The following is a 221206-nucleotide window of genomic DNA, read 5'->3' as shown; positions in this document are numbered from 1 at the left end:
CTCACCTTCCCGACCAGCAACTGCTTCGACGATCCGCTCGACGGCGAGAGCGAGTCGATGAGGACGGCCCTGCCGAAGACCCTCGCGACGAAGGTGGGGGCGGAGCCCCCGCAGCGGCGCGGCAGACGCTAGTCCTGCTTCAGGACGAACGAGGTCCGGGCCACCGGCATGCCGGGGGACTTGACCTCGACCACGTAGGTGTCGGGAGCAGCGGACCCCGCCGGAGGCGCCTGGCACTGGTCGGCCGCGCTGAACTTGCGGTCCCATTCCAGCGACTGCTTCGTCTCCCCCTGCGCCGGCAGGCGGAAGAAGGCGTTGCCCGCGCCCGTCGGGCAGTCCGCCGAGGACCACACCGCCTTGCTGCTGCTCGCCTGAAGGATGGTCAGGACCGCCTGCCTCGGGCCGAGGTCGACCTTGCAGGTGGTGCCGGAGGTGTTGCGGGCGACCAGTTCGAGCTTGGGCTTCTCGCTCGCCTCGTACTCGTTCTTCACGCTCTTGACCTCCCACTGCAGCGCACCCGTCGCGCACGTGGGGAGCGGGGAGTCCGCCGGGACCTGCGCCTGCCCGGCCGCCGCGCCGCCACCGCCCGAGCCGGAACCGCCGCTCGCGGCCGTGCCGCTGCCCGGCTCGCCGTTCTTGCCCGCGCCGCCGCTCCCGCCGCCTTCGGAGCCGGTGGTTCCGCCGCCCGACTCAGGGCGCCCGCCGGGGGCCGCGCTGATCGCGGGGCCCGTCCCGGCCGGGCCGGGGGTGATCGAGGCGACCGGGTCGGGGCCGCTCTGGCCCTTTCCGTTCGTACTCGTCTTCCCCCCACTGGAACTGACGGTCCATACCGCGAGGAGCGCGAGGAGCGCGACGACGGAAGCCAGCACAGCCCTCCGTCGCCAGTAGATGGAGGAGGGGAGCGGCCCGACCGGATTGCGCAGAGATCCCACGGACGGAACTTTACGAGAGATCACGGCCCGATCAGTGCCCCACATGCCGCGCAGCAGGCTGGATTTGCCGATGATCATCCTGCGGGAGTACGCGGAACCACCGGGAACCGGCCATTGGTCTGATGTGACGATTAGGCCGCTTTGACTACCTTCGGTAGCCATGGACAGCTCAGGCCTCTACCTCGACATCACCGCATTCGCCCGATCCGCCCCCGGATGGGTGCGGTCCGCGTTCGAGGCCTGGACGGTCCACGGGCTCCTGCTCTTCGGCGTGCTCTTCGTCGCCGTCTGGTGGCGCTCGCGCGGCCGCGGCGGCCCCCGGCCCGTCGCGCTCGCCGTGCTCGCGCCGCCGGCCACCGCCCTCGCGTACGTCGCCTCGGAGCTGGTGAAGTCGGCCGTGGACGAGGAGCGGCCCTGCCGCGCGGTCGCCGGGGCCGCCGCCCCGCTGGTCGCGTGCCCGGCGCCGGGCGACTGGTCGTTCCCCAGCAATCACGCGGCCATCGCGGGCGCCGCCGCAGTGGCCCTGGCCCTGGCCGTACGCCGGCTCGCGCTGCTGACCGTGCCGCTCGCGCTGCTGATGGCCTTCTCCCGCGTCTTCGTCGGCGTGCACTACCCGCACGACGTGGCGATCGGCCTGCTGCTGGGCGGTTCGGTCGCCGCCCTCGTCGTCCTCGCGCTCACCGGCCCGATCAGTACGATCATCGCCGCCATGCGGGCGAGCGGGGTCCGCGCGGCGCTCTGGTTCACCGGCCCGGGCCCGGCGGTGCGGACCCGAAACGTGCCAGGATGCCGTCTGTCATGACTGCATCCCCCGCTTCCGCCACGGCCGTATCCCCCGACTCCTCCCACGCGCTGCACTCCCCCGTCATCGCGTGGTTCGACGAGCACGCCCGCGACCTGCCCTGGCGCCGCCCCGAGGCCGGCCCCTGGGGGGTCATGGTCAGCGAGTTCATGCTCCAGCAGACTCCGGTCAGCCGGGTCCTGCCGGTCTACGAGCAGTGGCTCGCCCGGTGGCCCCGCCCCGCCGCCCTGGCCGCCGAGGCCCCCGGCGAGGCCGTACGGGCCTGGGGGCGGCTCGGCTACCCGCGCCGCGCCCTGCGGCTGCACGGCGCGGCCGTCGCCATAACGGAGCGGCACGGGGGCGACGTACCGCGGGAGCACGCGCAGCTCCTGTCGCTGCCCGGGATCGGCGAGTACACGGCGGCCGCCGTGGCCTCCTTCGCGTACGGACAGCGGCACGCCGTCCTCGACACGAACGTCCGGCGGGTCTTCGCGCGCACCGCCACCGGGGTGGAGTACCCGCCGAACGCCACCACCGCCGCCGAGCGGCGCCTGGCCCGGGCCCTGCTGCCCGAGGACGAGGCGACGGCGGCGCGCTGGGCGGCGGCCTCGATGGAGCTCGGCGCGCTGGTGTGCACCGCGAAGAGCCCCGACTGCGCGCGCTGCCCGGTGGCCGGGCTGTGCGCGTGGCGCCTCGCCGGGAAGCCGGCGCACGAGGGGCCGCCGCGGCGCGGGCAGACGTACGCCGGGACCGACCGGCAGGTGCGCGGCAAGCTCCTCGCGGTGCTCCGGGAGGCGGTGGGCGCCGTTCCGCAGGCCGTGCTCGACACCGTGTGGGACGAGCCGGTGCAGCGGGCCCGGGCACTGGACGGGCTGGTCTCCGACGGGCTGGTGGAACCCCTCGACGGGGGCTTCTACCGGCTTCCGCAGACCTGAGCGGAACCGGCCGGGCGGGGTCCGGGTGGCCTGCGGACGGCCGCCCGGAGAGCGCTCGGCGACGGCTCGGCGACCACCCGTAGTCGACCTTGAAACTGAGTCGACAATTCCGCTTCTCGCCGGGAAACCGCAGCTCACGGCACTGTTACACAACCTATGGGTGTCCGTGCGCCCACCGAAGGCTGGCCCGCACAGGCCCGTGACAAGCCCTCCGTACCTTCGAATCCGTAAGGCAGCGGATGACGGTGGACGGCAGCGGAGGCGGTCTCAGATGGCGCACGGTGAGGTACTCGAATTCGAAGAGTACGTACGCACCCGGCAGGACGCGCTGCTGCGCAGCGCCCGGCGCCTGGTCCCGGACCCCACCGACGCCCAGGACCTCCTGCAGACCGCGCTCGTGCGCACCTACGGCCGCTGGGACGGCATCGCCGACAAGTCCCTGGCCGACGCCTACCTCCGACGCGTCATGATCAACACCCGTACCGAGTGGTGGCGCGCCCGCAAGCTCGAAGAGGTCCCCACCGAGCAGCTCCCCGACGCCTCCGTCGAGGACGGCTCCGACCAGCGCGCCGACCGCGCCCTGCTGATGGACATCCTCAAGGTCCTCGCGCCCAAGCAGCGCAGCGTGGTCGTGCTGCGACACTGGGAGCAGATGAGCACCGAGGAGACCGCCGCGGCGCTCGGAATGTCTGCGGGTACCGTGAAGAGCACTCTGCACCGCGCGCTGGCCCGTCTCCGGCAGGAGCTGGAGAGCCGGGACCTGGACATGCGGGCGCTGGAGCGCGGTGACCACACCATGCGGTACGAGGGGCGTGAGCGGTGCGCGGCCTGAACGGCCAAGTTCTGACCGGCGGTAGATCGCTGGTACTGGTGTCGGCGGGGACGGTCGTCCTCGTCGGCACTGCCGTGTTCGCGGTCGGTTGCGCGACCGGCGGCGCCGGCCTGCGCGACGGCGGCCCCGCCCGCTCCGACGCGGTGGCGAAGGCCAGCCCGGTCTCCCCGTCCGCCCCCGCCGATTCCTCCCCCGGCGCGGCCTCCGCGTCCGGCCGGCCGTTCAAGAAGGTCGACCCCGTCGCGCTGCTCAAGGCGGACCCGAAGGTCAGCGCCGAGATCAAGCGGGACCTCAAGCCCTGCGCGGGCAAGGAGTACCCGGTGGACGTGAGCTACGGGAAGGTCACCGGCAGCCCCGTCGTCGACATCGTCGTCAACGTCCTGTCCTGCGCCGACGCCCTGGGCCGCGGCTCGTACGTGTACCGGGCGGACGGCGGCTCGTACGAGAATGTGTTCTCGGACGAACAGCCACCCGTCTACGCGGAGATCGACCGGGGCGACCTGGTGGTCACGAAACAGGTCTACGGAAAGAGCGACGCGCTCGCCTATCCGTCGGGCGAGGACGTGATCACGTACCGCTGGAACGGGGAGACGTTCACCGAGCAGGACCGAGTGCACTCGGAGTACAGCAACGTGGTCGACGGCGGTCTCCAGCCCGCCCCGGCCACGAGTCAGAAGAACTGAGCACAGAGGAACCGAGGCGAGGCTTCCGCATGGCCGAGACCCATGTCCTGTTCGTGGAGGACGACGACGTCATCCGTGAGGCCACGACCCTGGCGCTCGAACGCGACGGGTTCGTGGTCACGGCCATGCCCGACGGCCTGTCCGGCCTGGAGTCCTTCCGTGCCGACCGGCCGGACATCGCGCTGCTCGACGTGATGGTCCCCGGCATGGACGGCGTGAGCCTGTGCCGCCGCATCCGTGACGAGTCCACCGTCCCCGTGATCATGCTGTCGGCGCGCGCCGACTCCATCGACGTGGTGCTGGGCCTGGAGGCGGGCGCCGACGACTACGTCACCAAGCCCTTCGACGGCTCCGTGCTCGTGGCCCGGATCCGCGCCGTGCTGCGCCGCTTCGACCACTCCGGCGGACCGCAGAACGGCGGACCGGGCTCCTCCCACGAGGCCTCGGACCCGGAGCGCGGCGTGCTCTCCTTCGGCGACCTGGAGGTGGACACCGAGGGCATGGAGGTCCGCAGGGCGGGCGCCGCCGTGGCGCTGACGCCGACCGAGATGCGGCTGCTGCTGGAGTTCTCCTCGGCGCCCGGCACCGTACTGTCGCGCGACCGCCTGCTGGAGCGGGTCTGGGACTACGACTGGGGCGGCGACACCCGCGTCGTCGACGTCCACGTACAGCGGCTGCGCACCAAGATCGGCCAGGACCGGATCGAAACGGTCCGAGGCTTCGGATACAAGCTCAAGGCATGAGACGGTTCACCCTCCGTACGGGGATCCGCTGGAAGATCACGCTCGCCATCGCCGCCGTGGGCGCCCTCGTCACGATCGCCCTGAGCCTGGTCGTGCACAGCGCTGCCCGCGTGTCCATGCTGGAGAGCGCGCGCGAGGTGCAGCTGGACCGCGTGCAGTTCATCTCCCGCAACGCCGAGGCCGGGCGCAAGCCGCCGATGGGGGCCAAGCTCAACGACCCCGAACTCCCCGCCGAGCTGCGGCGCAAGGTGCAGTCGGGGCGGCGCGGGACCTACATCCAGGAGCGGCCGCACGGGCTGCCCGAGGTGTGGGCCGCCGTGCCGCTCCAGAACGGGCAGGCGCTGTCGCTGCACACGCAGTTCCAGGAGAGCGCCAATCTGATCCCCGACCTGGACCGGGCCCTGGTCGTCGGCGGGCTCGCCGCCGTGATCGGCGGATCTGCGCTCGGCGTGCTCATCGGCGGGCAGATCTCGCGCAGGCTGCGCAAGGCCGCGGCCGCCGCGCAGCGGGTGGCGCACGGTGATCCCGACGTACGGGTGCGGGACGCGGTCGGCGGCGTCGTCCGGGACGAGACCGACGACCTGGCGCGGGCCGTGGACGCCATGGCCGACGCCCTGCAGCAGCGGCTGGAGGCCGAACGGCGGGTGACGGCGGACATCGCGCACGAGCTGCGGACGCCGGTGACGGGCCTGCTCACGGCGGCGGAGCTGCTGCCTCCGGGGCGGCCGACCGAGCTGGTCCGGGACCGGGCGCAGGCGCTGCGCGCCCTGGTCGAGGACGTGCTGGAGGTGGCCCGGCTGGACAGCGCCTCGGAGCGGGCGGAGCTCCAGGACGTGGCGCTGGGCGAGTTCGTGAGCCGGCGGGTGACGGCGCTGATGCCGGAGGCGACCGTACGGGTCGTCGCGGACGAGATCGTCAGCACCGACCCGCGACGGCTGGAGCGGATCCTGGGGAACCTGCTGGCCAATGCGGCGCGGTACGGGCAGCCGCCGATCCAGGTCGACGTCGAGGGCCGGGTCGTACGGGTGCGGGACCACGGGCCGGGCTTCCCGGACGCGCTGCTGCGCGAGGGGCCGAGCCGCTTCCGCACCGGGTCGACGGACCGCGCGGGCGTGGGGCACGGCCTGGGACTGACCATCGCGGAGGGCCAGGCGCGGGTCCTGGGCGCCCGGCTGACCTTCCGCAACGTGGCCGCGCCGGGCGGCTTCGACAGCGAGGGCACGGCGGCGGGCGCGGTGGCGGTCCTGTGGCTGCCGGAGCACGCGCCGACGGCGACGGGCAGCTTCCCGGTGATCAAGCTGCCGCAGGGCTGACGGCTGCGGCACCGGTACCGGTGCGGCGGGCCGACGGCGGCCGGAACGGTACCGGGCGGTACGGAGCGGGGGGTCGTGTTTTAGCATCCCTGGCATGACCGACGCCGTGAATCCCCCGAGCAACCCGCAGCCCGAGCCCGCCCCCGGGAGCGGCGGATACGGGTTCCCGCCGGGTCCGCCCGCGCAGGGCGGCGGCTACGGCTTCCCGCCCGGCCCGCCCCGGCAGGGCGGCGACCAGGGCGGCTACGGATACCCGGCCGGTGGCGAAGGGTACGGCTACGGCTACCCGCAGCAGGGGCAGCAGCCGAACCCGTACCAGCAGCAGGACGCCGGAGCGGGGTGGGCGCCGACCCAGCCCGCCCAGCCGCTCATATCCTCGTCGCAGCCCGACTGGGAGGCCATGGCCGACCGGTCCGCCGCCGAGCGGCGCAAGAAGCGGCTGTGGATGCTGGGCGGCGGGGTGACCGTACTGGCGCTGCTGGCCGGCGGCGGAACGTTCTTCCTGCTGGGCGACGACGGCGACGGGCCGGAAGGGGCCGACGCCCAGCCCTCGGCGTCCGCCGCGCCCGAGCCCGGTGATTCGAAGTCCCCCGCGGGCTACACCGCGACCGTCGAGGGCGACGCGACCCTGCTGCGCGACAGCTACGGCAAGACGGGCATCCGGCTCGGCCCCGACTTCCAGGTCGGCCCGCTGGGCAAGCGGTTCCAGATCGTCGGCAAGGGCAACGCGAACTCGTACGCCCAGTCCGCCGAGCCCGTCGTGGACGTGAGCAAGAGCTTCACCGTCACGGCCCGCGTCTACAGCTCCGGCGCCAAGGGCTCACGGATCGCCATCAGCCAGGGCGACGGGGAGTCGTTCTCCTTCGAGCTGGGCGTGAACGAGGTGGGCGGCAAGCAGGCCTGGATCTTCCGCGTGCAGACCGGCGACAAGGGCGCCGCGGCGACGACGCGGACCGTCACCGCCGAGGGGCCCACCGTGCTCAAGACCCCCACGATGCTGATGGCCACCTACGACGCCGAGAAGAAGACCATCGCGCTCTACGTCGAGGGCAAGAAGGCCGGCGAGACCACCCAGGTGCCGCCCATCTGGCAGGCCCCCGGTCCGCTCCAGCTGGGCCGCTCCAAGCACCACAACATCTGGACCGGCGCCTGGCAGGGCGCCCTGCACAACATCAAGTTCTACGACACGGCCTTCACGCCGGAGCAGGCCGCCGCGTACAAGGAGGGCAAGCTCGGTCCGGAAACGAAGCCGGCCCACGCCTGGCTGCTCACCTGAGCAGCCGGCCGGGCCGGGTCGTGGCGACGGTCACGGGGACCTGTCGGTCAGCTGTCGGTCAGCCGTTGATCAGACGCTGACGCCGACGGTGCGCAGGAAGGCCACCGGGTTGACGGCCGAGCCGTAGTTCGGGGTGGTGCGGATCTCGAAGTGCAGGTGCGGGCCGCTGGAGTTGCCGGTGTTGCCCGACAGCGCGATGCGCTGGGAGGCGGCGACCTTCTGGCCGATCTTGACCTGGATCTTCGAGAGGTGCGCGTACTGCGAGTACGTGTTGTTCGCGTGCTTGATCACGATGGCGTTGCCGTAGGCGGGGCCGTCGCCGCCGCCGTTCGGGCCGGCCTTGACGACGACACCGGCGGCCGCGGACTTGACCGAGGTGCCGACCGGGACGGCGAAGTCCTGGCCGGAGTGCTTGTGCGACCACATGCTGCCGCCCTTGCCGAAGGTCGCGGACAGCGTGTACTTCTCCAGCGGCTTGTCCCACAGACCGGTCTTCGAGGCGGTCTTCGCAGCGGGCTTCGCCTCGGCCTTGGCGGCCGCGGCGGCGGCGCCGGCCTGGGCGGAGGCCTGCTGGGCGACCAGCTCGGCGGTACCGGCGAGGGCCGTCTGCGCGGTGTCGGCGAACGCGGCGGTCGTCCCGGCCCCCAGGGCCAGCACCGCACCGAGAGCGGTGGTGCCGACGGCGATACGGGTACGACGGGTGCTGACGCGCTTCGCGGACATGTGCAGACCTCCGGGGCCGGGGACAAGGGCGGTTCACGCCCACCACGGGCATGAAGTGACCCGGCACGTTGGAACGTGTGCCGGGTTGGCTCACCTTTGGTAACCCGCGGCCGGGGACTTCCCCAAATGTCCCGATTACTACCGGGACTCGTAGCCGGGCGGGTGTGATGCGCCCGGTTGACGGCCTCCCTGCTGGGACGAAGGTCCCTTCCGAAGCCCCTTTGGATCTACGAATCCACCTAGTACGTCCGTTTTGTTCTGTGCGGCTTGTCACCGGCCCGGGACCTTCGACCCGCCCCGTCCGGGACCATCGGCGGGCAACCCCACGACGCTCCGGCGACGTGGACGCCGAAGCCCCGCCCGCGCGCCTTCGCCCGCACGCTCCGGGCCCCGACGGGTGGACCCGGCAGAGTTCGTCCCGCCGGACCCTCCGGGGCTTCCTGGGGGCGCGGGCGGCCCCCTGGAGCGTCCACGGGAAAAGGGGCGGCCCCGGGACTTCTCAGTCCCGGGGCCGCCCCTTTGGTGCTCGGTCGCGCTTACGCGCCCTTCGACAGGTCCGGGCCGGAGCCCGTGGCCTCGATCGGGGGGAGGTCCGGCAGAGCCGACTTCTCCTCGCCGCGGAAGGTGAACTTGGCTTCCTCGCCCTCACCCTCCTTGCCGACGACCACGATGTGACCGGGACGCAGCTCGCCGAAGAGGATCTTCTCCGACAGGACGTCCTCGATCTCGCGCTGGATGGTCCGGCGCAGCGGCCGGGCACCCAGGATCGGGTCGTAGCCGCGCTTGGCGAGCAGGAGCTTCGCGTCACCGCTCAGCTCGATGCCCATGTCGCGGTCCTTCAGGCGCTCGTCGACCTTCGCGATCATCAGGTCGACGATCTGGATGATGTCTTCCTCGGTGAGCTGGTGGAAGACGACCGTGTCGTCGACACGGTTGAGGAACTCGGGCCGGAAGTGCTGCTTGAGCTCTTCGTTGACCTTCGCCTTCATCCGCTCGTAGCCGGTCTTGGTGTCGCCCACGGCCGCGAAGCCGAGGTTGAAGCCCTTCGAGATGTCCCGGGTACCCAGGTTGGTCGTCATGATGATGACCGTGTTCTTGAAGTCCACGACCCGGCCCTGGGAGTCGGTCAGACGACCGTCCTCCAGGATCTGGAGAAGGGAATTGAAGATATCCGGGTGGGCCTTCTCGACCTCGTCGAAGAGGACGACGGAGAACGGCTTCCGGCGCACCTTCTCGGTGAGCTGGCCGCCCTCTTCGTAGCCCACGTAGCCGGGGGGCGAACCGAAGAGACGGGAAACCGTGTGCTTCTCGCTGAACTCCGACATGTCGAGGGAGATCAGCGCGTCCTCGTCACCGAAGAGGAATTCGGCGAGCGTCTTCGAGAGCTCGGTCTTACCGACACCGGACGGGCCGGCGAAGATGAACGAGCCACCCGGGCGCTTCGGGTCCTTCAGACCCGCACGGGTACGGCGGATCGCCTGGGAGAGCGCCTTGATGGCGTCCTTCTGGCCGATGACCCGACGGTGGAGCTCGTCCTCCATGCGGAGCAGTCGCGAGGACTCCTCCTCGGTGAGCTTGAAGACGGGAATGCCGGTCGCGGTCGCGAGGACTTCGGCGATGAGCTCGCCGTCGACCTCGGCGACGACGTCCATGTCGCCGGCCTTCCATTCCTTCTCGCGCTTGGTCTTCCCCGCCAGCAGCTGCTTCTCCTTGTCGCGGAGAGAAGCCGCCTTCTCGAAGTCCTGGGAGTCGATGGCCGACTCCTTGTCGCGGCGCACGGCCGCGATCTTCTCGTCGAACTCGCGGAGGTCCGGCGGTGCGGTCATCCGGCGGATGCGCATCCGGGAGCCGGCCTCGTCGATCAGGTCGATCGCCTTGTCCGGGAGGAAGCGGTCCGAGATGTAGCGGTCCGCCAGCGTCGCCGCCTGGACGAGGGCCTCGTCCGTGATGGAGACGCGGTGGTGGGCCTCGTAGCGGTCGCGCAGGCCCTTGAGGATCTCGATCGTGTGGGGGAGGGAAGGCTCCGCCACCTGGATCGGCTGGAAGCGGCGCTCGAGGGCCGCGTCCTTCTCGAGGTGCTTGCGGTACTCGTCCAGCGTCGTGGCACCGATGGTCTGGAGCTCACCACGGGCCAGCATGGGCTTGAGGATGCTGGCGGCGTCGATCGCGCCCTCGGCGGCGCCCGCACCCACGAGGGTGTGGAGCTCGTCGATGAACAGGATGATGTCGCCGCGGGTGCGGATCTCCTTGAGCACCTTCTTCAGGCGCTCCTCGAAGTCACCGCGGTAGCGGGAACCGGCGACCAGGGCGCCGAGGTCAAGCGTGTAGAGGTGCTTGTCCTTGAGGGTCTCGGGGACCTCGCCCTTGACGATCGCCTGCGCCAGGCCCTCGACGACGGCGGTCTTGCCGACGCCGGGCTCGCCGATGAGGACCGGGTTGTTCTTCGTACGGCGGGACAGCACCTGCATGACCCGCTCGATCTCCTTCTCGCGCCCGATGACCGGGTCGAGCTTGGATTCGCGGGCCGCCTGGGTGAGGTTGCGGCCGAACTGGTCCAGGACGAGCGAGGTCGAGGGCGTGCCCTCGGCCGGGCCGCCGGCCGTGGCCGACTCCTTGCCCCCGCCGGTGTAGCCGGAGAGCAGCTGGATGACCTGCTGCCGGACTCGGTTGAGATCGGCGCCCAGCTTCACGAGGACCTGGGCGGCGACGCCCTCGCCCTCGCGGATCAGGCCGAGCAGGATGTGCTCGGTGCCGATGTAGTTGTGGCCGAGCTGGAGGGCCTCTCGGAGCGAAAGCTCCAGGACCTTCTTCGCCCGCGGGGTGAAGGGGATGTGGCCGGAAGGGGCCTGCTGCCCCTGTCCGATGATCTCCTCAACCTGCTGGCGAACAGCCTCGAGCGAAATCCCGAGGCTCTCCAGGGCCTTAGCGGCGACACCCTCACCCTCGTGGATCAAGCCCAGGAGGATGTGCTCGGTGCCGATGTAGTTGTGGTTGAGCATCCGGGCTTCTTCCTGAGCCAGGACGACAACCCGCCGCGCGCGGTCGGTGAACCTCTCGAACATCGTTTATCGCTCCTCAGAGCGGTCGGGCAGTTCGGGGTCGGTCCCCGCCCTGTCCTTCCGCATGCTAGTCCCGCGGGGCGGGACAGCTCATTCCAACTGCCGACATCCGTCCTCGGCTCACCCCTGCATCAGCGGGAAAACCGGCTTGAAGAGCCGACAACTGCTCCAACTCGATGGTGCGAGACGATGTTCCCGCAGGCCAGGCAGATACCCGTCATGCGTGTACGCCGACGGCGAACGGAAGCCCGTCAAATCAGCGTGTCGCCCCGATCCACTAGGAATGTCTTACCCGTAAGGACTGACACTCCATGCCCCCGGCACCGGTCCCCTCAGCTAAGGGCGAACACAGTTCCGTCCCGAATGTGGGACTCCGCTGCCACGGACGTTTACGTTCCGCATATGAGTGAGTGCGGTGTGTCACGGCGAGCGTAACCCCGGGGCGTTTCGCGAGTTGCTCCGGGCATGGCCCTCACCGTCGTGCCGACCGTCCCGCCGCCCCGCGTCGCACCCGAGGAGCGTGCGTACGCCTCGTGGTACGAGAAGGTGCTCGGCTGGACCGTCACGGGCGGTCCGCCCGGCCTGCTCTCGACCGGGGTCCGGTTCGACGTGCTGGAGCTGCCGTCCGACGCGGGAGCGGCCCTGCTGCGCAGGCCGGTCGCCACGGGCCCGGTGGCGCTCATGGGGCGCCGGATGCGGTTCCTGGTGGCCGCGGGGAGCGCAGACGAGCTGGAGGGGTTGCTCGACTGGCTGGAGTGGGGCGGGGTCGCCCTGGACCTGACCGCCCTGGGTGCGGGTGGCCGGATCACCGCCCCGGCTCCCCCGGGGCAACCCCTGGGAGAAAGCCCTCGGGGAGCCGCTGTGTGGCTGCGACCCCCCGAGCAGGGGTGTGAAGCACTGCTGCCGGCCCTGCCCGGTCCCGGGCGGGCCGCCGGACCCGGCCCCGGAAAGGGCACCGCCGGGCCCGATCTCGTACGCCTGGTGGCGGCGGCGGCGACGGAATGCCACCGGGCCCGCCTGGGACGGCGTACGGCGGGGGTCCGTCAGCCCTTGGCCTTTTCGTAGGCCTCGCGGATCTCGGCCGGGACGCGGCCGCGGTCGTTCACGTTGTAACCGTTCTCCTTGGCCCACGCGCGGATCTCCGCGGTGTCCGGGTTGCCGGTCGTCGCCGAGGCGCGACCCTTGGCACGTGCCGCGGAGGCACGGCCACCGGTGCGGCGGCCGCCCTTGGTGTACGGGTCGAGCAGACCGCGGAGCTTTTCAGCGTTGGCGGTGGTGAGGTCGATCTCGTAGGTCTTGCCATCCAGAGCGAACGTCACCGTCTCGTCCGCCTCGCCACCGTCGAGGTCGTCGACAAGAAGGACCTGAACCTTCTGTGCCACCGGGATTTCCTTTCATCGAAAAGCAGTACGTGGAAAGGAAACCGCTTTTGCCTGGAAAACACAAACCCCCGGGGAGAGGTTCAGGACCGCAACAGGGCGGGAAACATACGCGATTCGGACATAGGCCACAGGTTGCTGATCGACGGAAAAGCGTAGGCCATCGATCAGAGGTGCAGAAGCATCCGACTGTTGCCCAAGGTGTTCGGCTTCACTCGTTCGAGACCGAGGAACTCGGCGACACCCTCGTCATAGGAACGCAGGAGCTCCATGTAGACATCGGTGTCGACCGGGGTCTCGCCGATCTCGACGAAGCCGTGCTTCGCGAAGAACTCGACTTCGAAGGTCAGGCAGAAAACCCGGCTCACCCCGAGCGTGCGGGCGGTCCGCAACAACTGCTGCAGCACCTTGTGGCCGACACCGGCGCCCTTCAAGCCGCGGTCCACGGCGAGAGTACGCACTTCGGCAAGGTCTTCCCACATCACGTGGAGAGCGCCGCAGCCGACCACCTGACTGTCGGAGTCGCGTTCCGCGACCCAGAACTCCTGGATGTCCTCGTAAAGGACGACCGGGGCTTTGTCCAGCAGGATCCGCTGCTGCACGTACTGGTCGAGGAGGCGGCGCAGCTCGGGAACATCACCGGTGCGGGCACGGCGGATCGTCACTGTTTCTGCGTGTGCAGAGGAAAACTCTCCCATGGCTGCGGACGCTATCGCCCCGGCTCCTGCGGGCGCTCGGCGGAGTCCCCTTCGGCTTCCTGCGGAGCGGGGAGTTCGGCGGGGGGTTCGGCGGGGAGTTCGGCAGAGGGTTCGGCGGGAGCTTCAGCCGTGGCCTCGGCGCCGGACTCGCCGTCGTGCTGGACGACCCGTACGGCGTCCCTGAGTGCTTCCCGCTGTTCCGCCGACATCATGCCGAAGAAGGCGACGAGGGCGGCCGCGGGGTTGTCGCTCGTCGACCAGGCTTCGTTCATCAGTGCGGCCGAGTAGGCGGCGCGGGTGGAGACCGCCGTATATCGATAGGCGCGGCCTTCGGCTTCCCGGCGGACCCAGCCCTTCTGATGAAGATTGTCCATAACGGTCATGACCGTGGTGTACGCGATGGACCGTTCCTGCTGGAGATCTTCCAGTACTTCACGAACGGTGACCGGGCGGTTCCACTGCCACACCCGCGTCATGACGGCGTCTTCGAGTTCTCCCAAGGGGCGAGGCACAACAGCACGATAGTGCTGCTTGTGCGGAATTGCCCGACTATTCGCTCGGCAACGCGCGACAAAATCGGGAGTGCGGCCGGTGCGGCCGCACTCCCGTCGCCCGGAGGGCTACTGCTGCTGGCGCGCGGACTCGGCCCGGGCGATCACGGCGTCGACCGCGGCGTCTTCCTTGGCCTTGTTGGCGCCGCCCTGGCTCTTCACGATCGTCACCACGAGAGCGATGAAGAACGCGGCCATCACGACGGGGGGCACGAGCGCGGAGACGTAGTCCATGCCCCACAGCGTAGCTACCCGACGGCCCGCCCGGCCGCCGGGGGCGGGGTGGGCTTGCGGCGCGGCGGGAACACCTCGCCGGGGGTGGGAACCGGCCGCTCGGGGCGCGGCGACTCGGGACTCGGCGGCTCCTTGGGCCGCGGAGCCGGCTTCGGCTGCTCCTCCCGCCCGCCGGCCAGCGCCAGCAGGCGGGTCCGGGGCGCGGGGGTCGTCGACAGCCGCCGGCGTACGGAGCGCTCCGCGACGACCTGGGCCCGCTCCAGCAGCGCCGCCGCGACCGGATTGGCGCGGAGCGCGCGCAGGGCGGCGAGGTCGTCGGGGGCCGGTTCGTAGCCGGCGGCCAGGGCGTCCTGCAGCAGCTCCAGGTAGCCGGAGAGGCTGCCGGGCAGGGCGCCCCGGTAGCGGGCGAGGTCGTCGAGGAGGAACGCTCTGAGCCGCCCCGCCTCCTGGACCGCATCGTCCACCGCCTGCGCGAGGTGCAGGCAGTCCTGGACCTCCGCGGCCGCCAGGGGGGCCGGGGAGGACTGAAGGGCGTGGGCGAGGAGACGCCTGAGCACGTGCAGCTCAGCAGCGCTGAACGCCATGCCGCCGCGGGATCCGTAGGGCGTGGGCATGGGCCGAAGATACGCGCTAATCGGACAAAATCCCCTGAGGGTGAGCCGTTACGGCGCGGCGGTTTCCTTCACGGCGCGGATGAAATCGGCCCAGGCGGCCTGGGTCGTGGCGAGCACGAGGTGCGCGGGGTCGACGCGGTCGGCGACCTTGACGAGGGCTCCGGGGGCGGTGGCGACGTAGACGCAGGCGTCGCCCTCACCGCAGAACGAGGACTTCCGCCACGTGGGCTGAGCGGTCATGGTGTCTCCTCCGGGCAACGGTGGCCGGTAATTGCCGTCGATGGACGGTAACTCCGACACCGGCCCGGACCGATGAGTTTCCCGGAATTCGGTGATTCGTGGCGAAGCCGTGCACAAGTCCGTCCCGCCCCGCCGAAAGATCCGGAAGAGACGGCCCGGACAGGGCCTAGAGCCGCGCCACGAAGTCGGCGGCGGCCCGCTTCACGTCGGACTCCGTCCAGGACAGGCCCGGCTCGGTGATCTCCAGTTCCGTCACCGCGAGACCCGGCGGCCCGTCGGGGGACCACCGGCGGAAGAGGACCGTGCCCGTCTCCTCCGCGAGCCGCAGGCCCGCCTCCGTCAGGCGGTCCGCCCCGTACGGCAGCCACACCTGGAACTGGTGCGTGTGCGGCTCCTCCGGGTGGATCCGGGCCCACGGGACCTGCGACTCCTCGAACGCCGAGCGCAGCGCCCCGGCCACCAGCCGCGCCTGGGCCACGTACGACGGCAGCCGGGGCAGTTCCCGTTCCAGTCCGGCCAGCGCGGACAGGGCCTGCGGGAACTGCCGGAAGATCTGGCCGCCGTACCGGTGGCGCCAGACCCGGGTCTCCTCCACGAACTCCCGCGGCCCGGCCAGGCAGGCCCCGCTGAGGCCCCCCAGCGACTTGTAGAAGGAGACGTACACCGAGTCCGCGAGCCCGGCGATCTCCGGCAGCGGGCGTCCGAAGTGGACGGTGGACTCCCACAGGCGGGCCCCGTCGAAGTGGACCACCGCCTCCCGCTCGCGGGCCGCCTCGACCAGCGCCTGCAGCTCCTCCCAGGTGGGCAGGAGGAAACCGGCGTCCCGCAACGGCAGCTCCAGCATCAGCGTGCCGAAGGGCTCCCGGACCGCCCCGACCTCCGCGGGCGTCGGCTGGCGGGCCTCCGTCGTCGGGTGCACCACCCGCAGCCCGGAGACGTTCGACAGCGCGTCGCCCTCCCACCGCTCCGGATGGCTCATCGGGTGCAGTGCCACCACCGGGTTCCCGGTGCGGCCCGCCCAGCAGCGCAGCGCGATCTGCTGGGCCATCGTCCCGCTGGGGAAGAACGCCGCGTCCTGCGTGCCGAGCAGCTCCGCGACCCGGCGTTCCAGCGTCTCCACGACCCCGTCGCCGTACACGTCGGCCGGTCCGTCCATGGCGTACGGGGCTTCGGCGAGCGCGGCGAGCAGCTCCCCCACCGTGGGTTCGAGCAGGCTGCGCGACAGCCTGCGCTCCGCTCCGCGCCAGGCCGCCACCTGCCGCTTCGTACGTTCCGTGTCGTCACTGTCGTCGCTCATGGAGCCCGATCCTCACCCACGTCGTCGCCGTCCGGCCAATTGCCCCAGGAGCTAGCATGGCGGCGTATCGTCCGGTACCCCCCGCGGACTGGAACGGAAGGCCCTCCCCGCGTGAATTCCTCACAGCAGCCACGCCCTGCCCGGCTCGCCGTCGGCGTCGTCGGAGCCGGCCGTGTCGGTCCGGCGCTGGCCCGCGCGCTCCAGCAGGCCGGGCACCGGCCCGTCGCCGTCTCCGGAGTGTCCGACGCGTCCGTGCGCCGGGCCGCGCGGATGCTGCCCGACGTGCCGCTCGTGCCGCCCGCGCAGGTGCTGGAGCGGGCCGAGCTGGTGCTCCTCACCGTCCCCGACGACGTGCTGCCCTCCCTGGTGGAGGGCCTGGCCGAGACCGGCGCGATCCGGCCCGGCCAGCTCGTCGTGCACACCTCGGGCCGGTACGGGACCGCCGTGCTCGACCCGGCGCGCCGCGCGGGCGCCCTGCCGCTGGCCCTGCACCCCGCGATGACCTTCACCGGCACCGAGGTCGACGTGCAGCGCCTGGCCGGCTGCTCCTTCGGCATCACCGCCCCCGAGGAGCTGCGGCTCGCCGCCGAGGCCCTGGTCATCGAGATGGGCGGGGAGCCCGAGTGGATCGCGGAGGAGAACCGTCCGCTCTACCACGCGGCCCTCGCCCTCGGCGCGAACCACCTGGTCACGCTGGTCGCCCAGTCGATGGAGCTGCTGGCCAAGGCCGGGGTCGAGCACCCCGACCGGATGCTCGGCCCACTGCTCGGCGCGGCCCTCGACAACGCCCTGCGCTCCGGCGACGGCGCCCTGACCGGTCCGGTGGCCCGCGGAGACGCCGGTACCGTCGCCGCGCACGTCTCGGAGCTGCGCAGACACGCGCCGGGCGCGGTCGCCGGATACCTGGCGATGGCCCGCACCACCGCCGACCGGGCCCTCGCGCACGGTCTGCTCAAGCCCGAACTCGCCGAGGACCTGCTCGGCGTGCTCGCCGACACGGACGCCGACGGGGGCCACCAGTGACCCAGCTGCTGCACACCGCCCAGGAGCTGCACGGCCTCGCGCGCGCCGGCCGCCGCGCGGTGGTGATGACGATGGGCGCCCTGCACGAGGGCCACGCCACCCTGATCCGTACCGCCCGCGAACAGGCCGGGCCGGGCGGCCAGGTCGTCGTCACCGTCTTCGTCAACCCGCTGCAGTTCGGGGCGAACGAGGACCTCGACCGCTATCCGCGCACCCTCGACGCCGATCTGCGGATCGCCGAAGGGGCGGGCGCCGACGCGGTGTTCGCGCCGTCCGTCGACGAGGTCTACCCGGGCGGCGACCCGCAGGTGCGGATCACGGCCGGGCCGATGGGCGAGCGCCTCGAAGGGGCCACCCGCCCCGGCCACTTCGACGGAATGCTGACCGTCGTCGCCAAGCTGCTCCACCTCACCCGCCCCGACCTGGCCCTCTTCGGCCAGAAGGACGCCCAGCAACTGGCGTTGATCCGGCGGATGGTGACCGACCTGAACTTCCCCGTCGAGGTGGCCGGCGTACCGACCGTCCGCGAGGAGGACGGTCTCGCCCTGTCGTCCCGCAACCGCTACCTCTCCCCCGCCGAGCGGCACACCGCCCTGGCCCTGTCCCGCGCCCTGTTCGCCGGACAGGACCGGCTCGCCGCGCAGGCGGCGCTGCGCGCCCGCGCCGAGGCCTCCCCGGCCAGCGACGAGCGGGCCACCGCCCTGGCCCGGCTGGGCGAGATCCGCGCCTCGGCCGACGCGCACGCCGTCTCGGCCGCGGGCGGGGGGCTGCCGGACGCCGTACGGGCCGCCGCGCTGCACGTCCTGGAGGAGGCGGGCCGCCACGAGCCGCCGCTCGACCTGGACTACCTGGCGCTGGTGGACCCGCAGGACTTCACCGAGGCCGGTCCCGACTTCACCGGGCAGGCCGTGCTGGCCGTCGCCGCGAAGGTGGGCGCGACCCGGCTGATCGACAACATCCCATTGGAATTCGGAGCACACTCGTGAGCACCCCAGGCAGAGGCCCCGCAGGCAGCGACGGCGGAGACACGGCCGCGGGCACCGGCATACGCCTGCACGCGCCCGCCCCCGGCTGGTCCCTCGACGCCGATGTCGTGGTCGTCGGTTCCGGCGTGGCGGGCCTGACCGCCGCACTGCGCTGCGCCGCCGCGGGCCGCCGTACCGTCGTGGTCACCAAGGCCCGGCTCGACGACGGCTCCACCCGCTGGGCCCAGGGCGGCATCGCCGCGGCCCTCGGCGACGGCGACACCCCCGAGCAGCACCTCGACGACACCCTGGTCGCGGGCGCGGGCCTGTGCGACGAGGCGGCCGTACGGCTGCTCGTCACCGAAGGCCCGGACGCGGTACGGCGGTTGATGGCCGCGGGCGCGGTCTTCGACACCTCGGCGGAGACCGGCGAGATAGAACTGACCCGCGAGGGCGGCCACCACCGGCGGCGCATCGCGCACGCGGGCGGCGACGCCACCGGCGCCGAGATCTCCCGGGCCCTCGTCGAGGCGGTCCAGGCCGCGGGCATCGAGACCGTCGAGAACGCCCTCGTACTGGACCTGCTGCACGACGCGCAGGGCCGTACGGCCGGAGTCACGCTGCACGTGATGGGCGAGGGCCAGCACGACGGCGTCGGCGCCGTCCACGCGCCCGCCGTGATCCTCGCGACCGGCGGCATGGGCCAGGTCTTCTCCGCCACCACCAACCCGTCGGTGTCCACCGGTGACGGCGTGGCGCTCGCGCTGCGCGCCGGCGCCGAGGTCTCCGACCTGGAGTTCGTGCAGTTCCACCCGACGGTGCTCTTCCTCGGCCCGGACGCCGAGGGGCAGCAGCCGCTGGTGTCGGAGGCGGTCCGCGGGGAGGGCGCGTACCTCGTCGACGCGGACGGCGTCCGCTTCATGGTCGGCCAGCACGAGCTCGCCGAACTCGCCCCGCGCGACATCGTCGCCAAGGGCATCATGCGCCGCATGCAGGAGCAGGGCGCGCAGCACATGTACCTGGACGCCCGGCACTTCGGCGCCGAGATGTGGGAGCAGCGCTTCCCGACGATCCTCGCCGCCTGCCGCTCGCACGGCATCGACCCGGTGACCGAGCCGATCCCGGTCGCGCCCGCCGCGCACTACGCGTCCGGCGGCGTACGGACCGACCTGCACGGGCGGACCACCGTCCGCGGCCTGTACGCCTGCGGCGAGGTCGCCTGCACCGGTGTGCACGGCGCGAACCGGCTCGCCTCCAACTCGCTGCTGGAGGGCCTGGTCTTCGCCGAGCGGATCGCCGACGACATCGCCGCGCAGCGCTTCGGCGGCAACGGCCCGGTCGTCCCGGTCCCGGCGACCGGCCCGCTGCAGCCCGCCCCGGCCCGCCACGAGGTCCAGCGGATCATGACGGAGGGCGCGGGCGTGCTCCGCTCCGCCGCCTCGCTGGCCACGGCCGCCGAGGCCCTCGAAGCGCTGTACGCGACCGCCCTGAACGACCTGGAAGCGCACGGCAAGACCGCCGAGCCGGGTGTGGACACCTGGGAGGCCACGAACCTGCTGTGCGTGGCACGGGTCCTGGTCGCCGCCGCGCAGCGGCGCGAGGAGACCCGCGGCTGCCACTGGCGCGAGGACCACCCGGACCGGGACGATGCCGACTGGCGGCGTCATCTCGTCGTCCGGCTCTCGGCGACCGAGAAGCGGGCCCTGGTCGTCGTACCCACCGACTCCGCGGACTTCCCGTCCGTGCACCCCCTGAGCACCCCGAGCCTGGAGCAGTGACCGTGAGCACCCCCGAACTTCCCCTGATCGACCAGAACGACGGCGGCTGCGGCGACGACTGCGCCTGCGGTGACGGCGAGGAGAGCGGCCTGGACCCGGCGCTGGCCCAGCTGCTGGCCGACGCGGGCCTGGACCCCATCGAGGTCGAGGACATCGCGCACATGGCGCTCTCCGAGGACCTGGACGGCGGCGTGGACGTCACCACCGTCGCCACGGTGCCCGAGGAGGCCGAGGCGATCGCCGACTTCGTCGCGCGCGAGAGCGGCGTCGTGGCCGGTCTGCGGATCGCCGAGGCCGTGTTCTCCGTGGTGTGCACGGAGGCCTTCGAGGTGGAACGGCACGCGGAGGACGGCGACAGCGTCGAGGCCGGGCAGCTGCTGCTGTCGGTGCGCTCGCGCACCCGCGACCTGCTCACGGCGGAGCGCAGCGCGCTGAACATCCTGTGCCGGCTGTCCGGCATCGCGACGGCCACCCGCCGCTGGGCGGACGTGCTGGAGGGCACCGGGGCGAAGGTCCGCGACACCCGCAAGACCACGCCGGGCCTGCGCGCGCTGGAGAAGTACGCGGTGCGCTGCGGCGGCGGCGTCAACCACCGGATGTCGCTGTCGGACGCCGCGCTGGTCAAGGACAACCACGTGGTGGCGGCGGGCGGGGTCGCGCAGGCCTTCAAGGCCGTGCGGGAGGCCTTCCCGGAGCTCCCCATCGAGGTCGAGGTCGACACCCTGGAGCAGATCGGCGAGGTCCTGGAGGCCGGCGCCGACCTGATCCTGCTGGACAACTTCACGGTCGCGCAGACCGCCGAGGCCGTGGCCCTGGTGGCCGGGCGCGCGGTGCTGGAGTCCTCGGGCCGCCTCTCCCTGGACACCGCCCGGGCGTACGCGGAGACCGGCGTGGACTACCTGGCCGTCGGCGGGCTGACCCACTCCTCGCCGATCCTCGACATCGGCCTCGATCTGCGCGAGGCGGTGTAACCCGTGCTCCTCACCATCGACGTAGGCAACACCCACACGGTCCTGGGCCTGTTCGACGGTGACGAGATCGTCGAGCACTGGCGCATCTCGACCGACCCGCGGCGCACGGCCGACGAGATGGCCGTGCTGATGCAGGGCCTGATGGGCATGCACCCGATGCTCGGCAACGAGCTGGGCGACGGCATCCACGGCATCGCGATCTGCTCGACGGTGCCGTCGGTCCTGCACGAGCTGCGCGAGGTCACCCGGCGCTACTACGGCGACGTGCCGGCGGTGCTGGTGGAGCCGGGCATCAAGACGGGCGTGCCGATCCTCATGGACAACCCGAAGGAGGTCGGCGCGGACCGCATCATCAACGCGGTCGCGGCGGTCGAGCTCTACGGGGGCCCGGCGATCGTGGTCGACTTCGGTACGGCGACCACCTTCGACGCGGTGTCCACGAAGGGCGAGTACGTGGGCGGGGTGATCTCCCCGGGCATCGAGATCTCCATGGAGGCCCTCGGCGTCCGCGGCGCCCAGCTCCGCAAGATCGAACTGGCCCGCCCGCGCAACGTGATCGGCAAGTCCACGGTCGAGGCGATGCAGTCGGGTGTGGTCTACGGCTTCGCGGGCCAGGTCGACGGGGTCGTGGCCCGGATGGCGAAGGAACTGGCCGGACCGAACGGCGACCCGGACGACGTCCGCGTCATCGCGACGGGCGGGCTGGCGCCGATGGTGCTGGGCGAGTCCTCGGTGATCGACGACCACGAACCGTGGCTGACGCTGATCGGACTGCGACTGGTCTACGAACGCAACGCGCCGAACTTCGACTGATCCGGCCGGCTCCCGGGGCTCCGCCCCGCACCCCGCTCCTCAAACGCCGGAGGGGCTGAATAGGGTGCGGCCGAACCGGCCCAACCGGCCCCCGGCCCCGGCGCAGCCGACCGGCCCGGTCCGGCGCGGGGGCCGGGTCCACCAGCCGGTGGCGTTTCAGCACGCGCGGGGCCGGCTCAGCATCCGGCGCAGGGCCGCGCGCCACGGGTGGCCGGCCGGGCGGCCCTCCACCACGGCTTTGACCTGCTCGTACGACCGGATCTCGCGCAGCACGGCGACGTCGTCGCGGCCGGGAGGCGGGGGCATCGGGTCGCCGTGCTGGGAGGCCCGCCAGGTGTCTATGAGGTACTGCTCGATCGCGCTCATAGCTCTACCCTCACCCCGTCGGCGGCACCGCGCACGACAGTTGACGTTCCCCGTCAATCGACGGCTCCCCGCGGCCGCTCCCCAGGCAAACGATCACTCGTCCGGCCGCCGCGCCGGACCGCCCGCGGCCACTCGTACGGCGGCGCCGGACGGTCCACCCGGCGCCACTCTCGGTGAGCGGGACGACAGAATGGCCTGATGAGCGTCACGATCGACATCGCCGGACTCCCCGCAGAGCGGATCACCTTCGCCCCCTCCCCGCTCGCGGAGCTCTGCATGGCGCTGCACGCGCTCTCCCAGCCCGCCCATCACCCCGCGCTCACCTCCTGGACCACGGCCACCGCCGCCTCGCTCGATCCGTGCCTCGCGGACCGGCTGCTGGAGGGCGAGTTCATGTGGCGGAGCTCCTTCTCCGACATCTTCATGGCCTTCGCCGGGATCGCCGGCGGGACCGGGGTACCCGCCGGGACCCTGGCCGAGGAGCTCGACGTACTCGACCGGCTGGACGACGAGCAGTTCGTGACGGCCGCCCTGGAGCACTGCTGGCTGGCGCTCTACAACGAGGGCGGCGGCCCGTCCCCGCTCACGAACCCGGCGGCCCGGGCCAAGGCGCTGGAGGTGGCCGCCGCCCGCGGCCCCCACCAGCTGGAGTTCTCCGTACGCCTGCTGGACGACACCGCCGGCGTACGGGTGTGGATGCGCCGGCTCCTGGAGGACTGCGACGAGGCCTTCTTCGCGGAGACCTGGAAGCGCGTGGAGCCGGGGCAGAGCGCCGACGCCCGGCACAAGACCGAACTGCTGCGCCGCAAGGGGCTGCCGGCCGCGCTGAGGGAGGTCTCGGCGGCGCTCAGCGTCGACGAGGGCCTCACCACCATCACGGTCGACAAGATGGTCCACGGGGCGGCGACCGCGACCGACCCCCGAATAGGCAGCGGCCTCGTCTTCGTGCCGACCAACTTCGGCTGGCCGCACCTGCTCGTGGTGCACGCACCGGGCTGGCGGCCGGTGGTCCACTATCCGCTCGGCACCTCCGAACCGGTCTCCGCGCCGGGCTCGGTGGAGCTGCTCCAGCGGCGGATGGAGGCACTGGCCCATCCCATGCGGATGCTGCTGTGCCGGAGTCTGGCGCGGGCCCCGTACACGACGAGCGAACTGGCGACCGTGTACGGAATCACCGCGCCGGAGGTGTCACGGCATCTGTCCGTCCTGAAGAAGGCCGGCCTGATGCACACGCGACGGCAAGGCCGCTACGCCCAGCACCAGTTGGACCTGGGTGCGGTCGCCCGCATCGGCTCCGACTTCATCGAGGGCATCCTGCGCTAGGCGGAACCGGCGGGCGATTGGCCGGATTTGATCGGCGCAGAGTCACCGATATACGGAATTCATAAACCGAAAACAGCGAAAACCCTGGCCTTGGTGGCCACTTGCTGTCTAACGTGCGCTCACTGTTTCCCCACCTGACGCACACCGATTCTGCGTTTCGGTCGCACCACGCGTCACCACGCTGTGCCCTGCTGTGCCTTGCTGTGCCCAGATCCGCCCGCCCTGCTCGCCTTTGTCGTGGAAGGACCTTCATGCCCTCACGCCGTATAGCCGCAGCAACCGCCGCCCTGGCCGCAGCGGCCCTCGTCTCACCGCTGCTGCTCGCCGGACCGGCCGGAGCCACCGGGAGCCCGCAGAGCGACGCCGCCCGCGGTGACGCGCTCGCCAAGAAGCTGGTCAAGGACGCGACCGGCAAGGGCGCCTACAACCACCTCAAGGTCCTGCAGTCCCTCGCGGACTACAACAACGGCACCCGCGTGGCCGGTTCCAAGGGCCACGAGCAGTCGGCCAAGTACATCGAGGCCGTGCTGAAGGGGGCCGGGTACACGGTCACCCGCAACGAGTTCGACTTCGTCTACGTCGAGACCATCGAGCAGAAGCTGACGGTGGGCGGCGCGAACGGGCGCGACGTACCGATCCACCTGATGACCTACACGGCGAACTCCCCGGAGGGCGGTGTGACGGCCCCGGTCGCCGTCGCCCCCGTCGACGCGGACGGGACGAACGGCTGCGAGCCCGGCGACTTCGCCTCCGGCACCTTCACCGGCAAGATCGCCCTAGTCAAGCGCGGCGGCTGCACCTTCGCGGTGAAGCAGCAGAACGCGGCGACCGCCGGCGCGGTCGGCGCGATCATCTACAACAACACCGCGGGCGCCCTGAACGGCACCCTCGGCGACCCGACGCTGGGCAAGGTCCCGACGGGCGGCATCACCCAGGAGGACGGCGAGAAGCTCGCCGCCGAGGCCGCCGCCGGTCCGGTCGAGGTCACCCTCGACATCCGCGAGCTGCGCGAGAACCGCAAGACGTTCAACGTGATCGCCGAGACCAAGGGCGGCGACGAGAACAACACCGTCTTCCTCGGCGCGCACCTCGACTCGGTCGCGGCCGGCCCGGGCATCAACGACAACGGCTCCGGCTCGGCGGGCATCCTCCAGGTCGCCCAGCGGCTCGCGAGCGAGCAGAAGAAGGTCAAGAACAAGGTCAAGTTCGCCTGGTGGTCGGCGGAGGAGTTCGGCCTGCTCGGCTCGGAGGCGTACGTCGCCGGGCTGACGGACGAGCAGAAGAAGCAGATCAAGCTCTACCTGAACTTCGACATGATCGCCTCGCCGAACTCCGCGTACTTCGTCTACGACGGCGACGACTCGGACGCCACCGGCGCGGGCCCCGGCCCGGCCGGCTCCGCCCAGCTGGAGAAGGGGATCACCGACTTCCTCGACTCCAAGAAGATCCCGCACGAGGGCACGGACTTCTCCGGCCGCTCGGACTACGGCCCGTTCATCGAGGTCGGCATCCCCTCCGGCGGCACCTTCACCGGCGCCGAGGGCATCAAGACCCCGGAGCAGGCCGCGAAGTTCGGCGGCCAGGCGGGCGTCGCCTACGACGTGAACTACCACGGCAAGGGTGACGACATCACCAACATCGACCAGAAGGCGCTCGACATCAACGTCGACGTCATCGCGAACGCGGTCGGCCACTACGCGCACGACCTGGCCCCGCTGTCGAAGCCGGTCGTCTCGACGCCGACGAACGGCTCGGGCAGCGGCGGCGGCCTCCACGAGGGCCACGACGAGGTCAACCAGTAGCAGAATCAGCCCCACCGGCGTTTGAGGCGCGGGGTCCGGGGCGGAGCCCCGGGTCCCGGCCCCGCCACATCCAGCCCCGCCGGCGTTTGAGGCGCGGGGTCCGGGGCAGCGCCCCGGCAACGGCGCCGCAGGTCCGCGTCAGCCGGTGCCTCCCCCGGCCCAGGCCTTGATGCCCACCGGCTGGCAGAGCCACAAGAAGTCGCCGAGCCCGCCGCGTGCGGTGAGCTCGGCGGCTTCTCCGGCAGCCGCCAGCCCCCGCACGTACGCCACCGGATCGGCAGAGGCCAGCCCCAGCGCGGGACGGGCGCCCGAGACCCCGAGCCCCGTCAGGGCCTCGCGCTGCGTCAGCAGCACCGCTCCCGGCCCCGCGCAGGAGTCCAGCGCCACGTGCGCGGTGACATCGCAGCTGCCGTCCGGGACGGGCCGGACCTCCCGGCCCGCGCGGAAGCCCGTCAGCGTGCCGTACGGCGGCCTCGCGTCCCGGGTGTGGCCGTAGTCCACCGCCACCGCCAGCCCCCGCTCCAGGCCGGCCACGGCCGCCGCCCAGGCCTCGTCGCGCGCCCGCCCGATCTCGGCCCGCCCGATCTCGGCCCGCCCGATCTCGGCGCGGCCTGTCTCCGCCCCACCGGTATCCGCCCCGCCGCCACCCGGCCACCACCGCTCCAGCCAGGCCCGGTCCGCGTCGTCCAGCGGGCCGCCGGGGCTCTCCGTACCGTCCGGGGCGACCAGGACGTAGCGACCGTCCTCCGCGATCTCCAGCGGCACGTTGTCCAGCCACTCGTTGGCGAACAGCAGCCCCGTCGCCCCTTCGGGCGGTGCCGCGACCCAGCGGATCCGCGGGTCGAGCCCCGCGGGCCGCTCCGCCCGCTCCACGGCGTACGGACGCACCCGCGCGGCCGTCTCCGGCTCCAGCGCGGCCAGCACCCCGGCCAGCAGCTCCCCGCGCCCGGCCCCCACGTCGACCAGGTCCAGCCCCGGCGGGTGCCCGAGCTCCGCGTCCACCCAGCGCAGCAGCCGTGCCACCGCTCCCGCGTACAGGGCGGAGGCGTGCACCGACGTACGGAAGTGCCCGGCGGGCCCGGGCCCGCCCGGACGCACGTAGAAGCCGCCGGGCCCGTACAGGGCGGCGTCCATCGCGTCCCGCCACCGGACCGGAGTCGGATGTCCACCCTGGGTGCTCACCCCACAAAGGCTAAGCTCAACTCCACCTTCGGGAGTACGCCCCCGAGGCGAGGTTCGAACCTCTGGTTGACTCCAGCACCTATCACCGTTCCCTACTCTGGGTTACGTGCAGCGCCTCTACGACTTCCTCCGCAGACACCCGACGGGCGTCGACAGCTTCTGGGCTGTCCTCCTCTTCGGGATCGGGATGCTGGAGGTCGCCGACGACAGTTCCCACAGCACCACCGCACGGCTGCTCGCCGTCCCCGCGGTGGTGGCGATGAGCGTCGTGGTGGCCCTGCGCCGCAAGTGGACCCGGGCGATGTTCTGGCTGGCCACCGGCACCGGCGCCTACCAGCTGATCACCCACACCGAGGCGAACTACGCCGACCTCGCGATGCTGATCATCCTCTACACGGTCGGGGCCTCCTCCGAGGTCTCGCGCCGGATGTCCCGTACCGCGCTCGCCATCGGATTCCTCGCCTCCCCCCTGTACGCCGTGCGCTTCGCGGTGGACACGGGCAACCTGCGCGACAACTTCATCTTCGTGCTGTTCGCGATCGTCCCGTTCGCCCTCGCCTGGGTGCTCGGCGACTCCGTGCGCACCCGCCGGGCCTACTACGACCAGCTCGTCGAACGGAACCAGCGCCTGGAGAACCAGCGCGAGGCCCAGGCCAAGGTGGCGGTGGCAGCCGAGCGGGCCCGGATCGCCCGCGAGCTGCACGACGTCGTCGCGCACAACGTCTCGGTGATGGTGGTCCAGGCGGACGGGGCGGCCTACGTCATGGACGTGGCCCCCGAACAGGCCAAGGAAGCACTCCAGACCATCTCCGGCACCGGCCGCCAGGCCCTCGCCGAGATGCGACGGCTGCTGGGCGTCCTGCGCACCGGCGAACCGCAGGAGTCCGAGGACTACGTGCCCCAGCCCGACGTCGAGCAGATCGAGGTCCTGGTCGAGCAGGTACGGGCAGCGGGGCTCGCGGTCGACTTCGAGGTCGAGGGCGCCCCGCGCCCACTCCCCAGCGGGGTCGAGCTGACGGCGTACCGGATCGTGCAGGAGGCGCTGACCAACACCCGCAAGCACGGCGGCCCCGAGGCGAAGGCCAGCGTCCGGCTGGTCTACTTCGACGACGGGCTCGGCCTGCTGATCGAGGACGACGGCCGGGGCGCGGCCCACGAACTGTACGAGGACGGCGGCGCGGACGGCGCCGGGCACGGACTGATCGGCATGCGCGAGCGGATCGGTATGGTCGGCGGAACCCTGGACGCGGGCCCGCGTCCGGGCGGCGGCTTCCGGATCAGCGCACTGCTTCCCCTGAAGAAGAGATGACGAGGACGAGGTAACTGATGTCCATCCGAGTGATGCTGGTCGACGACCAGGTGCTGCTGCGCACCGGCTTCCGGATGGTGCTCGCCGCCCAGCCGGACATGGAGGTCGTCGCCGAAGCGGGCGACGGCCTGGAGGCGCTGGAGGTGCTGCGGGCCACGAAGGTGGACGTGGTGCTGATGGACGTCCGCATGCCCAGGCTGGACGGTGTCGAGGCGACGCGGCGGATCTGCGAGCCGGAGGAGCACCCGAAGGTCATCATCCTGACCACCTTCGACCTGGACGAGTACGCCTTCTCGGGCCTGAAGGCCGGGGCGAGCGGCTTCATGCTGAAGGACGTCCCGCCGGCGGAACTGCTGGCGGCCATCCGCTCGGTGCACAGCGGGGACGCGGTGGTCGCCCCGTCCACGACGCGGCGGCTGCTGGACCGCTTCGCGCCGATGCTGCCGACGACCACGCAGGAGCCGCAGAACAAGGAGATCGAGCGGCTGACGGAGCGCGAGCGCGAGGTCATGCTGCTGGTGGCCCAGGGGCTGTCGAACGGGGAGATCGCGGCCCGGCTGGTCCTGTCGGAGGCGACCGTGAAGACCCACGTGGGCCGCATCCTGACGAAGCTGGGCCTGCGCGACCGCGTCCAGGTGGTGGTCCTGGCGTACGAGACGGGCCTGGTCCGCGCGGGCGGCGGCGCCGGCTAGCCCCGCCTTCGGCTGTTCCTCTCGGGCTGCCCGGCCCGAGGGGAACACCCGCCGGTGCCGTGCGCCGAGCCACCTCCTGCCGTTCGGTCCTACCCGAAGAGCCTGGCGGGGGTCACCCGGCCGTACAGCTCATCGAGACCGATCAAGAGCACGTCTCCACCGTCCTTTGCCACCTCGTCTCGCAGTGCGCCGCTGAACCCCGCGGCGCTGAAACACGCGAGCGCGCACCGGGTGACGTCCATCCCGCGTCCAGCGAGCACCTCTCGCGCGCGCCGGAGCCTCTCCACGTGGTTCTGCCCCATGACCGTCCCCCATTTGGCCTCACCCAGCATCGCCACCGTTGGCCTCCTGTCTCCGGCCCCTGCTTCAACGACGGCGACGTCGATCTGGATCTGCTGCCGGGTGGCCGGATCGGACACGATGCCGCCGCCCACCTGACCGAGCGAGGTACCGAGCAGGGACCTGCCCGGGCCGAGCACGTACTCACGACAGATCGCCTCGAAGTGCGGTCCTGCCACCTGCGCCGCGAAACGCTCCGCCGACTGTGCCCAGACCTCGGCCGCGTGCCCGCTCTCCAGCCGGGCCCATGCCGGACGCATCACCGCCTCGTAGAAGTTGATCAGCGGCTCGGTGATCCTGTACTGGGATTTCCCGGCCCGGAAGAGATCCGCGTCCCGTACCAACAGGTGACTGTCCTCCAGCACGTTGAGCGGGTGGGAGATGTCCACGGACTTCCGGCCGATATAGCCCGCGATCCCACCCCTCGTGCTGTTCCCCTGAGCCACCGCAGCGAGCACCGAGTGGTACAGGGCACCGTCACGGATGTCCGCTTCTTCGGCGAGCAGGTACCGCGCCTCGCGGAAGAGCGGGCTGTACGGCGACAGGACCGTACGGCAGATCCAGTCGCCGAACTCTTCCAGGCTCCCGGGAACGTCATCCGCCAGGAACTGCCGCCGGTAAGCGGGCGTACCCCCGAGCACGGCGTGGAGCCGGGCGGCAAGAGCGGGACTCCCGGCGACGCCCCAGAAGTCGGCGGCAGCTCGATATCCGAAGGGACGCACCACGAGTTCCAACTGTGCCCGCCCCCGCAACGGCGCGGTACTGGCGAGCAGTCCCCCCATGACGGACATCGCCGATCCGCACAGGAGCAACCTCATCCGGTTCGCCTCGACCTGGAACCGGTCGATCTCCCGCTGGATGAGCGACGGCAGTTCCGGTGCGGCCTTCGCCAAGTAGGGAAACTCGTCGATGACCACGAGCAGTGGTCCGGTCCCCCGGTCAGGGGCGCCGAGGCCGAAGAGGTATGAGATCGCGTCGTCCCAGGTGGCGAAGGAGAAGGGGACCGGGGAGCGCGCGTGTTCTGCCAGCGCTGCCCCGAACTGACGCAGAGATTCCGCCTCGGTCGCAGCCGTGGCCCCGAAGTAGAAGCCCTGCTGCTGCTCCACCAAGGCACGTAGCAGGTAGGTCTTGCCCATGCGCCGCCTGCCGCTGACGATGCCGAGCATCGCGTGCGGCATCGGTCTGCCCACGAAGGCGGTGAGGCTCTCCCACTCCGCACCGCGATCGAAGACATGGGACGGCTTGCTCGGCCCTGATCGATGCCGCATCTTCCCACTCCTTAGGAGTACACCCCTAAGAAGTGTACTCCTAAGGGGAGCGCGAGCCCTGTTCATCCAGCGGGGCACCTCAACCGGCGAGGAACTGCCGAGCACCGAACCCGAGAAACATGAGCCCTGCGAAGGTCGCCCCGCCGGCCGCACACGAGGCCGCCAGCCCCTGCTCGGCCCACAGGAAGATCGCAAAGGCGACCACCGCGCCAACGAAGCTGCCGATCGTGATGATCGCCAGCCAGACCCCCCGAAACGCCGGGTTGTTAACAGTCATGAGACTCCCCTTCCGCCGCGGCCGGGTGGAGTCGATCGACTGCACCGCCGACGAAGAGGCTAGAGGAGCGCGCTAACACTCTCAAGCTTTTACGACACTCTCACGGTGATAACCTGAACGGGATGGACCGGAAGCTCGGGCGCACCGCGAGGACCACCGACCAGGAAGCGGCACATGATCTCCAGCAACCTCCTGACCCAGGACCTGGCGCGACAGGCCGTCATCCTCGGACGAGACCTGCGCGAGCGCGCCCGGACCGGTCCGGCCACCGCCGCCCTGGCGGATGAGTACAAGCACCTCACGGCGAAGTCACTGACCTCCGCCACCTGGCACACCTGGCGGGACGAAAAGGTCGCGCAGGTGGCCGCTGCCTGGGTGCTCGCCACGGCCATCGTCAGGTTCTGTGAGGACAACGAACTGCTCGACTCACCCGGCATCGTCGGGGCCGAGGGCGAGGTGCACGCGCGTGAAATGATCATCACCGCGGTGGACCGGCTCAGTTCCCAGCCGACGATGGCCCAGGTCTTCAGCCGGCGGACGAACCCCATGTGGAGCATCAAGCCCAGTCAGGAAGCCTGCGCCGCGCTCCTGGCCTTCTGGAACCTCCGCTCCCCGGAGGGTCTCCTCATCCACGACTTCACGGACGAGTCACGAGGAACCCGCTTCCTCCAGGACCTGTACATCAGCCTCAACGAGCCGGCCCGAACGGTGTACGGATCGGTTCCGACCCCGGAGTTCGTGGTCACCCTGATCCTCGATCTCACCCTCGATCCGGCGCTCGACGCCTCCGCGTCCTCCCTCTCGGCGCTACAAGCACTCCGGGTCATCGATCCCGCCTGCGGATCAGGAAACTTCCTCATCGGCGCCTTCGATCGCCTCTTCCGGCGATGGACCGACATCGGAAGCGACATGAGTCCGTGGCAGCGGGCCGCCAGAGCCCTGAGATCACTTCACGGGTGCGACATCGACCCCGGTGCCGTGAGCATCACTCGCTTCAGACTCCTCATCGCCGCCATGAGCGCCGCAGGGGAACGGCGCCTGGACGACGTGCCGGACCTGCCCGTCGTGGTCACGGCTGCAGACGCGCTGATCAAGGGCTTGGGTACGGAGCCCGCCCCCTCCCTCTTCCGATCGGAACCGGACCCGACCGAGTCCGGGCCGGAGCAGGAGTTCGCCGAGTACGCGGACAGGCACGGGCTCTTCGGTCCCGACGGCTACCACGTGGTGGTGTCCAACCCGCCGGCCGTCACCGTAAAGGACAAGGCCCTGTTCGCGACCTACCGCGACGCCTACAGGAGCTGCAGCGGGCGCTACGCACAGACGGTCCCCTTCACGGAACTCGCATTCCACCTCGCCCGGCAGAAGGAGGGACACGTCGGTCAGCTGTTGGCCAACTCCTTCATGAAGCGGGAGTTCGGGCAGCAGCTCATCGAGCGCGTGCTGTCCCAGGTGGAGATCTCTCACGTGATCGACACGTCAGGGGCCTACATCCCCGGCCACGGCACACCCACGGCCATCCTCGCCGGGCGGAGCCGTACTCCCGATCCAGCACTGCCCGTCCATGTCGTCGCGGGGCGCCAGGGCGAACCCTCGATGCCTGAGAACCCGGGCGAGGGGCTCGTCTGGCAGTCACTGCTTCGCATGTCCCGTACGCCCGGCATCACCGATCAGTGGGCCGAGTCCTTCCTCCAGGACCGTGGCGAGCTGGCCCGCTTCCCATGGAACCTGGCGGATTCGTCCGTCAGGGACCTGCTGCACCGCATGGAACGGGGGGAGCGGCTCCGCGAACGTGTCGCCCGGATCGGCTATGCGGCCAACACGGGTTCCGACGACGCGTTCTGCGCTCCGGCTCACTCGTTCGATCGCCATGGCACGGAGAAGCAGGCCCGCGTACAGGTACTGACCGGTTCCGGGGTGCGCGACTGGGGTGCGCACGCCGACTCCGAGGCGTTCTTCACCCGCGGGGGCAGACACCTCGAGCTCCTCGATCTGGAGCAGCTGCCTGGTCACAGCCGCCGCCTGTGGCCCTACAAGTCGGATCTGAGCCAGCGCGCCGGCATCAAGAAGAGATCGGATTGGTACGACTGGCATCAGGTCGCCCCGGCCTGGAACGTGCACCCGTGGTCCATCGCCTTCCCCTGGGTTTCCACACACCCGCACTTCAGTCTGGTCCGGGGCTCCCTGGTCCCGCTCAACTCAGCGCCGGTCATCAAGCTCCCGCCGAACGCGTCGGACACGGAACACCTCCAGCTACTGGGAGTCCTCAACAGCTCGGCCGTCTGCTTCTGGCTCAAGCAGATGAGCCAGAGCAAGGGGCAGCCCAGAGCCGACCAGCTGCGTGGTGGCGAGTCATGGGAAAAGATCTACGAGTTCACCTCGACCCGGCTGCTCGACCTTCCCCTGCCCGACACGTTCCCTCTCGACCACGCCGAAGAGCTCGACCGCCTCGCTACCCAGCTGACGGAATACCTGTCGGAATTGTCTGCCCCCGATACCCGGCTCACTCCGGAGTACCTGGCATCGGCGGAGCGCCGATACGCTGCGGCGCGCTCGCGGATGGTGAGTCTCCAAGAGGAGCTGGACTGGCAGGTGTACGGCATGTACGGACTGCTCCCCGACGACAGCCGGGTGACCGGGCCACTGTCGGATGTACCGGCGATCGAAGTCGGCCGGCGCGCGTTCGAGATCGTGCTGGCACGCCAGGTGGCCAACGGCGAGGCCTCCTCGACATGGTTCGAGCGGCACGGGGTGCTCCCCGTGACCGAGCCTCCCCGTGATTGGCCGCCCGCGTATCGGGACCTCGTACGACGTCGTATCGAGGCCATCTCCCGGAGTCCTGTGCTGACGCTGCTTGAGCGAGCGGAGTACAAGCACCGCTGGTCGGTCCCGGACTGGCCGGACATGGTCCAGGCCACCCTTCGGGGCCGCATGCTCGACCTCTGCGAAAGGCCCTGCCTGTGGCATGCGGAAGAGAACGGGCGAAGCCGCCCGGTCACCCACACCGTGAGGGAACTGGCCGAGCTGCTGGAGGAGGACGGGGAGTTCGTCGCGCTCGCATCGCTCTACGCCCCTGAGGCGCGCCTCCTCGACACGGTGAGAAACCTGATTGCGGACACCCACGTACCTGCGGCCGCCGCACTGCGCTACAAAGCATCCGGGCTGGCCAAGCGGCGCGAATGGGAGGTGACGTGGGAACGGCAATGGCAGCAGGAGCAGGCCCGAGGAGACGCAGATGATCAAGAGCCCGGCATCGGCAACGGTGCATCGCCCGTTCCGCGGCGCTTCACCTCCGCGGACTTCCTCAAGCCGTCCTACTGGCAGCAGCGAGGCAAGCTCGACCTCCCCAACGAACGGTTCACCTCGTATCTGCCGCCCTTCTCTCCGCTGTCATCGACCACGGTGATCGGCTGGGCCGGATGGGACGCCGAGGAACGCGCGAGGGCACTGCTCGCCCTCCTGGAATCCAGCGCCGCCGCCCTGGCCAAGAGCCCGGAGTCGGCACTCCCTCTGCTCGCGGCGCTGCAGGAGGTGCTGCCCTGGGTACCCCGGACCGGATGCGGACTCGGCCCTGTCGAGCCCTCGCACGCGTACGACGAGATGCGGGGCGCCTTCACCCACCATCAGGACGAGCTCGGGGTCTCCGCGGACGCCATCGCCTCGTGGCGCCCTCCCGCACCGAAGCGAGGGCGGCCGCGCCAGAGCTAGGGGTTCTCCGCCCCCGCAGCCGCCCGCCCCGTCCGGCTCACGCGTCCGGCTGTGTCATCCAGCGGTCCGGGCGGGCCGAGGCGCGGGAGGTGCGGGCGCGGACGGCCTGGGCGGCCAGCAGGGCGGCGGCCTCGTCCGCAGCCCGCAGCCGGGCCGTGACCGTCCCGTTCGCGCCGGTGTCCACGTGCACGTCCGCCAGGCCGCGGGCGCGGGCCCACGGGCCCTGGCTGAGGCGGACGCTCTGCGCCTTGGCGTGCGGGACGATCTCCGTACGGCGGCACAGGCGGCCGTGCCGGGCGGCGAACACCTCCGGGGAGACGGCCAGCGCGTAGCCCTTCCACCACACCGGGACCACCCAGCGCGAGCCGGCCCGCGGGGAGCCGGAGAAGGCCAGGGCCGCCAGATCCACCCCGGGCAGCACCCGGGCGATCACGGCGTACGCGGCGGCCCGCGAGGCCACCGGGACCAGGACCTCGTTCTTCGAGCCCGCCACGGCCAGCTCCACGCGGACCCGGTCGCGCCGCCGCCACAGCAGCGGCTCCACGATCCGTACGGTCTGCACCCGCCCCGGCGGCACGGTCTCGTGGGCCCGGTCCAGCATTCCGTGGTCCAGGCGCAGCCCGTCCGGGGAGTCCGCGACCCGCCAGTCGTACTCCGTGAGGAAGCGGCCGACGGTGCCGGCCCAGACCGCGCCGAGCAGCGGGAGGACGGCGACGACGGCCGCCCACGGGCTGGAGCTGAACCACCACACGGCCACCGGCCCGACGATCCCGGCCGCGAGCGCGCCCAGGACGCCGAGGCTGAGCAGCAGTGACACGACCAGCTCGCGCGGGGTCACGCGCAGCAGCTCCGTGTCGGGGGCCTCGCCCAGGCGCACCGCCTCCTCGGGGGCGAAGCCCGCCGCGCGGGCCAGGAGCTCGGCGCGCAGGGCGACGGCCTCCTTCTCGCCGAGGAAGGACAGCTGGTCCTTGTCGTCGGTGCCGATGACGTCGAGGCGCAGGCTGGCGACGCCGGTCAGCCGGGCCAGCAGCGGGCGGGTGACGTCCACGGCCTGGAGGCGGTCGAGGCGGATGTGCGCGGTGCGGCGGAAGAGCAGCCCGGTACGGATGCGCAGTTCGGTGTCGGTCACGGCGTAGTGGGTGAACCACCAGCTCAGGAAGCCGTACACGGCGAACACGAGGATGATGCCGGCCAGCGCCAGCAGCCGGAGCAGGACGGACAGGTCCGCCACCCACTTCTGGGCCTGGTCGCCCTGGTGGGCGATCACTCCGACGGTCGCGGCGATCGGCACCCAGGCGCGGCGCAGCGGCGTGAAGGGGTGCAGCCGCCGTCCGCCTGCGCCGGGCTCGGCGCCGGGGGCGGGGATGGGAATCAGCGGGTCGCCGCCCGCCGGACCGGCCGTCACAGGCCCGCCGACCTTGCCTCGCCGAGGGCGGTGAGCCTGTCGCGCAGCCGCTCCGCCTCGGCCGGCGCCAGGCCCGGGATCTTGGCGTCGGTGGCCGCGGCCGCCGTGTGCAGCTGGAGCGAGGCCAGCCCGAAGCGCCGCTCCAGCGGGCCCGAGGTGACCTCGACCAGCTGCATCCGCCCGTACGGGACCACGGTCTCCTCCCGCCACAGCACCCCGCGGCTGATCAGCAGGTCGTCCGCCCGCTCGGCGTACCGCCAGGACCGCCAGTTCCGGCCGAGGAGCACCCAGCCCCAGCCCAGGACCGCGAGCCACACCACCCCGAGGGCCGCCCACCACGGGCCGCCCGTCAGCCCCAGTACGACGGCGGTCACGACGGCGAACGCCGTCGCCCAGATCACCAGCAGCAGCCGCCGCAGAGTGAGCAGCCCGCCCGGCAGGCCCACCCACACGGGCCCGCCCGTCTCACCCTCTGTCCCCGTATCCATCCACCAAGCGTAGGGCTGAGACAATGCCCGCATGACGGAGACCACGGTCGGCATCGGCGGAGCGGCGGAGAGCACCGACATGGTGCTCAACATCGGCCCCCAGCACCCTTCCACGCACGGCGTGCTGCGCCTGCGCCTCGTCCTGGACGGCGAGCGGATCGTCAGCGCCGAGCCCGTGGTCGGCTACATGCACCGCGGCGCCGAGAAACTCTTCGAGGCCCGCGACTACCGGCAGATCGTGATGCTCGCGAACCGCCACGACTGGCTGTCCGCGTTCTCCAACGAGCTCGGCGTGGTCATGGCCGTCGAGCGGATGCTCGGCATGGAGGTCCCCGAGCGGGCCGTGTGGATGCGGACCCTGCTCGCCGAGCTGAACCGGGTGCTGAACCACCTGATGTTCCTCGGCTCGTACCCCCTCGAACTGGGCGGAATCACCCCGATCTTCCACGCGTTCCGCGAGCGCGAGGAGCTCCAGGCCGTCATGGAGGAGATCTCCGGCGGCCGCATGCACTACATGTTCAACCGCGTCGGCGGCCTCAAGGAGGACCTCCCGGCCGGCTGGCTCGGCCGGGCCCGCGCCGCGATCGCCGACGTCCGCACCCGCATGGACGTCTACGACAAGCTGGTCCACGGCAACGAGATCTTCCGCGCCCGCACGCGCGGCGTCGGCGTCCTGTCCGCCGAGGCGGTGCACGCGTACGGGGTCTCCGGCCCGATCGCCCGCGCCTCCGGCGTCGACTTCGACCTGCGCCGCGACGAGCCGTACCTGGCCTACGGCGAGCTGCAGGACGTCCTCAAGGTCGTCACCCGCACCGAGGGCGACTGCCTGGCCCGCTTCGAGTGCCTGCTGGACCAGACCCACAACGCGCTCGACCTGGCCGTGGCCTGCCTGGACCGGATGGCGGAGCTGGCGCCCGGGCCGATCAACCAGCGCCTGCCGAAGGTGCTGAAGGCGCCCGAGGGGGCCACGTACGCCTGGACCGAGAACCCGCTCGGCATCAACGGCTACTACCTCGTCTCGAAGGGCGAGAAGACCCCGTACCGGCTGAAGCTGCGCAGCGCCTCGTACAACAACATCCAGGCCCTGGCCGTCCTGCTGCCGGGGCAGCTCGTCGCGGACATGGTGGCGATCCTGGGCTCGCTGTTCTTCGTGGTCGGCGACATCGACAAGTAGGGGCCGCCCGAGCGGCTCTCCGGCGGCAGACTGGACGGGTCCGCAGTCCGACGAGGAGGTCGCCCGTGCCCGTCCCGATCATCATCGACTGCGACCCCGGGCACGACGACGCGCTGGCGATCATGCTGGCGGCGGCGAACCCGGCGGTCGACCTGCTCGCCATCACCACCGTCGCCGGCAACCAGACGCTGGAGAAGACCTCCCTCAACGCCCGCCGGGTGTGCACCGTCGCCGGGATCACGGACGTTCCCATCGCCGCCGGGTGCGACCGGCCGCTGCTCCAGCCGCTGGTCGTGGCGGACGACGTGCACGGCGAATCCGGGATGGACGGACCGCGGTTCCCCGAACCCACGGTCGACCTGGTCCCCGAGCACGCGGTCGAACTCATCCACCGGATCCTCGTGGACCACCCGGAGCCGGTCACCCTGGTCCCCACCGCCCCGCTGACCAACATCGCCCTGCTGCTGACCCGCTACCCCGACAGCGCCGCGCGCATCCGCGAGATCGTGCTGATGGGAGGCTCCACGGAGCGGGGCAACCGCACCCCGGCGTCCGAGTTCAACATCCACACCGACCCTGAGGCCGCGGACATCGTCTTCCGCAGCGGGGTCCCCGTGACCATGTGCGGGCTCAACGTCACCCACCAGGCCCTGGCCACGCCCGAGGTCCTGGCCCGCTTCGAGGCCCTCGGCACCGAACTCGGCGACGTCTGCGCCGGATTGCTGGCCTACTTCGCGTCGACGTACAGCCGGCTGTGGAACATGCCGCACCCCCCGCTGCACGACCCCGTCGCCGTGGCCCGCGTGATCGACCCGACGGTCGTGGAGTGCGTCCCGGCGAACGTCACCGTGGAACTGCACGGCCGGTACACGCGCGGGGCCACCGTCGTGGACCTGCACCGGTACCTGGACCGCCCGGTCAACGCGCAGGTCGCCGTGTCCCTCGACACCCGGCGCTTCTGGGACCAGATGGTCGACGCCGTCGCGACCCTCGGCCGGACCGGCCCGTGAGTGGCCGGGCCCCGCGGGTAATTCCCGGGGCCCGCGCCCGGCCGGCGCGTAGGTTGACCGGATGATCTCTGACATATTCGACGGCTACCTGCGCCGGCTCGGCGTCACCGATCCCGGAGCCCCCGGCGTGGAAGGGCTGTTCGCGCTGCAGCGCGCCCACCTGGAGCACATCGCCTACGACAACATCGACATCCAGCTCGGCCGGCCGCCCGGCATCGACCCCGAGCTGTCGGCCCGCCGCTTCGCCGCCGGGCGCGGCGGCTACTGCTTCCACCTCAACGGCGGCCTCGCGCTCCTCCTGGAGACCCTCGGGTACGAGGTGACCCGGCACGTCGGCGGCGTGTGCGACGACGCCGCCTCCCGCGAGGTCGGCGGCGGCCACCTCACCCTGACCGTCCGCGTCGACGGGGCCACGTACTGGGTGGACGCCGGGCTCGGGGACGGCCCGTACGAGCCGCTGCCGCTGCGCGAGGGCACGTACGAGCAGGGCGGCCTGCGGTACCGGCTGGAGCGGTTGGAGCCGCAGGCGGGCGAGAGCGGGGACGCGGGCTGGAGCCTGCTCACCCCCGACATGCACATGCCCCGCATGAACTTCCGGGACGCCCCGGCGGCGACGGCCGACTTCGAGGCCATGCACACCCGGCTGTCGACCGCCGAGGACTCGGTCTTCGTACGGACCTTCGCACTCTTCCGCCGTGACGCGGAGGGCGCGGACGTGCTGCGCGGGCGGATCCTCACCCGACTGGACTCGGCGAAGGGGACCAGCGAGCGGGAACTGGCCGACGCGGACGAGCTCTTCGAGGTCATCGGGAGCGTCTTCGGCCGCGACCTGGACGACCTGAGCGCCGCGGACCGGGCGACGCTGTGGGCCCGGGTGCAGCAGGCGCACGAGGCCTGGCTCGCCGCCCGGCAGGGCTGATGTCGGCGGGGCAGGGCAGACTGGGCGCCATGTCCCACTCCCCCCGTCGGGCCTGCCCCTCCTGCGGCCGCGACTGCGCCGTCACCGCCGGCCGGATCGCCCGCCACGACCCCCCTGCCGGGCGCGGACGCGGCGACCTGGTGTCCTGTCCCGGATCCCGGGCCCGGGTGGTGCTCGGCGCCTGCGCGCCGACGCTGGACGGCTTCGTGCTGCCCGAACACCCCGGACAGCTGCCGCTGTTCTGAGGCCCTGCCCGGCCGGACCAGGAGCCGGGAACCAGGAGCCGGACGCCGGCGGGTGCTACGAGATCGCGGTGCGCAGCCTGACCACGTCGATCGGCTCGGTCTCGTCGTGGGCCGTCAGGTCGATGACCTGGCCCACCGCACGGGTCTCGGCGGTCGCCGGCTTGAACTCGGGCCCGGGGGCGGCCTCGGCGGACTCCGCCTTGTGGACGGCGAGGGCCTCCGCGCCGACCACGTCGGCCAGGTCCTCGTTCTGGACCGCCTCGATCACCGCGCGGGCCTGCGCCGCGTTCTTGGTGCCGAAGAAGTCGAAGCCGCCCTCGACGCGCGAGGCCGTACGCCGCTGGGCCGCGTACGGGGCCACCGCCGCCGCCGGACGCCGCGCGGGGACCGAGGAAGCGGGCACCGGAGCAGCGGGGACCGACGACGCGGGCACCGCGGGTGCGGGGAGCGAGGGCTCGGGGGCCGACGACGCGAGGGCCGGGGCCGCTGCGGCGGGGGCCGCGGGCAGGGCCGCCTGCGTCTGCTTCCTGCGGGCCAGCGCCCCCAGGGCCGCGTGGGCCCGGGCGTAGCCGACCGTGGTGGGCGCGCCCGCCGAGTTGCGCTCCTCGGAGACGGCGGGAAGTTCCTTGGGCGCGGCGGCGGGAGCCGCGGAGGCCTCGATGGCCAGCAGCCGGCGGCCCTCCAGGGCGCTGGCGCGCTCGGTCTCGGCGGTCGCGTAGCGCCGCAGCAGCGCCGCGTGCTCGCCCCGCAGCCCGGCGAGTTCGACCCGCTTGGCGCGCAGCTTGGCGTCGAGCCGGCCGCGCAGCACGCGGGCCTCTTCGAGATCGGATTCGAGCTCGGCTATCCGCTCGTCCGTCCGCCACTCGTCCTTGACCCGCTCGCGCAGGAGCTCCGCGACGCGGCGGCCCGCCGAACGGTCCCAGGCGCGCATCACGACGGCGCCGCCGACCCCGGTGGCCGCGGTGAGGGCCACGAGCAGCCTCAGCGTCAGGGGTTCCGCGAGCAGCCAGGCCGCTCCGGCACTGATGACGGACACACCTGCGACGGTCGTCGGCGTGAGCAGCCGGTGCAGGGGTTCGGGATTGCGGTGGCGTCCACGGGGCATGGCCCGAAATTTACAGGGCGTGGGGGTCCAGCGGGATACCCGCCCGGCAAATCTCTTGCCGCTCTTCCCGGGCAGGTACTCCACATTCCTCCATCAACCCCCGTGACTTCTACTTCTTGAGAAGGCCCTTGGACTCCAGGTAGGCCTTCGCGACGTCCGCCGGCTTGGCGCGCTCCGCGTCCACCTTCCGGTTCAGGTCGACCAGATCGGCCGTCGTGAGGACCTTGGTCAGCTTGTCGAGGGCGGCCGCGACCTCGGGGGCGCCGGCGTCCTTGGCGTTGACCACCGGGAGCACGTTGTCGGCGTTCTGGAGCTTCTTGTCGTCCTCCAGCAGGACCAGGCCGAAGCTGTCGAGCGTGGCGTCCGTGGTCGTGGTCAGCACGAGCTGGTCGGCGCCGTCCTTGACGGCCTGCTTGGCCTGCGGGGTGCCGACGCCCTTCGGGTCAATACCGGAAACTTGAATTCCGTATGTCTTCGTCAACCCCGGTGCGCAGAAGGGCCGTACGGAGCATTCGTCGCCCGCCGCGATCTTCACCTTCAGGCCCGACTTGCCAAGGTCGGAAAGGGTCTTCAGGTTGTTCTTCTGGGCGAATTCCTTGGTCACCGCGAATGCGTTCTGGTCGACGGCCTCGCCCGCGGGCAGCGCCTTCAGCCCGAGCGGGGCCGCGAGCTTCTCCAGGGCCGCCACCGTCGCCGCGACGTCGCTCGACGCCACCGGCTTCTCCTCGGGCGCCTTCGGACCGTTCACCTTGGCGTTGAGGAACTCCGCGAGCGTGGCCGCGTACTCCGGGACGACGTCGATCTCGCCCTTCTCCAGCGAGGGCTCGTACAGCTCGCGGTTGTTGACCGTCTTGACGGACGTGCCGTAGCCCGCGTCCTTGAGGACCTGCGCGTACAGCTCGGCCAGCACGTTCGACTCGGTGAACCCGGCGGCGCCGATCACCAGGCTGCCCTTGCCGTCCGCGGCCGGGGCGGACGAACCCCCGTCCTTGCTCTTCTCCAGGCTGTCGCCGCCGCACGCGGCCAGCGACACCGTCAGGGCCAGGGCGCCCAGGGACGCGCCGAGGACGCGCGTGGTCTTGGTCATGGAGTAACTCCGTTTCGAGGCGATGGACAGGGATCAGCGGTGGCCCGCGGCCCGCGGCAGCAGCCGGTCCGCCGCCACCAGCGCGCCCTCGACCAGCAGGGCGAGCGCCGCCACCAGCAGGGCGCCCGCGACGACCTGCGGGGTGTTGTACGTGTTGAAGCCGGCGGTGATGATCCGGCCGAGGCCGCCCTGGCCGACCATGGCGGCGATCGTGGCCGTGGCGATGACCTGCACCGCGCCCGAGCGCATCCCGGTCATCACCAGACCGCGCGCGAGCGGCAGTTCGACGCGCAGGAAGAGCTGGCCGCCGGACATGCCCATGCCCCGGGCCGCCTCCACCACCGAGCGGTCCACCTCGCGCATGCCGACGTACGCGTTGGTCAGCAGCGGCGGGAGGGCGAACAGCACCAGCGCGGCGATGGTCGGCACGTAGCCGGCGTTGCGCAGCGGGGAGACCATGAACAGCGCCAGCACCGCGAAGACCGGAACGGCCCGGCCGATGTTGGAGACGTTGATCGCGAGGGCGCCGCCCTTGCCGAGGTGGCCGAGGTACAGGCCGACCGGCAGCGCCAGCGCGCAGGCGATCGCCAGCGCGACCCCGCTCACGTAGACGTGCTCGCCGAGCCGGTGCCAGACGCCGCTCTCCCCCGACCAGTTGGCGCCGTTCGCCAGCCAGTCCCAGGTCTCTCCCAGTACTCCCACGGCCTCAGGCCCCCTTCCCCGGAGCCGCCGGCCGGGCTCCGGCCCGGGTCCACGGCGTGAGCAGCCGCTGTACGCCCAGCAGCAGCAGGTCGGCCACGAGCGCGAGCAGCACGCACAGCACCGAGGCGGTCAGCACCTGGGCCTTGAAGGAGCTGTTCACCGCCGGGGCGATGAGGTTGCCGAGGCCCCCCTTGCCGACGATGGAGCCGACCGTGGTCAGCGCGATCGTCGAGACCGTGGCGATCCGTACGCCGGCGAGCAGCGCGGGCAGCGCCAGCGGCAGTTCGACCTGCCACAGCAGCCGGCCCGGGCCGTACCCCATGCCGCGCGCGGCCTCCCGTACCTCCTCGGGCACGGCCTCCAGCCCGGCCAGCACGTTGCGCACCAGGATCGTCAGCGAATACAGCACGAGCCCGGTGACCACCAGCGCCGCCGAGAGCCCGAAGACCGGCAGCAGCAGGGAGAACATGGCCAGCGAGGGGATCGTGTAGAGCAGCGTGGTGAGGGCCAGCACGGGCGCCGCCCAGCGGCGGCTGCGGCGGGCCAGCAGGGCGAGCGGCACGGACACGGCTATGCCGATCAGGACGGACACGCCCGTGAGCCAGATGTGTTCGAGGGTGGCGTCGGTGAGCTCCTGGGAGCGGGAGGTGACGTAGTCCCAGCAGATCCAGTCGTTCGCCACCAGGCAGTTCCGCCCGGCCATGCACCCCACCCCCCGTCACCGTCGCGTACAGGGGTGACCCTAACCCCCGCCACCGACAATGGCCGGAATCCTTCGAACGACGTAACACTCTCCTCATAATTCCTTCGCACATCAGGGCGAGCCGGTGCGAGAGGATGGCGGTGTGATCCGATTCGAGCATGTGACCAAGCGCTACCCCGACGGGACGACAGCCGTCGAGGACCTGTCCTTCGAGGTGGCGGAGGGTGAGCTGGTCACGCTCGTGGGACCGTCCGGCTGCGGCAAGACGACCACGATGAAGATGGTCAACCGGCTGATCGACCCGACCTCCGGCCGGATCCTGCTCGGCGGCGAGGACATCGCGGCCGCCGACCCGGTCGAGCTGCGCCGCCGCATCGGGTACGTCATCCAGCAGGTCGGGCTGTTCCCGCACAAGACGGTGCTGGAGAACACGGCCACCGTGCCGCAGCTGATCGGCACCCCGAAGGCCAAGGCCCGCGCCCGGGCGGTCGAGCTGCTCGAACTCGTGGGGCTGGATCCGGCCGTGTACGGAGGCCGGTACCCGGAGCAGCTGTCGGGCGGGCAGCGCCAGCGCGTCGGCGTGGCCCGCGCGCTCGCCGCGGATCCGCCGGTGCTGCTGATGGACGAGCCCTTCGGCGCCGTGGACCCCGTGGTGCGCGAACGGCTGCAGAACGAGTTCCTGACCCTGCAGAAGACGGTGCGCAAGACGATCCTGCTGGTCACGCACGACCTGGAGGAGGCCATCCGGCTCGGCGACCGCATAGCCGTCTACGGGACGGGCACCATCGAGCAGTTCGCCAGCCCCGCGGCCGTCCTCGGCTCGCCGGCCACCCCGTACGTGGCCTCCTTCGTCGGCTCCGACCGCGGCCTGAAGCGGCTCGCGGTCACCGCGGTCGAGGCGGCCGACCTGGCGGCGGCCGAGGGCAACGCCCCGGCGGCTGCCGTGGAGCTGGGCGCGACGCTGCGCGAGGCGCTCGCGGCCCTGCTGCAGGAGGACTCGGGCCGGATCGGGGTCACGGACCCGGACTCCGGCGCCCTGGTCGGCGTACTGACCCCGGAGGGCGTGCACCGCGCCCTGCGCCGGGCCCAGTTGCAGGAGGCGTAGCGCGGAACGCGGAAGGGCCCGGCTCTCCCGAGCCGGGCCCTTCCGCCGTGCACGCGTCCACGGCCTCAGGCCTGGATGCGCCCGCTCATCCACACCAGCATCGGCGGGATCTCGCGGCGCCACGTGTTGAAGTTGTGGCCACCGCTGTCGAGGATGATCGAGGAGACCCGGTCCGGGCCCTGCACCTTCTTGATGAACTTCTTGGTGTCGCCGAGGTTCGGCTCGCCCTTCTCGCTGCTCGTCACGAGGAAGGACGTACCGCTCGGCTTCTTGTGCTCGATGCTGTGCAGCACGTCCGCGCGCTTCTTCAGCTTCTCGTCCCCGTGGAACAGGTCGCCGGTCGTCGGGTCGTCCGGAGCCTCGTAGTACGCGGACAGACCGGCGGCGGCGCCGAAGGTCTGCGGGTAGTGCGCGGCGATCTTCAGGGCGCAGTAACCGCCCGTGGAGTTGCCGATGAAGCCCATGTTCTGCGGCTTCTTGCCGACCCGGAAGGTGCTCTGGATGGCCTGCGGGAGGTCCTCGCCGAAGAAGGTCTCGGTCTGCGGGCCGCCGGGTATGTCGACGCACTCGGTGTCACGCGGCGGCGCGATGGTCGGGCGCAGCATGACCAGGATCATCGGCTTCATCTTGCCCGACTTGGACAGGCTGAAGGCCTTCATCGGGTAGTCGAGCCCTTTGATCAGGTTCTCGGCGGTGCCCGGGTAGCCCGTCAGGACGATGGAGGCGGGGAAGTTCTGGTCCTTGTGCTGCGGCTGGAAGTATTCCGGCGGGAGCCAGACGTAGCCGGGGCTCGTTATCTTCGACTTCTGCCCGGTTATGGCAACCTTCAGGATCTGACCGCCGACCTGGGGCTTGGCTCCACCGGGGACGTCCAGCTTCTGCTTGTCGACGACCTTGATGTCGTCGCTGCTCATCGAGTGGTCGACGACCTTGCCCATGGACGTCTCCTGGCCGAGCAGGTCGGCCCAGGAACCGTAGAAGAGGAACGACTTGTTAGCCGCGAGACCCACAGCCGAGAACAGCGCCAGCTGCGTCGCCAGCAGGAGCCCGATCCGGCCGGCGACAGCGCGCCAGGTGCGGCCCGAGAGCTTCGGCCACAGCCAGACCGTGGCCGCGAACAGCAGCACACCGGCCAGGATGGCCAACGCCAGAACCGTAGAACTCGTGAGACCCATGAGCAGTCAGTCGACTTTCTGGTGGCAGGACAGATTTTTCCGACGAAAGAGTGAACCCGCTCCTCGTCGATGTCGTCCTAAGGGACGCACCACAACACCGGAGGCTGTCGCGGCCTTCGGCCACATGATCTCTCGCGGAGCAACGGGAAGCGATGTCTAGCAGGATAGATGGCGATAAGTCGGGACAGGTTCCGAGCAGGGTCCGCCGAATCCTCCGAGGCCCACAGCCGGAGTCGGTGCCCGGCCTGGTAGGTACGGCCGTCATGATCGTCGGCCTTCTGGACATCGCGGCAGGAGTCTTCCCGCGCTTCCGGCACAGCAGGATCCACGCCGTGGCGGAGGTGCTGCCGGTCTTCGGCCCGTTCGCGGCCGCCCTCGCCATCAGCGCGGGCGTCCTGCTCCTGCTGCTCGCGCACGGCCTCAAGCGCCGCAAGCGCCGGGCCTGGCGGGCGGCGGTCGTCCTGCTGCCGGCCGGCGCGGTGGCGCAGTTCCTGTACCGGCACTCGATCCCCGGCGTGGTCATCGCGGCGGTGCTCTTCGCGCTGCTGCTGCGCCACCAGGGTGAATTCAAGGCGCTGCCCGACCCGCGCAGCCGCTGGAAGGCGCTCGCGAACTTCGTGCTGATGAGCGCCGGCTCCATCGGGCTCGGACTGCTCATCGTCAACGTCCACCCGAACAAGGTCGTCGGCAACCCGGGCCTGTACGAGCAGATCAAGCACGTCGTCTACGGCCTCTTCGGCTTCGAGGGCCCCGTCGACTACGCCGGCCAGGTCTCCTGGACCGTCGGCTACTCCCTCGGCGCGCTCGGCATGCTGACCGCGCTCACCACCATGTACCTGGCCTTCCGCCCCGAGCACCCGGCCGCCCGGCTCACCGCCGACGACGAGGGCAAGCTGCGCGAGCTCCTCGCCAAGCACGGCGGCCGCGACTCGCTCGGGCACTTCGCGCTCCGCCGCGACAAGGCCGTCGTCTTCTCCCCCAGCGGCAAGGCCGCCGTCACCTACCGCGTCGTCTCCGGCGTGATGCTCGCCTCCGGCGACCCCATCGGAGACGTCGAGGCGTGGCCCGGCGCCATCGAGCGGTTCATGGACGAGGCCAAGGCCCACTCCTGGACCCCGGCCGTCATGGGCTGCAGCGAGACCGGTGGCGAGGTCTGGACCCGCGAGACCGGCCTGGACGCCCTGGAGCTGGGTGACGAGGCGATTGTCGATGTCAAAGACTTCTCCCTCTCGGGCCGCGCCATGCGCAATGTCCGCCAGATGGTGAAGCGCATCGAGCGCAACGGCTACACCACCAAGGTCCGCCGGGTCAGCGAGCTCACCGAAGCGGAGCTGGAGCAGGTGCGCGGCGCCGCCGAGGCCTGGCGCGGCACCGACACCGAGCGCGGCTTCTCGATGGCGCTGGGCCGGGTCGGCGACCCGGGCGACGGCGACTGCTTCATCGCCACCGCGCACCGCGTCGAGGAGGGCGACACCAGCCCCTTCGGCGACCTCAAGGCCGTCCTGCACTTCGTCCCGTGGGGCAAGGACGGCATGTCGCTGGAGCTGATGCGCCGCGACCGCGCCGCCGACCCCGGCATGAACGAGCTGCTGATCGTCGCCTCCCTGGAGGCCGCCCCCGGTCTGAAGATCGAGAAGGTCTCGCTGAACTTCGCGATGTTCCGCTCGGCCCTCGCCCGCGGCGAGAAGATCGGCGCCGGCCCGGTCCTGCGGATGTGGCGGGGCCTGCTGGTCTTCCTGTCCCGCTGGTTCCAGATCGAGTCGCTCTACAAGTTCAACGCGAAGTTCCGCCCCCGCTGGGAGCCCCGCTTCGTGGTCTTCCGCACCACCCGCGACCTGCCCCGCATCGGCTTCGCCGCGATGCAGGCCGAGGGCTTCGTGACCCTGGCCCTGCCGCGCCTCTTCGCGAGCCGCCGGCGCCCCAAGCCGGTCCGCACGTGCACGCACAACCACATGACGACCGTCCCGAAGCAGACGGAACGCGAGGTTCAGGCGGCGTAGCCGCCCCGTACGCCCCCAGGGGCCCCGGCGGCCGCCAGACCGCCGGGGCCCCTGCCGTATCCAGGTCAGCCCTACCCTTGGACCTATGAACACGAAGCGCGGAGCCATCGGCAGGGGCCGGGTCACAGGTCTGCCGGAGTGGGACCGCTGCGCGGTCATGGGCGTCGTGAACGTCACGCCCGACTCCTTCTCCGACGGCGGCCGCTGGTTCGACACCACCGCGGCCGTCAAGCGCGGACTCGACCTCGTCAAGCAGGGCGCCGACCTCGTCGACGTCGGCGGCGAGTCCACCCGGCCCGGCGCCTCCCGCGTCGACGAGGAGGAGGAGCTGCGCCGGGTCGTCCCCGTCGTGCGCGGCCTCGCCTCCGAGGGCGTCACCGTCTCCGTCGACACCATGCGCGCGGCCGTCGCCGCGCAGGCCGTCGCCGCGGGCGCCGTACTCGTCAACGACGTCAGCGGCGGGCTCGCCGACCCCGGCATGATCCCGGCCGTCGCCGCCGCCGAGGTGCCCTTCGTGGTGATGCACTGGCGCGGCTTCAGCGCCGGCATGAACAGCCTCGCCGTGTACGAGGACGTGCTCGCCGAGGTCACCGCCGAACTCCGGGACCGGATCGACGCCGTCGTGGCCGGCGGGATCGCCCCCGAGCGGCTCGTCGTCGACCCGGGACTCGGCTTCGCCAAGAACGCCGAGCACGACCTGGCCCTGGTCGCCCACCTGCCCGAACTGCGCGCACTGGGCTTCCCGCTGCTGGTCGCCGCGTCGAGGAAGCGTTTCCTCGGCCGGGTCCTGGCCGGCGCGCAGGACGCGGCACCGCCGCCCGCCCGCGAACGCGACGCGGCGACGGCCGCCGTCTCGGCCATCGCCGCCCACCAGGGCGCCTGGGCCGTACGGGTCCACGAGGTGAGGGCGACCGCGGACGCGGTTCGGGTGGCCCGCGCCGTGGAAGGGGCACTCTGATCCTCAACGACCGACAAGGAGCACTGTGAGCAGAACCGACATCGAAGCGGTCGAAGAGGTCAACACGGCCTTCTACGAGGCAATGGAGCGGGGGGACTTCGACGCTCTGTCGGCGCTCTGGCTGGAGGACGAGATCTCCTGCGTGCACCCCGGCTGGCCCGTGCTCTCCGGCCGCGGCGAGGTGCTCCGCTCGTACGCCCTGATCATGTCCCACACGGACTACATCCAGTTCTTCCTCACCGACACCAAGGTGGCCGTGATAGGCGACACCGCCCTGGTGACGTGCACGGAGAACATCCTCAGCGGCGGACCCGCCGAGGACGGCGGGGAGCTCGGCCCGCTCGTCGGCCAGCTCGTCGTCGCCACGAATGTGTTCCGACGCACATCCGAGGGCTGGCGCCTCTGGTCCCACCACGGTTCTCCCGTCCTCACGGAGTCCGAGGACGAGGACGAGGACGACGCCGCCTGACCCCTACGGCGGGACCCGGAGTATTTCGCAGGTAAATTCGAAGACGGACGACGCCGACCGCACTCGGCGTAGGCCCATGGCCCCGGGGAGCCCCGGGACCGGAAGCACTACGAAAGCAGGAGTGATTCGCGTGGATCGTGTCGCGCTGCGCGGCCTCAAGGCTCGCGGGCACCACGGCGTCTTCCCCCGGGAGCGCGAGGAAGGCCAGACCTTCATCGTCGACCTGGTGCTGCACCTCGACACCCGCCCCGCGGCGGCCGGAGACGACCTGGCGAAGACCGTGCATTACGGGGTAGTCGCGGAGGAAGTCGTCGACGTGGTCCAGGGAGAGCCCGTGGACCTGATCGAGACCCTCGCCGAGCGGATCGCCCAGCAGTGCCTCAAGCACGAAGCGGTGGCGCAGGTGGAGGTCGTCGTCCACAAGCCGGACGCGCCCATCACCGTCCCGTTCGACGACGTGACCATCACGATCACCCGGAGCCGCGCATGAACAACGGACTGAACGCCCAGAGCGACCCCACCGTCCAGCCGGTACCCGCCTCCGTCGTGGAGACGGTCGACGCGGCGGACGTCACCCTGTCCAACCCGAAATGGGCCGTCATCGCGCTCGGCGCGAACCTCGGCAACCGGCTGGAGACCCTCCAGGGCGCCATCGACGCCCTCGGCGACACCCCGGGCCTGCGGGTCAAGGCCGTCTCCCCCGTCTACGAGACCGAACCGTGGGGCGTGGAGCCCGGCTCGCAGCCCTCGTACCTCAACGCGGTCGTCGCCGTGAAGACCACGCTACCCCCGTCCTCGCTCCTGGAGCGCGGCCACGCCATCGAGGAGGCCTTCGACCGCGTCCGCGACGAGCGCTGGGGCCCCCGCACGATCGACGTGGACATCGTCGCGTACGCCGACCGGGTCTCCGAGGACCCCGTCCTCACCCTGCCGCACCCGCGCGCCCACCAGCGCGCCTTCGTGCTGGCCCCCTGGCACGACATCGACCCGGAGGCCCAGATCCCCGGCCGCGGCCCGGTCGCCGCGCTCCTGGCCGAAACCGGCCTGAGCGGCGTCACGCCGCGCCCGGACCTGGAACTCCACCTCCCGGAGTAGTCGTTACCCTGTGGACTGCCTGACGGATCGGTGCGGAAAGCGGGGAACGGGCAAGTGAAGCAACTGAGGCCGGCGGTCCTGGCGGGCATCTTCGTGGTCGCCGGGGTCCTGTCCTGGGCGGGTGCCCGGCTGTGGAACGCCTACGGCACCCTGCCGGGCGTTCCGCTGGCCGCGCCGATCGTCCTGGGCGTCATCGCGGCCGTACTGCTGGCCACGGCCCTGTCCATGCGGTCCCGGCTCAAGGCCCAGCGCGAGCGCCGGCCGGGGGCCAAGGGCGTGGAGCCGCTGATGGCGGCCCGCGCGGTGGTTTTCGGCCAGGCCAGCGCGCTCGTGGCAGCGCTGGTGGCCGGCATGTACGGCGGAGTGGGCGTCTTCCTGCTGACCGACTCCCTGGACATCCCCGCCCGCCGCGACCAGGCCTGGTACGCCGGCGCCTCGGTCCTGGCGGGGGTGGCCGTCATCGCCGCCGCCCTCTTCCTGGAGCACGTACTCAAGCTCCCGGAGGACGACGACCAGGCCCCTGAGGCCCCCGCCCGCGCCTAGGACCTGGCGACGGGCGGGCCCGGGGACAGCGGCCGGCTCAGCGGGCCATGATCAGGGACATGGCCTCGTTGCGGGTGGCGGGGTCGCGCAGCTGGCCGCGGACCGCCGAGGTGATGGTCTTCGCACCGGGCTTGCGGACGCCGCGCATGGTCATGCACATGTGCTCGCACTCGATGACCACGATGACCCCGCGCGGGTCCAGGATCTCCATCAGGGAGTCCGCGACCTGCGTGGTCAGGCGCTCCTGCACCTGGGGGCGGCGGGCGAACACGTCCACGAGGCGGGCCAGCTTCGACAGGCCGGTGATCTTGCCGTCGGTGGACGGGATGTAGCCGACGTGGGCGACACCGTGGAAGGGCACCAGGTGGTGCTCACAGCTCGACATGACCTCGATGTCCTTCACCAGGACCATCTCGTCGTGGCCGATGTCGAACGTCGTGGTCAGGACCTCTTCGGGCCGCTGGTACAGGCCGGCGAATATCTCCCGGTACGACCGCGCCACGCGCGCCGGGGTCTCCAGGAGACCCTCCCGGTCCGGGTCCTCGCCGACCGCGATCAGGAGCTCACGAATCGCCGCCTCGGCGCGCTTCTCGTCGAACTCGCCGATCGTGCCCTCGTCGCCGGTCAGGGTCACTGGGTCGGTCATCTCTTCCTCGTTCCTGTGTGCACAGCGCTCGCGGCCACCCAAGTATGACCAGATGAAAGTGCCGCGCCCCCCAGGCTAGAACCTGGGGGGCGCGGCTTCCATTCCGGGTGGATCAGGCCTCAGGGCGGTCCTCGGGGGCCACCTCGATGCCCTTCTCCGTCGAGACCGGCGAAACGGCGGTGGTCGCCGAGGTGCCGTTCGCCGAGTTCGTCAGCTGGAGCTCCTTGGGAGAGAGCACCGGCGGACGGGTGGAGGGGGTGCGGCGGGAGGAGCCGGTCCACGCGGGGCGGGCCGGACGCTTCACGATCGTCGAGAAGATCTCGGCGATCTGCTCCTTGTTCAGCGTCTCCTTCTCCAGCAGCGCGAGGACCAGGTTGTCGAGGACGTCACGGTTCTCGACGAGGATCTCCCAGGCCTCGTTGTGCGCGGTCTCGATGAGCTTCTTGACCTCTTCGTCGACCAGCGCCGCGACCTCTTCCGAGTAGTCCCGCGGGTGCGACATCTCGCGGCCCAGGAACGGCTCGGTGTTGTCGCCGCCGAACTTGATCGCACCGAGACGCTCGGTCATGCCGTACTGCGTGACCATGGCCCGCGCCGTGGCGGTGGCCTTCTCGATGTCGTTCGCCGCGCCCGTGGTGGGGTCGTGGAAGACCAGCTCCTCGGCCGCGCGCCCGCCCAGCATGTACGCCAGCTGGTCGAGCATCTCGTTGCGCGTGGTCGAGTACTTGTCCTCGTCGGGCAGGACCATGGTGTAACCCAGGGCCCGGCCGCGGGACAGGATCGTGATCTTGTGGACCGGGTCGGAGTTCGGCGAGGCCGCCGCGACCAGGGCGTGTCCGCCCTCGTGGTACGCGGTGATCTTCTTTTCCCGGTCCGACATGATCCGGGTCCGCTTCTGCGGGCCCGCCACGACGCGGTCGATCGCCTCGTCCAGCGAGTGGTTGTCGATCAGCTTCTTGTCCGAGCGGGCCGTGAGCAGCGCGGCCTCGTTCAGGACGTTGGAGAGATCGGCACCCGTGAAGCCGGGCGTACGGCGGGCGACGGCGCCCAGGTCGACGTCCGGGGCGACCGGCTTGCCCTTCTGGTGGACCTTGAGGATCTCCAGACGGCCCTGCATGTCCGGACGGTCGACCGCGATCTGCCGGTCGAAACGGCCGGGGCGCAGCAGCGCCGGGTCGAGGATGTCCGGGCGGTTCGTGGCGGCGATCAGGATGACCCCGCCCTTCACGTCGAAACCGTCCATCTCGACCAGCAGCTGGTTGAGGGTCTGCTCGCGCTCGTCGTGACCGCCGCCGAGACCCGCACCGCGGTGCCGGCCGACGGCGTCGATCTCGTCGACGAAGACGATCGCCGGGGCGTTGGCCTTGGCCTGCTCGAACAGGTCACGGACACGCGAGGCACCGACACCGACGAACATCTCGACGAAGTCGGATCCGGAGATCGAGTAGAAGGGAACACCGGCCTCGCCCGCGACGGCGCGCGCGAGCAGGGTCTTTCCGGTGCCGGGCGGGCCGTACAGCAGCACGCCCTTGGGGATCTTGGCGCCGACGGCCTGGAACTTCGCCGGCTCCTGGAGGAACTCCTTGATCTCGTGGAGTTCCTCGACGGCCTCGTCCGAGCCCGCGACATCGGCGAACGTCGTCTTCGGGGTGTCCTTGGTGATGAGCTTGGCCTTGGACTTCCCGAAGTTCATGACCCGGGAGCCGCCGCCCTGCATCTGGTTCATCAGGAACAGGAAGACAACGACGATGAGGACGAAGGGCAGGAGCGAGAGGAGAACGCTCAGGAACGGGCTGGTCTTGTCCGGAGTGACGGAGTACCCGTCCGGGATCTGACCGGCGTCGTACTTGGTCTGGAGGTTCTGGGCGAGCTGGACGCCCTGATCCCCGATGTAGTTGGCCTGGAACTTGGTGCCGTCATGCTTGCCGAGCTTCTGGCCGTCGCGCAGCTCGATCTTGATCATCTGGCTGTCGCCGGTGGTCAGCTTCGCTGTCTCCACCTGGCCAGTGTTGATCGCCTTGATGACCTCGCTGGTGTCCACCGACTTGTAGCCGCCGCCGGAGCCGACGACATTCATCAACACGACCACGGCGAGGACGGCCAGCACGATCCACATGACCGGCCCACGGAAGTATCGCTTCACGTCCATCCATACGGGGCGCCAGGCACCCCGTCCCTCCTGCCCGTAGGTAAATGCTGCTGTGAGTAAAGACTGTTCTTCGGAATGTACCCCTGTATTGTCACCCGCGGCCCCGTGGGACGGCTGACAGACCCGCCTTCCCCTGCTCCAACGGCGGGAATCGCCCACAGGTTCCCCGGAGCCCGCGGTGCTTTTCCCGCGGGGCCCCGGAGACCGGGAGCGACCGGCAGCGGCCAGGAGCGGGGATCAGCCGCCGTAGACGTGCGGGGCGAGCGTGCCGACGAACGGCAGGTTGCGGTACTTCTCCGCGTAGTCGAGGCCGTAGCCCACCACGAACTCGTTGGGGATGTCGAAGCCGACCCACTTCACGTCGATCGCGACCTTCGCGGCCTCGGGCTTGCGCAGCAGCGTGACGACCTCGAGGGAGGCCGGCTGGCGGGAGCCCAGGTTCGACAGCAGCCAGGACAGCGTCAGACCGGAGTCGATGATGTCCTCGACGATCAGGACGTGCTTGTCCTTGATGTCGGTGTCCAGGTCCTTGAGGATCCGGACCACACCCGAGGACTGGGTTCCGGCGCCGTACGAGGACACCGCCATCCAGTCCATGGTGAGCGGGGTGGACAAGGCGCGCGCCAGGTCCGCCATCACCATCACGGCGCCCTTGAGCACACCGACGATGAGCAGGTCCTTGCCCGCGTACTCCGCGTCGATCTTCGCGGCCAGCTCGGCCAGCTTCGCGTCGATCTCTTCCTTGGTGATGAGCACCGACTGGAGGTCGTTGCCCATGTCCTTCTCGTCCACCCGCATCACTTTCGTTGTCGGCCGGGGCTCCGGGGGTGTCCCCGGAGGACTCAGCCGTGTTTCAGCACCAATCAGCCCTGCCGGATGACAAGTCTGCCACCCTGCCGCTGGGCCTCGACCCGGCCGGGCAGGTTGATGGCGCCCTGGCCGCGCCATCCGGTGATGAGCCGGTCGACTTCCTCGATGTGGCGGGCGAAGAGGGAACCCGCGGGAGAGCCCGCGGCGACCACGGCCCTGCGCAGCACCCGGCGGCGGACGGCCGGGGGCAGGGCGTACAGCTTGGCGCACTCCAGGCGGCCGTCCGCGTCCCGGACGCCGGTCTCGGCCTCGGCGGCCCAGGCGTCGAGGGCGTCGGCGTCGTCGCGGGAGAGCTGGGCGGTGCGGGCCAGTGCCTCGACGACCCCCTTGCCCAGCGCCTTCTCCAGGGCGGGCAGTCCCTCGTGGCGCAGCCGGGAGCGGGTGTAGGCGGGGTCGATGTTGTGCGGGTCGTCCCAGACGGCGAGGGACTGGACCATGCAGGCCTTGCGGGCGGTCTGCCGGTCGACCTGGAGGAAGGGCCTGCGGTAGCGGTGGCTGCGGCCGGAGACGCCGGGACCGCCGGAGACTTCGGGCATGCCGGAGAGCGAGCGGATCCCGGAGCCGCGGGCGAGGCCCAGCAGGACGGTTTCGGCTTGATCGTCCCGGGTGTGGCCCAGGAGCACGGCGGCGGCCCCGAGGCGGTCAGCGGCCTCGTCCAGGGCCCCGTAGCGGGCGTCGCGGGCGGCGGCCTCGGGTCCGCCGTCACGCCCGACGCGCACGGCGACGGACTCCACCGGGTCGAGGCGGAGTGCGGTCATGCGGGTGACGACCTCCGCGGCGCGCAGGTCGGAGCCGGCCTGGAGCCCGTGGTCGACGGTGATGCCGCCGGCCCGGATGCCGAGTTTGGGGGCCTCGAAGGCGAGGGCCGAGGCGAGCGCCATGGAGTCGGCGCCGCCGGAGCACGCGACGAGGACGAGTGGCCGGGTGCCCGCTGCGGTGCGAGGGTCGGCGGGGGTGTCGGTGAGATCGGTGAGGACGTCGTGGAGTACGCGGCGGACCGCCAGGCGTATCGCCGCGACCGCAGGATGGGGACCCATGTCCGGTGCCCTTCGATGGAGTTCGGATGCCTCGGAGGCGTTGGGGGTGTGGTGCGCTGGGGGTGGTGCCCGGTGCCCCCGCGGGGCGGGGGCTGTCACTCAGGGATGTCACTCAGAGTGCGTCGATGGTGACAGAACCGAGCCGTTCCCCGAGCATCGCACGGCCTTCCACGGCCCACGGTCCCTCGGACGGGTGATGCTGCTTCCCCCAGTGAGACAGGTTTACGCCCCTTCAGTCACCCTCATTCGCTCTGTTCGCTCCCCTTGCGGTGGACTCGGGCCACCCACTCGGCGGGCTTGGCGATCTCGGCCTTCGTCGGCAATGTGTTCGGGGAGGTCCAGACCCGGTTGAAGCCGTCCATGCCGACCTGGCCGACGACGGCGCGCACGAAGCGCTCGCCGTCGCGGTACTGGCGCAGCTTGGCGTCGAGGCCGAGGAGCTTGCGCAGGGCGGAGTCGAGGCGGCCGGCTCCGCTGGCCCTGCGCTGCTGGAACTTCTCGCGGATCTCGGCGACCGAGGGCACCACCTGCGGGCCGACGCCGTCCATGACGAAGTCGGCGTGGCCCTCCAGGAGGGACATGACGGCGGTGAGCCGGCCCAGGATCTCGCGCTGCTCGGGGGTCTGCACGAGCTCCACGAGGGAGCGGCCCTCGTCGCCGTGCTCGGCGTCGGGGCGGGCTCCCGCGAAGGACTGGGCGGCCTCCCGGATGCGCTCCAGCACGGTCGCCGGATCCACCTCGGTGGCGCCCAGGAACGTCTGGATTTCGCCTTCGAGGTGGTCCCGCAGCCACGGGACGGCCGTGAACTGTGTACGGTGCGTCTCCTCGTGCAGGCAGACCCACAGCCGGAAGTCGTGCGGGTTCACCTCCAGCTCGCGCTCGACGTGCACGATGTTGGGGGCGACGAGCAGCAGCCGGCCGCCCCCGGCCGAGGCCGGCAGGTCGCGCGAGACCGGGGCGAAGGTCTCGTACTGGCCGAGGACCCTGGAGGCCAGGAAGCTCAGCAGCATGCCCAGCTCGACGCCGGTGACCTTGCCGCCGACCGCGCCGAGCACGGCTCCGCCGGGGGCGCCCGCGCGGCGGTCCTGCATCTTGCCGAGGAGCGGCTGGAGCAGCTCGCGGAACCCGGCGACGTTGGCCTTGATCCAGCCGGCCCGGTCGACGACCAGGACGGGGGTGTCGGGGACGGCGGACCCTTCCGGGATCATCCTGGTGAACTCGCGCACGTGCCGTTCCGAGATCCTGGCGTGCCCGCGCAGCTCCGCGACGACCGCCCGTGCCTCGTCCCGGGTGACCTCCGGCCCGGGACGCACCAAGCGGGTCGCGGTCGCCACCGCGAGGTTCCAGTCGACCATCTCCGCACCACTGATGCTCGTCATGCGTCAACCGTACGTGGGCGGGGCGCCCTGCGGACCCCCTCAGACCCGGCCCGGGCGCACCTACGACGTGGTCGCGACGGCCGCGGCCAGCTTGTCGAGGGCCTTCTCCGCGCCCTCGGGGCCGGGGCTGTTCGCGGTCAGGAAGGCGAAGGCGAGCAGTCGGCCGGAGGAGTCGACGACGGTCCCGGAGAGGGAGTTCACGCCGGTCAGGGTGCCGGTCTTGGCCCGGATCAGGCCCGCGGCCGGGGAGGTGCCCGCGTTGCGGCCGCGCAGGGTCCCGGTGAAGCCGGCGACGGGCAGTCCGGTCAGGACCGGCCGCAGCTCCGGGCGCTGCGGGTCGGCGGCCTTGGCGAGGAGGCCGGTCAGCAGGCCGGCGCTGACCTTGTCGGCGCGGTTGAGGCCGCTGCCGTCGGCGAAGCGGGAGCCCGCGGTGTCGACCCCGAGGGCGGCGAGCTTGGCGGCGACGGCCTTCTCGGCGCCTTCGAAGCTGGCGGGCTGCCCGGAGGCGAGGGCGGTCTGGCGGGCGAGGGCCTCGGCGATGTCGTTGTCGCTGTTGGTCAGCATCCGCTCGACCAGCCCGGCCACCGGGGTGGAGAGGGTGGTGGCGAGCGGCTGGGCGGAACCGGCCGTGCCGGCAGCGGCGGCCTTCGCCTTGGCGGGCTCGCCGGTGACCTTGATGCCGCGCTCGGTGAGCAGGGTCCGGAAGGCGCGGGCGGCGTCCTTGGACGGGTCCTCGGTCCGGTCCACGGGCCCGGAGGTGGAGTCGTCGGGACGGCCCTCGTCGGCCGTCAGGGCGGTCACGAGCGCGATGTTGGGGTTGACGCCGATCGGGTGGCGGGCGGGGCCGCTGTAGAGGCTGTCGTCGTACCCGAGGGTCACGGTGTCGGTTCCGGCGGCCTTGAGGGCCTGCGCGGTGTCGGCGGCGAGCGCGACGAGGCTGCCGCCGGATCCGGCGGGGCTCTTCTTCTTCGCGGTGAGGGAGGGGTCGCCGCCGCCGACCAGGACGATCTGTCCGGGGGCGGCTCCGGGCACCACCGTGGTCCTGATCCGGTGCTCGGGCCCGAGCGCGGCCAGCGCGGCGGCGGCGGTGACGATCTTGACGGTGGAGGCGGGGGTCATGGCGTCGCGCGCCCCGGACTCGTAGAGCACCTGCCCGGTGGCGGTGTCGACGACGGAGGCGGTGCGGACGCTGCCGAGCGCGGGATCGGCGAGCAGCGGCTTGAGCGCGGCGGCGAGCTTCCCGGAGGCGGCGGGGACGGCCGCCTGCCCCTGCGGGACGCCGGGGCCGATCGCGCCGAGCACCCCGGGGGCGCTGGGCGCGGCCTCCGGCAGGAGCCCGGAGCCGGGCCCGCGGCCGTGATCTGCGCCACCCGTAAGGCCCCAGGAGGCGGCCCTGTCCCGCTCGGCCTTACGCTGGCCGGAGTCCCAGGGACCGGCGGCGGCCACCGCTGCCACCGACAGGGCGAGGCCGGCGACGGCCGCACCCGCGATGAGCTGCCACGACTTGACCAATGGCACCTCGGACCAGCCCCTTTCGCGATCACACATATGCGTGAGGGACACTTAACCACTGCGTCTTGCCGCGAGCATGGCACCCCACCCGGCAGGGCCGGGGCGGTCGCGCACGCAGGTGAATCAAACGCAGTCTCGAAGCAATGAAGCTGATCATGGAGGAGCAGGACGTGGAGTTCGACGTCACCATCGAGATCCCCAAGGGTTCGCGGAACAAGTACGAGGTGGACCACGAGACCGGCCGGATCCGTCTGGACCGTCGCCTCTTCACCTCGACCAGCTACCCGGCCGACTACGGCTTCGTCGAGAACACCCTCGGCGAGGACGGCGACCCGCTGGACGCGCTGGTCATCCTGGACGAGCCGACCTTCCCCGGCTGCCTGATCAAGTGCCGCGCCATCGGCATGTTCCGCATGACGGACGAGGCGGGCGGCGACGACAAGCTGCTGTGCGTGCCGGCCTCGGACCCGCGTGTCGAGCACCTGCGCGACATCCACCACGTCTCCGAGTTCGACCGCCTGGAGATCCAGCACTTCTTCGAGGTCTACAAGGACCTGGAGCCGGGCAAGTCGGTCGAGGGCGCGAACTGGGTCGGCCGCACCGAGGCCGAGGCCGAGATCGAGGCCTCGTACAAGCGCCTCGAGGCGCAGGGTGGCCACCACTGAGCTCGCGCTCGGCGGTAACGGGCCGGGGGACTCCCCCGCGCCCCTGGTGACATGGCGGGCGGCATCCCTCAGGGATGCCGCCCGCCGTTCCGTTTCCCGGCTTCGCCAGGGAGCAAACGGTTCCGCATACTGATACGGCAGGTGATCACGGACTGGAGGACGCGTGGCGGAGGCCGACGGGGCAGAGGACAGGAAGCCCCAGTCCGACGAGGCGCACAGCGCCTTCACGCCGCCGCCCGGGATGGAGCCGGAGGCCCTCGACGACGACCAGCCCACCTCGGAGTTCGCCCGTCCGGCCGGCGCCGAGCCGGTGCAGCCCGAACCCGAGGGATCGGCCTTCGCCACACCGGCCACCTACAGCGCCGCGCACTCCCCGCCCGCCTACACCCCGGGCCAGGACTTCCACGTCGTCCAGCTGAAGGAATCCCCCTGGCAGGACCGCATGCGCACGATGCTGCGCATGCCGGTCGACGTGCGTCCCGTACCGGACCTCGTGCAGCGGCCGAGCGAGGCCGGGCCCGCCGTGGGCCGCGTGCTCGACCTGACCCTGCGCATCGGCGAGCTGCTGCTCGCGGGCGGCGAGGGCGCCGAGGACGTGGAGGCCGCCATGTTCGCGGTGACCCGCTCCTACGGGCTGGACCGCTGCGAGCCCACCGTCACCTTCACGCTGCTGTCGATCACCCACCAGCCCTCACTGGTGGACCACCCGGTCTCGGCGAACCGGACCGTGCGCCGCCGCGGCACCGACTACAACCGGCTGTCGGCCGTCTACCGGCTGGTCGACGACATCAGCGCCCCCGAGATCGACATCTCGCTGGAGGAGGCCTACCGGCGCCTCGCCGAGATCCGCCGCAACCGCCACCCGTACCCCGGCTGGATGCTCACCTGTTCCGCCGGGCTGCTCGCCGGCGCCGCCTCCACCCTGGTCGGCGGCGGGGTGCTGGTGTTCATCGCGGCGGCGCTCGGCGCGATCCTCGGCGACCGGCTGGCCTGGCTGTGCGCCGGCCGCGGGCTGCCGGAGTTCTACCAGTTCGTGGTCGCGGCCATGCCGCCGGCCGCGATCGGGGTGGCGCTGAACATGACCGCGATCGACGTCAAGGCGTCCGCGGTGATCACCGGCGGGCTCTTCGCGCTGCTGCCCGGGCGGGCCCTGGTCGCGGCCGTGCAGGACGGTCTGACCGGCTTCTACATCACCGCCTCCGCCCGGCTCCTGGAGGTCATGTACCTCTTCATCGGCATCATCATGGGCGTGCTGGTCGTGCTCTACGTCGGCCTGCAGTTCGACGCCTCGCCCCGGCCGGAGGAGGTCCTGGAGATCCAGCAGCGGCCGCTGATCCAGATCGCGGCCTCGATGGTGCTGGTCTTCACCTTCGCGATCCTGCTCCAGCAGGAACGTTCCACCGTGTTGATCGTGACTCTCAACGGCGGGGTCGCCTGGGTCACCTTCGGCGCCCTGCACTACGCGGGCGAGATCCCGCCCGTGCCGTCCACCGCCATCGCCGCCGGGCTGGTGGGCCTCTTCGGGCAGCTCTTCTCCCGCTACCGCTTCGCTTCCGCCCTGCCGTTCGTGACGGCGGCCATCGGCCCGCTGCTGCCCGGCTCGGCGACGTACTACGGGCTGCTGCTGATCGCCGAGAACCGGCTGAACGAGGGTCTGGGCTCCCTGGTGAACGCGGCGGCCATCGCGCTGGCCATCGCCATCGGGGTCAACCTGGGGTCGGAGACGTCGCGGCTGTTCATGCGGATTCCGGGGGCGGCGAGCGCCGCGAAGCGCCGTGCGGCGAAGCGGACCCGAGGCTTCTAGCCGCAAGCCGCACGGGGTACGCGTACGCCCCGCAGGCTCTTGCGTGCCTGCGGGGCGTTGCGTGAGCGCGGCTCACCGATTCGGGGCTCCGCCCCGGACCCCGCGCCTCAAACGCCGGCGGGGCTGGATGTGGCGGGGGGGGCTGGATGTGGCTAGCGCTTCGCGTGGCGGCCGCGGGTGCCCGGGGTCTGGGGGCCCGAGCCGTCGACTGCGGCGGCGGCCTCGGGCTGACCCTCGACGCCGTTCGCCTTGTTCTCCTTGCGGGCCTTGAGCACCTCGAAGATCACCGGGATGACCGAGATGAGGACGATGGCCACCAGGATCGGCTCGACGTTCGTCTTGATGAACTCGATCTGGCCGAGCCAGTACCCCGCCATCGTGACGCCCGCGCCCCAGCCGATGCCGCCGATGACGTTGTACGTCAGGAAGGTGCGGTACTTCATCGAGCCCGCGCCGGCCACCATCGGCGCGAAGGTGCGGATGATCGGCACGAAGCGGGCGAGCACGATGGCCTTGGGGCCGTGCCGGTCCATGAACTCGTGCGCCTTGTCGAGGTTCTCCCGCTTGAAGAGCTTGGACTTCGGCCGGTTGAAGATCTTCGGCCCGAAGAACTTGCCGATCATGTAGCCGACCTGGTCACCGATGATGGCGGCGGCCACGATCAGGGTGCAGACCAGCCACAGAGGCTGCTTGATGTACTGCCCGTCCGCGACCAGCAGGCCCGCCGTGAACAGCAGGGAGTCGCCGGGCAGGAACGCGAAGAGTCCCGACTCGGCGAAGACGATGACCAGGATGCCGATCAGGCCGAAGTGCGAGATCAGGTAGTCCGGGGACAGCCACTCAGGGCCGAGCGCAATCGTGTACACGGGTTCCGGACTCTCCTGGATCGGGGGGGCGTGCCGGGGGCAGCAGGCGGTTGCGGGCAAGGTAAAGGCAGTTTCAATTATCAACGCACACGACCCCCTCCCGGTTCCAGCCACCGGAGGGGGTCGGATGCGTGACGTTCCGCTTACACCTTGCGCACCGCGTTCGCCAGGATCGCGTCCCTCAGGTGCTCGGCGAGACCCGGCTTCATGGAATCGTAGAACTCCTTGAACCGCTCGTCCGCCACGTACATCTCACCGAGGCCCGTGTGGATCTCGTACGAGCAGTCGTAGTACCAGGTGCTGATGTGCCGGCGGTGCTCCTCGGCCAGGTCCATCGCCGCCTCGCCGTCGGCGCTCTCGCCGGAGTCCATGAGGGCCGCGTACCGGACGCCCCACTGGGCGACCTCGTCCTGGATCCGCCGCCAGTCGTCCTTGGTGTAGGTGGCGACCCGCCGCTGCGACTCCGCGTAGGCATCGGTGCCGCCCCAGCGCTGTTCCACCTCCTGCGCGTACTGCTCGGGGTCCTTGTCCCCGAAGACCTCGAACCGCTCCTCGGGCGTGAGGTTGATGCCCATCTTCTTCGCCTCCATGGCGTGCTCAACGGCCTTGGCCATCTGCTGGAGCCGGGCGATCCGGTCGGTCAGCAGGGCGTGCTGCCGGCGCAGGTGCTCCCGCGGATCCGATTCCGGGTCGTCCAGCAGGACCGCGACCTCGTCGAGGGGGAAGCCGAGCTCCCGGTAGAACAGGATCCGCTGCAGCCGGTCCAGGTCGGCGTCGTCGTACCGCCGGTGACCCGCGTGGCTGCGGCCGCTCGGGGAGAGCAGACCGATCTCGTCGTAGTGGTGCAGGGTGCGCACCGTGACTGCGGCGAATCCGGCGACCTGGCCCACGGAGTAGCCCATCTTCCCGTCCTCTCCTCTGGTTGGGTACGCCCTTCACTGTGGTCCCTCACGCGGCGTGAGGTGCAAGTCCCCGCCCCGGCCTACCGGCTCAGGCCCCGGAACCTCGCCACCGCCAGCGGGAAGAAGACCGCCAGCAGCAGGACCGGCCAGCCGACGGCGAGCAGGGCGGCGTGGTCGGAGGCCCAGGACGGGGAGGCCGCCGCCGGGTTGCCGAACAGGTCGCGGACGGCCGTGGCCGTCGCCGACATCGGGTTCCATTCCACCACCGACCCCAGCCAGCCCGGCATGGCCTCCGGCGTGGCGAAGGCGTTGGAGAGGAAGCCCACCGGCCACACCAGGATCTGCACCGCCTGCACCATCTCCGGCCGGCCCGCGACCATGCCCAGGAAGATCCCGATCCACAGCATCGCGAAGCGCAGCAGCAGGAGCAGGACGAAGGCCAGCAGCGCGGCCGCCGGGGAGCCGTGCCAGCGCCAGCCGAGCAGCATGCCGACGCCCGCCAGGACCGCGAGCCCCACGGCCGACTGGAGCATGTCCGCCGCGCTGCGGCCGACCAGGACCGCCGCGGAGGACATCGGCATGGCACGGAACCGGTCGATCACCCCCTTGCCCAGGTCCTGGGTGACCGCCGTCATCGTCGCCTCCAGCCCGAAGGCCATGGTCAGCGCGAGCATGCCGGGCACGAGGAACTCGACGTACTCGCCGTCGATGCCGCGTCCGCCGCCGACCAGGAAGCCGAACATCAGCAGCAGCATCACGGGGAAGACGAGTCCGACGACCATCTGCACCGGCTGCCGCGCCCAGTGCGCGAGCTCGCGCCGGGTCATCGTCCAGGAGTCCACGGCCACCCAGCCCGCCGCCGACATCGTGTGCTGCGTCATGCGGCCACCTCCGTGGTGTTCGTACGGTCCGTCAGGTGCAGGAAGACCTCGTCGAGCGTGGGCCGCCGGACCGAGAGGTCCGCCGCCTCGATGCCCGCCCCCTCCAGCGCGCGCAGGGTCAGGGCCAGGCCCGCCATGCGGTCCTCCACCGGAAAGCCCAGGGTGAGGGAGTCCGGGTCCACGGTCGGGTCCGGCAGCAGCGCCGCCGCCTGCGCGAGCCGCGCCGCGTCCCGCAGGACGACGACGATCCGGTCCGGCCCGACGCGGGACTTCAGCTCGTCGGCCGTGCCCTCGGCCGCCACCCGGCCGGCGTCGATCAGCGCGATGCGGTCGGCCAGCTGGTCGGCCTCCTCCAGGTACTGCGTGGTCAGCAGGACGGTCGTGCCGCCGCCCACCAGGGAGCGGACCGCGCTCCACACCTCGGCGCGGCCGCGCGGGTCGAGCCCGGTGGTCGGCTCGTCGAGGAAGAGCACCTCGGGTTCGGTGATCAGGGACGCCGCGAGGTCGAGCCGGCGCCGCATGCCGCCGCTGTACTGCTTCACCGGCTTGCGGCCGGTGTCCGCGAGGCCGAAGCGGTCCAGCAGCGCGTCGGCCCGCAGCCCGGCCCGGCGCGCGCCCAGGTGGTGGAGGCGGCCGAACAGCTCCAGGTTCTGCCGCCCGGACAGTTCCTCGTCGAGCGCCGTGTGCTGGCCGAGCAGGCCGATCCGGGCGCGGACGGCCGCCGGGTCCTTCCGTACGTCGTGGCCCGCCACCCGGACCACGCCCTCGTCGTGCCGGAGCAGGGTGCTCATGATGCGGACCGCCGTGGTCTTCCCGGCTCCGTTGGGGCCGAGCACGGCGTGCACCGTGCCGCGTGTCACCTCCAGGTCCAGCCCGGCCAGGGCGGGCCGGTCCGCGTACCGCTTGTGGACACCTTCGACGAAGATCGCCAACGCGCTTCCAACTCCTCACGCTCAGCTCATTAGTCAAATTTGAGTAGCAAGCTGCGCCAAGGTACTGCCCGAAGCGGGGCTAGTCAAACTTGATTAGGCGTAGGGGTTCTCCTGGCCGTCCGCCAGGACCCCCACGAAGGGGTCGCCGCCCTCACCCGCGAAGGAGTACGCGCCCCCCTCGATCCGGGCCATCAGCCCACGGGTCCACTCCGCCTCGGCGTCCGCGGAATGGACCCAGCGGTGCATGATCTCGCCGATGTGCCCCAGCGTCTGGGGGCCCTCCTCGGGCGTGTAGTAGTCCGTCACCGACGTCCGCCAGGCCGCCAGCTTCGCCAGCCGCTCCCCCAGCAGGGCCAGGACCTCCGCCCGGGGCAGGTCGACCATGAAGCCGATCGCCGCCGAGAGGAGGTCCGTCTTCTGGTCGAACGCCGCCAGGGCCTCGCGGAGCAGCTTGAAGTACTCCTCGCGGCCCGCGTCCGTCACCTCGTACTCCGTGCGCGGCGGACCGCCCGCCGCGCTCGGCGCCACCTCGTGGGCGTGCAGGACGCCCTGCTTCGCCATCTGCTTGAGCGCGTGGTAGATCGAGCCGGGCTTGGTGTTGGACCACTCGTGGGCGCCCCAGTACTCCAGGTCGTTGCGCACCTGGTACCCGTGCGCCCGCCCGTGCTGGCGGACCGCGCCGAGGACGAGAAGCCTGATCGCTGACATGCGGCCAGGCTAGTGGCCGGGCGCCCTCAGCCCATGGCGCGGGTGCCGTCCAGGGACTCCCGGACGATGTCCGCGTGGCCCGCGTGCCGGGCGAACTCCTCCACCAGGTGCAGGAGCATCCAGCGCATCGACACCTTGCCGTCCTTGGGGAACCAGGGCGCCGGCGGGAGCGGGAAGGTGTCGTCGAGGCTGGGCACGGCCGCGATGAAGGCCTCCGTCTCCTTCACCACCCCGTCCCAGAAGGCCAGTACGTCCGGGACGGACTCGCCCTCGACCAGGTGGAAGGCCTCGCCCCAGCTCTCCTCGTCGCGCTGCCGCTCGTTCGGGACCTGCTGGGCCATCCGCAGCCAGGACAGCTCGCATTCCGCCGCGTGCTTGAGCAGCCCCGACAGGGAGAGCTCGCTGACGCTGGGGCGGCTCGCCGCCTGCTCCTCGGTCAGCCCCTGGGCCGCCTCGCGCAGCGCGACCCGCTGGGCCTCGACGAAGGAGAGGAGCGTGCCGCGCTCGTCGCCGAGCACCTCGGTGGAAATCTGGGCCATGACCGGACCGCCTCTTCGTGTGGAGTGCCGGGGGCCCTCCCCCCGACACCTCACACGCTACGGAGCCTTCAGGTCAGCCCCTGTCCTAGATGCCCCCTCAGTTCGGGGAAATCTCCCCGTCCGGCCGGATCGCGGGCAGCGCGCCGGCGGGCTGCGGGAGCAGGGCCTTCGAGAGGTCCTGCTTGCCCGTCGGGTCCAGCCCGTACATCGCCTCGTAGATGCTGCGGACCGCCGGTCCCGAGGCACCCGATCCGGTGCCGCCCTGGGAGATCGTCATGACGATCGCGTAGTCATCGGTGTAGGAGGCGAACCACGAGGTGGTCTGCTTGCCCTGGACCTCGGCCGTGCCCGTCTTGGCGTGCATCGGGATCTGCTTCTGCGGCCAGCCGCCGAAGCGCCAGGCGGCGCTGCCGTTGGTGGCCACGCCGGCGAGGGCCTCGTCGATGTTGTCGCGGGTCTTGCGGTCCATCGGCAGCTTGCCCTGCTCCTTCGGCGCGATCTCCTGGACCGACTTCCCGTCGGCGCTGACGATCGCCTTGCCGACGCTGGGCTGGTGGAGGGTGCCGCCGTTGGCGATGGCCGCGTAGACGGACGCCATCTGGACCGGGGTGACGAGGGTGTCGCCCTGGCCGATCGAGTAGTTGATGGCGTCGCCCTCGCGCATCTGGTTGCCCTGCCGGCAGTTCTCGTAGGCGATCTTCTCGGCGAAGCTGCCGTTCTTCTTGCCGTCCCGGCACCAGGCGTCCTTGTTCGCCTCGAAGAAGTCCTGCTTCCACTTGCGGTCGGGGACCCGGCCGGGCACCTCGTTCGGCAGGTCGATGCCGGTGCGCTTGCCCAGCCCGAACTCGTGCGCGGTCTTGAAGAACCAGTCGTTGGGGTCCTTCTTCGGCTTGATGCCGCCGTCCTTCTTCCACTCCTGGTCCGCGAGGGCGTAGTAGACCGTGTCGCAGGAGACCTCCAGGGCCCGGCCGATGGTGATGTCACCGTGGCCCTGCGACTCGAAGTTCGTGAAGGTCTGGCTGCCGACCGAGTAGGAGCTGGGGCAGGGGTAGCGGTTGTTGAACGGGTACCCGGCGTTGACCGCGGCGGTCGAGGTGACCACCTTGAAGATGGAGCCCGGCGCCGCCTGGGCCTGGATGGCCCGGTTCAGCAGCGGATAGTTGGACTCCTTGTCGGTGAGGCCGGCGTAGTCCTTGGCCGAGATCCCGCCCACCCAGGCGTTCGGGTCGTAGGTCGGGTTCGAGGCCATCGCGACGATGCGGCCCGTCTTGGTCTCCATCACCACGACGGCGCCCGAGTCGGCCTCGTAGTTCCTGCGGGTGTTCTTGTCGTACGTCTTGCGGGCTTCGACCATCGCGTTGTTCAGCTCCCGCTCGGCCACCGCCTGCACCCGCGAGTCGATCGAGGTCACGACGTTCGAGCCGGGCTGCGCCGGGTCGGTCTCGCCCTGCCCGATGACCCGGCCGAGGTTGTCCACCTCGTAGCGGGTGATGCCCGCCTTCCCGCGCAGCTCCTTGTCGTACGTGCGCTCCAGGCCGGAGCGGCCCACCTGGTCGGAGCGCAGGTACGGCGAGTCCGACTTCTTGGCCTTGGCGATCTCCTCGTCGGTGACGGGCGAGAGGTAGCCCAGCACCTGGGAGGTGTTGGCCTCGTCCGGGGCCGCATAGCGCCGCAGGGCGGTCGCCTCGGCGGTGATGCCCGGGAAGTCCTCGGGGTGCTCGCGGATCTGCAGGGCCTGTTCGGTGGTCGCCTCGTCACTGACCGGGATCGGCTGGTACGGCGATCCGTTCCAGCAGGGCTGCTTCGTCTTGGAGTCGCACAGCCGGACCTTGTCGACGACCTCCTGGGCGTCCATGCCGAGGACCCCGGCGAGCCGGGTCAGCACGGACTTGCCCTTGTCCTTCATGGTCAGCAGCTCGGTGCGGCTGGCGGAGACCACGAGGTGGGTGGCGTTGTCGGCGAGCGGGACCCCGCGCGAGTCGAGGATCGAGCCGCGCACGGCGGGCTGGACCACCTGCTGGACGTGGTTGTTCTTCGCCTCGTCCGTGTACTCCTGGCCATTGCGTATCTGGAGGTACCAGAGCCGCCCGCCCAGGGTGAGCAGCAGTGAGAAGACCACGATCTGGATGACGACGAGACGGTTCTGGACCCGAGGGGTCCGGCCGGTCTCCGGTATGTTGCTCAACGCTGATCTCCCCCGGACGCATGCCGTACGCCCGGCTGAGTCTAGAACGGGAAGCGGCTCCGCCCGTGCTGCACGGAGATCCACTTTTGGGTGGTGAAGGCCTCGACCGTGGCCTCGCCGTTGAGTCTGCCCAGGCCGGAGGCTTTCTCACCGCCGAATGCGGCCAGCGGTTCGTCCCCGATCGTGGAGTCGTTGACGTGCATCATGCCCGTCTCGATGCGCTGCGCGAAGCGGACGCCCCGCTCCACGTCCCGGGTGTGGACGGCGCCGCTCAGTCCGTACGGGGTCGCGTTGGTCAGCCGTACGGCCTCGTCCTCGCCGTCGAAGACCACGAGCAGGGCCACCGGGCCGAAGATCTCCTGGCCCAGGAGCGGGGAGTCCTCGGGGAGTCCGGCGAGCACCGTCGGTTCGACGAGGTTGCCGCGCGTAGACCCCCGTACGAGCGCCTTCGCGCCGGATTCCACGGCCTGGTCCACGAGCGCGGTCAGGGCGTCGGCCTGGAAGGAGTTGATCAGCGGGCCGATGTGGGTGTCGGCCTCGTGCGGGTCGCCGGTCTTCAGGCCGCGCACGCGGGCGGTGAACTTGGCCGTGAACTCCTCGGCGACGGAGGCGTCGACGAGGATGCGGTTGGCGGCCATGCAGACCTGGCCCTGGTAGACGAAGCGGCTGAAGACGGCCGCGTCCACCGCGTAGTCGAGGTCGGCGTCGTCGAGGACGACGAGCGCGCTGTTGCCGCTGAGTTCCAGGACCGTGCGCTTGAAGTGGCGGGCGGCGACCGCCCCGACGTGCCGGCCGACCCGGTCCGACCCCGCGAAGGAAATGACCTTGGGGACGGGGTGGGTCAGGAGCGCGTCGCCTATCTCGGCGATGTCGGTGACCAGGACGTTCAGCAGGCCTGCCGGCAGTCCCGCGTCCTCGAAGATCTTGGCGATGAGCCCGCCGCCGACGACCGGGGCGTTCTGGTTCGGCTTGATGACGACCGCGTTGCCCAGTGCCAGGGCCGGGGCGATCGACTTCAGGGTGACCAGGAAGGGGAAGTTGAAGGGGCTGATCACGGTGACGACGCCGACGGGGAGCCGCTGGACGCGGTTCTCCTTGCCCTCGACCGGAGAGGCGAGGATCCTGCCCTCGGGCCGGACGGCCAGCTGGATCGACTCGCGGATGAACTCCTTGGCGAGGTAGACCTCGTACTCGGCCTTGGGACGGGTCCCGCCGAGCTCGTCGATCATCGCCTCGACGATCTCCTTCTCGCGCTCCTCGGTGATCCGAAGGGCACGTTCGAGGACCGCGCGTCTGATGTACGGGCTGGTGGCCGCCCACTCCGACTGGGCGCGCTCGGCGCCGCGGTAGGCCTGGTCCACCTGCTCGACGGTGGCCACGGTGATGGCCGCGAGCTTCTCCCCGTTGTACGGGTTGACGTCGATGATGTCCCACGAACCGGTGCCGGCCAGCCATTCGCCGTCGATGTACTGGTGAGCCAGGTCGCTGAATATGGACATGCCATCCCTTACTGCGAGCGCGCACCCGTGCGCTGCACCGGAGACCGATCGGTCATCATGCACTGATCAGACGTCATACTACGTGCGAATCAAGACAGTTGGAGCAGGCCACGGAGAAGATCCCTGGTCCGGTCGGGATCGGGGCAGTCGGCCTGGAGCCGCTCCATCGCCCGCCCGTACTGGCCCACTTCCTCGTCTTTGTCCAGGTAGAGGGCGCTGGTGAGCTGTTCCAGATAGACGATGTCCTGGAGGTCCGACTCGGGGAAGCGCAGCAGGGTGAAGGCTCCGCTCTCGCCCGCGTGGCCGCCGAAGGAGAAGGGCATCACCTGGAGCTGCACGTTGGGCCGCTGGGAGACCTCGATGAGGTGCTCCAGCTGGCCGCGCATGACGTCGCGGTCGCCGTACGGGCGGCGCAGCGCGGCCTCGTCGAGGACGGCGTGGAAGACCGGGGCGTTCTCGGAGACGAGGACCTTCTGCCGCTCCAGGCGCAGGGCCACGCGGCGGTCGATCTCGGCGGCGGTGGCACCCGGCATGCCGCGGCTGACGACGGCGTGGGCGTAGGCCTCCGTCTGCAACAGACCGTGGACGAACTGGACCTCGTAGATCCGGATGAGCGAGGCGGCGCCCTCCAGGCCGATGTACGTCTGGAACCAGCCCGGCAGCACGTCGCCGTAACTGTGCCACCAGCCCGTCGCGTTGGCCTCGCGCACCAACCCCAGCAGGGACTCGCGCTCCGCGGTGTCCGTGACCCCGTAGAGCGTCAGGAGGTCCTCTACGTCCCTCGCCTTGAAGCTCACCCTTCCCAACTCCAAGCGGCTGATCTTCGATTCGGATGCGCGGATCGAGTAGCCGGCCGCCTCACGGGTGATGCCGCGGGATTCTCGGAGTCGCCTGAGCTGGGAGCCCAGGAGGATGCGGCGCACCACAGAACCGCTTGCTTCTGCGGTCACTAGTACTGCCCTCCCCATCGCATTGGCGTGCGCGTGGTGTGCGCGTGCGTCGCGGGGCCCCCGTACCCCAGGGCCCGCAGTCTGCCACCAAAACGCATCGGCCCGTACTCGTTCTGTAACGGAATCCCGCCTCCGGGAAAAGAAGTCCGTAAGTATGCGTAGGAAGAAATGAGCAAGAACCGTCACGGGAGTGGACAGGTCCGGCGCGTGCACGTGCATCTGCCCTTGCATCCGGCTCGCGCATTCGGAACGATGGTCCCCGCGCACCTGCGTGCTCTTCGCGCCGGCGCCGGACCCACCCCGCAGTTCTCTTTGGACAAAGCCGCCGCTTCGTCCGCGAATCCCGGGAGTGCCTCGCATGGGGACGAATGGATCGACCATGCTCGAGCCGTTACGGCAGGGGCTTCCCCCGGTCGACCCCACGGCTGTCTCCGGGTCCGCCTCCTGCGCTCTGCCCGCACGGTTCGACGCGGTGCGGGGCGCGCGCACTTTCACCCGGTCGACGCTCTCCCAGTGGGGCCTCGACGACCGCTTCGACGATGTGGCCCTCGTCGTCTCCGAACTCGTCACCAACGCGCTGCGCCATGCCCTGCCGGAGGACGCGCGGTGCGCGGACGCGGAGCCGGAGCCGCCGGTGCGGCTGCACCTGATGCGGTGGAGCACCCGGCTGGTGTGCGCGGTGCGCGACCCCAGCGAGGACCGGCCCGGCGGGGCCTTCTCACCGGAGCGCACGGAGGAGAACTTCGACCTGGAGTCCGGGCGCGGGCTGTTCCTGGTGGACTCATACAGCGACAGCTGGGGCTGGCACCCGCTCGCGGGGCGGCTCACCGGCAAGGTGGTCTGGGCGCTGTTCCTGCTCCACGACTGAAAACAAGGGCGACGGTCAAGACAACTGGCCGGGATCGATCACTGCGATCGGTCCCGGCCAGTGCACGTGCATGGCTTGATGAATGCGCCGTTCCGTCAGCCGATCAAGTGATCGAACTCGCCGTCTTTGACGCCCAGGAGCAGGGCCTCTATCTCGGCCGGCGTGTAGACGAGCGCCGGTCCGTCCGGAAAGCGCGAATTGCGCATGGCGACGTCGCCGCCCGGCAGCTTCGCGAACTCCACGCAGGAACCCTGCGAGTTGCTGTGTCTGCTCTTCTGCCACGTCAGCTCAAACAAGGAAGCGAGTTCTGCAGCTGCCATCCCGTTGTACGCGTGGTCCACAGGAAGCCCCCGATAGTGCAGATGTCAACTCCTCCGGATCATAGCTGTGTTCAATGGCTCCTGCACGGGCAGATGCACGTGCACGCGGGGTGGTCCGTTGATCACAGACAGGTCCGCCCTCACGGCCGAAGGGCCTCCGCCACCTCGTCCAGCGAGTCCAGCAGCTGCCCGGCGGCCCCGCGCAGCACCCCCGGCTCGGGGGCGTCCCAGGCGGCCAGCACCTCCCTGACCCCGTCCCACTGCGGCACCCGGCGCTCCCGCACCGCCTTGGCGCCCGCCTCGGTCGCCCGGTGCAGCGCCTCGGCCAGGTCGGCCGCGCCCGGGACCGGAGCGTGCCCGCGGTCCGGGACGTGGGCCTCCAGGAGCATCGCGCCCCGGCCCAGCGCGGCGAGGGCGTCGCCCGCCTGCTCCGCGGCCGCGCGGGACAGCCCCCGGTGCCGCACCGGTTCCCCCTCGGCCCGGCCCACCGCTTCGTGCCAGGCGATCCGCGCGTCGCGGGCGGCCAGCAGGGCCTCGCGCACATCGGCGCGCCGGGCCCCGGCCGGGTCGGCGTACTGGCCGAGCACCGCGGCCGCGTACCGCCCGTCGGCCGCGATCCAGTCGGCGAGGCGGGTCCGCAGCCGCGGGGTCTCCCAGGCCGGGTAGAGCGCGTAGCCGATCATCGCGAGCACTCCGCCGACCAGGGTGAGGGCGACCCGGTCGGGCACGCTCTGGTCCCAGCGGACCCCGCCCATGCCGAGCAGGAAGACCACGTACGCGGAGACGAAGAGCTGCGCGACGGCGTACCCGGTGCGCATCAGGGCGTACATCAGCCCGGCACTGACCACGGCGAGGAAGCCGGACAGGTACATGCCCGGCTGGAAGAGCTGCACCACCCCGGTGGCGACGGCGACCCCGACGAGGGTGCCGCCGAAGCGGGCGACGGCCCGCGCGTAGGTCTGGGAGAAGTCCGGCCGCATGATCATCACCGAGGCCATCGGGGCCCAGTACGGGTGCCCGAACGGCAGCGCGTGGCCGATCGCCAGGCCGGCGCAGCTCACGGCGGTCACCCGCAGGGCGTGCCGCAGGATCGGTGACCCGGGCCGCAGTTCGGCCCGTACGGCGCCCAGCACCGGCGGCACCAGCCCGAACAGGGTGGGCCGCAGCATCGACTCCCCGGGATCGGCCGTGCGCCCGGATCCCGGCTCGGCCGTCTCGAGTACGTCGTCCAGCAGGGCGGCGAGCCGGCGTGCGGCCCGCAGGGGCGCGCCGGTGAGGAGGTCCGGCGTGTCCGGGGACTTGAGGACCGCCAGCGACGGCGCGGGCAGGCGCACCGGTTCCCCGTGCCGGATCGCGTGCGCGGCCGCGTCCAGGACCGACCCGGCGGCGGCGAGCAGTTCCCGTACGCGGTCCCGGCCGGGGCCCTCGGCGGGCGCCCCGACGGCCGGATCGGCGAGCGAGGCCAGCACCGGACGGATCCGCTCCGCGAGCCCCCGCGCCCCGTGCAGCTCGGCGGGGCGCCGCCGGGCCTGGCGCGGGGTGACGGTGGCGGCCGCCCGCGCCCGCATCAGGGGCGCGGGGTCGAAGGGGGCGACGGGATCCTGGCGCAGCCTGCGGGCGTAGTCGGCCTCGGCGGCGAGCGCGTCGGCCAGGGCGTCGCGCTGGGCGCCCCAGCGGCGGACCGGGAAGAGCACGATCAGCAGGGCCTGGACCACCCCGCCGGCGGCGATCATCGCGGCGTGCCCGGCCGCCTGCGGGACGGAGGTGGGCAGGGTGACGGTGACGAGCATGACCGCGACGTTGCCGGAGGCGATGATCCCGGCGGTGGGGCCGGCCGCCCACAGCATGCTCGCGGCGAAGGTCCACACCGCGAGCAGGACGAGGAAGAGCCCGAGGTCCGAGGAGCCGACGAGGTACCCGACGAAGGTGGAGACGGCCAGGGTCAGTCCCGAGGCGAGGGCGAGCCCCGGACGCGGGCGCCAGCTCTGCTGGAAGGTGGCGATGGCGGCCATGAAGGCGCCGAAGGCGGAACTGGCCGCCGCGCCCGGTCCGAGGAGGGCGAGCCCGGCGCCGATGACGATCGCGAGACCGGCGGCGGCGCGCAGCGCGACGAGCGGTTCGAGGCGGGTCCGCTCGACGGTCATGCCCGACCGGGCGGCCTCCTTCAGTGCCCGGAACCAGCTCATGGCGCCAAGGTAACGGCTTTCAGGACTTCTTCAGATTTGTCCGGACCGCCGACCTGCCTGTTCCATGGGCCGATCGTCCGAAAGGGGAACGCCCGTGTTCCACAACGCCGTCCAGCCCTGGCACCTGCTGATCGTCCTCGTGGTCTGCCTGCTGGTGTTCGGTTCCAAGAGGCTGCCCGACATGGCCCGCTCGCTGGGCAGATCGGTGCGCATCCTGAAGTCGGAGGCCCGGGCCCTGCGCGCGGAGGACGACCCGAGGCCCTGACGGCTACCGGGGCAGGGGCTTGCTCCGGCCCCCCACGTGGGCGGCGTCGGCGGCGGCCGTGCCGTCCTCCCAGCCCGCGTGGTCGGTGGCGCCGCGCAGCCGGGTGGTCGTGGTGCGGGGGAACATCTCGTCCGCCCGCGAGGTGACGGCGACATCCCGCGCCACGAGCGCGGGCAGGTTGTCCGGGGCCTCGCTCGCCGTGTGTTCGGCCGTCTCGGCGAGCCGGTGGCCGAGCCGGCTGGCGTAGGCGAGCAGGAAGGACTGCCTGAAGGTCTTCGTCCGCTTGCGTCCGCCCGAGCGCTGCGCGGCCTCGGCACGGGTCATCGCCGCCGTGCCCTGGACGAGCAGCGAGGTGTAGAGCAGCTCGACCGCCTCCAGGTCGCTCTCGAAGCCGACGACCGTGGAGAACTCGAAGCCGCTGTTCCACACCGCCCGGCAGCGGTTGGCGGTGGCCACCGCGTCGAGCAGCACCGCCTTCGCCTCCTCGTACGGCGGCTCGACGCCGATCCGGCAGGCTCCGGGCACCTGCGCCGGCCCCTTGCCGCTCGCCGCGAGCAGCGCCTCGTCGACGGTGTGCCGGGCCATCAGCTCCTGGGCCTTGGCGCTGAGCGCCTCCGCCTCCTCCGGGAAGGTGGTCGCCTCGGCCTTGGCGAGCAGCGCCCGGATCCGGCCCAGCATGCGCGGCTCGATGTGCGCGTGCTCCAGGGCGTCGGCGGCCGGGTCCCCGGGAACCGGACCCACCGGTTCGATGGAGGGCAGCCGGATCAGCAGCCGCAGCACCTCCAGGAAGGCGGTGGCCAGCGTGAACCGGTCCGCCCGTTCCCGCTGCGCGAGCTGCTCGGCGTACGTGCCGTCGCCCGTCCACCACACCTCGGCGTCGGTCCACCGCTCGGGCAGCCGCGCGTAGCGGCGCGCCTCGGCGGCGATCAGGTCCCCGGTGATCCGCAGGTGCCGCTCGTCGAGGTCCCGCCGGACCAGCCGCAGCACGTCCGCCGGCTGCCACCCCCGCTCCCAGCCCTGCCGTACGTACGCCTCCCCGCGCGCCAGCAGCTCCCGCCCGACCCCGCCCCACTGCCCCTGATCGGCAACGAGCAACGAAGCCCCGGTGTCCAGCCCGGCGTCATCCTGGGCATAGAGGGCGGCGGCAAAGGCCCGGTCAACGGTCGCGGCAAGGTCTCTCACACCTCCCAGCTTGGCATGTCCCCACTCCAGCCCCGCCGGCGTTTGAGGCGCGGGGGCTCGGGGGCGGAGCCCCCGCAACGGCGCCGCACCCGGCAACGGCCCGCGGCCCCGGCCCGGCCACACCACCCCTGTCAGACCCCGGTGGGACACTCGCCCCCATGAGCGACCCCACCCCCCGCTGGGCCCTCGCCGAGGACGCCGACGGCTGGTGGCACGCGGCCCCCGTACCCCCCTCGGAGGGGACCCGGCTCCGCGTCCGCGACCCCGCCGACGCGGTCCGCGCCGCCCCGCCCGGCACCCGCTGGGTCTGGCGGTCCACCGCCGCCGTGTACCCCCGCCTGCTCGCGGCCGGCGCCCGCGTCGAGCGCTGCCACGACATCGAGGACGCCGAGCTGCTGCTCCTCGGCCATGAGGGCCGCTTCGGCGAGCCCCGCTCGGCGGCCGCCGCCTGGGCCCGCCTCACCAACGCCCCCGTACCGCCCGATCCGCGCCCGCGCGCCGCCGAGCCCCGCACCCAGGACTCCCTCTTCGACCCGCAGCCGACCCCCGTCCCCCTGGACGCCCTCCTCGCCGTCCACGCCGACCAGGCGAAACGGCTCGGCGCCACCGCCCACCCCGACCGGATGCGGCTGCTCACCGCCGCCGAGTCCGCGGCCTTCCTCGTCGCCGCCGAGATGAACCGCGCGGGCCTGCCCTGGCGGGCCGACGTGCACCGCGCCCTGCTGACCGAACTGCTCGGCGAGCGGTACGCGGGCGGCGGGGAGCCCCGGCGCCTCGCCGAGCTGGCCGACCGCGTCTCGGCCGCCTTCGGCAGGCGGGTGCGTCCCGACCTGCCGGCCGACGTCATCAAGGCCTTCGCCGAGGCCGGGATCAAGCTCAAGTCCACCCGCCGGTGGGAGATCCAGGAACTGGACCACCCCGCCGTGGAGCCGTTGCTCGCGTACAAGAAGCTGTACCGGATCTACACCGCCCACGGCTGGAGCTGGCTCGCGGACTGGGTCCACGACGGCCGCTTCCGCCCGGAGTTCATCCCCGGCGGCACCCTGACCGGCCGCTGGGTCACCAACGGCGGCGGCGCGCTGCAGATCCCCAAGGTGATCCGCCGGGCGGTGGTCGCCGACCCCGGCTGGCGGCTCGTCGTGGCCGACGCCGACCAGATGGAACCGCGCGTGCTCGCCGCGATCTCCCGCGACCCCGCCTTCATGGAGGTGGCGGGCCGGCCGGAGGACCTCTACACGGCCGTCTCCCGGCAGGGCTTCTCCGGCGACCGGGACAAGGCCAAGATCGCCGTCCTCGGCGCCGTCTACGGCCAGACCTCCGGGGACGGCCTGAAGAACCTGGCCGCGCTCCGCCGCCGCTTCCCCCGGGCCGTCGCGTACGTGGACGACGCCGCGAAGGCGGGCGAGGAGGGGCGGCTCGTACGGACCTGGCTCGGCCGCACCTGTCCGCCGCCCGTCTCCGCCCGCGACGACGACGGTGACGGCGAGCCGGGCGGGGGCGAGGCCGGGATCCCCCAGGACGGGGACGGCGACGGCTGGACCCCGAGCTACGCCTCCACCAACTCCCGGGCCCGCGGCCGGTTCACCCGTAACTTCGTGGTCCAGGGCAGCGCCGCCGACTGGGCCCTGCTGCTGCTCGCGGCCCTTCGGCAGGCGACCGCCGGGATGCGTGCCGAGCTGGTGTTCTTCCAGCACGACGAGGTGATCGTGCACTGTCCGGCCGGGGAGGCCGAGGCCGTCGTGGAGGCGATCCGCGCCGCCGGCGACCGGGCCGGCCGGATCGCCTTCGGCGACACCCCGGTCCGGTTCCCGTTCACCACGGCGGTCGTGGAGTGCTACGCCGACGCCAAATAGCGGCCGGCCGGGACGTGGAGGGACAGCCTAGTTGCGGGTCCGGTTCCACCCCGGGGCGAGCACGAGCGCCTTCAGCTGGTCCAGCGTCAGCGCGGGCTCCCCGCGGGTGGCCGTACCGCTCTGGTCGGCGGTGTTGAAGGCCGAGACCACCACCCGCAGCCCGTCCGTGCGGATGGTGTCCACCTTCCACTCGGTCACGCCCTTGCCCTTCTCGCCGGGGCCCTGCGTGACCCGCACCAGGGTGCCGTCCGCCTGCGGGGGCAGATTGGGGCCCGCGAAGCCGGAGTTGGCGGAGTCACCACGGTTCTCGCTCACGTTGAGCTGGACCAGGGACTTGCCCTTGCCGTCGTCGAGGACGACGTAGCCGTAACGGCCCTCCCCGCCTTTGGAGACGACCGGGATCTTGATCCCCGCTCCGGCCAGCAGGTCGTCCAGCGCCTCCACGGCCTGCCGGTCCCGCAGCGCGGTCGCCGACCCGGTCCGGGCCTCCGACCCCGGCTGTGCCTCCGGTTCGGCCGCCGGCAGGTCGTTCAGCGCCGGGTACCACAGCTCCGAGGTGACCACGGACTTCAACTGGTCGATCGGCAGGGGCGGGTTGCTCCGGGAGACGGCCGCGCCCTTCTCGGCGGGGGCGTTCCACTCGTTCGCCTCGACCATGAAGCCCTGCGGGGTCACCCGCACGGCCCGCCAGACCTTGGTGTCCTCCCGCCGGTCCGTGTACTCGTACCCCTTGTGGAGCATCACCGTCGAGCCGTCCGCCAACTGCTCGGTCCGGCAGTAGTCGTACTGCTCCAGGTTCTTGTCCCCGCACTCGGTCCCCCCGCGGGCCTGGCTGCCCTCCGGGTCCACCCGGCTGAGGCTGATGCTGACGGCCGCCTTGCCCTTCCCGTCGTCGTACACGCCGGAGGCGGCCGGCACCTGGTCGTCCGTCCCCCGCCCCACCGGCCCGGTCAGCTGCCCGCCGGGCAGGAGCGCCCGCAGGTTCGCGATCATCTGCTCGGCCGTGACGACGCCCGAGCCGGCCCGCGGCCCGCTGTCGTCGCCTGTCGGGGTCGGCGGCGCCGCCACGTAGACCGAGGGGGCGCCTCCGGTGCCCTCGAACAGGCCGCCGGAGTAGGCGCCCGCCGTTGCGATCAGGGCCAGGGCCACCGCCGATCCGCCGGCCACGGCGGCCCGGCGGCGCACCACCAGCCGCCGGCCGCGCTGCCGGCCGGCTTCCACGAGGGCGTCCCGGTCGGCCGTGAAACCGTCCCCCGCACGCCGGAGGGCTACGCCGAGTTCATCTTCGAAGGGCATGGGAAGTAGACCTTCCGTTTCAAGGGTGGGGTGAGGAAAGAGAGGGGAACGGGACCCGGGGACCCGGTCCGGCCGCGCACGGCCGGACCGGCGTCGTCCTCAGAGCTCCGCGAACGCGGTGAGGCTCCCGCCCAGTTGCTCCCGCAGCCGGGCCAGCGCCCGCGAGGTCCGGGTGCGGACCGCCGCCGAGCTGGCGTTCATCGCGTCCGCGGTCTCCTCGACGCTGCGGTCCTCCCAGTACCGCAGCACCAGCACAGCCCGGTCCTTGGGAGCCAGCCGCCCCAGCGCCTCCAGCAGCGTCAGCCGCAGCTCCGGATCGGCGCCGCCGCCGGCCGCTGCGGCCGGCGCACCCGAGTCGGGGAACTCCCCGACCGGGCGCTCTCCCGCCGACCGGCGGCGCTGGTGCGTGAGGAAGGCCCGTACCAGCACCGTCTGCGCGTACGCCGCCGGATTGTCGATACGGGAGATCCGCCCCCAGCGCAGGTACATCCGGCCCAGGGTCTCCTGCACCAGGTCCTCCGCGAGATGGGTGTCCCCGCTCGCCAGCAGACAGGCCGACCGGTACAGATGGCCCGACCGGCTCGCCGCGAACTCACGGAACCCGTCTCTGCGACCGTGCCGCATTCGTTCCCCCTCGCGTCCGTCTCACCCCATTGACGCAGCGACCGTGCGGAAATGTTTCATCCCGCTGCCGGTGCCGGTCAGCCCAGATCGTGGAAGTACACGTGGAACTCCTCACGGACGAAGCCCTCCGCCTCGTACAGCCCTTGCGCGACCGTGTTGTCGTACGCGGTCTCCAGCTGTACGCCGGACACCCCGGCCTCGCGGGCCCGGCGCAGCACCTCGCGCAGCAGCGCCCGGCCGGCGCCGGTGCGGCGGCCGGCGGGGGCGACGTAGAGGTCGTTGAGCACCCAGGCGGTGCTCAGGGAGAGGGACGAGAAGGCCCGGTAGACCTGCGCGAAGCCGACCGTGCCGAGCCCCGGGACCTCGGCGAGCAGGACGAGCGACTCGTCCTTCGCGATCCGCTCGGCGAGGAACTCCCGCGGACCGTCCGGGTCTTCGAGGTCCACCTCGTAGAAGTCGAGGTAGCCGCGGAACAGCGCGGCCGCCGTGTCGACGTCCGCCTCGCCGGCGGCCCGGACGGCCACCGTGCCCGTGCCCGCTGCCCCGCCCTCCCCCTGCGGGGGCTGGACGTCCTGCTGTGCTGCTGCCTGACCGCTCATGTACGTCTCACATCTCCCTGGACGGTGTCTCGCGCGCCGCGACCATGGTGCACGGACGGTGCGGATCCGCACCAGCGGCCGCGGGGCGGCCCGTTCGGCCGCGAGGGCGCCCGTGCACGTCGCGAGGGCGCCCGTGCACGTCGCGAGGCAGCCCGTTCAGTGCCCGGTGACGGGCTGGGCGGGCAGGGTGAAGACGTGCTCGGGGGTCACGATCTCGGTGATCGCCCGGCCGAACAGGGTGCTGGGCTCGCTGCCCTGGTACGCGGTGTCGGTGTTGAGCAGCACGACCAGCGTGGCCTGCGCCTGCGGCAGGTACACGGTCAGCGACTCGTAGCCGGGCAGTGAGCCGTTGTGCCCGATCCAGCCGTGGACGTTGAAGATGCCCAGGCCGTAGCCGGTGCCCGGGAGCGCGTCGATCACCTTCAGCCGCTCGGCCTGGGTGGCGGGGGTCAGCAGGGTCCCGGTCGCCAGGGTCTTCGCCCAGCTCCGCAGGTCGGTGAGGTCGGAGATCATCGCGCCGGCCGCCCAGCCCCAGGACGGGTTCCAGTCGGTGGCGTCCTCGGTCTTGCCGGTGGCCGTCTGGTCCGTGTAGCCGTGGGCGTGCGGTTCGGGGAACTCCGCGCCCGTGGGGAACAGCGTGTGCTTCAGCCCGGCCGGTTCGACGACCTCCCGGTCGATGTAGTCGGCGAGGGGAACGCCGCTGACCTTCTCCACCACCAGCCCGAGCAGGATCAGGTTGGTGTTGTCGTAGTAGAACTTCGCGCCCGGCTCGAAGAGCACCGGGTGCTTGAAGGAGTACGCGAGCAGTTCCTGCGGGGTGAAGGGCCGCCGGGGATCACTGGTCAGCGCCTTGAAGAAACCCTCGTCCTCGGAGTAGTTGAACAGCCCGCTCCGCATCTCGGCCAGCTGGCGCAGGGTGATGCGGTCGCCGTTCGGGACCCCCGCGACGTACTTGCCGATCGGGTCGTCCAGCCCGACCTTGCCGTCGTCCACCAGCTCCAGCAGGGCGGTCACGGTGAAGGTCTTCGTCTCGCTGCCGATCCGCATGTTCAGGCCGGGGGTCATCGGCGCGCCCGTCGCCTTGTCGGCGACGCCGAAGGCCCGTACGTACTCGCCCTTGCCCGGCGCCGACAGGGCCACGATCACCCCGGGCACCTTCGCGTCGGTCATGACCTTGCGGATCGCCTCGTCCAACTGCCGGGCCACGGCGGGGGTCAGCCGCGGGAACCCGTCGGAGGCGGGCGTGGGCGACGGAACCGGGGCCGTCACCGTCGGCGCGGGCGCCGCCGCCGGTCCGGCCTCGGCGTACGCGGGGGCCGCGACGGGCAGCGACAGGAGGCCGGCGGCTACCACCGCCACGACTGCTGACCTGCGCCGATGCGTAGTCATACCCGGCCTCCTCGCACGCCAGGACAGGAGCCCACTGCATCCAACGTAGCCCTGCGCCCCCGGCCGGGCGACCCGAAGGGGCACGGCGAAGTAGTCTAAAAATCTATTCTAGAAAGGGTCCGGTACCAGCCACACTCTCCCCATGAGCGATGAGCAGTGGCGCGGCGGCTTCGGACCCCCGCCCGAACCGTTCGAACCGCAGCCGCGGCCGCAGCCGCCGGCGGAGGCACAGCCACAGCCCCCGGCGCAGCCCCAACCCCCGGCGCCCCCACGGCCACAACCGGTCCCGGCGCCCGGCGGCCCCGCGGGCGGCGGCGGCCGCGGCGGCGGACGGTTCAAGGGCCGGCCTGCCGTCCTGACGGCACTGGCCGTGGCCGTCCTGCTCACCGTCGGCGGCGGCGTGTACCTCGCGGTCGGCGGCGGCCGGGGCGAGCCGTCCGACGCCAAGCCCTCGGCCTCGCCCTCCATCGACAAGGGCGACGGCAAGGGCCCCGGCGTCGGTCCCGGCACCTACGACCCCAACGCCGGCATCCAGCCCGGTGAGGCCAAGGTCTGGCTGCGCGACAACGAGGTCGAGGTCGCCGGCTCGGGGACCTCCCAGTACGGCCCGTGGCGGGTGGGCGACGTGGTGGTCAAGGCGCTCCCCACCGAGCTCACCGCCTACGGGGCGGCCGACGGCCAGGACAAGTGGAAGATCCCGCTCCCGACCCGGCTGTGCGCGGTTCCACGGGTCCCGACCGCGGACGGAAAACTGGTCGTCGGGCTGAAGGAGAGCACCTCGGACAGCTCGCACTGCACGCACCTCCAGCTGATCGACCTCGCCACGGGCAAGCTCGGATGGAAGGTGGCGGTGCCGGCGGAGAACGATTACGACACCACCAACGAGTTCGAGATCGCCATCAGCGGCGACACCGTGGCCCTCGCCCGGTCGGCCGTTATGAGCGGCTTCTCGGTCACCGACGGCAGGAAGCTCTTCGGCACGTCGAAGACGGAGGGCTGCACTCCGTCCGGGTTCGCCGGGGGATCCCGGCTGATCGGCCTGCGCAACTGCTTCGACCCGAAGGACGCCACCGCGCGCGGGCAGTCGATGGTCGAGGAGCTGGATCCGGCCACGGGCGCCTCCAAGTGGAACTACAAGTACGACAAGGGCTGGACCGTCGGCCGGGTGCTCTCCGTGGACCCTCTGGTCGTCACCGCGCACCACGAGGACCGCAAGACCTGGAACATCACGGCGTTCGCGGCCGACGGCAAGGTCCGCTCGCAGACCGCCGCCGGGTTCGGGGTCAGCGGCCGGTGCAACGGCTTCGGCAACGCGGGCGGGTTCCAGGAGTGCTACGCCGCCGTGGCCGACGCCGACACCCTCTACGTCGGCGCGGGCAAGCCCGCCACCACCCTCGACACCGAGGACACCAACCAGGTCGTCGCCGTCGACCTGAACACGGGCAAGGAGCGGTGGCGATCCGCGGAACAGCCCAAGGGCCGCACCATGTGGCCGCTGGCGATCGAGGAGGGCCGGGTCCTCGTGTACGTCTCCCCCGGCAGCGGCGCGGCGGCCTCGGTCGTCTCGCTGGCACCGGCGGACGGCGCCTCGCAGCCCGTCCTGCAGAGCCCGGCCGTGTCCGCCGGAGCCGCGAGCGTCTTCTTCTCCCACAGCGTCCGCACGACCTGGGCGGGCGGACGGCTGTTCCTGCTCAACGGCCGGGTCTACGGCCCGGAGCCCAAGAAGAAGAGCCGCGCGATCCTCTCGTTCGGCAAGTAGCGTCCCGCAGTCCCGCAGTCCCGCACCCCAGGAGGGGCACGTGCAGAACCCGTACCAACAGCCGGACCAGCCGGGCGCCCTGTACCAGCCGCCCCTCCAACAGCCCCCGGAACCCAGGCAACCCCCACAGAGGCGCACCAACCGGCTCACGATGGCGCTCACGGCGCTGATGGCTGTCGGGGCCATCGCCGCGGTGACCGCCGTCATCATGACCAGGGACGAGCAGGACGGCCCCCCGGACCCCTCCAAGCCGCTCGTCGCGGGCTGGAAGACGGTGGTCAACCCCAAGTACGGCACCTCGTTCGACGTGCCGCCGGACTGGGAGGTCCTCTCGCCCGACGTCTTCAGCGGCCACGGGGACGACAAGGACCCGGACAAGATCCTCATCGGCCACACTGCGCCCGCGTTCTACAAGTCCGAGTGGTGCAGCATCGACGCCGACGGCGACGGCGCGGTCTCCGACTTCCCGCTCGGCAGCGTCGGCACCAAGGGGGCCGAAGGCGCCAAGGACACCACGGAGGTCGCCGAGAAGAACGCCCCGACCTGGGTCTACGCCGCCTTCACCCAGCCCGACAAGAGCGTCGTGAAGTGGGACAAGCCCGTGGAGTACACGACCAAGTACGGCCTCAAGGGCACCTACGTCAAAGCCCGCTCCGAGGGCGCCAAACAACCCAACCGCTGCGCCGGCGACGGCCAGGCGATCGTCTTCGGCTTCAAGAACTCCGAGGGCGCCTTCGCAGCCTGGGACTTCTACGGCCGCACCGGCGTCCCCGGCGCCATCCCCGACTCCCTGATCATGCGCATCCTCAGCACAGTCCGCCTCACACCCCCCACGGGCACCCCCACCCCCACCCCATGACCCAGACCGGCACTCCAGGTCGTCGCCGACCAAGGCAAGCACCACCTCAGTTCGGCGACGACCTCCTCATCGGCCGCTCCTCGGCAGGGCGACCCATGGGGAAGCCCGTCGCCGCCCGGATCATTGCCACGCTCGCCACGACGGCCACGCTGGCCGTCTTACCGCCCGCCGAGGCGCACGCCGGCGCAATCGGCTCGACGCCCGTCGCCGGCTTCGACTACCAAGTCGGCGGTATCACCATGACCGTTCCGACAGGCTGCATGTTCACCCACGCCATCCGCGGCGACGGCAAGAAGATCACCTACCAGAACGCCGGCGTCGACTGCGGATTCGTCGGAGCCCTCAACGCAGGCTTCTGTAACTGGCGCATCGACTTCACCTACGCGGACACCAACAACAAGATCTACCGCACTTCGCCCGGCAAGACGCACACCGAGTGCGAGATCCACCCGATGCGCGACAACAAGCCCCAAACGCTGCCCCGCTACGGCAAGGCATGCGCACACCTCAACATCAACGGCGTGCGCCGGGTCAGCCAGTGCCACCACATCACGAAGTGAGCCGCACATGACCAGCCAGCCCGCGCCCGAAGACCCCGCCTGGGAAGGCAAGCGCCGACGCGCCGGCATCGCCGCCTTCCTCATCGGCGCCGCCGCGTCCTTCGCCTGCTTCGCCTTCCTCCCCGGCCTCCCCCACGTCATCGACTGGGGCGCCATCATCGTCTCCCTGGCCGTCGGCGGGCTCGCCCGCTGGGCATGGCAGTCCCACATGCAGAAACAGCACCGCGGGCCAAGCCGACAGGTGCCCTAGGCGGCACCGTGTCGCTTGAACTCCCAGTGCAGTTTGGGGTGAGCGGGCGCGAGCTTGCAGATCATGGTCTTGAAGCGGCGGACAGAGACGTAGAGTTGGCCGATTTGGCTCTCGCCAAGCGCATTGAGCACAAAATTCCACGCTTCGAGCATGTCGGGATCCGAGACCATGACAGCACCGTCGACGACAAGCAGCTCAGGCCGGTAGACCGCAAAGATGCGGTCTTCGTCGGAGTAGTGGAGGTGTGCGGGGAAGGTCCGCAGGCCACGGCTATGGATCCGTGCCTGCACTGCTTCCAGCCGGGTCAGGCGCAGCCGCTCCATGCCTTCAAGGTTGCGTACCAGAATGTTTCCGATGACTGCGGCGCCATCGTTCTTGTCGACACGTTCCTCGATGGCGTCAATCGTCCCTGGACGCACATGCACCATGGCCTTACCCCTCCTGTTAACGCGCACTTAGCAGGAATCAGAATCGAGAGGTAAGGGCGCTCCGTGGGCGAGGTTGAGCAAACCATGTCCACGGTGTCCGCCGGCCTGCTAGGAGGGGCTGAGCAGGTGACGTCCTTCGTCAGCACGGCTGGAGCCGTCACACGGCCGGCACCCATCCTCAACGAGTTGGGGGTGGACATGCCCACCATCAGACACGGCGGTACGGAAGGGGCGCTCCGAGCTCTCGCGGGAGGCGATGCGCCGGATGGGTGCGGGGTTCATGCCCGGCCCCGATCCGGTGTCTGAGACCAGAACTGAGAACGAGAGCACCCGAGCGGCCCGTGCACGGCGGCGGCGCAAGATCCGGTGAATAGCAAAAGCCCCAGGTCACGGCGAGTGAGTCCTGGGGCTTCTACAGAGCCGCCTTCGGGATTCGAACCCGAGACCTACGCATTACGAGTTGTCCGCTTCTGTTCCAGAGGTGTCCGCCGGCATCCTCCACCCGCCCGAAACGGCAGCTCAGGGCTCCCCCCGATCACCTGTGGACACCCTCGAACGAGCCCAGATCCTCAGCCCACTGAGACCACCACTGAGACCGCGCAGACGGCCTCGATCACTTCATCGACACCGACCAGACGCTCCATCCAGAACCCGCTCGCCTCCGGATGCGGTTGACCACTCTCGATCTAGCCAGATCCAGGACGCTGACTCTGGACAACCTAGAGCTGCAACTCCCCCGACCTCGCAGCAGCCATGAGCTTGGGAATCCTCGTCCCCTACTCGCCGATCACGCTGCTGACCTGGGCTTCGGCGTCCGTGGACCGATGGGGCGGAGCAGCAGGATTGACCGCTGTATACCGTGTGTTCCCGCCTCAAGTGGTGCGCAAGTGGTGCGCTTTCGCAGGCCAGGGGAGTAGGTAGCTGTCGCATGCCTGGGGCTTCCGCTGGCCGCCTCGATGCCTGCGGTCCACAGCGGTGAGCGAAGCCCATCCGTAAGGCAAGGGGCAACTGGGCTGCCCTATGACCTGCTGGGCGGGCCCGCGCCTAGTCGATGTCACTGCTCGGCACTACCGTTCGACTATGACTTTGCGCTTGCCGCTCACCCGGAGCCCCCCGATGATCTAGCCTGAAACCTCGACGTCGGGGGAGGGGCCTGCCGCGTGGTGAGGGCAATGGAGCCTGCGGAGGGTAAGAAGCCGCGCGCGAGCAACATCGAAGCCGTAGACATGCGCTACGTCACGACGATGATGGAGCAGTTGCAGCAGGGATACATCAAGTCCGTTGCGGCCACTGCTGGCCTCGCGGTCGAGATCGTCCCCGTGGACGTCTATGGCTACGACATCCGATTGATCCGCCCGCCCAGTGACCCGCTCGATGATGAGTCGGCGGTCCTCGCGCAGCTCAAGTGCACTACACAGATCGTCCCCGATCAGTCTCGTGAGTACTTCAGCTACCAGTTCACCAAGCGCCAGTACTTCGACCACCTCGTTAAACCGCGGAGGTACCCGAAGGCGATCCTGATCGTTATGACAGCGCCGCCCCGGCAAGCTGACTGGACAGAGGTCACGCACGACGGTCTCTGGACTAGACGATCTTGCTTCTGGGTATCTTTGGAGGGAGCCTATGCCGACCCGTCGGTGAAGAAGCCGTCAGTGCGCATTCCGATCAAGAATAGAGTGGACGCGAAATCTCTCTCCGAGATCCTGGATAAAATCGACAGGAGTGAATCGCTAAATGACTGAAATGTCGAGCGTGACGCTTCCTGCGCGCGTGGATCCCGGCAAGCTCGGAGCGCTCCTTGAGGAAGCTGGCTGGCAGCGAATTGGCGGTAGGCGTGGCATCTATTCGCGTTACTCCCCTCCCAATCTCACGGATTCATGGCTGAATTCGAGCCTAATGCTTCCGCTGGATGAAGGTGCGCCTGAGTTTAGAGACGCGATGCAATCCGCTCTGCTTCAGCTGTCTCAGGATCGCGATTTCTGGATCAGATTCATCTATCCCCGTTTGATCGTAGAGGCGTCTGACGAGTTTAGATTCCGAAAAGAGTCGTCCGCCCCGAGCGGATTCATTTCCTGGAAGAGCGGGGAGCGTCTGGTGGAGTCTGCACGTCGGACGTTGGTTGCGGGTGCTAAGTCCTATATGGGCCCTGGGCGACATTACGTCAATAAGCATGGTCGCTTCGCTCACAGATACCTCGATCAGGTTCTGATGGGGCAGTCAGCGCCAGGCAGTTACATCATCACGGCGTACGCTCCTCCGAACGCTGGGGTACCTCTCTCTGCCTCTGTCGACGCGCCGCCCTTCGCCCTCCCTGAGCTGGGGCTAGCCAGCGTGCGGGACGTTAGCCAAGCGGTCGTGAGAGCTGTGCAGGCAACCGTGGAGGCGCTCGATCACTACCGATCCAACGGTTCGCTAGCTGGCTTTGAAGCGGGAGTGCTTCAAGGAGTTTCGTACGAGATGACAAATGCGATCATCGGGATCGCAGAAAATTCCGATGGCGCGGATATCAGCGTAGATTGGGATCCTGTAATGCCGATCCCATCGGGGTTGGATTCGCGTTTCGAGTTCCTCGGATCCGATGTGGAGCCATTGAATAGGGCGGCCGTGAAGCTTGCCACCGATGAGTCGTCTCATCTATCAAGGTTGATAGGTAGGGTGCACCTTCTGGCGAAAAAGCAGGCGGGGAGTCCCGGTGTGTTTGGTATCGAATCTCTGACTTCTGGGCGCGCCCGAAAGGTTCGCGTAAGGCTTGCGGACGAAGAGGAATATCATGAGGCGGTTCGGGCTCATGAAGAGGATCTAGCCCTGGAAGTCAGTGGACGCCTTGAGAAGGAGGGGAATTTGAGTTGGCTGTATGACGCAACGGTAATTAGGACGCTCGGCCCCCTCTCGAACTATGCGCGCAGTTCTTCGGTGGCTATGGAGGGTCAGATTTCGCTTTTCGCGGACGGTACTTCTGACGTGTCAGAGGCGTGATGTAGCAGACGACGTCGCCCTCTCCCAGCATGGAGGGGGCGACGCGTGGTAGAGCGGCATCAGTTTTCCGAAGAGGGCACCTGTGATCACGCGACCGTGCGCAGCGCGGCTGCTACGGCCTGCATGGACAGTACGACGACGTTCGCATCTGACCGCGCAAGCGTGGTCACCTTGCCCGGCTTGTTGGCGTAGCCGACACTCTTGGCGCCTGCCGCGTGAGCGGCCTCGATGTCGGTGACTGAGTCACCAATCAGAACCGTGAGGTAGGGCGCGACGGCGAACGTGGACGCAGCCGTGAGCAGAAGATGTGGTGACGGCTTCATGAGATCGGGCCGAAGGAGAGGGCGGCCGATGACTGCGTCAATCGATCGCGTGAGCCCGTGCAGGGTGAGGTACTCGCGTACGCACTCTGCCGAGTTGTTACTCACGACGGCTACGAGTCGACCTGCCGCCCGTGCCGCGTGCAGAGCCTGCACGGCCCCTTCCGTCGGTGGACCTGCTACGTGCACCGCCCGCATCTCCGCGGATGTCAGCGCTGCTTCGACAGCGGCCAGAACGGTACTGCCGCCCTGCTGAGAGATTCGATGCACCACCATCGGGTCATCTGTGCTTCGCGCGGCATCTGCCAGAGCTGGTGCAAGCGTGGAGAGCAGGTCTGCCAGCTCTTCAGCGATGCCGAGCGCCGGCAGACCTCGAAACACGTCGCAGATGGGGCCGTCAAAGTCGAAGAGGATGGCCTGCGAGACGCTGAGCACATCGCCGAGTACGTCAGCTTGCGTCGGCATTGGCGTCCCTTCCGATCGTCTCCCACACGCTGTCGAACCACATGCGAGCTTGCTCTACCTGCTGGGCTCCGCTGGATGAGTCGCCGTCGTTGAGCGAGTAGTGGAAGAGAATCGTGTCTTTGCCGACGAGGTCGTAGATGTCGATGGTCTCGCCCTGGGCCACCACCTTGTTAGGGCGAATCGGGTAGTAGCCGAAGAAGGCATCCTCGTTGTTGATCACGTACAGCTTGAAGAACTGCGTTCCGCTGTGGACGCGCACGTCGACGGTGCTCTCCTGGACGAGTCCGAGGTGGCTGAGCTCGCTTATGGCGTCGGAGATGCTGCGCGTGTAGCCGACCATGATGTCGTGCATGCGGGCGCGAAGCCGCGGGTCGTCGCCGCAGTCGTCCCGGCGCACCGGAGCTGCCTGCGGCACGGCCATGTCGGGGACCAGGATCCGGATCCGGATGCTCGACGGGGTCAACCGGCCCACGCGGATCTTGTCGAGCGGCTCCTGCAGCGCTCCGTGCAGGGTCTCGCTGGAGAAGCCTGCGAAGTCGATTGTGACGTTGCGACTGGCGAAGGCCTGCTCGACGTACGGCCGTAGTCCCGCCGGCCGCTCCGTGCGGTTCCGAACGAATACGCCGCTGCCCTTGCGGGAGACGACCAGCCCCTCGTCCTCAAGGTCCCGCAGGGCCCGCTGAATCGTCGCGCGGGCGAAGCCGTAGTGGTCCGTCAGCATCTTGTGTGACGGGAGCCGCTCACCAGGGGCCAGCTTCCTTGTTCGGATCGCCGCGCCAAGGCTGCGCGCGACCTGCTCGTACGGCGGCCGATCGTCGTCCGGGTCCAGAGGCTCAGGCGCAAAGGTCATGCCCCGATGCTACGGCCAACCTGACTATTTGAGCAGCCTGGCTAGTCATGTCTTGACGTGACTAGCCAGGCTGGCTACGTTGTTCTCAGAGCCACTGGGCTAGCCAAGTTGGTCAAGCTCGTGGTGGTGATCTGTGCCGTTTCGGTGCAGTTCGCGGCGCCCGGAGAGCCCCGTGAGGGACCCCTCGAAGGAAGCGGCGGTTCTTTGAGAACTCAACAGTGGACGTGAATTCGAGTTTCAACCTTCCGGCCTAGCCGGACCGGTTGCCTCCTCCGCCCGTCCGGCGCTTCGGCGCTCGTACGGGCGGGGTCGAGGGGAGCCGGAGTTCTTCCTGCTTCACAACGACGTGCAGCCCCGGTGCGGGAACACCGGGGCTGCTGTTCGGGCCCGTTCCTGTCTGAGAGGAGCAAGACCCAATGAAGTCCATCGTTGCACGTCACACGGGTGTTACCCCGCTGCCGGCCGACCTGGAGCCGACGGACGCGGAGCTGAACGAGATCGAGGCCGAGATGGACGTCGTCCTGGCCGAGGTCGAGTTGCTGGATGCGCTGATCGTCCTGCTGGACCGGCCGGCGTCGGAGTTCGACGGCCGCCGGATCCGGCGGGCCCACAACCGGGTGCTGGCCGCCCGCCGAGACGCAGCCAACCGCGCCGCCGGCACGCAGCTCTCGGGGGACGCGGCATGAACGACCGCACCGAATCGGCGCACGCCGACCTGCTGGACGCGATCGTGGAAGCGCTGGACCTGCCGCTGCCGTCGATCGAGGAGGCGGACGAACAGCTCTACTACCGGCTGCTGGAGCGCCGGGCACTCGCCGTGCGGATCATCGTGCAGATCAACCGGACCGTCACCCGGGACCCACGTGTGGCCGCGGAGGCGATCCGCACCCGCACCGCCGAAGAGCCCGTCACCTACACCCCGTTCGAGCCGGACAAGGACGGGGACGGCCGGTGAACGGCCGTCCGCCGCTGGAGCAGATCGCGGCGCTGTCGGGTCTGCTGTCGCGGCTTACGCGGGTCCTGGTGGCCGTCGCGTCCGTCGCGCTGGTCTTCACCGCGTCGAACGTGACGATGTTCGCCATCGACCACCACGTGTCCGTGTGGATCGCGTGGCTGTTGGACCCGATGGTCGCGGTCGCGCTCGGCACGGTCCTCATCTTCGACGGTCGCCTGTCGGAGTACGGCCTGTACCCGTCCGGGTGGGCCACGGTGCTGCGCTGGTTCGCCGGTCTCGGGACCTGGGTGATGAACTGCTGGACGTCCCTTTGGCCGGCCGGGTCCTCGTTCGGGATCCCCCGGCAGGTGGACCCGGCCGGTCTCGTCCTCCACTCCGTCCCCCCGGTCCTCCTGATCGTTCTGGCCGAGGCCATCAGCCACTACCGGCACCAGATCCTCGCCAAAATCACCGACCTGCAAGCCCAGGTGAACGCGGCGGTGGACGAGGTGGAAACCACTCCCGCCCACACACCGTCCACCCCGCCCCAGGAACCCGCCGTGGTGGCCCTGCCAGCGGAGCCGGTCCCCGGGCCTGCAGGCTCGATTCCGCTGGTCATCTGTGGTGACCGGCAGGTGTTCCACCCCCTCTTTCCCCACCCGTCCACCCGCGTCCACCGCAAGGAGCTGGAACCGGTCCGGCTGTCGGCTGAAGAGGCCGCGAACGTGATCCGCGCATGCTGGGTGCAAGGCAAATCCCTGCCCGAAGCGGCCCGGCTTTCCACCCGTTCCACCTCCTACGTCCACAAGCTCTACCAGCGCCTGAACGAAGACCGCCAAGCCCGAGACGTCCTCACCGTGGCGGTGAGCTGATGGCCACCCTGCCCGTCTACCGGTGGCGCCTCGCCCCGGACGGACTCGCCACCCGTCGGCAGCTCCGCGCACTGGGCCTGCGCCCCGGCGGCCAGGACGTAGCCGCTCAGCTGGAGCGGCCCCGCCGTCGGCGGGGCCCGCTGGTGGCCTACCTGTACAGCATCGACGCGGCCCGGCCCGTCCGGCCGATGACCGCCCGCCGGGCTGCCGCCCTCGCGAAGGCCAACGCCGCCCGCCGCTGGTGCCCCACCTGCCGACGCGATGCCGGGTACATCATTCCGGCCTCGCTCGGCATGTGCACCTCGTGCGCCTACCCCGACGAACAGCGCGCAGCCTGAACATCCCGTCTCTTTGAGGAGCTGCACGTGACCACGCAGAACACTCCTTCGCTCCCGGAAGAGGGCGAGCAGGGTTCGCACTACTGGATCATCACGCTGGAGCTGCCGGACCGGGTAGCGGCCACGCAGTCGGGCACCTGCACCCCAGCCCCCGGTTGGACCCGGCACGACATGTACCGCGCCATCCGCCGGGACCTCATCAGCGAGTGCCCGAAGCTCGGCAACGCCACCGTCGCGTTCTTCAGCCTGGAGCCCAACCAGTTCTGACCTGCCTGTATCAGCAGGGCCCGGCCACCGCCTCCTACAGCAACCGGCCGGGCCCCTTCTCCCCTGAAGGGGGCTCGTACAGCATGACCGAGACCATCGTCGAAGTTGTACCGCAGACGCCACCTGCTCCAACTCCGCCCGCACCCGAGGCTGCTGAGCTTCCGGCCGCGTTGCCGGGTGTTCCGCTGGCCGTGGCCGGGGCGAACGCCCTGGGTGCGGTGGCGGCCGGCGCGGTGGCCGTGGGCGGCCCCACCGGACTTGCCGTGACCGGCGCCGTCATGGGCGCCGCCGCGGCCACCGGCCTGGCCCGCCGGGTCACCGCTCGCCGGGCGAAGAACAAGCCCAAGTCCCTGCCCCAGCAGCGCACCCCAGCCGATACACCGGACCGTTCCTCGCCATCGTCGGGCAAGTCCGGCGGTGGCCACCGTCGGACGTCCGGACCGCGGCCCGGCGGACTCCTCGGCAAGGCTTCCCGCTCTTCCGCCGCTGGTCTACGGGCGGCGGCCCGGACCCTGGGCCGTCATCGTGCTGACGGGCGGTCCGCCAGCCATCAGATTCCGGGCACGGTCAAATCGGCGCCGCCCTCGACTCGTTCGCCCAAGAACAGTGGCAACACACCCTCGTCCCGTCCCGTCTCCTCTGTTGGTGCCGACAAGCCGCAGCGCCGTCCCGGTGGCGGGCTGACCAAGGCGGTCCGGAGGGCCGCGGTCGGCGCGGCGGCCGGGGCGATCCGGGCTGGACATGCCCGCTACTCCGCGGGCGCTCCGGCCCGCGCGGGGAAGGCAGAGGTCAGGTCCGCCCGGCGCATGGCGAAGGGTGAGGCGAAGGCCCGCCGTCAGTCCGGTCTCGACCCCGCCGGTAACCCCACCCCCGAGGCCGCCCCTGCGGCAATACGGCAGAAGGCGCTGCGCCGCTCCGCATTGCGGCACGCAGCCCGGATGACCGGCGCCGGGCTCCTGACCGCCGGTGCCGGTCTCGCCTCGGCGGTGTGGAACTGGAAGAAGCCCGGCGTCGCCACCCGCCACGTGCGGTCCGTGTGGCGGCGGCTGGCTGGGCGGGCCCGGCAGGTTCGGGCCGCCCGTGACGCCGCCATCAACGGCACCGCCGACGGCGGCAAGCCGGTGGTGGCGGTGCCCGCGACGCAGGTGAACAACCCCAATCGCCCCAAGGACCGCGTGCTCGCGCCGGTCCACAAGACCGTCAAGGCCCGGCCTGTCCCGCTGGCGGGGGCCGACCGTATTGGAGGCACTGTGTCCGAGTCCGGTACCGCGTTCACCCGCCTGTCCGACGCCGCCGACATCATGCTGCAGGCCGCGTCCACCTTCGACCCGGAGCACATGACCGAGTTCCAGGCACTCATCGACGACCTGCCCACCGCGATGGAGACCGTGCAGGAAACCCTGCGTGTGCTGGCGGAACTGTCCCAGGAGAAGTTGCCCGTCGACCCGGCCGTCGTCGAGGAGATCGGCGAGGGATACCGCGCCATGAGCAAGGTCGTGAGCGCCCTCGACGAGGTCGGCGCCGTCTACCGGCGTGTCCACGCCGAGGACATCGAGCGGATCGAGAACCCCCGCAACGGCATCGACGGGGAACGCCGCTGGAACGTCGGCTGACCCCCACCCCATCCCCCTGCACCACCGTTCGGCCTGCCGCCCACAGCCTGTGGGCGGCAGGCCGCTGTCATCGTCAGGAGAGAACACCTGTGAGCAGCAACAAGAACACTGTGCGGGTCGACTGGAAGGCCCCACACGGCATCCTGTCCGGCACCCTGAACGCCACCGCCGGAACCCTGGTCACCACCGCGCTCGCCCACTCGGCGGGGATGCCCGCCGGGTACGCGCTCGCCGCGGGCGCGGCGGGGGCGGTCGGGTCGTCGGTGGCGGGCTGGCGCAACCGGCTGACCCGCGCCACCCTCGCCTTCCGTGCCGCCTGCTGGACCGCCGCCGGCACGTGGTCCTGCTGGGCCCTCACCGCGGAGCCGATGACCCTGACCGGGCTCGGATCCCTCGTCGTCGGCGGGATCGCCACCGGGACGCTCGCGGCGGGATTCGCGGCGCACGAGGAGACCGAACAGGCCCGCCGCCGCACGCTCCTGTCCATCGGCACCCGCCGGGCACTCGCCGCCGAGTGGATCGAGCGGATCGCCCGCGTCTGCCGGGTGGAGAACGTCACCGTGCTGGGGATCGAGCACTGGCCGTCCGGCATGGGCTACACGGTCGAGATCGAACTCCCTGAAGGTGGTGTCACGCGGAAGCAGATCGCCGATCGCGCGGATGCCCTGGCGTCCGACCTGGACCTTCCGGACGGGTGCGGGTTGCAGGTGCTGCCGGGGATCTCCCGGCGCCGCCTGCTGATCGAGGTGGCGACCAAGACCTACCGGGGGCAGGAGATCCCGTTCCCGGTGGAGGAAATGACCGAGACGACCACCATCAACAACCCAGCGCCTGTCGCGTTGCTGTCGGACGGCGGGAGGGCTGAGCTGGATATGCGACAGGCCTCCACCGTCGTGGCCGGGGGCACCGGCACGGGCAAGACGAACTGGCTGCACACCCTGATCGCGCGGCTCGCGCAGACCAACGACACTCTCGTGTGGGTCATCGACCTCAACGCCGGCAGCCTCGGCCTGCCCTGGCTGCACGCCTGGCGGGAAGCCCAGAACGACCCCGAGCGCCGCGACGAGGTTCCGGCACCAGGAGTGGACTGGCTGGCCTCCACCCCGGCCGAAGCCCAGCTCATGCTGGAAGCGGCCGTCGCCATCGCCAAGGAACGCAAGATCGCCTACCAGCAGCACATGCGCGACGAGGACGACGACAAGCTGCCCGTCTCACCCGAGATCCCGGAGATCGTCATCATCATGGACGAGAGTGCCGAGGTCTCCGCCACCAAGGCCGCGAAGGCCGTAATGGCAGGGGTGGTGGAGGTCATCCGTATCGCCCGCGCGATGGCAATCCGCGCGGTCATCTCGGCCCTGCGGGTCACACAGGACGTCCTGCCGGACCCGATGGTGCGGAAGATGGCCTCCAACCGCGTCTGCACCGGAGTCAACGAGGACTCCGAATTGGGTCACCTCTTCGGCTGGCGGGCCCTCTCCGCCGAGAACAGCTTCTCCGGCCCGGGCTCCATGCTGGTCGGGACGGAAGGCAAGCAGCCCAAGACCGCCCAGCAGTGGCGCATCACCCCATCCGGCATCGACGCCGTCACCCGCGCCACCGCCCTCCGCCGCCCCGCCCTCGACGCCGCCTCCCTCCAGGCTGCGGGCCCCGCGTACACCGAACGCTGGAGCGTGGAGCGGTGCGGGCACCTGTGGGGCCGGACCGTCGCCACGGCAGCCTCGCCCTCCGGGCCGGGGATGCTGCCGGGCCGACCAGAGGGCCGGTGGAAGGCCACGGCCGGTTGGGACCAGCCCCGCCCGCTCGCCGTCCCTGGTGCGGACGAGCTGGAGGCCCTGTTCCGGATGCCATCCGCCGCCCCCGGCGACAGGGCCGACGGTGACGGGAACACGGACTGGTCCGATCCGTCTTCGTGGACGTCCGGGCGCACCGTGCAGGAACCGGAACAGCCCGGCGCCCGGCAGGCAGCACTCGACCTGGTCATCGCCGCCGGGCCCGCCGGCACCGGTGCCTCGGCGATGGAGCGGGACCTGAAGAACACCTTCGGCACCCGCCGCCCGGTCATCCAGAAGTGGCTCAAGGAGTGGGCCGAAACCGGCGAGATCACCCGCGTCGGAGAGGGCAGCAAAGCCCGCTACGTCCACCGCCGCCACCACCCCGAAGCCTGACCTCGACTGCCTGTCTGTCACCTGTCACTCACCCTGACAGAACCCCCTCCTGGGGGCCCGGAAGCCTGTCACCCCCTCCTGTGACCTGCGGATTACAGGTGACAGACAGGCGACAGGTGACAGACAGGTGACAGGCCCGATGACAGGCACCCGCACGGCCATCCATCCGCCTGAAGGAGCCTCGACGTGCATGAGCACAACCGCACGATCACCACCCCCGCCACCCGCTACGGCGACCCCCTCCACCGGCCCCGGCCTGTCGAACCGCACACCGTCCTGCTGCCCCACGAAGTTCCGCCCGGCGTCGACTGGGTGACGCTCCCGAACGGGATCCGCACCCTCGCCTACACCCACCCCCACACCGGCCCCGCCGTCGAAGCGGAACCGGCCCGGGAGTCGATCCCACGGTGGGCCAAGACGACCGCGCTCCTCGCCCCGACGCTCGGCGGCGGGATCGCCGCGGCAGGGTTCGGGATCTCCTACGCCGCCCCGGGACTGATCGCCATGACCGAAGCCCTCTGGGCCACAGTCGCCCTCATCGCCGCCGGCACCCTCGTTCCCCTCGCCCTCCGCACCCGCAGGGGTGGCGGCCGGGGTGCGGGCCCGGTGCAGCACATCACCCAGAACATCAACGCCACGGGGATGTTCGGCCGCGCCACCGGAACCCTCAACAACCGCTGAAAGGCCACCGCGTGAACCAGCCCGAGCCCCTGAGCGAGCGCGTCGGTGACGCGCTCGCGCTCCTCACCGGCACACGCACCGTCCGCTGCCCGCACCCCGGATGCCGAGTGTCCGTCCGCTACCGCCACGTCGCCCCCGACGAGGCGAAGCGGCTGACGGACCTGGCCACCGACCACACCCGCCACTGAAATCAGCGAGGGCGGCCCCGTCTCGCCAAAGTCCGGGCCGCCCTCTTCCAGCACCTACTGGAGGAATCCAGCATGGCTCATCAATCCGCATCCGCGCTGCTGACCGCCGCGCTCGATGCCGCCGCTCTCGGCTGGAGCGTGTTCCCGCTCCGGCCGGGCCAGAAGCGACCCGCGCTCCATGGGGAGGACCACTGCCCCGGCCTGGGTGACTGCGCGGGCGGCCACCGCAAGTGGGAGGACCGGTCCACCAGCGACCCGGACCGGATCCGCCGCGCGTGGGACCGTCTCCCCTTCAACGTCGGGATCGCCACCGGCCCGTCGGCGCTCGTCGTCGTCGACCTCGACGTGCCCAAGGGACAGGGCAGTTCGGACGCGCCTCGCGGCGCGGACACCTTTCGAGCGCTCTGCGAGCGCGCCGGGCAGGCCGTCCCGTCCACGCTCTGCGTGCGGACTCCCTCCGGCGGGTCCCACCTGTACTTCACCGCCCCGGACGGGATCAGGCTGGGAAACAGCGCGGGCAGGCTCGGCAAGCTGATCGACACCCGAGCGTGGGGCGGATACGTCGTCGCACCCGGCAGCGTCACCGCGGCGGGCGCGTACGAGGTAACCGATCCTGTCGCCCCGGCCCCCTTCCCCGCCTGGCTGTACGGGCTGCTCGCACCCAAGCAGGCATTGCGCACCCTCACCGGCCGTCCCTCCGCCGCGAAGTCGGGCCGGTACGCGGCCGCTGCCCTGAACGCGGAGACCGCCTCCGTGGAGTGCGCCGCGCAGGGCGAGCGGAACGGGACGCTGCTGCGGGCCGCACGCGCTCTGGGGCGGTTCATCGCCGTCGGCGACCTCCCCCGCAATGTGGTGGAGGAGGCTCTTCAGGCGGCGGGGGAGTCGGCCGGCATGCCGTCTGCCGAGTGCCGCACCACGATCCGATCCGGTCTGAACTGGTCCATCGCCCGCAACACGATGCGGCGCACGGCATGACCGGCCGCCCCCGCCCCTCCCTGAAGAGCCTTCCTGCCACCCCCACCGGGGCCCGGTCCGCCGAACCGACCCGCACTCCGGACGGCAGTGGCGCGCTGAAGGTCGTCGCCGAAGGCGTCCCTTCTGCCCTTCGCCCTGACCGGCGGGTGCGGGACGGCCGGTATGCCGTCGCCGTTCTGCACATCTGCGCCCCGTCCGCGCGGGCGGTGCCCACCGCGCACTCGAAGTGCGAGTGCGGCCACGACCGCAGCGCGGTCGGCCGTAACAACGTCCTCGCCCTGATCCAAGTCCACGAAGACCACCGCGCCGTCTGCCCGCTCGGCCGCGTCGCCAACGCCCGGAGGAAGGCCGCATGACCACAGCCACCCGCACCCACACCGAGCCCCAGACCACCACCGACGGATCCCGGCTGCTGGACGAGGTGGAGGCCTTCCACCGCCGCTTCAACGTCTTCCCCACCGAGGCCGCCTACGTCGCCGTCACCCTCTGGGACGCTCACGCGCACCTGCTGGACTGCTTCGACTCCACCCCGCGGCTCGCGTTCCTCTCCCCGGAACCGGGATCGGGCAAGTCCCGCGCGCTGGAGATCGTGGAAACCCTGGTCCCACAGCCGCTGGTCGCGGCGAACGCGTCCGCGCCGGTCCTGTTCCGGGCCGTCTCCACCCTGGAGACCCGTCCGACGATCCTCTTCGACGAGGTCGACACGATCTTCGGCCCGAAGGCCGGGGACAACGAGCCCCTGCGCGGCTTCCTCAACGCGGGCCACCACCGGGGCGCCGGCATGTGGCGGTGCGTCGGGGACGGCACCAACCAGACTGTCCAGGAGTTCCCCAGCTTCTGCGTGGTCGCCATGGCCGGACTGGGGTCCCTCCCGGACACGATCCTGACCCGATCGGTCATCATCCGGATGCGCCGCCGGGCCCGCAACGAACGCGTCCAGCCGTTCCGCCGCCGCCTGCACGCCCCCGAGGGCCACGCCCTGCGCGACCGTCTCGCCGTCTGGGCGGACAGTGTCCGCCACCTCGTCGACGGGGTGTTCCCCGAGATGCCTGACGAGGTCACAGACCGGCCTGCCGACGTATGGGAGCCGCTCATCGCCGTCGCGGATGCCGCCGGGGGCGACTGGCCGGCACGGGCCCGGGCCGCGTGCGCGCAGATCGTGGCCGCGTCCAAGCAGGACGACAAGGGCAGCATCGGGATCCGGTTGCTGACCGACCTGCGCGACCACGTCCTGAACGGGATCGAGCGTCTTCCCACCATCTCCGTCCTGGACCGCCTCTACACCCTGGAGGAAGCGCCCTGGGCCGACATGGGCGGCAAGCCGCTGACCTCCCGAGGCCTGGCGAAGATGCTCGGTGAGTACATGACGGCGGACAACAAGCCCATCGAGCCCCGCAACATCAAAAGCGGCGGCGCGGTCCTCAAGGGCTACTACGCGGCCGACCTCTCGGACGCGTGGGCGAGGTACTGCCCTCCCCCCACCCCCTGAGAATCCGCTACTTCCGCTACCTCCGCTACCTCGCAGGTCACAGGCCTGACGGAGGTAGCGGATAGCCCGAAGACATCCGCTACCCCACCAGCAACTCCCGCTACCGGCCCGGCCCTCAACGGCCGGGCCGGCCGCGCATCTATCCGCTACCGCTACCCAATCCGCTACCAAAAACAAGTCCCTGACCAGGGCGGTAGCGGAGGTAGCGGCAGTAGCGGATTTCTACGAACGGGACGGAAGCCCCACCCCCCCATCGCCGTGGAGGCACTTCGATGACGACCGCCGCCCAGTCCCCCTCTCCCGTCCTCTGCACCGTGAAGGACGCCGTCGCGCTCCTCCGGCTCGGCCGCTCCACCGTCTACGAGCTGATGGCCTCTGGCGAGCTGCCTTTCATCAAGCTCGGCCGGGCCCGTCGTATCAAGCGCGCCGACATCGACGCGTTCGTCGCCCAACTCCCGCCGCAGTCGGTCTGATCCCAGCTCATCCACAGGCGGCCCCGAAGACCTCCCGGGGCCGCTTTCCGCACTCAGGAGCACCGAGGAGCCATGAGCACCCGCAAGCCAAATCTCGAGTCGTCCATCTACCTTGGCAGTGACGGGTGGTGGCACGGACGCGTCACCATGGGCGTGAAGCCTGACGGCGGTCCCGACCGCCGACACCGCCGGGCCAAGACCGAGGCCGCCGTCACCAAGAAGGTCCGCGAGCTGGAGAAGCTGCGCGACGAGGGCCGGGCTACGAAGGCCGGGCGGAAGCCCACCGTCGAACAGTGGATGGACACGTACCTGACCACGATCGCGAGCCTGAAGCTCAAGCCCCGCTCTCTGGACGACTACTGGTCGAAGACCCGCAACGACATTGTTCCGGGTGTCGGGAAGCACCGCCTCGACAAGCTCGCCCCAGAGCATCTGGAGGTGATGTACGCGGCCATGCTGGAGAAGGGGCGCGCACCGTCGCATGTGGTCAAGGTGCACCGGATCCTCTCCCGCGCCCTGAAGATCGCCCACCGCCGCCGGCTCATCACCGAGAACGTCGCCACGCTTGTTGACCCACCGTCCGTCGATGAGACCGAGGCGAATCCGTTCTCGCGGGAGGAGTCGAAGGCGTTTCTCGCCGCGGCCGCGGCGAAGCGCCCCTCGTTCATGCGGTGGGCCATCGGCGTCGGCATGGGTTTCCGGCAGGGCGAAGCCCTGGGCCTTCGCTGGCAGTACGTCGACCTGGAGCAGGGCCTGTTCCACCCGGCCTGGCAGCTCCAGCGCCTCACCTGGAGGCACGGCTGCAAGAACGCGCACGCCTGCGGCGCCCGGCTCCACCGGTTCGAGCCTTGCCCCGCCGAGTGCTCCACTCACAAGGGCTACAAGCGTGGTTGTCCACAGCCATGCACGAAGACCTGCCGCCGGCACGCCAGCACCTGCCCCGAGCGGAAGGGCGGCGGACTCGCCTTCACCCGGCCGAAGACAAAGAAGAGCCAGCAGCCGGTGCCCATCCCGCCGCCCTTCGTGCCCTACCTCCTGGCGCACAGAGCGAAGCAGGACGAGCAGCGGCAAGCCGCCGGCGAGCTGTGGGAGGAGTGCGGCGCGGTGTTCACCCGGCCCGACGGCCGGCCGCTCGACCCGCGGGCTGACTGGGCGGAGTTCAAGGAGCTGCTCGACGAGGCGGGGATCAGCGATCGTCGCCAGCACGACGGGAGCCGTCACACGGCCGGGACAATCCTCAACGAGTTGGGCATCGATATGCCCACCATCATGGAGATCCTCCGGCACACGCAGATCAGCCAGACGAGGCGATACGTGAAGGGGCGATCGGAGCTCTCGCGGGAGGCGATGCGCCGGATGGGCGAGGCATTCATGCCTGGCCCCGATCCGGTGTCTGAGACCAGAACTGAGACCGACAGCACCCGGGCGGCCCGTGCACGGCGGCGGCGCAAGATCCGGTAAATAGCAAAACCCCCAGGTCACGGCGAGTGAGTCCTGGGGGTTCTACAGAGCCGCCTTCGGGATTCGAACCCGAGACCTACGCATTACGAGTGCGTTGCTCTGGCCAACTGAGCTAAGGCGGCACCGCTGGTCAGACAAGTATTCCCTCGGAGAGGGGCGCTCATCAGCAGCGGCGCCAAGTCTACAGGGTGTGGACGGGTGCCCTGAACCGGGTTCTGCGGGGGTGAGACGGACGTCACATACTGGGACGGATGCGCCGTTTTCGGGGCATCGTCTGCCGTGCGTCCCACGAAGGGATGAGATGTCCCGTGGCCCTTGCCGGGCGTTGGGCGATGCTCGCCGTGCTGTGCGCCAGCCTGCTGCTCGTCGCGATGGACGCCACCATCCTGAACGTCGCGCTCCCCTCCCTCATCGACGACCTGCGCCCCAGCGCCGTGCAGCAGCTGTGGATCATCGACATCTACGGCCTGGTCCTCGGCGGGCTGCTCGTCACCACCGCCGCCGTCGGTGACCGATACGGGCGGCGGAAGCTCTTCCTGATCGGCTTCGTGCTCTTCGGAGTGGCCTCCGTGGTCGCCGCGACCGCCGGGAACTCGGCGCAGCTCATCGCCGGGCGGGTGCTGCTCGGCGTCGGCGGTGCCATGGTCATGCCGTCCACCCTCTCGCTGATCCGGAACATCTTCACCGACGCCCACGAGCGGGCCCTGGCCATCGGGATCTGGGCCGCCGTCGCCGGCGCCGGCGCCGCGATCGGGCCGGTCGTCGGCGGGCTGCTGGTCGAGCGGTACGGCTGGTCCGCCGCCTTCTGGGTCAACGTCCCGGTCGTGGTCGTGACCGTCGTCGCCGGCCTGTGGCTGCTGCCCGAGTTCAAGGACCCCGGCCAGCACGCCCTCGACCTGCTCAGTGCCGTGCTCTCCGTCACCGGCATCGTCGCCCTCGCCTGGGGCATCAAGCACGTGGCGAAGGGCCGCCCCGCGGCGGCGGACCTGCTGGTCCTGGCGGCCGGGATCGGGCTGCTCGCCTGGTTCGCCCGCCGTCAGCTGCGGCTGAGGGATCCGCTCCTCGACGTACGGCTCTTCCGGAACCGGCCCTTCACCGCCGCCGCGCTCGTGACCCTCATGGCCATGCTCGCCGCCGGAGCCGCGCTGTTCCTGGTCTCGCTGTGGCTCCAGTACGTCCACGGCTACTCCCCCTTCGAAGCCGGCCTGCGCACCCTCCCCACCGCCCTCGCCATGCTCGGCAGCTCGCTCCTGACGCCGACGCTGATGCACCGGATCGGCGTACGGGCCTGCATGGCGATCGGCCTGGCCGGGCTGGTGGCCGGGTTCACCCTGCTGGCCCTGGCCCCGCAGCCGACCTCGTACGCGTACATCGCGGTCTTCCTGGTCACCCTCGGCTTCAGTGACGGCCTCGCCGTCACCACTGCCGCCACGGTGCTCGTCTCGGCGGTCCCCGCGGAGCGGGCCGGACAGGCCGGAGCCGTGTCCGAGACCTCGTACGAGCTCGGCGTGGGCCTCGGCGTGGCGCTCCTCGGTTCCGTCCACGGGGCCGCGTACGCCGCGCAGATGGCCGGTGCGCCGGCCCAGGCGGCCGAGTCGATCGGCGGGGCGAAGGAGTACGCCGAGAGCCTGCCGGCCGCGCGGGCGGCGGAGGCGGCCGGGCTGGTGGAACGGGCCCGCGACGCCTTCGACAGCGCCCTGACCACGACCTCGTACGTCTCGATCGGCATCGCTGCCGTCGTCCTGGTGCTCGTGGTGTGGATGGTGCCCGGCTCCTTCAAGACCACCGGGTCCGCGCACTGACCGGATCCGTTCACCCCGCCGGCGGCCTCAGCACTTCTTGCCGTCCGCCGGCGCCTTGCCCTCCAGCAGGTAGCGGTTGATCGCGGTGTCGATGCAGTCGCTGCCGCGCCCGTACGCCGTGTGGCCGTCGCCGTCATAGGTGAGGAGGGTGCCCGAATCGAGCTGGCCGGCCAGCGCCCGCGCCCACTTGTACGGGGTCGCCGGGTCCCTCGTGGTGCCCACCACCACGATCGGCGAGGCGCCCTTCGCGGTCAGCTTCTCCGCCTTGCCCGTGGCCGCCACCGGCCAGTACCCGCAGTTCAGCGAGGCCCAGGCCAGACCCGCGCCGAAGACCGGCGAGGCCTTCTCGAAGGAGGGCAGCGCGGCATCGACCGCCGCCGGGTCCTTGAAGGCCGCCGGCTGGTCGAGGCAGTTGACGGCGGCGTTCGCGAACATCAGGTTGGCGTACTTGCCGTCCGCGTCGCGCTCGTAGTAGCTGTCGGCCAGGCTCAGCAGGCCCGATCCGTCGCCGTTCATCGCCGACGTGAGCGCCTCGCGCAGCTGCGGCCAGGCGCTCTCGTCGTACAGCGCCGCGATCACCCCGGTCGTGGCGAGGGACTCTCCGAGCGGGCGGTCCGCGTCCCCGCTGGGCACGGGCTGGGCGTCGACCTTGCGGAAGAACTCCTTCAGGCGCGCCGCCACCGCGTCCGGGTCGCCCTTGCCGAGGGGACAGTCGGGCTGTTTCGCGCAGTCCTTGGCGAAAGAGGTGAAGGCCGTCTCGAAGCCCTCCGTCTGATCCCGGTTCAGATCGATCGCGGACCGGGTGGGGTCCATCGCACCGTCCAGGACCAGCCGGCCGACCCGGTCCGGGAACAGGTCCGCGTACGTGGCTCCGAGGAGGGTGCCGTACGAGGCCCCGACGTACGTGAGCTTCTTGTCGCCGAGCACGGCGCGCAGCAGGTCCATGTCGCGGGCGGCGTCGACGGTGGAGACGTGCGGCAGCACCCGCTGCGAGCGCTCCTGGCAGCCGGCCGCGAACTTCTTGAAGGCGGCCACCAGCTCGGCGCGCTCGGCCGGGTCGTCCGGCGTCTGGTCCACCTGTGTGTACGCGTCCATGGCCGGGCCGGTCAGGCACTCGACGGGGCTGCTGCGGTCCACCCCGCGCGGGTCGAAGGAGACCATGTCGTACCGGGCGCGGACCGGCGCGGGGTAGCCGATGCCCGCGTACGCCTGCAGGTAGCCGATGCCCGAGCCGCCCGGGCCGCCCGGGTTGACCACGAGCGAGCCCAGCCGCTTGCCGGGACCCGTGGCCACGCGGCGCGCCACCGCGATGTCGATGTCCTGGCCGGAGCCGGGGTTCGCGTAGTCCAGGGGGGCCTTCATGGTGGAGCACTGGAATCCGGGGACGCCGCACTCGCGCCAGGTCAGCTTCTGCTCGTAGTACGGGCGCAGCGCGGCCGCATCGGGAGACAGCCGCGCCGCCGGCGTGCCGGACTCCGCTCCGGAGGACTCGGCGGCGCGCGGGGCGTCCGATCCGCCCGCGGCGGCGCGGGGGGCTTCCAGACCGCCCGAGGTGCACCCGGAGAGCAGCAGCCCGGCGGCTGCGATCACGGTCCCGGTCGTACGCAGCACGCGACTGGTGTCCATCCCCGGAGCGTACGGCCGCCGGAGGAGGCCGGGGGGCTCTTCCGCGGCGGACGGCTGCGGGCCTTCCGTGGCCCCCGCCGGGCGGGGCACGGACCGGGCCCGTCCCGGCCGCGGCGGCCGGTCCGTCCGTACGGGTGAACCCGTCAACCTGGTGTGGACCCGGGCGACGGCCGGGCGGCGGACGGACGGTCGCCCGGGGGGGGGTGCCCCGACGACGACCCGGCTGCGGCCCGGCGGCGGTCAGCCCGCGCGCAGCGCCATCGTCATCGCCTCGACCGCGAGGAGGGGGGCCACGTTGCGGTCGAGAGCCTCTCGGCAGGCGATGATCGCCTCGATCCGGCGCAGGGTCCGCTCGGGACCCGAGGCCCGCACGATCCGGTCGAGGTCCTGCCGTATCTCCTCATTGGCGATGGCCACGGAAGAGCCGAGCTGCAGGGCCAGGACGTCCCGGTAGAAGCCGGTGAGGTCGGTCAGCGCCAGGTCGAGCGTGTCGCGCTGGGTCCTGGTGCGGCGGCGCTTCTGCCGGTCCTCCAGCTCCTTCATCACGCCCGCCGTGCCGCGCGGCATCCGGCTGCCGGCGCCCGCTCCGGCGCCGAGCGCGGCCCGCAGCTCCTCGGTCTCCTTGGTGTCGACCTCCTCCGCGACCTGCTTGGCGTCCTCGGCGGCGGCGTCCACCAGCTCCTGGGCGGCCTTGAGGCAGGCTCCGACGTCGTCCACCCGGAGCGGGAGCTTCAGGACCGTCGCCCTGCGCTCCCGGGCCTCCTCGTCGGTGGCCAGCCGGCGGGCGCGGTCCACGTGCCCCTGGGTGGCCCGGGCGGCGGCCAGGGCGACCGTCGGTTCGACGCCGTCCCGCCGCACCAGCATGTCGGCGACGGCCGCGACCGAGGGGGTGCTGAGGTTGAGATGGCGGCAGCGGGAGCGGATGGTCGGCAGCACGTCCTCCACGGAGGGCGAGCACAGCAGCCAGACCGTCCGGGGCGCGGGCTCCTCCACGGCCTTGAGGACCGCGTTGGCGGACTTCTCGTTCAGCCGCTCGGCGTCCTCGACCAGGATGACCTGCCAGCGGCCCGTGGCGGGTGACGTGTAGGACTTGCGGACGGTGTCCCGCATGTCGGCGACGAGGATCTGGCTGCCGACGGCGACGACGGTGGAGACGTCCGCGTGCGTGCCGACCATCGTGGTGTGGCAGCCGTCGCAGAACCCGCAGCCGGGCTCACCGCCGAGGGCGCGGTCGGGGCTGGTGCACTGCAGGGCGGCCGCGAAGGCCCGGGCGGCGGTGACCCGCCCGGCTCCGGGCGGGCCGGTGAACAGCCAGGCGTGGGTCATCTTGGAGGCCGCGGGCGGGGCGGTCCCGTTCGTGATGGCCGTGACCAGGGCGTCGGCGTCGCGGGCGGCGGCGGACAGCTGCGTCTGGACCCGCTCCTGTCCCACCAGGTCGTCCCATACGGGCATCCCGCCCACCGCCTTTCACTCTCCGTGCACCCATTGTGGCGGGCGCCACTGACAATCCGGTCCCGTCGAGGTCAGCGGCGGCGGCGCGGTCCTCGTTCGCCCTCGTCGTCCTCGTCGTCCCGGTGGCGGCCCAGCAGTTCGTCCGCCAGCGTCGGCAGATCGTCCAGCGGGGTCTCCTCGGCCCAGTCCGGGCGCGGCCGCTGCGGCCGGCCGTCCTCGCCGAGCACGGGGAGCTCCCGCGTGCGGTCGTTGGTCGAGTCCCGGAAGATGCCCGACGGCACCCGGTCTTCCGGGTTCTCCTCGGGGCGCCGGGCCGTCGGCCGCGAAGCGGACCGGGCCCGACCGGTACCGGCGCCGGCGCCGCTGCCGCCGCCCTGCGGGGCGGCCCCCGGGCGGACCGGCGGCAGCACGGCCGTCTCGTCGGCCGGGCGAACGGGCGGCAGTACGGCCGTCTCGTCGGCGGACGCCCGGTCCACCTTCGGCACCGGCACGGTCTGGGTGACGTCGTCCGGCTGGACGACCCGCTTGACCACGGGGGTTTCCACCGTCACCGCGTCGTCCGGGTGCGGCTCCTTCGTCATGGGCACCTTGGGCGCCGAAGCAGGTGCAGGAGCGGGCGCGGGCACGGCAGCAGGAGCCGGAGCGGGCGCCGAAGCCGCAGCGGCCTCCGCCGCGGCAGCAGCGGCCGCGGCCTTCGCCGCCGCCTCGGCCGAAGCCGCCTCCACCAGCCGGCGTGCCTCCTCGGCCTTCAGCAGGGCCTCCTCGGCCCGCCGCTGCTTCTCCAGCCGCCGCTCCTCGGCCTCGGCCCGCAGCCGGGCCTCTTCCTCGGCCTGCCGGCGCAGCCGCTCGGCCTCCACCGCACGGGCCTTCTCCTCGGCCTCCACGCGCAGCCGCTCGGCCTCGGCCCTGGCACGGGCCTCCTCCTCGGCGCGCTGCCGCTCCTCGGCGGCCCTGCGCGCGGCCTCGGCCTCCGCCTTGATCCGCGCTTCCTCGGCCTCGCGGGCCAGCCGGGCCTCTTCCTCGGCCCGGAGCCGCGCTTCCTCCGCCTTGCGGGCCGCCTCTTCCTCGGCCTTGCGCCGGGCCTCCTCCTCGGCGAGGCGCCGGGCTTCCGCCTGGGCGGCCACCTCGGCCTCGGAGAGCGGGAGCATCCGGTCCAGGCGGTGGCGTACGACGGTGGTCACCGAGTCCGGGTCCTGGCCCGCGTCGACCACCAGGTAGCGACCGGGGTCGGACGCGGCGAGCGTCAGGAACCCGGACCGCACCCGCTGGTGGAACTCCGCCGGCTCCGACTCCAGCCGGTCCGGCGCCTCCGTGAACCGCTCCCGCGCCGCCTCCGGCGACACGTCGAGCAGGACGGTCAGGTTCGGCACGAGCCCGTCGGTCGCCCAGCGCGAGATCCGCGCGATCTCCGTCGGGGAGAGGTCGCGGCCGGCGCCCTGGTAGGCCACCGAGGAGTCGATGTAGCGGTCCGAGATGACGACCGCGCCGCGCTCCAGGGCCGGGCGCACCACGGTGTCCACGTGTTCCGCCCGGTCGGCGGCGTACAGCAGCGCCTCGGCGCGGTTCGAGAGTCCGGCGGAGGACACGTCGAGCAGGATCGAGCGGAGCCGCTTGCCCACGGGGGTCGCCCCGGGCTCGCGGGTCACGACGACCTCGTGGCCCTTGTCCCGTATCCAGGCGGCCAGCGCCTCGACCTGGGTGGACTTGCCGGCGCCGTCGCCGCCCTCCAGGGCGATGAAGAACCCGGTGTCGGACGCGGCCTGCACCGGCTCCCCGCCGCGCAGCGCCTCGCGCAGGTCGCGCCGCAGGGGTACGCCGCTGCGGTCGTCGGCCTTGGTGAGCACCACGACGGCGACCGGCAGCAGCAGGGCGCCGACCAGCATCAGGGTGAAGGCGGCGCCGCCGTGCGCGAAGACGACCTCCGCGCCGGTCAGCCGGTGCGGGCCGATCACCGCGGCCAGCGCCGGGGCGCCGACGGCGCCGAGCGCCACGGCCACCCGTACGACCGCCTGCAGGTGCTCGGTGACCCGGGCCCGGCGGAATTCCTCGGTCTCCTGGTCCAGCAGCGTGTGGCCGGCGTTGGCCGCGACGCCCGCGGCGATGCCGGCGAGCAGCGAGAGGAAGAGCACGGTCGCGGTGTCCGGGACGAGCCCGGTCAGCAGCAGCGCGACCCCGGTCACCGCTATGGCGAGGGCCAGCAGCCGGCGCCGGGACAGGCCGGGCAGCACCTTGCCGGCCTGGGTGGCGCGGATGCCGACGGCGGTGCCGCCGACCAGCGCGAGCACGAACAGGGCGAAGGCGGCCGGGCCGCCGCCCAGGTCGAAGGCGTGCAGGACGGCCACGGCCACGGCGCAGGACACCGCTCCGGCGACCGCGGCGCAGCTCAGGACCAGCAGGGGGATGGCGCCCGTACGGCCCTTGTCGGGCCGGTCGCCCGCCTTGGGAGCGCGCAGGCCCTCCAGCGGGGAACGCGGGCGCGGGGTCGCCCCGCCGGGCAGCACCAGCGGGAGCAGCAGCGAGACCGACGCGGCGAACAGGCCTGCGGCCACGTACGAACCGAGGGCGGCCTGGTTCGCGGCGAACCAGTCCACGCCGAGGCCGAGCGCCTTGCCCACCAGGGTCGCGGCGAGCAGCGCGGCCGCCGCGACGGGGAGCGCCGCGAAGGCCGTACGCAGGGACAGCCGCCGCAGCGCGTCCAGGTGGTCGGGGAGCGGCCGTACGGTCGCCCCCTCCGGCGGCGGCGCGGGCAGCAGGGCGGGCGCCGCGCTCTCCTTGGCCAGGGTCCACAGCCGCTCGGCGGCGCCGGAGACGAAGACGGTGGCCAGCAGCGCGGTGAGCGCGTGGGCCGGGATCCAGTCGAGCCAGAGCGGGGCGACGACGAAGAGGCCGATGCGGACTCCGTCGGCGCCGATCATCGTCCAGCGGCGGTCCAGCTTGCCGCCCGCGCCGAGGAGCCCGGCGAGCGGGCCGAGGAGGACCGCGCCGAAGAGCAGGGTGGCGAGGATCCGGACCCCGAAGACGGCGGCGACGGCGAGGGCCGCGCCGCGGTATCCGCCGCCGAACGCCCCTTCCGTGGCCGCGGCCTGGAGGGCCAGCAGCACCAGCACCAGCAGGGCGAGGGCGTCTCCGATGCCGCTCACCAGCTGCGCGCTCCACAGCCGGCGCAGCCTGGGGGTGCGCAGCAGGGCGCGCACCGCACGCTCGCGGGAATCCGCGGCTAGGGCTTCGTCGTAGGTGGGGTTCGCCGGGGCGGTCACGACCGTTGGCTGCTCGGCTCGCGTCATCCGCCCAGCCTATCCGCTGCGCTTGGCGGGTGCGGAAGCCTGTGGACAAGGCCGGGTGTGACTCCGGACCCACCTTCCGGGGCTTCCGCCCCGGCCCCGGACCCCGGGGAGCGCCCGGGGTCCGCGTGCGGCGCCGTTGCGGGGGCTCCGCCCCCGAGCCCCCGCGCCTCAAACGCCGACGGGGCTCAATGCGACCGACTACTCGTCCGCGGGGGCGGCGGCGGCCTTCTTGGCCACCGTCTTCTTCGCGGTCGTCTTCTTCGCGGTCGTCTTCTTGGCCGCCGTCGTCTTCTTCGCGGCGGCGGTCTTCGTCGCCGTCGCCTTCTTCGCCGGGGCCTTCTTGGCGGGGGCCTTCTTCGCCGTCTTCTTGGCCGGGCCCTTCGCGCGCTTCTCCGCGAGCAGCTCGTAGCCCCGCTCCGGCGTGATCGTCTCGACGTCGTCGTCCCGCCGCAGCGTCGCGTTCGTCTCGCCGTCCGTCACGTACGGACCGAAGCGGCCGTCCTTGACGACCACCGGCTTCTCGCTCACCGGGTCCGTGCCCAGTTCCTTCAGCGGCGGCTTGGCCGCGGCGCGGCCCCGCTGCTTCGGCTGCGCGTAGATCGCGAGCGCCTCGTCGAGCGTGATCGAGAAGAGCTGGTCCTCGGTCTCCAGGGACCGCGAGTCCGTGCCCTTCTTCAGGTACGGGCCGTAGCGGCCGTTCTGGGCCGTGATCTCCACGCCCTCCGCGTCCGCGCCGACCACGCGCGGCAGCGACATGAGCTTGAGCGCTTCGTCCAGGGTCACCGTGTCGAGGGACATCGACTTGAAGAGGGAGGCCGTGCGCGGCTTGACCGCGTTCTTGCCCGTCTTCGGGGTGCCCTCGGGCAGGATCTCCGTCACGTACGGCCCGTAGCGGCCGTCCTTGGCGACGATCTCGTTGCCGCTGACCGGGTCCTTGCCGAGCTCGAACTCGCCGCTCGGCTTCGCGAACAGCTCCTCCGCGTACTCGATCGTCAGCTCGTCCGGAGCCATGTCGTCCGGCACGTCGGCCCGCTGGTGGCCCTCCGCGTCCTTCTCGCCCCGCTCCACGTACGGCCCGTAGCGGCCGACCCGCAGCACGATGCCCTCGCCGACCGGGAAGGAGGAGATCTCCCGGGCGTCGATCGCGCCCAGGTCCGTGACCAGCTCCTTCAGACCGCCGAGGTGGTCCCCGTCGGCCGGCACGACCTCGGTCGCGTCCTCCGAACCGAAGTAGAACCGCTTCAGCCACGGCACGGACTGGGCCTCGCCGCGCGCGATGCGGTCGAGGTCGTCCTCCATCTTCGCGGTGAAGTCGTAGTCGACGAGCCGGCCGAAGTGCGTCTCCAGCAGGTTGACCACGGCGAACGACAGGAAGGACGGCACGAGCGCCGTGCCCTTCTTGAAGACGTACCCGCGGTCGAGGATCGTGCCGATGATCGACGCGTACGTCGACGGGCGGCCGATCTCGCGCTCTTCGAGCTCCTTGACCAGCGAGGCCTCGGTGTAGCGGGCCGGCGGCTTGGTCGAGTGCCCGTCCGCCGTGATCTCCTCGGCGGCGAGCGCGTCGCCCTCCGCGACCTGCGGCAGCCGCTTCTCGCGGTCGTCGAGCTCGGCGTTCGGGTCGTCCGCGCCCTCGACGTACGCCTTCATGAAGCCGTGGAAGGTGATCGTCTTGCCGGAGGCGGTGAACTCGGCGTCCCGGCCGTCCGAGGCCCGGCCGCCGATCTTCACGGTGACGGAGTTGCCGACCGCGTCCTTCATCTGGGAGGCGACGGTCCGCTTCCAGATGAGCTCGTACAGGCGGAACTGGTCGCCCGTCAGACCCGTCTCGGCCGGCGTGCGGAAACGATCACCCGAAGGCCGGATCGCCTCGTGCGCCTCCTGCGCGTTCTTGACCTTGCCGGCGTAGACGCGCGGCTTCTCCGGCAGGTAGTCGGCCCCGTAGAGCTGGGTGACCTGCGCCCGCGCCGCCGACACCGCGGTGTCGGACAGCGTGGTGGAGTCGGTACGCATATAGGTGATGAAGCCGTTCTCGTACAGCTTCTGCGCCACCTGCATCGTCGCCTTCGCACCGAAGCCGAGCTTGCGCGAGGCCTCCTGCTGGAGCGTCGTCGTACGGAAGGGGGCGTACGGGGAACGGCGGTACGGCTTGGACTCGACCGACCGGACGGCGAACGAGGTGTCCGCCAGCGCGGCGGCGAGCGCCCGGGCGTTCGCCTCGTCGAGGTGCAGCACCTCGCTCTTGAGCTGCCCGTTCGAGCCGAAGTCACGGCCCTGCGCCACGCGCTTGCCGTCCACCGTGTTCAGGCGGGCGACCAGCGTCGAGGGGTCGGACGCGTCACCGGCACGCCCGGTGGAGAAGGTTCCGGTCAGGTCCCAGTACTCGGCGGACCGGAAGGCGATGCGCTCGCGCTCCCGCTCGACGACGAGGCGGGTGGCGACGGACTGGACGCGCCCGGCCGACAGCCGCGGCATGACCTTCTTCCACAGGACCGGCGAGACCTCGTAGCCGTAGAGACGGTCGAGGATGCGGCGGGTCTCCTGGGCGTCGACCATGCGCTGGTTCAGTTCGCGCGGGTTGGCGACGGCGTCGCGGATCGCGTCCTTGGTGATCTCGTGGAAGACCATCCGGTGGACGGGGACCTTGGGCTTGAGGACTTCCTGCAGGTGCCACGCGATGGCTTCGCCCTCGCGGTCCTCATCGGTGGCGAGGAAGAGTTCGTCGGACTCGGCCAGCAGCTCCTTGAGCTTCCTGACCTGGGCCTTCTTGTCGGCGTTGACGACGTAGATGGGCGCGAAGTCGTGCTCGACGTCCACGCCGAGACGGCGGACCTCGCCGGTGTACTTGTCGGGAACCTCGGCCGCGCCGTTCGGGAGGTCGCGGATGTGCCCGACGCTCGCCTCGACGACGTATCCGGGGCCGAGGTAGCCCTTGATCGTCTTCGCCTTGGCTGGGGACTCGACGATGACGAGTCGGCGGCCGCCCTTTGCGGTCTCGCTAGTCGGGGACAACTTGGCTCTTCTCTCCGGTCGGCACTCGGTCGCAGTACGGCGACGCTGCGGAGTGTGACGGTACAACCCGCCCCCGTGTCAAACGGCAGAAGCCCGCAACGGCCACTCGAACGGTAACCCGACAAGTGGCGTTTCTGCCGCCCGGATGCCGCGCCGGAGCGTTCCCGATCACCGGGCCGGGTGGCCGCGGGGCCGTCTGGCCCCGCTCCCGCACCCCGTCCCACGTCGGCTTTCCCGGCCGGATCCGGGCCGGACCGGGCCCTCGTACGGGCCCTCGCACTCCGGTGTCAGAGCCGGGCGAGGCACCACGCCCCGAGGGCCAGCGAGCCCCCGCCGGCGAGCAGGATCAGCGGGACCGCCACGACGGGGCGCACGCCCTCGGCCACCGGCTCGCGGTGCAGGGCGCGCGCCCCCGTCCAGACCAGCAGAGCGGCCCCGAACAGCAGGAACACGGCCGCCGCGAAGATCGCCGGACCGTTCTCCATGCCGCTCCCCTTACCCCCGGACCGCCCTCGGGATTCCCCCCGGAACCCGCTGCGCAGGAGACTGCCAGCCCCCGGGGTACAGCGGGCGAACCCCGGGTTACATCCCGGCGCCGCTACCGCGCGGGGCCCTGCCCCGGCTCCAGGAAACCCTGCTCGACCAGCATCCGGATCGACTCGGGCGTCCGGTCCCGCAGGACCACCGGATCCTCCTGCACCAGCTGCGCGATCGCGTCCAGGATCCGGCCCGCGGTCAGTGAGCCGTCACACACTCCGGCGAAGCCCGCGCCGACCGTGTCGACCTTGGTGGCGCGCCGCATCCCGCGGTTCTGCCGGAGCACGACGTGCTCGGGATCCTCCGCGCCGGGCGCGCCGACCTGCTCCTGCACCACTTCCTCGGCCAGCACGAAATAGGCCTCCAGCAGGGCCGCGTCATCGTGTTCCCGCAGGTAGTCCTGGCGGGCGAAGTGGGCGAGCACCGCCTCGCCGAGCGGCTGCTCCACCGTGTGCGGCCACTCCTCGACCACGATCGAGGGCTCGGCGGCGTCCGACCGGCGCAAGGTGATCCAGCCGAAGCCGACGGACTTCGTCTTGCGGGCCTCGAACTCGTCCAGCCAGGCCTCGTACCGCCGCGCGTACTCCTCGGGGTCGCTCCGGTGGTCGCCCGCGTCGCGCAGCCACAGCTCCGCGTACTGCGTCACGTCCTGCACGTCACGCTGCACGATCCAGGCGTCGCAGCCGCGCGGCACCCAGGAGCGCAGCCGGTCGCGCCAGTCCTCGCCCTCGACGTGCTGCCAGTTGCCGAGGAACTGCGCGTACCCGCCCGGGTTGAGCCGCGCTCCGGCCTCCTGGACCAGGGTCCGGCACAGGTCGTCGCCGCCCATTCCGCCGTCCCGGTACGTCAGCCGGGCGCCCGGGGAGATCACGAACGGCGGGTTCGACACGATCAGGTCGTACGTCGCCTCGCCGACCGGTTCGAAGAGGGACCCGGTGAGCAGCTCGGCCTCCGGGGCGCCCGACAGGGCCAGCGTCAGACGGGTGAAGTCCAGGGCGCGCGGGTTGACGTCGGTGGCGGTGACCCGGGTGGCGTGCCGGGAGGCGTGCAGCGCCTGGATGCCCGATCCGGTGCCGACGTCGAGGGCCGAGCCGACGGGGGTGCGGACGGTGATCCCGGCCAGCGTGGTGGAGGCACCGCCGACGCCGAGGACCACGCCCTCCTCGCGGCTGCCGATCCCCCCGGCCCCGCCGACGGCGCAGCCGAGGTCGGACACGATGAACCAGTCCTCGCCGTCCGGGCCGCCGTACGGGCGCACGTCGACGGTCGCGTACACAGTGCCTTCGCCGTCGGTGGCCCCCTCCAGCCGGAGCCAGCCGTCGGCCAGGGCCGCGTCGACGGGCAGTGCGGCGGCGGCGCGCACGTACGGCTCGGGCTGCTGGAGCAGGAACAGCCGGACCAGGCTCGCGAGCGGGCCGTCGTCGGCGCCACGGGTGGCGCGCAGGGCGGGGACCGTCTCACTGCGGGCCAGGGCGGCGTAGGCGGGGGCGCCGAGCAGGTCGAGCAGCCCGTCGGCGGTGAAACCGGCGGCCAGCAGGGCACTGCGGAGTTCGGCGGCATGGTCGGACGCGGGAAGGCTGGTGGTACTCACGCGTCCATTGTGTCCGCTGGGGCCCGTCCTGCCGATCAGCCGGGGCCCGTGCGTACGAAAGGGCGACCGCGGCCCCTTCCGGGACCCCGGCCGCCCTGATCGGACGCCCTACTTCGCCGTGGGCGAGGGCGCCGCGACCTGACAGCCCTTCTGGGCGTTGATCGCCTTGTCCAGGCCTCCCGCGTTGAGCGTGGCGAGGGCGTCCTGACCGCCCTTCGTCGCCTCCTGAAGGCCGCCCGCGACCTCCTTCAGGCCGTCGGCGAACTTCGTCTGCTCCTTGGGGTCGAGGGCGTCCATCTTCGTCTTCAGGTCGGCGTACCCCTTGGACGTCGCCTCGAAGCCCTTGGCGGCCGCCTCCTGGGTCGCCGCGCCGTCCTTGACCGGCGGGACTCCCGCCGACTGCAGGGCGGCCCCCATGGTCTTGTACGACTCCGACATGGTCGCGAAGGCCGCAGAATCGGTCTGCTGGACCTCCTCGGGCTTACTGCTCTCCGTCGCCACGCGCTTGATGTCGGCGTTGGCGGTCTCGATCTTCTTGAGTTCGGGCTGCCACTTGTCGCAGACCTTCTTGGCCCAGGCGCTGGCCTTCTCGTCGGTCTCGTCCCCGCCGCAGCCGGACAGGACGAGCATCAGCACCGCACCGCCCGACAATGCGGCCGCAAGCTTCTTGTTCACCGGATTGGTCCCTTCGAAGGCTCTCGGCCCGGAAGATACACGTCTGCCATCCGGGCACGCACAAAGGCGGACAGACGGCGCGTCAGTCCGCGCTGCCTGTCCGCCCTTCGGGCGTACGGCCGGCCCTGCCCGGCCCTGCCCGTCCTGCTGCCGGGACCTCGGGTCAGGAGACCGTCGCGGGGTCGGCCGGCTGGGCCACCCGCTCGGCGGCTCCGCCCTCGGTCTCGTCGCCGACCGCGATGCCGCGGCGCTTGGAGATGTACACCGCGGCGATGATGACACCGATCGCGAGGACCGCGACGATCGCCCGCACGGTCGGGCTGCTGTCCGCGCCGTAGCTGAACTGCACGACGGCGGGGGCGATCAGCAGCGCCACCAGGTTCATGACCTTGAGCAGCGGGTTGATCGCGGGACCGGCGGTGTCCTTGAACGGGTCGCCGACCGTGTCGCCGATGACGACCGCGGCGTGGGCCTCGCTGCCCTTGCCGCCGTGGTGGCCGTCCTCGACGAGCTTCTTCGCGTTGTCCCACGCGCCACCGGAGTTGGCGAGGAAGACCGCCATCAGCGTGCCCGTGCCGATGGCGCCGGCGAGGAAGGAGCCGAGCGCGCCCACGCCGAGGGAGAAGCCCACGGCGATCGGGGTGAGAACGGCGAGCAGGCCGGGCGTGGCGAGCTCGCGCAGCGCGTCCTTCGTGCAGATGTCGACGACGCGCCCGTACTCGGGCTTCTCGGTGTAGTCCATGATCCCCGGGTGCTCGCGGAACTGCCGGCGCACCTCGTAGACCACGGCGCCCGCGGAGCGGGAGACCGCGTTGATGGCGAGGCCGGAGAACAGGAACACGACCGCCGCGCCCAGGATCAGCCCGACGAGGTTGTTGGGCTGTGCGATGTCCAGGCTGAGGTTCATCTCCCCGGCCTTGGCTCCGACCTCCTTGACGGCGGTGGCGATCGCGTCGTTGTACGAGCCGAAGAGCGCGGCCGCGGCGAGCACGGCCGTGGCGATGGCGATGCCCTTGGTGATGGCCTTGGTGGTGTTGCCCACGGCGTCCAGGTCGGTCAGGACCTGCGCACCGGCGCCCTCGACGTCGCCGGACATCTCGGCGATGCCCTGGGCGTTGTCGGAGACCGGCCCGAAGGTGTCCATGGCGACGATGACGCCGACGGTGGTGAGCAGGCCGGTGCCGGCCAGGGCCACCGCGAAGAGCGCGAGCAGGATCGACGTACCGCCGAGCAGGAACGCGCCGTAGACGCCGAGGCCGATGAGCAGCGCCGTGTAGACGGCGGACTCCAGGCCGACGGAGATGCCGGCGAGGACGACGGTGGCCGCGCCGGTCAGGGAGGACTTGCCGATGTCCCGGACGGGACGGCGGTTGGTCTCCGTGAAGTAGCCGGTCAGCTGCTGGATCAGGGCCGCGAGCACGATGCCGATGGCGACGGCGACGACGGCCAGGATGCGCGGGTCACCGGAGTGGTTGGTGATCGCCGGGTTCTCGACGCCGACCAGCTCCTTGTAGGTGGCCGGCAGGTAGGCGTAGACGGCGATCGCGACCAGCACCAGGGAGATCACGGCCGAGATGAAGAAGCCGCGGTTGATGGCGGTCATGCCGCTGCGGTCGGAGCGCCGCGGGGAGACCGCGAAGATGCCGATCATCGCGGTGATGACGCCGATCGCGGGGACGATCAGCGGGAAGGCGAGGCCCAGGTCGCCGAAGGCGGCCTTGCCGAGGATGAGCGCGGCCACGAGGGTGACGGCGTAGGACTCGAAGAGGTCGGCCGCCATTCCGGCGCAGTCTCCGACGTTGTCGCCCACGTTGTCGGCGATGGTCGCGGCATTGCGCGGGTCGTCCTCCGGAATGCCCTGCTCGACCTTGCCGACCAGGTCGGCGCCGACGTCGGCGGCCTTGGTGAAGATGCCGCCGCCCACGCGCATGAACATCGCGATCAGGGCGGCGCCGAGACCGAAGCCCTCCAGGACCTTGGGGGCGTCGGCGGCGTAGACCAGCACGACGCACGAGGCGCCGAACAGGCCGAGCCCGACGGTGAACATGCCGACCACGCCACCCGTGCGGAAGGCGATCTTCATCGCCTTGTGGGAGACCTCGGTCAGGTCCTTGGCGGGCTCTCCCTCGGCGGGGGTCGCCTCCCGCGCGGCGGCGGCGACGCGGACGTTGGCGCGGACCGCGAGGCGCATGCCGATGTAGCCGGTGGCCGCCGAGAAGATGGCTCCCACGAGGAAGAAGGCGGAACGTCCCGCCCGCTGCGTCCAGTCGTCGGCGGGGAGCAGGAAGAGCAGGAAGAAGACCACGACGGCGAAGACGCCGAGGGTGCGCAGCTGCCGGCCGAGGTAGGCGTTGGCGCCTTCCTGGACGGCCGCGGCGATCTTCTTCATGCTGTCGGTTCCCTCGTCGGCGGCGAGGACCTGGCGGACCAGGATCTGCGCGACGACGAGTGCGGCGAGTGCCACGGCCGCAATGACGATCACGATGAGCCGATTGTCATCGGTGAGTACTGCGGATGCCAGATCTGTGGTGCGATCCGGCGCGATAGGGGTGAAGAGCCCCGTCATTCGTCCTCCTTGACGTGATGAGCTCAAGATGTGGACGGATTGTAGGGAGCGCGCCCCGATCAAAACAGTGCGCAGGAAACGCAATTGGCGTGCTCTTGCTCCTCAGCAATAGATCGCGTCACTCCATTACCCTCGAAAGTGGTAATGGGGCAAAGGCATTGACGGCCGGTCATTGATCTAGGGAAATGAAAAAGGCCCTGCTCAGCAGGGCCTTGATAAAGATCGGAAGATATGACGGGCCGTACGCCCGGTGGATCTACGGAAGGTCCGAGGACCCGGTGACGGGCCAGCTCATCCGGATCGTCCCGCCCGATTCCCCACTGGTCACCTCGACGTCGTCGACGAGCCCGCTGATCACGGCGAGACCCATCTCGTCCTCCGTCTCGGCGTCGGGGTCCAGGGCGGCGTCGAGTCCGGACACGGCCTCGCTGGAGCCGCCGCCCGGCCCCGGCACCTCGTCGCCGACCTCGATGGAGAACGACTTGTCCTCCTCGGTCAGGACCACCCGGACGGGCGCGGTCAGCCCGTAGCTGCGATGGAGCCCGACGGCACGCGAGCAGGCCTCGCCCACGGCGAGGCGGACCTCGTCGAGGACGGCTTCCTCCACACCGGCCCGGCGCGCCACGGCGGCCGCGACGAGGCGGGCCGTCCGGACGTGTTCGGGCTGGGCGCTGAAGCGCAGTTCAACGGTGGCCATGCGCGTCCCCCTCGGACTACGGGCGTGCCTTGACAGGGGCCCTGGCCATCCATGGCCCGGTACCCCCGCTCTCCTTGCCGGCTCCCGGCGGCCCGAAGGCCGCCGGGAGCCGCCCGGAGACGTCAGTCGGTGGCGTTGACGGCGTCTTCCACCGTGGTGTGGATCGGGAAGACCTTGGTCAGACCGGTGATGCGGAAGATCTTCAGGATGCGCTCCTGGTTGCACACCAGGCGCAGCGAACCCTCGTGCGCACGGACGCGCTTGAGACCTCCCACGAGCACACCAAGTCCGGTGGAGTCGAGGAAGTCCACTCGCTCCATGTCGACAACCAGGTGGTAGCTGCCGTCGTTCACCAACTCGACCAACTGCTCGCGCAGCTTGGGCGCGGTATACACATCAATCTCGCCACCGACCTCCACGACCGTACGGTCGCCGACAGTGCGAGTCGACAGGGACAGGTCCACGGATCCTCCAGCACCTTGCTATCGAGCGGCGCCCCCTAGGGGCCTCCCCACCCGAAGGTAGGCGAGGGATTGGCTGCCGCGATGGCATTCAATCACTTACCGGCAGGCGCGCACGACGCCTTCGGACCATTGTCCCGCACGCCGGTGACACACTCGGTTCCAATGGCCAATACTCACGGTCCCGGACGGCCCAAGCCACCCGTGGACCCAAGACCCACTCCCGGCACGGTCCTGGACCGCCTGTCACGGGGGCCTTCCCGAGCTGCGCGCATCACCCATACGGAGCACTTGCCCCCTCGAGCGGGCCGTCATGCAGTCTGGCCCGATCGCATCCGAACGGATGTCGTAGCCGCGATCCAGGCCGCCGGCATCGACCATCCGTGGGAGCACCAGGCCGCGGCGGCCGAGCACGCCCTGGACGGCGAGTCCGTGGTCGTCGCCACCGGTACCGCCTCGGGCAAGTCCCTGGCCTACCTCGCGCCCGTGCTCTCCGCCCTCGCGGACGGCGCGGAGGCCCCGAACGGCAGGGGCGCCACGGCCCTGTACCTGGCCCCCACCAAGGCCCTGGCGGCCGACCAGCGGCGCGCCGTACGGGAACTGGCCGCCCCGCTGGGCAACGCCGTCCGCCCCGCGGTCTACGACGGGGACACGCCCGTCGAGGAACGCGAGTGGGTGCGCCAGTACGCGAACTACGTGCTGACCAACCCCGACATGCTGCACCGCGGGATCCTCCCGGCCCACCCGCGCTGGTCCTCCTTCCTGCGCGCCCTGCGCTACGTCGTGATCGACGAGTGCCACACCTACCGCGGGGTATTCGGCTCCCACGTGGCACAGGTCCTGCGCCGGCTGCGGCGACTGTGCGCCCGCTACGGCTCCGAACCGGTCTTCCTGCTGGCCTCCGCCACGGCCAGCGACCCCGCGGCCGCCGCGTCCCGGCTGACCGGCGTACGAGTGATCGAGATCACCGACGACGCCTCTCCGCGCGGCGAGGTGGTCTTCGCCCTGTGGGAGCCGCCGCTGCTCACCGAACTGCGCGGCGAGAAGGGCGCTCCCGTACGCCGTACGGCCACCGCGGAGACCGCCGACCTGCTGACGGACCTGGTGGTCCAGGGCGTCCGCACGGTCGCCTTCGTCCGCTCCCGGCGCGGCGCGGAGCTGATCTCGGTGATCGCCCAGGAGCGGCTCGCCGAGGTGGACCGCTCGCTGGCCCGGCGGGTCGCGGCCTACCGGGGCGGCTACCTGCCCGAGGAGCGGCGGGCCCTGGAGCGGGCCCTGCACTCCGGCGAGCTGCTGGGACTGGCCGCCACGACGGCCCTGGAGCTGGGCGTGGACGTCTCCGGACTGGACGCCGTACTGATCACCGGGTACCCCGGCACGAGGGCTTCCCTGTGGCAGCAGGCCGGCCGCGCGGGGCGGGCCGGCCAGGGCGCCCTGGCCGTGCTGATCGCCCGCGACGACCCGCTGGACACCTACCTCGTCCACCATCCCGAGGCGCTGTTCCGCCAACCGGTGGAAGCCACCGTCCTGGACCCCGACAACCCGTACGTCCTCGCCCCCCACCTGTGCGCGGCGGCGGCCGAGCTTCCGCTGACCGACGCCGACCTGGACCTCTTCGGCCCGGCGACCGAAGAACTCCTCTCCCAGCTGGAAGCGGCGAAGCTGCTGCGCCGACGGGCGACCGCCTGGCACTGGACCCGCCGGGAACGGGCCTCGGACCTGACCGACATCCGGGGCGGCGGCGGCCGCCCGGTGCAGATCGTCGAGGCCGCCACCGGCCGGCTGCTGGGCACGGTCGACGAGTCCGCCGCCCACACCGCCGTCCACGACGGGGCCGTCCACCTCCACCAGGGCCGCACGTATCTCGTGAAACACCTGGACCTGGAGGATTCGGCGGCCCTCGTGGAAGAGGCCGATCCGCCCTTCTCCACCACCGCCCGCGACACCACCTCCATCTCCATCCTGGAGACCGAGACCGAGATCCCGTGGGGCTCGGCCCGGCTCTGCTTCGGCTCCGTCGAGGTCACCAACCAGGTCGTCTCCTATCTGCGCCGCAAACTGATCACCGGCGAGGTCCTGGGCAAGGCCAAACTGGACCTGCCACCCCGCACCCTGCGCACCCGGGCCGTGTGGTGGACGGTGACCGAGGACCAGCTCGACGAGGCCCGGATCAACCCGGAGATCCTCGGCGGAGCCCTGCACGCCGCCGAGCACGCCTCCATCGGCATGCTTCCGCTGTTCGCCACCTGCGACCGCTGGGACATCGGCGGCGTCTCCGTGCCGCTGCATCCCGACACCCTCCTCCCCACGGTCTTCGTCTACGACGGCCACCCCGGCGGCGCCGGCTTCGCGGAGCGCGCCTTCCACACCGCCGCCGCCTGGCTGACGGCGACCCGTGACGCAATCGCCGCCTGCGAGTGCGAGGCCGGCTGCCCTTCCTGCATCCAGTCCCCCAAATGCGGCAACGGCAACGACCCCCTCCACAAACGCGGTGCCATCCGCCTCCTCACCCGGCTCCTCGCCGAATCCCCACCGACCCCGCCCGCCGGCCCCGACCCGGGCCCTGATGCGGGCCCTGGCACCTCCTGAGGCCCGGCCCGGCCCCCTGGCCCGGCCTCAGTCCGGCGACGCCCGAGGCGGGCCCGCACGGGCCGCGACGGCCGGGGTGAAGGGACCTGCCGCCACCCGGGCCGTCACCTCGGCGACCTCGCCGTCGAGACGGCACCCGGCGAGCGCCGCCTCCTGCGCCCGGGCCACCCGCAGCGCCGTGGCACAGGCCCTCTCCGGCCCGTGCGCCCAGGTCGCCGCCGCCGCAAGCGCCGCGAGGTCGGCGGCCGAAGCCGCCCGGTGCCGGGCCACCACGGCCTGGCCGAGCAGCAGCACCCCGCCGAACACCGCGCCCAGCACCGTCGCCACCAGAGCCGCCCAGACCGTGGCGGAGCCCCGGTCCCGGCTCACGGCGGCGGCCCCACGCTGTCCTCCGCCAGGGCCACCGCCTGCGCCCCGAGCCGTACGGGCAGCCCGCCCGGCCCCGGCGCCGGCGCCGCCACCCGGACCCGCCAGAGGTCACCCACCCGCTCCAGCTCCACCCGCGCCCCCTGCGGCGCGGCCGCCCGGGCCACCGCCACGGCCACCTCGGCCGGCTCCGAGCGGGCCGCCGCCCGCGCGCCGGCCCGGGCGGCGTCCACACACCGGATCTGCGCGGCCGCCGCCATCAGCGCCCACACCAGCAGCGCCGCGAACAGCACCAGCGCCGGGATCACCAGGGCGGCCTCGGCCGTCACATATCCCCGGTCCCCGATTTTCCGGCGCGCCGGCGACTTCCCCTCAGAACGGCACATCGAGCGCCTTCCCGATGGTCGACTGAAGGGCCGTCGCGACGACTTCGCTCGTCACCACCTTGTAGAGAACGGCCGCGAATGCGCAGGCCGCGATCGTGCCCATGGCGTATTCCGAGGTGGACATCCCCGTGTCGTCCCCGCGACCGCCGAGTGCCGTCCGCAGCCGAAACCAGATGATCCTCATGGCAAACCTCCTGTGGATTTCCGTTGTTGATGTGTGTGGTCAATGCGACGTCAGGTGTTCGAGAGAAGTCCCGAGGCCATTCCGATCACCACCGGCGCCACCCCGATCGCGAGAAAGGCGGGGAGGAAACAGAGCCCCACCGGCGCGGTGACGAGTACCGCCGCCCGCTGCGCCCTGGCTCCCGCCCGGCGGGCCCGGTCCTCCCGCAGGCCCGACGCGAGCCGGGAGACCGGTTCTGCCGCGGGCGCCCCCGTACGGGCGGCCCGTTCCAGGCATTCCGCGAGCGCCCGGGCGCCCGGTATCTCCGCCAACCTCCCCCACCCGGCGCCCGGTTCGCCGCCGAGCCGCAGCTCCGCCCCGGCCCGCGCCAGCCGTTCACCCACCGGGCCGCCCAGCGACTCCCCGACCACCTCCGCGGCCTCCACCGGTCCCGCCCCGGCCGCCAGACACGCGGCCAACAGATCGGCGGCGAACGGCAGCTGGCGCTCCGCCTCCCCCGGATCCACCGCGGCCGGCGGCCGCGCCCTGGCCCGCCACCGCCACACGCCGAGCGCGGCCAGCGCGCCGACCACCGCACCCGCCGGCCCGCCGACGAGCAACCAGCCCGCCGACAGCGCCCCGGCCGGCGGGGCCCACGCCGCCAGCACGCCCCGCGCCGCGGAGGCGAACACCGGTCCCCGAGGCCCCTGTTCCACCCCGAGCAGCGCCGCGATCCTGCGCCGGGCCGCCCGCTCCCGGACCCGCGCCACCACCGCCGACCCCACCACCCAGAGGGCCGCCACCGCGAGGCACAGCGCGATCCCCAGCCTGTGGACGAGGACGCCGCCCATCACCGCTCCCCCGCCCGTACGATCCGCCGGCACCACAGCAGCCCCAGCGCGTCCAGCAGCGCGCCCGCCAGCAGGCACCCCCAGCCCATCGGGGTGTGCAGCAGCACCCGCAGCGGATCCGCCCCGAGTCCGGTGCCGATCAGCAGGCCCACCAACGGCAGCAGGGCGAGCACCAGCACCGTCGAGCGCGCCCCCGCCAACTGGGCCCGCAACGACTCCTGTCGGTCCCGCTCCGCCCGCAGGGCCCCCTCCAGCCGGTCCAGCCCGGCGGCCAGCCCCGCACCGCCGTCCACCGACACCCGCCAGCAGGCGGCCATCCCGGCCAGCCCCTGCGCGCCGGGCTCCTTCGCCGCCTGGCGCAGCGCTCCCGGCACGTCCCCGCCGAACGCCGCGGCGGCCAGCACCCCCGCCTCCGCCGCACCCGGCCCGCCCGGAACCGCGACGGTGCGCCGCATCGCCGCCGTCAGCGCCTGCCCGGGCTGTGCCCCTGCCCGCAGCTCGCCCACCACCGCCCCGCACAGGGCCACCACCTCGGCGGCCCGCGCCGCCCGGGCCCGCTCCCGCGCCCGTACCCGCAGCCACCGCCGCAGCAGCGGCAGGGCGGCCGCGCCCGCCAGCAACGGGATCACCGACCCGCCGAGCACCGCGACCAGGAGACCGGCGCCGAGGCAGGCCCACTCCCGCCACCGCGCCGCCCGCACCCGTACGGCGATCAGCAGCCGCTCCCGGTGCAGCGACCCGCCCGGAACCGCCGGAGCGCCCGAGGCCAGCACCAACCGGGCCCGCCGGGCCACGCGGTCGCCCCCGGACAGCCCCCAGGCGGCCGCCCCTGCACAGAGCACCCCGGCGAACACCGGCACCGGGAGCCCCACCGCGGCGCTCATCGGACACCTCGCAGCAACGGACGCAGCCGGTCCCAGCCCCGCTCCCGTACGAAGCCGCGGGCGGCCCAGCGCAGCGCCGGTACGGTGACCACCAGTCCGGCGGCGTCCCGCTCCAACACGTGCACCTCGGCCAGCCGACGGCGCCCCTCACGGTCCCGGACCAAGTGGAGCACCAGGGTCAGCGCGGCGGCCAACTGGCTGTGCAGGGCGGCCCGGTCGAGTCCGGCAGCCGTCCCGAGCGCCTCCAGCCGGGCCGGGACATGGGCGGCGGCATTCGCGTGGACCGTGCCGCAGCCCCCCTCGTGGCCGGTGTTCAGTGCGGCGAGCAGATCCGCCACCTCGGCGCCCCGCACCTCGCCGACCACCAGCCGATCGGGCCGCATCCGCAGCGCCTGCCTGACCAGATCCGCCAGCGTGACCAGGCCCGCCCCCTCCTGATTGGCCGGCCGGGTCTCCAGCCGCACCACGTGCGGATGGTCGGGGCGCAGCTCGGCCGAGTCCTCGGCCAGCACGATCCGCTCACCGGGCCCGACCAGCCCCAGCAGAGCGCTGAGCAGGGTGGTCTTGCCGGTTCCCGTGCCCCCGGAGACGAGGAACGACAGCCGGGCCTCGACCATGTCCCGGAGCATCCGCTGTCCGCCGGGCGGCAGCGTGCCCGCCACGACGAGCTCCTCCAGCGTGAACGCCCGGGGCCGCACCACCCGCAGCGAGAGGCAGGCCGAGCCGACCGCCACCGGCGGCAGCACCGCGTGCAGCCGGGTGCCGTCCGGCATCCGGGCGTCCACCCAGGGCCGGGCGTCGTCGAGGCGCCGCCCCGCGACGGCGGCCAGCCGCTGGGCGAGCCTGCGCACCGCCTCGGGGTCGGCGAAGGTCACCCCGGTCAGTTCCAGCCCGCCACCGCGGTCCACCCACACCCGGTCGGGAGCCGCCACCAGCACATCGGTGACCTCCGGGTCGGCCAGCAGCGCCTCCAGCGGGCCCGCGCCGACCAGCTCGGACCGTAACTCGGCCGCCACACCCAGTACTTCGGCATCCCCGAGCAGCCGGCCCTGGGCCCGCAGGGCCGCCGCCACCCGCGCCGGGGTCGGCTCCGCCCCGCTCTCGGCGAGCCGCCGGCGCACCGCGTCCAGCAGTACCGCGCTCATGCCGGCACCCCCTGGGCCGGACCGAGTGCCCTCTGCCAGAAGCCGTCACAGAAGCGGGCCAACGCGCCCCGCCCCTGCGCACCCGGCGGCTCCCCCTCGGCCACCCGCCCCGGCAGCCCCACCTCGACCGGGACCTCACCGGCCAGCGGCGCCCCCAGCAGCTCCGCCACGGCCTCCGGATCCAGACCGCCCGGGCAGCGGCCCCGTACGACGACGCGCACGTCCCGGGCCACCATCCGCACTCCGGCCGCCACCCGGCCCGCGGCGGCCACCGACCGCAGTTCGCCCGGCACCACCATCAGCACCAGGTCGAGCTGGGCCAGCACCTCGGCCACGGCTTCGTCCACCCGCCGCGGGAGGTCGACCACCACGACCCCGCCCCGGCGGCGCGCGGCGGCCACCACCGACCGCATCGCGGCGGGCGGCACCACCACCCGGTCCCCGCGGTCCCAGCTGAGCACCCGCAGGGCGTGCAGTTCGGGCAGGGACTCCTCCAGGGCTCCGGCGCCGACCCGTCCCCGCGAGGCCGCGAAGTCCGGCCAGCGCAGCCCTTCGGCGCTCTCGCCGCCGAGCAGCACGTCCATGCCCCCGCCCAGCGGATCACCGTCGATGAGGATGGTCCGCTCCCCGGCGCGGGCGGCCCGGACGGCGAGCGCGCAAGCGAGGGTGGAGGCTCCGGCGCCGCCGGCGCCTCCGATCACCCCGACGGCGAGGGCGGGCCGTCCGGCCCCCTCCACGACGTCGGCGATGCGGTCGACGAGCGGGCTCTCGGCGTCGGGGAGGCGCAGCACCTCCTCGGCGCCGATCTCCACCGCGCGTTGCCACACGAGGGGGTCGTCCAGGTCCCGGCCGACGAGGAACACCCCGGTCCTGCGCGGCGCCCCCCGCACCCGCCTCGCGGCGTCGTCCCCGACGAGCACGAGCGGGGCGGAATCCCAGCCAACGCCGCCGGCGGACCCGTCACTTGCGCGGTCCGCACCGCTCGCGCCGCCCTGCTCGGGCACCGCGTGGTGCACGTGCGGCTCGGCGCCCGCGGCGGCGCACAGCCTCAGCAGGTCGTCGAGGAGCACGGGGTCCTCGGTGATGATCAGCGGCCGCCCGCCACCGGGCGCGGGCACGACCCCCGCTCCGGCCCCCGCCACCACGGACTCCGGCGTTTCACACGACTTCGATCGAGCCACGATCTCCGCCCCCTTCTCACTGCAAATCCAGCACCGCGGACTTCGCGGCTGGAATCACCGTGCAGCGATCAGGAAAAAGAAGTGGATCTTGCTCGATAACTGTGGACAACCCATCGATTGTGAATAACCCGGTCACCCTCCCAGGTGAGTTCCGGAGCGCGGCGGAACCACTACGCACCGTCACGAGTCTGATGGGGTGAGGACCTTCGCCGCGTCGGCCCCGCAGAAGAGGAGGGCCGCAGGGATGGTCACTTGGGGCCGAAGGCTGGGACGCGAACCGCGTCCGGACATGCGACGACCCCCGCCGGGGGGGAGAGCGGGGGTCGTCCCCACGGTCCGACTCGGGGGGGGAGGAGCCAGACCGGGTTAGCACGGTCGCGAACGATCCGTGACTTCCATGGTGTACCCGAGAGCCTTCTCAGGCAAACCCACGCGCCACACCTTACGCCGAATGGTGGGCGCATATGCTCGGGGCGTGGAAAATCAGCCCTTGCCGCACTCCTCGCCTCGCACCGCAGCCTTCTTCGACCTGGACAAGACGGTCATTGCGAAGTCGAGCACCCTGACGTTCAGCAAGTCCTTCTACCAAGGCGGCCTGATCAACCGGCGAGCCGTGTTGCGCACCGCGTACACGCAGTTCATCTTCCTGGCCGGCGGCGCCGACCACGACCAGATGGAACGGATGCGGGAGTACCTGTCCGGCCTCTGCAAGGGGTGGAACGTGCAGCAGGTACGGGAGATCGTCGCGGAGACCCTGCACGACCTCATCGACCCGATCATCTACGACGAGGCCGCCTCGCTGATCGAGGCCCACCACACCGCGGGCCGCGACGTGGTGATCGTGTCGACCTCCGGCGCGGAAGTCGTCGAACCCATCGGGGAGATGCTCGGTGCGGACCGGGTCGTCGCCACGCGCATGGTCGTGGGCGAGGACGGCTGCTTCACCGGCGAGATCGAGTACTACGCCTACGGGCCCACCAAGGCGGAAGCCGTGCGCGAGCTCGCGGAGTCCGAGGGGTACGACCTCGCCCGCTGCTACGCCTACAGCGACTCGGCCACCGACATCCCGATGCTGGAGGCCGTGGGACACCCGCACGCGGTCAATCCCGACCGTGCCCTGCGGCGGGAAGCCGTGGCCCGCGAGTGGCCGGTCCTGGTGTTCAACCGGCCGGTGCGGCTCAAGCAGCGGCTGCCCGGGCTGTCGATGCCCGCGCGCCCGGCCCTGGTCGCGGCGGCCGCCGTGGGCGCGGCCGCCGCCACGGCAGGACTGGTCTGGTACGCGAGCCGGCGCCGGGCCCATGCGCTCGCTGCCGCCGCGTCTGCCTGATTGTCCTGACCTGCACCGATACGGGCTGTCCGGTTCACCCGAACTCGTCCCGGATAGTAAAAAGTGGAGCCAGGGGTTTCGCATGGCTCCGAAGCGGAGTACAAATAAAGCAACGGCCCGCGAGACCAAAGAACATCCGAGAGGATCATCTTTAAAACGCAGTAAGGCCCACGGACCGAAGCATGAACGCCGAGCACCCACGCGACGTCGACCCGTCGATTACGGGCCAGCCGCACCAGGTAACGGGCAAAGTCCCCGACCTGATGGGCAAATATCGAGGACGCTTGGTAACTGGGCGTAAATGCCAGCGGCGACACCAAAGCAAGACGGTGTCGCCGCAACCCATGTCCGGGGCCGATCGGCCTCCCCGGCGTCCGGCCCCCGCTTCCGCCCCGGGTCAGGCCGCGCCGCGCTGCAGCGCTTCGCAGACCGCCGTCGACTCGCGCACCCCGAGCTCGATCGCCCGCCCGCAGTGGGCGATCCACGCGGACATCCCCTCCGCGGTGCCGGAGACATAGCCCTCGAAAGCGGCCAGGTACGCCTCGCGACCCTGCTCCGCGTGACCGACCTCGGCCGGACAGATCGCCTTCGGGTCCAGACCGCTGTTGATCAGGACGATGCGCTCGGCCGCCCGCGCGACCAGCCCGTTGTACGAGGCGAACGGGCGCAGGGCCAGCAGCTCGCCGTGCACCACCGCCGCCGTGACCAGGGCCGGGGCGGAGCCACCCGCGATGATCAGGCGGGACAGCCCGTCCAGTCGGCCCGCGACCTCCTCGGCGCTCGGCAGCGGAAGGTCCACCAGGGGTTCCACCACCTGCTCGCCCGCCAGGCGGGGGCGGCCGACCACATCACCCTCGGCCGTCGACCCCGACGCCACCAGGTGCAGCCGCGCGAGGACCCGTAGGGGCGACTGGCGCCAGATGCTCAGCAGCTGCCCGGCCTCCGCGGTGAGCCGCAGGGCCGCGCCCACGGTCAGCGCCTCCGGCTCCGATCCGAAGTCGGTGCGGCGGCGCACCTCTTCCAGCGCCCAGTCCGCACCGGAGAGCGCCGCGCTCCCGCGGGCCCCGCGCAGGGCGGCCTCCGAGGTGATCTCACCGCTGCGGCGGCGCATCACCCGGTGCCCGTAGACCCGGTCCACGGCCTTGCGTACGGAATCCACGGACTCGGCGACACCGGGCAGCCCGCCCAGGGCGACCAACGGGTCAGAAGCGCTACTCATAAGTAGGGAGCCTACGCACTGCGCACCCTTAGCACCGACCCCTCCTTGGAGTGGTCTTCTTCACTCACCTTGACAACACTGTGCTACTTACCCACTACGCTTGGTGAACATGAAGATCGCTTTCGTGGGAAAGGGCGGCAGCGGCAAGACGACGCTGTCCTCCCTCTTCATCCGCCACCTCGCCGCCAATGAGGCCCCCGTCGTCGCGGTGGACGCCGACATCAACCAGCACCTGGGCGCCGCGCTCGGTCTCGGCGAGGACGAGGCCGCCGAACTGCCCGCCCTGGGCGCGCACCTGCCCCTGATCAAGGAGTACCTGCGGGGATCCAACCCGCGCATCGCGTCCGCCGACACGATGATCAAGACCACCCCTCCCGGCCGCGGCTCGCGCCTGCTGCGGGTCACCGAGGACAACCCGGTGTACGAGGCCTGCGCACGCACGCTCCTGCTGGACGGGGAGCCCGTACGGCTCATGGCCACGGGGCCGTTCACCGAGGCCGACCTGGGCGTGGCCTGCTACCACTCCAAGGTCGGGGCGGTCGAGCTGTGCCTCAACCACCTGGTCGACGGCCCGGACGAGTACGTGGTCGTCGACATGACGGCCGGGTCCGACTCCTTCGCCTCGGGCATGTTCACCCGCTTCGACATGACCTTCCTGGTGGCCGAGCCGACCCGCAAGGGCGTCTCCGTCTACCGCCAGTACAAGGAGTACGCGCGGGACTTCGGGGTCACGCTGAAGGTCATCGGCAACAAGGTGCAGGGCCCCGAGGACATCGAGTTCCTCCAGGACGAGGTGGGCGAGGACCTGCTGGTCACCGTCGGGCACTCCGACTGGGTACGGGCGATGGAGAAGGGCCGTCCGGCCGCCTTCGAGCTGCTGGAGGCGACCAACCGGTTCGCCCTCCAGGCGCTCCAGGACGCCGCCGACGACTCGTACGCCCACCGCGACTGGGACCGGTACACCGAGCAGATGGTGCGGTTCCACCTCAAGAACGCGGAGAGCTGGGGCAACGCCAAGACCGGGGCCGACCTGGCGGACCAGGTCGACCCCGATTTCACCCTGCGGGAGGGCGTCGCGAGCGCCGCCGCGGGCGAATCCTTCGTCAGCCCTCGTCCGCACTCTCATCAGCCGGCTCCGCAGCCGGCTTGACGCCCGCGGGGGCGGCCGGCGGCGCCGGCGGCCCCGCGGTCAGGAACTTCGCCCAGCCCTGCTTCGGCGCCTCGCCGACGTCGAGGGTGCGCATCCACTCCAGGGCCTTCGGGTCCTGGGCGTCCAGCCAGTCCACGAGCTCGCGGAACGGCACGCAGCGGACCTCCGGCTTGGTGCACATGCTCTTGATGGACTCCTCGACGGCACGCATGTAGGTGCCGCCGTTCCAGGACTCGAAGTGGTTGCCGATGATCAGCGGCGCCCGGTTGCCCTGGTAGACGCGGTCGAAGGCTTCCTGCAGGCCGTCGCGCATCTGGTCGCCCCAGTACGCGTGCTGCGAGGGGTCTCCCTGCGAGGTCGTCCCGGACTGGTTGACCATGTAGTTGTAGTCCATGCTCAGGGTGTCGAAGGCACGGCCCGGCATGGGCACCAACTGGAGCGGGACGTCCCAGAGCCCGTCCGTCTTCTTGGGCCAGATCTGCTTGCTGATGCCGCTGGAGTCGTAGCGGAAGCCCATGTTCTTCGCCGCCAGCATGAAGTTCTTCTGGCCTTCGAGGCAGGGGGTGCGGGCGCCGATGAGCTCCTTGTCGTAGTCGAAGGGGAGCGCCTCCATGGTCTTCAGGCCGGCGTTGGTCTTCCAGTTCTTGACGAAGGACTTGGCCTGGTTGATCTCGCTCTTCCACTCGTCCACGGACCAGGTGCCGACGCCGCCGTCGGGCCCGCAGAAGTGCCCGTTGAAGTGGGTGCCGATCTCGTTGCCCTCCAGCCAGGCCGCGCGGACCTGGGTGGCGGTGTCCTTGATGCCCTGGAGGTCACCGAAGCCGATGTCGGAGCGGCCGGGCGAATGCTGCGGCGCCGTATAGAGGGAACGTTTCTCCTCCGGGAGCATGTAAACGCCGCTGAGGAAGTACGTCATGCGGGCGTTGTACTGCTTGCCGACCTCGCGGAAGTGCGAGAAGAGCTTCTGGCTGTCCTCGCCGGCCCCGTCCCAGGAGAACACCACGAACTGCGGCGGCTTTTCGCCGGGCTTCAGCTTCTGCGGCTTCTGCACGTTCGGCTGGGGGCCGGTGTACGCGGTCGAACCGTCGCCGATGGGCCGGTTGACGCTTCCGGGGGCCTCCGCCTCGGCACCCTTCCGTGCGTTCGGCGCCCCGGGAGCCGGTGACTTGGCGGGCCCCGAGGCGCTGCACCCGGCGACTCCCAGGACCAGTGCCGTGGCGACCAGGCCACCGGCGATCTTCTTCGTGGCGGCGATCATCCGCCCCACCTCTCCCTCGCAGTTCCGTCGCAGGACTTCCGCGCCGCAACGTCCCACGCGGTCAGCTTTGAGGAAGGTATGACAAGCCGTACAAAATGCTTAATCACTCTTGAGTGCTAATTTATAGGCCATTTGCCCGTATTATTCACCGCTTGCCTTTACTCTCCATTACCATCCATTTACCGAGTGTTGAGACTCCCGCCGCTTCATCCCTCCCCCAGAGGAGACGGGAACCTATGACAGCCACCTCCCGCACACGCACGACCCGAGGGATCGCCGAAGTCCGCAAGGATCTCCCCGCGGACCTCTCCGCCTCCATCGCCGTCTTCCTGATCGCCCTGCCGCTCTCGCTCGGCATCGCCCTGGCCACCGGCGCCCCCCTCCAGGCGGGGCTGGTCGCCGCGGCGGCCGGCGGCATCGTCGCCGGCCGGCTCGGTGGCGCCCCGCTCCAGGTCAGCGGGCCCGCCGCCGGACTCACCGTGGTCACCGCCGAGTTGATCCAGCACTACGGATGGCGCACCACCTGCGCCATCACCGTGCTCGCCGGCGTCTGCCAGCTCGGCCTCGCCGCGCTGCGCACCGCCAGGTCGGCGCTCATGGTCAGCCCGGCCATCGTGCACGGCCTGCTCGCCGGGATCGGCGTGACGATCGCTCTCGCCCAACTCCACATCGTGCTCGGCGGCAACCCACAGAGCTCGGCCGTGGCCAACGTCATCGGGCTGCCCGCCCAGTTGGCCGATCTGCATCCCGCGGCACTCGGTGTCAGTGCCCTGACCCTGGCCGTCCTGCTGGCCTGGCCTTGGCTGCCCGGACGGGCCGGCCGGGTCCTGCGCAAGGCCCCCGCCGCGCTGGCTGCCGTGGCCGCGGCCACCACCGCCGCCGCGCTGTCCGGGCTCGCCCTGCCCAAGGTGGACCTGCCGTCCTGGCGCAGCCACGCGCTGCCCGAGCTGCCCGAGGGGCCGGTCCTCGGCATCCTGGCCGCCGTCCTGACCATCGCGCTGGTCGGCAGCGTGCAGTCCCTGCTCTCCGCGGTCGCGACAGACAAAATGATCGCCTCCGAGCGGCGAACGGACAACCGCCCGCCGCGCACCGACCTCAATCGCGAGTTGTGGGGGCAGGGCGCGGCGAACATCGTCTCCGGGGCGCTCGGCGGGCTGCCCGTCTCGGGCGTGGCCGTCCGGAGCGTGGCCAACGTCAAGTCCGGTGCCGTCAGCCGGAGGTCGACCATGCTGCACGGCCTCTGGGTGGTACTGGCGGCCGGCCTGCTCGTCCCGGTCCTCGACCTGATCCCGCTGGCCGCACTGGCCGCGCTGGTGATGGCCGTGGGCATCCAGATGGTCAGCATCACGCACCTGCGCAGCGTGACCCGGCACCGGGAGATCGTGGTCTACGGCACGACCATCGTGGCCGTGGTGCTCGGCGGGGTCCTGGAGGGTGTGGCCGTCGGCATCGCCGTGGCCGTCGCACTGGCCCTGCACCGGCTCGCCCGGACCAGGATCACCGTGGACCGGCAGGATGACGGGACCCACCGGGTGCGGGCGCGCGGGCAGTTGACCTTCCTCGCCGTGCCCCGGCTGAGCCGGGTACTGAACCAGATTCCGCACGACGGGCACGTGGTGATCGAGCTGGACGGCTCGTTCATGGACCACGCCGCCTACGAGACGCTGCAGGACTGGCAGGAGTCCCATCTGGCGCACGGGGGCACGCTGGAGGTGACCGGCCGGGCCGGATCCTCGGCGTGGCTGCCCGGAACCACCTCCGCCGACGGGCCAAACGGGTCGGGCGGAGCCGGGGAAGCCGAGGGAGCCGAGGGAGCCGAGGGAGCCACCGAAGCCGGCGCGACCGGCGCGGGCGTCCCGCACAGCGGAAACCACCACGCGGACCGGTCCCGGCGCGGGACCCACCAGTGCTGCCGGCCCTGGACCCCCTGGCAGAACCACTGCGACCACCGCCCCGCCGGGACCCGTACGCCCACGGCCGCGGCCATGGCGGAAGCAGCCGCCAAGCCCCCCGCGGACGAATCCCCGCCGGCGCCCCGGCGGCGCGGCGCCGGCCAACTCGCCAGCGGGATCAGCGCCTTCCAGCGGGACACCGCCCCTCATGTGCGGGACGAGCTGGCCCGGCTGGCCCGCGAGGGGCAGCGGCCCTCCCAGCTCTTCCTCACCTGCGCGGACTCCCGCCTGGTGACCAGCATGATCACGGCCAGCGGACCGGGCGACCTGTTCACGGTCCGCAATGTCGGCAACCTGGTCCCGCTGCCGGGCGCGGAGTCCACGGACGATTCCGTCGCCGCGGCCATCGAGTACGCCGTGGACGTGCTGAAGGTCGACAGCATCACGGTGTGCGGGCACTCGGGCTGCGGCGCCATGCAGGCCCTGCTCAGCTCCGCGCCCGGGGTTGCGATGACCCCGCTGCGCCGCTGGCTGCGGCACGGGCTGCCCAGCCTGGAGCGGATGGCCAGTCGCCACCACGCCTGGGCCCGGATCTCGGGCCGGCTCCCGGCGGACGCGGTGGAGCAGCTGTGCCTGACCAATGTGGTCCAGCAGCTGGAGCACCTGCGGGCACACGAATCGGTGGCCAGGCGGCTCGCCGAGGGCACCCTCGAACTGCACGGCATGTACTTCCACGTGGGCGAGGCACAGGCCTACCTGCTGTCCGAGGGTGAGGACTTCTTCGACTGCCGGGTCTTCGACACCGTGGGCCAGCACGCCTGAACCGATACCCTCGCCTGTCCGTGCAATCGTTTGGCCCCTTCCCGCACCCTGCAGCGGGAAGGGGCCATTCGCACGCCGTTCTCGTGCGGGCCGAACGTGATATAGGTCTAAACCAATTCTCGGCTACCCCTTGTCACCTGGGCCGCTGACTGATGAGCTATGCCCGGGGACACAACGGACACCCTGGGAAAGGGAGATGTCGTGAGCAATGAGAGCCTGGCCAATCTGCTCAAGGAGGAGCGGCGGTTCGCACCGCCTGCCGATCTGGCCGCCGCCGCCAATGTGAAAGAGGCTGCGTACGCACAGGCCGACGCGGACCGGCTGGGCTTCTGGGCCGAGCAGGCCCGGCGGCTGACCTGGGCCACCGAGCCGACCGAGACGCTCGACTGGACGAATCCGCCCTTCGCGAAGTGGTTCGCGGACGGCAAGCTGAACGTCGCCTACAACTGCGTGGACCGCCACGTCGAGGCCGGCAACGGCGACCGCGTCGCCATCCACTTCGAGGGCGAGCCCGGGGACAGCCGCGCGATCACCTACGCCGAGCTCAAGGACGAGGTCTCCAAGGCCGCGAACGCCCTGACCGAGCTGGGCGTCGAGGCGGGCGACCGCGTCGCCGTCTACCTGCCGATGATCCCCGAGGCGGTCGTCGCGATGCTCGCGTGCGCCCGCGTCGGCGCCGCGCACTCCGTGGTCTTCGGCGGCTTCTCCGCCGACGCCGTCGCCTCCCGCATCCAGGACGCCGACGCCAAGCTGGTCATCACCGCCGACGGCGGCTACCGCCGCGGCAAGCCCAGCGCCCTGAAGCCCGCCATCGACGAGGCCGTCGCCAAGTGTCCGCAGGTCGAGCACGTGCTCGTCGTGCGCCGCACCGGCCAGGACACCGCCTTCACCGAGGGCCGCGACGTCTGGTGGCACGAGGTGGTCGGCCGGCAGTCCGCCGAGCACACCCCGCAGCCCTTCGACGCCGAGCACCCGCTCTTCATCCTCTACACCTCGGGCACCACGGGTAAGCCGAAGGGCATCCTGCACACCTCCGGCGGGTACCTCACCCAGGCCGCGTACACCCACCACGCGGTCTTCGACCTGAAGCCCGAGACCGACGTCTACTGGTGCACCGCCGACATCGGCTGGGTGACCGGGCACTCCTACATCGTCTACGGGCCGCTGGCGAACGGCGCCACCCAGGTGATGTACGAGGGCACGCCGGACACCCCGCACCAGGGCCGGTTCTGGGAGGTCGTGCAGAAGTACGGCGTCACCATCCTCTACACGGCGCCGACGGCCATCCGTACGTTCATGAAGTGGGGCGACGACATCCCCGCGAAGTTCGACCTGTCGAGCCTGCGCGTGCTGGGCTCGGTCGGCGAGCCGATCAACCCCGAGGCCTGGATCTGGTACCGCAAGCACATCGGCGGCGACCGCTGCCCGATCGTGGACACCTGGTGGCAGACCGAGACCGGCGCGATGATGATCTCCCCGCTGCCGGGCGTCACGCACACCAAGCCGGGCTCCGCCCAGCGCGCCCTGCCCGGCATCTCCGCCACCGTCGTCGACGACGAGGCGCACGAGGTCCCGAACGGCGGAGGCGGCTACCTGGTCCTCACCGAGCCGTGGCCGTCGATGCTGCGCACCATCTGGGGTGACGACCAGCGGTTCATCGACACCTACTGGTCGCGCTTCGAGGGCAAGTACTTCGCGGGCGACGGCGCCAAGAAGGACGACGACGGCGACATCTGGCTGCTCGGCCGGGTGGACGACGTGATGCTGGTGTCCGGCCACAACATCTCGACCACCGAGGTGGAGTCGGCGCTCGTCTCGCACCCCTCGGTCGCCGAGGCGGCCGTGGTCGGCGCCAACGACGAGACCACCGGCCAGGCCATCGTGGCCTTCGTCATCCTGCGCGGCAGCGCCTCCGAGACCGAGGGCCTGGTCGCGGACCTGCGCAACCACGTGGGCGCCACGCTCGGCCCGATCGCCAAGCCGAAGCGGATCCTGCCGGTCCAGGAGCTGCCGAAGACCCGCTCGGGCAAGATCATGCGCCGTCTGCTGCGCGACGTGGCGGAGAACCGCGCGGTCGGCGACGTCACCACGCTCGCCGACTCCTCGGTCATGGACCTGATCCAGAGCAAGCTCCCGGCCGCCGCCGGCAGCGAGGACTGACACAAGGCCCCCACGGGCAGAGGGACCCCACGGGTCAGGCACATCGAAACGGGCACCCGGCGCGTCGCGCCGGGTGCCCGTTTCGCGCATAAAGTGACGATCACCGGATTCACCCTCGCGTGCACCCTGTAAAATATTGAAAGCGTAAAGAAAGACCACAGGGTGCGCCGGGAAGTCTGGTCGGCAATGAGCTTCGCCATGCCGTCCAACCGACCCCGGAGGTGCACCTCGTGGCCGCGCCCAGCCCCACCGACCACCAGAGCCGCAAGCTGCTCGGCCGGCTCTCGCTGCCCGAGCGCCGCTTCGTCGCCGATGCCCTGCGCACCGAGACCGTCGGCGGCATCCTCCTGCTCGCGGCCGCCGTCGCCGCGCTGATCTGGGCGAACACCCCGCCCCTGGCCGACAGCTACCAGGCGGTCCGGGACTTCCACATCGGCCCCAGCTCCCTCGGCCTGGACCTGTCGATCCAGCACTGGGCGGCCGACGGGCTCCTCGCGATCTTCTTCTTCGTCGCCGGCATCGAGCTCAAGCGCGAGCTCGTCGCGGGCGACCTGCGCGACGCCAAGGCCGCCGCCCTCCCGGTGATCGCCGCCATATGCGGCATGGCCGTGCCCGCGCTGGTCTACGTCGTGGTCAACGTCCTCGGCAACGGGGCTATGGACGGCTGGGCGGTCCCGACCGCCACCGACATCGCCTTCGCGCTCGCCGTCCTCGCCGTCCTCGGCACCTCACTGCCCTCGGCCCTGCGCGCCTTCCTGCTGACGCTCGCGGTCGTCGACGACCTCTTCGCCATCATGATCATCGCGGTGTTCTTCACCAGCGAGATCGACTTCCTGGCGCTCGGCGGCGCGCTCGTGGGCCTGGCCCTCTTCTGGTTCCTGCTCCGCCGGGGAGTCCGCGGCTGGTACGTCTACGTCCCGCTCGCGCTGGTCATCTGGGGCCTGATGTACAACAGCGGCGTCCACTCCACCATCGCCGGCGTCGCCATGGGCCTGATGCTCCGCTGCACCCGCAGGGACGGCGAGGAGCAGTCCCCCGGCGAGCACATCGAGCACCTGGTCCGGCCCATCTCGGCCGGTCTCGCCGTGCCCCTCTTCGCACTGTTCTCCGCCGGGGTCTCGCTCTCCGACGAGGCCATCGCGCAGGTGTTCACCCGGCCCGAGACCCTCGGCGTCGTCCTCGGCCTCGTCGTCGGCAAGGCCGTGGGCATCTTCGGCGGCACCTGGCTCGCCGCCCGGTTCACCAAGGCCGAGCTGAACGACGACCTCGCCTGGCCCGACGTACTCGCCGTGGCCTCGCTCGCCGGCATCGGCTTCACCGTCTCCCTCCTGATCGGCGAGCTCGCGTTCGTCGGCGACCCGGTCCTCACCGACGAGATCAAGGCCGCCGTACTGATCGGCTCGCTCATCGCCGCCGTGATCGCGGGCGTCATGCTCAAGCTCCGCAACCGCAAGTACCTGGCGCTGACCGAGGCCGAGGAGCGGGACGAGGACCACGACGGCATCCCGGACATCTACGAGGAGCACAACCCCGAGTACCACCTGAGGATGGCGAGGATCTACGAGGGACGTGCCGCGGAACACCGCCGCAAGGCCGAGCGCGCGGCTGCCGCGGCGCTCCAAACCTCGGCCGGGTCCACCACCGAGGGCGACCGTCCGGCATGATCTGACTGACGACGCAGGACAGCCGCACGGCAGCAGACGACAAAGGGAGAGAGCGATGAGCGCAGTGGACCAAGAGGCGCAGGGAGCCGAGCGCACACTCGGCCAGCTGGTCGCCTCGGCCACCGCCGAGATGTCCGCCCTGGTTCACGACGAGATCGCCCTCGCGAAGGCGGAGATCCGCGAGGACGTCAAGCGTGTGGGCAGCGGCTCCGCCTCCCTCGCCGGCGCAGGTGTGTTGGCGGTCTTCTCGCTTCCGGTGCTGACCTTCGCCGCGGCCTACGGGATCCACAACCTCGGGCTCGGGCTCGCCTGGTCCTTCCTCATCGTCGGCAGTGCGTTCCTGCTCATCGCGGGTGTGCTCGTGCTGATCGCGGTGCGGAAGTTCAAGAAGATCAAGCCGCCGGAGAAGTCCATCGCCTCCGTCAAGCAGACCGCCGCGCTCGTCGGGACCGTCAAGCCGCACCCGCGGCCGGTGAGTGACCAGGCTGTGGGTGTGGCACGCTCGTCCTCATGACAGCGCCCACGCCGGACTCCAGCGTTCCCCCCACGGCTGCCACGGCGGTACGGCTCGACCTCCCCGGCGGGCAGGCGGTGACGCACCGGGACGTCGCCGCCAACGGCGCCCGCTTCCACGTCGCCGAGCTCGGTGACGGGCCGCTCGTGCTGCTGCTCCACGGCTTCCCGCAGTTCTGGTGGACCTGGCGGCACCAGCTGACCGCGCTCGCCGACGCCGGGTACCGGGCGGTCGCGATGGACCTGCGCGGGGTGGGCGGCAGCGACCGCACCCCGCGCGGCTACGACCCGGCCAATCTGGCCCTCGACATCACCGGGGTCGTACGGTCCCTCGGCGAGCCGGACGCCGCACTCGTCGGGCACGACCTGGGCGGGTACCTCGCGTGGACGGCGGCGGTGATGCGGCCCAAGCTGGTGCGCCGGCTCGTCGTCTCCTCCATGCCGCACCCGCGCCGCTGGCGCTCGGCGATGCTGTCGGACTTCGGGCAGACGCGGGCCAGTTCGCACATCTGGGGCTTCCAGCGGCCGTTCGTGCCGGAGCGTCAGCTCGTCGCCGACGGCGGGGCCCTCGTGGGGGACCTGATCCGGGACTGGTCGGGGCCGCGGCCGCCCGAGGAGGAAGACCTCGCCGTGTACCGGCGGGCCATGTGCATCCCGTCCACCGCGCACTGCTCGATCGAGCCGTACCGCTGGATGATGCGGTCCATGGCGCGGCCCGACGGGCTGCAGTTCAACCGGCGGATGAAGCGGCCGGTGCGGGTTCCGACGCTGCACCTGCACGGCTCGCTCGACCCGGTGATGCGGACGCGGAGCGCGGCGGGATCCGGGGAGTACGTCGAAGCCCCGTACCGGTGGCGGCTGTTCGACGGGCTCGGGCACTTCCCGCACGAGGAGGACCCCGTGGCCTTCTCCACGGAGCTGGTGAACTGGCTCAAGGATCCCGAACCGGACCGCTGAGCCGGCCCCCGACCACCCTGTGAAAGTCGGGCAGTTCGCTCATACGCTCGTCTTACGAGCATTCAATTGCCCGGCGCATAGGCCAATTGGCCGCCCCTGACGGGATTACCGACCTTGGGGCCCGGGCACAGCTCGGAGTATGAGCTGGACGCACGACTACGGTGACACCGCGCACGAAAGCCGCTCGGCAGCTACGCCGGGCACCCACGAGAGGGCCGGCCGGCACGGCCACGACCTCCGCCTCGGGATTCCGCGCATCCTGCGCCGCCGGGCCCGCTGGGTCTCGGCGCGCCTGCGCCATCCACGGACGTAGGGCCCCGGCGGGCGCGGCTGCTCAGAGGGCGCAGCCCTGGCTGTTGACCCGCTGGCCGGCGACCTTGCCGTTCTGGATGTCGTCGCGGATCTCGTCCACCGTCAGCGCGTAGCCGGTGTTCGGGTCGTCGAGGGACTTCGCGAAGACGACCCCGTACACCTTGCCCTCGGGCGTCAGCAGCGGGCCGCCGGAGTTGCCCTGCCGGACGGTCGCGAACAGGGAGTAGACGTCCCGTCGGACAGTACCGCGGTGGTAGATGTCCGGTCCGTTGGCATTGATCCGGCCGCGGACGCGGGCGGCGCGGACGTCGTACGCGCCGTTCTCCGGGAAGCCGGCGACGATCGCGTCGACGCCGCTCGTCGCGTCCTTGTCGGTGAACTCCAGCGCCGGCGCCTTCAGCTTGGGCACGTCCAGTACGGCGATGTCGCGCTCCCAGTCGTAGAGCACGACCTTGCCGTCGTAGAGCTTGCCCTCGCCGCCGACCTGCACGGTCGGCTCGCCGACCCCGCCGACGACGTGCGCGTTGGTCATCACCTTGCCGGGCGCGAAGACGAAGCCCGTGCCCTCCAGCACCTTGCTGCAGCTGGGCGCGGTGCCGACGACCTTCACGATCGAGCGCTTGGCCTGCTCGGCGACCGGGCTGATCGCGAGCGCCGGGTCGGGCGCTTTGACCTCGGTGATCGGCTCGTTGGAGAACGGGGTGAACACCTGCGGGAAGCCGTTGCGCGCGAGGGTGGAGCTGAAGTCCATGAACCAGGTGTTCGCCTGGTCGGGCAGCACCCGCGACACGCCGAGGAGCACCTTGGAGTTGCGGACCTCCTTGCCCAGGGTGGGCAGCGAGGTCCCGGCGAGCAGCAGGCCGATCAGCCAGGCCACCAGCAGCATCGCGACCACGTTGACCAGGGCGCCGCCGGTCGCGTCGAGGGCGCGCGCCGGTGACCAGGTGATCTGGCGGCGGACGCGGTTGCCGAGGTGGGTGGTCAGGGCCTGGCCGATCGAGGCGCAGACGATGATCACGACGACGGCGATGACGACCACGGTGGTGGACACCTGGGTGCCGTTGTCCGTCACCCGGTCCCAGATCAGCGGGATGAGGGACACGGCGATGAGGCCACCGCCGAGGAATCCGATCACCGACAGGATGCCGACGACGAACCCCTGGCGGTAGCCGACGATCGCGAACCACACGGCGGCGAGCAACAACAGGATGTCCAGCACGTTCACGTGGGCCACCGTCTCATGCGCGCCAGTCGAGCGGGACCTGGCGCGTGCGGTCCCAGGGGCGCTCCCAGCCCGCGAAGTGCAGGATCCGGTCGATCACCCCGGCGGTGAAACCCCAGACCAGAGCCGATTCGACGGTGAATCCCGGCCCCTGGTGGCCGGCCGGGTGGACGGCCATGACCCGGTGATCGGGATCCGTGAGATCGGCCACGGGAACCGTGAAGACCCGGGCCGTCTCGGCCGGGTCCACGGCGCCGACCGGGCTGGGGGTGCGCCACCAGCCGAGGACGGGGGTCACCACGAACTCGCTGACCGGGATGTAGAGCCGGGGCAGCACCCCGAAGAGCTGGACACCGGAAGGATCAAGTCCGGTTTCCTCCTCGGCCTCGCGCAGCGCGGCGCGCAGCGGGCCGGTGGTGTGCGGATCGCCGTCCTCCGGATCCAACGCGCCACCGGGGAAGGACGGCTGCCCCGCGTGCGAACGCAGGGTGCCGGCGCGCTCCATGAGGAGCAGCTCGGGGCCGCGGGGGCCCTCCCCGAAGAGGACGAGCACGGCGGACTGCCGCCCGCGGCCGTCCTCGGGCGGCAGGAACCGGCTCAGCTGCCGCGGCTGCACGGTCCGGGCGGCCTCGACGACGGGGTCGAGCCAGGCGGGCAGGCCCTGCGTGCTGAGCGCGATGCCGTCGCCCTCGCGGGCTCCCGCCGCCGTCTCGTCCCGTGTACCGCTACCGCGCGTCATAGGCATCCCCGTCCGTGATCTCCCACACCGCCAAACGCGGTGCGGGTACCGATTGGTTCCTCAGGTGCGGCGCCACTGCGGGGGCCGTCCGGAGCGCTCAGGACGGCGCCGGAGCGCCCCCCAGCGGCAGCGCGGGGAGGCCCGGGTAGTCCGGGGGCGGGGTCAGCCGCTGGCCCGGCTGACCGCCCTTCTCGTACTTGAGCAGCTTCCGCGCCTTCTCCGGGTCCGTCTCGCCCTCCCCGTACGCCGGGCAGAGCGGGGCGATCGGGCAGGCCCCGCAGGCCGGCCGCTGCGAGTGGCAGATCCGGCGGCCGTGGAAGACGACGCGGTGCGAGAGCATCGTCCACTCGCTCTTCGGGAAGATCGCGCAGATCTCCGCCTCGACCTTCTCCGGGTCCTGCTGATCGGTCCACTTCCACCGGCGCACGAGCCGGCCGAAGTGGGTGTCGACGGTGATCCCGGGGACGCCGAACGCATTGCCGAGGACCACGTTCGCGGTCTTGCGGCCCACTCCGGGCAGGGTCACCAGGTCCTCGAGCCGGCCCGGCACCTCCCCGCCGAAGTTGTCCCGCAGGGCCTGCGAGAGGCCGAGCAGGGACTTGGCCTTCATCCGGAAGAACCCGGTCGGCCGGATCAGCTCCTCCAGGTGCTCGGGAGCGGCCGCGGCCATGTCCTCGGGGGTCGGGTAGGCGGCGAAGAGGGCCGGGGTCGTCTGGTTCACCCGCAGGTCGGTCGTCTGCGCGGAGAGCACCGTCGCGACGAGCAGCTCGAAGGGATTGCGGAAGTCGAGTTCCGGATGGGCGTACGGATAGATCTCGGCCAGCTCGCGGTTGATGCGCCGCGCCCTGCGCACCATGGCCAGGCGCGATTCCGGCTTGGCCGGCTTGGGTTTCTTGGCCGAAACTTTGCCCTGGGGGGTGGCTTCCCCCCTCCCGGACACCGCCTTGGGGGCTTGTTCGCCCACGGCTGAATTTCGGGGCGCCGTCACTCCTGCGGACCCCTTGGCCTGTGCTCTCACCGGCTTATTGGACACCCGGCCAGCCTAAGGCCGGCCGCTGACACCCGCCCGGACCTCAGGTAACACCACTCCGATTGGCCTCTCGCCGCACAGCACGGCCGTCCGTCCGGCATCCTTGTGATTGATCGCACTGTTTGAGCCGTCCGGCAAAATGGGGAGCACGGTCCCCGTGAGCTGGTCGACATAGGAGAGAGACTCGTGGACGACGTTCTGCGGCGCGCCCCGCTCTTCGCGGCGCTCGATGACGAGCAGGCCGCGGAGCTCCGCGCCTCCATGGGCGAGGTGACCCTCGCACGCGGTGACGCCCTGTTCCACGAGGGCGACCCCGGCGACCGGCTGTACGTGGTGACCGAGGGCAAGGTGAAGCTGCACCGCACCTCCCCCGACGGCCGCGAGAACATGCTGGCCGTCCTCGGCCCCGGCGAGCTGATCGGTGAGCTGTCGCTCTTCGACCCCGGCCCGCGCACCGCCACCGCCACCGCCCTGACCGAGGTCAAGCTGCTCGGCCTCGGCCACGGCGACCTCCAGCCCTGGCTCAACGCCCGGCCCGAGGTCGCGACCGCGCTGCTGCGCGCCGTCGCCCGGCGCCTGCGCAAGACCAACGACCAGATGTCCGACCTGGTCTTCTCCGACGTTCCCGGCCGTGTGGCGCGGGCGCTCCTCGACCTGTCGCGCCGCTTCGGCGTGCAGTCGGAGGAGGGCATCCACGTGGTGCACGACCTCACGCAGGAGGAGCTCGCGCAGCTCGTCGGCGCTTCCCGCGAGACCGTGAACAAGGCCCTGGCCGACTTCGCGGGCCGCGGCTGGCTCCGCCTGGAGGCGCGCGCGGTGATCCTGCTCGACGTGGAGCGCCTGGCGAAGCGCTCGCGCTGACGCCGGTCCCGGCTGTTCGGAGGGGTCCTGCCCGATGGGGCGGGGCCCTTTCGCATGTCCAGGACAACCCCCCGCGCCTCGAACACCGGCCGGGCCTTACGAGGCACAGTGGAGGCATGGAGCACAGAGGGCTGGACACGGACGGCTGCTTCGAGCGCGAGGGCTCCCTCGGGCAGGTCCCGGGCGCGTTCGCGGCCGTCGTCGCGGCCGCCCGGGGGCGGATCCGCGACGCGTACGGGCGGCGGCTGCACAGCGCGTACCTGTACGGGTCCGTGCCGCGCGGGACGGCCCGGCCCGGGCGCTCCGACCTCGACCTCCTGCTGGCCCTGCACCACGAGCCCGCCGGCGAGGACCGCGACGCCGCCGAGGTGCTGGCGCGCGGGCTCGACGAGGACTTCCCGGAGGTCGACGGCGTCGGCATCCTGCTGTACGGCAAGGACACCCTGCTGAGCGAGGCGGAACGATTCGACCTGGGCTGGTTCCTCGCCTGCCTGTGCACGCCGCTGCTCGGCGCGGACCTGGCCGAGCACCTGCCGCGCTACCGTCCGGACAGCCTGCTCGCGCGCGAGACCAACGGCGACCTGGCCGACGTACTGCCCCGGTGGCGCCGGCGGCTGCGGGAGGCGTCGACCCCGGACGAGCACCGGAGGCTGTGCCGGCTCTTCTCACGGCACCTGGTGCGCACCGGCTTCACGCTGGTCATGCCCCGGTGGGGCGGCTGGACCAGCGACCTCACCGAGTCCGCGGAGGTGTTCGGCGGCTACTACCCGCAGCGCGCGGACCAGATGCGCGCCGCGGCCGCCGCGGCACTCGACCCGGTGGCCGACCCGGCCGTGCTGCGCGCGTACGTCGAGGACCTCGGGCCCTGGCTCGCGGACGAGTACACGGCCCGGCACGGCACGAAGACCCCGCGGGTGGCCGGCGGGGGAAGGACCTAGGACTTCCGGGCTTCGGCCAGGGCCTCGACGGCCAGCTTGGCCTCGGCCAGGCCCGCGCCGGTGATCCGGCGGTAGGCCTTGATCGCCGAGATCTGCCGGTCCTCCCCGAGCAGGGCGCGCACCTCGTCCATGCCGGCCGGCTCCGGCTCCTCGATGCCGAAGTGGTCCAGCAAGAGGGCCATGCGGCGCTCCGTCCGGTCCGCCTGCAGCTGGAGGCTCTTCACGCGCAGCGACACCGTCGACGTGATCCATCCGGCTGTGCCTATCAGCATGACGAGCAGGAACACGGTGTTCATTCGGGCCCTCCCGGGATCAGTCCGTGATCTTGAAGGTACTCGAGCTGCGCCCGGACGGACCATTCCGCCGCCGGCCACAGGGAGCGGTCCACGTCCGCGTAGACCTGGGCCACGACCGCCTCGGGGGTCACGAAGCCGTTCTCGACGGCGGTCTCGACCTGGGCGAGCCGGTGCGCGCGGTGGGCCAGGTAGTACTCGACGGCCCCCTGCGCGTCCTCCAGGACCGGCCCGTGCCCCGGAAGGACGGTGTGCACCCCGTCGTCCACGGTCAGCGAGCGCAGACGCCGCAGGGAGTCCAGGTAGTCGCCGAGCCGGCCGTCGGGGTGGGCGACGACGGTGGTGCCGCGGCCGAGGATGGTGTCGCCGGTCAGCACGGCCCGGTCGGCGGGCAGGTGGAAGCAGAGCGAGTCGCTGGTGTGGCCCGGGGTCGGGACCACCCGCAGCTCCAGCCCGCCGGTGCGGATCACGTCCCCGGCGGCCAGGCCCTCGTCGCCGAGCCGCAGGGCCGGGTCCAGGGCGCGGACCTTGGTACGGGTGAGCTCGGCGAAACGCCCCGCGCCCTCGGCGTGGTCGGGATGGCCGTGGGTGAGCAGGGTGAGCGCGATCCGCTTGCCGGCCTGTTCGGCGGTGGCGATGACCGCCCGCAGGTGTGCCTCGTCCAGCGGGCCGGGATCGATGACGACGGCGAGGTCGGAGCCGGGCTCGGACACGAGCCAGGTGTTGGTGCCGTCCAGGGTCATCGCGGAGGCGTTGGGGGCCAGGACGTTCACCGCGCGGGCCGTGGCCGGCCCGGAGGTGACGACCCCGCGGGGGTGTCCTGGCAGTGCCACGGCGTCGCTCATGCGGTGCCTCCCGGACGGCCGAGGCGGACCCGCTTGGTGAACTCGTCGTGGCCCGGCCAGCTGAGCACCACCTCGCCGTCCTCCAGCACGGCCTCGGCCAGGACCGGGGTGAGGTCCTGGGCGGCCGCCCCGGTGAGCGCGTCGGCGGCGCTCCCGTACGGCTCCAGGGAGCGCAGGGTGGAGATGGTGGGCGGCATCATCAGCAGCTCGCCCTTGTCGTAGCCGGCGGCCGCGTCGGCCGGGCGGATCCAGACGGTCCGGTCGGCCTCGGTGGAGGCGTTGCGGGTGCGCTGGCCCTCGGGGAGGGCGGCGACGAAGAACCAGGTGTCGTAGCGGCGCGGCTCGAACTCCGGGGTGATCCAGCGCGCCCACGCCCCGAGCAGGTCGGAGCGCAGCCGCAGGCCGCGGCGGTCGAGGAAGTCCGCGAAGGACAGCTCACGGGCGACCAGGGCCTGCCGGTCGGCCTCCCAGTCGTCACCGGTGGTGTCACCGACGACGGTGTCCGCGCTCTCCCCGGCGAGCAGGACGCCCGCCTCCTCGAAGGTCTCCCGTACGGCGCCGCACACGATGGCCTGGGCGGTCAGGACGTCCGTTCCGAGCCGGTCCGCCCAGTCCTGCTGCGAGGGCCCCGCCCAGCCCACCTGGTGCTCCTCGTCGCGGGGGTCGACCCCACCGCCCGGATAGGCGTACGCGCCCCCGGCGAAGGCCATGGAGGCCCGTCTGCGCAGCATGTGCACGGCGGGACCGGCGGGGGTGTCGCGCAGGAGCATGACGGTGGCGGCGCGGCGTGGTGGCACCGGGGTGAGGGAACCGTCCGCGAGCGCGCGGATGCGGTCGGGCCACTCCGGCGGGTACCACTGGCCTCCGGCGGGAGGCTGCTGCTGACCATGCTGACCATTCGGCATGGCCGGATGCTACGGCCATCCGGCCCGATGTTCGAGGGTCACCCGTCGCCGACGCCGCGTCCGGGCCCGCGGCCCGGCGTCCTGTGGCTTCGCCGCAGGCCCACGCCTCGAACGCCGGAGGGGCCGAAATCGCCCTGCGGCAATCCGGCCCCTCCGAAAACGGGTCAGGCTCCCGCGACCAGTTCGACCTGGATCTCGATCTCGACCGGGGCGTCCAGCGGCAGGACCGCCACGCCGACCGCGCTGCGGGCGTGGACGCCCTTGTCGCCGAGGACGGCGCCCAGGAGCTCGCTCGCGCCGTTCAGCACGCCCGGCTGGCCCGTGAAGTCGGGGGCCGAGGCGATGAAGCCGACGACCTTCACGACACGCGCGATCTTGTCGAGGTCGCCGACGACCGACTTGACGGCGGCCAGGGCGTTCAGCGCGCACGTGGCGGCCAGCTCCTTGGCCTGCTCCGCCGAGACCTCCGCGCCGACCTTGCCGGTGACCGGCAGGTTGCCCTTCACCATCGGGAGCTGGCCCGCGGTGTAGACGTACGCGCCGGAGCGCACGGCCGGCTGGTACGTGGCCAGCGGCGGGACGACCTCGGGCAGGGTCAGGCCGAGCTCGGCCAGCTTCGCGTCGACAACGCCGCTCATGCCTTCTCCCGCTTCAGGTAGGCCACGAGCTGCTCGGGGTTGTTCGGGCCGGGCACGACCTGGACGAGCTCCCAGCCGTCCTCGCCCCAGGTGTCCAGGATCTGCTTGGTGGCGTGAACCAGCAGCGGGACCGTCGCATATTCGAACTTCTTGGTCATGGGAGCGAGGGTAGTGCCTGCGGTGCCGCGCCTCCCCCAGGGCCGGGTCCGGGGGAGGCTCATGCGTGTTCCGGGAGGCGAGTGGTTAGGCTCGGACGCTGTGAGCAGGCTCCAGGTGGTCAGCGGCAAGGGCGGCACCGGCAAGACCACGGTCGCCGCGGCACTCGCGCTTGCCCTCGCACGCGAGGGCAAGCGGACTCTTCTGGTGGAGGTCGAGGGCAGGCAGGGGCTCGCGCAGCTCTTCGGTGCCGAGGCGCTCCCGTACGAGGAACGGAAGATCGCCGTCGCGCCCGGCGGGGGCGAGGTCTTCGCGCTCGCCATCGACGCCGAACGGGCGCTTCTGGACTACCTCCAGATGTTCTACAAACTCGGCTCGGCCGGCCGCGCGCTGAAGAAGCTCGGCGCCATCGACTTCGCCACGACCATCGCCCCCGGACTGCGCGACGTCCTGCTGACCGGCAAGGCGTGCGAGGCGGTGCGGCGCAAGGACAAGGCCGGCCGGTACGTCTACGACCACGTGATCATGGACGCGCCGCCGACCGGGCGGATCACCCGGTTCCTGAACGTGAACGACGAGGTGGCGGGCCTGGCCCGGTTCGGGCCGATCCACAACCAGGCGCAGGCCGTCATGAAGGTGCTCAAGTCCCCCGAGACGGCCGTCCACCTGGTCACCCTCCTGGAGGAGATGCCCGTCCAGGAGACCGCCGACGGCATCGAGGAACTGCGGCAGGCCGGGCTGCCCGTCGGCCGCGTCGTCGTCAACATGGTGCGGCCGCATCACCTGGACGAGGACACCCTGCGCACCGCGGCCGGCGACCACCGCGCCGAGGTGGCCAGGGCGCTGTCCCGGGCGGGCCTCGGCGGCGCGCGCCGCGGCGGGCTGGCCGAGCGGCTGGTGGACCCGCTGCTCACGCAGGCCGCCGAGCACGCGAGCCGGGTGGAGCTGGAGCGCGCGCAGCGCACCGTACTGACGGACCTGGACCTGCCGACGTACGAACTCCCCCTGCTCGGCGCGGGGGTGGATCTGGCCGGGTTGTACGAGCTGGCCAAGGAACTGCGGAAGCAGACGGTGGCCGAATGAGCGAGGGGGTGGACACCGTGGGGCTGGACACTCCGCCGCGGCTGGCGGTCGACCGGCTGCTGGACGACCCGGAGACCCGGATCGTCGTGTGCTGCGGGGCGGGCGGGGTCGGCAAGACCACCACGGCCGCGGCGCTCGGCGTACGGGCGGCCGGGCGCGGGCGGAAGGCGGTCGTGCTCACCATCGACCCCGCGCGCCGGCTCGCGCAGTCGATGGGGATCGACTCGCTGGACAACACCCCGCGCAAGGTGGCGGGCGTGGGCGCCGACGGCGGCGAACTGCACGCGATGATGCTGGACATGAAGCGGACCTTCGACGAGATCGTCGAGGCGCACGCGGACGGCGAGCGGGCCCGGGCCATCCTCGCCAACCCCTTCTACCAGTCCCTGTCGGCCGGCTTCGCGGGCACGCAGGAGTACATGGCGATGGAGAAGCTGGGCCAACTGCGGGCCCGGGACGACTGGGACCTGATCATCGTCGACACCCCGCCGAGCCGGTCCGCGCTGGACTTCCTGGACGCGCCCAAGCGCCTCGGGTCCTTCCTGGACGGGAAGTTCATCCGGGTGCTGATGGCCCCGGCGAAGGTGGGCGGCCGGGCGGGGATGAAGTTCCTCAATGTCGGCATGTCGATGATGACCGGCACCCTCAGCAAGCTGATGGGGGCCTCGCTGCTGAAGGACGTGCAGACCTTCGTGGCCGCGATGGACACGATGTTCGGCGGCTTCCGCACGCGCGCCGACGCGACCTTCCGGCTGCTCCAGGCGCCCGGTACGGCCTTCCTCGTGGTCGCGGCGCCCGAACCGGACGCCCTGCGCGAGGCGGCGTACTTCGTGGAGCGGCTGGCCGCGGAGAGCATGCCGTTGGCCGGGCTGGTGCTGAACCGGGTGCACGGCAGCGGCGCCGACCAGCTGTCCGCCGAACGGGCGTTGGCCGCCGCAGAGAATCTTGAAGAAGGCGGCATTGTCGATCAGGAGTCCGGGAAAGCTGGACTTCGTGACACGGCCGCGGGACCGACCGAGGCGGCCGGGACCACACGGACGACGACCCCACGGACGGCGTCCACACCAACGGCAACCGCACCGACGGCAGACACGGCACAGACCGCGAACCCTCCCGAGACAGGCTCCCCCGGCACCGAAGGCGATACCGCGGTCGTCGACCGGATCACGGCAGGACTGCTGCGCCTGCATGCCGAACGGATGCAGGTGATCGCGCGTGAACAGCGCACACGCGATCGCTTCACCTCACTGCACCCCGAGGTGGCGGTGGCCGAAGTGGCCGCCCTGCCCGGCGATGTGCACGACCTCGCCGGGCTTCGGGCCATCGGAGAGCGACTCGCGGCCGGGGTTCCGGCCGGAGCGTAGGCGTTCGTACGTCGTGGCGTGCGCGGGGGTCTACCCGACTGCCGCGTATGTCTCGTACGGAACGTCGATCTCCGCGTCTGCATCCATGGTGAGGATGCCCGTGCTGCGCTCGTACTCCGTACGGGCGGTTTCGAGCAGCCGTCGCCACGAGGTGACGGTGGGACGCCGGCGCAGCAGCGCACGTCGTTCCCGCTCGGTCATTCCGCCCCACACGCCGAACTCGACGCGATTGTCGAGCGCATCGGCCAGGCATTCGGTCCGCACCGGACATCCGGTGCACACCGCCTTGGCCCTGTTCTGTGCCGCTCCTTGAACGAACAGTTCATCCGGATCGGTAGTGCGGCAGGCTGCCTGCGCACTCCAGTCGGTAACCCAGCCCATCCCGGCGCCGTCCTCTCCCGAATCGAGGCTCCCCCACGGCGGTAGCGGCATATTCACCGCTGCCAGTTGAGGACGTTACGGAAGGCGAGCACAGTGCAACACCCCCGACGGGCCCAATCTTGAATGGTCCGAACGGACTATGGGTAAGCGGCAGATCACCCGACGGAGTGATCCGACGACATGCCCGACCATTCCGGCAATTCGGGTGGAATCGGCGGATGAGCTTCAGCTGAGGGGCGGGATTCGGACATGCGTCCACCCCATTCGGGAAGGGTGAAAATCAAGCCGAGGGGTTGATGTCGCACCGCACTGCTGTGACAGTTGGGGACAGCTTAGGCCAAGGCATTCGCGTGTGTCCGGCGAATGAGAACGTAGGCTGCCCTCTATGGGAAAGAAGCGCTCGGGCGGCGGGCTCACGGGGAGCCAGCAGGCCGCCAAGTTCCTCGGGGTGTCCGTTCTCTCCGGAGTTGTGCTGGCCGGCATGGCGATTCCGGCTGCAGGCGCCCTGGGGCTGGCGGCCAAGGGCACGGTCGAGGGATTCGATGAGATCCCGGCCAATCTCAAGACTCCGCCGCTGAGCCAGCGGACCACGATTCTGGACGCCGAGGGTGGCTTGATCGCCACCGTCTATTCACGCGACCGTCAAGTGGTCCCGCTCACGGCGATCTCCCCGTACATGCAGAAGGCGATCGTCGCGATCGAGGACTCCCGTTTCTACGAACACGGGGCCGTCGACCTCAAGGGCATCCTGCGCGCGGTCAACCGCAACGCGCAGGAGGGCGGCGCCGCGCAGGGCGCCTCCACGCTCACCCAGCAGTACGTGAAGAACGTGTTCGTCGAAGAGGCCGGCGACGACGAGACCAAGGTGCGCGAGGCCCAGGAGAAGAGCCTCGGCCGCAAGATCCGCGAGCTGAAGTACGCGATCCAGGTCGAGGAGGAACTCGGGAAGAAGAAGATCCTCGAGAACTACCTCAACATCACGTACTTCGGCCAGCAGGCGTACGGAATCGAATCCGCGGCCCAGCGCTACTTCAGCAAGCCGGCCAAGGACCTGACCCTGGAGGAGTCCGCGCTGCTCGCGGGCGTCGTGCAGTCGCCGAGCCGGTACGACCCGGTGAACGACACCCAGGAGGCGACCAAGCGCCGCAACATCGTCCTGCAGCGGATGGCCGACACCAAGGACGTCTCGCAGGCGGAGGCGGACGCGGCGAAGGCGAAGCCGGTCACCCTGAAGGTGACCAGGCCGAAGAACGGCTGCATCACCGCGGTCAAGGGCGCGGGCTTCTTCTGCGACTACGTGCGCAACACCTTCCTGACCGACGCCGTCTTCGGCAAGACGCGCGAGGAGCGCGCGAAGGTCTGGAACCAGGGCGGCCTGACCGTGCGCACGACCCTGGACCCGCAGTCGCAGGACTCGGCCAACGAGTCGATCAAGGACCACGTCTACCAGGAGGACTCGATCGCCACGGCGGTCACCATGGTCCAGCCGGGCACCGGCCGGGTGCTGGCGATGGGTCAGTCCAAGCCGTACGGCTTCGGGAAGAACGAGACGCAGATCAACTACTCCGTGGACAAGCGGATGGGCGGCTCGAACTTCGGCTTCCAGGTCGGCTCGACCTTCAAGCCGTTCATCGCGGCCGCCGCGCTGGAGCGGGGCCTGCCGCCGACGAAGGTGTACCAGGCGCCGAACAAGATGGACTACCCGAGCGGGATCCCCCGCTGCGACGGGTCCCAGTACGTCAACGTCAACAAGGAGTCGGCGGAGAACGAGACCGAGGACGAGATCGGCCCCTACGCGCTGCGGACGGCGATGGAGAAGTCGATCAACACCTACTTCGTCGACATGATCGCCGAGATCGGGCTGTGCCCGGTGTCGGAGATGGCGGCGAAGCTCGGTGTGGTCCCGGCGAGCGGGGCGAAGCTGGCGGACGGCCCCGCCATCGCGCTCGGCTCGGAGGAGATGTCCCCGCTGACGATGGCCAACGCGTACGCGACCTTCGCCAACCGCGGCGTCTACTGCACCCCCGTCGCCATCGAGTCGATCACCGACGCGCACAACAAGGCCCTCTCGGTGCCGAAGAGCAAGTGCGACCGGGCGATGTCGGAGTCGACCGCCGACACCATCAACACCCTGCTGGGCGGAGTGATCGACTCCGGCACCGGTGAGCGGGCCGGTCTGACCGACCGCGACAGCGCGGGCAAGACGGGTACGACGGACAACCGCTACAACGCCTGGTTCGTGGGCTACACCCCGAACATCTCCGGCGCGGTGTGGGTCGGCTCCGGCGGGGCGAAGAAGATCACGATGGAGAACATCGTGATCGGTGGCAAGCCCTACCTGAAGGTCTTCGGCGGCGGTCTGCCCGGCCCGATCTGGAAGGACGCCGTCACGGGCGCGCTGGACGGCCGCGAGGCCCTGCGCTTCGTCACGGTCAGCATCCCGGAATCGAACGTTCCGTCCGGTGGCTCCCGCGGCAACAAGCCGCCCACCACCAACCCGAGCAGGCCCGGCAAGCCGGGCGGCGACGGAAAGCCCGGCGGGCGGCCCGGCGGTCAGACCGCCGGAGCCACCGGGGGCGCCACGGGCGGGGCCACGGGCGGCGAGCCGCAGCAGCCCCCGTTCCCCGGGATCACGATCGACCCGGGCGCCGTGATCGGCGGCCGCGACGACCAGTAGCGGTCGGCGCGCCACATGAGGGAGGGCCCCAGCCGGTTCCGGCTGGGGCCCTCCCTCATTCCGCTTCCCTGCGCTAGCGCTACGAGAGCTGCTGCTTGACGACGGCGGCGACGCGCCCGCCCTCCGCCAGCCCGGCGACCTTCGGGTTCACGATCTTCATGACGGCGCCCATGGCCCGCGGCCCCTCGGCACCCGCGGCCTTGGCCTCCTCGACGGCCTGCGCCACGATCGCGACGAGCTCGTCGTCGGTGAGCTGCTTGGGCAGGTACGTGTCGAGGAACTCGCCCTCCGCGGTCTCCCGCGCGGCCTGCTCGGCACGGCCGCCCTGGGCGAAGGCCTCCGCCGCCTCGCGGCGCTTCTTCGCCTCCTTGGCGATCACCTTGAGGACTTCCTCGTCGGAGAGCACACGTGCCTCCTTGCCGGCGACCTCCTCCTTGGTGATGGCGGAGAGGGTCAGGCGCAGCGTGGACGAGTGCAGCTCGTCACGCGCCTTGATGGCGGTCGTGAGGTCTTCCTGGAGCTTGGCCTTGAGCGTGGTCATGGATGTGAGTCTGCCAGGTACGGGGGCAGTGGCGCTCACCGGTTTTCCGGGTCTGCGACGATGGGTCCATGCGTGCGCGTTACGGAGTACCCCTGAAAGCGGCTGCCGGAATCGCTGCGGTGGGGGCCGCGGGTGTGGCCTATGCCGCCGGTTTCGAGGCGAGGTCCTTCCGCCTGCGCCGGGTCACGGTCCCGGTCCTTCCCCGGGGGATGCGCCCGCTGCGCGTACTCCAGGTGTCCGACATCCACATGGTGGGCGGGCAGCGCAAGAAGCGCGCCTGGCTGCAGTCCCTCGCGGGCCTGCGCCCCGACTTCGTCGTCAACACCGGCGACAACCTCTCCGACACCGAGGGCATCCCCGAGGTGCTCGACGCGCTGGGCCCCCTGATGTCCTTCCCCGGCGTGTACGTCTTCGGGTCGAACGACTACTACGGGCCGAGGCTGCGCAACCCCGGGCGCTACCTGCTGGAGAAGGCCCAGGGCCGGCACGGGCTGAACGGCAACAAGCCGGTCGTCGGCGCCGTCCACAACCCGTGGGAGGAGATGCGGGACGCCTTCGACGCGGCGGGCTGGCTGAACCTCACCAACACCAGGGGGCGGCTGAAGCTGGAAGGCCTGGAGCTGGCCTTCACCGGGCTCGACGACCCGCACATCAAGCGGGACCGCTACGAGATGGTCGCCGGCGGCCCGGAGAAGGACGCGGACTTCTCGATGGCCGTGGTGCACGCCCCGTACCTGCGCGTGCTGGAGTCCTTCACCGCCGACCGGTACCCGCTGATCCTCGCCGGCCACACCCACGGCGGGCAGCTGTGCATCCCCTTCTACGGGGCGCTCGTCACCAACTGCGACCTCGACACCAAGCGGGTGAAGGGCCTGTCCACGCACGAGGCGGCGGGGCAGCAGGCGTACCTGCACGTCTCGGCCGGCTGCGGCACCAACCGCTTCACCCCGGTCCGCTTCGCGTGCCCGCCGGAGGCGACGCTCCTGACGCTGACCCCGCAGGCCTAGCGCCCGCGGCACCGCCCCGCGAAAACCGGATTTCGTCTCCGGCGTGAGGTCCGCTAAAGTAATCGATGTCGCCAGGACAGCAAGTGCTGCAAGGCGGCGATCGGGGTGTAGCGCAGCTTGGCAGCGCGCTTCGTTCGGGACGAAGAGGTCGTGGGTTCAAATCCCGCCACCCCGACTTCGTAAGACCAGGTCAGGGGCCTGATCCGCATCGCGGATCAGGCCCCTGTTTGGCGTTTGCACTTGTCTTGGGAGCCAACGGGGAGCCGACCTCCGGATCGGGCCCCCACGGGGAGCCGGTCAGGCAGCGGCGCCGCCTTCCGGGGCAGTCGTGCGCGCACTCCGGTCGTCGAGGACGATCAACGCGGGGCCGTTCTCCTTCTCGGCCAGATGCGTCACGCGGTCGACCGCGAGAGCCGTCCTGCGGTAGACGGCTGCGGCGAGCGCCCACGTGGCCAGGTCCTGGCCGCCATCACCGGGCGACGTTGCGCCGCCCTCGTGTTCCCGGGTCACCTTCCACATCGTGGTGAGCACGGCGAGCAGGGACCTTCCCGAGAGGGATGCCTCGACCCGGCCGCCATCCGCGTCGTCGATCCGCTCGGGGAGCCGGAAGTGGGTGTGCCCGCTGGTGTGCTCTGCGATGAAGTCCCACGTCTCCCGGTGGCAGATCAGCGTCGCGGAGGCGATCGCAGCAGCCGACAGGAGGCACTGCAGGTGGGCGCGCTGGTCATCCTGGTCGGCCTGAGCAGGGTCCTGGACCGGCTCCGCGACGGGCGTCAGGTGCGGCCCGGTTTCCAGCTCTCCTGCCGTATTCCCATGACCGTGGGCATTGCGGAGTTCTTCCAGCACGCGGGGTTCCTTCCCGTCGGATCGTTTGGTCCGCTCGGCCGGCTCTCCGAGTACCTCGGGCTCGGCTGGGTCCGGCCCAGCGGGCGGCTGCACAACGGACTCGGTGGTGGCCGGGGCGCCGGCAACCAAGGGGCTCGCCACCTGGGGCGGCAGCAACGGCACCGTCTGGATGCCCTCTTCCAGCCGTCGGCTCAGGGCCTCCAGACCGCTCCGCGCCTCCGCCAGGTCGGTGAGCATCCGTTCCTGCCGCCGCCGGAGCTCACGGTTCTCCTCACGCAGGCCCATCGTGCCTTGCGCCACTGCTTCGAGGACCTTCTGGCGTGTCTGGTCCACCGTCACGTAGAGCGCACTCAGGCCCGTAGCAGGGTCCTCAAGTGTGCGCCGTATGACGTCGAGTTGACTGAGTGCCATGTCCGTCTCGGCCCTCCGCCGCATGCAACCCCCTCTTCACTGTCGGTGATGACTCGCTCATCTCTCCCCGACGCCGTGTCAGCTAATGCGATGATTTCCAGCCGAATCACGATTCCGCTTGTGCAGGGCTGACGCGGCCGGTACCACCGAGACCATGCACCGTTGGTCGGGACGAAGAGGTCGTGGGTTCAAATCCCGCCATCCCGACAGCTGAAACACCAGCTCAGGCCCGGTACTGAGAAATCAGTGCCGGGCCTGATTTGCTATGCGGACCCGTTTGGGGAGCCTTCTCGGCTCTGATCGTCGCCGTACTGCTGCACCGACTCGCCGCGGCGGCCCGGCCGGCCGGGAAACGACGACGCGTCCGGATAGTGATCACGGTCACGTCGTACGTATCCCGGAGCTGTCCGGCGAGTAGCGAACGGCTGCCTCGCTCGTCACATGAGCCGGCACAGCTGGAGGATCGCGAAGACCAGGAGCGCTACACCGCAGGATCCCTCGAGCACGCGTACGGCCAGTGGCGGCAGCGCCCTGCGCAGTACCACGATGAGCCCCGCCGCGATCAGGCACCACAGGATCGAAGAGGCCATGAACCCGGCGAAGAAGACGCCCAGCTCCGCCACGCCGCCCGGACCCAGCACGGCGCCCACGCCGCCGGCAGCTCCCGACCAGTAGACGATGTTCCAAGGGTTTGCCAACGACATGCCCGCGCCCACGGCCATGGCCTTGCGGTCCTGTTTGCCCTGCGGCTCCGTCGTCGGAGCGGGTGCCGGCCGCGCGAGCGCGTCGCGCAGGCCCGCCACCCCCAACCAGGCCAGCAGCAAGCACCCGGCCACCGTGAGCGGAACGCGCAAGACCGGCACCGCGAACAGCGCCCCCACCCCCGCCAGGCCGAGGAGCGCCCAGACGGCGTCGCCCACCAGGGATCCGACCTGGACCGCGAAGGCGGGGCCGAACCCGCCCCGGATCCCGCGCCTCAGAGACTCGCTGAACACCGCACCCGGCGCCGCGTTGAACACCAGACCCAACCACAGGGCCACCATGAAGATCTCGATCATGCGGCCACTGTGGCGGGGAGCGGGCCGCGCGGTCTTGTCAGATGTTGATCTGGGACAGCCGACGGTAGCGACCCGGCGTGATGGCGTAGGCCGCGGCGAAGTGACGGTGGAAATGCGCCTGGTCGGCGAAGCCAAGCACATGCGCGACGTCGGCGACGGGCTCGCCCTTGCGCAGCCGTCGCCGCGCCTCGGCCAGCCGGGCGGACAGGTGCCAGGCGTAGGGCGGGGTGCCGGTGGCACGGGTGAACGTCCGGATCAGGTGCTCCCTGGACATCCCGGTCTCGGCGGCCAGCTCGGCCAGCCGGGGCGTGCCGGACAGGTCGGTGCGCAGGCGGTCCAGCACCGCGGCGATCCGGGTATCGGCGGGCTCCGGAGCCGGCGCGCGCCGCCCTGCGGCCAGGTCGAGCAGGTGCGACAGCACCAGCACCAGCCGCTCTTGGACCAGGACAGCGGATTCGTCCGGCGCAGGGCGCCCGTCGGACGTGAGCTCGCGGAAGTCTCTGGCCGCAGCGAGGAACTCGCCGCGAAGGTGCGGAGAGCGGACGACGGGCCGTTCGAAGTCGACCGGGGCATCGCCGGTCAGCGACTCCACCACCGCTGGTGGGACGTACCAACTCACGGCCCCGAAAGACGTGTCGGGCGGCACCTGGGTGGTGCAGGACTGCACCTGGCCGGGGTTGTAGACCGTGAACTCGTCCACGCTCACGTCGAACGAGACGCGATCCAGCCGGACCCGCTCCAGGCCGCAGAAGTTGACGCTGATCACGTACTCGTCGTGACTGTGCCGCGGGAACCCTCCCGACGGGGGACGCACTACCGCCAGTTGACCTCCGAACCACTCCGTGACCCGCATGCGTAGAGGCTACGGCAGACGCACCGACCCGGCCGGCCCTTCCGCCTTCCGTTCGGGACGGGGAGAGGTGATGGCCGCTGCAGGGCTCGTCCTTCTCCGGACTTGAGGGGACGTGGGTCAGCAACAAACCACAAGGGGACCAGCAGGTGGAGCACGCCATCATCTCCGGAGTCGCTCACGACGTCTCCGAAGCCAAGGTCACGGTCGTCGGGGTACCGGACAAGCCGGGCAAGGCCGCGGCCATCTTCCGTACGATCGCGGACGCCGAGGTCAACATCGACATGGTCGTGCAGAACGTGTCGGCGGCGACAGGACCTCCACGAGAGCCTGCGCCCACCTCGATGCGTACGACCTCGACCTGGTCGGACTGCACATGCACATCGGCTCGGGTGTCGACTACGCCCATCTGGAGAGCGTGTGCGAGGCCATGCTCAAGCAGGTCCGCCTGCTCGGCCGTGACATCCGTGCCATCTCCGCGGGCGGAGGCCTGAGCGTTCCGTACGATCCGGACACTGCCGAAGTGGACGTCGACCGCTACTTTCGAAGCTGGGACGAGGTACGACGGGAGCTGGAGTCCGAGCTGGGTCACCATGTTCAGTTGGAGATAGAACCCGGCCGCTACCTCGTGGCCGGTTCCGGCACCCTGGTCAGCGAAGTGCGTGCCAAGAAGCGCATGGGCCACAACCGCTTCGTCCTCGTCGATGCGGGCTTCAACGACCTCATGCGTCCCGCGCTGTACGGCAGCAGACACCGCATCTCGGTCCTGGCCCCCGACGGCTCCTGTCGCCAGGGGGACCTGACCGAGGCCGTGCTCGCAGGACCTCTCTGCGAGTCGGGTGACGTCTTCACCCAGCGAGCCGACGGCACCGTGGAGTTCGTACAGCTGCCGCCCGTGGATGTCGGCGACCTGGTCGTCTTCCACGACGTGGGTGCCTACGGAGCCAGCATGTCGTCGAACTACAACTCTCGTCCTCTGGCGGCGGAAGTACTCGTGACAGGAGACGACGTACGTCTGATCAGACGCCGTCAGACCATCCGGGAACTGGTCGAACTGGAAGAGCCGTTGGCGGGCGATCCGGAACAGGACGTGCCCTCGATGGCGTGAACCGCCCTCGTGCAGATGCCGGACCATGGCGACCAGCCTGTGGTCCCGCCGAGCGTGAGCGCTCAGGCGCTGTGGCGGAACGTCGCGTTCGCAACAGGTGAGGGCCTGATCCGCATTGCGGATCGGGTCCTTTTTGCGATGCCCTCCGTGGCGCCGGTGATCAGGGCGGTCACTTCTCCGCCTTGGGGGCCGTGGCGGGCGAGTAGAGGAAGGAGAAGCGCTCCATCACGTTCCGGCGCTGCGTGTTGTGGAAGGCGGCGATGCGCCAGGCGCCGTCGGTGTCGCGGACCAGGGTGTACGTCTGGACCTTGGACAGCTCGGCGAGGCCGGGCTTGGAGCCCGTGTAGTCGTCGCCGCGGCCGGTCAGGATGGCGGCGTCCTTCCCGAGGAAGCGCAGGTCGAGGTAGCTCGCGGCGAGCTTGCTGCCCTTGACGAAGTCCTCGAAGAGGGCGCGGTGGCCCTCGGTGATGTCGGCGCGGCCCTCGTAGTGGCTGCCGACGTAGGTGGTGTAGGTGCCGTCCTCGGTGAACTGGCGGCCGTACGCGTCCGCGTCGCCGCGGGCCCAGGCGTCGGTGAGGGCGTCGAGGGTGGCGCAGATGGCCTCGCCGTCGGCGCGGTCCGCGCCCGCCGGGATGACGTCGGCGCAGTTCTCGGTGCCGGTGCGCCGGATGCCGGAGGTGGTGTCGAGGTAGAGGTACGCGCCGACGGCGCCGAGTGCGAGCACGGCGGCGGTGGCGAGGGCGGTGCGCATGACGGTCTTCTTGTTCACGGGAGTGCCTCTCGATCGGCGGAACGGGCGGATGACGGCAGCCGCCGCGTTGACTACACTGGCGCAACAACTGCATGTATGCATTATCTGCACGTGTGCAGATAAACGGCAAGGGGAAGGGTTTCGCGATGACGGAGCAGGACGACCGGCGGGCGGTCTTCCGGGACTACATCGACGCCGTGGGGCTGCACGGGATGGCCGGCGCGGAGGCCGCGGGCCTCCAGGCGTCCGAGTGGTACGCGCTCAGCCGCATCACCCTGGCGGGCGGGCTCACCTCCGGCGAACTCGCGGCCGGGACGGGGCTCACGACCGGGGCGACGACGCGGCTGATCGACCGGCTGGAGCGCGCGGGGTACGTACGCCGCACCGCCGACCCGGCCGACCGGCGCAAGGTCGTGGTCGAGGCGGTGCCGGACGCGCTGGCAGGGGTCGAGGCGGCCGTGGGCCCGGCCCGCAAGCGGATCGGCGAGGTGCTCGCCGGGTACACCCCGGACCAACTGGACCTGCTCTTCGACTACTTCTCCCGCGCGGCCCCCGCGTTCCGCGAGGCCACGGAGGAGATCCGGGCCGCGACGCAGGAGCGCAAGGGCGGCCGGTAGGGCGAGCGCACCCGGCGGGCCCGGTCAGTAGGGGCGGGGCGCCATGGTCCGGGGGGCGGCGGCCGGGCTCTCGAAGACGCACGCGGGAACCGGGTGGGCGGTCGCGCGCACCGACACGGGCGTCGGCGGCTCCGTCGGCAGCTCGACGTGGACGGTCACGGGGTGGTCGGCGCGCGTCGTGGCGTAGCCCGTCTCCTTGCCGTCGACGAGTACCTCGACGACGGCCGTGTGGCCCGTCTGGACCGTGGCACTGACCGAGTGCCCGGCGTGGTCGATGTGGAAGTGATGGCGCCGCCTCATGAGACCGCCTCCCGCCGTGGCCCCCTCACCTCAAGCGTAGCCACGAGGGCCGGGTCCGGCCCGGGAGACGGCCTAGGGAGCCTCGGGGTCGTCGAGCGCGGGGAGTGCCGAGAGTGCCGAGAGTTCGGTGCGCACCAGGGCGAGGAAGGCCGCCGAGGGCAGGGCCTCCACGGCGCGCTGCGCGGCAAGGCCGTCGAGGTGGTCGAGGACCGCGCCGACCGTGGTGAAGGGGCCGACCGGGCGGAGCAGCCACAGGCGTCCCCGGGGGCGGGGCGGGAGGCCGAGGCCGGCGAGGGCCGCGTCGGCTTCCTGGTCGAGGTCGTGCAGGTCCGGCTCGGTGAGCGGGGCGCACTCCACGCCGGTGATGTGGCCGTGCCCGTCGAGCGAGGTGTCCACCGCCCAGTGGGTGGAGCGGTCGGGGATCCAGGTCCGGGCCGCCGTGGGCCACACGTACGGGAGGAACACCCAGCGCAGGTCCTCGGGCGCGGGCTCCCAGCCGAGCACCTCCAGCTCCCTGATCTCGGGCAGCCGGTCCGGCTCCAGTTCGCTGCGGCCGGTGCGGCGCAGTGCGAGCGGGTGCGGCGTTCCGTCCTCGTCCCACGACATGCGGGCACGCTATCCGACGCGGTGGCGGATGTGCGTGACCCGGGCCGCCCGGAAGGCGGCCCGGGCCCCGGCCGCTACGCCCCCAGGGGGTTGGCCGCGATGCGGGCTGCCGCGCCGCTCGCGACGTAGGCGGCGGCCGCGCAGTCGGGCTTGCGCTTCGCCTGGTCCTCGACCAGGGCGGTGAAGGCGGCGCCGAAGCCGGCCCGCGGGTGGGCGGCGAGCAGGTCGGCCGTGAAGGCCGCATCGAACTCGGACAGGCGCAGGCCCGAGACGTCGGCGCTCGTGCCGACCTGCAGGAGGTGGCTCTCGACGTCCTCGGCCGCCGTGACGTCGTCGCGCATGTGCAGGACGATCACCTCCTCGGCGCGGGCCCGGCGCGCCGCCGGCCAGCCCAGGCCCGCCGTCAGGACGCGCGCGACATGACCGCCGGCCTCCTCGAAGGGGAGGGTGTGGCTGTCGAAGGGCGCGGTCAGACCCAGGTCGTGCAGCAGGGCCGCGACGTAGAAGAGCTCTTCGTCGTACGCCAGGCCGTGCTGGTCCGCGTACTGCGCGCCGAAGGCGTAGGAGCGTACGGAGTGGTTCAGCAGCGCCGGGTCCGCGTACTCCGACGCGATCTGCAGGGCGGTACGGGCCGAGTTGGTGTCAAGGGTCCACGTCATGGGGCGTCAGCGTAGGCGGCGGCTGAAGTCCACCTCGGACGGGGGCTCCCCCGGCCAGTTGAGCCGGGCCGGGGCGGGCGGGCTCTCGGCGAGGACGGTGCCGCGCGAGACGACGTACCGGGGGCGGACCTGACGGCGGATCGCCTCCTCGGGCGACGGGGCCGGGAGCAGGACGAAGGAGGCGGGGGCGCCCTCCGTGATGCCGTACTCCGCGTCCGACAGGCCGAGGACGCGCGCCGCACGGTCCGTCACCATCGAGAAGGCCACCGGGATTTCGTCCGCGCCGGTGAGCTGGGCGGCGTACAGCCCGACGAGGGCGGTCTGGAGGGGGTTGGCGGTGCCGAGGGCGTTCCAGGGGTCCATCACGTCGTCGTGGCCGAAGGCCACGTTGACCCCGGCCGCCAGCATCTCCTTGACCTGGGTGAGGCCGCGGCGCCTGGGGTAGGCGTCGAAGCGGCCCTGGAGGTTGAGGTTGGCGAAGGGGTTGGCGACCAGGTTGACGCCCGAACGGGACAGCAGCCGCTGGAGTTTGAAGCTGTACGCGCCGTTGTAGGAGCCCATGGCCGTCGTGTGCGAGGCGGTGGCGCGTTCGCGCAGCCCCGAGCGCAGGGCCAGCGTGGCCAGCACCTCCACGAACCGGGACTGCTCGTCGTCGATCTCGTCGCAGTGCGCGTCCACCCGAAGCCCGTGCTCCTCGGCCAGCGCGAAGGCCGTCTTCAGGGAGGCCACCCCGTCCTCGCGGGTGTCCTCGAAGTGCGGGATCGCGCCGACGACGTCGGCCCCGCGGGCGATCGCCTCCCGCAGCAGCGCCTCGCCGTCCGGGAAGGAGACGATGCCCTCCTGCGGGAAGGCCACGATCTGCAGGGTCATGACATCCCGCACCCGGTCGCGCACTTCGAGCAGCGCGTCCAGGGCGACGAGGGCCGGGTCGGTGATGTCGCAGTGGGTCCGCACGTGCAGCACCCCCTGGGCCGCCTGCCAGCGCAGCACCTCGGTGGCCCGCGCGATCACGTCCTCGCGGGTCAGGGTCCGCTTGCGTTCGCTCCAGCAGGCGATGCCCTCCCACAGGGTGCCGGAGACGTTGGGCCGCGGCTCCCCGGCGGTCAGCGCCGTGTCGAGGTGGATGTGCGGCTCGACGAAGGGCGCGCTCAGCAGGGCCCCGTGGGCCTCGACGAGGATGCCGGTGGCCGGCGGTTCCTTCTGGTCGTCGTGCGGGATCACGCGCGCGATCCGGCCGTCCTCCGCGACCTCGACGTCGGACAGGCCTGACGTGTGCAGCAGCCGGGCGCCCCGGACGATCATCCGCATGGCGCCAGCCTACGGACCGGCCGGCTCAACCGCGCTTGGCCTGGGCCTTCTGCTGCATGCCGCGCGTCTTCGCGGCGGACGACTGCACGTCCCTGGTCGCGGCCTTGGCCCGGGCCTCCGCGGCCGTGTTCTTCGCCAGCGCGCGCTCGGAGTCCTGGTGGATGTGGTGGCCGGTGTGCGCCTTCTTGGCCATGATCGTTCCTCCTTGGGCTACGGGTTCCACTCTGCGCCCGTTCGGAGCAGTCGGCATCCCGGGGACCAATGCGGCCACAATGGGGCGCATGACCAGCGACAGCGAGATCACCCCCGAGACGCCCGACTGGGAGAAGCGGTTCCGGGCACCGCGCGTCGGACTGCCCGACTGGGCCGAGGACGCCCCGGACCGTTCGCTCTTCGTCTCCAACGCGACCGGCACGTTCGAGCTCTACGCCTGGGACCGCGCCACCGGCGTCCAGCGGCAGGCCACCGACCGCCCGAACGGCACCACCGACGGCGCCCTCTCCCCCGACGGCGCGTGGATCTGGTGGTTCTCCGACACCGACGGCGACGAGTTCGGCACCTGGGTGCGCCAGCCCTTCGGGGGCGGCCCGGACGAACCGGCCACCCCCGGCCTGGAGCCCTCGTACCCCGCCGGTCTGGCCATCGGCCGTGACGGCACCGCCGTCGTCGGACGCTCCACGGACGAGGACGGCTCGACGGTCCACGTGGTCCGCCCGGACGGCTCCGCGCCCACCGTGATCTACCGGCACCGGGAGTCGGCGGGCGTCGGCGACCTGTCCCACGACGGGACGCTCGTGGCCGTCGAGCACACCGAGCACGGCGACGCGATGCACTCCTCCCTGCGCGTGCTGACCCTCGACGGGTCCACCGTCGCCGAGCTGGACGACTCCCGCGGCGGCACCGAGGAGCTCGGCCTGGAGGTCCTCGGCTTCGCGCCCGTCGCGGGCGACACCCGCCTCCTCGTCGGCCACCAGCGGCGCGGCCGCTGGGAGCCGATGGTGTGGGACGTGGCCACCGGCGCCGAGGAGGAGCTCGCGATCGACCTGCCGGGCGACGTCAGCGCCGAGTGGTACCCGGACGGGTCCGCGCTGCTGATCGCGCACAGCTTCGAGGCGCGCAGCGAGCTGTGGCGCTACGACCTGGCCGCGCGGGAGCTCGTACGGGTGGACACGCCGCCGGGGACGGTGTCGGGGGCCGGGGCGCGGCCCGACGGGACCGTGGAGTACCTGTGGTCCTCGGCGGCCGAGCCCTCGACCGTGCGGTCCACGTCGGGCGGGGTCGTCCTGGACCCGCCCGGTTTCAAGGCACCCGGGTCGGTGCCGGTGGAGGACGTGTGGGTGGAGGGTCCGGGCGGACGGATCCACGCGCTCGCGCAGCGGCCGGCCGGCCACGGCGAGGGCCCCTTCCCGACGATCTTCGAGATCCACGGCGGGCCCACCTGGCACGACAGCGACGCCTTCGCGGCGACCCCGGCGGCCTGGCTGGACCACGGCTTCGCGGTCGTGCGGGTCAACTACCGCGGCTCGACGGGCTACGGCCGCGCCTGGACGGACGCCCTCAAGCACCGGGTCGGCCTGATCGAGCTGGAGGACATCGCGGCGGTCCGGGAGTGGGCGGTGGCCTCCGGCCTCGCGGACCCGGCACGTCTCGTGCTGTCGGGCGGTTCCTGGGGCGGGTACCTGGCGCTGCTGGGCCTGGGCACGCAGCCCGACGCCTGGGCGGTGGGCCTGGCCGCCGTACCGGTCGCGGACTACGTGACGGCGTACCACGACGAGATGGAGGCGCTGAAGGCCCTGGACCGCACCCTCTTCGGCGGCACGCCGGAGGAGGTCCCGGACCGTTTCGAGGTCTCCTCGCCGCTCACCTACGTCGACGCGGTGAAGGCACCCGTCCACATCGCGGCGGGCGTCAACGACCCGCGCTGCCCGATCCGGCAGATCGACAACTACGTGGACCGGCTGGTGGCGCGCGGCGCGGAGCACGAGGTGTACCGGTACGACGCCGGGCACGGCTCGCTGGTCGTGGAGGAGCGGATCAAGCAGGTCCGGATGGAGCTGGAGTTCGCGCTGAAGCACCTGCCCCGCTAGTCCCGCCCCGGTGCACCCCCCGTACGGTGGTGGGGTGCACCGGTTTCTCCTGACCCCGCGCTGGTGGGGGATCAACGTCTTCGTCGCGCTCGCCGTCCCCTTCTGCCTGTTCATGGGGTCCTGGCAGCTCGGCCGGTTCGAGGACCGTGTCGACAGCCACCGGGAGGCGACGGCCGAGCAGCCCGCCGACCAGGCGGCCGCACCCCTGGACTCGCTGCTTCCGGTGGACACGAAGACCTCCGGAAGGCTGGCTTCCACGGCCGGGGAGTACGCCGATCAGATGCTGGTGCCCGAGCGGCGGCTCGACGGCGCGTCCGGCTTCTACGTCCTGACCCTGCTGAAGACCGACTCCGGCAAGACCGTCCCGGTGGTCCGGGGCTGGCTGCCGGGGGCGGCGGACCCGGCGAAGGCCCCGGCTCCGCCGAGCGGCCGGGTCGAGGTCACCGGCGCCCTGCAGGCCCCGGAGAACTCCGGCACGAAGGGGGTCCACTCCCAGGGCGGCCTGCCGGCCGGGCAGCTCGGCGTGATCGGGGCGGCCTCGCTGGTCAACATCGTCCCGTACGACCTGTACGACGCCTGGCTGACCGTGCAGACCCCGGCGGACGGGATGCTTCCGGTGCCGGCGCAGGCGCCGGCCAACACCGGGCTCGACCTGAAGGCCTTCCAGAACCTCGGCTACACCGGCGAGTGGTTCGTCTTCGTCGCCTTCGTGCTCTTCATGTGGTTCCGGCTCTACCGCCGCGAGGTGGAGACCCTGCGCGACGCCGAGGCGGGACTGCTCGAACCCGCCGCGTAGGGCGGGTGCACCGGTCCCTGCCCCACGCTCGGCGAACCGCTCGGAGAACTGCGGGTCGGGCTACTCGCCGAGCGGGATCGCACCCGTCCGGTAGACCGTTCCGCCGCAGGCCTCGGGAAGCGTCGTCCGCGTGGTCGCGGATCCCGGCTGCGGGGTGTGGGACACCGAGACGCCCGCCGTCACCGGAGGCGCACCCGTCTGCGGCTCGGTGGCCGCCCCGTTCGCCGGAGCGCCGGAGCCGCCCGCGGAATCCGTCTGCGGCGGCTTGCCTCCCGCGTCCGGGGTGGTCGCCGCACAGGACTCCTTCGAAGGCACCCAGGCGAAGCGGACCTCGTACGCCGTGTTCGGCGGGAGCACCAGCACCGCGGCCTCGGCCGACGGATCGGGCAGCAGCCCGCTCGCCGGGTCCCCCGCCGTGTGGCCGACCACCGCGACCGAGGGGCCCTGGCCGGCCGACGCACCGGGCGCCGGGGCCGCGGAGACGGCGTCCTGGCCGGTGACGGCGCAGCCCTGCGCCGAGACGTTGGTGACCCGGAAGCTGCCGTACACCCGGCCGTCGGTCTCCGGGGCGCGGGCCGAGCCCACCACCCCGAGCTGGTCCGCGCCGCACCCGGGCACGCCCGGCGCGGCCACCGGCGGCATCGGGCCGGAGCCCGGCACCGAACCGGCCGTACCGGCTGACGCGCCCGCGGTGCCGGTGGGGCCCGCCGTCAGACCGCCCACCGGGGAACCGCCCAGCGTGGCGTCCGGCTGCCCGGTGGCGCCGCCCACGGCCGGGGAGCCCCCGGAGGAGCGGGTGGACTTCGGCAGGTTCCCGAATCCGTTCTGGTGCGGGTCGGAGGCGACCGCGCCCGGCTTGTCGCCGGCGTGCTCGCCGTGCCCGGCCATCGCCGGGTGGTCCGTGGCCGCGCCCTCGCCGCCCGCCAAGTGCATGAGGGCCGGGATGGCGGTCCCCGCGAGCAGGGCCACCGCGGCGGCGCCGACCAGAGCCTGGCGCTTGCGGGCCCGGCGCGCGGGAACGGCGTGCCGCAGCCGCTCCAAGGCGCCCTCGGAGGGCTGCAGACCCTCGACGGCCCCGCGCAGCAGGCCCCGCAGCGCCTCTTCCTCGCTCGCCCCGCCCGGCGGAGTGTGGTCGTCCATCATGACTGCGCAGCCTCCATCGCCACCCGCAGCGCGGCAATGCCCCGCGATCCGTACGCCTTGACCGAGCCGAGCGATATCCCGAGCGTCTCGGCGACCTGGACCTCCGTCATGTCCGCGAAGTAGCGCAGCACCAGCACCTCGCGCTGGCGGCGCTGGAGTCCGCGCATCGCCTTGATCAGATCGTCCCGTTCGAGCTGGTCGTACGCGCCCTCTTCGGCGCTCGCCATGTCCGGCATCGGCTTCGACAGCAGCTTGAGGCCGAGGATGCGCCGGCGCAGGGCGGAGCGCGAGAGGTTCACGACGGTCTGGCGCAGGTACGCCAGGGTCTTCTCCCGGTCGCGCACCCGGTTGCGCGCCGAGTGCACGCGGATGAACGCCTCCTGGACCACGTCCTCGCAGGAGGCGGTGTCGTCGAGGAGCAGGGCGGCCAGGCCGAGCAGGGAGCGGTAGTGCGCCTGGTAGGTCGCCGTGAGGTGGTCGACGGTGGTCCCCGCCACCACTTCGACCGTCACCTCGGCCGTCGTCTCGGACGTGGCCTCGGCCGTGCCCTCGGACGGCTCGTTCCGGCTGCTCCCCGCCGCCTCAGCGCTGTCGCGCGGCGCGGGCACGAGACCGCCCGGGATCGGTGCGGCAGTCAGTACGGGTGCCTCGGACGGCCCCGACGGCGGGACGGGCACGATCACGGGCAGACCGCCACCGGGCGCACGGAAACCCCGGCGCGACGGGATGATCCCGAGGTGCGCCGGGAGGAGGGTCGATTCGAGCAGTGCCTCTGCCACGCCTGTAGGACACGCGTCCCCCCGTCAGGGTTGTACGCGCGAGGCAGCCTCACCAGCCATATCCCCATTGCCCTCATGCGTACCCGCTCTTCCCGATTTGCCCCGTCTTTATCGAGACGGCAGTCGGGCCATCACCTTGATCAAGGGATCAGCACCGATCCTACAAAGCGAATTACGCAAATTCACCTGCGATCAGTTCCGCGATCAGCGTGGCATTCAGCGCGGCACCCCTGCGGAGATTGTCGGCGCACACGAAGAACTCCAGGGCGCAGGGATCGTCGAGCGAGACCCGCAGCCGCCCCAACCAGGCCGGATCCGTTCCCGCGGCGTCCGCGGGGGTGGGGAACTCCCCCGCCGCCGGATCGTCCACGAGCACCACGCCGGGCGCGGCCTCCAGGATCTCCCGGGCGTGCGGAGCCCCCACCTCGTTCTCGAACCGGGCCCGCACGGTCAGCGAGTGCCCGGTCAGCACCGGCACCTGGACGCAGGTCACCGACACCGGGAGCCGCTCCAGCTGGAGGATCCGGCGCGTCTCGGCCCGTACCGCCAGCTCGTGCGAGGACCAGCCGTCCTCGCGCAGCTCTCCGGACCAGGGCACGACGTTGAGGGCGAGGGGACCGGCGAAGGGGCCGGTGTCCTCGCCCACCGCGCGGCGGACGTCCCCGGTCTGCTCCCCGAGGGCGGTCCCCGCGACCAGCGACAGCTGGCGGCGCAGCACCTCGGAGCCGGGCCGGCCGGCCGCGCTCGCGGCCTGGTACGAGGAGACCACCAGCCCGGTGAGGGAGTACTCGGCGTGCAGCGCGCCCAGGGCCGCGATCATGGCGGCGGTCACGCAGTCCGGGCCGGCGACGATCCCGCGCGGCCGGATCCGTACGGCGTGCCCGTTGACCTCGGGGACCACCAGCGGGACCTCGGGGTCCGCCCGGAAGGCGGCGGACTGGTCGACGACGACCGCGCCGCGCGCGGTGACGACGGGCGCCCACCGGGCCGAGACCTCGGCGGGGGTGAGGAAGAGTGCGACGTCGCCCGGACCGAGGCCGTCGAAGGCGTCCTCGGTGAGGGCGAGCACCTCGGTCTCCTCCGCGCGGACGACCAGCGTGCGGCCGGCCGAGCGCGCGGAGGCGATCAGGCGGATGTCGCCCCAGACGTCCGCCCGCTGGGACAGGATCTGGAGCAGGACCGAACCGACTGCTCCGGTCGCCCCGACCACGGCGAGTGCCGGGGCGGAGGACCGGGTCGCGGTCATCGTCCGGTGCCTCCGTAGACGACGGCTTCGTCGCTGTCGGAGTCGAGGCCGAAGGCCGTGTGCACGGCGCGGACGGCCTCGTTGACGTCGTCCTGGCGGGTGACGACCGAGATGCGGATCTCGGAGGTGGAGATCAGCTCGATGTTGACGCCCGCGTCGGACAGCGCCTGGAAGAACGAGGCGGTGACGCCCGGGTTCGTCTTCATGCCAGCGCCGACCAGGGAGATCTTGCCGATCTGGTCGTCGTAGCGCAGGGAGTCGAAGCCGATCTGGCCCTTCGCCTTCTCCAGCGCGTCGATGGCCTTGTGGCCCTCGGTCTTGGGGAGCGTGAAGGAGATGTCGGTGAGGCCCGTCGAGGCCGCCGAGACGTTCTGCACGATCATGTCGATGTTGATCTCGGCGTCCGCGATGGCGCGGAAGATCGCCGCGGCCTCACCCGGCTTGTCCGGGACGCCGACGACCGTGATCTTGGCTTCGGAGACGTCGTGAGCGACTCCGGAGATGATGGCGTGCTCCACCTGCTCGTCCCCTTGCGGATTCTCGTTGCTGACCCAGGTGCCCGGCAGTCCCGAGAAGGACGAGCGGACGTGGATCGGGATGTTGTATCGGCGTGCGTACTCGACACAGCGGTGCAGCAGCACCTTGGAACCGGAAGCGGCGAGCTCCAGCATGTCCTCGGAGGAGATCCAGTCGATCTTCTTCGCCTTCTTCACGACGCGGGGGTCCGCGGTGAAGACGCCGTCGACGTCGGTGTAGATCTCGCAGACCTCGGCGTCCAGGGCCGCCGCGAGCGCGACCGCCGTGGTGTCCGAGCCGCCCCGGCCGAGGGTGGTGATGTCCTTGGAGTCCGCGGACACGCCCTGGAAGCCGGCGACGATGGCGATGTTGCCCTCGTCCAGCGCGGTGCGGATACGGCCCGGCGTGACATCGATGATGCGCGCTTTGTTGTGGACCGAGTCGGTGATCACGCCTGCCTGGCTACCGGTGAACGACTGGGCCTCGTGGCCCAGGTTTTTGATCGCCATGGCCAGCAGGGCCATGGAGATCCGCTCTCCGGCGGTCAGCAGCATGTCGAATTCACGTCCGGCAGGCATCGGCGAAACCTGCTCGGCGAGATCGATCAGCTCGTCCGTCGTGTCGCCCATCGCGGAAACCACGACGACCACCTGGTGGCCGTTCTTCTTGGCGTCCACGATCCGCTTGGCGACACGCTTGATGCCTTCGGCATCGGCTACGGAGGAGCCTCCGTACTTCTGCACGACAAGGCCCACGTGCGCTCCTCGCTCAGTCCGTCTCATTGCTGGTGCAGTGTAACGAGCGACCGGGATCCGACCGCTTCGTACCACATCATGAGACGAAAAGATCAAAGAACAGGTTCCCGCGCCGAGGGTCCACTTGCCGTGGCCTCACTTACGGCCGAGGCCGCCCAGTTCCTCGGCCATGACCTGCCCGGCCTGCTCCGCGAGGTCCTCCTCCGTCAGGTCCTCGTCCGTGTCCAGACCGTCGAGGGCCGCGAGGGGCTGGTTCAGCCGCACGTGCGCGATCAGCGACTGGAGGGCACGCAGGGTGGCCGAGGCCGTCGGGCCCCAGTTGGTGAAGTACGAGAACTGCCACCACCACAGGGCCTCCGTGATACGGCCCGACTGGTGGTGGATGAGCCCGTGCCGCAGGTCGGCGACCACGTCGGCCAGGTCGTCGGAGATCCGGTGCGCCACCGGGGTCTTGCGCGGCTCGTACGGGTCGAAGACCTCGGAGTAGACGTCGACCGGCTCCAGCATGATCGCGAACCGCTCGCGCAGGTCGTCCACGTCCGGCTCCGGGCCGAGGTCGGGCTCGTAGCGCTCCTCCGGCATCACGTCCTGGTACGCGCCCAGCCGGCCGCCCGCGAGCAGCAGCTGCGAGACCTCCAGCAGGAGGAACGGCACCGCGCTGTCCGGGTCCTCGCCCTTGGCCACCTCGGTGACCGCAACGATGAACGACTCGATCTGGTCCGCGATCGAGGCGGCGAAGTCGTCCGGATCCTGGCCGAGGGCGTGCAGCGTTGCGTCAGACATCGAGAAGTCGCCTTCCTTCAAAGGCCCGCCCGAGCGTGACCTCGTCCGCGTACTCCAGATCTCCCCCGACGGGGAGCCCGCTGGCCAGGCGGGTGACCTTCAGGCCCATGGGCTTGATCATGCGGGCGAGGTAGGTGGCGGTCGCCTCGCCCTCCAGGTTCGGGTCGGTGGCGAGGATCAGCTCGGTCACCTCTCCGTCCGCCAGCCGCGCCAGCAGCTCGCGGATGCGCAGGTCGTCGGGGCCGACGCCCTCGATCGGGCTGATCGCGCCGCCGAGGACGTGGTACTTGCCCCGGAACTCACGCGTCCGCTCGATCGCGACGACGTCCTTCGGCTCCTCGACGACACAGATGACCGTGAGGTCGCGGCGCGGATCGCGGCAGATGTTGCACCGCTCCTCCTGCGCCACGTTCCCGCACACCGCGCAGAACCGGACCTTGTCCTTGACCTCCAGCAGCGCGTGCGCGAGGCGGCGGACGTCGGTGGGCTCGGCCTGCAGGATGTGGAAGGCGATCCGCTGCGCGCTCTTGGGCCCGACGCCGGGCAGCCTGCCCAGTTCGTCGATCAGGTCCTGAACCACGCCTTCGTACAACGGACTGCCTTCTCTCTCTGTGTGTGTCTATGGGGTACTGCCGGGTACCGCGGGGTTCTGCGGGGTACTGCGGGGTTCTGCGGGGCTAGAACGGAAGGCCGGGAATGCCGCTGCCGCCGCCCAGTCCCTGGGCCAGGGGGCCCAGCTTCTGCTGCTGGAGCGCCTGTGCATTCTCGTTGGCCGCCTGGACCGCCGCCACCACCAGGTCGGCGAGCGTCTCGGTGTCCTCGGGGTCCACGGCCTTCGGGTCGATCACCAGTGCGCGCAGCTCGCCGGAGCCCGTGACGGTAGCCCTCACCAGGCCGCCGCCGGCCTGGCCCTCGACCTCGGTCTGTGCGAGCTCCTCCTGGGCAGCCGCGAGATCCTGCTGCATCTTCTGGGCCTGCTGGAGCAGCTGCTGCATGTTGGGCTGGCCACCACCGGGAATCACAGGACACTCACTCCGTTCGTCGGGGCCATCTGGCCTTCGGGACCTCGCAACGCTTGGTCAATCCGAGCCTACGTGCTCCCCGCGCGCCGCGCCCTACGCCGTGAAGACCAACTCTTTCGAGTGAGAGACGGGGCGTGCGCGTACCTGATGGAGACCTCCTTGCGGGCGGAAATCCCGGGATTCGGCGTCCATCGGCCGTCATTCGAAGGTAGGAAGAGCATGCGCATCATTGCGCACACGCGCACCACCACACGTCAGCGCAGGCAGAGGGAGTGCCGGGTGAGCCAGCCGGAGATGCAGCCCGAGGGGCCACCCCGGGATCCCCGGGAGGAGGGCGGCGGACCGATGGCGGCGGGCGATCTGACCGGCCGGCCGTTCCCCCTCGGGGACTGGGGCGAACCCGCGGAGCGGCTCGACGAGCTCTACCGGCGGGTCGAGGCCGATGCGCTGCGCACCGCCGAGTGGTACCTGTCCGACCGGGCGTGGAAGCGCCGGGGCGCGCGGGTGCTGCGCGTCGGCGCGGCCGTGGGCGCCGTCACGGGCGCCGCGATGCCGCTGCTGGAGCTGACGGGCTCGGCGCCGGGCGCCTCGACGTACGGGTACCTGGCGCTGCTGCTGGGCGCTGCCGCGCTGGCCTGCGACCGGTTCTTCGGGCTGACGTCCGGCTGGATGCGGGACGTGGCGACGGCCCAGGCTGTGCAGCGGCGACTCCAGACCCTCCAGTTCGACTGGGCGTCGGAGAACGTGCGCGAGGTGCTCGGGCCCACGGAGGGCACGGCCAGCGAGGCCGCCGAGCGGTGCCTGACCGTGCTGCGGCGCTTCTCGGAGGACGTGACGGAGCTGGTGCGCTCGGAGACGGCGGAGTGGATGGTGGAGTTCAGCTCCGGCCCCGCCCCCCTGGTGATGCAGTCGCTGGGCGCCTCCGGAGCCCGCGCGGACACGAACATCCCCCCGGCCCGCTTCCCCCTCCCCCCGGGCACCCGCCCGAACATGCCCCGCCAGCGCCCCCCGGAACAACCCCGCTGACCCAGCCCGGCCGATCCAGCCCCGCCGGCGTTCGATCCAGCCCGCCGGCGTTTGAGCCGCGGGGTCCGGGGTGGAGCCCCGATCTTCAAGCCCCGCCGGCGTTTGAGGCGCGGGGTCTGGGGCGGAGCCCCGGGGAAACGGCGAAAGGGCGGGGCGGGGACCAGCTCCGCGCAGCGGCCCGGCACCAGACCGGCACCGGCACCGACACCCCACGCCGCCCCGCCCCCACCCGCCGGCGTCAGCTGAAGATGATCATCGAGCCCTGACCCAGACTGCGGGTCGCCGCCGCGTGCAACCCGAGCCACACGTGCCGCTCACGCGCAAAGGGACTGTCGTCGTACGGAATCGGCCCCGCCGGCTCCTCCAGCAACGTCGGCCGCCCCGGCGGAGCCGGCGCGGCCGGCGGGTTCCCCGGGTCTATCCCGATCGCGGGAGCCACGAACGCCAGCTCCCGCAGCAACCCCTGCGCGGACCCCAGCGGACCGCCCCCGGCCAGCAGCTCCTCGTTCGCCAGCGGAGCCGCGAAGTCCACCGGCACGTACGCGCCCGCGTGGTCGTAGTGCCACACCAGGTGCGACTGCTGCGCCGTGGGCTCGAACATCTCCAGCAGCTGCTCGTAGTCCCCGCCCAGCTCGTCCACCGGGGTCACCGGCAGCCCGCACAGCTGGAGCAGGTACGCCCGCCTCAGGAAATGCAGGGCGTCGTAGTCGAAGCCGGCGACCGGGGCGACGTCCCCGCTCAGGCCCGGCATGTAGGCGAACACGGGCACGGACGGCAGTCCGGCCGCGCTCAGCGCCTTGTCGTACGAGGCGATCTCTTCCGCGAAGGGGTTGTCGGGGCTGTGGCACAGCACGTCGACAAGGGGGACCAGCCACAGGTCACAGGCCACTCGGCCTCCGATCAGTCGTTGCCGCCGATCCGGCCAGCGTAGTGCGCCGAACACCCTCCGCGAAGGGGTGCGCAGAACCTGCGGTCACGGCGCGGGTTTCTCCGGATGTTTCCGGACGTCTCCGGACGTCTCCGGGCACCTCGGGGCACCTCCGGACACCCCCGGGGCCCTCAGATGCGGGACGCCCAGGCCAGCGCGTGCTCGTTGTAGCCGTGCACGATCCGCCGCACCGCGTCGGCGTCCGCCAGCGTCACCGCGTCGACCAGATCGCCGTGCCCGTCCCACAGCGCCTCCCGCAGCTGCGGCTCGCGCTGGAGGTGGGGGACGGCGAAGACCCAGCACTGCACCCGGAGGCGGTGCAGGAACTCGGAGATGTACGTGTTGGCGACCAGCTCGCTCAGCTCCCGCCAAAAGCGCAGGTCGTAGCCGATCAGCACTTCGAGCGAACCGCTCTGCGCGGCCCTGCGCGCCTCTTCGCCGCGGCGGCGCACCGACACCAGCATCTCGCCGGATCCGGGTGCGGTGCCGCGCTCGGCGAGGCGGCGGAAGATCCCGTCCACGACCAGCGAGCGGGCCTCGATCATTCCCCTGAAGTCGTCCACGGAGAAGATCCGGACCCGGAAGCCCCGGTGCTGGACCAGTTCGAGCAGCCCCTGGGCCGAGAGGTCCACGAGCGCCTCGCGCACCGGGGTCGCGGAGACCTCGTACTGCTCGGCTATCTGCTTGACGGTGAACTCGGTCCCCGGAGGCAGGCGTCCCGCGAGCACCTCGTCACGCAGCGCGTCCGCGATCTGCTGGCGAAGTGTGTTGCGGGTGACAGCTCCGCTGCCTGGCATAGGGGTCCGTCTCCTGTCGTAGGACTCCGGACACCATAGGCCAGACATCGCGGCTGAAAACCGATCGGTAGCCAACCGATATGCGGAATCCGCACCCGCTGGGCGGATGCGGATTCCGGGCGGGTCCCATGGGCGTCCGCGCAGGTGGGCGGGCCGACCGGACGGTGGAGCGGGGGTGGAGTGGGGGTGGAGCGGGCCTAGCCGGCCGTGGTGTGGCGGTCGGCGACCGTCAGCGCCTCGTCCAGCAGGGCCAGGCCCTCCTTCGCCTCCGCTTCCGTGATGGTGCACGGGGGGACGACGTGGGTGCGGTTCATGTTGACGAACGGCCACAGGCCGGACGCCTTGCAGGCCGCCGCGAACTCGGCCATCGGCACGTTGTCCGCCCCGGCCGCGTTGTACGGGACGAGCGGCTCGCGCGTCTCCTTGTCCCGTACGAGTTCCAGCGCCCAGAAGGCGCCCAGACCCCGGACCTCGCCGACCGACGGGTGCCGCTCGGCGATCTCGGCGAGCGCCGGGCCGATCACGTTCGCGCCGAGGTGGGCGGCGTGCTCGACGATGCCCTCCTCCTCCATCGCGTTGATCGTCGCCACGGCCGCGGCGCAGGCCAGCGGGTGCCCGGAGTACGTCAGTCCGCCCGGGTAGGGGCGGGTGGCGAAGGTCTCGGCGATGGCGGCCGAGATCGCGACGCCGCCGAGCGGGACGTAACCGCTGTTGACGCCCTTGGCGAAGGTGATCAGGTCGGGGGTGACGTCCCAGTGCTCGGCGGCGAACCACTTGCCGGTGCGGCCGAAGCCCGCCATGACCTCGTCGAGGATGAAGACGATGCCGTGGCGGTCGCAGAGCTCGCGCACGCCCGCGAGGTAGCCGGGCGGCGGGGTCATGATCCCGGCGGTGCCGGGCACGCTCTCCAGGATGATCGCCGCGATGGTCTGCGGCCCCTCGAAGGCGATGGTGTCGGCGAGGTGGGCGAGGGCGCGGGCGCACTCCTCGGCCTCGGTGGTGGCGTGGAAGGCCGAGCGGTAGAGGTACGGGCCCCAGAAGTGCACGACGCCCGCGGCGGCCGTGTCGGAGGGCCAGCGGCGCGGGTCGCCGGTCAGGTTGATCGCGGCGGCGGTGGCCCCGTGGTACGAGCGGTAGGTGGACAGCACCTTCTGCCGGCCCGTGTGCAGACGGGCCATGCGGACGGCGTTCTCGACGGCCTCGGCGCCGCCGTTGGTGAAGAAGATCTTGTCCAGGTCACCGGGGGTCCGCTCGGCGATGAGGCGTGCGGCCTCGGAGCGGACGTCGACGGCGAAGCCGGGCGCGAGGGTGCAGAGCCGGGCGGCCTGCTCCTGGATCGCGGCGACGACCTTGGGGTGCTGGTGGCCGATGTTCGTGTTGACCAGCTGGGAGGAGAAGTCGAGGTAGCGCTTGCCGTCGTAGTCCCAGAAGTACGACCCCTCGGCCCCGGCGACGGCGAGCGGGTCGATCAGGGCCTGGGCGGACCAGGAGTGGAAGACGTGCTTCCGGTCTGCGTCCTTCACTGCGGCAAGGGTGTGCGGGGTGACATGAGGGGTCATGGCGTCACGCTAGAAGTGCGCAGGTGGGGAGGGATATCGGCGGACTGTATGGGGGTGGGGGGCCGGTCTCGGCAGTCTGTCGGCCCGCTCGCTCGCGCCAAGCCCGCCGACTCAATGATTGACAGCATCCTGTCGACATGACAGTCTCTTGTCATAAGGGTTCGCCGGACGAGCCCGACCAGAGCAGCCGGATTCGATTCGACGCTGGAGGCGACCACCATGAGCGAGACCCCGCGCAAGCCCGTCCACCTCGCGGTCTACGACACGTACGCGGACTGGGAGACCGGACACACCACCGCGCACCTCACCCAGCGCGGCCACGTCGTGCGCACGGTCGGCCTCGCCGCCGACCAGCCGGTCACCACCATGGGCGGCGTCCGCATCCTGCCCGACCAGGCCCTGGCCGACCTGCGACCGGAGGACTCCTCGCTGCTGATCCTCACCGGCGCCGCGCTGTGGGACACGAGCGAGGAGCTGGCGCCGTTCGCGGCGAAGGCGAAGGAGTTCCTGGCCGCCGGGGTTCCCGTCGCGGCGATCTGCGGAGCCACCGCCGGCCTCGCCCGGGCGGGCCTGCTGGACGGCCGGGCCCACACCAGCGGAGCCTCCTTCTACCTGGCGTCGCAGCCGGGCTACGGGGGCGCCGAGAGCTACGTCGAGGCCGACGCGGTCACCGACGGCGACCTGATCACGGCGGGGCCGACGGAGCCGGTGGCCTTCGCCCGCGAGGTCTTCGCCCGCCTCGACGTCTACAAGCCGGACGTCCTGGACGCGTGGTTCCGGCTCTTCCACGACTCCGACGCGAGCGCGTACCCGGTCCTGATGGCGGCGGCGGAGGCCGGCGATGCCTGAACCGCAGCCGGCCGGCGATGTCGGTGTCCGGGCCCGCCAGGACCTGCTGAGCCGCACCGCGCTCGGGGTGTTCCGGCTGAACGGCCAGTTCCTCTCCGTCTCGGAGGAGCTGGCCCGGCCGGCGGGGCTCACGGCCGCCTGGTGGCAGGTACTGGGGGCGGTGCTGCGGGAGCCGCTGCCCGTCGCCGGCATCGCCCGGACCATGGGGATCACCCGGCAGAGCGTGCAGCGCATCGCGGACCTGCTCGTCGCCAAGGGCCTGGCCGAATACGCCCCGAACCCCGCCCACCGCCGGGCGAAGCTGCTGCGCCCGACGCAGGAGGGGCGCGCGGCGGTGGCCCGCATCGGCCCGGGCCACGCCTCCCTGGCCACCCGCCTCGCGGCAGAACTGGGCGACACCGCCTTCACGGAAACGGTCCAGGTCCTGGAACGCCTGGCCAAGGCCTTGGACGCTTTGGCCGCGCCCCAGGACAACACCCCCTGACGCGCCATCCAGCAATTCCCGCCCCGCCGCACAATCCAGCGGCGCCACGGGCAATTCCAGCCCCGCCGCCCCTCCGGCCCCGCCGCACAATCCACCGGCGCCGCGGGCAATTCCAGCCCCGCCGGCGTTTGAGGCGCGGGGCCCGGGGCGGAACCCCGATCTCTGAGCCCGGCCGAAATCCAGCCCCGCCGCCCCTCCAGCCCCGCCGCGCAATCCAGCGGCGCCGCGGGCAATTCCAGCCCCGCCGGCGTTTGAGGCGCGGGGTCCGGGGCGGAGCCCCGTTCCTTGAGCCCGGCCGCCCGAGGCGCGGGCCGGGGCCGGGCCGGGGCCGGGGCCGGGCCCGAGACCAGGCGGCGCCCACGCGGTGGCAACCGCCCGGCACCCCCAACCGTCCTTCCCTGCGGAGCCGTTCGGCCAGTGCTCGGCACGGGAGGGACCCCGGCATGGAACACCTGCATCCGCACGACCCCCACCACATCGGCCCCTACCGCCTGCTCTCCCGCCTGGGCGCCGGCGGCATGGGCCAGGTCTACCTCGCCCGCTCCGACCGCGGCCGCACCGTCGCCGTGAAGCTGGTCCACCCCGACCTCGCCACCCGCGAGGAGTTCCGCATCCGCTTCCGCCACGAGGTCGCCGCCGCCAGGCGGGTCGGCGGCGAGTGGACCGCCCCGGTCCTCGACGCCGACACCGAGGCCGCCACCCCCTGGGTCGCCACCGGCTACGTCGCCGGGCCGAGCCTGCGCGAGGTCGTGGCCCACGACTTCGGCCCGCTGCCGGCCCGTTCCGTACGGATCCTGGCCGCGGGCCTCGCGTACGCCCTCCAGGACATCCACCGCGCCGGCATCGTCCACCGCGACCTCAAACCGTCGAACGTCCTGCTCACCCTCGACGGCCCGCGCGTCATCGACTTCGGCATCGCCCGCGCCCCGGCGGAGCCCGGTGACGCGGCCGGCGGCGGGCTGACCCGCGTCGGGGAACTCATCGGCTCCCCCGGTTTCATGGCGCCCGAGCAGATCCGCGGCGAGCCCGTGACCGCCGCCTGCGACATCTTCTGCCTCGGCGTGGTCCTGGCGTACGCGGCCACCGGGCGGCTGCCCTTCGGCGACGCGGAGCAGCCCGGCGGCCTGGCCGGACTCCTGCTCCGCAGCACCGAGGCGCAGCCCGACCTGGCCGGCTTACCGGCCGAACTGCACGACCTCGTACGGGACTGCCTGCACCGGGATCCTGCCGCGCGGCCGGGGCCCGCCGAGGTGCTGGCGCGGGTCGGCGCGGGCGACACCGTGGCCGACGGCAGGGCCCTGGAGCCCTGGCTTCCGGGCCCGCTGGTGGCCCGGCTCGGACGGCACGCCGTACAGCTGCTGGACCGCGAGGACGCCGGTCCGGACCGGCCGACGCCCACCGCCCCGGCGCAGCCGCCGATGGCGGTGCCGATGCCGCCCGCCTACTCCGCGTACGCGCCGGTGGCGGCGGAGCCCGCGCCCCGCCCCTGGACGGCGTCGACCGCCCTGCTCCTGGCGGTGGCCGCGGTCGTCGCCGGCCTGTCCGCCGGCACGGTGTACGCGGTGATGAGCGGGGCGGAGGATCCCCGGCCGCCCGTGGGCAGCAGCCGCACACCTGCGGCGCCGACGCCCGGTACCCCGTCCGCCCCCGCTCCCGCCTCCGCCTCCGCTTCGGGTTCCGCTTCCGCGGCGGGCGGACTGCCCGAGGCGTACCTCGGCACCTGGTACGCCGGCCACGGCAGCCAGACCTGGCGGCTCACCCTCACCCGCGGCGCGGTCGGCGACCCGGTGATGTCCCTCGCCGTCGAGGCCCCGGGCTTCGCCTGCGCCTGGACGGCGCCCCTGCGCAACGCCCCCGATCCCGTCGAGCTCGACGCCTCGACCGTCACCTCCGGGGGCCCGCCGACCTGCACGGCGGGTGCTTGGAGCCGACTCCGGCTGCTGCCCGACGGCACCCTGCAACGGGAGCTGGCGGGCAGCGACAACCCTCCGCTCAGCTACCGCCGGCAGTGACGCGCAACGATTGTGTCGAGGTCAATAAGCCTGCAAGCAAAGCTTGTTACGTATAACGGGGCTGTCGGACACTGCGGCACATGGAGCCGTTGAAGGTAGTGGCACAGCTGTGGGAGCGGATCGAGGCGCGCGACTGGGACGGCGTGGGCGGGCTCATCGCCGAGGACGCGGTCATCGAATGGCCCGTGAGCGGTGAACGCATCGTGGGTCGCGCCAACTTCATCGCCGTGAACAGCGACGACGGCTACGCGGACGAGAGATCCGTGGAACTGATCCGGATCCTGGCCGACGGCGACCTCGTCGTCACCGAGGTGGAGATACCTCAGGACCACGTCGTCTACCGGGCCGTCTCCCTGTGGACCGTACGGGACGGGGAGATCGTGGAGGCGAGGGAGTACTGGACCAGCCCGGGCCAGGACCCCGCCCCGCGCTGGCGGGCGGGCTACGTCGAACCGCTGGTGGCAGACTGAGCCGCACGCTTCGGCAGGGCAGGGCAGGGCAGGTCAGGGCAGGCAGGGACCGGGGCGGCCCTCAGGCCTCGCCCAGCCGGTCCAGCTCCGCCCCGATGGCGGCCCGAAGGGCGTCGTGGCGGGGACCCAGCGCGTTTTCCTCACCGCGCCGGTACTCCTCCTCGTACAGCCACACGGGCAGCCGGACGCGATCGGCCGGCTCCCAGTCGTAGCGGGGCCAGATGTGGGCGTGGAGATACGGGTCGGTGTTGCCGAGGATCTCGATGTTCACGCGGCGGAAGGCCGGGTCGAGCCGCGCGCAGGCCCGCTCGACGGCCTCGGCGAGGCGCTCCAGGTCCCCGAGGTACGTAACCCTGCGCGCCCGGGGCAGGTCGGAGAGCCGGGTCACGGCCGGGTCGTCGGTCAGGAGCACCGAGTACCCGGGCAGGAACTGCCGGTCGCCGATGACGGCGAAGCCGGAGTCGAGGCGGCGCAGGACGGTCGGGTTCTCCCCGCGGTGCGCGCTGCCGATGCGGTCGTTGCGCCAGTCTTCGTCGATCACGTACGGACCCTAACCGAGCTTCGTCGCAGGGCTGTTCGCCGGGCTGGGCGCCTCTCGAGTAACCCATGTCATACCTGAGAGCTACGTGCGGACACGGCTCCATGGCGTGATGCCGACCACGGGCCCGGATTTCTAACTTCGGTAACAGAGAAGAGCGCTGACGGCTCTTCCGGATACCGGGGGAACACACCATGAAGACGGGGACGGCGGGCACGGCGGGCACGGCGGGCACGAGGGTCGCGGGCGGGACGACGGGGACGGCTCTCGCCACCGGCACGGCCGGGGCAGGGGGCGGTGGCGGCCGGATGCGCCGCACGCTTCTGGCGGCCCTGGTGGCGGCGGCCGTGGTGTTCCCCATATCCGCGGCCGCCTCCGCCGGGGCCCCCGCCCCCGTGCCCGTCACGTTCGCGGAGGACGCCCCGCCCCAGGTCCGGTACGCCGCCAACCGCGCCAATCTCGTCGAGGCGGCCCGCATGGCCGAGGAAGGCGACCGCTCTGGCCGGGCCGCCAGGCTCCGCACCATGGAGGCGGCCGGAGCCGCACAGTTCCTCGCCTTCGACGGCCGCGGCAAGGGCCGGGCGGTCGAGGTGTTCGGCGAGCTGGAGACCGCCGACCGCGTCACCGTCCTGGTGCCCGGCTCCGACACCACGCTCGACACCTACGAGAGGTTCCGCGCCGGGGCCGTCGCCCTCCAGCAGCGCCTCCAGGCCGAGCATCCGCACTCCGCCGTGGTCGCCTGGCTCGGGTACGACACCCCCGGCACGGTCAGCACGACCGTCCTGACCGCCGCCCGCGCCGACGCGGCCGCCGCCGAACTGGCGCCCTTCCTCGACCGGTTGGAGGCCATGGCGGCGCCCGGCGCCCGGCTCTCCCTGCTCTGCCACTCCTACGGTTCCGTGGTCTGCGCCCGGACCACGACAGGGGCCGCGGTCGGTGACATGGCCCTCTTCGGCAGCCCCGGCACGGGCGCCTCGGCTGCCCGGGACCTGCCGACCGGCGCCCGGGTCTGGGCGGGCCGGGGCAGCGGTGACTGGGTGGCGAACGTCCCGCACGTCCGGCTCGGCAGCCTCGGCTTCGGCACCGATCCCGTCGACCCGGCCTTCGGGGCGCGGGCCTTCACCGCCGGGTCCGCCGGCCACAGCGACTACCTCAAGCCCGGCACCGAGTCCCTGGAGAGCCTGGCCGCCATCGTCCTCGGCACCGCCCCCGCCTCGGAGGTCCCCCATGCGTAAACTCCGCGCCCATTGGTCCGCGCTCGCGACGGGCATCGACGCGGCCACCCCGGCCGGCCGGGACCGGACCGTGGACGCACTGCGGGCCTTCGCGATCCTCGGCGTGGTCCTCGGGCACTGGCTGGTCACCGCCCTCACCGCCACCGACGGCCGACTGAGCACCACCAGCCCGCTGGCGCACATGCCCTGGCTGGCCCCGGTGTCCTGGGTGTTCCAGACCCTCGCCGTCTTCTTCCTCGTCGGCGGGCACGTCGCCGCCCGCGGGTATGCCGCGGCGCGCGAGCGGCAGGTCTCGTACGGCACGTGGGTCCGGCAGCGGCTGGGCCGGCTGTTCCGACCGGTGGCCGCGGTGCTCGTCCTGTGGACCGTCGTGGCGGGCGGGATGCTGGTCGGCGGCGCGGAGCTGGACACCGTCAGGGCGCTGGTCAAGCTGGTGCTGTCGCCGATGTGGTTCCTGCTGGTGTTCGCCGCGCTCACCGCCGCGACCCCCCTCGTGGCCCGGCTCAACCCGCTGTGGCCGCTGGCCGTGGTGGCCGGCGTCGACGTGTGGCGCTTCGGCCTCGGCGGGCCCGAGTGGATCGGCTGGGGCAATGTGGCCGCCGGCTGGCTCGTCCCCTTCACCCTGGGCGCCGCCTGGTCCCGCGGGGCCTTCGCCCGGCGCCGGCCGGCGCTGCTCCTGCTCGGTGCGGGGACCGTGGCCACGGTCGCGCTGGTCCTGTGGGGCGGGTACCCGGCGTCCATGGTGGGTGTCCCCGGGGCCACGGTCTCGAACCTGAACCCGCCGACACTGGCCGCAGCCGCGTTCGGACTGGCCCAGTGCGGGCTGGCCCTGCTGGTGCGCGAACCGCTGGCCCGGGTCATGCGGCGGCCTTCGGCCTGGGCGAAGGTGGCCCTGGTGAACCTCTCCGCCATGACGGTCTTCCTGTGGCACCAGACCGCCATGATGGCCGTCACCGCGCTCGGGCTGCTGCTCTCGACCGATCTGCCCGGGCTGCACACCGTGCCCGACTCCCCGGGCTGGATAGCGGCGCGGATGCTGTGGCTGCCGGTGTTCGCCGCCGCGCTGACGGTGTGTTGGGCCGCGTTCCGCACGTACGAGCGGGGCTCCCGCCGCCCGAAGCCTGAGGGCACCACCCGCATCGTCGTCGGCTCCCACCGGACGACGGCCTCCGACAAGGAGATCACCCATGCCTAGGCTGGAGCCCGTGAGCGATCCGAGCGAGTCCCCGGTACCCGACACCAGACAAGGCCGCGACGGCCGCGACGGCCGGCCCGCGCAGCGCAGTCTGGCCCAGGAGCTGTTCACCCTCCGGCGCGATCCCCTCCCGAGGATGTCCCGGCCGCGCTGGTTGGCCTGGCTGCCGCATGTGGTCCTCGGCTACGCGGCCATTCCCTGCGGTGTCCTGACCGGGATGCAGCTGAACGACCACTACGGGGTCTTCGGCGGCGCCGTGCTGGGACTGTCGGTGCTGACGTCCGCGTCCGTCCTGCTCAGCATGTTCCGGCCGATCGCCGCCTGGTGGCTCGGCCTCGTCACCACGGGCCTCATCGCCTGGGCCATCCACAACCACGTCGGTCAGGGACAGTCATGGCACTGGACGCCCGCCGGGCCGTTCACGTTCGCGCCCCTCATCCTGATGGTCGCCCTGCGGGTGCCGGCCCGGGTGACCGTCTGGGTCATCGGCATCACGCTCACCCTCTCCGCAGTGACCGACGTCGTCCTCAGACCGCCCCAGAGCCAGACGATCATCGGGGGCGTCGCCGTCCTCTTCGGCTTCGTCGGCGTCCTCGGCTACGCGCTCCGCGCGACGCGCCTGGCCCGCGGCAAGCTCGTCGAGCAGGAAACCCTCACCGAGGAGGAGCGCGCCCGGCGCACCCTGCTGGAGGAGCGCAGCCGGATCGCCCGCGAGCTGCACGACGTCGTCGCGCACCACATGTCGGTGATCTCCATCCAGGCGCAGGTCGCCCCGCACCTGGTGGAGAACCCGTCCGAGGAGCTCAAGGAGAACCTGGCCGGCATCCGGGCCAACGCGCTGGAGGCCCTGACGGAGCTGCGGCGGGTCCTGGGGGTCCTGCGCTCCGAACAGCCCGACGATCCCGCGACGCTGCAACATCCGCAGCCCACCCTGGCCGAGCTGGACGGCCTCGTGGACAACGTGCGGGGGGCCGGGCTGGACGTCACCACCGAGACGGCGGGCATCCGGCGGCCGTTGACCCCGGGCGTGGAGCTCACCGCGTACCGGATCGTGCAGGAGGCACTGAGCAACTGTCTGCGCCACGCGCCCGGTTCGCGGGTCGAGGTCGGCATAGCGTACGGGCCGCGCGAGCTGCACCTGTGCATCGCCAACACCGCGCCGACCCGGCCGGCCCCGCCGTCCCAGGGTGCGGGGCACGGGCTGCTGGGGATGCGGGAGCGGGCAGGCATGCTGGGAGGTGAACTGGCCGCCGGCCCGCGTCCCGACGGCGGGTACGAGGTCAGCGCCGTACTGCCGATGGATCCTCAGCACCCGCCCGCCGGCACCGCCCCCGAGACGAAGAAGGCTTCATGAGCACCCCGATCAAGGTGATGATCGCCGACGACCAGATGATGGTGCGGCAGGGCTTCACCGTGCTCCTCAACGCGCAGCCCGACATCGAGGTCGTGGGACAGGCGGTGGACGGGGCCGACGCCGTGGCGAAGGTCGCCGAGCTGGATCCGGACGTGGTGCTGATGGACATCCGCATGCCGGGGATGGGCGGCATCGAGGCCACGTCCGTCATCACCGGCGTCCCCGACGCCGCCGTGAAGGTGCTGGTGCTGACCACCTTCGATCTCGACGAGTACGTGTACGAGGCGCTGCGGGCCGGGGCCTCCGGGTTCCTGCTCAAGGACGCCTCGGCCGACCAGCTCGCCGAGGCGGTGCGGGTGGTGGCGGCCGGCGAGGCGCTGCTCTCGCCGAACATCACGAAGCGGCTGATCACGGAGTTCTCTCGGCTGGGGGCGCCTCGGGCGCCGTCGCGGGCCCGGATCGACGAACTGACCGAGCGGGAGACCGAGGTCCTGTCGCTCGTGGCCCAGGGCCTGTCGAACGCGGAGATCGCGGCCCATCTGACGGTGGCGGAACAGACGGTGAAGACGCATGTCGGGCGGATCCTGGTGAAGCTGGGCCTGCGCGACCGCACGCAGGCGGCGGTGTTCGCGTACGAGACGGGGCTGGTCCGGCCGACGGGTTACTGAGACGGCCCGGGTGGTCTTCGCGGCCCTCGTAGTACTTGAGGGGGATGCCGGGATATCCCCTTCAGCGGCGACGCGGACGACGGGACCGCCACCCTACGGTGGGGGGTATGACCGAGACGACCACCGGGGGGACAGCCCGGCCACCTGAGTTCCGACTCGCTTCGGGGCTCTTCCAGAACCTCCGCGACGACCTGATCACCGATGCGTTCGCCTACCGGCCGCTGCCGCCGATCCGCACGGACGGGCGGCTCGCCCGGTGGGTTCCGCGGGCGCTGCGCCCCAGGACGGCGTTCCTGCCGCATGCCGTGGTGGTCCTGCTGTCCGTGATCACGGTGTTCGTCACCATCGTCAATAACAGGATGGTCCCTTCCGGGCTGTCGCTGCTGCTGGGGCTGCTGGCCGCGGCGCCGGTGCTGATGACGCTGGTGCGGCCGATCGGCGCCCTGTGGGTGGTGGTCGGTGTGACCCTGCCGCTGGCCATGGTGGAGAGCACGGGCATGACCTGGCCGTGGTCTCCGGGCACCTTCTTCGCCCACCTCGTCGTGATCACCATCGTGGCCTTGCGGAGCCGGCCGCGGGTGGCCGGCTGGCTGTGGCTGATCACCGTGGCGATGGGGTCCTTCCTGCCCTCGCTGATAGGCCAGCCCCTCGAACCCGGACCGATGGCCTTCCTGTCCGCGGTCTCCCTCCTCGCGGTGACCGTCCGCAACACCCGCAAGGAGGCACGGCAGGAGGTCACGGCGCAGCAGGAGGTCACGGCCGTCGAGCGGGACAAGCGGACCCTGCTGGAGGAGCGGACGACGATCGCGCGGGAGCTGCACGACGTGGTGGCCCACCACATGTCGGTGGTGGCGATCCAGGCGGAGGCCGCGCCGTACCGGGTGAAGAACCCGCCGCCGGAGCTGGAGGCGGCGTTCGTCACCATTCGGGAGAACGCCGTGGCGGCCCTGACGGAGCTGCGGCGGGTGCTGGGTGTGGTGCGCTCCGCGGACTACGAGGCTCCGGACGCCCCGCAGCCGACGCTGGCCTCGCTGGACGGGCTGCTGGGCAACGTGCGGGAGGCCGGGCTGAGCGTGGAGAAGACGATCACGGGCGCGGTGCGGGAGCTGCCGCAGGGCGTGGAGCTGTCGGCGTACCGGATCATCCAGGAGGCCCTGAGCAACACGCTGCGGCACGCGCCGGGAGCGGCGGCCGGGGTGGAGGTCTCGTACGTGCTGGGCGGTCTGGGGATACGGATCGTCAATGAGGTGGCGACCGGGGATGCGCGGCCCTCGCCGGGGGCCGGGCACGGGATCACCGGAATGCGGGAGCGGGTGGCCATGCTGGAGGGGGAGATGACGGCCGGACCGACGGCCGCGGGCGGGTACGAGGTGGCGGTGTTCATACCGGTGCGCACTCGCCAGGAGCCCGAGCCGGTGGCGGCGGAGGGGGCGGCATGACGATCAGAGTGCTGATCGTCGACGACCAGATGATGGTGCGGGAGGGGTTCTCCGTCCTGCTGAACGCCATGGACGGCATCGAGGTCGTGGGCGAGGCGGTCGACGGCCGGGAGGCCATCGCACAGGTGGCGGCGCTCCGGCCGGACGTGGTGCTGATGGACATCCGGATGCCGCAGATGAACGGCCTGGAGGCGACGCGGGAGATCGTCGCCGCGGACACGGACGCGAAGGTGCTGGTCCTGACGACCTTCGACCTCGACGAGTACGTGTACCAGGCGCTGCGGGCCGGGGCCTCCGGGTTCCTCCTGAAGGACGCCTCGGCCCGTCAGCTGGCGGACGGGGTAAGGGTGGTGGCGGCCGGGGAGGCCCTCCTGGCGCCTTCGGTGACCAAGCGGCTGATCGCGGAGTTCTCGAAGATCTCCGAGACGCGCAAGCTGGCGGATCCGGCGGGAGTGGGTGAGCTGACGGAGCGGGAGACGGAGGTGCTGGTGCTGATCGCACAGGGGCTGTCCAATGCGGAGATAGCCTCCCGGCTGATCGTCGCGGAGTCCACGATCAAGACCCACGTGAGCCGGATCCTGGTGAAGCTGGGCCTGCGCGACCGCACCCAGGCGGCGGTGTTCGCCTACGAGACCCGGCTGGTGACACCGGCGTAGGGGACGGCGAAGCCCTAGGGTGCGGGGATGGGCTTTGATCCGTGGGATGCCGCGTTCGTCGCCGATCCGTATCCGGCGTACCGGGAGTTGCGGGAGCAGGGGCGGGCCGTGTGGTGGGAGGCCACCGGGCAGTGGCTGGTGCCGCATTACGCCGATGTGAGTGCGCTGCTGCGGGACCGGCGGCTGGGGCGGACCTATCTGCACCGGTTCTCGCACGAGGAGTTCGGGCGCGAGGCGCCGCCGCCGGAGCACGAGCCCTTCCACGTGCTCAACGGCAACGGCCTGCTGGACCTGGAGGATCCCGCGCACGCGCGGGTGCGCCGGCTGGTGGCGAAGGCCTTCACCCCGCGGACGGTGGAGCGGCTCGTGCCCGCCGTGCAGCGGATGGCCGGGGAGCTGGTGGGTCGGCTGCTCGCGGACGGGGGCGGGGATCTGCTCGCGACCGTCGCCGAGCCGCTGCCGGTGGCCGTGATCGCTGAGCTGCTGGGCGTGCCGGAGGCGGACCGGGGGCTCCTGCGGCCGTGGTCGGCGGACATCTGCGGGATGTTCGAGCTCCGGCCGGACGAGGAGACGGCGCGGCGCGCGGTGCGGGCGAGCGTCGAGTTCAGCGCCTACCTGCGGGAGCTGATCACCGAGCGCCGCACGCGCCCCGGCGAGGATCTGATCTCCGGCCTGATCGCCGCCCACGACGAGGAGGGCCGGCTCAGCGAGCAGGAGATGATCTCCACCTGCGTGCTCCTGCTGAATGCCGGACACGAGGCCACCGTCAACACCACCGTGAACGGGTGGTGGGCGCTGTTCCGCAATCCCGCGCAGCTCGCCGCGCTCCGCGAGAGCCGCGATCCCGAAAAGTTGTCCACAGCTGTGGATGAACTCATGCGGTACGACACACCTCTGCAGATGTTCGAGCGCTGGGTGCTCGACGACGTCCGGATCGGGGACACCGATGTCCCGCGCGGCGCCGAGGTCGCGCTGTTGTTCGGGTCCGCGAACCGGGATCCCGCGCGCTTCGAGGAGCCCGACGCGCTGGACCTCGTACGGGCCGACAATCCGCACCTGAGCTTCGGGGCGGGGATCCACTACTGCCTGGGGGCTCCGCTGGCGCGGCGGGAGCTGGAGGCCTCGTTCGGGGCGCTGCTGGCGGACGGGGTCCCGCCACTGCGGCTCGTCGAGGAGCCGCGGTGGCGGGACGGGTACGTCATCCGGGGGCTGGAGCAGCTGCTCGTGGAGTTCTAGCCCGGAGCCCGCCGCTCACGCCGCTCACGCCGTCATGCCGTCATGTCGCGGCGGCGCAGCGCCGCGAGGCCGGCCGCGGTCAGGGCCGCCGCCGCGGCGGTCAGGGTCAGCAGCGGGGCCCAGGCCAAGGCCTCCGTGCCCGGGAGTTTGGGCAGGTGGGCGAAGGGCGAGAGGTTCAGGACGGCCTGCGGGAGGTTCAGCGCCGGGCCGACCCAGCCCAGGGCCAGCGCGGTCCCGGCCACCGCCCAGGCGGCCGTCGCGTACGCGGGCACCGCGCCGTACAGCAGCGCCGCCAGCGCCCCGATCAGCCACACCGCCGGGAGTTGGGCGAGCGTGGCGCCGACCGTCGCCCCCACGTCGCGGCCGTGCCCGATGCCGAGGCCCAGCCCCGCCAGCAGCAGGATCAGCGCCGAGCCACCGAAGGCCACGGCCAAGTGGCCGCCGGCCCAGCGCAGCCGGCCCACCGCGTTCGCCAGCAGCGGCTCCGCTCGCTGCCCGGACTCCTCACCGGGCAGGCGCAGCACCGACGAGACCACGTACAGCGCGGCGACCAGGCCGAACATCCCGGCCAGCGTGGCGAGGAAGGCATCGGTGAGCCCGCCCTGCCCGCCCATCCGCTCGATGATCTCGCGGGTCTTCTCGTTGCCGCCGACCAAGTCCGCGGCGCCGTCCGCCATCCCGCCGAAAACGAACCCGGCGAGCAGGAATCCGGCGCTCCATCCGGCGACGCCACCGCGCTGGAGCCGCCAGGCCAGCGCGCCCGCCGTGCCCAGGCGCCCCTCGGCCGGCCCCGGCCGGGTCGCCAGGAAGCTCATGCCCAGGTCGCGCCGTCCGGCCAGCGCGTACGCCGCGACCGCCTGCACCGCGACGGCGGCGGCGAGCAGCAGGAGCACCCACCAGCGTTCGGCGGCGAAGGCCCGTACGTACTCGACCCAGCCGAGCGGCGAGGCCCAGGTCAGGGCCGAACTCCCGCCGCCGGTGGAGTCGCCCGCGGCCTTCAGGACGAAGGCCGCGCCGAGCACGGCGGCCGTGATCCCCTTGGCGGCGCGGGCGCTCTCGGTCAGCTGGGCGGCGATGGCCGCCAGGGAGGCGAAGACCATGCCGCTGCCGGCCATGGCCAGGCCGAGGGCGAGTGCACCCGGCGCGCCCTGCCCCGCGAGGCCGCCCGCGACGATGAGTGCGACGCACGCGTTGGCCAGGAGGGCGGCGAGCAGGGCGGCGGTCAACGGGGCGCGCCGCCCCACCATCGCGGCGGAGAGCAGTTCCTGACGGCCCGTCTCCTCTTCCTCGCGGGTGTGCCGGACGACGATGACCAGGCTCATCACGGCCGCGAGCACCGCGCCGTAGACGCCGGCCCGCCAGGCGGTCAGGCCGCCGAGGGAGTCGCTGAAGACGGGCCCGTACAGGGCGCGCATCGAGCTGTTGGCGTTCATCGAGGCCGCGACCTGGGCGCGTTCGGCGGCGGTGCCGTACACGCCGGCCAGCGAGCCGGGCATGCTCACCACCAGGAGCGAGGTGACGAGGATCCAGACCGGCATCATCACGCGGTCGCGGCGCAGGGCCAGCCGGAGCAGGACGCCGGTGCCCGCCAGTTGTCGCCTCATCGCCCGCCCACCCGGCTCGCCCCGGTCGCCTCGGCCGCCCCGGTCGCCTCGGCTGCCTCGGCCGCCTCGGTCGCTTCGTTCGCCTCGCCCGTGTAGTGGCGCAGGAAGAGCTCTTCGAGGGTGGGCGGCGTCGAGGTCAGCGACCGCACCCCCGAGGTGACGAGGGAGCGCAGTACGGCGTCCAGCTTGTCGGTGTCGGCCTGCAGCCGGACCTTGAGCCCCTGCACCTCCACGTCGTGGACACCCGGCAGGTGCGCGATCCCGTTCGGCGGCCCGGCGAGCTCGGCGCTGATCGACGTACGGGTGAGGTGGCGCAGTTCGGCGAGGGTCCCCGTCTCCACGGTGCGGCCCTTGCGGATGATGCTGACCCGGTCGCAGAGGGCCTCGACCTCGCTGAGGATGTGCGAGCTGAGCAGGATGGTGCGCCCGGCCGCGCGGGCATCGGCGACGCAGCTCTGGAACACCTCCTCCATCAGCGGGTCGAGGCCGGAGGTGGGCTCGTCGAGGATGAGCAGTTCGACGTCGGAGGCGAAGGCGGCGACGAGCGCGACCTTCTGCCGGTTGCCCTTGGAGTAGGTGCGCCCCTTCTTGGTGGGGTCGAGCTCGAACCGCTCGACGAGCTCGGCGCGGCGGGTCCGGTCGAGGCCGCCGCGGAGCCGCCCGTAGAGGTCGATGACCTCGCCGCCCGAGAGGTTGCGCCACAGGGTGACGTCTCCGGGGACGTACGCGACCCGGCGGTGCAGGGAGACCGCGTCGGCCCAGGGGTCGCCGCCGAGCAGCTCGGCGGTGCCGGAGTCGGCGCGCAGCAGGCCCAGCAGGACCCGGATGGTGGTGGACTTGCCGGCTCCATTGGGGCCGAGGAAGCCGTGGACCTCGCCGGTGGTGACCGAGAGGTCGAGTCCGTCCAGTGCGTGGGTGCGGCCGAACGCCTTGTGGAGTCCGGCGACGCTGATTGCCTTCGTCATGTTTCCGAACGTACGCTACTTTCACAAATTTGCGAATATTGAGAATGTCAAGAATCGCGTAAAGTCGGGAAGGTGGCGGACGACATGGCGGATACGGGCGTGGACGTGAGCGCGGACGCGCAGGACCGGCTGGACGACAGGAACGGCGAAGCGGTCTCGCGCTTCGTGGAGCGGTTCGCCGCGCAGCTCACCGACGCGGGCATGCAGCGGATGGCCGCGCGGGTCTTCGCGCAGCTGCTGGCGAGCGACGGGGGCGCGATGACCTCGGCCGAGCTGGGCGAGGCGCTGCGGATCAGCCCGGCGGCGGTGTCGGGGGCCGTGTCCTACCTGACCCAGGTCAACATGGTCAGCCGCGAGCGCGAACCGGGCTCACGGCGCGACCGGTACGTCCTGCACAACGAGCTCTGGTACGAGACCTTCACCCGGCGCGACCAGGTCCTGACCCTGTGGGAGAAGACCCTGCGCGAGGGCGCCGCCACCCTCGGCGCGGACTCGCCGGCCGGCGCGCGGATCGCGGAGACCGCGGCCTTCTTCGAGTTCCTGCAGGGCGAGATGCTGGCCATGATGGACCGCTGGCGGGACCACAGGAAGAAGATCGGCCTCGACTAGGGCCGCCTGGCGCGGCGTACGGGACGGGCGTGACCCAGGCCCCCGGAGTGCGGGGCCCACAGGATGCCGCCCGCGGCCGGATCCCCCGCGAGCCGCACCACCCGCACCTGATGCCCGGGCTCGGCCACCGAGGCCACCGAGGCGGCCGAAGCCGCCGAAGCGGCCGCGCCCGGCGCCGCCGTACGGGGCCACGGGCGCGGCGGCAGCACCCGTCGGCCCAGCACGCCCAGCGTGAGCGCGTACCGCCCCTCGGCCAAGACCAGCACCGGCGGGCGCCACCGCGCCCGGACCACCACGGCCTCGTACGGGGTCCAGCGCACCGCCGGGTCCCGCAGCGCCCGCCGGGCCCTCCGGGCGGCGTGGAGCTCCCGCACCCCCAGCAGCACCGGGCTCAGCAGCACCACCAGTACCAGCGGCCGGGTGAGCACGGCCGCGACGACCGCCGGCCACCAGAACACCGGCAACAGGCAGAGCAGCAGACCGTCCCGTCGCCAGTCACCCAGTGCGTCGGCCAGCGAGGCGGCCGGCACGTCGCCCGGCACGTCGCCCGGCACGTCGGCCCACGCGTCGGCCGACGCCGCGTCCGTCGCCCCCGTCAGCGGGGCAGGGTGAGCGTCCATGCCCCGGGTCTCAGGGTCCACGTACGGCGGCGGACCGGCCCGGTCATCGCCGCGTCGGCGCGGTAGCGGAAGTCCGCGCCCGACACCGTCACCGTCTTGGCCCGGGCCGTCACCGTGGAGCCGGAGCCGGAGCCGGAGCCGGAGCCGGCCGGTCCGGCTCCGCCCGTGCGGACCACGACCTCCGCCGGACCTCCGTCGTCGCACGTGCGCACCGACACGTCCTCCACGGGCTGGTCCACATCCGCCAGCAGCACCCCGTCGGCCTCGACCCGCAGCCGGTGGTACCCCTCGCTCCCGCCCGCCCCGCCGCCCCCGCCGCCGCCCGCCCCCACCGGGCGGACCAGCGTCCGGACCAGCGAGCGGTACGCGCTCCACACCGACGGCCCGGCCGGCCGCGGGATCCCCCGCACCGGCGGGATCCGCAGTGCGCCCAGCACCACCCCGTCGCTGTCGTCGACCAGCAGGTCGCACGTCCGCACCGACCCGTCGAGCACCGCCCGGGCCGCGGAAACGGCCGAAAGCGGAACGCCGAGGGAACCCGCCAGCCCGAGGGACCCCACGGGCCCCACGGGGACCAGCGCGAGGGGGCCCTCGCCCAGCGCCCGCTCCCGGTACAGCAGCCCCACGGCCCGGATCAGGGCCCGGTCGTCGCCCACGATCACCGGCTGCCGATGACCCCGGCGGGCGAGAGCCCGCGCAAATTCCTCCTGCGAATCCGGGAGGCAGATTTTCGCCGCCGCGCCCGCTGACAACACATCTTTCGCGATCCGCACGGACTCGCCGTCAAGACGGCGGGCGACCGGGTCGACGAGCACGAGCAGGCCGCCTACCGGCGCGCCCGCATGGCTCATGGTGGGCTCTGGAGCCGACACCTCGGTCCTTCCTCGGGTAGCATCTTTGTGCAAGAGGCCCTTGCGCTATTGCGCCAGGGCCTTCGTCTATTCCGGGGTACCGGTCCGACGGCTCAGCCTGCGTACATCGTCGTACGCCCCCCTGACCTTGGACATGCCCCATCCGGAAGAGGTGTACGCCTGTGCCCGCTCTTGTGCTGCTCGGAGCTCAGTGGGGTGACGAGGGCAAGGGAAAGGCCACCGACCTGCTCGGTGGATCCGTTGACTATGTAGTGCGCTACCAGGGTGGCAACAACGCCGGCCACACGGTCGTCGTAGGCGACCAGAAGTACGCGCTGCACCTTCTCCCGTCCGGCATCCTCTCCCCCGGATGCACCCCGGTCATCGGTAACGGCGTCGTCGTCGACCCGGCCGTCCTGCTCTCCGAGCTGCGCGGCCTGAACGAGCGCGGCATCGACACCTCCAAGCTGCTCCTCAGCGGCAACGCGCACCTGATCACGCCGTACAACGTCACCCTCGACAAGGTCGGCGAGCGCTTCCTCGGCAAGCGCAAGATCGGTACGACCGGCCGCGGCATCGGACCGACCTACGCGGACAAGATCAACCGCATCGGCATCCGCGTCCAGGACCTCTACGACGAGTCGATCCTCATCCAGAAGGTCGAAGCGGCGCTGGAGGGCAAGAACCAGCTGCTGGCGAAGCTCTACAACCGCCGCGCGATCGACGCCGCGCAGATCGTCGAGGAGATGCTCCAGTACGCGGAGCAGATCAAGCCGTACGTCGCCGACACCACCCTGATCCTCAACAAGGCGCTGGACGAGGACAAGGTCGTGCTGTTCGAGGGCGGCCAGGGCACCCTGCTCGACGTCGACCACGGCACCTACCCCTTCGTCACCTCGTCGAACCCGACCGCGGGCGGCGCCTGCACCGGTACCGGCGTGGGCCCGACGAAGATCAGCCGGGTCATCGGCATCCTCAAGGCCTACACGACCCGCGTCGGTGCGGGCCCGTTCCCGACCGAGCTGTTCGACCAGGACGGCGAGGACCTGCGCCGCATCGGTGGCGAGCGCGGTGTGACCACCGGCCGTGACCGTCGCTGCGGCTGGTTCGACGCACCGATCGCACGGTACGCCACCCGGGTGAACGGTCTGACGGACTTCTTCCTCACCAAGCTGGACGTGCTGACCGGCTGGGAGCAGATCCCGGTGTGCGTCGCGTACGAGATCGACGGCAAGCGCGTCGAGGAGCTCCCCTACTCGCAGACCGACTTCCACCACGCGAAGCCGATCTACGAATACCTCCCCGGCTGGTCCGAGGACATCACCAAGGCCAAGACCTTCGAGGACCTGCCGGCGAACGCCCAGGCCTACGTCAAGGCCCTGGAGGAGATGTCGGGCGCCCCGATCTCCGCGATCGGCGTCGGCCCCGGCCGCACCGAGACGATCGAGATCAACTCCTTCCTGTAGGAAATCCCGCAGGCGATCCTGCGGGCAGGAGAGGCACCACCGAGCGTGGGTCCTGCCCGGACGGAAGTCCGGGCGGGGCCCTTCGCGTTTCCGGGAAAAGAATCTTTCCGCATCCGGTCACATCCGGGCGGGCCCGTCCGTCAGTGCTGTGTAGACGCCGACACGGCCTGAAGGAGAGCAGTCATGACGACCACCTCGAACGACTCGAACACCGCCGCCTCCATCTCCCGGATGCCGAACCCGGCGGAATTCGTGCCCGAGCTGAACGACATCAGCGCCGCCCTCTTCCGGGCGACGGGCAACCGTTCGGTGCCGCGCACCACGATCAGCCTGGTCCACCTGCGGGCCGGGCAGATCGTCCACAACACCTACCTGACCGTCCTGAACACCGGTTTCCTCCGCAAGGCCGGGGAGTCCGAGGAGCGCATCACCGCCGTCTCCTCCTGGCAGGACGCCCCCTACTTCACCGCGGCCGAGCGCGCCGCGCTCGCCCTGGTGGAGGCCACCCTCCAGCCCGCCCCGCACGGCCGGGAGCGCGTCGGCGACGAGCTGTACGCCGAGGTGGCGAAGCACTACGACGAGAAGGCGCTGGCCACCCTCACCATCGCGATCGGCCAGATCAACTTCTTCATCGCCCTGGCGGTCATCGGCAAGCCGCAGCCGGTCGCCTCGCTCGCCGACGAGCAGTGGGACTGAAGCCGCCGGGGCCGTCTCGGGGGGCGCGTTCCGGGTGCCCGGAAATATGATGTGCACGGGCTCGTGAGCGGAGCGGAAGCAGGGACGAATGGATGCACCTCGGAGCGTTCCATGAGTCCGCGCCGCCCCCCGCGCGTGGCGAGCGCCGACCTCCTCAGCATGCTCGGACGGCTCACCGCCCAGGCACGGCAAGGGGTCGAGCTGCAGCAGGCCCGGGTCGAGCTGGCCGAGGCGCTGCAACGCGAGATGCTGCCCACCACCCTGCCCGTGCTGCCCGGGCTGCGCGCCGCGGCCCGGTACGCCCCCGCCCGGCACGGCCTGGACATCGGCGGCGACTGGTACGACGGCTTCCAGCTGCCCGAGGGCGCCCTCGCCTTCTGCATCGGCGACGTCCAGGGACACGATGTGGACGCGGCCGCGTTCATGGGGCAGATCCGGATCTGCCTGCGGGCGGTGTCGGCCGTCGTCCCCGATCCCGGCGAGGTGCTCGGCCGGGCCAACGAGGTGCTGCTCTCCATGGACCGCGACCTCTTCGCGACCTGCAGCCTGCTCCGCTTCGATCCGCGGACGTGGGAACTGGAGAGCGCCCGGGCCGGCCACGTGCCCTCGGTCTGGGCCACCGTCGACGGCCGGTACGGGATCAGCGATGACGACGGCGGACTGCCGCTGAACCTGCAGTCCGGATCGGCGTACGGCGTGACGCGGCGCCGCCTGACGACGGCGGGATCGATCGTCCTGCTCACCGACGGCGTCGTCGAGGGCCCGAGGTTCCCGATCGAGGTGGGGCTGGAGCGCGTCGTGCGCGTCGTACGGGATGCGGCGGGCGCCGATCCCGACGAGCTGGCCGCCGAGGTGATGAAGGTGGCCGACTCCACCGGCCATGCCGATGACGCCGCAGTGCTCGTCCTGACCCACGACGCGGCGCGTCACGCCCCGTCCGGACGCGGGCCTGTTGTCTGATGCTGTGGTGCGCACCGAGGAATGGCGACGTCTGTCCACAACCGTCCTGCTGATCCTCGCCGTCGCCGTCGCCTACTACGCGGGCGGACGGATCGGCCTGCACCAGTCCGTGGTCGTCGACGGAGCCGAGGTCACGCCCCTGTGGCCGCCCACCGGCATCGCCCTCGCCGCCCTGCTCTGGCTGGGCCTGCGGACATGGCCGGGGATCGCCCTCGGCACGTACCTCGCGATCGAGCGGATCAGCGATTTCACCCTCTCCGGCCTCGGCATCGTCGCGGGGAACACCCTCGCGCCCGTGTGCGCGTACCTGATGCTCCGCCGGGTGGGCTTCCGCAGCGAGGTCGACCGGCTGCGGGACGCCCTGGCGCTGGTCTTCCTGGGGGGTCTGCTGCCGATGCTGCTCAGCGCCACCATCGGGACCTGGACGCTGGTGCTCGGCGGCGACCTGCCCTCGGCCCGGTTCTGGCCGGTGTGGTCGGCCTGGTGGGCCGGGGACGCGATGGGCGTGCTCGTGGTGACGCCCCTCCTGCTCGTCCTGCGCCGGATCCGCCGCCCCGCGGAGGGCGGCTACCGGGTGCCCGAGGCGACGGCCCTGGTGCTCACGTCCGTCGTCGTCACCGTCGTGGCCACCCGGAGCTCGCTGTCCCTGCTGTTCCTCGTGTTCCCGCTGATCATCTGGGCGGCCGTACGCTTCCAGCTCGCCGGGAGCGCCCCGTGCATCCTGTTCGTGTCCGTCCTGGCGATCGGGGCGGCGAGCGACCGCACCGGACCGTTCGACGGGCAGACCCTCCTGGGGACCATGATCAACCTGCAGGCCCTCAACGGGGCGGCGGCCCTGACCGGGCTGCTGCTGTCGGCGATGGTCACCGAGCAGAACAACGTCCGCCTGAAGATCGAACAGGTCTGCGAGGACCTGGCCGAACTGGTGGAACACCTCGCCCGGGGCAAACCGGAACGCTGAGCGCCCGGGGACGGAAGGCCGTCCCCGGGCGCTCAGCGGAGGATCACTTGGACTCGTAGTAGCCGAAGATGTCGACGACGAGGTCGACGTCCTCCCAGCCCTGGTTCCAGTAGTCGACGATGCCGTTCTTGCCGGAGCTCGCCTGGACCAGGTTCGGGACGGTCTTGCCGGCCGTCCAGTTCAGGGTCGAGGCGCTGGGACGCTCCGGGAAGACCGCGGTCCCGTCCTTGTACTGCTGGACCGTGTTCGGGTCCGGTGCGACCGACAGGAAGCCGGTGCCTCTCGTGTTGGTCACGGTGGTGTTCAGCACGTACCCGTCGACGCCCACCTCGCCGGGCGACTTCCCGTTGTAGGTGTAGATGTAGTTCCGGGCGCGCAGCGGGCCGTAGGGCCAGGCGGGGTCACGGGTGTCGAGGATGCGGCCCGGCTCGAGCGGCATGAAGGACGCCTTGCTGTCCTTGCCGTAGTAGCCGACGACGTCGACGATCACGTCGGTGCCCGCCCAGGCGCCGTTGAAGATGCTGATCTTGCCGTCCGCCCCGACGGGCGCGATGACCGAGTTGGCGATCGTCTGGCCGGGGGTGAAGTTCAGGTTGGACGCGGTGGGGGTGGCGCCGCCGCCCGGGAAGACCGACAGGTGGCCGGCCTCCTTCGGGTTGGTGACGGTCACGTTGAGGGCCACGGCGGTGATGCCCTGGGGCACGCCGCGCAGGCCGCTGATCTGGGTGGAGAAGGTCTTGCGCCCGCCGAGCTGGCCCTTGACCGTGCCGAGGCCCTCACGGGTGTCGACGAAGCGGGACGGGGTCATCGGCGCGTAGCCGCTCGCCTCGGTCCGGGTGAAGTAGCCGGTCACGTCCGCGATCAGGTCGACCGACTGCTCGCCGCGGTTGGCCAGCTCGACGTAGCCGTTCTTGCCGACCGGCACGATCACCAGGTTCGGGACGGTCTGGCCCGCCTCGAAGTTGACGTTCGACGTGCTCGGACGGTCGGTGCCCTCGGGGAACGCCGTGACGTGCCCGCCGGAGGTGGTGTTCGTGACGGTCAGGTTGAGGACCACGGCGGTGACCCCGGCGGGGATCGCGCCGTTGCCGCCGACCTTCACGCGGGTGGAGCCGTACGGGGCGACCTTGCCCTTGGCGGCGCCGGTCCCGTCGCGGGTGTCGAGGAGGCGGGTGGGCGCGTACGGGACGAAGTCCGAGCCCGCGGTCATGACCTGGAACTCGTTGACGACCTCGGCCTGGTTCGCCGGGTCCGTCACGGTGACCTTGACGGTGTACTCGCCGAGCTCGGCGTAGGTGTGGCTGCTCTTGAGGACGGTCGAGCCGTAGGCGTCCATCCCGTCCGTGTTCCCGTCGCCCCAGTCGACGGTGACCTTCAGCGTGGAGTCCGCGCTGATGACGGTGGTCTCCAGGTCCAGTGCGTGCGCGGTGGTGCTCGCCGCGTTCAGCACGATGGCCAGGTCCGGATTCCCGGCGGCCTGCGAGGCACTGGCCCCGGCCTTCCCGCCGGGCAGGCCCTTGCGGACCGAGCGCTCGGCGGGGCTCTTGAAGGTCTTGAAGTTCGGCGCCGCGGCCTTCCCCAGATCCACGGCGGGAGCGGTCACGCCCTGCGCGCCCGGTGCGACCGGGGCGACGGGGCCGGCCGCGTGGGCCATCCCCGGGACGAGACCGACCGTGGCTGCTATGACGGCCACGGAAATTACGAGACGGCGACTGCGCACCGTTCCCCCCATTTTTTTGAACATGCTCAGGAACTGTCTGGGCCACAGTACATAGATCCTCGTCGCATGATCAGCCGATATCCCCGCGCAGAGGGGGAGTTGGCGAGATTCTGCCCCGGTGTCATCCCGCGCTGTCGTGGAGCTGTTCCGCCACCGTGAACCGGCAGTGGAAGACCTGCCAGCGTCCGTCCAGGACCAACAGGAAGGAATCGCCGTCCCGGTACAGGACCCGTCGCTTCGGCCGGTACGGATGCTGGGGTTTGTAGTCTTCGGCGTGTTCCCGCAGTGCGGCGACGGCCTCCTCGCGCGTGCCCTCGAGGTGGCCCAGGACCTTGATGGACCACTCCCGGCCCTCGCCGCTGCCCACGTGCTGTTCGACGAGCAGCCCCCACCGGGCCCGCAGGGTGCTGCTGCTCATGTCCGCTCTCCCGCCGACCGCTCGTCGAGCCCCTGGATCCACGGGGCCCGGTTCCTGTGCGCGGATCCTCGCACACCGCCGGAAGCCCGGAACGGGCACCCCACCCCGGTCCCCGCCGAGCCGCCGGACGCGGGTCACCGGCCGCCGGACCGCCAACCGGCGGCCGCTACCAGGCCAGTTGCGCGATCTCCTCCGACACCACCGCGCACGCGTCCGCCGCCGGGTCGATGAGCGGGAAGTGCCCGACGTCGTCGAGGAGCGTCAGCCCCACCATCTCGCCCGCCTTCGCCGCCGCCGCCACGTACGCCTCGGCCACCTGCTGCGGGACCACGATGTCGTCCCGCCCCTGCACCACCGCCGTGGCGATGCCCGTCGGCAGCAGCGCCGCCGGGTCCGCGTACGGCAGGCGGTCCGCGAAGTACTCCTCGCCGCCCAGCAGCTGCGCGCTCGCGCCGCCGCACACGCCCAGCTCCTCCGCCACCGCGAAGTCCGCGATCGGCGCCAGCGCCACCACCCCGCGCAGCAGCGGCGGGGCGGACAGCCTCCACGGGGAGCCGGACGGGAGCACGTGCCGGGCCGCGGCCCACAGCGCGAGGTGCCCGCCCGCGGAGTGGCCGGTGACGACCAGGCGGCGGACGTCGGCCTGCGGGAGCGCGGTGGCGGCCAGCTCCGGGAGGGCGTCCATCGCGGCGGCGACGTCGTCGAAGGTCTCCGGCCAGCGCCCGGCGACCGGCCCGTCGGCGTGCTGGTGCGGCAGGGAACTCCCCCGCCGGTACTCGACGTTCGCGACGGCGAAACCCCGCCGGGCCAGGAAGTCCGCGAAGGGGGTGATGTGCCGCCTGTCGTACGGGGCCCGCCACGCGCCGCCGTGCAGGACGGCCACCAGCGGTACCGGGCCGCCCGGGGTCTCGGCGCGCGGGGCGTAGAAGTCGACGACCTGGTCGGGGTGTTCCCCGTACGCGCCGGTCGCGTCCGGCGCGACGGCCGGGTGGGAGAAGGCCGAGGCGGCCTCGGCGGCGTCCCGTTCCACGGCGGCGGGGTCCGTCATCGGCTCAACCTCTCGGTAACGCGTGGGACAGCGGGGACAGATGTTCCGGTGTTCCGGCAGAGCGGGACCGTATCAGTCTGGAACGAGCGCTTCCGTGCAGGGTCCGGGATGTGACCGGGCGGACGGAGCCGTAGCCCCGCCCGCCCGGTGATGTGACGTTTCGCTACCGAGTCACCCGAAAATGTGACCCAGTGTGCGCGCGGCGCGCTCTGCGTCGGCGAAACCGACGTAGAGCGGGGTGAAGCCGAAGCGCAGGACGTCGGGCGCGCGGAAGTCGCCGATGACCCCGCGGGAGATGAGTTCCCGCATGACCTCTCGGGCGTTCTCGGTGCGCAGCGAGATCTGGCTGCCGCGGTGCCCGTGCTCGTCCGGAGTGACCGACTCGACCCGGCCCTGCGGGACGTACGCCGCCACGCAGGCGAGGAAGAAGTCGGTCAGGGCGAGCGACTTGGCCCGTACGGCCTCGACGGAGACGCCTTCCCAGGCGTCGAGCGCCGACTCCAGCGCCAGCATGGACAGGATGTCCGGGGTGCCGACGCGGCCGCGGGTCGCGCCCTCGGCCGCCTCGAAGGCCGGGGTCATCGCGAAGGGATCCGCGTGACCGTTCCAGCCGGGGAGCGGGGAGTCGAAGCCGGCCTGGTGGCGCGCGGCGATGTACAGGTACGCCGGGGAACCCGGACCGCCGTTGAGGTACTTGTACGTGCAGCCGACCGCGAGGTCGACGGCGTGCGCGTCGAGGCCGACGGGGAGGGCCCCGGCGGAGTGGCAGAGGTCCCAGACCGTGATCGCCCCGGCGGCTCGGGCCGCCGCGGTGAGGGCGGGCAGGTCGTGGAGCCGCCCGGTGCGGTAGTCGACGTGGTTGAGGAGGACCACGGCGGTGTCCGCGTCCATCGCCTCGGCCGCGTGCGAGGGATCCACCGGGGTGACGGTCAGGCCCGTCATCCGGGCCGCCGACTCCGCTATGTAGCCGTCGGTCGGGAAGGTGGCCGCGTCGACCAGCATCCGGGTCCGGCCGGGCGCCGCGAGGCGCGCGGCGCCGACCAGGGCCTTGAAGAGGTTGACGCTGGTGGAGTCGCCGACGACGACCTGGCCGGAGGCCGCGCCGACGAGCGGGGCGATCTTGTCGCCGATCCGCTCGGGCGCGGTCCACCAGCCGCTCTCGTCCCAGGACCGGATGAGGAGCTCGCCCCACTGGCGGGAGACGACGTCGGCGGTGGTGTCGGCGACGCCGGCCGGGAGTGCGCCGAGGGAGTTGCCGTCCAGGTAGACGACGCCGTCGGGGAGGGTGAAGCGCCCGCGGAGCTTGGCCAGCTCGTCGGCGGCGTCCAGGGATGCCGCGCGGGCCGCCAGGTCGGCGGCGCTGGAGGTCTCAGACATGGCTGCGGGCCGTCCAGAGCTCCGGGAAGACGTTCTTCGTGGCGCGCTTCTCCAGCCAGGTCACGCCGGCCGAGCCGCCCGTGCCCGTCTTCGCGCCCATCGCGCGGCGGGTGGCGACCAGGTGGTCGTTGCGCCAGCGCCAGACGAGCTCGGCGACGTCGGTGAGGACCTCGCCGAGGCGGTGCAGGTCCAGGTGCTCGTCCGGGGTGGCGTAGAGGCCCGTCCAGACGGCCTCGACCTCGGCCGAGGGTTCGTAGCGCCGCGAGAGGTCGCGGTCGAGGACGGCGGCCGGGACCGGCAGGCCGCGGCGGGCGAGCAGGCGCAGGACCTCGTCGTAGAGGCTCGGCTCGTGGAGGGCCTTCTCCAGCTCCGCGTGGACGCGCGGCGCGCCGCGGTGCGGGACGAGCATGGAGGAGGACTTCTCGCCGAGCAGGAACTCCATCCGGCGGTACATGGCCGACTGGAAACCGGAACCTTCGCCCAGCGCGGAGCGGTAGGCGTTGAACTGTCCCGGGGTGAGCTGGGCGAGGGGGCGCCAGGAGGCGTTGAGGGCTTCGAGTTCGCGGAGGGAACGTTTCAGCGCATCCATCGCGACCGGGATGCGGTCCTCGCGCAGGGCCTTCGCGGCGGTTTCCCACTCGTGGACGATGACCGTGAACCACAGCTCCATGACCTGGGTCGTGACCAGGAAGACCATCTCGCCCGGGTCGTCCGAGCGGAGGTGCTGGAGGTGGGTGAGAACGTCCGCCTGGACGTAGTCCTCGTACGGGGTGGTGCCGTCGAAGTCGAGGTTCGGGGTGTCCGACCCGCCGACTCCGGAGGCATCAAGGGTGTTCGACATTTCTGTCTCCTCGACACGTGCTTCCGGGTAGCGGTCCGCTCCTTCCGTGAGGTGAGTGGAGCCCCGGTCCCCTGCCCGCAGCATAGGACAACCTCGCGCCGGCGCTCCAGCGGGGAGTGACGCAGACCACACAAATGCGGTCCGTGTCACTCCGCGTCACTCCCCGCCGTACGGGATCAGGCGCTCAGCGTGTCCGCCGCCGTCGGAGAGGAGTCGCGCAGGAAGGTCGAGCAGCGCTCGTACTCCTCCTTCTCGCCGATCGCCCCGGCCGCGCGGGCCAGGGCGTGCAGGGCCCGCAGGAAGCCGCGGTTCGGCTCGTGCTCCCACGGCACCGGGCCGTGGCCCTTCCAGCCGGCGCGGCGCAGGGCGTCGAGGCCGCGGTGGTAGCCCGTACGGGCGTAGGCGTACGACTCGACCGTACTGCCGGCGGCGAAGGCCTCGTCGGCGAGGATCGCCCACGCGAGGGAGGACGTCGGGTGCGCGGCGGCCACCTCGACGGCGGGGGTGCCGGCGGCGATGGCCTCGCGGCCGGGCTCGTCGGGGAGGTGGGTGGGGGCGGGGCCCCCGAGCAGGTTCTGGTGAATGGACATGCCCCCAGTCTGCCGGGCCGCCGGCGCCGGGCCGCGCAGTGGTGCTCGCGCTCCGGTGCGGGAGTTGTGGATCCGCGGTCCCCGCCGGCGCCGCGGCGCGCCCTCGAACCGTCGCGCGGGTCCGCCTCGTTCGAGCCGTACGGCACCCGGACACGTGCACGAAGGGCCCGGCCTCCGTCATGGACGGGGCCGGGCCCTTCGGTGGTGCGGGGTGGCCGCTGGGGCCGACTACTTCAGCTTGGTACCGGTGGAGCGCAGGTTCGCGCACGCCTCGGCGACACGCGCGGCCATGCCCGCCTCGGCGGCCTTGCCCCAGGTGCGGGGGTCGTACTTCGACTTGGTGCCGACCTCGCCGTCGACCTTCAGGACACCGGCGTAGTTGGTGAACATGTGGTCCACGACCGGGCGGGTGAAGGCGTACTGCGTGTCGGTGTCGAGGTTCATCTTCACGACGCCGTTCTCCAGCGCGGTGGCGATCTCCTCGGCCGTGGAGCCCGAACCGCCGTGGAAGACGAAGTCGAACGGCGAGGCCTTGCCGTACTTCTCGCCGACACCGGCCTGGAGGTCCTTGAGGAGCTCGGGGCGCAGGACGACGTTGCCCGGCTTGTAGACGCCGTGGACGTTGCCGAAGGACGCGGCCAGCAGGTAGCGGCCCTTCTCGCCCAGACCCAGGGCCTCGGCGGTGCGGATGGCGTCGTCGACGGTGGTGTACAGCTCGTCGTTGATCTCGTGGCTGACGCCGTCCTCCTCGCCGCCGGTCGGGGTGATCTCGACCTCGAGGATGATCTTCGCGGCGACGGCCTTGGCGAGCAGCTCCTGGCCGATGGCCAGGTTGTCGGCCAGGGTCTCGGCGGAGCCGTCCCACATGTGCGACTGGAAGAGCGGGTTCAGACCGCGGGCCACGCGCTCGGCGGAGATGTCGAGCAGCGGGCGGACGTAGCCGTCCAGCTTGTCCTTGGGGCAGTGGTCCGTGTGCAGCGCGACCGTGATGTCGTACTTGGCGGCCACGATGTGGGCGAACTCGGCCAGGGCTACCGCACCGGTGACCATGTCCTTGTTGTGCTGGCCACCCAGGAACTCCGCACCACCGGTGGAGATCTGGATGATGCCGTCGCTCTCGGCCTCCGCGAAGCCGCGCAGTGCAGCGTGCAGGGTCTGGGAGGAGGTCACGTTGATGGCCGGGTAGGCGAACTTGCCTGCCTTCGCCCGGTCGAGCATCTCGTTGTAGACCTCGGGGGTTGCGATGGGCATCTGTCCGCTCCTTGGATGTGCGGGGAGTGTGCTTATTGCGGGCCCTGACCTGGGGGCGACGTCATCGTCGCGCCTATCTTTCCAGACTCAGCGCGGGGGTCCAGCCTGCCGGTCTCACGTGCTGGGCGAACGGCCCGGGATGTTTCACGTGAAACATCCCGGGCGCCCACGAAAGGGCAGGTCAGGGCCGTCGCAGGTGGCGGCGAGGACCTTCGTCACCAGTTGTCCCGGTGGCCGGTCCGGCGCCCCCGGGCCTCGAAAGGAGACCCGGAAGGGGGCCCTTCCTAGGACAGGCCCAGGTCCTCGAGGCGGTAGCCGGTGAGGTACGGGAGACCGGCCTCGGCGATGGCGTCGGCCGCACCGCGGTCGACGATCGTGGCGACGGCGACGACCTCGCCGCCGGCCTCGCGGACCGCCTCGACGGCGGTCAGCGGGGAACCGCCGGTGGTCGAGGTGTCCTCGACGACCAGGCAGCGCTTGCCCTTCACATCGGTGCCCTCGATGCGGCGCTGCATGCCGTGGGCCTTCTGCGCCTTGCGGACGACGAAGGCGTCCAGGCGCCGGCCGCGCGCGGCGGAGGCGTGCAGCATCGAGGTCGCGACCGGGTCGGCGCCCAGGGTCAGACCGCCGACGCAGTCGAAGTCGAGCTCGGCGGTCAGGTCGAGCATGACCTGGCCGACCAGCGGGGCGGCCTCACCGTCGAGGGTGATCCGGCGGAGGTCGATGTAGTAGTCGGCCTCCAGGCCGGAGGAGAGGATCACCTTGCCGTGCACGACGGCCTTGTCCTTGATCTGCTGCAGAAGCGCATCGCGTACGTCACTCATGGCCCTGAGCTTAATTGCGCCCTAGCGCAGCCGCCGCCACGTCCACGTCGTGGAGACCTCCAGCGGATCCACGGGGGTGACCAGGCGCGGCAGGGTGTTGAGCCCGTTCGGCGGACCTGACTGCGGTTCCACGCAGACCGCCTCGGACTCCTCGTCGTAGACGACCACCCATTCGGCCCGGCTGGTGAGCCGCAGTTCCAGGGCGCCGGGCCAGGTGAGGGTGACGTCGACGCCGTGCGGCATGCCGAAGCAGTCGTCCCAGGGGCCGGGCTTCGGGTCGATGCGGTGGCCGGTGGGCAGGTGGTCGGCGCCGCGCTCCTCCTGCCAGGCGGGCTCGAAGGAGAGCTCCGCCGCCCCGCCACCGGTCCCGAGGTCGCGCCGGAACCAGGGGTGCCAGCCGGCCTGGGCCGGGAAGGAGTCCCCGTAGGTCTCGACGCCCAGGGTGAGGGTGAGCGCGTCCTCGGTGAGCGCGAAGACCTGGGTGACCCGGCCGGGGTACGGCCACGGCTCGGCGAGGTCGTAGGTGAACGCCGCCTCGGTGGCGGTGGCCCCCGCCGGGCGCCAGGGGGCGTCGCGGCCGAACCCGTGGAGGGCGTGCGGCGGGTGGTTGACCGGCATCTGGTGGACGGTGCCGCCGTCACGGAACCGGCCGCCCTCGATCCGGCCGCACCACGGGACCATCGGGAACGCCCCGTACCGCGGGCCCTGGCGCAGCAGCTCCGTCCCGTCGATGCGCAGGCTGCTGATGCGGCAGCCGTTCTCCTGGTCGACCGTCACCTCGGCGCCGCCGGCGCTCAGTTGCGTACTCATGCGGTCGACCCTAATGCGGGCCGCGCCCGCAGGTCAGCGACGGCGGCGCAGGGCCCGGCCGATCACGACCGCCGAGGCCAGCGCGAGGGCGGCGGCCGGGGCGATCCAGCGCAGGCTGTCGCCGGCGGTGGTGGAGGCGGGCGCGGGGACCGGGGCGTACCGGCCGCGCGGCGGCGCGTGGTCCACCTCCTCCGCACTGCGGCCGATCATGGTGCGGCGGGCGTGGGCGGCCTCGGCCGGGGGCCGCGGGGCCCCGTCCAGCTCCTCGAACCCGCCGGCCAGGAACGGGTCCAGCGAGGGGGGCGGCACCTCGGTCTCGAAGAGGGAGGCGCTGACCTCGGTGACGTCGTCCGGGGCGAACCCCGGACCGGCCTCGGCGCTCTCCTCCGCCTCCTCCGCCTCGGCGACGGGGTCACCGAGGGCGGACCCGGCGCTCAGCTGGCCGGCGGCCCGGTCCAGCAGCCGCTGGACGGCGGCGGCCGCGGCCTCGGGGGTGAAGGCGGCGGCGCGCCCGTCGGCGGTGGCCCCGGCGGTGAAGTCCAGCCGGGTCCCGTCCTCGGCGGGGGAAAGCCGCAGCTCCACGGAGAACTTCACCGTCCCGCTGCCGCGGACCTCCGTGCCCTCACCCTCGAAGGTGAAGTGACCGGGGTCCCGCTCGATGACGGCCAGGGCGCCCCGGTACGTCACGGTGCTCCCGCCGACGCGGACCTTCAGCCGGCCGGAGACCGGCCCGGCGTCGGTGTCGGCGTCCTGCTGGAGTCCCGGCACGCACTTGGCGACCCGGGCGGGGTCGCGCAGCACGGCGCGGAGATCGTCTGCCGGTACCGGGACGAACACCTGATGCTCCATGCGGTCGAGCCTACCGACGACAGCGCACCGGGTCACGAATACCGCGGGTGCGGAAGGGTCGACGGCGGGAGCCCGGGCACCCGGGTGCGTTCCGCGTCGCGCGCGGCGTCCTGCAGCGCGCGCGTCGACAGCGAGCGCAGGGCGGGCGTGTCGCGGTCCACCCGCAGCGGGGGGACCCCGTCACGGGCGGCCAGGACGAAGCCCCAGTCCTGCGGCGGCGCGTCGGCCACGCCGAGGGGGGTGCGGTCGGGTCCGGCGGCGAAGCCCGACAGACGGCCGCCCGCGCTGTACGGGGAGGTCCGCAGGCCGGCCGCGCGCAGGGTGGAGTCGACGGTCCAGTACGTACGCGGGCGCGTGGCCAGCGGCCCGGCGTGCACGGCGATCCGGCCCCCGGGGCGCAGGGCCCGCGCGGCCAGCCCGTAGAACTCCTGCGAGTACAGCTTCGTGCTGGGCGTGATGCCCGGGTCCGGGAGGTCGGAGACGATGACGTCGAAGCGGCCGGCGGCGGCCGACCCGCGCAGCCAGCGGAAGGCGTCCTGCGTGACGACGGCCAGGCGGGGATCGTCGTACGCCCGGGCGTTGAGCGCGGAGAGCATCGGATCGGTGCGGGCGAGCCCGACCACGCCGGGGTCGAGCTCGACGACGGTGACGGAGGCGACGTCCCGGTAGCGGAGCACCTCGCGGGCGGCGAGCCCGTCGCCGCCGCCGAGGACCAGGACGCGGGCGTGCGGGCCGGTCATCGCGGGGTGGACCAGGGCCTCGTGGTAGCGGTACTCGTCGTAGCCGCTGACCCGCAGCCGTCCGTCGAGGTACAGGTCGAGGGAGCGCGGTGAGCCGGTCGGGGGGCCGGTGAGCACCAGTTCCTGCACCCCGGTCTGGACGGCGACGCGCACCTCCCCGCCGTAGACGGCGCGCCGGGCCACCCGCTCGAAGTCGTCGGCGAGGACGGTCGCCGAGGCGAGCACGGCCAGCACGGTCACGTTGGCGACGATCAGCAGCCAGCGGCAGCGCCTGCTCAGGTCGCGGCGGAACAGCCACAGGACCAGCCCGCCGCCGACGGCCGCGTTGACGGTGCCGGTGAGCATGGCGCCGGTGAGCTGGCCGAGCATCGGGAGCAACAGGAACGGGAAGGCGAGACCGCCGACGAGGGCACCGACGTAGTCGGCGGCGAACAGGTCGGCGACGGCCCCGCCCGCGTCCTGTCTGCGGATGCGCTGGATGAGGACCATCAGCAGCGGGATCTCCGCGCCGATGAGCACCCCGATGGCGAAGGAGAAGGCGACGAGGGCGGGGCGGGACTCCCCCAGCCAGGCGAAGCTCGCGTAGAGCGCCATGGCCGAGAGCCCGCCCAGGAGGGCGAGGGCGGCCTCGATGGCGCCGAAGCCGAAGGCGGGCCGGTGGCGCAGGCGCTTGGCGAGCAGGGAGCCGACGCCCATGGCGAAGACCATGACGGACAGCACGACCGACGCCTGGGTGACGGAGTCGCCGATGAGGTAGGTGCCCAGGGCGAGCAGCTCCAGTTCGTACACGAGCCCGCAGGCGGCGCAGACGAACACGGTGGCCAGGACGAGGAGTCGGCCGGTCCGGGGCCGTACGGGCAGGGCGGCCGGGACGGTCGCGGCGCCCCGCGGCTCCGGAGCCGGGAGCACCCGGCGCGGGACGGAACGGTCGATCATGAAGCGAACCGTACGTCACCGCCCACCTACATCCGGTCACCCACATGGGTGCAAGTGGCGCATCGATCCAGCCAGTTGGCGTAATGGCCACGGGTCTTCCGCGCCCCGGAGGCGCCGGCCGGCCCCCCGCCCGCACCGGCCCCGCGCGCGCCCGCTCCGCGCCTCCCGCGGCCGCTACAGCAGCGCCGGGGATTCCAGCGCCGCGGCCGCCGGGGCCCCCGCCCGTACGCCCACCCGGGTCCGGGTGGCCACCAGCTGACCCTCCTGCGGGTACGCGTGCCAGGTCCGCCAGCGCACCTGGCCCTCGTAGCGCTGCGCGAGCATGGCCGTGAAGGCGTGCGGACTTCCGGGAAACGTCCCCGCTAGCCCGTTCGGGTGGTCAGCCACCAGTGCGAGCAGCTCCTGCGCCCGCCCCGCGAAGGACCCGCGGGACAGCGTCTCGACGCGCGCGGCGAACTCGTACTCCCAGTCACCCACCCGCTTGGCCACGCCGAGCGGCAGCGGCGTACTGCTGCCGGGCATGCAGGCGACCGTCTCCGAGCAGAGCACCTCGGCCTCTTCCAGAAGAACCTGGTGGGAGGCCCCGAGCAGGCGCAACTCCACCTTCGCTCCGGACAGTTCGAGGTTCAGTACGGCCAGGGCGGGCAGCCGGTCCCGACCCAGGGCCCAGGCGAGATCGGCGGCACGCGTGTCGGTGTAGGAGGTCTGGAGGGTCGTGAGCATGAGTCGGCTCCGCAAACGCGCGAGGGAGATGGGCCGGGGCCCGCCAGCGGTAGTCAACGGGTGGGGGGACACCGGCACGGGTCCACTGGGGGTCCCCCCAGCGGTAGCTGGGGGAGAAGTCCAGGGAGGTCCGAGGACTGGTCTACTCAACCGAGGGAATCATGAAAGGCACGGCACTCACAGCGTTTTTACCCAACTTGACGGGGTTTACATCCCCCCGGGGGCTCCACAGTTCACGTGTTCAACGAGTTGCGTCCCGCGCGTCGTCATGCATCGGCGAACGAGTCGTCATGCAGGGGCGAACGACGAGGACGCCCGACGGAAACGGGACCGCCGAACGCCCTCCTCCACGCGGTGCCGAGCTGCCCCGTGTCAGCTGGAACCGCACCCCCCGCCGCCGCACGAGGACGACGAGCCACAGGACGAGGAAGAGCCACAGCCCGAGCCGCCGCCCCCGTCCACCCACGAGCTGCCGCTGCTCTTGCGGCGGCCGCTGCTCTTGCGGCGGCCGCTGCTCTTGCGGCGGCCGCTGCTCTTGCGGCCGCTACCGCTCTGCCCGCTCTTGGCCGAACGGGCCGCGATCGCCACGACGAACGCGACGATCAGGAATGCGCCAACGATGAAGACGAACATGCGGTCCGCCCTTCTCTCACGCCCCGGTCTTCCCGGGGAGCGGGATCCCCTCGTCCCGCGTGAAGGGGGGATGCCCCCGGGCCGCACGGCCCAAAGCACACTTGAGGAAGTCCAGAGGTTGACCCCAGGATGACGCCCATGAGCACACCCGTGAGCAGCGACCGCCCCTTCCTGAACCGCCGGCTGGCGGCCTTCGGCACGACGATCTTCGCGGAGATGTCGGCACTGGCCGCCCGCACCGGTTCGATCAACCTCGGCCAGGGCTTCCCCGACACCGACGGCCCGGCGGAGATCGCCGAGGCGGCCTCCCGCGCGGTCCTCACGGGCCGGGGCAACCAGTACCCGCCCGGCCCCGGCGTCCCCGAGCTGCGCACCGCGATCGCCGCACACCAGCAGCGCTTCTACGGCCTGTCCTACGACCCCGACACGGAGGTCCTGGTCACGGCGGGCGCCACCGAGGCCATCGCCGCCTCCCTCCTCGCCCTCCTGGAGCCGGGTGACGAGGTCATCGCCCTGGAGCCGTACTACGACTCGTACGCGGCCTGCATCGCGATGGCCGGCGCCGTACGCGTCCCGGTCACCCTGCGCCCGCACGCCGGGGCCTTCGCCCTCGATCTGGACGAACTGCGCGCCGCCGTCACCCCGCGCACCCGGCTGCTCCTGCTGAACACCCCGCACAACCCGACGGGCACCGTCCTGACCGCGGCCGAGCTCGCCGCGATCGCCGAGCTGGCGGTCGAGCGCGACCTGCTGGTCGTCACCGACGAGGTGTACGAGCACCTGGTCTTCGAGGGCGCCCACATCCCCCTGGCGGGCCTCCCGGGCATGCGCGAGCGCACGGTCACCATCTCCTCGGCCGGGAAGACCTTCTCCTTCACGGGCTGGAAGGTCGGCTGGGTCACCGCGCCCCCGGAGCTGGTCACGGCGGTCCGCTCGGCGAAGCAGTTCCTCACCTACGTCTCCTCGGGCCCCTTCCAGTACGCGATCGCCGAGGCCCTCGCCCTCCCCGACACGTACTACGACTCCTTCCGCGCCGACCTGGCCGCCAAGCGCGACATCCTCGCCGACGGGCTCACGGCGGCCGGCTTCGAGGTCTTCCGCCCGCAGGGCACCTACTTCATCACCACCGACATCACCCCCCTCGACGAGAAGGACGGCCTCGCCTTCTGCCGCGCCCTGCCGGAGCGCTGCGGCGTGGTCGCCATCCCGAACCAGGTCTTCTACGACGACAAGTCCGCCGGCGCCACCCAGGTCCGCTGGGCCTTCTGCAAGCGCGAGGCGGTTTTGCAGGAGGCGGTGGAACGCCTCAGTCGGATGGCTCGCTGAAAGCGAGGCGGAGGAACAGTGTGAACACAGGGGCCGGTCTGAGCTTCCGCCGGCCCCTGTCCGTTGCAGCGAACAGCTACTCGGTGTCCTTGGGGTGTCGAGTGGACGCGTAGACCATGACGACGGTCGAGGTCTCCGCGCTGATGAGGTAGCGCACCCTGCCACCGCTTGTGATCTCGTACTCCCACTGCTCCAGTGCGGAGCCCTTCCACTCCTTGGTGGCGAGCCTCCCCCGAAGCTGGTGCTGACGGTTCCAGTTGTCACGCGACGTCGGGTCGGTACGCAGAGCTTCCAAACATCGGTGAGCACTCGACAGCGCCACCCGACATAGTTCCTCCCAACCCGTCACGGCCTCCGTAGTGCCGAAGACCACGTTCCACCCGTTCAGGGGTGGAACACTGACCCGATCACCCTTCTTCGGGCTCACCCACGCACCTCTACCTGGCCCAGGTCGTCGCCTGTGAGCGGGCGCAGAGCTTCCTGAAGCTGTTCCGGGTCCGCATTGATGCGCGCAGTCGCCCTCCAGGACACGAGGGTGCGATGCACAGCGTCCCTGGCGCCCAGCTCAGCTGCATCGGACAACGCGTCGAGCAGCTCCACGGTGAACGCGCGCATCTCTTCGCCATCGAGGTGCCGCACCCACGGGAAGACCTCCGGCAGCGCCAGCAGCAGAGACCGGGCTCCGTCATCGTGCTTCATGAGTGCGAGGAAGAGCCGCGATGCCGTCGTGAGGTTCTCCTCAGTGCGCTCTGCGTGTACGGCTGTCGTCAGAACCATGTCGGGGGCATCTCGATGGGTGACACGCAGGCAGCCCAGGGCAGCCGCGCGCGCGGCTACGGCCTTCGGATTGCGGGACAGATCGGTGAACGAGACCGATTCAGGTTCGGCCCCCAGGTAAGCAAGGCTCATACCTCAGACTGTACTCAGATTATGCTCTGAGTACTAGTGATGAGGTCCATTCTCAGAAGACGCTCAAACCGGTAACGAGGGAAAGCACGCGCGGTGCACCATCGCGCCATGTCGACAGTCACCTCACCACCGACCGCAGAGACGGCCATCTCCCCTGGTCCGGGCAAGAAGGACGCCCTCCAAGCGATCGTCACCGTCTTGGGACTCAGCGGCGTCCTGCTCACAGGGATCCAATACTGGGCCGTGGATCGTTACCTCGCCCAGTTCGGCGTTACGCCGGAGGAGGTCGGGCTGGACACAGCAGTCCTTCTGACTCGGGTCGCCACGGCACTGGCATTCCTCGGATTCTTGATCCTCCCGATGCTGCTCTTCGGGCCCGGCGTGTTCACCATGGGCGCGGCTGAAGATTCGAACCGGCGGCAGGCTTCACGCTTCGTGTTGAAAACGTTCAGGAAGCACCCAGGACTGCGAACCTTTGCGCTGTCGGCACTGGTGGGGTTGGGCTGGACAACCATGGCCCTGTTCGAAGGCCCCACCGCCCTACTCGCGGAGGGCACCTGGATAGTCATCTGGGCCGGTGGGTCTCTCGTCGCAGCGCCGGCACTGCACCTTGCCGGCAAGCATCGGACGCTGGGCCCGCTGCTGCGGCTCTGCCTGGTCGTCTTCTTCATGACCGCGCTCTGCCTGATCTCCGTGGGTGATGCGATGGAGAAACGCGGGAAGCAAACCGTCGTGTCGGCTCAGCTGGGCAGCTTGGAGTACGTGCTGGGAGTCCGCCCCCAGTACGTCCGCGCCGATTTTGCCGAGGTACCAGGGAGCACTGAACCAGCGGACGGCCCGATGCTCTACCTCGGCCAAGCCGGCGGGGTCCACGTCCTCTACGACTGCGCATCTTCAAAGGTGATCCGCAAAGCAGCCGCACAAGTGCAGTTGACCAGCCAGGTCGGCCCAGGTCAGGACCGTCTCGCCCTCGAAGTTCAAGGTGCGTGCAGATGATGCCCAGGTGGATGAAGCCGCCCCGCGGCCGCTGTCGGGCGGCGGTCGGCGCAGGGGGTGCTTGCGGGTCGGGCGGGGGCGGTGTGAAGCTGTCGCCCGCACCAGTGCCCGAAGCCCTCACCTCCCGGTGAGCGGACCTCACCGAGAGACGGAAGTCGGGATTCATGGCAACGGGCAGAGCGACCGTGTCCGCGTCGCCCCTGGAGATGCGCGCGGTCCGGGCCGTACGGTCGGCCGCGCCGCCGGCGGTCATAGCGCTCGGGGTGTTCGCCGCCGTCCGCGGGGCCGGGGTGCTGGTGCTCGCCCTCGGGTCCTGGTGGGCCGGGCGGGATCCGCTGCGGGTGCTCGGCCGGTCCTGGGACGCGGACTGGTACCTCCGGATCGCGGCCCACGGCTACGGGCGCACCCTGATGTGGCCCGACGCCGCCACCGGCACCGGGCCCGTACAGAGCGACCAGGCCTTCTTCCCGCTCTACCCAGCGCTGATACGGACCGTCTCCGGCATCCTGCCCGGCGGGCCCGTCCCCGCCGCGCTCCTCGTCACCTGGACGGCCGCCGCCGTCGCCGCCGTCGGGATCTACCGGGTCGGGGAGCGGGTCATCGGGCCGCGCGCCGGGCTGCTGCTCGTGGGGCTGTGGGCGGCCCTGCCGCACTCGGTGGTCCTCACCCTCGCCTACACCGAGGCGCTGCTGGCCGCCTTCGCCGCCTGGGCCCTGCACGCCCTGCTGCGCGGCCGCTGGCTGTGGGCCGCCGGCCTCGCCGTACTCGCCGGGCTGACCCGGCCCACCGGGCTCGCCGTCGCGGCCGCCGTATCGGCCATGGCCCTCCACGCGATCCTCGTACGAAGATCCCGGGCACCCGAGGTGTGGGTGGCCGGGCTGGTGGCGCCGGCGGGCTGGGCGGCGTACGTCCTGGCCGTCGGGGTGAAGGTGCGCGACCCCTTCGGCGGCTACTTCGCCGTGCAGCGCAGCTGGGGCTCCCGCTTCGACTTCGGCGCCGGGGCGCTGCGCTCGGCGGAGCGGGTGCTCACCGGCGGGCACGTGGCCCTCGCGACCACGGTGACGGTGGTCCTGCTGGCCGCGGCCGGGCTGCTCGCGGTGCTGCTGCTCCTGGACCGCACCCCGCTCGCACTGCTCGTGTACACGGCGGTCCTGCTGGTGATGGCCTTCGGCGGGGCCGGCTTCTTCGAGTCCAAGCCGCGCTTCCTGCTGCCGGCCTTCCCGCTGCTCCTGCCGGTGGCCGCCGTCATGGCGCGAGCCCGGCCCCGCACCGCGGTCGTGGTGACCGCGGTGCTGGCCGGGCTCGGTTACGGCTACGGGCTGTACCTGCTTCTGGTCGCCCGGGTACCGCTCTAGTCAGCTGTTGCCGTCGGCGTCGCCTTCGCCGTCGTTCTCGCCGTCGGTGGAGTCGATGTCCTTCTCCAGACCGAGCTGCTCGACGAGCCACTTGTCGAACTCGATGGAGGCGCGGACCCAGCTGACCGTGGAGGACACGAAGTGCTCCAGGTTGACGCCGGTGCCGATCAGCATCTGCGCCTCACCGATCAGGCGGACCGAGCCGTCGTCGTGCGTGTGGCTGTAGACCTTCGGCCACAGGGTGCGGCGGTTCCAGTCGTCGATCGACTCGAGAAGCTGCGGCTTCTCGTCGATCTTGTGCGGACGGTCATAGAAGGTCCGCACCGAGAAAACCTGCTGCTCGTCCTCGCCGCGGAACATGAAGTACGTACGGAACTCCTCCCACGGCGCCGCGAGGTCACCCTCGTCGTCGACGACGTACTTGAGCTCCATCTGCTCCAGCAGCTGCTTGACCAGATCCTGGTCGGGGACGACGGGGCCCGCCGGTCCTGTGGCCTGCGGATCGGGCTGCTGCCCTCCGAAGTTCGGAATCGAGGCCGGGTCGATGCTCACCGTGTTTTTCCCTTCGTGCGGATACATGCATCCTCCCCCATCCCGCCCACCCCGTGTCCAGCCCCGCAGCGCCGATCCGCTGCGGGCGGACACGGGGTCCGCCCGGCCGGGTCAGAGCGCCTTGCCGACCAGCAGGTCCTCGCCCGCCACGTCGACCCGTACGGTGTCGCCGTCGCGGACCTCGCCCGAGAGGATCTCCTTGGCCAGCCGGTCGCCGATCGCCGTCTGGATCAGGCGGCGCAGCGGCCGGGCGCCGTACGCCGGGTCGTTGCCCTTGTCCGCCAGCCAGGCCAGGGCCTCGGGCGTGACGTCCAGGGTGAGGCGCCGGTCGGCCAGCCGCTTGGCCAGGCGGCCGATCTGGAGCTCGGCGATGTGCGCGAGCTCGTCGCCGGACAGGGCGGAGAAGACCACCAGGTCGTCCAGGCGGTTCAGGAACTCCGGCTTGAAGGAGCTCCGGACCACGTCCAGGACCTGCTGCTTCTTCTGTTCCGCCGGGGTGGCCGGATCCATCAGGAACTGGCTGCCCAGGTTCGAGGTCAGGATCAGGATGGTGTTGCGGAAGTCCACGGTCCGGCCCTGGCCGTCCGTGAGGCGGCCGTCGTCCAGGACCTGGAGCAGGATGTCGAAGACCTCGGGGTGGGCCTTCTCCACCTCGTCCAGGAGCACCACGCTGTACGGGCGGCGGCGGACGGCCTCCGTGAGCTGGCCGCCCTCCTCGTAGCCGACGTAGCCGGGCGGGGCGCCGACGAGGCGGGCCACGCTGTGCTTCTCGCCGTACTCCGACATGTCGATGCGGATCATGGCCCGCTCGTCGTCGAAGAGGAAGTCGGCGAGGGCCTTGGCCAGCTCCGTCTTGCCCACGCCCGTCGGGCCGAGGAAGAGGAAGGAGCCGGTCGGGCGGTCGGGGTCGGCGATGCCGGCGCGGGTGCGGCGCACGGCGTCCGAGACGGCCCGTACGGCCTCGCCCTGGCCGATCAGGCGGCGCCCCAGCTCGTCCTCCATGCGCAGGAGCTTCTGGGTCTCGCCCTCCAGCAGGCGGCCCGCCGGGATGCCCGTCCAGGCGCCCACCACGTCCGCGATGTCGTCGGGGCCGACCTCGTCCTTGACCATCGTCCCCTTGGACGCCTCGGCCTCGGCCTCGGTGGCCTCCGCCAGCTCGCGCTCCAGGGTCGGGATCTCCCCGTAGAGCAGCTTGGAGGCGGTGTCGAAGTCGCCGTCGCGCTGGGCGCGCTCGGCCTGGCCGCGCAGGTCGTCCAGGCGCTCCTTGAGCTCGCCGACGCGGTTGAGGGACTGCTTCTCCTTCTCCCAGCGGGCGGTCAGGCCGCGCAGGTCCTCCTCCTTGTCGGCGAGGTCCTTGCGGATCTTCTCCAGGCGCTCCATCGAGGCCGGGTCGGACTCGTTCTTCAGCGCCAGCTCCTCCATGCGCAGCCGGTCCACGGAGCGCTGCAGCTCGTCGATCTCCAGCGGGGAGGAGTCGATCTCCATGCGCAGCCGGGACGCGGCCTCGTCGACGAGGTCGATGGCCTTGTCGGGGAGGAAGCGGGAGGTGATGTACCGGTCGGAGAGGGTCGCGGCGGCCACCAGCGCGCTGTCGTTGATGACGACCTTGTGGTGGGCCTCGTAGCGGCCCTTGAGCCCGCGCAGGATGGCGATGGTGTCCTCGACGGACGGCTCGGCGACCAGCACCTGCTGGAAGCGGCGCTCCAGCGCCGGGTCCTTCTCGATGCGCTCGCGGTACTCGTCGAGGGTGGTCGCGCCGACCATGCGCAGTTCGCCGCGGGCGAGCATGGGCTTGAGCATGTTGCCCGCGTCCATGGCGGAGTCGCCGCCGGCGCCCGCGCCGACGACCGTGTGCAGCTCGTCGATGAAGGTGATGATCTGCCCGTCGCTGGACTTGATCTCGGCGAGGACGGTCTTCAGCCGCTCCTCGAACTCGCCGCGGTACTTGGCGCCCGCGACCATCGCGCCGAGGTCCAGGGAGACCAGGCGCTTGTTCTTCAGGGACTCGGGGACGTCGCCCTTGACGATGCGCTGGGCCAGGCCCTCGACGACGGCGGTCTTGCCGACGCCGGGCTCGCCGATGAGCACCGGATTGTTCTTCGTGCGGCGCGAGAGCACCTGCACGACGCGGCGGATCTCGTGGTCGCGGCCGATGACCGGGTCGAGCTTGCCCTCGCGCGCGGCCGCCGTGAAGTCGGTGCCGAACTTCTCCAGGGCCTTGTACTGACCCTCGGGGTCGGGGGTGGTCACCCGCCGTCCTCCTCGTGCGTTCTCGAAGGCGGCCAGCAGCTTCTTCGCGCTCGCGCCCTGGGCGGAAAGGACCTCACCCGCCGCGCCGCCCTTGGCGGCGATGGCGATGAGCAGGTGTTCGGTGGAGAGGTACTCGTCGCCGAGCTTGCCGGCCTGTGCGTCCGCCTCGGCGAGTACGGCGAGCAGGTCGCGGGTGGGCTGCGGGGGCGCGACCGTGGAGCCGGTGACGCTGGGCAGGGCGGCCAGCAGCCGCTCGGCGCCGGCCCGGACCTCGGCCTGGTCGGCGTCGGTGGCGGCCAGCAGGTCGGTGACGTTCTCGTTGTCCTCGCCGGCGAGGAGGGCCAGCAGCAGGTGCGCGGGGGTCAGATCGGCGTGCCCGTCCTTGACGGCCCTGCTGGTGGCCGCGTTCAGCGCGTCCCGGCTCTTGTTGGTCAGCTCGGCGTCCACTGCGTCTTCTCCTCTCCCCGAGGGGTAAATCCGACGAATCTGACAGGGTCAACCTATGCAAAGTTGAGTCTATTCCACTCAAGGCAAGCGAGGACACCATCGGCCCGTACCCTTCGGCGCATGTCCCATGACGTACTCAACCCGACGCCCGAGTACCTCGCCTTCTGGCGGGAGCGGCACGTCTGCACGCTGACCACCCCGCGCCCCGACGGCACGCCCCACGTGGTGCCGGTGGGCGTGACGTACGACCCGGAGGCGGGGCTGGCGCGGGTGATCAGCAACAAGCACAGCAAGAAGGTGCGCAACGTCCTGGCGGCGCCTGCGGACGGGGCCCGGGTCGCGGTCTGCCAGATGGAAGGGCGCCGCTGGGCCACCCTCGAAGGGCGCGCGGCGGTCCGTACGGACGAGGCGTCGGTCGCCGACGCCGTGGCGCGCTACGCGGTGCGGTACGGCCGCACGCCGTCGCCCAATCCCGACCGCGTGGTCATCGAGATCACCCTGGACCGGGCCATGGGGCGCGCGTGAGCCGTTGATTCTTCATCTTGTCCGGTTCAGGCACTGGACGCGGGCATCACAACGGCGCCATCGTGGTCAGGTCCACGATGGCGCCGTTGTGTGGGGGTAGCGCCTGAGCGATCTGGAACGACGGGGGAATCGCTTCAGGCACTGCGGGGGGTGGCGGTGGTGATATCGGGTTCGAATAGCTGGTGGTCGCGCTGATCGAGGTTGACGAAGACCATTCCGTAGCGCACCTCGCAGCGGACGGGCTGCGGCGCGCCCCGCGGGCGGCGCAGGCACCGGTAGGCACGTACGTCCTCGTCCTCCTCGCGCACGACGACGATCGGTTGGCCGAACAGGGTGACCATCAACGAGTCGCCAGGGTGGGGGATGGCCGTGGCGAGATCGATGAACTGCCAGCCCGAGCGGTATGCGGATGCCATCTCGCGGCGGAAGCCGCGGTCGTCGGGGGTCACGCGGACACCGTCACAGGAACCTCGGTCCACCCCGTATCGCCGCCGTTACCGCCCAGCTGTCCGCTGGTCCAGCCGGTGTCCGCGTACTTGCCCGCGGGCGCCGTGGTCCAGCCGGTGTCGAACTCCGTGCTCGTCAGGCTGGTGCCCTGACCGCCCCTAGCGCTCCCCGCGTCACTTTCGACGGCGCTGACTGCCCCAAAAACCGCAACGGCGGAGAAACCTATGGCAAGCACCGAGCGAAGCATTCTCTTGAACATGGTCGGCTTCGTCCTCACTTGATGGAATCCTCTCCCCCGCGTGTCAGACGATGGCTCATTCAGGCACGTCAATGCCACAGGGACGATGCATCATGTTCTTGCATGTTCAGGACCCTGGGGGGTGGAGATTTGACGCGAAACGAGACAATGGCGACACATCCCCACCCCGTCACGTCCATGTGCGCCGAGGGAACGCGGCTCTACGCGACTGCACTGAGCACCGGCCGGATCGCCCGGGGCGAGATCCAGAACGCCCCCTGCCTGCTTGAATTCGCCCTTCTGCAGCCCGACCCGGATGACGCGAACCAACTGCGCCCGGTTCCCCCGTCCGTCGCATTGGCTCAACGGCTCCACCCGATTGAACGCGAGATCCAAGACCGCCGACGCAGCGCTGTAGATCTCACCGACACTTTCGAGCCTTTCCTCGCCATCAGCGCGCAGAGCCCGGCCAACACCCATGCCATCACCGTGCTGGAGGGTTTCGAGCGGATCAACGCCGCCCTCAACCTCGCGACGGCCGAATGCCACACCGAGGTGCTGACGGTACAGCCGGGCGGGGCCCGCCCCTCCGAGGCCCTGACCCAGGCCCTGGAGCGCGACCAGCCGCTGATCGACCGCGGGGTCAGCATACGGACCCTCTACCAGCACACCGCCCGGCACAGCCAGGGCACGCTCGCCTACGTGGACCGCATCTCCACGGGCAAGGTGGAGATCCGCACGCTCGAAGAACTGATAGAGCGGCTCATCATCTTCGACCGCACGGTCGCCTTCATCCCGGTGAGCGACGACCGCCGGGTCGCACTGGAGCTGCGCCACCCGGGCCTCGTCGACTACCTCATCAAGGTGTTCGAGCAGCTGTGGCACCGGGCCGTGCCCCTGCAGGAGGAGGTGACCTACCGGAGCACCCCCGGCGGGATCACCGGCGTGCAGCGGACCATCGCCCAGCTCCTCATCGAGGGCCACGTCGACGAGGCCATCGCCCGCCGCCTCGGCATGAACGTCCGCACCTGCCGGGCCCACATCGCCAAGCTCGCCACGACCCTCGGCAGCGGCAGCCGCGCCCAGCTCGGCTACCTCATCGCCCAGTCGGGCATCCTGGGCCGGCCCTCCGCCCCTGACCGCGACTGCGGCGAGGAGCTGGACCAAGACCCCGACGAGGACCGGGAAGGCCTCTAGAAAGCCGTCAGGCCCCGCCCTGGAAGGGCGGAGCCTGACGATGCGAAGCGGGGACCGGGTCAGTCCATCGGGCGCTTGGGGCTGGGCCGCCAGACGACCAGGGCACTGCCCGGCTGCGGGGGCTGGTACTTGACCAGGTCGCGCCGGTACGAGGCGTGCACCTGGGCCTCGCGGGCCTGCAGCGTGGCCGCCGCGCCGTCCACGGCCGCGGAGAGCTCGGCCACGCGCTGCTGGAGCGCGGCGACCTGGTTCTCCAGTTCGATGATCCGCTTGATGCCGGCGAGGTTGATGCCCTCGTCCTGGGACAGCGCCTGCACCGTGCGGAGCAGTTCGATGTCGCGGGCCGAGTAGCGCCGGCCGCGGCCGGCCGTACGGTCCGGGGAGACCAGGCCGAGACGGTCGTACTGACGCAGGGTCTGCGGGTGCAGACCCGAGAGCTGGGCGGCCACCGAGATCACGTAGACCGGGGTCTCGTCGGTGAGCTGGTAGCCCCCGCCCAGGCGGGAGGACTGTCGTCGGCGGCCGTCCATGGTCATGCTCCCTTCGCGGACTCGAACAGCGCGGAGCGCGGGTCCTCGGACCCCGTCGCCTCGCGGTACATCTCCAGCGCCTCACGGGCCTTGTCCGACAGCTCGGTCGGGACCGCGACCTCCACCGTCACCAGCAGGTCGCCGCGGGTGCCGTCCTTGCGGACCGCTCCCTTGCCGCGGGCCCGCATGGTCCGTCCGTTGGGGGTGCCCGGCGGCAGCTTCAGCGTCACCGAGGGGCCGTTCAAGGTCGGGACCTTGACGTCGGCGCCCAGCGCCGCCTCCGCGAACGTCACCGGCACGGTCACCGTCAGGTTGTCGTCCTTGCGGCCGAACACCGGGTGCGCATCGACGTGCACGACCACGTAGAGGTCACCGGCGGGACCACCGCGCTCGCCCGGCGCGCCCTTGCCGCGCAGCCGGATCCGCTGGCCGTTGGAGACGCCCGCCGGGATCCGGACCTGCATGGTGCGCGAGGAACGGGCCCGGCCGCTGCCCTTGCAGACGTCGCAGGGGGTCTCCGCGATCAGGCCGCGGCCCTTGCAGTCCGCGCAGGGGTCGGTCAGCGAGAAGCCGCCGCCGCTGCCCCGCGAGACCTGGCCGGTGCCGACGCAGGTCGGGCACACGCGGGGCGTGCCGTTCTTGTCGCCGGTGCCCGAACAGGCCTTGCAGGGTGCCTGGGAGGACATCCGCAGCGGGACCGTGGCCCCGTCCACCGCCTCCGTGAAGGAGAGGGTGACCTCCGACTCGATGTCCTGGCCGCGGCGCGGCTGGGTACGGGTGCCCGTACCCGGGCCGGCGCCGCGGTTGAAGAGGCCGCCGAAGACGTCGCCCAGGCCGCCGCCGAAGCCGCCGGCCTGGCCGCCGCCCTGCTGCTGACCCCCGAAGAGGTCGCCCAGGTCGAAGTTGAACGAGCCGCCGCCGCCCGGCCCGGGGCGGAAGCCACCGTTGCCGAACAGGGCGCGCGCCTCGTCGTACTCCTTGCGCTTCTTCGGGTCGCCGAGGATGTCGTTCGCCTCGGAGATCTCCTTGAAGCGCTCCTCGGCGGAGGCGTCGCCCTTGTTGGCGTCCGGGTGGAACTCGCGCGCGAGCTTCCGGTACGCCTTCTTGATCTCGGCCTCGGTGGCGTCCTTCGGGACACCGAGGACCTTGTAGTAGTCCTTCTCCACGAAGTCCTTCGTGTTCATCCCCGGTGTCCCTCCTCTCGTCCCTCTACGTGTACTGCGTCAGCCCTTGTCGGCTGCATCCGCGTCCTCGCCGGACGGCTTGTCGCCCTCGGCGGACTCGGACTTGGGAGCCGCACCCGGCTGGGGCTCGGCCA

At 71.5% G+C, this 221206-nt stretch carries 215 protein-coding genes, 3 tRNA genes and 5 pseudogenes (1 of these 223 only partly in view); 100 read left to right on the top strand and 123 right to left on the bottom strand.

The features are described from left to right. Positions 1 to 128: 128 nt before the first annotated feature. The gene (locus tag AB0D29_RS02480) at positions 129 to 932 is read right to left on the bottom strand and encodes a hypothetical protein (protein ID WP_362851780.1); all 804 of its coding nucleotides are present in this window, start codon (positions 930 to 932) and stop codon (positions 129 to 131) included. 160 nt (positions 933 to 1092) lie between these two features. On the opposite strand from AB0D29_RS02480, the gene AB0D29_RS02475 reads away from it, so the two are divergent. The 7 genes from AB0D29_RS02475 to AB0D29_RS02445 all read left to right on the top strand — a co-directional run bounded on the left by AB0D29_RS02475 (position 1093) and on the right by AB0D29_RS02445 (position 7495). Beyond that, a complete protein-coding gene (locus AB0D29_RS02475) occupies positions 1093 to 1734 on the top strand; it encodes a phosphatase PAP2 family protein (protein ID WP_362851779.1) in 642 nt (213 codons plus the stop codon). Further along, a complete protein-coding gene (locus tag AB0D29_RS02470; protein ID WP_362851778.1) occupies positions 1731 to 2648 on the top strand; it encodes an A/G-specific adenine glycosylase in 918 nt (305 codons plus the stop codon). The genes AB0D29_RS02475 and AB0D29_RS02470 overlap by 4 nt, the downstream gene beginning before the upstream one ends. A gap of 271 nt (positions 2649 to 2919) precedes the next feature. Beyond that, a complete protein-coding gene (locus AB0D29_RS02465) occupies positions 2920 to 3480 on the top strand; it encodes a SigE family RNA polymerase sigma factor (protein ID WP_319727094.1) in 561 nt (186 codons plus the stop codon). A gap of 38 nt (positions 3481 to 3518) precedes the next feature. After that, positions 3519 to 4163 carry a hypothetical protein gene (locus tag AB0D29_RS02460; RefSeq protein WP_362851806.1) on the top strand — a complete coding sequence of 215 codons (645 nt, stop codon included), beginning with the start codon at positions 3519 to 3521 and terminating at the stop codon, positions 4161 to 4163. A gap of 29 nt (positions 4164 to 4192) precedes the next feature. After that, entirely contained in the window at positions 4193 to 4906 is a 714-nt protein-coding gene (gene cseB / locus AB0D29_RS02455; RefSeq protein ID WP_362851777.1) for a two-component system response regulator CseB, read from the top strand. Next, complete coding sequence (gene cseC, locus AB0D29_RS02450; RefSeq protein ID WP_362851776.1) at positions 4903 to 6219, top strand: two-component system sensor histidine kinase CseC; 1317 nt, start codon at positions 4903 to 4905, stop codon at positions 6217 to 6219. Before cseB ends, cseC begins: the two co-directional genes overlap by 4 nt. 94 nt (positions 6220 to 6313) lie before the next feature. After that, the gene (locus tag AB0D29_RS02445) at positions 6314 to 7495 is read left to right on the top strand and encodes a LamG-like jellyroll fold domain-containing protein (RefSeq protein WP_362851775.1); all 1182 of its coding nucleotides are present in this window, start codon (positions 6314 to 6316) and stop codon (positions 7493 to 7495) included. A 69-nt stretch (positions 7496 to 7564) separates the two neighbouring features. Here AB0D29_RS02445 and AB0D29_RS02440 read toward each other — a convergent pair whose 3' ends face one another. Together AB0D29_RS02440 and AB0D29_RS02435 are read right to left on the bottom strand one after the other, a co-directional pair. Next, entirely contained in the window at positions 7565 to 8218 is a 654-nt protein-coding gene (locus AB0D29_RS02440) for a M23 family metallopeptidase (protein WP_362851774.1), read from the bottom strand. Positions 8219 to 8754: 536 nt separating this feature from the next. Further along, positions 8755 to 11280 carry an ATP-dependent Clp protease ATP-binding subunit gene (locus AB0D29_RS02435; protein WP_362851773.1) on the bottom strand — a complete coding sequence of 842 codons (2526 nt, stop codon included), beginning with the start codon at positions 11278 to 11280 and terminating at the stop codon, positions 8755 to 8757. A gap of 462 nt (positions 11281 to 11742) precedes the next feature. Between AB0D29_RS02435 and AB0D29_RS02430 the strand changes: the two genes are divergently transcribed. Next, the gene (locus AB0D29_RS02430; RefSeq protein WP_362851772.1) at positions 11743 to 12342 is read left to right on the top strand and encodes an SCO3374 family protein; all 600 of its coding nucleotides are present in this window, start codon (positions 11743 to 11745) and stop codon (positions 12340 to 12342) included. Here the strand turns inward: AB0D29_RS02430 and AB0D29_RS02425 are convergent. From AB0D29_RS02425 to AB0D29_RS02395, 7 genes are all read right to left on the bottom strand, one after another. Next, positions 12321 to 12659 (bottom strand): Lsr2 family protein, encoded by a 339-nt coding sequence (locus AB0D29_RS02425; protein ID WP_362851771.1) that lies wholly within the window; start codon positions 12657 to 12659, stop codon positions 12321 to 12323. The genes AB0D29_RS02430 and AB0D29_RS02425 overlap by 22 nt on opposite strands. A 164-nt stretch (positions 12660 to 12823) precedes the next feature. Further along, positions 12824 to 13354: an amino-acid N-acetyltransferase gene (locus tag AB0D29_RS02420; RefSeq protein WP_362851770.1), complete on the bottom strand. Its 531-nt coding sequence runs from the start codon at positions 13352 to 13354 to the stop codon at positions 12824 to 12826. A gap of 11 nt (positions 13355 to 13365) precedes the next feature. After that, a complete protein-coding gene (locus AB0D29_RS02415) occupies positions 13366 to 13866 on the bottom strand; it encodes a BlaI/MecI/CopY family transcriptional regulator (RefSeq protein ID WP_362851769.1) in 501 nt (166 codons plus the stop codon). Positions 13867 to 13974: 108 nt separating this feature from the next. Continuing rightward, positions 13975 to 14139, bottom strand: a complete 165-nt coding sequence (locus AB0D29_RS02410; RefSeq protein ID WP_362851768.1) for a hypothetical protein — start codon at positions 14137 to 14139, stop codon at positions 13975 to 13977. A gap of 14 nt (positions 14140 to 14153) precedes the next feature. After that, a complete protein-coding gene (locus tag AB0D29_RS02405) occupies positions 14154 to 14753 on the bottom strand; it encodes a hypothetical protein (protein WP_351587365.1) in 600 nt (199 codons plus the stop codon). Between the two features lie 48 nt (positions 14754 to 14801). Then, positions 14802 to 14993, bottom strand: a complete 192-nt coding sequence (locus AB0D29_RS02400) for a DUF397 domain-containing protein (RefSeq protein WP_319732881.1) — start codon at positions 14991 to 14993, stop codon at positions 14802 to 14804. 166 nt (positions 14994 to 15159) lie between these two features. After that, positions 15160 to 16290 (bottom strand): beta-eliminating lyase-related protein, encoded by a 1131-nt coding sequence (locus AB0D29_RS02395; RefSeq protein ID WP_362851767.1) that lies wholly within the window; start codon positions 16288 to 16290, stop codon positions 15160 to 15162. A 111-nt stretch (positions 16291 to 16401) separates the two neighbouring features. On the opposite strand from AB0D29_RS02395, the gene AB0D29_RS02390 reads away from it, so the two are divergent. From AB0D29_RS02390 to AB0D29_RS02370, 5 genes are read left to right on the top strand one after another with little or no spacing between them, the layout of a single operon-like run. Beyond that, positions 16402 to 17313 carry a DUF2520 domain-containing protein gene (locus tag AB0D29_RS02390; protein ID WP_362851766.1) on the top strand — a complete coding sequence of 304 codons (912 nt, stop codon included), beginning with the start codon at positions 16402 to 16404 and terminating at the stop codon, positions 17311 to 17313. Continuing rightward, complete coding sequence (gene panC, locus AB0D29_RS02385; RefSeq protein WP_362851765.1) at positions 17310 to 18299, top strand: pantoate--beta-alanine ligase; 990 nt, start codon at positions 17310 to 17312, stop codon at positions 18297 to 18299. Before AB0D29_RS02390 ends, panC begins: the two co-directional genes overlap by 4 nt. Then, on the top strand, positions 18296 to 20056 hold the full coding sequence (locus tag AB0D29_RS02380) for an L-aspartate oxidase (protein WP_362851764.1): 1761 nt from the start codon (positions 18296 to 18298) through the stop codon (positions 20054 to 20056). Before panC ends, AB0D29_RS02380 begins: the two co-directional genes overlap by 4 nt. Before the next feature lie 2 nt (positions 20057 to 20058). Next, complete coding sequence (gene nadC, locus AB0D29_RS02375) at positions 20059 to 21027, top strand: carboxylating nicotinate-nucleotide diphosphorylase (protein ID WP_362851763.1); 969 nt, start codon at positions 20059 to 20061, stop codon at positions 21025 to 21027. Positions 21028 to 21030: 3 nt separating this feature from the next. Continuing rightward, positions 21031 to 21840: a type III pantothenate kinase gene (locus tag AB0D29_RS02370; RefSeq protein WP_362801357.1), complete on the top strand. Its 810-nt coding sequence runs from the start codon at positions 21031 to 21033 to the stop codon at positions 21838 to 21840. 156 nt (positions 21841 to 21996) lie between these two features. On the opposite strand, the gene AB0D29_RS02365 is transcribed toward AB0D29_RS02370, so the two are convergent. Then, complete coding sequence (locus AB0D29_RS02365; protein WP_351298321.1) at positions 21997 to 22206, bottom strand: hypothetical protein; 210 nt, start codon at positions 22204 to 22206, stop codon at positions 21997 to 21999. A gap of 198 nt (positions 22207 to 22404) precedes the next feature. Between AB0D29_RS02365 and AB0D29_RS02360 the strand changes: the two genes are divergently transcribed. After that, entirely contained in the window at positions 22405 to 23529 is a 1125-nt protein-coding gene (locus AB0D29_RS02360) for a DUF5937 family protein (protein ID WP_362851762.1), read from the top strand. 251 nt (positions 23530 to 23780) lie between these two features. Beyond that, positions 23781 to 25331, top strand: coding sequence for a M28 family metallopeptidase (locus tag AB0D29_RS02355; RefSeq protein WP_362851761.1), 1551 nt, complete (start codon positions 23781 to 23783; stop codon positions 25329 to 25331). Between the two features lie 138 nt (positions 25332 to 25469). Here the strand turns inward: AB0D29_RS02355 and AB0D29_RS02350 are convergent, their stop codons facing one another. Then, positions 25470 to 26465 (bottom strand): SAM-dependent methyltransferase, encoded by a 996-nt coding sequence (locus tag AB0D29_RS02350; protein ID WP_362851805.1) that lies wholly within the window; start codon positions 26463 to 26465, stop codon positions 25470 to 25472. Positions 26466 to 26619: 154 nt separating this feature from the next. On the opposite strand from AB0D29_RS02350, the gene AB0D29_RS02345 reads away from it, so the two are divergent. After that, complete coding sequence (locus AB0D29_RS02345) at positions 26620 to 27822, top strand: sensor histidine kinase (RefSeq protein WP_362851760.1); 1203 nt, start codon at positions 26620 to 26622, stop codon at positions 27820 to 27822. Positions 27823 to 27839: 17 nt separating this feature from the next. Continuing rightward, positions 27840 to 28514: a response regulator transcription factor gene (locus tag AB0D29_RS02340; protein ID WP_030720455.1), complete on the top strand. Its 675-nt coding sequence runs from the start codon at positions 27840 to 27842 to the stop codon at positions 28512 to 28514. 89 nt (positions 28515 to 28603) lie between these two features. Here the strand turns inward: AB0D29_RS02340 and AB0D29_RS02335 are convergent, their stop codons facing one another. Then, a complete protein-coding gene (locus AB0D29_RS02335) occupies positions 28604 to 30121 on the bottom strand; it encodes an ATP-binding protein (protein ID WP_362851759.1) in 1518 nt (505 codons plus the stop codon). Between the two features lie 79 nt (positions 30122 to 30200). Beyond that, entirely contained in the window at positions 30201 to 30398 is a 198-nt protein-coding gene (locus AB0D29_RS02330) for a hypothetical protein (protein ID WP_362851758.1), read from the bottom strand. A gap of 174 nt (positions 30399 to 30572) precedes the next feature. Here AB0D29_RS02330 and pglX point away from each other — a divergent pair, with 174 nt between their 5' ends. Continuing rightward, positions 30573 to 34103: a BREX-2 system adenine-specific DNA-methyltransferase PglX gene (pglX, locus tag AB0D29_RS02325; RefSeq protein WP_362851757.1), complete on the top strand. Its 3531-nt coding sequence runs from the start codon at positions 30573 to 30575 to the stop codon at positions 34101 to 34103. Positions 34104 to 34140: 37 nt separating this feature from the next. Here pglX and AB0D29_RS02320 read toward each other — a convergent pair whose 3' ends face one another. Both AB0D29_RS02320 and AB0D29_RS02315 read right to left on the bottom strand, forming a co-directional pair. After that, positions 34141 to 35478: a PH domain-containing protein gene (locus AB0D29_RS02320; protein WP_362851804.1), complete on the bottom strand. Its 1338-nt coding sequence runs from the start codon at positions 35476 to 35478 to the stop codon at positions 34141 to 34143. Positions 35479 to 35504: 26 nt separating this feature from the next. After that, on the bottom strand, positions 35505 to 35996 hold the full coding sequence (locus AB0D29_RS02315; protein WP_362851756.1) for a PH domain-containing protein: 492 nt from the start codon (positions 35994 to 35996) through the stop codon (positions 35505 to 35507). 31 nt (positions 35997 to 36027) lie between these two features. Between AB0D29_RS02315 and AB0D29_RS02310 the strand changes: the two genes are divergently transcribed. From AB0D29_RS02310 to AB0D29_RS02295, 4 genes are all read left to right on the top strand, one after another. After that, positions 36028 to 37170: an NADH-quinone oxidoreductase subunit D gene (locus AB0D29_RS02310; RefSeq protein ID WP_362851755.1), complete on the top strand. Its 1143-nt coding sequence runs from the start codon at positions 36028 to 36030 to the stop codon at positions 37168 to 37170. A 65-nt stretch (positions 37171 to 37235) separates the two neighbouring features. Beyond that, positions 37236 to 38180 (top strand): nucleoside hydrolase, encoded by a 945-nt coding sequence (locus AB0D29_RS02305; protein WP_362851754.1) that lies wholly within the window; start codon positions 37236 to 37238, stop codon positions 38178 to 38180. Between the two features lie 61 nt (positions 38181 to 38241). Beyond that, on the top strand, positions 38242 to 39099 hold the full coding sequence (locus tag AB0D29_RS02300; RefSeq protein WP_362851753.1) for an arylamine N-acetyltransferase: 858 nt from the start codon (positions 38242 to 38244) through the stop codon (positions 39097 to 39099). Positions 39100 to 39128: 29 nt separating this feature from the next. Next, positions 39129 to 39344 (top strand): hypothetical protein, encoded by a 216-nt coding sequence (locus AB0D29_RS02295; protein ID WP_362851752.1) that lies wholly within the window; start codon positions 39129 to 39131, stop codon positions 39342 to 39344. Between the two features lie 55 nt (positions 39345 to 39399). On the opposite strand, the gene AB0D29_RS02290 is transcribed toward AB0D29_RS02295, so the two are convergent. The 4 genes from AB0D29_RS02290 to AB0D29_RS02275 form a co-directional block, all read right to left on the bottom strand. After that, complete coding sequence (locus AB0D29_RS02290; RefSeq protein ID WP_362851751.1) at positions 39400 to 40449, bottom strand: hypothetical protein; 1050 nt, start codon at positions 40447 to 40449, stop codon at positions 39400 to 39402. A gap of 109 nt (positions 40450 to 40558) precedes the next feature. Next, positions 40559 to 41536, bottom strand: a complete 978-nt coding sequence (locus tag AB0D29_RS02285; protein ID WP_362851750.1) for an ABC transporter substrate-binding protein — start codon at positions 41534 to 41536, stop codon at positions 40559 to 40561. Positions 41537 to 41569: 33 nt separating this feature from the next. Then, entirely contained in the window at positions 41570 to 42238 is a 669-nt protein-coding gene (locus tag AB0D29_RS02280) for an ABC transporter permease (protein WP_362851749.1), read from the bottom strand. 4 nt (positions 42239 to 42242) lie between these two features. Further along, entirely contained in the window at positions 42243 to 42941 is a 699-nt protein-coding gene (locus tag AB0D29_RS02275) for an ABC transporter permease (protein WP_362851748.1), read from the bottom strand. A gap of 142 nt (positions 42942 to 43083) precedes the next feature. On the opposite strand from AB0D29_RS02275, the gene AB0D29_RS02270 reads away from it, so the two are divergent. After that, positions 43084 to 44046, top strand: a complete 963-nt coding sequence (locus AB0D29_RS02270; protein ID WP_362851747.1) for an ATP-binding cassette domain-containing protein — start codon at positions 43084 to 43086, stop codon at positions 44044 to 44046. 65 nt (positions 44047 to 44111) lie between these two features. Here the strand turns inward: AB0D29_RS02270 and AB0D29_RS02265 are convergent, their stop codons facing one another. After that, positions 44112 to 45221, bottom strand: coding sequence for an alpha/beta hydrolase-fold protein (locus tag AB0D29_RS02265; protein ID WP_362851746.1), 1110 nt, complete (start codon positions 45219 to 45221; stop codon positions 44112 to 44114). A gap of 152 nt (positions 45222 to 45373) precedes the next feature. On the opposite strand from AB0D29_RS02265, the gene AB0D29_RS02260 reads away from it, so the two are divergent. The 6 genes from AB0D29_RS02260 to AB0D29_RS02235 all read left to right on the top strand — a co-directional run bounded on the left by AB0D29_RS02260 (position 45374) and on the right by AB0D29_RS02235 (position 50286). After that, positions 45374 to 47221 (top strand): phosphatidylglycerol lysyltransferase domain-containing protein, encoded by a 1848-nt coding sequence (locus tag AB0D29_RS02260; RefSeq protein ID WP_362851745.1) that lies wholly within the window; start codon positions 45374 to 45376, stop codon positions 47219 to 47221. A gap of 85 nt (positions 47222 to 47306) precedes the next feature. Continuing rightward, positions 47307 to 48179: a dihydropteroate synthase gene (gene folP / locus AB0D29_RS02255; RefSeq protein WP_362851744.1), complete on the top strand. Its 873-nt coding sequence runs from the start codon at positions 47307 to 47309 to the stop codon at positions 48177 to 48179. 25 nt (positions 48180 to 48204) lie between these two features. After that, positions 48205 to 48648: a nuclear transport factor 2 family protein gene (locus AB0D29_RS02250; protein WP_362851743.1), complete on the top strand. Its 444-nt coding sequence runs from the start codon at positions 48205 to 48207 to the stop codon at positions 48646 to 48648. Between the two features lie 130 nt (positions 48649 to 48778). Continuing rightward, positions 48779 to 49138: a dihydroneopterin aldolase gene (gene folB, locus AB0D29_RS02245; protein ID WP_030010912.1), complete on the top strand. Its 360-nt coding sequence runs from the start codon at positions 48779 to 48781 to the stop codon at positions 49136 to 49138. Beyond that, positions 49135 to 49743, top strand: coding sequence for a 2-amino-4-hydroxy-6-hydroxymethyldihydropteridine diphosphokinase (folK, locus tag AB0D29_RS02240; protein ID WP_362851742.1), 609 nt, complete (start codon positions 49135 to 49137; stop codon positions 49741 to 49743). Before folB ends, folK begins: the two co-directional genes overlap by 4 nt. 54 nt (positions 49744 to 49797) lie before the next feature. Beyond that, entirely contained in the window at positions 49798 to 50286 is a 489-nt protein-coding gene (locus AB0D29_RS02235) for a DUF3180 domain-containing protein (protein ID WP_362851741.1), read from the top strand. A gap of 37 nt (positions 50287 to 50323) precedes the next feature. Here AB0D29_RS02235 and folE read toward each other — a convergent pair whose 3' ends face one another. The 6 genes from folE to dacB all read right to left on the bottom strand — a co-directional run bounded on the left by folE (position 50324) and on the right by dacB (position 57885). Next, positions 50324 to 50932 (bottom strand): GTP cyclohydrolase I FolE, encoded by a 609-nt coding sequence (gene folE, locus AB0D29_RS02230; protein ID WP_362851740.1) that lies wholly within the window; start codon positions 50930 to 50932, stop codon positions 50324 to 50326. A 112-nt stretch (positions 50933 to 51044) separates the two neighbouring features. After that, positions 51045 to 53081: an ATP-dependent zinc metalloprotease FtsH gene (gene ftsH / locus AB0D29_RS02225; protein WP_362851739.1), complete on the bottom strand. Its 2037-nt coding sequence runs from the start codon at positions 53079 to 53081 to the stop codon at positions 51045 to 51047. Positions 53082 to 53318: 237 nt separating this feature from the next. After that, complete coding sequence (gene hpt, locus AB0D29_RS02220; protein ID WP_030010907.1) at positions 53319 to 53879, bottom strand: hypoxanthine phosphoribosyltransferase; 561 nt, start codon at positions 53877 to 53879, stop codon at positions 53319 to 53321. A 65-nt stretch (positions 53880 to 53944) separates the two neighbouring features. Further along, positions 53945 to 54988, bottom strand: a complete 1044-nt coding sequence (gene tilS, locus AB0D29_RS02215) for a tRNA lysidine(34) synthetase TilS (RefSeq protein ID WP_362851738.1) — start codon at positions 54986 to 54988, stop codon at positions 53945 to 53947. A 242-nt stretch (positions 54989 to 55230) separates the two neighbouring features. After that, entirely contained in the window at positions 55231 to 56367 is a 1137-nt protein-coding gene (locus AB0D29_RS02210) for a zinc-dependent metalloprotease (protein ID WP_362851737.1), read from the bottom strand. A 60-nt stretch (positions 56368 to 56427) separates the two neighbouring features. Next, positions 56428 to 57885, bottom strand: coding sequence for a D-alanyl-D-alanine carboxypeptidase/D-alanyl-D-alanine-endopeptidase (gene dacB / locus AB0D29_RS02205; RefSeq protein ID WP_362851736.1), 1458 nt, complete (start codon positions 57883 to 57885; stop codon positions 56428 to 56430). Between the two features lie 164 nt (positions 57886 to 58049). Here dacB and AB0D29_RS02200 point away from each other — a divergent pair, with 164 nt between their 5' ends. Then, positions 58050 to 58544 carry an inorganic diphosphatase gene (locus tag AB0D29_RS02200; protein WP_008742522.1) on the top strand — a complete coding sequence of 165 codons (495 nt, stop codon included), beginning with the start codon at positions 58050 to 58052 and terminating at the stop codon, positions 58542 to 58544. A 163-nt stretch (positions 58545 to 58707) separates the two neighbouring features. Continuing rightward, positions 58708 to 60348, top strand: coding sequence for a threonine/serine exporter family protein (locus AB0D29_RS02195; protein WP_362851735.1), 1641 nt, complete (start codon positions 58708 to 58710; stop codon positions 60346 to 60348). A gap of 248 nt (positions 60349 to 60596) precedes the next feature. On the opposite strand, the pseudogene AB0D29_RS02190 reads toward AB0D29_RS02195, so the two are convergent. The 9 genes and pseudogenes from AB0D29_RS02190 to AB0D29_RS02150 all read right to left on the bottom strand — a co-directional run. Further along, positions 60597 to 61214, bottom strand: a pseudogene (locus AB0D29_RS02190) (VTT domain-containing protein); the annotation flags it as partial. A gap of 143 nt (positions 61215 to 61357) precedes the next feature. Then, complete coding sequence (locus AB0D29_RS02185; protein ID WP_362851734.1) at positions 61358 to 62116, bottom strand: MerR family transcriptional regulator; 759 nt, start codon at positions 62114 to 62116, stop codon at positions 61358 to 61360. A gap of 80 nt (positions 62117 to 62196) precedes the next feature. After that, on the bottom strand, positions 62197 to 62997 hold the full coding sequence (locus AB0D29_RS02180; protein ID WP_362851733.1) for an ABC transporter permease: 801 nt from the start codon (positions 62995 to 62997) through the stop codon (positions 62197 to 62199). Further along, entirely contained in the window at positions 62994 to 63929 is a 936-nt protein-coding gene (locus tag AB0D29_RS02175; protein ID WP_362851732.1) for an ATP-binding cassette domain-containing protein, read from the bottom strand. Before AB0D29_RS02175 ends, AB0D29_RS02180 begins: the two co-directional genes overlap by 4 nt. A gap of 93 nt (positions 63930 to 64022) precedes the next feature. Then, entirely contained in the window at positions 64023 to 64637 is a 615-nt protein-coding gene (locus AB0D29_RS02170) for a PadR family transcriptional regulator (protein ID WP_362851731.1), read from the bottom strand. A gap of 26 nt (positions 64638 to 64663) precedes the next feature. Further along, positions 64664 to 65176 carry a DinB family protein gene (locus tag AB0D29_RS02165; protein ID WP_362851730.1) on the bottom strand — a complete coding sequence of 171 codons (513 nt, stop codon included), beginning with the start codon at positions 65174 to 65176 and terminating at the stop codon, positions 64664 to 64666. Between the two features lie 109 nt (positions 65177 to 65285). After that, a pseudogene (gene mrdA / locus AB0D29_RS02160) lies at positions 65286 to 67361 on the bottom strand (penicillin-binding protein 2); the annotation flags it as partial. Between the two features lie 41 nt (positions 67362 to 67402). After that, positions 67403 to 68860, bottom strand: coding sequence for an aldehyde dehydrogenase family protein (locus tag AB0D29_RS02155; RefSeq protein WP_362851729.1), 1458 nt, complete (start codon positions 68858 to 68860; stop codon positions 67403 to 67405). 89 nt (positions 68861 to 68949) lie between these two features. Then, positions 68950 to 69828, bottom strand: a complete 879-nt coding sequence (locus AB0D29_RS02150) for a helix-turn-helix transcriptional regulator (RefSeq protein ID WP_351587421.1) — start codon at positions 69826 to 69828, stop codon at positions 68950 to 68952. A 340-nt stretch (positions 69829 to 70168) separates the two neighbouring features. Between AB0D29_RS02150 and AB0D29_RS02145 the strand changes: the two genes are divergently transcribed. Beyond that, positions 70169 to 70678, top strand: coding sequence for an ATP-binding protein (locus AB0D29_RS02145; RefSeq protein ID WP_362851728.1), 510 nt, complete (start codon positions 70169 to 70171; stop codon positions 70676 to 70678). Positions 70679 to 70773: 95 nt separating this feature from the next. Here the strand turns inward: AB0D29_RS02145 and AB0D29_RS02140 are convergent, their stop codons facing one another. Next, entirely contained in the window at positions 70774 to 71019 is a 246-nt protein-coding gene (locus tag AB0D29_RS02140; RefSeq protein ID WP_030656519.1) for a DUF397 domain-containing protein, read from the bottom strand. A 119-nt stretch (positions 71020 to 71138) separates the two neighbouring features. Beyond that, the gene (locus AB0D29_RS02135; protein WP_362851727.1) at positions 71139 to 73184 is read right to left on the bottom strand and encodes an FUSC family protein; all 2046 of its coding nucleotides are present in this window, start codon (positions 73182 to 73184) and stop codon (positions 71139 to 71141) included. Positions 73185 to 73278: 94 nt separating this feature from the next. On the opposite strand from AB0D29_RS02135, the gene tatA reads away from it, so the two are divergent. After that, positions 73279 to 73449 carry a Sec-independent protein translocase subunit TatA gene (tatA, locus tag AB0D29_RS02130; RefSeq protein ID WP_351286428.1) on the top strand — a complete coding sequence of 57 codons (171 nt, stop codon included), beginning with the start codon at positions 73279 to 73281 and terminating at the stop codon, positions 73447 to 73449. A gap of 3 nt (positions 73450 to 73452) precedes the next feature. Here tatA and AB0D29_RS02125 read toward each other — a convergent pair whose 3' ends face one another. Beyond that, entirely contained in the window at positions 73453 to 74631 is a 1179-nt protein-coding gene (locus AB0D29_RS02125; RefSeq protein WP_362851726.1) for a DUF2786 domain-containing protein, read from the bottom strand. A 158-nt stretch (positions 74632 to 74789) separates the two neighbouring features. Between AB0D29_RS02125 and AB0D29_RS02120 the strand changes: the two genes are divergently transcribed. Next, positions 74790 to 76484: a bifunctional 3'-5' exonuclease/DNA polymerase gene (locus AB0D29_RS02120; RefSeq protein WP_362851725.1), complete on the top strand. Its 1695-nt coding sequence runs from the start codon at positions 74790 to 74792 to the stop codon at positions 76482 to 76484. Between the two features lie 27 nt (positions 76485 to 76511). On the opposite strand, the gene AB0D29_RS02115 is transcribed toward AB0D29_RS02120, so the two are convergent. The 4 genes from AB0D29_RS02115 to AB0D29_RS02100 form a co-directional block, all read right to left on the bottom strand. Then, on the bottom strand, positions 76512 to 77780 hold the full coding sequence (locus AB0D29_RS02115) for a hypothetical protein (RefSeq protein WP_362851724.1): 1269 nt from the start codon (positions 77778 to 77780) through the stop codon (positions 76512 to 76514). A gap of 99 nt (positions 77781 to 77879) precedes the next feature. Beyond that, positions 77880 to 78404, bottom strand: coding sequence for a SigE family RNA polymerase sigma factor (locus tag AB0D29_RS02110; protein ID WP_362851723.1), 525 nt, complete (start codon positions 78402 to 78404; stop codon positions 77880 to 77882). A 77-nt stretch (positions 78405 to 78481) separates the two neighbouring features. Further along, positions 78482 to 79003 (bottom strand): GNAT family N-acetyltransferase, encoded by a 522-nt coding sequence (locus tag AB0D29_RS02105; RefSeq protein ID WP_362851722.1) that lies wholly within the window; start codon positions 79001 to 79003, stop codon positions 78482 to 78484. Positions 79004 to 79159: 156 nt separating this feature from the next. Then, the gene (locus AB0D29_RS02100) at positions 79160 to 80392 is read right to left on the bottom strand and encodes a serine hydrolase domain-containing protein (RefSeq protein ID WP_362851721.1); all 1233 of its coding nucleotides are present in this window, start codon (positions 80390 to 80392) and stop codon (positions 79160 to 79162) included. A gap of 142 nt (positions 80393 to 80534) precedes the next feature. Between AB0D29_RS02100 and AB0D29_RS02095 the strand changes: the two genes are divergently transcribed. From AB0D29_RS02095 to AB0D29_RS02080, 4 genes are all read left to right on the top strand, one after another. Further along, positions 80535 to 82151, top strand: coding sequence for a PQQ-binding-like beta-propeller repeat protein (locus AB0D29_RS02095; RefSeq protein ID WP_362851720.1), 1617 nt, complete (start codon positions 80535 to 80537; stop codon positions 82149 to 82151). A 40-nt stretch (positions 82152 to 82191) separates the two neighbouring features. Continuing rightward, complete coding sequence (locus AB0D29_RS02090; RefSeq protein WP_362851719.1) at positions 82192 to 83010, top strand: hypothetical protein; 819 nt, start codon at positions 82192 to 82194, stop codon at positions 83008 to 83010. 95 nt (positions 83011 to 83105) lie between these two features. Next, positions 83106 to 83570 (top strand): hypothetical protein, encoded by a 465-nt coding sequence (locus AB0D29_RS02085; protein ID WP_362851718.1) that lies wholly within the window; start codon positions 83106 to 83108, stop codon positions 83568 to 83570. Between the two features lie 7 nt (positions 83571 to 83577). Further along, positions 83578 to 83820, top strand: coding sequence for a hypothetical protein (locus AB0D29_RS02080; protein ID WP_362851717.1), 243 nt, complete (start codon positions 83578 to 83580; stop codon positions 83818 to 83820). Here the strand turns inward: AB0D29_RS02080 and AB0D29_RS02075 are convergent. Then, positions 83817 to 84248, bottom strand: coding sequence for a hypothetical protein (locus tag AB0D29_RS02075; RefSeq protein ID WP_362851716.1), 432 nt, complete (start codon positions 84246 to 84248; stop codon positions 83817 to 83819). The two genes, AB0D29_RS02080 and AB0D29_RS02075, sit on opposite strands and share 4 nt — an antisense overlap. A 152-nt stretch (positions 84249 to 84400) precedes the next feature. Between AB0D29_RS02075 and AB0D29_RS02070 the strand changes: the two are divergent. Further along, positions 84401 to 84618: pseudogene (locus AB0D29_RS02070) on the top strand (integrase); the annotation flags it as partial. Between the two features lie 48 nt (positions 84619 to 84666). Here the strand turns inward: AB0D29_RS02070 and AB0D29_RS02065 are convergent. Beyond that, positions 84667 to 84764: transfer RNA gene (locus tag AB0D29_RS02065), tRNA-Thr, on the bottom strand. 656 nt (positions 84765 to 85420) lie between these two features. Between AB0D29_RS02065 and AB0D29_RS02060 the strand changes: the two genes are divergently transcribed. After that, positions 85421 to 85990: a DUF4365 domain-containing protein gene (locus AB0D29_RS02060; protein ID WP_362851715.1), complete on the top strand. Its 570-nt coding sequence runs from the start codon at positions 85421 to 85423 to the stop codon at positions 85988 to 85990. After that, complete coding sequence (locus tag AB0D29_RS02055) at positions 85983 to 87224, top strand: hypothetical protein (protein WP_362851714.1); 1242 nt, start codon at positions 85983 to 85985, stop codon at positions 87222 to 87224. Before AB0D29_RS02060 ends, AB0D29_RS02055 begins: the two co-directional genes overlap by 8 nt. 86 nt (positions 87225 to 87310) lie before the next feature. On the opposite strand, the gene AB0D29_RS02050 is transcribed toward AB0D29_RS02055, so the two are convergent. Together AB0D29_RS02050 and AB0D29_RS02045 are read right to left on the bottom strand one after the other, a co-directional pair. After that, positions 87311 to 88009 carry an HAD hydrolase-like protein gene (locus tag AB0D29_RS02050; protein WP_362851713.1) on the bottom strand — a complete coding sequence of 233 codons (699 nt, stop codon included), beginning with the start codon at positions 88007 to 88009 and terminating at the stop codon, positions 87311 to 87313. Continuing rightward, positions 87993 to 88859, bottom strand: a complete 867-nt coding sequence (locus AB0D29_RS02045; RefSeq protein ID WP_362851712.1) for a winged helix-turn-helix domain-containing protein — start codon at positions 88857 to 88859, stop codon at positions 87993 to 87995. Before AB0D29_RS02045 ends, AB0D29_RS02050 begins: the two co-directional genes overlap by 17 nt. Positions 88860 to 89275: 416 nt before the next feature. On the opposite strand from AB0D29_RS02045, the gene AB0D29_RS02040 reads away from it, so the two are divergent. From AB0D29_RS02040 to AB0D29_RS01975, 14 genes are all read left to right on the top strand, one after another. Continuing rightward, entirely contained in the window at positions 89276 to 89545 is a 270-nt protein-coding gene (locus AB0D29_RS02040) for a DUF6284 family protein (protein ID WP_362851711.1), read from the top strand. Beyond that, entirely contained in the window at positions 89542 to 89814 is a 273-nt protein-coding gene (locus AB0D29_RS02035; RefSeq protein WP_362851710.1) for a hypothetical protein, read from the top strand. Before AB0D29_RS02040 ends, AB0D29_RS02035 begins: the two co-directional genes overlap by 4 nt. Continuing rightward, positions 89811 to 90665: a hypothetical protein gene (locus AB0D29_RS02030; protein ID WP_362851709.1), complete on the top strand. Its 855-nt coding sequence runs from the start codon at positions 89811 to 89813 to the stop codon at positions 90663 to 90665. The genes AB0D29_RS02035 and AB0D29_RS02030 overlap by 4 nt, the downstream gene beginning before the upstream one ends. Then, entirely contained in the window at positions 90665 to 91003 is a 339-nt protein-coding gene (locus AB0D29_RS02025; protein ID WP_362851708.1) for an RRQRL motif-containing zinc-binding protein, read from the top strand. The genes AB0D29_RS02030 and AB0D29_RS02025 overlap by 1 nt, the downstream gene beginning before the upstream one ends. Before the next feature lie 27 nt (positions 91004 to 91030). Further along, positions 91031 to 91270, top strand: a complete 240-nt coding sequence (locus tag AB0D29_RS02020) for a hypothetical protein (protein WP_362851707.1) — start codon at positions 91031 to 91033, stop codon at positions 91268 to 91270. Positions 91271 to 92076: 806 nt separating this feature from the next. Next, positions 92077 to 92883 carry a hypothetical protein gene (locus AB0D29_RS02015; RefSeq protein ID WP_362851706.1) on the top strand — a complete coding sequence of 269 codons (807 nt, stop codon included), beginning with the start codon at positions 92077 to 92079 and terminating at the stop codon, positions 92881 to 92883. An 89-nt stretch (positions 92884 to 92972) separates the two neighbouring features. Beyond that, positions 92973 to 95048: a hypothetical protein gene (locus tag AB0D29_RS02010; RefSeq protein WP_362851705.1), complete on the top strand. Its 2076-nt coding sequence runs from the start codon at positions 92973 to 92975 to the stop codon at positions 95046 to 95048. 276 nt (positions 95049 to 95324) lie between these two features. Next, a complete protein-coding gene (locus AB0D29_RS02005) occupies positions 95325 to 95729 on the top strand; it encodes a hypothetical protein (protein ID WP_362851803.1) in 405 nt (134 codons plus the stop codon). Between the two features lie 11 nt (positions 95730 to 95740). Next, positions 95741 to 95917, top strand: coding sequence for a hypothetical protein (locus AB0D29_RS02000; RefSeq protein ID WP_362851704.1), 177 nt, complete (start codon positions 95741 to 95743; stop codon positions 95915 to 95917). A gap of 72 nt (positions 95918 to 95989) precedes the next feature. Next, positions 95990 to 96892: a bifunctional DNA primase/polymerase gene (locus tag AB0D29_RS01995; RefSeq protein WP_362851703.1), complete on the top strand. Its 903-nt coding sequence runs from the start codon at positions 95990 to 95992 to the stop codon at positions 96890 to 96892. Further along, the gene (locus AB0D29_RS01990; protein WP_362851702.1) at positions 96889 to 97248 is read left to right on the top strand and encodes a hypothetical protein; all 360 of its coding nucleotides are present in this window, start codon (positions 96889 to 96891) and stop codon (positions 97246 to 97248) included. Before AB0D29_RS01995 ends, AB0D29_RS01990 begins: the two co-directional genes overlap by 4 nt. Next, entirely contained in the window at positions 97245 to 98381 is a 1137-nt protein-coding gene (locus tag AB0D29_RS01985; protein WP_362851701.1) for a DUF3631 domain-containing protein, read from the top strand. The genes AB0D29_RS01990 and AB0D29_RS01985 overlap by 4 nt, the downstream gene beginning before the upstream one ends. Positions 98382 to 98653: 272 nt before the next feature. Next, complete coding sequence (locus tag AB0D29_RS01980; protein WP_362851700.1) at positions 98654 to 98854, top strand: helix-turn-helix domain-containing protein; 201 nt, start codon at positions 98654 to 98656, stop codon at positions 98852 to 98854. A 72-nt stretch (positions 98855 to 98926) separates the two neighbouring features. Further along, positions 98927 to 100315 (top strand): tyrosine-type recombinase/integrase, encoded by a 1389-nt coding sequence (locus AB0D29_RS01975; protein WP_362851699.1) that lies wholly within the window; start codon positions 98927 to 98929, stop codon positions 100313 to 100315. A 48-nt stretch (positions 100316 to 100363) separates the two neighbouring features. Here AB0D29_RS01975 and AB0D29_RS01970 read toward each other — a convergent pair. Further along, positions 100364 to 100437: transfer RNA gene (locus AB0D29_RS01970), tRNA-Thr, on the bottom strand. 186 nt (positions 100438 to 100623) lie between these two features. Between AB0D29_RS01970 and AB0D29_RS01965 the strand changes: the two genes are divergently transcribed. Further along, positions 100624 to 102117: an MFS transporter gene (locus tag AB0D29_RS01965; protein ID WP_362851698.1), complete on the top strand. Its 1494-nt coding sequence runs from the start codon at positions 100624 to 100626 to the stop codon at positions 102115 to 102117. A 27-nt stretch (positions 102118 to 102144) separates the two neighbouring features. On the opposite strand, the gene AB0D29_RS01960 is transcribed toward AB0D29_RS01965, so the two are convergent. From AB0D29_RS01960 to bldG, 10 genes are all read right to left on the bottom strand, one after another. Then, the gene (locus tag AB0D29_RS01960) at positions 102145 to 103743 is read right to left on the bottom strand and encodes an alpha/beta hydrolase (protein ID WP_362851697.1); all 1599 of its coding nucleotides are present in this window, start codon (positions 103741 to 103743) and stop codon (positions 102145 to 102147) included. A gap of 240 nt (positions 103744 to 103983) precedes the next feature. Beyond that, entirely contained in the window at positions 103984 to 105195 is a 1212-nt protein-coding gene (locus AB0D29_RS01955) for a DNA polymerase III subunit delta' (protein ID WP_362851696.1), read from the bottom strand. Between the two features lie 71 nt (positions 105196 to 105266). After that, on the bottom strand, positions 105267 to 108479 hold the full coding sequence (gene tmk, locus AB0D29_RS01950) for a dTMP kinase (RefSeq protein ID WP_362851695.1): 3213 nt from the start codon (positions 108477 to 108479) through the stop codon (positions 105267 to 105269). 198 nt (positions 108480 to 108677) lie between these two features. Further along, positions 108678 to 111491 carry a type I DNA topoisomerase gene (gene topA / locus AB0D29_RS01945; protein WP_362851694.1) on the bottom strand — a complete coding sequence of 938 codons (2814 nt, stop codon included), beginning with the start codon at positions 111489 to 111491 and terminating at the stop codon, positions 108678 to 108680. 287 nt (positions 111492 to 111778) lie between these two features. After that, positions 111779 to 111976 carry a hypothetical protein gene (locus AB0D29_RS01940; protein ID WP_362801151.1) on the bottom strand — a complete coding sequence of 66 codons (198 nt, stop codon included), beginning with the start codon at positions 111974 to 111976 and terminating at the stop codon, positions 111779 to 111781. Between the two features lie 113 nt (positions 111977 to 112089). Further along, the gene (locus tag AB0D29_RS01935) at positions 112090 to 113619 is read right to left on the bottom strand and encodes a methyltransferase (protein WP_362851693.1); all 1530 of its coding nucleotides are present in this window, start codon (positions 113617 to 113619) and stop codon (positions 112090 to 112092) included. Positions 113620 to 113727: 108 nt separating this feature from the next. Next, positions 113728 to 114294, bottom strand: coding sequence for a small secreted protein (locus AB0D29_RS01930; protein ID WP_362851692.1), 567 nt, complete (start codon positions 114292 to 114294; stop codon positions 113728 to 113730). Between the two features lie 163 nt (positions 114295 to 114457). Then, a complete protein-coding gene (locus tag AB0D29_RS01925) occupies positions 114458 to 116860 on the bottom strand; it encodes a sodium-translocating pyrophosphatase (RefSeq protein ID WP_362851691.1) in 2403 nt (800 codons plus the stop codon). Between the two features lie 256 nt (positions 116861 to 117116). Further along, positions 117117 to 117557 (bottom strand): ATP-binding protein, encoded by a 441-nt coding sequence (locus tag AB0D29_RS01920; protein WP_362851690.1) that lies wholly within the window; start codon positions 117555 to 117557, stop codon positions 117117 to 117119. A gap of 122 nt (positions 117558 to 117679) precedes the next feature. Beyond that, complete coding sequence (gene bldG / locus AB0D29_RS01915; protein WP_008743037.1) at positions 117680 to 118021, bottom strand: anti-sigma factor antagonist BldG; 342 nt, start codon at positions 118019 to 118021, stop codon at positions 117680 to 117682. A gap of 81 nt (positions 118022 to 118102) precedes the next feature. Here bldG and AB0D29_RS01910 point away from each other — a divergent pair, with 81 nt between their 5' ends. Continuing rightward, on the top strand, positions 118103 to 120607 hold the full coding sequence (locus AB0D29_RS01910) for a DEAD/DEAH box helicase (protein WP_362851689.1): 2505 nt from the start codon (positions 118103 to 118105) through the stop codon (positions 120605 to 120607). Between the two features lie 27 nt (positions 120608 to 120634). On the opposite strand, the gene AB0D29_RS01905 is transcribed toward AB0D29_RS01910, so the two are convergent. The 7 genes from AB0D29_RS01905 to ssd are packed head-to-tail and all read right to left on the bottom strand — an operon-like array spanning position 120635 to position 125544. Then, complete coding sequence (locus AB0D29_RS01905; protein ID WP_362851688.1) at positions 120635 to 120976, bottom strand: Rv3654c family TadE-like protein; 342 nt, start codon at positions 120974 to 120976, stop codon at positions 120635 to 120637. Continuing rightward, entirely contained in the window at positions 120973 to 121359 is a 387-nt protein-coding gene (locus AB0D29_RS01900; protein WP_362851687.1) for a TadE family type IV pilus minor pilin, read from the bottom strand. The genes AB0D29_RS01905 and AB0D29_RS01900 overlap by 4 nt, the downstream gene beginning before the upstream one ends. Beyond that, entirely contained in the window at positions 121346 to 121543 is a 198-nt protein-coding gene (locus AB0D29_RS01895; protein ID WP_362851686.1) for a DUF4244 domain-containing protein, read from the bottom strand. Before AB0D29_RS01895 ends, AB0D29_RS01900 begins: the two co-directional genes overlap by 14 nt. Positions 121544 to 121593: 50 nt before the next feature. Beyond that, the gene (locus tag AB0D29_RS01890; RefSeq protein ID WP_362851685.1) at positions 121594 to 122373 is read right to left on the bottom strand and encodes a type II secretion system F family protein; all 780 of its coding nucleotides are present in this window, start codon (positions 122371 to 122373) and stop codon (positions 121594 to 121596) included. After that, positions 122373 to 123257 (bottom strand): type II secretion system F family protein, encoded by an 885-nt coding sequence (locus AB0D29_RS01885; RefSeq protein ID WP_362851684.1) that lies wholly within the window; start codon positions 123255 to 123257, stop codon positions 122373 to 122375. Before AB0D29_RS01885 ends, AB0D29_RS01890 begins: the two co-directional genes overlap by 1 nt. Beyond that, positions 123254 to 124402 (bottom strand): TadA family conjugal transfer-associated ATPase, encoded by a 1149-nt coding sequence (locus AB0D29_RS01880; protein WP_362851683.1) that lies wholly within the window; start codon positions 124400 to 124402, stop codon positions 123254 to 123256. The genes AB0D29_RS01885 and AB0D29_RS01880 overlap by 4 nt, the downstream gene beginning before the upstream one ends. Then, the gene (gene ssd, locus AB0D29_RS01875; protein ID WP_362851802.1) at positions 124399 to 125544 is read right to left on the bottom strand and encodes a septum site-determining protein Ssd; all 1146 of its coding nucleotides are present in this window, start codon (positions 125542 to 125544) and stop codon (positions 124399 to 124401) included. The genes AB0D29_RS01880 and ssd overlap by 4 nt, the downstream gene beginning before the upstream one ends. A gap of 490 nt (positions 125545 to 126034) precedes the next feature. Here ssd and AB0D29_RS01870 point away from each other — a divergent pair, with 490 nt between their 5' ends. Then, a complete protein-coding gene (locus AB0D29_RS01870; RefSeq protein ID WP_362851682.1) occupies positions 126035 to 126910 on the top strand; it encodes an HAD-IB family hydrolase in 876 nt (291 codons plus the stop codon). Between the two features lie 397 nt (positions 126911 to 127307). Here AB0D29_RS01870 and AB0D29_RS01865 read toward each other — a convergent pair whose 3' ends face one another. Further along, positions 127308 to 128129, bottom strand: a complete 822-nt coding sequence (locus AB0D29_RS01865) for an oxidoreductase (RefSeq protein WP_362851681.1) — start codon at positions 128127 to 128129, stop codon at positions 127308 to 127310. 109 nt (positions 128130 to 128238) lie between these two features. Here AB0D29_RS01865 and AB0D29_RS01860 point away from each other — a divergent pair, with 109 nt between their 5' ends. Next, a complete protein-coding gene (locus AB0D29_RS01860) occupies positions 128239 to 129279 on the top strand; it encodes an ATP-binding protein (RefSeq protein ID WP_362851680.1) in 1041 nt (346 codons plus the stop codon). On the opposite strand, the gene AB0D29_RS01855 is transcribed toward AB0D29_RS01860, so the two are convergent. Beyond that, a complete protein-coding gene (locus tag AB0D29_RS01855) occupies positions 129233 to 130537 on the bottom strand; it encodes a hypothetical protein (RefSeq protein ID WP_362851679.1) in 1305 nt (434 codons plus the stop codon). The two genes, AB0D29_RS01860 and AB0D29_RS01855, sit on opposite strands and share 47 nt — an antisense overlap. 236 nt (positions 130538 to 130773) lie before the next feature. Here AB0D29_RS01855 and AB0D29_RS01850 point away from each other — a divergent pair, with 236 nt between their 5' ends. The 6 genes from AB0D29_RS01850 (at position 130774) to AB0D29_RS01825 (ending at position 138858) form a co-directional block, all read left to right on the top strand. Then, positions 130774 to 133251 carry a SulP family inorganic anion transporter gene (locus AB0D29_RS01850; protein ID WP_362851678.1) on the top strand — a complete coding sequence of 826 codons (2478 nt, stop codon included), beginning with the start codon at positions 130774 to 130776 and terminating at the stop codon, positions 133249 to 133251. A 159-nt stretch (positions 133252 to 133410) separates the two neighbouring features. Beyond that, positions 133411 to 135411 carry an acetate--CoA ligase gene (gene acs, locus AB0D29_RS01845; protein ID WP_362851677.1) on the top strand — a complete coding sequence of 667 codons (2001 nt, stop codon included), beginning with the start codon at positions 133411 to 133413 and terminating at the stop codon, positions 135409 to 135411. A gap of 230 nt (positions 135412 to 135641) precedes the next feature. Further along, entirely contained in the window at positions 135642 to 137075 is a 1434-nt protein-coding gene (gene nhaA / locus AB0D29_RS01840; protein ID WP_362851676.1) for a Na+/H+ antiporter NhaA, read from the top strand. A gap of 55 nt (positions 137076 to 137130) precedes the next feature. Then, complete coding sequence (locus AB0D29_RS01835; protein WP_362851675.1) at positions 137131 to 137589, top strand: phage holin family protein; 459 nt, start codon at positions 137131 to 137133, stop codon at positions 137587 to 137589. Further along, positions 137586 to 138545 carry an alpha/beta hydrolase gene (locus tag AB0D29_RS01830; protein ID WP_351286374.1) on the top strand — a complete coding sequence of 320 codons (960 nt, stop codon included), beginning with the start codon at positions 137586 to 137588 and terminating at the stop codon, positions 138543 to 138545. The genes AB0D29_RS01835 and AB0D29_RS01830 overlap by 4 nt, the downstream gene beginning before the upstream one ends. 139 nt (positions 138546 to 138684) lie before the next feature. Next, positions 138685 to 138858, top strand: coding sequence for a hypothetical protein (locus AB0D29_RS01825; RefSeq protein WP_362851674.1), 174 nt, complete (start codon positions 138685 to 138687; stop codon positions 138856 to 138858). Between the two features lie 21 nt (positions 138859 to 138879). On the opposite strand, the gene AB0D29_RS01820 is transcribed toward AB0D29_RS01825, so the two are convergent. The 3 genes from AB0D29_RS01820 to nth form a co-directional block, all read right to left on the bottom strand. Beyond that, the gene (locus AB0D29_RS01820) at positions 138880 to 140082 is read right to left on the bottom strand and encodes a MarP family serine protease (RefSeq protein WP_362851673.1); all 1203 of its coding nucleotides are present in this window, start codon (positions 140080 to 140082) and stop codon (positions 138880 to 138882) included. A gap of 13 nt (positions 140083 to 140095) precedes the next feature. Then, positions 140096 to 140818 (bottom strand): CoA pyrophosphatase, encoded by a 723-nt coding sequence (locus tag AB0D29_RS01815; RefSeq protein ID WP_362851672.1) that lies wholly within the window; start codon positions 140816 to 140818, stop codon positions 140096 to 140098. A 97-nt stretch (positions 140819 to 140915) separates the two neighbouring features. Next, positions 140916 to 141758 (bottom strand): endonuclease III, encoded by an 843-nt coding sequence (gene nth / locus AB0D29_RS01810; protein ID WP_362851801.1) that lies wholly within the window; start codon positions 141756 to 141758, stop codon positions 140916 to 140918. Between the two features lie 276 nt (positions 141759 to 142034). On the opposite strand from nth, the gene AB0D29_RS01805 reads away from it, so the two are divergent. Together AB0D29_RS01805 and AB0D29_RS01800 are read left to right on the top strand one after the other, a co-directional pair. Beyond that, positions 142035 to 142709, top strand: coding sequence for a Crp/Fnr family transcriptional regulator (locus AB0D29_RS01805; protein WP_003981529.1), 675 nt, complete (start codon positions 142035 to 142037; stop codon positions 142707 to 142709). Positions 142710 to 142825: 116 nt separating this feature from the next. Further along, positions 142826 to 143647, top strand: coding sequence for a nucleotidyltransferase domain-containing protein (locus AB0D29_RS01800; protein ID WP_362851671.1), 822 nt, complete (start codon positions 142826 to 142828; stop codon positions 143645 to 143647). Here AB0D29_RS01800 and AB0D29_RS01795 read toward each other — a convergent pair. The 5 genes from AB0D29_RS01795 to AB0D29_RS01775 form a co-directional block, all read right to left on the bottom strand. Further along, entirely contained in the window at positions 143644 to 143943 is a 300-nt protein-coding gene (locus AB0D29_RS01795) for a hypothetical protein (protein ID WP_362851670.1), read from the bottom strand. The two genes, AB0D29_RS01800 and AB0D29_RS01795, sit on opposite strands and share 4 nt — an antisense overlap. After that, positions 143940 to 144785, bottom strand: a complete 846-nt coding sequence (locus AB0D29_RS01790) for an MBL fold metallo-hydrolase (protein ID WP_362801086.1) — start codon at positions 144783 to 144785, stop codon at positions 143940 to 143942. The genes AB0D29_RS01795 and AB0D29_RS01790 overlap by 4 nt, the downstream gene beginning before the upstream one ends. Next, positions 144782 to 145690, bottom strand: coding sequence for an NUDIX hydrolase (locus AB0D29_RS01785; protein ID WP_362851669.1), 909 nt, complete (start codon positions 145688 to 145690; stop codon positions 144782 to 144784). Before AB0D29_RS01785 ends, AB0D29_RS01790 begins: the two co-directional genes overlap by 4 nt. Before the next feature lie 164 nt (positions 145691 to 145854). Then, positions 145855 to 146328 (bottom strand): RidA family protein, encoded by a 474-nt coding sequence (locus AB0D29_RS01780; RefSeq protein WP_362851668.1) that lies wholly within the window; start codon positions 146326 to 146328, stop codon positions 145855 to 145857. Further along, complete coding sequence (locus AB0D29_RS01775) at positions 146325 to 146486, bottom strand: DUF4177 domain-containing protein (RefSeq protein WP_007264966.1); 162 nt, start codon at positions 146484 to 146486, stop codon at positions 146325 to 146327. Before AB0D29_RS01775 ends, AB0D29_RS01780 begins: the two co-directional genes overlap by 4 nt. 100 nt (positions 146487 to 146586) lie before the next feature. Between AB0D29_RS01775 and AB0D29_RS01770 the strand changes: the two genes are divergently transcribed. After that, positions 146587 to 147567 (top strand): ArsA-related P-loop ATPase, encoded by a 981-nt coding sequence (locus tag AB0D29_RS01770; protein ID WP_362851667.1) that lies wholly within the window; start codon positions 146587 to 146589, stop codon positions 147565 to 147567. After that, entirely contained in the window at positions 147564 to 148931 is a 1368-nt protein-coding gene (locus tag AB0D29_RS01765; RefSeq protein ID WP_362851666.1) for an ArsA family ATPase, read from the top strand. Before AB0D29_RS01770 ends, AB0D29_RS01765 begins: the two co-directional genes overlap by 4 nt. Positions 148932 to 148961: 30 nt before the next feature. Here AB0D29_RS01765 and AB0D29_RS01760 read toward each other — a convergent pair whose 3' ends face one another. Next, positions 148962 to 149312: a WhiB family transcriptional regulator gene (locus AB0D29_RS01760; RefSeq protein ID WP_030709359.1), complete on the bottom strand. Its 351-nt coding sequence runs from the start codon at positions 149310 to 149312 to the stop codon at positions 148962 to 148964. Positions 149313 to 149697: 385 nt separating this feature from the next. Here AB0D29_RS01760 and AB0D29_RS01755 point away from each other — a divergent pair, with 385 nt between their 5' ends. Further along, positions 149698 to 151989, top strand: a complete 2292-nt coding sequence (locus AB0D29_RS01755) for a transglycosylase domain-containing protein (protein ID WP_362851665.1) — start codon at positions 149698 to 149700, stop codon at positions 151987 to 151989. A gap of 79 nt (positions 151990 to 152068) precedes the next feature. On the opposite strand, the gene AB0D29_RS01750 is transcribed toward AB0D29_RS01755, so the two are convergent. Further along, positions 152069 to 152530, bottom strand: a complete 462-nt coding sequence (locus tag AB0D29_RS01750; protein ID WP_319722136.1) for a GatB/YqeY domain-containing protein — start codon at positions 152528 to 152530, stop codon at positions 152069 to 152071. Between the two features lie 68 nt (positions 152531 to 152598). Here AB0D29_RS01750 and AB0D29_RS01745 point away from each other — a divergent pair, with 68 nt between their 5' ends. Both AB0D29_RS01745 and AB0D29_RS01740 read left to right on the top strand, forming a co-directional pair. After that, a complete protein-coding gene (locus AB0D29_RS01745; protein ID WP_362851664.1) occupies positions 152599 to 153537 on the top strand; it encodes a metallophosphoesterase in 939 nt (312 codons plus the stop codon). 101 nt (positions 153538 to 153638) lie between these two features. Further along, positions 153639 to 153712, top strand: a tRNA-Pro gene (locus tag AB0D29_RS01740). Positions 153713 to 153834: 122 nt separating this feature from the next. Here the strand turns inward: AB0D29_RS01740 and AB0D29_RS01735 are convergent. From AB0D29_RS01735 to AB0D29_RS01725, 3 genes are all read right to left on the bottom strand, one after another. Further along, complete coding sequence (locus tag AB0D29_RS01735) at positions 153835 to 154722, bottom strand: hypothetical protein (protein ID WP_362851663.1); 888 nt, start codon at positions 154720 to 154722, stop codon at positions 153835 to 153837. A gap of 509 nt (positions 154723 to 155231) precedes the next feature. After that, entirely contained in the window at positions 155232 to 155852 is a 621-nt protein-coding gene (locus AB0D29_RS01730) for a LysE family transporter (protein ID WP_362851662.1), read from the bottom strand. Positions 155853 to 155889: 37 nt separating this feature from the next. Beyond that, entirely contained in the window at positions 155890 to 156705 is an 816-nt protein-coding gene (locus tag AB0D29_RS01725; RefSeq protein WP_362851661.1) for an AraC family transcriptional regulator, read from the bottom strand. 86 nt (positions 156706 to 156791) lie between these two features. Here AB0D29_RS01725 and AB0D29_RS01720 point away from each other — a divergent pair. The 3 genes and pseudogenes from AB0D29_RS01720 to AB0D29_RS01710 form a co-directional block, all read left to right on the top strand. Next, a pseudogene (locus AB0D29_RS01720) lies at positions 156792 to 157013 on the top strand (ACT domain-containing protein); the annotation flags it as partial. 41 nt (positions 157014 to 157054) lie between these two features. After that, positions 157055 to 157324 (top strand): annotated as a pseudogene (locus tag AB0D29_RS01715) (diaminopimelate decarboxylase); the annotation flags it as partial. 6 nt (positions 157325 to 157330) lie between these two features. Then, the gene (locus tag AB0D29_RS01710; protein WP_362851800.1) at positions 157331 to 157810 is read left to right on the top strand and encodes a hypothetical protein; all 480 of its coding nucleotides are present in this window, start codon (positions 157331 to 157333) and stop codon (positions 157808 to 157810) included. 169 nt (positions 157811 to 157979) lie between these two features. Here AB0D29_RS01710 and AB0D29_RS01705 read toward each other — a convergent pair whose 3' ends face one another. Then, entirely contained in the window at positions 157980 to 158579 is a 600-nt protein-coding gene (locus tag AB0D29_RS01705) for an SgcJ/EcaC family oxidoreductase (protein ID WP_362851660.1), read from the bottom strand. A 128-nt stretch (positions 158580 to 158707) separates the two neighbouring features. On the opposite strand from AB0D29_RS01705, the gene AB0D29_RS01700 reads away from it, so the two are divergent. Further along, positions 158708 to 159178 carry a MarR family transcriptional regulator gene (locus tag AB0D29_RS01700; RefSeq protein WP_362851659.1) on the top strand — a complete coding sequence of 157 codons (471 nt, stop codon included), beginning with the start codon at positions 158708 to 158710 and terminating at the stop codon, positions 159176 to 159178. Positions 159179 to 159202: 24 nt separating this feature from the next. On the opposite strand, the gene AB0D29_RS01695 is transcribed toward AB0D29_RS01700, so the two are convergent. The 5 genes from AB0D29_RS01695 to AB0D29_RS01675 form a co-directional block, all read right to left on the bottom strand. Continuing rightward, a complete protein-coding gene (locus AB0D29_RS01695) occupies positions 159203 to 159478 on the bottom strand; it encodes a hypothetical protein (RefSeq protein WP_362851658.1) in 276 nt (91 codons plus the stop codon). Positions 159479 to 159550: 72 nt separating this feature from the next. Continuing rightward, positions 159551 to 160084 carry a DUF5956 family protein gene (locus tag AB0D29_RS01690; RefSeq protein WP_362851657.1) on the bottom strand — a complete coding sequence of 178 codons (534 nt, stop codon included), beginning with the start codon at positions 160082 to 160084 and terminating at the stop codon, positions 159551 to 159553. Between the two features lie 74 nt (positions 160085 to 160158). After that, positions 160159 to 160743: an HD domain-containing protein gene (locus tag AB0D29_RS01685; protein ID WP_362851656.1), complete on the bottom strand. Its 585-nt coding sequence runs from the start codon at positions 160741 to 160743 to the stop codon at positions 160159 to 160161. A 6-nt stretch (positions 160744 to 160749) separates the two neighbouring features. Beyond that, positions 160750 to 162051: a cytosine deaminase gene (gene codA, locus AB0D29_RS01680; RefSeq protein WP_362851655.1), complete on the bottom strand. Its 1302-nt coding sequence runs from the start codon at positions 162049 to 162051 to the stop codon at positions 160750 to 160752. 25 nt (positions 162052 to 162076) lie between these two features. After that, complete coding sequence (locus tag AB0D29_RS01675) at positions 162077 to 162244, bottom strand: hypothetical protein (protein ID WP_158754341.1); 168 nt, start codon at positions 162242 to 162244, stop codon at positions 162077 to 162079. Positions 162245 to 162332: 88 nt separating this feature from the next. Between AB0D29_RS01675 and AB0D29_RS01670 the strand changes: the two genes are divergently transcribed. Next, positions 162333 to 164138 (top strand): prolyl oligopeptidase family serine peptidase, encoded by a 1806-nt coding sequence (locus AB0D29_RS01670; RefSeq protein ID WP_362851654.1) that lies wholly within the window; start codon positions 162333 to 162335, stop codon positions 164136 to 164138. A gap of 34 nt (positions 164139 to 164172) precedes the next feature. Further along, entirely contained in the window at positions 164173 to 164934 is a 762-nt protein-coding gene (locus AB0D29_RS01665; protein ID WP_362851653.1) for an SURF1 family protein, read from the top strand. A gap of 60 nt (positions 164935 to 164994) precedes the next feature. Here AB0D29_RS01665 and AB0D29_RS01660 read toward each other — a convergent pair whose 3' ends face one another. From AB0D29_RS01660 to AB0D29_RS01630, 7 genes are all read right to left on the bottom strand, one after another. Beyond that, the gene (locus AB0D29_RS01660; RefSeq protein ID WP_362851652.1) at positions 164995 to 166077 is read right to left on the bottom strand and encodes a hypothetical protein; all 1083 of its coding nucleotides are present in this window, start codon (positions 166075 to 166077) and stop codon (positions 164995 to 164997) included. Further along, positions 166074 to 166808 (bottom strand): SigE family RNA polymerase sigma factor, encoded by a 735-nt coding sequence (locus AB0D29_RS01655; protein WP_362851799.1) that lies wholly within the window; start codon positions 166806 to 166808, stop codon positions 166074 to 166076. The genes AB0D29_RS01660 and AB0D29_RS01655 overlap by 4 nt, the downstream gene beginning before the upstream one ends. A gap of 220 nt (positions 166809 to 167028) precedes the next feature. Next, positions 167029 to 168102 (bottom strand): aspartate-semialdehyde dehydrogenase, encoded by a 1074-nt coding sequence (locus AB0D29_RS01650; protein WP_362851651.1) that lies wholly within the window; start codon positions 168100 to 168102, stop codon positions 167029 to 167031. Continuing rightward, positions 168099 to 169373 (bottom strand): aspartate kinase, encoded by a 1275-nt coding sequence (locus tag AB0D29_RS01645; protein WP_030709298.1) that lies wholly within the window; start codon positions 169371 to 169373, stop codon positions 168099 to 168101. Before AB0D29_RS01645 ends, AB0D29_RS01650 begins: the two co-directional genes overlap by 4 nt. Positions 169374 to 169508: 135 nt before the next feature. Further along, positions 169509 to 170156, bottom strand: a complete 648-nt coding sequence (locus AB0D29_RS01640) for a DUF5063 domain-containing protein (RefSeq protein WP_351584953.1) — start codon at positions 170154 to 170156, stop codon at positions 169509 to 169511. Then, entirely contained in the window at positions 170149 to 170748 is a 600-nt protein-coding gene (recR, locus tag AB0D29_RS01635; protein WP_030709293.1) for a recombination mediator RecR, read from the bottom strand. Before recR ends, AB0D29_RS01640 begins: the two co-directional genes overlap by 8 nt. A gap of 85 nt (positions 170749 to 170833) precedes the next feature. After that, positions 170834 to 171178 carry a YbaB/EbfC family nucleoid-associated protein gene (locus AB0D29_RS01630; RefSeq protein WP_362851650.1) on the bottom strand — a complete coding sequence of 115 codons (345 nt, stop codon included), beginning with the start codon at positions 171176 to 171178 and terminating at the stop codon, positions 170834 to 170836. 279 nt (positions 171179 to 171457) lie between these two features. On the opposite strand from AB0D29_RS01630, the gene AB0D29_RS01625 reads away from it, so the two are divergent. After that, the gene (locus tag AB0D29_RS01625) at positions 171458 to 172204 is read left to right on the top strand and encodes an SLATT domain-containing protein (protein WP_362851649.1); all 747 of its coding nucleotides are present in this window, start codon (positions 171458 to 171460) and stop codon (positions 172202 to 172204) included. Positions 172205 to 172442: 238 nt separating this feature from the next. On the opposite strand, the gene AB0D29_RS01620 is transcribed toward AB0D29_RS01625, so the two are convergent. The 3 genes from AB0D29_RS01620 to AB0D29_RS01610 all read right to left on the bottom strand — a co-directional run bounded on the left by AB0D29_RS01620 (position 172443) and on the right by AB0D29_RS01610 (position 175488). Next, positions 172443 to 173093, bottom strand: coding sequence for a hypothetical protein (locus tag AB0D29_RS01620; RefSeq protein ID WP_030709288.1), 651 nt, complete (start codon positions 173091 to 173093; stop codon positions 172443 to 172445). A gap of 170 nt (positions 173094 to 173263) precedes the next feature. Beyond that, positions 173264 to 173929 carry a GntR family transcriptional regulator gene (locus AB0D29_RS01615; protein WP_362851648.1) on the bottom strand — a complete coding sequence of 222 codons (666 nt, stop codon included), beginning with the start codon at positions 173927 to 173929 and terminating at the stop codon, positions 173264 to 173266. Positions 173930 to 174126: 197 nt separating this feature from the next. After that, positions 174127 to 175488, bottom strand: a complete 1362-nt coding sequence (locus AB0D29_RS01610) for an aspartate aminotransferase family protein (protein WP_362851647.1) — start codon at positions 175486 to 175488, stop codon at positions 174127 to 174129. A 219-nt stretch (positions 175489 to 175707) separates the two neighbouring features. Between AB0D29_RS01610 and AB0D29_RS01605 the strand changes: the two genes are divergently transcribed. The 4 genes from AB0D29_RS01605 (at position 175708) to AB0D29_RS01590 (ending at position 179303) form a co-directional block, all read left to right on the top strand. Further along, the gene (locus AB0D29_RS01605; RefSeq protein WP_362851646.1) at positions 175708 to 176337 is read left to right on the top strand and encodes a DJ-1/PfpI family protein; all 630 of its coding nucleotides are present in this window, start codon (positions 175708 to 175710) and stop codon (positions 176335 to 176337) included. Beyond that, entirely contained in the window at positions 176330 to 176821 is a 492-nt protein-coding gene (locus tag AB0D29_RS01600) for a helix-turn-helix domain-containing protein (RefSeq protein WP_362851645.1), read from the top strand. The genes AB0D29_RS01605 and AB0D29_RS01600 overlap by 8 nt, the downstream gene beginning before the upstream one ends. Positions 176822 to 177264: 443 nt before the next feature. After that, positions 177265 to 178833 (top strand): serine/threonine-protein kinase, encoded by a 1569-nt coding sequence (locus AB0D29_RS01595; RefSeq protein ID WP_362851644.1) that lies wholly within the window; start codon positions 177265 to 177267, stop codon positions 178831 to 178833. An 80-nt stretch (positions 178834 to 178913) separates the two neighbouring features. Beyond that, on the top strand, positions 178914 to 179303 hold the full coding sequence (locus AB0D29_RS01590) for a nuclear transport factor 2 family protein (protein WP_362851643.1): 390 nt from the start codon (positions 178914 to 178916) through the stop codon (positions 179301 to 179303). A 61-nt stretch (positions 179304 to 179364) separates the two neighbouring features. Here AB0D29_RS01590 and AB0D29_RS01585 read toward each other — a convergent pair whose 3' ends face one another. After that, on the bottom strand, positions 179365 to 179841 hold the full coding sequence (locus AB0D29_RS01585) for a diadenosine tetraphosphate hydrolase (RefSeq protein WP_362851798.1): 477 nt from the start codon (positions 179839 to 179841) through the stop codon (positions 179365 to 179367). 194 nt (positions 179842 to 180035) lie between these two features. Here AB0D29_RS01585 and AB0D29_RS01580 point away from each other — a divergent pair, with 194 nt between their 5' ends. The 7 genes from AB0D29_RS01580 to AB0D29_RS01550 all read left to right on the top strand — a co-directional run bounded on the left by AB0D29_RS01580 (position 180036) and on the right by AB0D29_RS01550 (position 187624). After that, a complete protein-coding gene (locus AB0D29_RS01580) occupies positions 180036 to 181076 on the top strand; it encodes an alpha/beta hydrolase (protein WP_362851642.1) in 1041 nt (346 codons plus the stop codon). Further along, positions 181069 to 182271, top strand: coding sequence for an acyltransferase (locus tag AB0D29_RS01575; RefSeq protein WP_362851641.1), 1203 nt, complete (start codon positions 181069 to 181071; stop codon positions 182269 to 182271). Before AB0D29_RS01580 ends, AB0D29_RS01575 begins: the two co-directional genes overlap by 8 nt. 10 nt (positions 182272 to 182281) lie before the next feature. Beyond that, positions 182282 to 183625, top strand: a complete 1344-nt coding sequence (locus AB0D29_RS01570; RefSeq protein WP_362851640.1) for a sensor histidine kinase — start codon at positions 182282 to 182284, stop codon at positions 183623 to 183625. Next, a complete protein-coding gene (locus tag AB0D29_RS01565) occupies positions 183622 to 184293 on the top strand; it encodes a response regulator transcription factor (RefSeq protein ID WP_362851639.1) in 672 nt (223 codons plus the stop codon). Before AB0D29_RS01570 ends, AB0D29_RS01565 begins: the two co-directional genes overlap by 4 nt. Positions 184294 to 184400: 107 nt before the next feature. Further along, positions 184401 to 185732, top strand: a complete 1332-nt coding sequence (locus tag AB0D29_RS01560; RefSeq protein WP_362851638.1) for a histidine kinase — start codon at positions 184401 to 184403, stop codon at positions 185730 to 185732. Beyond that, on the top strand, positions 185729 to 186388 hold the full coding sequence (locus tag AB0D29_RS01555; RefSeq protein ID WP_030709262.1) for a response regulator transcription factor: 660 nt from the start codon (positions 185729 to 185731) through the stop codon (positions 186386 to 186388). The genes AB0D29_RS01560 and AB0D29_RS01555 overlap by 4 nt, the downstream gene beginning before the upstream one ends. Before the next feature lie 27 nt (positions 186389 to 186415). Then, entirely contained in the window at positions 186416 to 187624 is a 1209-nt protein-coding gene (locus AB0D29_RS01550) for a cytochrome P450 (protein ID WP_362851637.1), read from the top strand. Between the two features lie 32 nt (positions 187625 to 187656). On the opposite strand, the gene AB0D29_RS01545 is transcribed toward AB0D29_RS01550, so the two are convergent. Both AB0D29_RS01545 and AB0D29_RS01540 read right to left on the bottom strand, forming a co-directional pair. Further along, positions 187657 to 189228 carry an ABC transporter permease gene (locus AB0D29_RS01545; protein ID WP_362851636.1) on the bottom strand — a complete coding sequence of 524 codons (1572 nt, stop codon included), beginning with the start codon at positions 189226 to 189228 and terminating at the stop codon, positions 187657 to 187659. Beyond that, positions 189225 to 190193, bottom strand: a complete 969-nt coding sequence (locus tag AB0D29_RS01540) for an ABC transporter ATP-binding protein (RefSeq protein ID WP_362851635.1) — start codon at positions 190191 to 190193, stop codon at positions 189225 to 189227. The genes AB0D29_RS01545 and AB0D29_RS01540 overlap by 4 nt, the downstream gene beginning before the upstream one ends. Before the next feature lie 84 nt (positions 190194 to 190277). Between AB0D29_RS01540 and AB0D29_RS01535 the strand changes: the two genes are divergently transcribed. Further along, positions 190278 to 190802 carry a MarR family transcriptional regulator gene (locus AB0D29_RS01535; RefSeq protein ID WP_362851797.1) on the top strand — a complete coding sequence of 175 codons (525 nt, stop codon included), beginning with the start codon at positions 190278 to 190280 and terminating at the stop codon, positions 190800 to 190802. Here AB0D29_RS01535 and AB0D29_RS01530 read toward each other — a convergent pair. Together AB0D29_RS01530 and AB0D29_RS01525 are read right to left on the bottom strand one after the other, a co-directional pair. Next, positions 190799 to 191422 (bottom strand): hypothetical protein, encoded by a 624-nt coding sequence (locus tag AB0D29_RS01530; protein ID WP_362851634.1) that lies wholly within the window; start codon positions 191420 to 191422, stop codon positions 190799 to 190801. The two genes, AB0D29_RS01535 and AB0D29_RS01530, sit on opposite strands and share 4 nt — an antisense overlap. After that, complete coding sequence (locus tag AB0D29_RS01525; protein ID WP_362851796.1) at positions 191398 to 192273, bottom strand: diacylglycerol kinase; 876 nt, start codon at positions 192271 to 192273, stop codon at positions 191398 to 191400. The genes AB0D29_RS01530 and AB0D29_RS01525 overlap by 25 nt, the downstream gene beginning before the upstream one ends. A 182-nt stretch (positions 192274 to 192455) precedes the next feature. Between AB0D29_RS01525 and AB0D29_RS01520 the strand changes: the two genes are divergently transcribed. From AB0D29_RS01520 to AB0D29_RS01505, 4 genes are all read left to right on the top strand, one after another. Beyond that, positions 192456 to 193739 carry an adenylosuccinate synthase gene (locus AB0D29_RS01520; protein WP_362851633.1) on the top strand — a complete coding sequence of 428 codons (1284 nt, stop codon included), beginning with the start codon at positions 192456 to 192458 and terminating at the stop codon, positions 193737 to 193739. 183 nt (positions 193740 to 193922) lie between these two features. Beyond that, a complete protein-coding gene (locus AB0D29_RS01515; RefSeq protein WP_362851632.1) occupies positions 193923 to 194435 on the top strand; it encodes a carboxymuconolactone decarboxylase family protein in 513 nt (170 codons plus the stop codon). Between the two features lie 111 nt (positions 194436 to 194546). After that, on the top strand, positions 194547 to 195395 hold the full coding sequence (locus AB0D29_RS01510; RefSeq protein WP_362851631.1) for a PP2C family protein-serine/threonine phosphatase: 849 nt from the start codon (positions 194547 to 194549) through the stop codon (positions 195393 to 195395). Between the two features lie 4 nt (positions 195396 to 195399). Continuing rightward, the gene (locus AB0D29_RS01505; RefSeq protein WP_362851630.1) at positions 195400 to 196356 is read left to right on the top strand and encodes an MASE1 domain-containing protein; all 957 of its coding nucleotides are present in this window, start codon (positions 195400 to 195402) and stop codon (positions 196354 to 196356) included. A 43-nt stretch (positions 196357 to 196399) separates the two neighbouring features. On the opposite strand, the gene AB0D29_RS01500 is transcribed toward AB0D29_RS01505, so the two are convergent. The 13 genes from AB0D29_RS01500 to AB0D29_RS01440 form a co-directional block, all read right to left on the bottom strand. Then, a complete protein-coding gene (locus tag AB0D29_RS01500; RefSeq protein WP_362851629.1) occupies positions 196400 to 198049 on the bottom strand; it encodes a PKD domain-containing protein in 1650 nt (549 codons plus the stop codon). Between the two features lie 148 nt (positions 198050 to 198197). Continuing rightward, on the bottom strand, positions 198198 to 198494 hold the full coding sequence (locus AB0D29_RS01495) for a hypothetical protein (protein WP_362851628.1): 297 nt from the start codon (positions 198492 to 198494) through the stop codon (positions 198198 to 198200). Between the two features lie 166 nt (positions 198495 to 198660). Continuing rightward, positions 198661 to 199542 (bottom strand): alpha/beta hydrolase, encoded by an 882-nt coding sequence (locus AB0D29_RS01490; RefSeq protein WP_362851627.1) that lies wholly within the window; start codon positions 199540 to 199542, stop codon positions 198661 to 198663. Positions 199543 to 199713: 171 nt separating this feature from the next. Beyond that, positions 199714 to 200919, bottom strand: a complete 1206-nt coding sequence (gene kynU / locus AB0D29_RS01485) for a kynureninase (RefSeq protein WP_362851626.1) — start codon at positions 200917 to 200919, stop codon at positions 199714 to 199716. Then, positions 200912 to 201760 (bottom strand): tryptophan 2,3-dioxygenase family protein, encoded by an 849-nt coding sequence (locus AB0D29_RS01480; protein ID WP_351584997.1) that lies wholly within the window; start codon positions 201758 to 201760, stop codon positions 200912 to 200914. Before AB0D29_RS01480 ends, kynU begins: the two co-directional genes overlap by 8 nt. 176 nt (positions 201761 to 201936) lie before the next feature. Further along, positions 201937 to 202350: a DUF3151 domain-containing protein gene (locus tag AB0D29_RS01475; RefSeq protein ID WP_361752303.1), complete on the bottom strand. Its 414-nt coding sequence runs from the start codon at positions 202348 to 202350 to the stop codon at positions 201937 to 201939. Positions 202351 to 202578: 228 nt separating this feature from the next. Beyond that, a complete protein-coding gene (fbaA, locus tag AB0D29_RS01470; RefSeq protein WP_030709236.1) occupies positions 202579 to 203601 on the bottom strand; it encodes a class II fructose-bisphosphate aldolase in 1023 nt (340 codons plus the stop codon). Between the two features lie 284 nt (positions 203602 to 203885). Continuing rightward, positions 203886 to 204425, bottom strand: a complete 540-nt coding sequence (pyrE, locus tag AB0D29_RS01465; RefSeq protein WP_362851625.1) for an orotate phosphoribosyltransferase — start codon at positions 204423 to 204425, stop codon at positions 203886 to 203888. 21 nt (positions 204426 to 204446) lie between these two features. Further along, positions 204447 to 205235, bottom strand: coding sequence for an aldose 1-epimerase (locus AB0D29_RS01460; RefSeq protein ID WP_362851624.1), 789 nt, complete (start codon positions 205233 to 205235; stop codon positions 204447 to 204449). A 33-nt stretch (positions 205236 to 205268) separates the two neighbouring features. Beyond that, complete coding sequence (locus tag AB0D29_RS01455) at positions 205269 to 206084, bottom strand: SRPBCC family protein (protein ID WP_362851623.1); 816 nt, start codon at positions 206082 to 206084, stop codon at positions 205269 to 205271. Between the two features lie 32 nt (positions 206085 to 206116). Next, the gene (locus AB0D29_RS01450; protein WP_362851622.1) at positions 206117 to 207760 is read right to left on the bottom strand and encodes a polyamine aminopropyltransferase; all 1644 of its coding nucleotides are present in this window, start codon (positions 207758 to 207760) and stop codon (positions 206117 to 206119) included. A 174-nt stretch (positions 207761 to 207934) separates the two neighbouring features. Then, on the bottom strand, positions 207935 to 208483 hold the full coding sequence (locus tag AB0D29_RS01445) for a DUF2617 family protein (protein ID WP_362851621.1): 549 nt from the start codon (positions 208481 to 208483) through the stop codon (positions 207935 to 207937). A 372-nt stretch (positions 208484 to 208855) separates the two neighbouring features. Then, on the bottom strand, positions 208856 to 209116 hold the full coding sequence (locus tag AB0D29_RS01440) for a hypothetical protein (protein WP_362851620.1): 261 nt from the start codon (positions 209114 to 209116) through the stop codon (positions 208856 to 208858). 138 nt (positions 209117 to 209254) lie between these two features. On the opposite strand from AB0D29_RS01440, the gene AB0D29_RS01435 reads away from it, so the two are divergent. After that, positions 209255 to 210442 (top strand): pyridoxal phosphate-dependent aminotransferase, encoded by a 1188-nt coding sequence (locus AB0D29_RS01435; RefSeq protein WP_362851619.1) that lies wholly within the window; start codon positions 209255 to 209257, stop codon positions 210440 to 210442. A 76-nt stretch (positions 210443 to 210518) separates the two neighbouring features. Here the strand turns inward: AB0D29_RS01435 and AB0D29_RS01430 are convergent, their stop codons facing one another. Both AB0D29_RS01430 and AB0D29_RS01425 read right to left on the bottom strand, forming a co-directional pair. Continuing rightward, complete coding sequence (locus tag AB0D29_RS01430; protein WP_362851618.1) at positions 210519 to 210737, bottom strand: hypothetical protein; 219 nt, start codon at positions 210735 to 210737, stop codon at positions 210519 to 210521. A 128-nt stretch (positions 210738 to 210865) separates the two neighbouring features. Next, positions 210866 to 211351, bottom strand: coding sequence for a prevent-host-death family protein (locus AB0D29_RS01425; RefSeq protein WP_362851617.1), 486 nt, complete (start codon positions 211349 to 211351; stop codon positions 210866 to 210868). A 108-nt stretch (positions 211352 to 211459) separates the two neighbouring features. Between AB0D29_RS01425 and AB0D29_RS01420 the strand changes: the two genes are divergently transcribed. Together AB0D29_RS01420 and AB0D29_RS01415 are read left to right on the top strand one after the other, a co-directional pair. After that, positions 211460 to 212347 carry a hypothetical protein gene (locus AB0D29_RS01420; RefSeq protein ID WP_362851616.1) on the top strand — a complete coding sequence of 296 codons (888 nt, stop codon included), beginning with the start codon at positions 211460 to 211462 and terminating at the stop codon, positions 212345 to 212347. 164 nt (positions 212348 to 212511) lie between these two features. Next, positions 212512 to 213702, top strand: a complete 1191-nt coding sequence (locus AB0D29_RS01415) for a hypothetical protein (RefSeq protein ID WP_362851615.1) — start codon at positions 212512 to 212514, stop codon at positions 213700 to 213702. Here the strand turns inward: AB0D29_RS01415 and AB0D29_RS01410 are convergent, their stop codons facing one another. Together AB0D29_RS01410 and clpB are read right to left on the bottom strand one after the other, a co-directional pair. Then, positions 213703 to 214254 carry a YbjN domain-containing protein gene (locus AB0D29_RS01410; RefSeq protein ID WP_362851614.1) on the bottom strand — a complete coding sequence of 184 codons (552 nt, stop codon included), beginning with the start codon at positions 214252 to 214254 and terminating at the stop codon, positions 213703 to 213705. Between the two features lie 111 nt (positions 214255 to 214365). Further along, positions 214366 to 216951: an ATP-dependent chaperone ClpB gene (gene clpB / locus AB0D29_RS01405; protein ID WP_362851613.1), complete on the bottom strand. Its 2586-nt coding sequence runs from the start codon at positions 216949 to 216951 to the stop codon at positions 214366 to 214368. Positions 216952 to 217071: 120 nt separating this feature from the next. Here clpB and AB0D29_RS01400 point away from each other — a divergent pair, with 120 nt between their 5' ends. Then, positions 217072 to 217476, top strand: a complete 405-nt coding sequence (locus AB0D29_RS01400; RefSeq protein ID WP_362851612.1) for a TIGR03618 family F420-dependent PPOX class oxidoreductase — start codon at positions 217072 to 217074, stop codon at positions 217474 to 217476. 134 nt (positions 217477 to 217610) lie between these two features. On the opposite strand, the gene AB0D29_RS01395 is transcribed toward AB0D29_RS01400, so the two are convergent. Further along, the gene (locus tag AB0D29_RS01395) at positions 217611 to 217892 is read right to left on the bottom strand and encodes a (2Fe-2S)-binding protein (protein WP_051762453.1); all 282 of its coding nucleotides are present in this window, start codon (positions 217890 to 217892) and stop codon (positions 217611 to 217613) included. Positions 217893 to 217921: 29 nt separating this feature from the next. Beyond that, a complete protein-coding gene (locus AB0D29_RS01390; RefSeq protein ID WP_362851611.1) occupies positions 217922 to 218200 on the bottom strand; it encodes a hypothetical protein in 279 nt (92 codons plus the stop codon). Positions 218201 to 218284: 84 nt separating this feature from the next. On the opposite strand from AB0D29_RS01390, the gene AB0D29_RS01385 reads away from it, so the two are divergent. After that, a complete protein-coding gene (locus AB0D29_RS01385) occupies positions 218285 to 219358 on the top strand; it encodes a helix-turn-helix transcriptional regulator (protein WP_362851610.1) in 1074 nt (357 codons plus the stop codon). A 59-nt stretch (positions 219359 to 219417) separates the two neighbouring features. On the opposite strand, the gene AB0D29_RS01380 is transcribed toward AB0D29_RS01385, so the two are convergent. The 3 genes in view from AB0D29_RS01380 to grpE are tightly spaced (at most 39 nt apart) and all read right to left on the bottom strand, a layout consistent with a single transcriptional unit that may run on beyond the window. After that, complete coding sequence (locus AB0D29_RS01380) at positions 219418 to 219888, bottom strand: helix-turn-helix domain-containing protein (protein WP_319725175.1); 471 nt, start codon at positions 219886 to 219888, stop codon at positions 219418 to 219420. A gap of 2 nt (positions 219889 to 219890) precedes the next feature. After that, entirely contained in the window at positions 219891 to 221072 is a 1182-nt protein-coding gene (gene dnaJ / locus AB0D29_RS01375) for a molecular chaperone DnaJ (RefSeq protein WP_362851609.1), read from the bottom strand. A gap of 39 nt (positions 221073 to 221111) precedes the next feature. Further along, positions 221112 to 221206: the end of a nucleotide exchange factor GrpE gene (gene grpE / locus AB0D29_RS01370; RefSeq protein WP_362851608.1), read on the bottom strand. 556 nt of this gene lie beyond the right edge of the window; only the last 95 of its 651 coding nucleotides appear in the window; its start codon lies beyond the right edge, outside the window; it ends in the stop codon at positions 221112 to 221114.

Origin of the sequence: Streptomyces sp. NPDC048424, assembly GCF_040651555.1 — a bacterium.
Taxonomy (GTDB): domain Bacteria; phylum Actinomycetota; class Actinomycetes; order Streptomycetales; family Streptomycetaceae; genus Streptomyces.
This window is presented reverse-complemented; position numbering and strand designations above follow the sequence as displayed.

Bases quoted from the DNA above. Each gene is read 5' to 3' on its own strand.
- AB0D29_RS02475 (WP_362851779.1), top strand. From the start codon at position 1,093: ATGGACAGCTCAGGCCTCTACCTCGACATCACCGCATTCGCCCGATCC.
- AB0D29_RS02470 (WP_362851778.1), top strand. From the start codon at position 1,731: ATGACTGCATCCCCCGCTTCCGCCACGGCCGTATCCCCCGACTCCTCC.
- AB0D29_RS02465 (WP_319727094.1), top strand. From the start codon at position 2,920: ATGGCGCACGGTGAGGTACTCGAATTCGAAGAGTACGTACGCACCCGG.
- cseB (WP_362851777.1), top strand. From the start codon at position 4,193: ATGGCCGAGACCCATGTCCTGTTCGTGGAGGACGACGACGTCATCCGT.
- cseC (WP_362851776.1), top strand. From the start codon at position 4,903: ATGAGACGGTTCACCCTCCGTACGGGGATCCGCTGGAAGATCACGCTC.
- AB0D29_RS02445 (WP_362851775.1), top strand. From the start codon at position 6,314: ATGACCGACGCCGTGAATCCCCCGAGCAACCCGCAGCCCGAGCCCGCC.
- AB0D29_RS02440 (WP_362851774.1), bottom strand. From the start codon at position 8,218: ATGTCCGCGAAGCGCGTCAGCACCCGTCGTACCCGTATCGCCGTCGGC.
- AB0D29_RS02435 (WP_362851773.1), bottom strand. From the start codon at position 11,280: ATGTTCGAGAGGTTCACCGACCGCGCGCGGCGGGTTGTCGTCCTGGCT.
- AB0D29_RS02430 (WP_362851772.1), top strand. From the start codon at position 11,743: ATGGCCCTCACCGTCGTGCCGACCGTCCCGCCGCCCCGCGTCGCACCC.
- AB0D29_RS02420 (WP_362851770.1), bottom strand. From the start codon at position 13,354: ATGGGAGAGTTTTCCTCTGCACACGCAGAAACAGTGACGATCCGCCGT.
- AB0D29_RS02410 (WP_362851768.1), bottom strand. From the start codon at position 14,139: ATGGACTACGTCTCCGCGCTCGTGCCCCCCGTCGTGATGGCCGCGTTC.
- AB0D29_RS02405 (WP_351587365.1), bottom strand. From the start codon at position 14,753: ATGCCCACGCCCTACGGATCCCGCGGCGGCATGGCGTTCAGCGCTGCT.
- AB0D29_RS02400 (WP_319732881.1), bottom strand. From the start codon at position 14,993: ATGACCGCTCAGCCCACGTGGCGGAAGTCCTCGTTCTGCGGTGAGGGC.
- AB0D29_RS02395 (WP_362851767.1), bottom strand. From the start codon at position 16,290: ATGAGCGACGACAGTGACGACACGGAACGTACGAAGCGGCAGGTGGCG.
- AB0D29_RS02365 (WP_351298321.1), bottom strand. From the start codon at position 22,206: ATGAGCGCGATCGAGCAGTACCTCATAGACACCTGGCGGGCCTCCCAG.
- AB0D29_RS02360 (WP_362851762.1), top strand. From the start codon at position 22,405: ATGAGCGTCACGATCGACATCGCCGGACTCCCCGCAGAGCGGATCACC.
- AB0D29_RS02355 (WP_362851761.1), top strand. From the start codon at position 23,781: ATGCCCTCACGCCGTATAGCCGCAGCAACCGCCGCCCTGGCCGCAGCG.
- AB0D29_RS02350 (WP_362851805.1), bottom strand. From the start codon at position 26,465: ATGGACGCCGCCCTGTACGGGCCCGGCGGCTTCTACGTGCGTCCGGGC.
- AB0D29_RS02340 (WP_030720455.1), top strand. From the start codon at position 27,840: ATGTCCATCCGAGTGATGCTGGTCGACGACCAGGTGCTGCTGCGCACC.
- AB0D29_RS02335 (WP_362851759.1), bottom strand. From the start codon at position 30,121: ATGCGGCATCGATCAGGGCCGAGCAAGCCGTCCCATGTCTTCGATCGC.
- AB0D29_RS02330 (WP_362851758.1), bottom strand. From the start codon at position 30,398: ATGACTGTTAACAACCCGGCGTTTCGGGGGGTCTGGCTGGCGATCATC.
- pglX (WP_362851757.1), top strand. From the start codon at position 30,573: ATGATCTCCAGCAACCTCCTGACCCAGGACCTGGCGCGACAGGCCGTC.
- AB0D29_RS02315 (WP_362851756.1), bottom strand. From the start codon at position 35,996: ATGGATACGGGGACAGAGGGTGAGACGGGCGGGCCCGTGTGGGTGGGC.
- AB0D29_RS02310 (WP_362851755.1), top strand. From the start codon at position 36,028: ATGACGGAGACCACGGTCGGCATCGGCGGAGCGGCGGAGAGCACCGAC.
- AB0D29_RS02300 (WP_362851753.1), top strand. From the start codon at position 38,242: ATGATCTCTGACATATTCGACGGCTACCTGCGCCGGCTCGGCGTCACC.
- AB0D29_RS02295 (WP_362851752.1), top strand. From the start codon at position 39,129: ATGTCCCACTCCCCCCGTCGGGCCTGCCCCTCCTGCGGCCGCGACTGC.
- AB0D29_RS02290 (WP_362851751.1), bottom strand. From the start codon at position 40,449: ATGCCCCGTGGACGCCACCGCAATCCCGAACCCCTGCACCGGCTGCTC.
- AB0D29_RS02285 (WP_362851750.1), bottom strand. From the start codon at position 41,536: ATGACCAAGACCACGCGCGTCCTCGGCGCGTCCCTGGGCGCCCTGGCC.
- AB0D29_RS02275 (WP_362851748.1), bottom strand. From the start codon at position 42,941: ATGGCCGGGCGGAACTGCCTGGTGGCGAACGACTGGATCTGCTGGGAC.
- AB0D29_RS02265 (WP_362851746.1), bottom strand. From the start codon at position 45,221: ATGGGTCTCACGAGTTCTACGGTTCTGGCGTTGGCCATCCTGGCCGGT.
- AB0D29_RS02260 (WP_362851745.1), top strand. From the start codon at position 45,374: ATGTCTAGCAGGATAGATGGCGATAAGTCGGGACAGGTTCCGAGCAGG.
- folP (WP_362851744.1), top strand. From the start codon at position 47,307: ATGAACACGAAGCGCGGAGCCATCGGCAGGGGCCGGGTCACAGGTCTG.
- folK (WP_362851742.1), top strand. From the start codon at position 49,135: ATGAACAACGGACTGAACGCCCAGAGCGACCCCACCGTCCAGCCGGTA.
- folE (WP_362851740.1), bottom strand. From the start codon at position 50,932: ATGACCGACCCAGTGACCCTGACCGGCGACGAGGGCACGATCGGCGAG.
- ftsH (WP_362851739.1), bottom strand. From the start codon at position 53,081: ATGGACGTGAAGCGATACTTCCGTGGGCCGGTCATGTGGATCGTGCTG.
- hpt (WP_030010907.1), bottom strand. From the start codon at position 53,879: ATGCGGGTGGACGAGAAGGACATGGGCAACGACCTCCAGTCGGTGCTC.
- tilS (WP_362851738.1), bottom strand. From the start codon at position 54,988: ATGGGTCCCCATCCTGCGGTCGCGGCGATACGCCTGGCGGTCCGCCGC.
- AB0D29_RS02210 (WP_362851737.1), bottom strand. From the start codon at position 56,367: ATGACGAGCATCAGTGGTGCGGAGATGGTCGACTGGAACCTCGCGGTG.
- AB0D29_RS02185 (WP_362851734.1), bottom strand. From the start codon at position 62,116: ATGGGCTACTCCGTGGGCCAGGTCGCCGGATTCGCCGCAGTCACGGTG.
- AB0D29_RS02180 (WP_362851733.1), bottom strand. From the start codon at position 62,997: ATGACGCAGCACACGATGTCGGCGGCGGGCTGGGTGGCCGTGGACTCC.
- AB0D29_RS02170 (WP_362851731.1), bottom strand. From the start codon at position 64,637: ATGTCAGCGATCAGGCTTCTCGTCCTCGGCGCGGTCCGCCAGCACGGG.
- AB0D29_RS02165 (WP_362851730.1), bottom strand. From the start codon at position 65,176: ATGGCCCAGATTTCCACCGAGGTGCTCGGCGACGAGCGCGGCACGCTC.
- AB0D29_RS02155 (WP_362851729.1), bottom strand. From the start codon at position 68,860: ATGTCCATATTCAGCGACCTGGCTCACCAGTACATCGACGGCGAATGG.
- AB0D29_RS02150 (WP_351587421.1), bottom strand. From the start codon at position 69,828: ATGGGGAGGGCAGTACTAGTGACCGCAGAAGCAAGCGGTTCTGTGGTG.
- AB0D29_RS02145 (WP_362851728.1), top strand. From the start codon at position 70,169: ATGGGGACGAATGGATCGACCATGCTCGAGCCGTTACGGCAGGGGCTT.
- AB0D29_RS02135 (WP_362851727.1), bottom strand. From the start codon at position 73,184: ATGAGCTGGTTCCGGGCACTGAAGGAGGCCGCCCGGTCGGGCATGACC.
- AB0D29_RS02120 (WP_362851725.1), top strand. From the start codon at position 74,790: ATGAGCGACCCCACCCCCCGCTGGGCCCTCGCCGAGGACGCCGACGGC.
- AB0D29_RS02115 (WP_362851724.1), bottom strand. From the start codon at position 77,780: ATGCCCTTCGAAGATGAACTCGGCGTAGCCCTCCGGCGTGCGGGGGAC.
- AB0D29_RS02110 (WP_362851723.1), bottom strand. From the start codon at position 78,404: ATGCGGCACGGTCGCAGAGACGGGTTCCGTGAGTTCGCGGCGAGCCGG.
- AB0D29_RS02105 (WP_362851722.1), bottom strand. From the start codon at position 79,003: ATGAGCGGTCAGGCAGCAGCACAGCAGGACGTCCAGCCCCCGCAGGGG.
- AB0D29_RS02100 (WP_362851721.1), bottom strand. From the start codon at position 80,392: ATGACTACGCATCGGCGCAGGTCAGCAGTCGTGGCGGTGGTAGCCGCC.
- AB0D29_RS02095 (WP_362851720.1), top strand. From the start codon at position 80,535: ATGAGCGATGAGCAGTGGCGCGGCGGCTTCGGACCCCCGCCCGAACCG.
- AB0D29_RS02085 (WP_362851718.1), top strand. From the start codon at position 83,106: ATGGGGAAGCCCGTCGCCGCCCGGATCATTGCCACGCTCGCCACGACG.
- AB0D29_RS02080 (WP_362851717.1), top strand. From the start codon at position 83,578: ATGACCAGCCAGCCCGCGCCCGAAGACCCCGCCTGGGAAGGCAAGCGC.
- AB0D29_RS02075 (WP_362851716.1), bottom strand. From the start codon at position 84,248: ATGGTGCATGTGCGTCCAGGGACGATTGACGCCATCGAGGAACGTGTC.
- AB0D29_RS02060 (WP_362851715.1), top strand. From the start codon at position 85,421: ATGGAGCCTGCGGAGGGTAAGAAGCCGCGCGCGAGCAACATCGAAGCC.
- AB0D29_RS02055 (WP_362851714.1), top strand. From the start codon at position 85,983: ATGACTGAAATGTCGAGCGTGACGCTTCCTGCGCGCGTGGATCCCGGC.
- AB0D29_RS02050 (WP_362851713.1), bottom strand. From the start codon at position 88,009: ATGCCGACGCAAGCTGACGTACTCGGCGATGTGCTCAGCGTCTCGCAG.
- AB0D29_RS02045 (WP_362851712.1), bottom strand. From the start codon at position 88,859: ATGACCTTTGCGCCTGAGCCTCTGGACCCGGACGACGATCGGCCGCCG.
- AB0D29_RS02040 (WP_362851711.1), top strand. From the start codon at position 89,276: ATGAAGTCCATCGTTGCACGTCACACGGGTGTTACCCCGCTGCCGGCC.
- AB0D29_RS02035 (WP_362851710.1), top strand. From the start codon at position 89,542: ATGAACGACCGCACCGAATCGGCGCACGCCGACCTGCTGGACGCGATC.
- AB0D29_RS02025 (WP_362851708.1), top strand. From the start codon at position 90,665: ATGGCCACCCTGCCCGTCTACCGGTGGCGCCTCGCCCCGGACGGACTC.
- AB0D29_RS02015 (WP_362851706.1), top strand. From the start codon at position 92,077: ATGGCGAAGGGTGAGGCGAAGGCCCGCCGTCAGTCCGGTCTCGACCCC.
- AB0D29_RS01995 (WP_362851703.1), top strand. From the start codon at position 95,990: ATGGCTCATCAATCCGCATCCGCGCTGCTGACCGCCGCGCTCGATGCC.
- AB0D29_RS01990 (WP_362851702.1), top strand. From the start codon at position 96,889: ATGACCGGCCGCCCCCGCCCCTCCCTGAAGAGCCTTCCTGCCACCCCC.
- AB0D29_RS01985 (WP_362851701.1), top strand. From the start codon at position 97,245: ATGACCACAGCCACCCGCACCCACACCGAGCCCCAGACCACCACCGAC.
- AB0D29_RS01980 (WP_362851700.1), top strand. From the start codon at position 98,654: ATGACGACCGCCGCCCAGTCCCCCTCTCCCGTCCTCTGCACCGTGAAG.
- AB0D29_RS01975 (WP_362851699.1), top strand. From the start codon at position 98,927: ATGAGCACCCGCAAGCCAAATCTCGAGTCGTCCATCTACCTTGGCAGT.
- AB0D29_RS01960 (WP_362851697.1), bottom strand. From the start codon at position 103,743: ATGGACACCAGTCGCGTGCTGCGTACGACCGGGACCGTGATCGCAGCC.
- AB0D29_RS01955 (WP_362851696.1), bottom strand. From the start codon at position 105,195: ATGCCCGTATGGGACGACCTGGTGGGACAGGAGCGGGTCCAGACGCAG.
- tmk (WP_362851695.1), bottom strand. From the start codon at position 108,479: ATGACGCGAGCCGAGCAGCCAACGGTCGTGACCGCCCCGGCGAACCCC.
- AB0D29_RS01940 (WP_362801151.1), bottom strand. From the start codon at position 111,976: ATGGAGAACGGTCCGGCGATCTTCGCGGCGGCCGTGTTCCTGCTGTTC.
- AB0D29_RS01925 (WP_362851691.1), bottom strand. From the start codon at position 116,860: ATGACGGGGCTCTTCACCCCTATCGCGCCGGATCGCACCACAGATCTG.
- AB0D29_RS01920 (WP_362851690.1), bottom strand. From the start codon at position 117,557: ATGGCCACCGTTGAACTGCGCTTCAGCGCCCAGCCCGAACACGTCCGG.
- AB0D29_RS01910 (WP_362851689.1), top strand. From the start codon at position 118,103: ATGGCATTCAATCACTTACCGGCAGGCGCGCACGACGCCTTCGGACCA.
- AB0D29_RS01900 (WP_362851687.1), bottom strand. From the start codon at position 121,359: ATGTGCCGTTCTGAGGGGAAGTCGCCGGCGCGCCGGAAAATCGGGGAC.
- AB0D29_RS01895 (WP_362851686.1), bottom strand. From the start codon at position 121,543: ATGAGGATCATCTGGTTTCGGCTGCGGACGGCACTCGGCGGTCGCGGG.
- AB0D29_RS01890 (WP_362851685.1), bottom strand. From the start codon at position 122,373: ATGGGCGGCGTCCTCGTCCACAGGCTGGGGATCGCGCTGTGCCTCGCG.
- AB0D29_RS01885 (WP_362851684.1), bottom strand. From the start codon at position 123,257: ATGAGCGCCGCGGTGGGGCTCCCGGTGCCGGTGTTCGCCGGGGTGCTC.
- AB0D29_RS01880 (WP_362851683.1), bottom strand. From the start codon at position 124,402: ATGAGCGCGGTACTGCTGGACGCGGTGCGCCGGCGGCTCGCCGAGAGC.
- AB0D29_RS01870 (WP_362851682.1), top strand. From the start codon at position 126,035: ATGGTGGGCGCATATGCTCGGGGCGTGGAAAATCAGCCCTTGCCGCAC.
- AB0D29_RS01865 (WP_362851681.1), bottom strand. From the start codon at position 128,129: ATGAGTAGCGCTTCTGACCCGTTGGTCGCCCTGGGCGGGCTGCCCGGT.
- AB0D29_RS01860 (WP_362851680.1), top strand. From the start codon at position 128,239: ATGAAGATCGCTTTCGTGGGAAAGGGCGGCAGCGGCAAGACGACGCTG.
- AB0D29_RS01855 (WP_362851679.1), bottom strand. From the start codon at position 130,537: ATGATCGCCGCCACGAAGAAGATCGCCGGTGGCCTGGTCGCCACGGCA.
- AB0D29_RS01850 (WP_362851678.1), top strand. From the start codon at position 130,774: ATGACAGCCACCTCCCGCACACGCACGACCCGAGGGATCGCCGAAGTC.
- acs (WP_362851677.1), top strand. From the start codon at position 133,411: ATGCCCGGGGACACAACGGACACCCTGGGAAAGGGAGATGTCGTGAGC.
- AB0D29_RS01835 (WP_362851675.1), top strand. From the start codon at position 137,131: ATGAGCGCAGTGGACCAAGAGGCGCAGGGAGCCGAGCGCACACTCGGC.
- AB0D29_RS01830 (WP_351286374.1), top strand. From the start codon at position 137,586: ATGACAGCGCCCACGCCGGACTCCAGCGTTCCCCCCACGGCTGCCACG.
- AB0D29_RS01825 (WP_362851674.1), top strand. From the start codon at position 138,685: ATGAGCTGGACGCACGACTACGGTGACACCGCGCACGAAAGCCGCTCG.
- AB0D29_RS01815 (WP_362851672.1), bottom strand. From the start codon at position 140,818: ATGACGCGCGGTAGCGGTACACGGGACGAGACGGCGGCGGGAGCCCGC.
- AB0D29_RS01800 (WP_362851671.1), top strand. From the start codon at position 142,826: ATGGAGCACAGAGGGCTGGACACGGACGGCTGCTTCGAGCGCGAGGGC.
- AB0D29_RS01795 (WP_362851670.1), bottom strand. From the start codon at position 143,943: ATGAACACCGTGTTCCTGCTCGTCATGCTGATAGGCACAGCCGGATGG.
- AB0D29_RS01790 (WP_362801086.1), bottom strand. From the start codon at position 144,785: ATGAGCGACGCCGTGGCACTGCCAGGACACCCCCGCGGGGTCGTCACC.
- AB0D29_RS01785 (WP_362851669.1), bottom strand. From the start codon at position 145,690: ATGCCGAATGGTCAGCATGGTCAGCAGCAGCCTCCCGCCGGAGGCCAG.
- AB0D29_RS01780 (WP_362851668.1), bottom strand. From the start codon at position 146,328: ATGAGCGGCGTTGTCGACGCGAAGCTGGCCGAGCTCGGCCTGACCCTG.
- AB0D29_RS01775 (WP_007264966.1), bottom strand. From the start codon at position 146,486: ATGACCAAGAAGTTCGAATATGCGACGGTCCCGCTGCTGGTTCACGCC.
- AB0D29_RS01765 (WP_362851666.1), top strand. From the start codon at position 147,564: ATGAGCGAGGGGGTGGACACCGTGGGGCTGGACACTCCGCCGCGGCTG.
- AB0D29_RS01760 (WP_030709359.1), bottom strand. From the start codon at position 149,312: ATGGGCTGGGTTACCGACTGGAGTGCGCAGGCAGCCTGCCGCACTACC.
- AB0D29_RS01755 (WP_362851665.1), top strand. From the start codon at position 149,698: ATGGGAAAGAAGCGCTCGGGCGGCGGGCTCACGGGGAGCCAGCAGGCC.
- AB0D29_RS01750 (WP_319722136.1), bottom strand. From the start codon at position 152,530: ATGACCACGCTCAAGGCCAAGCTCCAGGAAGACCTCACGACCGCCATC.
- AB0D29_RS01745 (WP_362851664.1), top strand. From the start codon at position 152,599: ATGCGTGCGCGTTACGGAGTACCCCTGAAAGCGGCTGCCGGAATCGCT.
- AB0D29_RS01730 (WP_362851662.1), bottom strand. From the start codon at position 155,852: ATGATCGAGATCTTCATGGTGGCCCTGTGGTTGGGTCTGGTGTTCAAC.
- AB0D29_RS01725 (WP_362851661.1), bottom strand. From the start codon at position 156,705: ATGCGGGTCACGGAGTGGTTCGGAGGTCAACTGGCGGTAGTGCGTCCC.
- AB0D29_RS01700 (WP_362851659.1), top strand. From the start codon at position 158,708: ATGACGGAGCAGGACGACCGGCGGGCGGTCTTCCGGGACTACATCGAC.
- AB0D29_RS01695 (WP_362851658.1), bottom strand. From the start codon at position 159,478: ATGAGGCGGCGCCATCACTTCCACATCGACCACGCCGGGCACTCGGTC.
- AB0D29_RS01690 (WP_362851657.1), bottom strand. From the start codon at position 160,084: ATGTCGTGGGACGAGGACGGAACGCCGCACCCGCTCGCACTGCGCCGC.
- AB0D29_RS01685 (WP_362851656.1), bottom strand. From the start codon at position 160,743: ATGACGTGGACCCTTGACACCAACTCGGCCCGTACCGCCCTGCAGATC.
- codA (WP_362851655.1), bottom strand. From the start codon at position 162,051: ATGCGGATGATCGTCCGGGGCGCCCGGCTGCTGCACACGTCAGGCCTG.
- AB0D29_RS01675 (WP_158754341.1), bottom strand. From the start codon at position 162,244: ATGGCCAAGAAGGCGCACACCGGCCACCACATCCACCAGGACTCCGAG.
- AB0D29_RS01670 (WP_362851654.1), top strand. From the start codon at position 162,333: ATGACCAGCGACAGCGAGATCACCCCCGAGACGCCCGACTGGGAGAAG.
- AB0D29_RS01660 (WP_362851652.1), bottom strand. From the start codon at position 166,077: ATGATGGACGACCACACTCCGCCGGGCGGGGCGAGCGAGGAAGAGGCG.
- AB0D29_RS01650 (WP_362851651.1), bottom strand. From the start codon at position 168,102: ATGACCGCGACCCGGTCCTCCGCCCCGGCACTCGCCGTGGTCGGGGCG.
- AB0D29_RS01640 (WP_351584953.1), bottom strand. From the start codon at position 170,156: ATGTCTGACGCAACGCTGCACGCCCTCGGCCAGGATCCGGACGACTTC.
- AB0D29_RS01615 (WP_362851648.1), bottom strand. From the start codon at position 173,929: ATGCCAGGCAGCGGAGCTGTCACCCGCAACACACTTCGCCAGCAGATC.
- AB0D29_RS01610 (WP_362851647.1), bottom strand. From the start codon at position 175,488: ATGACCCCTCATGTCACCCCGCACACCCTTGCCGCAGTGAAGGACGCA.
- AB0D29_RS01605 (WP_362851646.1), top strand. From the start codon at position 175,708: ATGAGCGAGACCCCGCGCAAGCCCGTCCACCTCGCGGTCTACGACACG.
- AB0D29_RS01600 (WP_362851645.1), top strand. From the start codon at position 176,330: ATGCCTGAACCGCAGCCGGCCGGCGATGTCGGTGTCCGGGCCCGCCAG.
- AB0D29_RS01595 (WP_362851644.1), top strand. From the start codon at position 177,265: ATGGAACACCTGCATCCGCACGACCCCCACCACATCGGCCCCTACCGC.
- AB0D29_RS01590 (WP_362851643.1), top strand. From the start codon at position 178,914: ATGGAGCCGTTGAAGGTAGTGGCACAGCTGTGGGAGCGGATCGAGGCG.
- AB0D29_RS01580 (WP_362851642.1), top strand. From the start codon at position 180,036: ATGAAGACGGGGACGGCGGGCACGGCGGGCACGGCGGGCACGAGGGTC.
- AB0D29_RS01575 (WP_362851641.1), top strand. From the start codon at position 181,069: ATGCGTAAACTCCGCGCCCATTGGTCCGCGCTCGCGACGGGCATCGAC.
- AB0D29_RS01565 (WP_362851639.1), top strand. From the start codon at position 183,622: ATGAGCACCCCGATCAAGGTGATGATCGCCGACGACCAGATGATGGTG.
- AB0D29_RS01560 (WP_362851638.1), top strand. From the start codon at position 184,401: ATGACCGAGACGACCACCGGGGGGACAGCCCGGCCACCTGAGTTCCGA.
- AB0D29_RS01555 (WP_030709262.1), top strand. From the start codon at position 185,729: ATGACGATCAGAGTGCTGATCGTCGACGACCAGATGATGGTGCGGGAG.
- AB0D29_RS01550 (WP_362851637.1), top strand. From the start codon at position 186,416: ATGGGCTTTGATCCGTGGGATGCCGCGTTCGTCGCCGATCCGTATCCG.
- AB0D29_RS01545 (WP_362851636.1), bottom strand. From the start codon at position 189,228: ATGAGGCGACAACTGGCGGGCACCGGCGTCCTGCTCCGGCTGGCCCTG.
- AB0D29_RS01540 (WP_362851635.1), bottom strand. From the start codon at position 190,193: ATGACGAAGGCAATCAGCGTCGCCGGACTCCACAAGGCGTTCGGCCGC.
- AB0D29_RS01535 (WP_362851797.1), top strand. From the start codon at position 190,278: ATGGCGGATACGGGCGTGGACGTGAGCGCGGACGCGCAGGACCGGCTG.
- AB0D29_RS01530 (WP_362851634.1), bottom strand. From the start codon at position 191,422: ATGGACGCTCACCCTGCCCCGCTGACGGGGGCGACGGACGCGGCGTCG.
- AB0D29_RS01525 (WP_362851796.1), bottom strand. From the start codon at position 192,273: ATGAGCCATGCGGGCGCGCCGGTAGGCGGCCTGCTCGTGCTCGTCGAC.
- AB0D29_RS01515 (WP_362851632.1), top strand. From the start codon at position 193,923: ATGACGACCACCTCGAACGACTCGAACACCGCCGCCTCCATCTCCCGG.
- AB0D29_RS01510 (WP_362851631.1), top strand. From the start codon at position 194,547: ATGAGTCCGCGCCGCCCCCCGCGCGTGGCGAGCGCCGACCTCCTCAGC.
- AB0D29_RS01495 (WP_362851628.1), bottom strand. From the start codon at position 198,494: ATGAGCAGCAGCACCCTGCGGGCCCGGTGGGGGCTGCTCGTCGAACAG.
- AB0D29_RS01490 (WP_362851627.1), bottom strand. From the start codon at position 199,542: ATGACGGACCCCGCCGCCGTGGAACGGGACGCCGCCGAGGCCGCCTCG.
- kynU (WP_362851626.1), bottom strand. From the start codon at position 200,919: ATGTCTGAGACCTCCAGCGCCGCCGACCTGGCGGCCCGCGCGGCATCC.
- AB0D29_RS01480 (WP_351584997.1), bottom strand. From the start codon at position 201,760: ATGTCGAACACCCTTGATGCCTCCGGAGTCGGCGGGTCGGACACCCCG.
- AB0D29_RS01475 (WP_361752303.1), bottom strand. From the start codon at position 202,350: ATGTCCATTCACCAGAACCTGCTCGGGGGCCCCGCCCCCACCCACCTC.
- fbaA (WP_030709236.1), bottom strand. From the start codon at position 203,601: ATGCCCATCGCAACCCCCGAGGTCTACAACGAGATGCTCGACCGGGCG.
- pyrE (WP_362851625.1), bottom strand. From the start codon at position 204,425: ATGAGTGACGTACGCGATGCGCTTCTGCAGCAGATCAAGGACAAGGCC.
- AB0D29_RS01460 (WP_362851624.1), bottom strand. From the start codon at position 205,235: ATGAGTACGCAACTGAGCGCCGGCGGCGCCGAGGTGACGGTCGACCAG.
- AB0D29_RS01455 (WP_362851623.1), bottom strand. From the start codon at position 206,084: ATGGAGCATCAGGTGTTCGTCCCGGTACCGGCAGACGATCTCCGCGCC.
- AB0D29_RS01450 (WP_362851622.1), bottom strand. From the start codon at position 207,760: ATGATCGACCGTTCCGTCCCGCGCCGGGTGCTCCCGGCTCCGGAGCCG.
- AB0D29_RS01445 (WP_362851621.1), bottom strand. From the start codon at position 208,483: ATGCTCACGACCCTCCAGACCTCCTACACCGACACGCGTGCCGCCGAT.
- AB0D29_RS01440 (WP_362851620.1), bottom strand. From the start codon at position 209,116: ATGTTCGTCTTCATCGTTGGCGCATTCCTGATCGTCGCGTTCGTCGTG.
- AB0D29_RS01435 (WP_362851619.1), top strand. From the start codon at position 209,255: ATGAGCACACCCGTGAGCAGCGACCGCCCCTTCCTGAACCGCCGGCTG.
- AB0D29_RS01425 (WP_362851617.1), bottom strand. From the start codon at position 211,351: ATGAGCCTTGCTTACCTGGGGGCCGAACCTGAATCGGTCTCGTTCACC.
- AB0D29_RS01420 (WP_362851616.1), top strand. From the start codon at position 211,460: ATGTCGACAGTCACCTCACCACCGACCGCAGAGACGGCCATCTCCCCT.
- AB0D29_RS01415 (WP_362851615.1), top strand. From the start codon at position 212,512: ATGGCAACGGGCAGAGCGACCGTGTCCGCGTCGCCCCTGGAGATGCGC.
- AB0D29_RS01400 (WP_362851612.1), top strand. From the start codon at position 217,072: ATGTCCCATGACGTACTCAACCCGACGCCCGAGTACCTCGCCTTCTGG.
- AB0D29_RS01395 (WP_051762453.1), bottom strand. From the start codon at position 217,892: ATGGCATCCGCATACCGCTCGGGCTGGCAGTTCATCGATCTCGCCACG.
- AB0D29_RS01385 (WP_362851610.1), top strand. From the start codon at position 218,285: ATGTTCAGGACCCTGGGGGGTGGAGATTTGACGCGAAACGAGACAATG.
- AB0D29_RS01380 (WP_319725175.1), bottom strand. From the start codon at position 219,888: ATGGACGGCCGCCGACGACAGTCCTCCCGCCTGGGCGGGGGCTACCAG.
- dnaJ (WP_362851609.1), bottom strand. From the start codon at position 221,072: ATGAACACGAAGGACTTCGTGGAGAAGGACTACTACAAGGTCCTCGGT.